The following is a 230,686-nucleotide window of genomic DNA, read 5'->3' as shown; positions in this document are numbered from 1 at the left end:
ATTAAATCAAATAGAACAGCAAAAAAATCTTGGAGTAAGCGGGAAACGAGCGTTATTAGGAGCAGTAGCTCTCACACCAGCTGTTGCTCTTGGTGATGTAAACAAAGCTAAAATGTATAGTGAACTTGCAGATAAGCTTCGTATCAAGTACCCTTCCTTGCATATCGTTGCAGGACTCATGAAGACTCTCGCAGGGGCTGTTCTTTTTGCCGCCACAATCGGGCATGTAAAAAACTTGCTTCACTCTGGCTTGGCAACATTAAAAGCTGGCCAAGATGCCGAACATCGAGCGCAAATAGTAGGAAATATGAAGCAGGTGAAAGACGAGCTTCAGCATCTTAAAGATGAAAATCCCATCGAAGAAGAAAGAAGCCTTTTTGAAAACCCCGATGCCCAAGCCATAAAAGTCCAATAGTTCATTAGCCCATCGCTTAATTGGAGTGAATTAACTTGCGTAGCTGGGTGAAACGAAGTGAAACCCGGGTTTCGGTCTACGGACCTTCACCCGGCTACGTAAGCTAGTCTCTGGTAAGTTTTTTAAGATTTTGTGAGGATTAAGATGATAAATCAGGAAGATGAAGCGTTTAAAATTATAGAGCATTTTAATCACTTAAATGCTTCCCGGGCGCCGATATCAGCTTTCGTCAACATTATCGATACAGAGAATTTTGAGATTCGTTTGCGCGGTAGTGATATCGTTTTTAAGGGGATTGCTGGTCTTGCTGATCATCAACTAGGTAAATTGATATTTTTTGATCAAAAATTTGATTGCCTACGTCAGAAAAGCCACCTGGAATTCAACAAAATTTCCATTGAAACGCAAGGTGTCTGGTATGCTCGAACATGGCAATCTCCAGCAGCTTATAGTCAACAACTCATAGCTGATCTTACTCACACGTGGATTCTAATTAAGAAAGCGGATGATAAGCCATGGATTATTCTGTCACATATCTGTGAATCATTTTCTTATCGTAAAGGATATGCACCAACGGATAACCCCAAAGATTTTCATTTATCGTTAAAGTAACTGGCAGGTTGCGAAGGTGTAATTTTTACGTTAATGTCATAAGCTTTGTACGTCGAGTTTCAAAATGGACCAAGTTAGAAAGGATTTGTTACCCTACCTTGATGCCCGCAAGCCAAGCATGGTAGAGCAATTACATCGATTTTGTGAAATTAATTCCGGAACAGAAAATTTACAAGGTTTGGCTATTATGCTTAAAACCTTAAAAACAGCCTTTACCCCCCTTGCAGATCAAATACATACCCGACAATTTCCAGCCATCACTACCATGAATATGGTAGGCGAAGCGTCCATTCAACAATGTGGAGATGCTCTTTTTATTCGTAAACGTCCCGAACTTAAGCGTCGTGTTCTTTTAGCTGGTCACATGGATACTGTATATGGAGCAAATCATCCCTTTCAAAAGCTCATGTATGTTAATGAAAATACTATAAATGGCCCCGGTGTCACTGATATGAAAGGAGGATTAATTGTCATCTTACATGCGCTTAGTGTATTTGAGGAATCACCCCTTGCTTCGACATTAGGTTGGGATGTCGTTATTAATGCTGATGAAGAAACTGGTTCTCTCGTATCCAGTGCCTTATATGATGAAATTGCTCGTGATTATCAAGCCGCCTTGGTTTATGAACCAGCCGCTGATGCCGAAGGAGCTTTTGCTAAAAATCGTAGTGGTAGCGCCAAACTGACATTAGTGGCCACCGGCAAAACGGCTCATGCAGGCCGCTCCTTTTATGAGGGACGTAATGCGATTTGCTATTTGGCAGAAGCGATAACGGCTATCCATGCACTTAATGGACTAAAAGAGGGGGTAACCATCAACGTAGGTAAAATCGCTGGGGGGACTGCATTGAATGTGGTTCCAGATAAAGCGGTGGCCAAAATGGATGTCCGTATTAGCCAAACGGAGGATGAATTTTGGGTAAGAGATCAAATTCATAACATTATCCATAAATTGGAGCGTCCTGGCTATTCACTAAGCCTTCATGGCTCTTTTCATCGTCCAGTGAAAAAAATTTGTCCCGCTACGGAGCGTTTATTTTCTCGAATACAAGCGATCGGGCGTCAACTTGGTTTAAATCTTGATTGGCGAAATACCGGTGGTTGCTGCGATGGTAACAATCTCGCCCAACATGGATTGGCTGTCATCGACACGTTAGGCGTTCGCGGCGGGAGAGTGCATAGTAGTGAGGAATTTATTTTGCTTAACAGTCTCGTTGAGCGCACAGCGCTTAGCGCTTTATTACTGTTTGATTTAGCTCAAGGCGGGCTTGAGGAATTACAGAAATGATGCTATTTCGCACTGTTCGCGAATCTGACCTTGATGCCATTTTTCAACTGGCTGAGCATTCTGGAATTGGGATGACAACGCTTCCTAAAGACAAAAAGCTTCTTCAGAAGCGGCTTAAGTGGGCCTGTGACTCTTTTAAAAAAGTCGTCAACCATCCTGTCAGTGAATATTACATGTTTGTGCTGGAGGATCCTTCTACAGGGGAAGTTGTTGGGATCTCAGGGATTGAGTCTGCGATAGGACACGATTTGCCTTTTTATTCTTATAAACTCTCCAAACGCACGCGTATATGCCACTCATTAAATATTCGTAGCGATTATGAAGTGTTAAACTTAGTGAATGACAACCAAGGTCGAAGCGAAATCTGTACTCTTTTTTTAGAACCTGCTTACCGACATAATAGCAATGGTTTATTACTTTCACGGGCCCGTTTTTTATTCATAGCCCATTACCCCAATCGCTTTGCGCCCATTATTATTGCAGAGATGCGCGGTATCTCTGATGAATGGGGGCATTCGCCCTTCTGGGATAATGTAGGGAGGCATTTTTTTCATATGCCTTTTAGTGAAGCCGATCAGTTAACAGCCTCCACGAACAAGCAATTCATTGCTGATTTGATGCCACGCAATTCCATTTACGTTAAATTGCTTTCTCCGGAAGCTCAAGCCGTTATTGGTAAGCCTCATCAATCTACTGTTCCTGCGATGAACATCCTTCTACGGGAAGGCTTTCGCTATAATTCCTATGTCGACATCTTTGATGCAGGACCTACCATTGAAGCGCCTTGTAATCAAATTCGTACTATTGTTGCGAGTCGCGTTTTAACGGTAAAAAATCTCAGTGATGAGGTTAGCGCTAAGCGATTATTGTTAGCAAATACTAAGCTTGACTTCAGGGCAACAATTAGTCAAGCCATCTTAAACGAACAACACGCGTCTTGCATCATCAGTAAAAAAACCGCTGAGCTATTACAAGTTAAACGCGGAGATTGTTTACGTTTAGCTCCTGCACAAATCGAGGAACCAACTATTTTTAGCGAGCCAAAGCATGATAGCAAATCCACAAAATAATTTAGCAATTCATTACATCGGAGGACGCTGGATGCAAGGTGAAGGCAAGCCTTTGCAATCCATAAACCCTGCCGATGGCAGCATTATTTGGCAAGGTGCACAAGCAACAGACGAAGAAGCGTTTACTGCTTGTGAGGCAGCCCATCTTGCTCTCCCCTACTGGTCTTCTTTGGAGTTCTCAAAACGAGTTCATTATCTACAAAATTTTGCTAAGGAAGTAACGACTAAACAACAAGAATTGGCTTATCTAATCGCATTAGAAACCGGAAAACCTTTATGGGAAGCTAAAACAGAAGTGAATTCAGTCATTGCTAAAGTCAATTTATCCATTCAAGCCTATCAGGAACGCACCAATGAAACACACTCCAAAACCGCTGATGCTAATGCGCATCTTCGCTATAAACCGCACGGGGTTGTAGCCGTTCTTGGCGCATTTAATTTTCCGGCTCATTTGAGCAATGGCCACATTGTTCCCGCTCTTCTGGCTGGCAACACAGTTATTTATAAACCCAGTGAATTAGCACCAGCGGTGGCGCAATTTATCATCCAATGTTGGCATGAAAGCGGATTACCCCAAGGGGTCATTAACTGTATACAGGGAGGTGTCCGCTCTGGGCAAGCGCTTTTAGACTCTGATATTCAGGGGCTTTATTTCACGGGTAGTTATCATGCGGGGAAAACGATTCACCAATATTTTGCTGGCAGACCAGATGTTATCTTAGCCCTTGAGATGGGAGGCAATAACCCCCTCATTGTCGACAATGTTAAAAACACGAAGGCAGCGGTTTATCATACGCTTTTATCCACGATGATGACTTCGGGGCAGCGTTGCACTTGTGCGCGCCGAGTGTTTGTTGGCAATAACGCAGCGGGAGATGAATTTTTATCACAATTTATTCAAGCTTGTAAAAACATTAACGTTGGCGCCTTCACTCAAAAACCAGAACCCTTCATGGGACCAGTCATCAGCCATGACCATGCCCTCAAGCATTTAGGGGCGCAAAAAAAATTGACTCAAATGGGTGGACAATCTCTCCTAGAAATGTCTTTATTGGAGGAAAACACTGGATTCCTTTCGCCAGGGGTGGTTGATATGACCAACGTTGATAACCCACCTGATGAAGAAATTTTTGCCCCACTGACTCAAATCTATCGATTTGACAATTTTGATGAAGCGCTAGCGAAAGCTAATCACACTCGTTATGGCTTAGCAGCCGGACTACTAAGCGATGATGAGAAAAAATATGAACAATTTTATAACACCGTACGAGCCGGACTTATTAATTGGAACAGACCCACAACAGGTGCTATAAGCAGTCTTCCATTTGGTGGGGTCGGTTGCAGTGGTAATCATCGTCCAAGCGCCTACTTTGCCGCGGATTACTGCGCCTATCCAATTGCCAGTTTAGAGCAGGACAGTTTAGCTATACCCTATGAATTATTACCTGGTATTCAATTGGAATAATTATGCAAGCCTTTGAGCTCAATTTAGATGGTCTTGTAGGCCCTACTCATCATTATGCTGGATTAGCAGCGGGTAATCTTGCATCAATCAATAACGCTTTGAGTTTCTCCAATCCCAAAGCCGCCGCTTTGCAGGGCCTCGCTAAAATGCGTTTACTCTATGAAATGGGCTTAAAACAGGCACTTCTCCCACCTCACCAACGGCCAAATTTGCATTTGCTTTATCAATTGGGTTTCACCGGCCCTCCTGCTCAGCAAGTTACAAAAGCACTGTACGATGCTCCAGAACTTCTTAGCGCCTGCTATTCAGCCTCAAGCATGTGGGCAGCAAATGCTGCCACCGTGTCCTCAAGCCTAGATACTGAGGATGGACGTGTGCATTTCACTGCGGCCAATTTGATTAGTAATTTACATCGGCATCAAGAAGCAGCTTTCTCCAGCCATTTATTACAACGTATTTTTGCGGATCCTCGTTATTTCCAACATCACCCCGTACTGCCCAAAAGTACGATGACCGGTGACGAGGGAGCTGCTAATCACAACAGGCTGTGTCAACACCATGGAAGCTCAGCTATTTGCTTATTTGTTTACGGTAAGCGAGGGCTTAGTACCGTTCGTCAGTCTGGTCCTGTTAAATATCCCGCAAGACAAACACTTGAAGCGTCTGAAGCTGTTGCACGAGCACATTTGTTAAATCCACAGAAAATCATCTTTGCTTGTCAAAAGCCGCAAACCATTGATCAAGGCGTTTTCCACAATGATGTGATTGGAGTCGCAAATGAATCTGTTTTATTGGTTCATGAAGAGGCCTGGCTAGAACAAGCAAAGGTTTTGCAGGAAATTGAAGCTAAAGCGAATTTTTCAGTCAACATCATCGAAATTAAAGCTGAACAATTAACGGTTGCAGAAGCAGTGAGCACTTATTTTTTTAACTCTCAGCTACTTAGCTTACCTGGGACAGATGAAAAAAAGCAGATGGTGTTAATTGCACCTAAGGAATGCGAGCAAAGTCAGCGTGCACAAGAGTTAATTAACCTTTTAATCGCTGATGGTTCAAATCCTATTGTAAAGGTCCATTACCTCGATCTTAAACAAAGTATGCGCAATGGTGGTGGCCCTGCCTGTCTACGTTTGCGAGTGCCTTTGGGGGAAAAAGAACTCGCAGCAATGCATCAAGGGATTCTAATCAATGAAGAATTATTAGCCACGCTCGAAGCTTGGATCAATCGTCACTATCGCTCGCAACTACACGCCACTGAATTAGGCGATCCCTTGTTTATTGATGAGTGTTTTACCGCTCTGGATGAACTGAGCAATATCCTAAAACTCGGGTCTATTTACCCTTTCCAGCGTGAGATAAACAACTAATTATGTGGAAAACATTCTGTGGGAGATGCATTTATCAATCCCCTTGTGGAGCTCAGGTTTACCAGAATTTTTTATTTCGCTGGTTAAAATTTAACAGCAGTGCATTGCAAACGCTCATAAATAGATATTATCCTCATTGGCCTGGACTTTATTATATTAAACCCCTCACTGTCTTCGTACGCATCAAACCTTCAACCTGTTGTATGTTAGGGTTAGGTGGGGGTGGCGCCGCTCACGCATTGTCCCCATATAAAAATAACCTTAAGCTTACCATTGTTGAACATGATATCGATGTCATTAACATCGCCAAGCGTTTTTTCATGCTGGATCGTTTATCGCACATCGAAATCATTCACCAGGATGCCAACCTCTTTGTGGAACAATCTGACAGACAGTTTGAGCATGTATTAGTGGATCTGTTTAGTGGGGATAGCTTCCCGGAACATTGTAATACCGAGTGTTTTTTTGACAATTGCAAAAGGATCTTGTCACCCGAAGGCATACTCGCCGTTAACTTGGCAAACCGCAATGAACAATGGGAATTATTCCAATTAATCAGAAAGAGTTTCGTAAACGCTACATTGGCTGTACCGGTGCGAAAATCAGCTAACATTATTGTTTTTGCATCGAAAAATGAATCTGTAGCCAATCTAGTGGATAAACTAAACGATCATAAAAAACTTAAGCAAGTTTTTTGGGATAGCAAATGGGGATGTGTGGGTGAGGTGAGGTGACTCACTCCTCTCCATCACGCTACGCGCGGTGGAGAGGGAATAGGAACCGCAATCAAATTTCCATGAGATCTTTTTCTTTCTCATGTAACATCGCATCTACTTCAGCGATGTATTTATCTGTTAATTTTTGGACAACCTCCATGGCACGACGCTCGTCATCTTCCGAGATCTCCTTAGATTTAACTAATTCTTTCAAGTGATTGTTAGCATCACGGCGAACATTACGAATCGCTACTCGTCCTTGCTCACCTTCATTGCGTACAACCCTGATCATCTCTTTACGCCGCTCTTCGGTTAAAGGAGGCATTGGGACGCGGATAGCATTACCAGCGGTGGCAGGATTTAACCCTAAATCAGACGTTAAGATGGCTTTCTCAACTGCCGCCACCATTGATTTTTCCCAAGGTGTTACCAGCAACGTGCGAGAATCACTGACGATTACATTGGCCACCTGATTCAAAGGTGTCGGGTTTCCGTAGTAATCAACATGGACATGATCCAACAAACTGACATTAGCCCTACCCGTACGAATTTTTGTTAGCTCATTGCGCAAAGTATCAATCGATTTTTTCATCCGCTTTTCAGCATCCTGCTTAATATCATTGATCATGGTTTGCTCCTACTATGGTTCCAACCCTTTCACCGAGAACGATTTTCTTTAACGCATTTGGAATTGCCATATCAAATACCTGCAAAGGCATACCGTGATCCTGGCATAAACAAATGGCTGTTAAATCCATTACTTCCAACCCTTCACGTAATACTTGCTTATATGTCAAATAATCATAACGAATGGCCTGAGGATTCTTTATAGGGTCTGCTGAGTAAATTCCATCTACTTTGGTGGCCTTCAAAACAACATCTGCGCCTACTTCGATCGCGCGCAAACAAGCCGCTGAGTCGGTAGTAAAAAAGGGATTGCCAGTACCTGCAGCGAAGATCACCACATGCCCATTTCGCAAGTGAGTAATTGCCTTGCGTCGATGATAAGGATCCACAATTCCAAGTATGGGAATAGCAGACATAATACGTGCTGGCAAATCAATGCGCTCCAGAGCATCACGCAGAGCAAGAGCATTCATTACCGTTGCAAGCATCCCCATATGATCGCCGGTGACGCGACCAAGACCTGCTTCCGATAACGCCTTGCCACGAAACAAATTGCCACCACCGATGACAATACCAACTTCCACTCCCATGCTAATAAGCTCAGCGACCTCTTTGGCCATACGATCAAGAATTGAAGGGTCAATGCCAAACTGCACTTTACCCATCAAGGCTTCGCCACTGTATTTCAACAGGATGCGTTTGTATTTTAATTGTGGTTGATTCTCACTCATCATTAATCACGGACCTGCGCCATTACTTCTTCAACAAAATTATCTTCCTTTTTCTCAATACCTTCACCCACCTCAAAGCGGACAAATGAAACCACCTCAGCATTTTTTTCCTTTAATAACTGACTGACTTTTTTGTTTGGATCTTTCACATAAGGCTGTCCAAGCAAACTAACTTCATCTACAAATTTATTAATGCGGCCTTCAATCATCTTATCGATAATGTCTTGTGGCTTACCGCTTTCACGCGCTTGCGCCGTAAAGATTTCACGTTCATTTTCAATGGCTTCGGAAGATACTTGATCGCGGTTGACAACCATAGGACGGCTGGCTGCAACATGCATAGCAATATCTTTAGCAAGCGTTTCGTCACCGTTTTTCATTGCCACCATAACACCAATACGTGTACCGTGTAGATAGTGACCTATCACACCATCAGAAGACATTCTTTCCAGACGACGCAATTTGATATTTTCACCGATCTTGGAAATTAATTCCTGTCTTGCTTGTTCAACAGTGATATTACTGCCAGCCAATGTTTGGTCTGCCAACGCTTTAATATCAGTCACACCAGAAGCCAATGCTGTCTCGCCAACTTTTTGTGCGAAATGAGTAAAGTTTTCATCACGAGCAACAAAGTCTGTTTCACTATTAATTTCAAGCATAACGCCAGTTTTTCCATGAGCTTCGCGAACGATGACGATGATCCCTTCAGCAGCAACTCGATCTGCTTTTTTATCAGCCTTAGCTTGTCCTGCTTTGCGCATTTCAATAATTGCTTGCTCAATATCACCATTGGTCATGGTCAGAAATTTCTTACATTCCATCATACCAGCACCAGTACGTTCGCGTAATTGCATCACTAATGAAGCACTAATCGACATTATTTCAATCCTCCACGTAGCAAAAAGGGGTACGTTAACTAGGGTCTGTTGATATTCCTACTATCTTACCTAGACCCTGGCCAACGCGCCCCCTCCCCTTTAAGAAAACGAATTATTCACCTGTTTTTTCTGCTTCTTTATCATTGACAGGGACTTCAACAAATTCGGCGTCTGATGATACACCACCTATAGTACTTCCTTGCTTAGCATCAAGGATAGCATCTGCAACACAGCGGATATAAATATCTACAGCACGCATAGAATCATCATTACCAGGAATCACATAATCAACATTGTCCGGATCATTATTTGTATCAACGATGCCAATTACGGGGATCTTCAATCGACGAGCTTCTTCAACTGCGATATGTTCAAAACCAACATCAATAACAAAAAGAGCATCAGGCAAGCCACCCATGTCTTCAATACCACCTAAACCGCGCTCTAGTTTTTCTAGTTCTCTGGTGAGCATTAGTGCTTCTTTCTTAATCATCAGATCGAATGCACCTTTTTCACGCATTTCTTTCAATTCTTTCAAACGAAAGATAGATTGACGAACTGTCTTCCAATTGGTCAACATGCCACCTAACCAGCGATGGTCAACATAGGGCATGCCACAGCGCTTTGCATGCTCACGGATGCTATCCTGAGCTGCCCTCTTAGTACCCACAAATAAAATCTTTGCCTTATTTGAGGCCAGACGACCGACGTAATTAACCACATCATTTAATAGGGGTAGGGTCTTTTCAAGATTAATAATATGGATTTTATTTCTTGAACCAAAAATGTAAGGAGCCATTTTGGGGTTCCAGAAACGGGTTCTATGACCAAAATGGGCGCCCGCTTCCAAAAGTTCTCGCATGCTAACGTTCATATATTCTCCAGGGTTAAGCCTCCACGTTTCCCATACGGTACCCATCTAGCGGGACCCCACCGCATGTGACGAAACGTGTGTGTCGTTAAAAGCGCCGTAGTTATACCACAACACAGCACAATCAGCAACGTTATTGACTTTAAACTAGTTTTTATCATGGCTCATTTGAGTTTCATAAAAAGTGGAAATCTGGTCTATACTCGATGTTGGAAGTCTTACAACAACGTTTAACTAAGGATAGTAAAATGAAAAAAATAACGCTAGCGGCAGTTGCTTTATCTTTTATAATGGGACCGATGGCTTTTGCCACCACGTCAACTACTTCAGATCAAACAACAACCACTCCTTCAACCACATCTGATCAAATGAAAGACAAGATGGGCTCCGGTTGTCCCCATAAGGAGCGTATGAAGGAGATGATGCAGTCCTTGAATCTAGACTCATCACAACAAGCAAAAATTAAAGCCATCAAAGATCAACTGCGACAAAGCCAACAATCCAATATGCAACAAATGAAATCCATTCGCTCTCAAATTCATGATTTAATCACATCTGGCACCATGGATGAGTCTAAATTAAACAGCTTGATCGATCAAAAGAAAGAGCTTTTAGGGCAAATGATAAAAGCCAAGATCAAGGCAAAACAGCAAATTTACAATGTTCTTAATGATCAACAAAAATCTCAATTTAAACAAATGCTACAACAATGGGAACAAAATAAGGGTACTCAGTCTTAGAAATTTCAACCTACCTGCGTAGCCCGTTGAGTTAAATCAGGAAATTATCTACCGTCATCCCCCGGCTTGACCGGGGGATCTAAGATTGGAATTCCTAAATTCTCCGGTCAAACCACAGAGTTCTTAGGACAAGCAATCTCTCATAAACACAACAGATTTTTTCTTTATATAATTAATAGAATTAACTAATTATATTCGATGAATAGAAAGCATGTGCTACTATTGATGTTTTTACGGATTAAACCATGGCAGTAACCATTAAAACTCCTGAAGAAATCGAGAAGATGCGAGTAGCAGGTAGGCTTGCAGCCGAAGTTTTGGAAATGATAGGTCCTTATGTCAAAGAAGGCATCACCACAGATGAATTAAACACGATCTGTCATAACTACATTGTTAATGAGCAGAGAGCTATTCCAGCTCCACTTAATTACAACGGTTTCCCTAAATCCATTTGTACTTCTATTAACCATGTGGTTTGCCATGGAATTCCTGGCAAAAAGGTATTAAAGGATGGTGACATCATTAATATTGATGTCACGGTAATTAAAGATGGATATCATGGTGACACCAGTAAGATGTTTTTTATAGGCAATCCCTCTATTAAAGCCAAACATGTTGTCAACGTGGCGCATGAATGTTTATTCATTGGTATCAACATGGTAAAACCCGGTGTTCATTTGGGGGACATCGGTCATGCTATACAACGTCATGCTGAAAAAAATCGCTGCTCCGTTGTTCGTGATTATTGCGGACATGGAATCGGGCGAATTTTCCATGAAGATCCACAAGTTTTGCATTATGGTATCCCTAATACGGGAGAAATCTTAAGACCAGGCATGACATTTACCATTGAGCCAATGATTAATGTCGGAAAGCACCATACTCGACTCCTGCCAGATAACTGGACGGTAGTCACTAAAGATCACAGTCTTTCCGCTCAATGGGAACATACCCTATTAGTCACCGATGATGGGGTAGAAATTCTGACCTTGCGCGATGAAGAACGATAATCGCCACCTAAAAGAGCATATTAAACAGTTCAAGGACGAACTTTGTGATGAGTTTCGCCAAAAAGTAAGTATTAGTACAATCACTCGCAAATTAGTCAACTTCATTGATGAAATTTTATTGATTTTGTTTCACAAAAATAACCTTCATCTCGAAAATAAGTTTTGCTTACTAGCGCTGGGCGGGTATGGTCGACGCGAGTTGCAGCTTTATTCTGATATTGACTTATTGTTATTGCATAGCGAACAGATCTCCAAAATACACTCACAGCGCGCGCAAGCCTTTATTCAAGATGCTTGGGATGTGGGATTAGAAGTTAGTCATCAAATTACCACGGCAGACGCCTGCGCGGCTCTCGCTAGCAAAGATTTAAGTGTCATTTCCAGTCTTCTGGATATGCATTTGATTGCTGGTCGTGGCAGCTTGATGGAAAAGTTATTGTATAAGATACATCCATTACACATGTGGCCAGGCGATGAGTATTTTTTTGCCAAACGCAACGAACAAAGGCAAAGGTATGCCAAGTATGGTGGCACAGCATACAATCTTGAACCTAACCTGAAAAACGGCCCAGGTGGGCTTCGCGATATTCATATTTTGTTAAGTATCAGCAAACGCCATTTTGGGATTAATAAATTGCCTGAAGTCATTTCCAGTGGTTTTATCACTGATAAGGAGTATGAAGAACTTATATTTTGTCAGCATTTTCTTTGGCGAACGCGCTTTGCCTTGCACATGTTGGCGGGCAAACAAGAAGAACGATTGCTTTTTGATTATCAGGTGAAATTGGCCAATTTTTTTGATTTTACTGACGAAGCTCATTCATTAGGCGTCGAGCAGTTCATGAAGAACTATTTTAAGATCATCAAACGCATACGCGAACTCAACGAAATGCTGCTACAATGGTTTGCTGAAGCGATAGTTCATGATCAGCAGCAGAAAATTGTTTCATTGGATAATAATTTTCAGGTCATTAACGATTACATTGAAGTTAAACATCCCAGAGTATTCAGCGAAAAACCCCTTACTCTCCTTGAGTTATTTTTGTGGATTGCTAAGCGTCCAGATATTAAAGGCGTACGTGCGAAAACAATTCGCTTGATTCGTGAACATCTTTACTTGTTAAATGAAAAATTTCGCAAATCAAAAGCAGCTACGACCAGTTTTATAAATATTTTTAAAACCGAAGATCCCTACGAAGCGTTGCATCATATGAATCGTCATGGTGTTTTAGGGCACTATCTAGATTGTTTTGCTGCAGTCACAGGTCAAATGCAATATGACTTGTTTCATGTGTATACTGTGGATCAGCATACATTGTTTGTTATTCGCAATCTTGCCAATTTTCTTAAACCAGAATATGCCAAACAGTTTCCTTTGGCTGCACAGTTGATGCCCACGATTAAACAACGTGAAATTCTATATTTGGCTGCCCTTTTTCATGATATTGCTAAAGGCCGCGGCGGTGATCATTCAGAACTAGGAGCAAAAGAAGCCTATCAATTTTCACTAAACCATGGTTTGAATGAATATGAAGGAGCGTTACTGGTTTGGTTAGTTCGTAATCACTTAATTCTTTCACAGACCGCTCAGCGCCAAGATATCTATGACCCCAAAACGATTCAACAATTTTGCGATTTATTACCGCAAGCAGAATATCTCGATTATCTTTATCTACTCACCGTTGCAGATATTTGTGCCACCAATCAAAAACTATGGAACACCTGGAGAGATTCGTTACTAAAAGAATTGTATCGCGGGGTACAGCAAGCCATCCAGGAGAAATATCTTCTTGATGAAGCAACAGTAACCAATACGCGAAAAAATCAAGCCATGCAAATTTTGCTCAAGGAGGGTTTTTCGCAAGAAAGCATTAGCACATTATGGGCGACTTTTAAAAGCAGATATTTTCTGCATGAACCAGCAGAGGTAATCGCCAGGCACACCAAAGCGATTTTAACGTGCAAAAAGTACCCGCTTGTTCTTATTATGCCGCACCATAGCCAGGGTGGCACAGAAGTTTTTATTTATATGCCCCATCGAGACGAGCGCTTTACTATTACCACAACGGTTCTTAGTAATCATTACACAACGATTCAAGAAGCTACGATTTTAACTTGCGACAATAATTATGATTTAGACACCTACATTATTCTGGATGAACAACATCAGGCTTTTTTTGATGAGAATCGTATTGCCGCAATTCAAGAGGCATTGACCCAGCAGTTAATGAATAAGACGGGACTACCTACGATTACCCGGCGACGGCTTTCGCGCACCCAAGCTCATTTTAACTTAAGACCACAAATTAGCTTCAGTGAGGACAATCAACATCACCATACGCGCTTATTTCTAATTATGACCGACAGACCGGGCCTACTTGCTAGTATAAGCCGAGTGTTTTTAACCCAGGATATTAGTCTGCACAACGCTAAAATTGCCACTTTCGGCGAGCGGGTCGAAGATATGTTTTTTATAACAACCAAAGCGGGAAAAGTATTAAATCAAGAAGAGAAAAAACTATTGAAGGAAAAATTAATTGCAGAATTATCGGCAGCTACGGCATAAGTTTTATCTCGTTACTTGAAGTCCGTTCATCACGCAAATTGTGTCATTCTCGCGCAGGCAGGAATCCATTCCTCAACAGGGTACATCATTTTATTTGCTGGATGGATCCCCGCCTGCGCGGGGATGACACGACTTGAGTTATAAACAAGCAAAGTATGTGGTTGCCTTTCCAATAAGTTAATCCAGACTTGACGATAAAAGTGAAAGTCAAGGGCATACCACAAAAAAGTAGTCTTATTGATCACCATGCCATATAATGATGCAATTTGATTTTTGCAATTACTTAGGGATTACTCTTATGTTTTCAAAAATCACTGTAACTAAAGATAATAATAGATTTTTCTTAACAGAAAATTCGGCTTTTTCATCAAGGCGTTCCAAACAACTTGATCAAATGAAAGGCATGCTAAATAGCGAAAGGATTAAGTTTCTCTTTAGTGATTATGGCGTAGAGTTGCTCTTTCAGGAAGGCAATATACGAGTATCAAATTTACACTCCAATCATATAATGAGAACATGTGCTGTAGTAAACTTTTCTGACTTTTTACCTAACTGGCTTCAAGAAGCTCATAATAAAATTTTAAAAGGTGGATCGATAGGCCAAACTATAAAAGAAGATGGTTTTAAACTAATCAAAGAAAATATTTTTATTGGAACCTCAGAATTACCAAAGGCTGCAAGAGAAAGAATGGAAATTAGTACATCTTCTGGAGCGGTTCATGTTTATCAGTTATTTGTTGAAAATCCTGAAACTTCTGATAAGGTTTTATATTGTACAATAACTGAAGCTCATAGTCCCCACTACCTGTCTATTGAAGATCTAGTTTACTTATCTCCATCAGACGTTAAAGAATTCAGTAGTAATCAAATAGATGCAAAGAAATACCTTGATGCGTTAAATGAAATTGATGGACTGATACCTCAAAAAAGAATGGAATTTCAATAAGGTAATAAAAGTTTTGAACAAACATAAATCTGTTTTTGTTTATCATACCTTAAAACGATATCCATCATTAATACATCGAGTAAAACCTACCCGGCATGTCATGGCTGCTGAACGATTTAACGGCGATTTTTAAAAAAATCTGCCAACAAAACAGCGCATTCTTTCTGCATGATTCCTTCATCAATGATGACCTGATGATTTAAAGGATAACCCTGCAGCAGGTTATACACAGATCCCGCGGCACCTGCTTTAAAATCACGCGTAGCAAAGACCAAACGCTTTACACGCGCATGCACAAGAGCACCCGCACACATCGAACAGGGTTCAAGGGTAACGTATAGCGTAGTATCTAACAGCCGATAATTTTGCAGTTGGGTTGCAGCCTCACGAATGGCAATCAATTCTGCATGCGCACAAGGATCATTCAATTGCAATACCTGGTTCCAACCACTGCTTAAAATATTATTCTTCGCATCGACAAGTACTGCACCGATGGGTACTTCACCTTGCTCTTTGGCTTTAAGGGCTAACTCATAAGCTCTGGCCATCCACGAATGATCGTTTATTCCCATTCAATCGTCGCCGGCGGTTTGCCAGAAATATCATAGGTCACTCGAGATACCCCACCCACTTCGTTAATGATGCGATTAGAAACCTGGGCCAAGAAATCCCATGGGAGCTGTGCCCAATGAGCAGTCATAAAATCAACCGTCTCAATGGCACGTAGACAAATAACATAGTCATAGCGCCGGCCATCGCCCATGACACCTACACTTTTAACAGGTAAAAACACCGCAAAAGCCTGGCTAACTTGTTGGTAAAGATTATTACTCTTTAATTCCTCAATAAAAATAGCATCGGCTTGACGTAAAATATCAGCGTATTCTTTCTTAACCTCACCCAGAATACGAACACCAAGACCGGGACCAGGAAATGGATGACGGTAGACCATATCGTAAGGAAGACCAAGTTCCAGACCTATTTTTCGCACTTCGTCCTTAAATAATTCACGAATTGGCTCTAGTAATTTTAATTTCAACGTCTCAGGCAATCCACCGACATTATGGTGAGACTTAATCACCATGGAAGCTCCATTGTTTTGAGTGCCAGCAGACTCAATCACATCAGGATAAATTGTACCTTGAGCTAACCACTTAACATCGGGAATGTGTTGAGCTTCATCGTCAAAGATTTCAATGAACGTACGACCAATGATTTTTCGCTTTTTTTCAGGACAATCGACCCCCACTAAAGCATTTAAAAATTTTTCTTCAGCATCCACGGCAATAATGTTTATGCCCATATGCTCGCCAAACATCGTCATTACTTGTTCTTTTTCATGCAAACGTAATAAGCCTGTATCGACAAAGACACAAATTAATTGATCACCAATGGCTTTATGCAGTAAAGCCGCTACGACAGACGAATCAACACCCCCGGAAAGGCCAAGAAGCACGTGCTCTTTTCCGACTCGTTGACGGATACTCATTATCGCTTGTTCAATAATGTTATCAGAAGTCCAACTTGTATCCGCTTGGCAAATATCTATTACAAAACGCTGCAATATGCGTATTCCTTGCAGCGTGTGAGTGACTTCTGGATGAAACTGCAAACCATACCAATGACGAGACTCATGAACCATTCCTGCGATGGGTGCATTGCGCGTTTCACATATGACTGTAAAACCGGGCGGCAAGCGCGTGACTTTATCACCATGACTCATCCAGACATCGAGTAAAGCGACTCCGGAAGGAGTGGTCCTATCTTCAATATTTTCTAAAAGCGGACTATGACCATGCAAACGTAGCTCAGCGTAACCATACTCACGAATAGGAGAAGATTGTACTTCTCCTCCTAATTGTACGGCCATGGTCTGCATGCCATAACAAATGCCTAGCAAGGGTAATCCTGATTCAAATAGCCATCCAGGAGCTCTAGGATTAGTATCTAAGGTAACGGTAGAAGGTCCACCGGATAAAATGACACCGCAAGGATTTAACGCTTGTAGCGTTTGAACATCAATGTTATAGGGGTGGATCTCACAATAAACCCCCATTTCTCTTACTCGTCTTGCTATTAACTGTGTATACTGGGAACCAAAATCAAGAATAACCAGGGGTTTTTGTTTTAAATTTTTCATAACTAACTGTCGATTTGATAATTGGGGGCTTGTTTAGTGATGTTGACATCATGCACATGTGATTCACGCATACCGGCACTCGTGACTTGCACAAATTTAGCCTTATCGTGAAGTATTTCGATTGTCTTACAGCCAGTATATCCCATGCAGGATCTCAATCCGCCTATTATTTGCTGGATAATCGTTTGCACTGGGCCTTTGTAGGGCACACGTCCCTCTATACCTTCTGGTACTAATTTTTCACTCCCAAGGCTCGCATCTTGAAAATAACGATCGCTGGAACCCTGAGCCTGTGACATGGCGCCAATAGAACCCATGCCACGATAATTTTTATAGGTTCTACCTTGATAGAGTTCTATTTCTCCTGGTGACTCTTCTGCACCAGCAAACATACCACCTAACATCACTGTGTTAGCACCGGCGGCCAAGGCTTTGCATACATCACCTGAAAAACGAATACCACCATCAGCAATGATAGGTACATCACTACCCTTTAATCCTGCTGCCACATTAGCGATGGCAGTGATCTGTGGCACGCCAACACCCGTAACAATCCGGGTAGTACAAATGGATCCAGGGCCAATACCAACCTTCACCGCATCAGCTCCAGCTTCAACCAAATCACGTGCAGCATCGGCAGTAGCAATGTTGCCACCAATGACTTGGACATCAGGATACTGTTTTTTAATCCAGGAAACACGCTCAACCACCTTTTGTGAATGACCATGAGCTGTGTCAACAACAATCACATCCACTCCAGCATCAACCAGAGCAGCAACCCTCTCGTCAGTACCTTCACCAACACCTACAGCGGCCCCTACTCGTAATTGCTCAGCACTATCTTTACAGGCAAAAGGATTTTCCTTGGCTTTTTGAATATCTCTAACGGTAATGAGTCCACGTAAGTTAAAAGAATCATTCACCACAAGTAATTTTTCGATCCGATGTTTATGCAACAGACTGAGAATTTCCTCTCGCCCCGCACCCTCTTTTACAGTGACTAGACGCTCTTTAGGAGTCATCACAGCATGCACCGGCAAAGACAGGTTGGTTTCAAAACGAATATCTCGACTCGTTACAATTCCAACCAAACGATCGCCATCGACCACAGGCATGCCCGAAAAGTTATATTTAGCCATCACATCAAGCAATTCTTTCACAGTGATGCCAGGTGAAACTGAGACGGGATCTCTAACCATGCCACTTTCAAACTTCTTTACTTTGCGGACTTCTTCGGCTTGAGCCGAGGCACTCATATTTTTATGGATAATCCCAATCCCTCCTTCCTGAGCCAACGCAATGGCTAGACGGGCCTCTGTGACGGTATCCATTGCTGCTGAAAGTAATGGTATGTTTAATTCAATTTCCCTTGTCAGAAAGGTTTTTAATAAAACATCTTTCGGGAGCACGGTCGAGTGGGCGGGAACCAGCAACACATCATCAAAAGTCAGTGCCTGTTGCACAATAGAAAGTGACATACCACACTCCTGGAATTAAATTAACCGAACATTATACAAACATTATAGGAAATCGCAAATGGTTACTGATAGAAAAGGCAAGGCCTACGCATGAAAAAGTACTACATCAGGTCTTAGATTTTATATCTTTTACAGCGCCGCATGAATAACCAAGATGGCATAAATCCTTAGTAAATTGCTTTAGACAACGCGCCCGAGCAAGTTTTCTTTGCAAAAACTGGCTAGTATTTTGAGCTTCTTTTGAGTTGTCACATAACCAATACGTCATGGTCATTAGAAAAATGATTGTCAAACCCGTCTCTTCAATAGCACGATGGGAGTAGGTTGCAGAGCGCTGAGCAGCCTCCCGCCACCATTGTACTGTTCTGCTTACCCGCAAGAGTGCAAGAAATTGCACATGAATATGGCCTATCTCTAACTGGGACCCAAGCATTTGTCTTGCAACACTACGATTGGCTTGTAAAACCTGGAACCAAGACATTAAAAGTTTATGTAAGCGCTCTGGAGTATTGAGCTCTTTTATTTCCGGTTGCCCTGCCATCGCTAACATTGCTTTGTCAGCCCTATCAAAAAAAGCACTCACTAATTCATTCTTTTCGCGGAAATAATGATGGATATCATCCAGACTAACTTTAAGCTGCTTTGCAATATCAAATAACCTTACATGCTCCCATGAGTTTTTTTTAGCAAGAGAGAGTGCTGCATCGACAATTTCATCCGAAGACACATTCGTTTTTTTCATAACAAAATCCTTTTTATCTCCAACCCTACACTATAGGTATAGGAATAATTTGCTGTCTGCACAACTGAGAGTATTTACCGAACTGCTCACAACGTAAATATTGCCACTCTATTTTCCAACTTGATAAAAGTAGTATCACCTACTAACCTGAAAATGAAGCATCATGCTTAGTTTTGAATAATATTAGAACTAAGTGTATAATATTTATGACATTAATTACGCAAGGATGCTATCATGAAAAAAATAGTATTTTTGTTACTTATAGTGGGATCTTCAGCCGTAATGTCAGGATGTGGCTTCTCTAATTGTTGCGGCGTGTCTTCTTGCGGAGGCTGCGGCAGCTACACCATGGCTTGTTGCGGCTCTAGTGGGTGGTACTAATTTATTACAATTATCTCGTATCTAGAGTGCGAGACTTGCTGTAATAGCCTCAACATCCCACTCTATATCGATACCACCTCAAGTTTTTTGATAATCCAATGCCGTGGCTTGTCCACGGCGTTAGAATGTTTTTGAACCCTAGATACTGTGAATAATGTAGCAGTACGTTAATCTTTCAAGCATGCGTTTTTATTGTCGTATCAAAATTTTATATATCCCACATACGAATAATCAATTTTTTCTACAGATCGATAGAGAATACTATACCCACACATTGGTCATTAATTAATAACAAGTTGCTTGAAACCCACAAAGTGAGTCCTTATGCAAGAAAGAAATGAATTAGAAGAGCAGCAAAATCCCTTTGAATTACTCCCCAATGAACTCATTGCAACGATTGGTACTCATGTGGATGGGAATAAGAGGCAACTAGAATACAGTAACAACTTTGTCTTAACTAACTCTTTGTTTTATAACACTTACCAACAAGAACGATTAAGATATCAACGAGAGAGATTAAAACCTATCTTAATCGAGGCTGTTACCGCAGGTGATCAAGACAAAGCACAAAAAATACTGCAACGATACCCTGAGTTACTGCTAACCAGAGGAATAATCAAAGATCAATCAAAGCGGATTTTTAAAAATATCTCCGTTTGGGAATATACTTTATGGGCTCTGGATGTTCGCTATATGGCTCCCATGATGCTTAACTGCTTACCTCACAATGAACAAGGAGAGGCAATACGATTAGAGTTAGTTAAGCAATTCGATGAGGTTGAAACCAAGGGAGTAACTTATGAGCTAGAAGGTGTGGTCTATCATGAGAAACACTATGATTTTGCCATCATTGAGGCATTGAAAGATTACGCTGTAAACGAAACCGAGAAATGTTGGTGCACCAAGGTTGGTCAAGCACAAAGGTTGGTTCCTGCTCATGTGGCACAACATTATTGTGATCTTGAAGAGTCGTTCTATCCCACGCCGACATTTAAAAAAGAAGAATTTACTCGCACACTCAATTTCCAGCTTAATCACCATGAGATAAACCAAAAATGGGAAACTTGGTTTTCATCCTCAGGATTAGGTATTAATTTTGCAATACTCCGTGCGTATTACCACTATGCGATCAGCTTCAAGATGGCCTTTGTAGCTTATGATTTAGCAGCAATGACCACCCTACGTGATGTGAGAATCGAGGATTTAGCATTGCTTAAACAGCAGTTGCAAAAGCCTCTGCACCAGCATGATGTAGAGCCAGATTCAGAGCGAATGCAGTGTTTTTAACACAAAAAGATCCAATCATATCCATATTGTTAAATTAATTATGCTTACGAAAAAAAGAACTGAATCGCCAGAGAATCAAACTTTATTTGACTTGCTCCCTAATGAACTCATTGCAACGATTGGCCGTCATGTAGATGAAGACAAGAAGCAACTAGAAAACAGCAACAGCTTTGTCTTAACGTGTTCATTGTTTTATAACGCTTACCAACAAGAGCGATTAAATTACAAGCGACTAATCATTAGCTTGGACCAAGCCGTTACCGTAGGTAATCAAGACAAAGCAAAAACAATACTGCAAAAACACCCTGAGTTGCTACTGGCCAGAGGAACGATCATCGATAAGTCAGGGCGAGTTTTTAGAAACACCAGCGTTTGGGAATACACCTTATGGGCTCTGGATGTTCGCTACATGGCACCCATGATGCTTAACTGCTTACCTCACAATGAACAGGGAGAGGCAATCCGATTAGCGTTGGATAAGCAATTTGACGAGATTGAAACCAAAGGGATCACTTATGAATTAAACGGTAAGCTCTATAACGAGAAACACTATGACTTTGCCATCATTGCAGCGTTGACCGATTACCAAACTAATTTTCACGTAAGAGAATGGCATATGCGTGATCGGTGTTGGTGTACCAAGGTTGGCCAGACACAAAGATTGGTCCCTGCCCATGTGGCGCAACATTATTGTGATCCAGAGGAGTCGTTTGATTCCACACCGACGTTTAAAAAAGAAAATTTTATTCGCTCACTTGAGTTCTATAATGAAGTAGACGAGGAATGGGTAAATTGGTTTTCAACCCCAGGATTAGGTGTTAATTTTGCAGTAAGCCGATCATGGTCTGAAAAAGCCAACCTCACATCCCGAGGTTATTTTTTTTCCTTGCTGCAAGATCTAGATGCAATGCTTGCTTTACAAAAAGCGAGAACCGAGGATTTAGCATTGCTTAAACAGCAATTACAAAAGCCTCTGCAACAACATGCTGAGATAGATTCAAAGCAAATGCACGACAGTCTATCCCACAAATAAATTTCACAGAAGAAATATGGATTATCGGGACATGGACCCCGTCCATGTTGTTGATGAACAAAAACAGTGCGATGATCGGTCGATACTACGCACTGTCTTATAAAAACACTTAATAATTTACACAGTGCCCATCTTTGAATAATTGGAGTCTAATCAGCTGATAGTTATGCAATTGCTTGATCACACAATTGTTACTTTTTCCCTCTAGTGAAATTCCAATAAAATTATGATTTACATTATTATCCTGCACAGGCTTATATCTTTGCAGGTTCTGGGCAAAATAATTAAGACCCGTATATACATCTTTATACGTTGTAGATCCACCTACATTACTAAAAGCTCCTGCATCATTTTTAGTTGTAATATTATAACTTGTAGTGACTTTTCCCTGTGGGATCCCTTCAGGGTAAGAGATGTCTAAAGTCAAGGCATGTGCACTACAAGCAATAAAAGTTCCCATACAAATTAAAGCTAATTTCATAATTATTCTCACAGAAATGAAGGGAAATTAAATCCTTTTAGAGCGCTTTCTATCCATTTGGTTCGATTATATTGCTTACTTGAAAGAATACAAGGCCTAAATTTCGAGACGGTTCATAAACTATGTCATTCTAGCGTAAGAGGGAATCCATTCTGAATAGCGCAAGGTTTTAATTAGGATGAATCTCCGTAGGAGAGAATGACATCGTTTGATAAAAACCATCTATTTTCTCGAACCACTTAATTGAACTTGAACTGCACAAACAATAGCGTGTAAACTGAGTGAAAATGTTTAACTTGTCAACTAACGAAAAGGGGTCAATGTTGGCTAAAATTATCGTCATCACATCAGGCAAAGGCGGAGTGGGTAAAACCACTACTTCAGCGGCAATTTCTTCAGGACTTGCCATGCGCGGTCACAAAACGGTGGTTATTGATTTTGATATTGGTCTTCGCAATCTTGACATCATCATGGGTTGTGAACGTCGCGTTGTGTATGACTTTATTCATGTAATTAATGGCGAAGCCAATTTAAATCAGGCTCTGATTAAAGATAAACGTTTACAACATTTGTACATATTGCCGGCGTCACAAACACGTGATAAAGATGCATTAACGCTTGCCGGCGTTGAAAAAGTTTTGACCGAATTAGCCAGTGAGTTCGAATATATTATTTGTGACTCACCCGCAGGTATCGAAACCGGTGCACTTATGGCTATGTATTTTGCTGATCACGCAATCGTAGTAACCAACCCTGAAGTTTCATCCGTGCGTGATTCCGATCGAATCTTAGGTATTCTAGCGAGTAAAACAAAACGAGCCGCGGAGAACCAAGCTCCAATTCAAGAACATCTCTTACTCACTCGCTATGACCCTGAGCGTGTAGAAAAAGGTGAAATGCTGTCCGTTGAGGATGTTAAAGAAATCCTTGCGATTCCTCTAATCGGTGTTATTCCTGAATCCAAAGCAGTGCTTAAAGCTTCTAACACAGGCACACCGGTTACTCTTGATGAAACCAGCGACGCAGGCCTGGCTTACCAAGATGCAATAGCTCGTTTTCTAGGAGAAAACAGGCCTATGCGTTTTACTAATAGCGAGCGTAAAGGGCTATTACGCCGCCTGTTCGGTAAAACCAAGGAGGATGTTCCAGCATGAGTCTATTTAGCTATTTAAGAAAACGAAACAGTACGGCCTCTGTAGCTAAAGAGCGTTTGCAAATCATTATTTCTCACGAACGCTCGCAACGCAACACCCCCGATTATTTACCAAAGCTTCAGGAAGAAATTTTGGCAGTGATTGCCAAATACATTCGTATTAATCGGGATCAGGTTAGTGTGAATCTGGAACGTTTAGGAGACAGTTCTGTTCTTGAGCTTAACGTAACCATGCCCGATGAGATTTCAGAAGAAACTTAGAACCATATATTGTTAACGAAACTTGTTAACATTATTTCTTATTGGGAGATTTGTAGCGATCGGAGCCATGCCGTATTCGATAATAACCAATCTCGGCATTGTACACACTATCCTATTTACTTTTGATTATTAGTTTTCTAATCTTTGGCTACAGATATCTTTTTATATACCTGCCGCTAGCAGTGTATTATTTTTGCAAACTTCCCGTTCCTCACCGAAATTATTTTAAAAAAGCATCGCTTAATTAAGATAATCTTAAGCAATCATTAGTACAATATAGCAAATAAAAAATAGCTATAACTATTTTAAAATAAAGAGTTATAAACGAGACTGATTTAGTGGTAATGAAATCTGTAAAGAGAACAATTTTTTTGCCATCAGGCAACAAAAAAAAATTTCTTGATCAAGATAGTCATGATTCTTATCAATTAAGAGCCGAAGATTATGTTCCTATTATCTTACATTACAAAAACAAATATCATTTGAATGCTGATGTCAAATTTATTGTTAACGGTTCGAGTGAATATGGCCCAGAGCAAATAAAGAAAAACAAAGCTGAAATTCAACTTGAGATTGATGCATATCAAAATAAAGAACTCAATTACGCAGTTTTCTTAGAAAATTATTGGGTTCCTCCTCAAGGTAGCTTGCCTGGTAAATATTATTTAAATAAAAAAAATGATAAAGATTCGGAGTTCGAGGAATATTATGAAGGACTCTATTTAGCAATAAAAGACGAGTATCTAGATGAATATGGTCATTTAAAAAAACTAGATTTAGAAAAAAAACTAAAATTAAATCAAATCTTGAGCAATCTAAATTGTAAGAAAAAATTTGATGATTATCTCAGTGAAATAATAAAAGACTTAAATCAGCGTAAATTAGGGGTATGTCTAAATAAGAAACAAACTTTGGAAGAAATTGAATTTATTCAAAAGAATTTAAAAGAAAACGAAACTGCAATTTACTTTTTTACAAATAATAAGCGAATAGGACCAGCTCATTTCGAAGTATTTATTATCAATAAAAATACAATCATTAAACCCATCCACTGGCCATTAAACAGAGAAATTATCATTGATAAGAATGATATTAAAAATATGTTTTGCGCAGATATAAGTGATTTTATCTCACCCTATGTAGCGGCTGTGCCACAGGTTGATAAAGTTTCATGTGGCACCCTTGGATTATTGTATATAAAAGAATTTTTAAAAAATAACGCCCTGCAATTAAATCAATTTACTTTGAAGGCATCTATTTATCACAAAAAACAGAAGAATTCAGAAATAAAGAATACGAATTTATTTTTCCCATCACCACATATTTTGCGGTATTCGCAATTTAGTCTTTACAATGAAATCATCGTTGCGATGTTAAAGAATGATGACGTAGTAAAAATAAAACATAAGGGAACAACATACAAAGTTAAAACGTTGAAAAAAATATTAAGTGACTCTATTAAGATTGCCAAAGAAAATGGTGATGAAGAAACTGTCGCTGCCAATAAAAACATCCTAAAAAATTTACCAAATTTTCGCAAAAAATGGTTGGAAGAGTACCAAAAAATAATAGAAAAGCGTAATGGAATGCAGGGCAAAAAGCATAATTTATATTTAGCCTATTGCAGTAAACGAATGGAGACTTTAAAAAGTCGAAATTTATTTAGTGAAGATACATCAAGCATCATTTCTTCGAGTAAGCTGCCACATGTTAGCAATATTTCTTCTACAAACTCTAGAACTGTTGATATACCAAAGGATAGAAATAAAAAAAATTCATACCACCCCCATTTATTTTTTAGTTCCCATGCTATTACTTCAGTAACTTACAATCCACTTTATCAGGGGGATAAATATATTGATAATCCACTTTACGAACCTAAGAAATAATAATCAAAGTAGAGTGGATCTCACATGCCTATGATCCTCGATCACTTCATTAATTGTGCGCAATGCCCTTTTTGCCTCAAAATTCATGTCGGTTTGTTGGTTAACAAGATACATCATCGCTTTCCATAAAGCCCAAGCTCGTCCTCGTGCCCAAGTATTTGGATCAAGTTCTAGTGTTTCTAAAAAAGTGCCTCGACTTTTTCCTTCAAATAGTGTCCAGGCAATAGCAAGATCGCAAGCAGGATCACCGATTGCGAGTTGGCCAAAATCGATAACCGCACTTAACTTTCCTTGAGAGAGTAATAAGTTTCCGACACTTACATCGCCATGGACCCAAACGGGTGGCTTCTGCCAAGAGGTGGATAGTGCTTTTTCCCAAATCTCTGTTGCGGCACAGAAATCTATATTGTTCTTCAAGTCTTCGATGGCTTTTCGTGTTTCTGAATCATAAACTGCTAAATGACCACCGCGATAAAAACTCTGGTGGCCCGCAATAGGTCCACCCGTTGATTCAATTCTTTGAAGTACCTTGAGAAATAGAGCTAAATCTTTTGCTAACTCACACAAATCATTAATAGGAGCAACAGCGGCTGTCTCACCAGGAAGCCAACGATTAATAGACCACTTCCAAGGATACATTTCATCGGGTTTTCCCATCGCAAGAGGCACGGGTACGGGAAGAGGAAGTTGCGAAGCTAATTTGGGTAACCACGTTTGCTCTTTTTCCACTTGCCCGGCGTATTCGGCGCTACTTGGCATCCGTATCAACATTTCGCTACCCAAGTGAAATGTTCTATTGTCCCAACCGCCATTTTTTATAGCTCGAATAGGTAAATGACTCCACTGTGGGAATTGTTCAGCAATCAGCTCGCGCACTAAGGTTTCCGTAATATTTATTTTTTCATCGGATTTTATATTCATCTTTGTTGGACCATAAAATGGATATTCTACTTTATCAAGCAACTTGCCTGACTCACTTAATTTGATGTGTTCGTCTTCTACTTGGTATAAAAGTCAATAAACCGCCTGATTTTAGGTTGTAAATAGCGACTCTGTTGGTAGTAAAGATAAACATTTTTATGAGGTTCCTGGTATTCACGCAAAATCTCAATTAATTCCCCCTTTTTAATAGCATCAGTAACCATGTAGTCATGCAAATTTACTATTCCCATATCATGTATGGCACATTCACGCATAGCATAGCTGTCATTTAACCAAAGTGTCGGATTAATATGAATCTCTTTTCCATTCTTGAAAGATACAACGTTATTAGGTTTGCGAATGCTATGAGTAATATATCTATGTTTAACCAAATCAGACGGATGTTCTGGTATTCCATATTTCTCTAAATAACTAGGCGATGCGCATAGTATGTAGCGAGTTGTGATAACACGACGACGTACTAATTCAGAAGAGCCTTCAATGGATACACCAAATAAAACATCAATACCTTCTTTTTCTAAATTTGGAAATCGTTCAGCTAATTGAAAATGTATACATACTTTGGGATTTAACTCCATAAATTCAGATAGTCTAGGTAATATATGGGTGATTGCAAAATATCGGTTCGCCATAATATGCAAGGCACCAGTTGCCTCATTTTTGCTTTTTGTTATTGCACTTTCCGCTTCCTGTAATTCACTTAATACCTTTTTACATTGCTGAAAATACTCTTCGCCAATTTCAGTTAAGGAAATTTGGCGCGTGGTTCTATTTAATAGTTGAACACCAAGCTCCTTTTCGAGAGCGGTAATTTGTCGGCTAATGGCTGCTGTTGACACCCCTTTTTTTCTAGCCGCCGCCGCGAAACCGTTTTCTTCTATTACAGAAATAAAGGTAGCTATTCTTTCTAATTTGCTCATTATTGTTAACTTAAATGCAACATATATTAATATTTTAGTATATTGATAATTATTTAGTCAACGATTAAACTGCTAAGAACTGTTTGAGGTAAGCTATGAATAAAAAAACACACATTTCATTTCTGACATTATTGTTAATGATCTCCTTTGCCTCAGTAAATGCTGTTTTATTTACACCAGCATTGCCTGCTATCGCAAACTTTTTTGCTATTTCTGACACTACAGCGCAACTAACTATTACTTGGTTTTTAATTGGTTATGCAATAGGGCAACTATTATATGGTCCATTGGCTAACCGGTTTGGAAGAAAACCTGCTTTGTATGCCGGAATTATTTTACAAATATTAAGCAGTTTACTGTGTGTATTCGCAGGGTTTATTTATAGTTATCCTATTCTAGTTTTAGGAAGATTGTTATTAGCTTTAGGATCGAGTGTTGGATTAAAGATGACATTTACACTCGTCAATGAAATCTATGAGCCTATCATCGCGAGTCAAAAACTATCCTACCTCATGATTGCATTTGCTATCACACCAGGCTTGGGCGTCATGATAGGAGGCTATTTAAGTCCACATTTTGGTTGGATGAGTACGTTTTTTGCCAGTGCTGTTTATGGTGTTATTTTGTTACTATTAGCGACAAAACTACCTGAAACAAGAACAAATTTGGATTTTGATGCGTTTAAAATGAATCATTTGATAAATGGGTATATAACCCAATTTAAAAATCTGCAATTAATAGCAGGCGGATTGTTAATGGGTGGTGCAACCTGTTTTGTATATTTATTTGCCGCACTTGCCCCTTTTATTGCAATTAATAGGATGCATATGGATGTTTCAATTTATGGAACAGCAAATCTTCTTCCTTCTTTTGGCATGGTAATGGGTTCGCTTGTGTCTGCACAATTATCAAAGTTATATAAACCCACTTTCATTATTGCATCTGGGATTTTTATTATTTTAGTTGGAAGTATAATGATGTCTTTATTTATGATAATAAAAATATCAGCATTATTAACAATATTCATTCCCATGATGCTTTGTTATTTTGGATTGTCATTAGTTTTTGCTAATGCCTCTACCATTGCGATGAGTAACACATCAGATAAAGCCCACGGATCAGCTGTCATGAACTTTATTAATATGGGACTTGTGACCATTGTTGTACTAAGTGTGGGTATGCTTTCAATCAATAATTTTATTTTACCTGCTATCTATATTGTTATCTGTATTTTTATGGCGGCTTTACTATATGCTCTTAAAATCATCGAGGGCTATAGGCTAACGAAGATACCTGTCTTTACTCATGCACGCTTGCCGCAAGCTCAGAATGCAGTAACAACCAGATTAAAAGAATGATGATCAAGGCAATGATTGGCCTTTTTAGGATGGCGTATATGGCTTGAGAAACACCGTGCTGTGCCATGATCCTCATTACACTTAATTTTTCCCACTTTTTATCAAAAAGACGTTGATGATTAGCGTTAAGTAAGTCTTCTTTTGTTGTAAATCTGAAAGCCTCTCCAGGCTCAAAATAACGAGTGCCATAATCAATCAATAATTGCTCACCTTTCGCTATATCTCTTTGCGCCCCAAAAAGAACAACTTCTATGCCATTGAGTAAGTGACGTTGTGTTATTAAATTCGCTTCAAGAAGAGATGAGTTTTGCTTATCTGCGTCATCTGGGTTGGGAGCATGATTAATAAACCGGGCAATATTACTATAATTTTGCGCATCTGTTCCCATCAGTAAAGCATCATGTTTCGGCCCAAAATAATAGGCATGTAATTCAGGATGAGTCGTTTTTACTCCAAGATAGAATGCTACTGGCTGATTTTTTTTGATAGCCCTTTTTGCATAAACACCAAACCCAATATAGTTATTGATATATCGCAATTCATATGTTTCAAAATCGTCCGGTTTGTTTAGTAACTCATAAATGGTTTCATTCTCTTCAAAGAGTGCATCTCCATTAATCTCCGGTGGTAGGTTTTTGACTGATATTTTATCTTTAATTATTAACCCATCATGAAAATCGAATTTAAAGCCCGACGCTTGACTAACGATTCCATTGAATTGATTAACGGTGATTGTTTTTTTAGCTGCTTTGCGATAATTGAGAGAGAATGGGATACGATACACCTTCTTTAAAGGGGTAAAAAATTCATCTGACGGTGTGATCTCAAATTGGCAATGCATCGGCTCACTGCTAGCAATTAGCGTGGCATAAATATATTTTGCGGTACTGAGCAAACCTTCCATGTCTTTATATTTGTAGCAATAAACATTGGTTGCGGAACTCAGTCTTGGGTGTGCAAGCAAAGGGTGGCAGAAGTCGAAGGTTTTGAAAGCCTCAAAATCAACTTCCTGCTTTTTATCCAATAACACCTTACCTGAAGCAAGATCCAATACTGCTTCTTTGATGGAAGGTTGCTGGTGTTGATTGGTAAGAACGATTTTTACCATAACTTAGAAAATTTGAGAGTTTTTACCAAACTGTGTCATCCCGTGTAGGCAGGGATCTATTCCGATTAAAGTCTCATGCCATTCCCGAGTGGATTCCCGCCTACGCGGGAATGACACAGTTCAATGAACAGTCTCGAAAATTTCATGAAATGCATCAGCCCCTAATGACCTCCTTCTTATACCAATTCTGTCGCTAAATCATCTTCGCTGAGGCTAGTTATCTTTTTTTTCTCCAAATTAACCTCCTTCTCAGCAGGTTGCCTTCGTAACTCATCATCACTAAAATCGTCAACAGCGATGACTTCCTGACGAGCCTTTTCAGCTTCACGCAAAAGAGAAGCTTGTTTTGCATCAAGAAGACCGTTCTTTTCGGCTTCGTCAATCTGCTCTAGCAACGTTAAGCTAACAAGACTCTTGTCTTTCACTGCACGGCTGACCTTTCTTTCAAGCTCTTCAACAGCACAGATTTTATGGAAAGCGGCCTCCAATCGACCCAAAGGACAACTCTCAATGGCTTCTGCAAAAACAAGCCGAGTTAGTCGTGTGCGAGACTCATTTGGTGTTGTGAGAAGATGAGCAAGTCTATGACCCAGCTTGTCGGAAGGCTTGTTACGTTGACGACCTAAAGGCTGTAAGATGAGTTTTAGAACAATACGAGCCCAGTGTACTGGGAAGTTAGCAATAACCTCATACATGGCAGTTTCACATTCATGCAGCAATTTTTGACAACACCAATCAACTAAAGGCAGATCAGCATCTGGTTCTCCATCATCATGGAAACGCTTTAACACACCTGAAATTAAATAGAGATTACTTAATACATCACCCAAACGTGCTGACATTTTTTCTTTGCGTTTCAACTCTGCTCCAAGAATCGCCATGGAGAAGTCAGATAAGAAAGCCAGATTGGCACTATAGCGATAAACAAGTTGATAATATCGCTTCGCCTTACTTTTAGGTACAAATGTAAAACGACCGTCAGTAAAAGCAAAAATGAATGATCTGGTTAAATTTGCCAATACAAATCCCACATGACCCCAAAACGCTTTATCAAAGGCAATAAGATCATTTTTTCGAACGCTTTCCAATTCCTGGAAAACATAAGGGTGACAACGAATTGCGCCTTGTCCAAATATAATTAAACTGCGCGTTAGAATATTAGCTCCCTCAACCGTTATGCCAATGGGTGTGCTTTGATAACCTCGGCCCATATAGTTATTTGGCCCTAAACAAATTCCCTTGCCACCATGAATATCCATGGCGTCAATTGCCAGTTGACGCGATCGTTCAGTACTATGATATTTCAGGATAGCACTGGCCACAGAAGGTTTTGCTCCATGATCGATGGCCGCAGCAGTCATGGTTAAACCAGAATCAATCAAGTACGTGATACCAGCAATACGAGCTAATGGTTCTTCTATGCCTTCAAAATTAGCAATAGCTTGATTGAATTGTTTTCGTACCCTTGCATATGCACCGCTGGCTAGGGCAGCAGCTTGTGCACCACCAAGTGAACTTGAGGGAAGAGAAATTGCACGCCCAGCGCTCAGGCACTCCATTAGCATTCGCCAGCCGGCTCCAGCCATAGCAGCACCGCCAATTAAATAATCAATAGGGACAAAAACATCTTTTCCTTGTGTTGGACCATTCAAAAAGCCAGCATTGAGAGGAAAATGTCGACGACCTTTAATGACACCAGGTGTATTTGCTGGAATAAGAGCACAGCTGATACCAACATCGGTTCCTTTACCCAGTAAATTTTCAGGATCAAAGAGACGAAATGCCAAGCCAATGACGGTTGCCACCGGACAAAGCGTAATATAGCGTTTGTTCCAGGTTAAACGGATACCTAAAACTTCTTTCCCATTAAACTCTTGGCGACAGACAATCCCCTTATCAGGAATGGATGCAGCATCTGAACCAGCATTCGGACCTGTTAATGCAAAACAGGGAATTTCTCTACCGTCTGCAAGACGAGGTAAGTAATAGTCTTTTTGTTCCTTAGTCCCATATTTTAATAACAACTCGGCTGGCCCCAAAGAATTCGGCACAGAAACGGTACTTCCGACAGTTATTGATCGGCCATAGAGTCTGGCTAAAATGGTAAATTGCGCTGTGGCTGAAAACTCAAGACCACCGTAGTACTTAGGGATGATCATCCCTAAAAAACCCTTTTCTTTGATAAACTGCCACATCTCTGGAGGCATGTCTGTGCGGACATGAGTAATATCCCAATCATCAATCATGCGACAAAGTTCATCCACTGGACCATCAATAAAGGCTTGTTCTTCAGTCGTTAAGTTAACTGCAGGAGCATTTAAAAGACGTTTAAAATCCGGAGAACCACTAAACAAATCCCCTTCCCAACTGACCGTCCCTGCTTCGAGTGCTTCTCGCTCAGTGGCAGACATTGCGGGCATTGACTTGCTCACTGTCTTAAACAAACGGCGAGAAAGGACATTTCTTCGCAATGGCTTAATGGTACCGAAAAGAAATAACGCAAAGATAGCCCATAGCACAACTGTGGCGATAATCCCTGGTGAACCATATTTCATCACCAGTAATGCAAATATGGCATAACTAATAGCCCAAACAGCCAGCGAGGCTTGTCTAGCTATTAATAGAAGAGCTGCACCTACGACTGCCAGTACAATTAGACTTTGCAACACGGTTTTCTCCTGTAAATAAATAATCCTGGTTAAAAAGACATTATTGGAATGCTAGGAAATGATTTTGGCAAGAAATCCAAGCGACTTATCATCATTTCAGTATAGCATCCAGCATGGCAAAAATTTGACTCGCAACTTGAACAGGTGACTCCAGAGGAAGCATGTGAGTTCCATTCATTCTAACACTTAAGATATTGTAATGCTTTTTCATGTACCGAACATCCAATCTGTCAACCACGGTACTTTTATCCCCATAAATGAGGGCTGCAGGCACAGTTGATCTTCCTTCATATTCGTGTAAGGTATGCGGTATTGTGCGGAAGATCAAGTACTCAATATGACGATCAAAGCGAAGAACGTAACCATCGTCTGTCTTCTTTAGACCATAATCGATATAATCTTGTAAACATTCTGGAGAGAATGTTTTAAATAAATCACGCTTTTTGAGGTAATCAACCAACTGTTCTTTATTTTGCCAATGATCCCGTCTACTTCGAGTACGAAACGCAGGTGTGACTCGATCAATGATACCCGTTGCCTTAGCAAGACGTACCATACTGGACTTGAAACGACCAAGAAGGGGTGAATCAATCATTACCACAGCTTTGAACAGCGAGGGTTGTTCGATGGAAGCTATCAAACTTAAAACCCCGCCAAAAGAGTGTCCCACTGCAATGACAGGTTGATTGGCCTGTGCCTTTATACTGGCCAAGACCTCTTCTACTAAAAGATGCCAATTTTCCGTAACAGGAAATAATGGATTGTGACCAATTCTATCAATGTAGCAGTAATCATATTTCATGGATAATTGCTTTAATAATTGCGAATAGCAAAGGGCAGGAAAGCCATTCCCATGAGCAAAATGAATTAATTCTCTCACGAAACCACCAGTTTTTGACTTTCTCGTTTTAAAGAAATCACCGCAAAACAAAAATAACCAAAGAGCAAAACGAGCAATAACAAGCCAAACCCCGGAAAAAGCAAATTAAACGTTAAGCCAAGCAGAAGAACAACGATTTGTGGTGTTGCAGCAACCATCAAAAGTCGGCATGTTTGTTTATAGCTTATCGTCAAATTAAAAAATAATTTCGCAACAAACTGCCCCATAAGCGCAAAGACAAGAAAAAGTATAAGGAATATGACAAAAAACAATAGGGCAATCGTTGGATAGACAATAACCTGTGATAACCATTTGATACGCTCTATGCCAGAAGATTTTATCCAGGCTTCTCCATCAAAAACCTGGTTGATACTTTCGCTCAATGTTTGCGAATAAACAGGATTTTTTATTGGCTGCACCCCCTTTGCAAAAAAGAAGTGTGGTGGAGGCACTCTATAAAAAAATTTATCTTTTGTAATTAAGGTGGTCAAATCTGGATAGCGATCATCAATCGCATTAATTTCACCCGTTGTATCAATTATCGTTACCACTTCGCCCTTTTTATTTTTAATCAAATAAGGCATCGGTTTATCCAACGAAACCTTTCCATTTTGAATATAAAGAGGTGGGATTTGTTTAAGTGGGTTTATAATTTGTTCTTCAAAGAAATTGTTGAATTCCAAGTTGATACGCACTGCAAACGGAATAGCAAGTAAACAGGTAACAAACAATAAATAAAGAATACCAAAGCCTTTCCACCTTTTACCTACGTCAACATACAAGCGATTGCTGAAGAAAGACAAGACCAAGGCCTGCAAATAATTATACAGCGGGACGTCAACTTTCCGTAAAGCCTTTTCTTGTTTAGTCATCCCATCCTCCAAGACGTAAACCAGTGTTTTTATCAAATAGATTAGCTTTATTTACGACAAGTTCCAAGGCGAGTTGACCATCAATAATCTCCAGATCAGCTGGTACTCGAACAGAAAAGCGAGCTTTGCCACAGGGTGTTACTCCTTTAACCAGTTTATCAGCCCCCATGTCGTCAACAAATTCGATTTTAACGAGAATAGTCCCCTGTTTCGCTTTCGCTTTATCAGCCACATTTATGTGCTCAGGTCGAATGCCAATGACCACATCTGCACCACAAGAGAGGGTCTTTTTTAGCAATGGCAAGGACAACTCAACACCTATATCCGTAATAATCTTCTGAACATTGAGATCAATTTTGGCCGCTAAAAAATTAATCGGATAATGACCAGTAAAACCTGCAACAAAAAGTGAGGCTGGTTGGGAATAAAGCATTTGCGGGGAACCAATCTGCTCTACCCTTCCCTTGTTCAATACCAAGACTCTAGATGCCATAGTCATTGCCTCAGTCTGATCATGAGTTACGTATAGACATGTTGTGTTTAATTGCTGATGTAATTTTTTAATTTCATAACGCATTTCACCGCGCAATTTAGCATCCAAGTTTGAAAGAGGTTCATCGAACAAAAATACAGCTGGAGAGCGAACAATGGCACGCCCCATAGCCACCCTCTGACGCTGCCCTCCGGAAAGCGCCTGGGGCTTTCGATGTAAATAATCAGATATTTGTAATAGAGACGCCACTTCAGCTACTTTTTGCTGGATAAAAATTTTCTTCATACCGCGCATTTTTAAGCCGTAGGCCATGTTTTCAAACGCAGTCATATGGGGGTAAAGAGCATAGTTCTGGAAAACCATTGCCATATCTCGCTTGGCAGGAGGTATTTTATTAACGCATTGATTATTAATCAAAATACTACCACTACTTACGGTATCCAAACCTGCAACCAGTCGCAATAGAGTTGATTTTCCGCAGCCAGAAGGACCAACTACAGCAACAAATTCACCCCCTTCTATATCCAAGTTGATTTTATCGAGGATAAGTTGTTGTGCATAGAATTTACTGACATCAACTAAGCTTACCGTACTCATTAATGCATTAACCCCTTTTCAAACCAACGTTGCATCGTTAGAACGACCAAACAAGGAGGAATCAGAGCAATTAACGCAATAGTCATAATGTAATGCCATTGCGGAATCTGATCAGCAACTCCTGCTAAGTAGCGTATACCCATAACAATGGTGGCCATACTGCTGTCTGTCGTTATGACTAAGGGCCAAAGATACTGATTCCAGCCGTACACAAACAGAATAATAAATAATGCGGCAATTTGAGTTTTAGATAAAGGTAAAAGAATATCTATGAAGAAACGCAAAGGTCCAGCACCATCCAATGTTGCCGCGTCAACCAATTCTTTGGGTACCGTTTTGAAAAATTGCCGAAACAAAAAAGTAGCCGTTGCAGATGCCATTAATGGTAAACTAAGGCCTGCAAAGCTATTTAGCCAGCCAAAGGAAGCAATCACCTGGAAGGTGGGGATGATCCTTACTTCAACAGGCAACATCATGGTGGCAAAAATTAAAGCAAAGAAAAACGATTTCAGCGGAAATTCGAAATACACCAGGGCAAACGCAGATAGTAGAGCAAGAATAATTTTACCCCCTGCAATTAAAACAGCCATCACACAACTGTTAACCAACATTTGCCAGATAGGCTGCCCTCCGGTTGCAACTAATCCCTCAGTTAGAACGGTTTTAAGATTATGAAAGAAAGCCAACCCAGGCCAAATGGGCAGAGGCGCTTGCATCATCGCCATACCATCATGGCTAGCCGCAACCAATGCCAAATAAAGAGGCATGAATAATAATGCAACAAAGAGACATAATAAGCCATGACTAACTAAACGTGGCAAAAATTTCATTCGTAATGAACCTTTTTTTCTAGATAACGAAATTGAATTAACGTAAGACCGATGACTAAGAGCATTAGCATGACTGATTGCGCAGAAGCACTCCCGGGATCCATCCCCACAAAACCATCTTTATACACTTTATAAATGAGCGTGGTAGTGCTGTTGTTAGGACCACCGCTGGTCATGATATCAATAATGCCAAACGTATCGAAGAAACCATAGATCAAATTCATGACTAACAAGAAAAAGGTCGTTGGGGATAGCAAAGGAAAGATAATTTGCCAAAAAAGCTGCCATCTAGATGCACCATCAATAATGGCTGCTTCAATTAACGTGTTAGGAATGGCCTTAAGAGCCGCAAAGAAGAAAAGAAAGTTATAGCTTAACTGCTGCCAACTCGCAGTAATGACTACTACAATCAAGGCTTGCTTGGGATTGGTAAGATAATTAAAAGATACCCCTAACAGCTGCAATCCTTGAGCTAACCACCCTAACGTGGGTTGCCATAAGAAACGCCATAAGATGGCCGCTACTGCAGGAGCAACAGCATATGGCCAAAGAAATAAGGTTTTATAAAACTGCTGACTTTTACGTCGGCCATGAACAAGCACCGCTAGCAATAAACCTAAGCTCATGGTTAGCAAGGTTATGCACGAAGCGATGATGAATGTCACACCCACAGCTCTTCCATAATTAGGATCTTTAAACAAATCCAAAAAATTGGTTATGCCTGCAAATTCACTATGCAAGCCAAATGCATCACTGAATAAAAAAGCCTGTACGACAGCACTCAGAGCAGGCCAAATAAAAAATAATAATGTAACTAATAATTGAGGGAAGATAAAAATCAATGCTAATTTTTTGTGTCGGGTATATTTAGCCATCATCGGATCAAATAACCTGCCTGATTGGCAGTATACCTTTATTTTTGATACTCCGCAGCTTGTCATCCTCGTTACCACATAAGATACTAATTAACCAATCATTTTATAAGAATTCCCATGCGTTGCATTTTAATTGATAACCCAGGTCCCCAGAGTCGTTTGCAGCTAAGTGAGCAAGAAATTCCATCCTGTAAGAAAGAAGAGGTTTTAATTCGCGTCAAAGCTACTGCTTTAAATCGCGCCGATTTATTGCAGCGACAAGGGAAGTACCCCCCGCCACCAGGTGAGTCCATCATTCCTGGTTTAGAAGTGGCAGGAGAAGTGATCGCCATTGGCTCGGCGGTCACTCGGTTTAAAACCGGTGACAGAATATATGGGTTGGTAGGTGGTGGCGGTTATGCAGAATATTGTTGCGTGAATCAACATCTGGCAGAACCTATACCTATTGGTTGGGATTATACTTATGCTGCCGCTCTCCCTGAGGCATTAATGACCGCGCACGCCGCAATATTCTTATTAGGGCAATTAAAATCGACTCATACATTGTTGATTCATGCCGCTGGAAGTGGGATCTCTTCCTTAGCCATTCAAATGGCTAAATTACAAGGTGCACAAATTATTACCACTACGAGTGGCGATGAGAAGATAGCTAAAGCAAAAAAATTAGGCGCGACCCTAGTCATCAATTACAAAAAAGAGGATTTTGAAACGGTACTTGGCGAACGATCCGTAGATGTTATTGTTGATTTTATAGGGGGAAGCTATTTTCTTAAACATTTAAAACTTCTGAAACCTCAGGGGAAATTGACTCAAATCGCCTGTATGCAAGGCCATTTAGCAGAAACCAATCTTTTATTAATTATGCAAAAACGATTGCAAATAAATGGCTTTGTACTCCGTTCACAATCCATTGCCGAAAAAGCTAGCCTTTGGCAATCGATGCAAAAGCAGTGGGCAACAGTTTTATTGAATAAAGATTTAGCACCAATTATCGATTCAGAATTTTCGCTTGAAGATATCGAGCAAGCTCATGCGCGCATGTATAGCAGTGACCATTTTGGCAAAATTGTTGTACGCATTCCGACTTGAGATGTCAACAGACACTATATGTATTTATCTTAAATATACCGACATTCTTCGGGTTGAATCTTTTATGTCTTCCGCGAATAGGTTAACAGCGATCACCTCTTTGGAATCTCTAAATAAACCGTTACCTATAATGCAAACTACCAATAAAATGTCATACAGATTTTTACGGGTGATTAAAAAGCTCTATTAGCTTTAACTTGCTAGTAATATGGTTGATAATCCCAGGGCCAAAAATCACTTTTGAAATATTAAGTCAATGACCGTTTTTGCTGAAAAATATTATCTCCAACAAAATTTTAACAAATTGATAGCAAGTTCTGCAGTGATCGATGAGATCGAATTTCACTCTTGTCAATTTAAGCTGTGTAAATTTAATGAAACCCAATTTAACAAATGTAAATTCACTGAATGTGATTTTGAAGACTGCGATTTATCGTTGGTAAAATTCAAAGGTTGTAAATTCTCCGAAAGTTCATTTAAAGATTGTAATCTAGCCGGTATTAACTGGACTCAGGTTCATTGGCCATCAGTCAAATTAAGCAGTCCACTTTATTTTTATAATTGCAATCTAAGTCACGGCAGCTTCTATAGCCTTGACCTTGCTGATTTGGTAATTGAACAATGCAAAGTTCACGAAGTGGATTTCAGAGATAGCAATTTGAATCATGCGAGCTTCGTCGGAAGTGATCTTCACGGTAGTCTATTCATTAAAACCAGTCTGCTGCATGCAGATTTTACAAATGCAATTAATTATATTATTGATATCCGGCAAAACAACATTACCAAAGCCAGATTCTCCTTTCCTGACGCGATTGCTCTATTAAAATGCCTTGATATCCATCTTATTGGTTATGATGATTAATATGAAAGTAGTCCCAAATTAATAAATGCAGTTATTGGTGCCAGCTTGCTTAAGTCTCTGAACTGATATCCCTTTTGCTCTGTACAGAGTTTGTTTTATCTGTTCGACTTCTTCTTAGTGTTCGCTCTAATAATTGTGTATATATGGGCTCATTACCAGCTAATTGCACAATTGTGGTTGATGTTAGACAAGTTACCATCAATGGTAAAATCAAAGAGTAATTTTGAGTCATCTCAACAACTAAAATGATGCCAGTAATGGGAGCACGCACTGCAGCAGAGAATAAAGCGCCCATGCCTGCCACCGCAAACATGCCAGGATGAATGCTTTCATCATATACAAATCCCTGAAGAAGGTATGCAAAGATATATGCACAAGCAAGACCCAGCAAGGTACCCAAGGCCAGCATAGGTGCAAAGATTCCACCAGGAACACTCGTAGAGTAAGACGTCATTGTCGTTAGAAACCTTAGCACGATTAATAACAACAACACACTAAAAGGGGGAGACAGTGTTAATGCTTGCTCAATAATCTCATACCCACCTCCTACAGCCTCAGGATAATTTTGGGCCAGATAGCCCACTGCTGCACCAAGCAATAACACGTATGCAATACGCATTTTCACGGTTAGTTTATCAGTTAAGGCTAAAGTCGCCATCAGTGTCTTGTTAAAAATAAGGCCTACAAAACCAACGACAATACCAAAAATAAAAAAAAGCCAAAGTGATTTTAAGCTGGGTAAGGCATAGACAGACATGGGTATAGCCGGCTGCGGCCCAATAATAAAATGTAGAGTAATGGTTGCCATGACACAACTGATGGCAACGGTCTTAAAATTGGTAAAGGAAAAATCAAACTGGCTTCGCATTTCTTCGAGAACAAAAAGAACCCCAGCCAAGGGGGCGTTAAAGGCAGAAGCTAGTCCTGCAGCGCTACCTGCAGCAATCAAGGTATTACATCTCCGTGGTGATAAACGCAATAATTCCCCTAGCATTTCACCAAGGTTACCTCCCATCTGTATCGTAGGTCCTTCCCGACCCAGAACCAGTTTGGCTGAAATCGCCATCACGCCGCCAATAAATTTTACTGGCAATAATCTACGCCAGAAAATAGGCCGCTCATGCAACAAGGTCCCTTCAATTTCTTGTACACCACTTCCTGCAGCCTCCGGAGCAAAACCTCTCACTAAAAGCCACGAGATAAATACCAAACACATTGAAATCAGCATGGACAATAATGTTGCTGACAAGCCTACACTAGCAGCTTTTTTTAAAATAAGCTCTATAAAATGAATACCATAGACAACCGCTAGCTGGAAAAATGAACCCACCATCCCTGTCAGGACACCGAGAACAACGGCAATAGCATATAGTATTAAGATTTTATCGCGCATTGGCGGCAATCATTCCCATTAGGTTGTTAATAATTTTAAACCCAGCTTGATTCGGCATCGACAAGATGGTTTCCGGATGAAATTGCACTGCATAAATGGGTAAGGTTTTATGTGAGATTGCCATCACAATGCCATCATCGGTCATCGCGGTTACTGCTAGCTCTTTTGGCATATCTTCTAAGCGGGCATAAAGAGAGTGATAGCGCCCAGCCATAAAGGAATCCCCAAGCCCACTCAAAAGATCATCACCATTCGTTATCTTAATTTGAGACGCCTTGCCATGCATGGGATAATCCAACACATCCAATCGTCCTCCAAAATACTCCACGATGCCCTGCAAACCCAAGCAAACTCCAAATAAAGGGATCTCTTTGTCAAGAATGGCTGCAATTGTTTGCTGTAATTTAAAATCCTCCGGTCTCCCAGGACCTGGAGATAGCAAAACCAGGTCGAACTGCTCTTGTTGCAGAAACTTAAGAGCATGCTCACTGCGAACCGTAGTAACTTGAGCACCCGTTTGCCGGATATAATTAGCCAACGTGTGCACAAAAGAATCCTGATGATCCACCAACAGTACTTTCTTACCCACACCTGATAACGCCTTAGAATCTATCGTTTTGGGTTTCATTTCAGGCTTTTGTAACATTTCCAGGAAAGCAGAAGCCTTTAAGCGAGTTTCTTGCTCTTCCGCTTGTGGTTCAGAGTCATAAAGCAAGGTTGCACCAACTCGAATCTCAGCAACTCCCTCCTGAATTCGCATGGTTCTCAACACTAGTCCAGTATTCAAGTTGCCGTTAAACCCAAACCATCCTACCGCACCGGCGTACCATCTTCGGGGTGATTTTTCGTATTGTTCAATGAAATTCATAGCCCAAAGTTTTGGAGCCCCCGTGACAGTAACGACCCACATATGCGTCAAAAAAGCATCCACGGCATCAAATCCATCACGTAACATCCCCTCCACATGATCCACGGTATGAATCAAGCGAGAATACATTTCAATTTGGCGTCGGCCGAGTACTCGTACACTTCCGGGCTCACAAATCCGAGATTTATCATTACGGTCTACATCCGTACACATTGTTAATTCAGAGGCCTCTTTCTCAGATTCTAAAAGTAACTGGATATTTTGTGCGTCCTCAATCGCATCAGCCCCTCGTTTAATCGTTCCAGAAATTGGACAAGTTTCCACGCGTTTTTCCTGAACACGCACGTACATTTCTGGAGACGCCCCCACCAAATATTCACTGTCTCCTAAGTTAAGAAAGAAACCATAAGGAGAAGGATTAATACGACGCATACGACTAAAGATGGATGAGGGCTGTTCCGGACAATGTGTATAAAATGTTTGACTCGGAACGACCTCAAAAAGATCCCCACGGGCAAAATGCTTTTTGGCGAGTTCAACTAATTTTGCATATTCGCCAGGGGCGTGATCACCATTTTTTTCTGGCTTGTATTTGGGCTCATAAGCTTTAAACTCCCCCTCTCGAGGCAAAGCTTGCGTAGACCTACCTTGATATTGGAAATTATAACGTCGAATAAAGGCTTCTTCCTTACGATGGTTGACAACATAGATTTCATCAGGAAGATAGAGGACCATTTCTCTCTGTTCGGGCGAGCGTTGTTTGGCTTGCGCCAATTCTTCAAATTGAAAAATCAAGTCGTACCCAAAAGCTCCATACAAACCAAGATAAGGCTCATCTGATTTAAAGAAAGCGAGAAGCTTTCTTAGGACAGTAAAAACGGAGGGTTGATGACTGCGTTCCTCTTCGCTAAAAATCTTGTGTGATTTTTTTACCTTCATACGACAGAGCTGCGGCGAGGACTCATCAATATCTAAATCCTCACAAGCAGCCAGCATCGGAAAAATCATTGCCAGTAACACTTCCCCTCGTTTATTCAAAGCTTGTATTTGAATTTCATTATCCTGACAAACGATAACCAAGGGAGGGTTATAGAAACCAATATCCCAACAAGTATAGCGGCCGGGGAATTCAAAACTGGATGCAAATAATGCACCTCGTTGGGTATCAAGTCGCTCTAGAAGAGGCTCTATTGCTCTATCATAGACTAACGCATGTTGTTCATATTCAATATGAATCCCACCCGCCGTTTGAATCTGTCGTAACATCAATCATACTCTTAAGAAATCCATGTGATCCATTTTACTTTAAAACAGAGGCTCCGCAAGGCTAATAACTGCTATAATGGATCCACGGAGGGCGCACCTCATTTCACTTTTATCCTTGGATAAAAAATTGTACTCTAACAAACACCTAATGGCTTTGGAATTTCAATGGCAATTACGAGAAATGAATTAGAAAATATGGAGCAACTGGCTTATTTGGATATCGAATCTACTGATAGTAGCAAATTGGCAGAAGATGTCAGCGCAATCATGGATTTTGTCGACCAATTAAAACAAATAGATACAACGGGAGTAACACCACTTTTCCATCCGCTGGATTTACATCAACGCCTGAGAGACGATGAAGTGAAAGAAAGCGATTGTAGCGAGGAGTTAGCCAAAATAGCACCTTCTTTTGAAGATCATTTGTATTTGGTCCCTAAAGTACTCGATGTAGGACAATAATTATTATGCACAAGTATTCTTTAAAAGAATTAGCCCACGCTTTACAGCGTCGTGAATTCTCAAGCGTTGAGTTAACCAAACACTTTCTAACTCGAATAGAACAACATCGGTCACTTAATGCTTTTATCAGCATCAATGAGGAAAATGCTTTAGCATCTGCGGCTATCGCTGACAAATGCATCCAACAAGGACAAGCCAAGCCTCTCACCGGAATACCAATGGCTCACAAAGATATTTTTTGTACGCAAACAATGTATACAACATGCGGGTCAAAAATGTTAGCCAATTATCAATCGCCCTATCCTGCAACTATTGTGAGCAAGCTTGAGCAAGAAGGAGCCGTTTTAATTGGCAAAACAAATATGGATGAGTTTGCTATGGGTTCATCCAATGAACATAGTTATTTCGGCCCTGTCAAAAACCCTTGGAATACTGATTGCGTTCCTGGCGGTTCATCTGGAGGTTCCGCTGCCGCAGTAGCGGCAGGCCTTGTACCCTATGCCACAGGCTCAGACACTGGGGGATCAATTAGACAACCATCAGCTTTTTGCGGAGTTTCAGGAATTAAACCTACATATGGCTTGGTTTCTAGATTTGGCATGGTTGCATTCGCCTCAAGCCTTGATCAAGCAGGACCAATTGCTCGTAATGTTGAAGATCTTGCACTCATCCTACAAGCGATGACGGGCTTCGATCCTAAAGATTCAACCTCTGTGAATCGGATTGTGCCTGACTACTCGAAAAATTTATCCAAACCAATTGCAGAAGTACGTATTGCTCTCCCCTCCTGTTTTTTTCAAAAAGAAGTTGACGCTGATATCCAAGAAGCAATAGCCAACGCTGTGAAAATTTTCCAACAAGAGGGCGCTAAAATTATCGAAGTAGACCTGCCTTTACAACCTCTATGGGTCCCTTGTTATTATGTGATTGCTTGTGCAGAAGCTTCCTCTAATTTAGCACGTTATGATGGCATTCGTTTTGGCTATCGTAGCGATAAAGGCAACAGCTTACGAGAATTGATTATCAATTCACGTAATGAAGGATTTGGTGCCGAAGTCAAGCGTCGTATTCTTACGGGCACACATGTTCTATCTGCTGGTTATTTTGATGCCTATTATTTACAAGCATTGAAAATTAGACGGTTAATTCAAATGGAACTGCAAACTATTTTGCGCGAAGCAGATTTCATCCTGGGACCAACTACACCGACTTGTGCTTTTAAAATAGGTGAGAAAATTAATGATCCTATACAGAACTATTTAGCTGACGTTTTTACAGTAAGTGCTAATTTAGCGGGATTACCCGCCCTCTCGATTCCAGCCGGTTTCAGTCAAGGGTTACCTATAGGAATGCAATTGATTGGCAATAGTTTCCAGGAAGCACAACTTTTAAATATGGCGTACCACTACCAACAATGTACAAACTGGCACCAAGCCAGACCAACCTACAAAGGGTGATTTTATGGCATGGGATACCGTAATTGGGCTTGAAGTACATGCTCAATTGAAGACAAATTCAAAATTATTTTCGGCTACCGCAACGAAATTTGGCGCGCAACCGAACTCGCAAACAAGCTTTATTGATGCAGGTTTGCCTGGCGTTCTACCCGTTCTTAACAAAGAAGCCGTTTCCATGGCTATCCTGTTTGGCTTGGCTATCAACGCAGAAATTAACAATAATTCTTACTTTGAACGTAAAAATTACTTTTATCCAGATCTACCTAAAGGCTACCAAATAAGCCAATTTCAAGCTCCCATTGTGAGCCACGGATACTTGGCTATTGAGCTAAGTGATGGTACAGAAAAAAAAGTCACTATTGTGAGAGCACATTTAGAAGAAGACGCAGGTAAATCCTTGCACGAAGCACATCCGACCTATAGTGGTATCGATCTGAACCGTGCAGGAACGCCATTACTTGAGATTGTGACTGCACCCTGCCTTTTTTCTGCAGAAGAAGCCATTGCTTATCTTAAACATTTACACCAACTGGTTCGTTTTTTAGGAATTTGTGATGGTAATATGCAGGAGGGTTCTTTTCGCTGTGATGTTAATCTCTCTCTAAAGCCTAAAGGTTCGAACAAACTTGGCGTAAGAACAGAACTTAAGAATCTTAATTCCTTTCGTTTCATAGAAAAAGCAATTCTCTACGAACAAGCTCGTCATCAAGATCTATTGGAAAGTGGCCAAATCATCCAACAAGAAACTCGCCTTTACTCTCCAGATACAAATACCACACAACCTTTAAGAACAAAAGAAAATGAAAACGATTATCGCTATTTTCCTGATCCTGATCTTTTGCCCATTCAAATTAAAGAAGAAGACCTAGACCAATTAAAAAAAGCGATGCCCCCTTTACCTGAGCAGATCAAACGAGAGCTCAATAGTAATCCTGCATTCAATAATGAAGATATTAACTTTCTGCTATCTTCACCAGCCACTTACCATTTTTTTTGTGCTGTTAGAAAGCAAAGTCATGCCAATGAGAAAACCATTGTCAATTGGCTCAAAGGAACCTATGCTGCTGCTCTGAATGAAAAAAACCTCAGTTTTGAAAATCCACCTATTTTAGCAACCACCCTGGCTAAACTCCTCGATCACGTAACGAACCAAACCCTCTCGACCAAGATAGCTAAAGAACTTTTTGGTAAATTATGGGAAGGTGAAACCGATATTGAAAAACTCATCAAGCAGGAAGGCTATGAACAATTAAGTGATAACAAAACGCTCGAGGAGTTAGTTCGGAAAATGATAGATACTTATCCACAACAAGTAGTAGACTATCGCGCCGGAAAAGAAAAATTATTCGCTTTTTTTGTTGGGCAAATCATGAAGGAAACGAAAGGACGAGCAAGTCCAGAGGAAATCAATCGCTTGCTAAAACAGTTTCTTAATCAATGATTCATCCGCTTCCTTATAACACGTCGTCATTCCCGCGAAGGCGGGAATCCATTTTATAAATTAAGCACAACGTTTGGATATAGATGGATTCCCGCCTTCGCGGGTGAATTTTATTTTGATCTATGGAATTTTAAGAAGGCTATCAAAAAAAGTTGGCAAATCGTTCAGCGCTTGCTCTCTTGCAGTTGCATTAAAACCGATATGGTACTGCTCGCCTTTTTCATCAATAACCTCCTTTGAGGGAGGAAACTCAAAATTATCAAAGCCATGCAAAGCACCATCATAAACTTTAATAAAAACCACGTCTTCACTCCTGTGGACTAAATTTACACAATCTTGCGTTGTTGCTCTATCATCTTCAGCGCCAATAAATATTTTGATTGTCCCTCTTAACTTTGTATTCTCATCCAGTCTATGACAAACACCATAAAAAGAAGCGGCTGCTTTGAAGGCTAGCTTCTGGTAGGGTTGAGGATTGTCTCGAACCGATTCCATGATTTTTAACACATCAAAACCTCCCATAGAAAACCCAAGCACGCCAATTTTTGTAGGATCCACAAAAGGAAGTTGACTTAAATAATTGTACGCGGGAGCCACGTCATCAAGCTGAGCCTGGGTGGCTTTTTCCCACCCTACAGACTGTCGATTCTCATACCCTCTCGGTTTAAAACTATCAATTATATAGACAACATAACCCCGCTCTTTTAGCCGACTAGCCCAATCGTAATTTACCTTCTCAATGCCTGTACTTGCATGTAACAACAAGATGGCGGGAAATTTTTGCTTGCCTTCTGGAACATAAAGACTATGATGTGGATCTTTGGGGTCGAATACATATTCCTTTTCTTCTGCAAAGGCCAAGGATATAGAAAAGATTAATCCAATACCTACAATTAAATTTTTTAATAAAGGATTCATACGTGCGTCCTTGAAAAAGAATAAAATAGGTGAAAATTATTGTTGCTTAGCACAGAGGAAACTGTTTTATAGTCTAGTGTACCTGCGGTTTGTAAGGCGTTTTGCAATAAAAGTCCTAAGGCGGTCGCCGAGGCGGAATAGGATGTTGATTTAAAATTATATTGCTGATAGTAACTGTCTGCGTAGAATTGGGTAGTTACAAAATAATCCCATCCGCGTGCTAGATTATCAGGAACCCAGGAATCTTCATGGCTTAAGAATGGCGTAACCAATAATTTACTTTTTTCAGCCATGTCTTTTTCTATAGCATAAGCATCCGGACCATAGGTTGAGAGTAGAGCTTGCACTTTATATTGATTTAAAAGCTCCAGGGTTAACTTTTCTACATTGTCAAGTTTCGATTCCGTGTCCAAATAAACGATATCAACATCATAAGCCTGCTTACCTATTAAAAGGCCCCTGGCTTGAGTTATTTTCAATTTCCAATACTCATATCCTCTCATCATTTCACGCCCTTTAGCATCCTCAGAGCCAGTAAACGGTAAAAGAGCACCTAAAAGTAATTTCTTCCGTGGTTGGTAAACAAATTGTGGTACGAAACCAAGTCCATTTGGTCCAGCGTGACTGGGAATAGAAACAAATTCAAATGTTTTTAAATCCACCTTGGTTAAGTGTTTATCTGTTGCATTAGAAACATAAGCAAACTGCGCGTCTGGACTAACCAAAACATTAATGGGATTCAATCCTGTTATTAATCGTTTAACTACTTTGCCTGATCCTACATCGATCACAACCACTTGGTGATCAAAAGCTGCTGGTGCCAAAATGTATTTTTGATCAGGAGTAATTTCAGAATAAAGAATGGGACCTACCCCTAAATTTGTAAATTGTTTCCGCAAGGTTAGTGTTTCTGGATCAATAAAAACAATCTGATTCACTGCAGAAACCATGAGATAGCGATTATCCGGAGTGTATTTTAGCCCACGTACAGGGGTAGGTAAGGTAAATGTTCCAGTTATTTGTCCTGAATCTGGATCCAAGCGAATAACACCATCTCGTCCGGCCATTAACCATAATACCTTACCATCTGGTGAAAAAAAGATATTGTGGGTGTTGGGGCTAACGTTGATTTTTTTTATGATTGAGCGGTTGTCTACATCATAAACCAATATCTTATTGCCTTTTTCGACATTAACATATAATTCTTTTTCAAAGGGAGGTCGTAATTTTACGCCATGAGGTGCACTGTCAATTTGTGAATAATCTTGAGAATCCTCAGGATCAAACGTGTATAAGCGATATTTCTCTAGATGATTTGGGATATCAATGACTGAGATACTCGCGCCTGGTGTCCCGGAGCCGCTATCGTAATCTCTAATCCCAAAATTACTAATATAAGCTGTTTTGCCATCCTTGGTAATAGCAATTTCATGAGGCAGAAACCCCAGTTTAAGACTACTTAATGAGTTGTCATTGGGATCATAAAAGCTAACACGATCAGCATTTTCCTCAACCACTGCCAGCACGTCTGTCGAAGTGGCATGACTTGAAAAGCTAAACACTGAAATGATCAAGCCACATGCTAATGTGCAAGCTTGCAACATATGATAAATTCCTTTTAGTTGATGCGAAAATTTAGAATTCTAACGATATTAAGCAATTAAATCAAAATGTTATCCGGTCAAACCAGCAGATGACGTTTATGATTAAGCTGAAAGATGACGAGGCAACCCGTAAGAAACGGGTTGCCTCATGCTATTAATAAGGTTTGACAATAACAGTAGTACCAACATCCATGAAGTCGGAATGCAACCATTTAGCAGCGCTAGGAAAAACTCTTATACAGCCATGACTTGCATTCCAGTTAGGTACCTCATATGCAGCGTGGATTGAATAGCCGCCATTGAAATGCATACAATAAGGCATTCTCGCTCCACCACCAGTCTCAATGGGATAGATACTGGACGTGCAATCCTCTCCTTTCTTGGAGTATACTCTAAATGTACCAGTAACAGTACGACAGCCTCTGCCTATATCCTCACAAAAGTCCTTACCACCAGAAGCACTACCCGTTTTAATGAGATTACCTTGCGCATCATAAGCTGCCCATGCTGTTGCCCTAGGATCAAATATAAAGACTTTTCTACCTGTTGCAGGCCGGGTTTCGGGGAAATGATTCCTACCTTTCTTATCTGAATCCACATGCACTGTGTAATGTGTATTACCATTATCATCTATGATAGGTACCGATCTGCCTACAGGTCCGCAAGCCATCGTTAGCAGACATAGTGGCCCAATGATAAGTTGTTTTTTCATTGGTTAACCCTCCCTCTTTTTTTTATGTTATCGGGAGGTTTTTGAATAAATTTAGTCTTTTTTAATAAAATTTTAACTAATTGTATTTTTTATGGTCTTTTAGGGCAAGTAAAAAGCTTGCGCGAAACTCTTCTGGGAGCATAGCAACAATGGCTAAAACCAGCTGTTGATCAGTACACTCAAAGCAACCACCTCTGGGCGGCATGGCATTTATACCTTCCAAAGTATGTTGCAATATGTCACCTATTCCTTTCTGTAGTCTAACTTGCCAATCTTCTTTTTCGCCAATGCGTGGCGCTCCAACATCTATCAATGGTTTTAGAGCATGGCAATTGGCACAAAAATGCTGCACTATCTGTTCACCCTCATTTGGCGTTCCCTGTATCTGTTTGAGAAAATCCTGAGGGTGATGGCTGGCAGAATAACAGAAGGATGCCATAAGCCATCCAAGAATTAGAATCATTTTACAATTCCAATACATACTTTCTCCAAATTGGTTCAAAACTTTTCACGGTGAGAATAACTAGGGAGGTATGTTAGGGTCAGTTGTAGCTGATTGCAATCGATGAGCACAACATCAAAGCGCCTATCTCACCAACCAAACCTATGCAAATTTTATCTAACAGGTCAACTATTTGACATACTGCAAAAAAGCAATTAACTTAGACCGCCTGCTCGTAAGACAGACATACATTTCATGAAAAATTCTGAATTATCAACAACGTCTCGGCAAAAAATCTTTAATTTAATCAAAGAATATTTCTTGTATTCTGATCAAAAATTAGTTGCCTGGTTGCTCCTTATCGGAGCCGCTCTTTGTGTTATCGGTCTTGTAACCTTAATGGCTACCTTTGCTTGGTGGTCAGCTGGATATTGGACAGTTTTGACAGCTAAGGAATTAACTCCTTTCCTAATTAGCATGGGGCAATTTGCCTTGATTCTTGGAGCTCATGTAGGCGTTTTTGTTCTAAAACACTATTTCATTGGAAAATTATCCATACTTTGGCGTAATTGGCTGACAAAAAAAATTATTGGGGAGCTATTTGAAAGCGAAAATAATTACCTGGAATTAAAACGATTCTCTTCTGAAATTGACAATATTTCGCAGCGAATTCAAGAAGATGTGAAAACTTTTGTAGAGTCAACGCTTAACTTAAGCGCCGATTTTTTTAATTCGGTTCTTAGCTTGGGAACGTTTGTAGGAACCCTATGGGTAATTGGCGGTCCATTAGCGTTTACATTGTTAGGTCTTAATATTGTTATACCCGGTTATCTCGTTTGGGTGGCTCTAATTGCTGCCATAGCAGTCACCGCAGTGACTCACCTAATAGGGAAATCACTTCCAAAAGCCAATCAAAACGTTGAGCGTGCAGAAGCTGATCTTAGACAGGAATTGGTTCAACTGAATGAGGATGCTGAAAATATTGCCGAAGAACATGCCGAAAATTATTACAAGACCACGATAGAGAATAAAATTCAAGACATTAAAAATACCACGAATCGAAAACTCAATACTCGAACAAAATTAATTGCCTTTCAAAATTTCTATTTCCAAATATCTGGGATTTTACCCACTTTACTGGCTGCTCCCCTTTACTTTGCTGGACTTATTGAGATTGGCCAGCTCATGCAAATTGGGATGTCCTTTACCCAAGTCAGCTTGTCATTAAACTGGTTTGCTGACAGCTATGAAAATTTATCGATTTATAAAGCAAGTATCAATCGCATTATTGAATTACAAAAAACCTTCGAAAAAAACGGTCTAGAGACGAACGAGAAATTGATTGCAAGAAAAGTAAGAAATAAAGAGTCACTCAATATAAAGAGATTAAATATTGCTCAGCCACAAGCCTCAAGTACACAGTACATTTTGCGCAATCTCAATCTTAAACTAATACCTGGTGAGCATATCTTAATTAAAGGTCGGTCTGGTCTAGGTAAAAGCTCTCTTTTTAGGTCAATATCAGGCACTTGGAAATATGGCGATGGAAAAATTTCTATTCCTGCAGGTAAGTCTTTCTATTTCCTACCGCAAAAACCAACTTTACCTTATGACATTTTAAAAGCGGTTTTAGCTTACCCAGAGTGTGTTGATACCTATACTGAAGAAGAATATATTGCTGCATTACGAGCTGTAGGAGGAATGGACGATTTTATCCCAAGACTGGACGAGAAGCGCCCTTGGTCAAAAGAGATGTCCGCTGGTCAGCAGCAAAGAATATCTTTTGCAAGAGTTCTATTGAAAAAACCAGATTGGCTCTTCTTAGATGAGGCTACTTCTTCTCTGGATGAAGAAAGCGAAGAGCATGTCTATCGGGCTATAAAAGAATTAAAAAGTACAACTATTGTCAGTATTGCCCATCGCAGTACCGTAGAGAAACATCATTCAAAAATAATATTTTTTAGTGCCAATGAGGAAAGAGAAATTAAGGTAAAAGAACAGACTCTATTGGGAGTTTCTTTCTAAAAAATTCTTATTTTTAAGTTTAATTCGAGCGCCAGACAAATCCAGTTGATTTAATTTTTAACTTTGCCATTTAGAAATGGTGACTTCAATTTTAAACTATGGTATAGGTTAAAAATCAAACAGAACCATCTAAAGATTTCATCAAAAGGAGCCGATAGTAATTATGAACGCAATTGAGAGCAATGTTATGGTTAAACCGATTGATGATTCCAAGACGTTCAAGATCCCAGATTCAGACAATCGGCTTCAGCAAGATCAATCAATTGCGAAAGAGCCACAAGTCCATACACCTACTCTTCCTGAAGAACTCGTTTATTTAAAAGATTTCATCCTCAGTGCACCTGAAGTCAACGTTGCGAGAGTCCAATTTCTAAAAGAAGAATTATCTAGCGGACGTTATCAGATCCTAAGTCATCAAATAGCCGCAAAAATGCTTCTTGATATACAAAATATCTAAGATGTTGTCAGCACGTTTGATCAGGTTCTATTGAGATTTCATCTCAGAGCCTACGTCCCGCGACTTGTTCGCAGGATCCATGGATACCGTGGACAAGCCACGGCACGTCGGTATTGTGGAGCACTTGTCAACAATCCCTAATAATCAAAAATAAATATCTTGTCAGAAGCATATTATTATTTACACATGTAACATTATCGATATACTTTGTGAACAGTTTTCAATCCATCAAGGTAAACAATGTCTAAAAATACGCTTTATAATTTTATCCAGCAATATGTCCCTTCCATCACCCACGTTAAATACCTTGAACTGGCCAAAGATAAGCAGCAGCACCACTATTATCGTCTTGAATTAAATCAGAAAACACCTATTGTATTAAATAACTATACCTTGCTAAATCACCATATTAGCATTTATGAAACCGAAGTCAGAAGCAACCCTCAGTTGAGCCAATATCATTACACCGCTTATTTTGATGATGGCAAAGGATCAACTTATCGCCTTCATGTTTATTTTAATGCATTTGATGAACTCACCAGAAATGCGGCCTTTGCTATTCAGACAGAAAATAGTTTTGAGGTCATTGAATCCAAAGAACTTGAAGAATCATTTATCGGACTAGCACTGCAAAATACGGAACCGGTTATAAACGAATTAAGAAAAAAACAAGCAACGATCGTTAACGATTTAGAAACCCGCTACGCTCAACTTGAACAAGAGTTAGCAGAACTATTTGAGACATCCAAAGAGAATTATTTCTTATATTTGCAAAAATTAGAGGAAACCTGCAGCGTGTTGCAAACTCTAATCCCATTAGTCAGGCACTCTACTTATAATAAGATTCATCATTTTCTCTCTAGGTCACAAAAAACGCTTATAGCAAACCTAGCACAAGAAGAATCTATCGAAGATGCTATTGCCATAAAGCCTGATTTTGGCAAGAAAGAACTAGAGGAAGCAACGACAACTCCAGCTCCCTCAGTGAAAAAAACACAAAGCAATCAATCCAATGCCGACAGCACTGCTGTCTCCGAATTTGACAAAAAATTTAAGCAATTGGTTGCGCGCTTTGATGCCATTAAAAGTGCGGACGCTGAAATCCAGGCTAAAGATCTGGAGGATCTGTTGGCACGAACCTATGAGTTTTCATTACTTCTAAGTGAAAAAGATGCAACCGTCACCAATCTGCAAAACCTTGAGAATCTGCGCCTAAATATATATCGATTGGGAGAAAAATTACTCCCAACACTCTTGGTCAAAAAAGAATTTGCGTTAGCAAGTCAACTCACCTCGTTTCACTATTTACTGAAGGAAAAACATCTTAATTGGGCTTTACAAACAAGAAACCCTGAATTACTCGATTTTGTTTTAACCCACGGTGATTTTAATATCAATAGCCAAGAGGTTCATGTCAAAGAGAAAGCCTACTCATCCGCTGTTCATGCATGCATGAGTTGTCATAGCGACAGCTCCCCCATGACTGATTGTCTATCCATTCTCATTAAACATGGGGCCTCGCTTTTTGTTGATTCGAGTAATGGCTTACCTTTGGCTTATGAAATCATGACAAATGACAATCATCCCTTTCGAGGAGCTCTTTTAGCCAATAGGGAGAAAACGATTGATTCAGTCATCTTTTATAAGCAGTTACGTGCTTTCGTTACTGACTACCTAAAGCGGGAAAAAGTAAGTCAGGCGGCACAAAAGGGTTTCCAAGAAGCGTTAGATTATTACAATACGCAAATTGAAATCCTGCTCGCACCAGAAATGCAATCGGCGAGCGCAAAAATATTACAAAGAAAATTTACCTTTTTTGAGGAAAAACACCTTGGTAAGTTGGCTGATAAACTTCGTAAAGATCTAGAACTTCGAGCTGCTAGTAAACTGTTGCAAGAAGCAAGTAGAGAACTTCTAAAGCTTGTTAATAAAGGACATATCAAACGGAATTCGACAAATATAACCGATAGTCTTGATAATTTGGATAAATTATTAGTCAAGTGGAACATTAAGTTAGATGACGAGTACGATTTTGTGAAAGCATGTACTTTGAAACATTTAGAGGGCAGTTTATTATTAGTCAATAAGAAAATTCAGCTGCTAACTATACAAAAGCAAATGGTCCCAGTTCATTTAAACGGCAAAGTAAGCAGGCGTCAGAAAAAATTACATCGAGAAGAAGCCGCACTACTAGTCGAAATTAACGAACTTGAGAAGCGCTTCGGTTTCACACAAGACTTTAAACAACTTGATGAAGGGATAGATGCTATCGACAAAATGGATGATGCTATCAACGAATTGAATCAAGTGGTCAAAGGATTGGAACAGATGTCACGTGCACTTGAATCGTTGAACATTAAGGACATGCTTCATCAATTCTCAGCATTGTTCTCTGAATTACCACCTGAGTTAAGCAAACCAATTGTCACGCAGATTGACAAAAAAGTCGCTGAACTGAAAGAAGAACAAGAAGAAGAACAAGAAAAGGAAGTAACGCTTGGGAGATCAATATAAAAAAATGTCACTCATGACCAAGTCACATAGAACTTGGTCATGCCTCTCTTAACGCGCTTGCATGCGCAACGCCCCATCCAGTCGAATGACTTCGCCATTGATCATTGGGTTTTCAATAATATGAAGAGCCAGTGCTGCAAACTCTTCTGGTTTACCGAGTCGTTTCGGAAATGTCACTGTCGCTGCCAAACTGTCCTGCACGTCTTGTGGCATATTTAACAATAGTGGGGTCGCAATAAGACCTGGTGCAATCGTATTCACTCTAATAGCAAACTGCGCTAACTCACGTGCCGCTGGTAACGTCATGGCAACGACACCTCCCTTTGAGGCACTATAAGCCATCTGACCAATTTGTCCTTCAAATGCAGCAATAGACGCTGTATTAATAATAACCCCTCTTTCCTGAGAGGAAGCATCAAGCTCTGCTTGACTCATCGCTTCAGCAACGACACGCATGACATTAAACGTACCAATCAGATTAATATCAATTACCTGTTTGAATGCTGATAAAGGCATAGCACCTTCTTTCCCTACCATGCGCTTGGCAGGAGCAATACCAGCACAATTAATACAGATGCTAGGTACCCCGACTTCTGCTACCGTCTTTTTTATCGCATGCTCAACGTCTTCAGCTGAACTCACGTCGCATACCACTGACAACGCCGCATATTCATTTTCTGTGCCATTCATTTGCTTATCCCAAATGACAACTCTAACACCACGAAAACTTAATAATTGACCACAAGCTTTGCCCATTCCGGACGCACCGCCTGTTATAATGGCGATTTGATTATCCAAATTCATTTTTACTCCCCCAATCTACATCAAATACGCTTTACTCAAAGCCTTAAACTCTGCTGTGCCTGCCTGCTCTACCCATTCAAAAAACACCATTTCTGATGTCACCAACTGCACTCCTCTTTGCTTCATTCGCTTGAGTCCATACTTATGGTCAAGTTCAAAACGGCTGCTTACAGCATCAACAACGACAAAGACATCATAACCAGCATCTTTTAGATCGATTGCCGATTGCAACACACAAACATGTGTTTCTATTCCTATCAATACTAGCTGCTGCCTCTCTAAGGCTTCGAGCTGATGTTTAAACGTAAGTTCGCGAAAGCAAGAAAAATGTACTTTCGCAATTCTTTTTTGATTGATTACCAGGCTCTTTAATGGTTCAATCGTCGGCCCCAAACCTTTAGGGTATTGTTCACTTACCAATAAAGGAACTTGTAATTCGGCAGCCAAACGGATCATCCATTGGCAACGAGAGAGCATATTTTCTGCATCCTTTACCAGAGGCGCCAGTTTTTCCTGGACATCAACAAGCAGCAAACAGGATTTGTCTTTTTCCAATAACATTCCTTCTCCCCCACTCCCGAAAAAATATCATCTCAACCTAAAACCTGGGTGCTGTCAAATTTATTTGACAAATTTAAACCGCCCCTGTTACAATGAATTAATGTTATATTACGTTAACACAGCATTATGAAAATACATTCCACTACACAACATTCCATTCATGAACTCATGCATGCAATTAGCTTACTCAAAAATAAGGAGGAAGCTTTGGCATTTTTTACTGATCTATGCACACCAGCAGAAATTGAAGCCATGGCTGATCGTTGGCAAGTGGTGCCCTTTTTACGACAAAACATGCCATATCGCACAATACATGAACAGACAGGAGTTAGTGTTACCACAATCACTCGTGTAGCTCGTTGTCTTACTTTGGGCAGCGGCGGCTATCAATTAATTGCTGATCGTTTGGAGCAATCGTGAAGAAACGTTTACGTCTGGCTTTGCAAAAAAAAGGCCGTCTGGCACAAGAGTCGCTAAGTTTGTTAGAACGCTGTGGCCTTAAATTCCGCTTAAAAGAGAATGCATTACTTACCCACGTTGATAATTTCCCTATCGATTTACTTTTCGTACGTGATGACGATATACCTACTTTGATTTTTGATGGCCTCTGCGACGGTGGCATTGTTGGAGAAAATGTATTGTTTGAAGCTGCCTTGTCAGCTGCCAACAAAAGATATACAACCTTGTTAAGCCTTGACACCTGTCGTTGCCGTCTCACTATTGCCGTCCCGGAAAATGTTGATTATCAGGGGCCAGGCAGCCTGGAAGGAAAGCGAATAGCAACGAGCTATCCCCGTTTGTTGGGCCAATACCTAGAACAACACAAGATCTGTGCTGAAACGCTAGTTCTTTCAGGTTCTGTCGAAGTGGCACCACGAATGGGCATGGCGGATGCGATTTGCGATTTAGTATCCAGTGGTCAAACTTTAGAAGAAAATAAACTCGTTGAAGTTGATACTGTGTTAGCCAGTCAAGCCACCTTTATTCGAGCCCAGGACGTTGCTGAGGAAACATTCGAAGATTTATTCGTGATGTTACAACGTCGCATCCAAGCCGTTCAACAAGCACTGGAACGTAAATATATCCTTTTTCATGCCCCCAAACAGGCATTGGAACGAATTTGTCAACGACTACCAGGAGCAGAATCTCCGACTATCATTCCTTTGCCTCACTCTGAAAAAGTAGCTGTACACGTTGTTTCCAGTGAAAGAATTTTCTGGAATACCTTAGAAACCATTCAATCACTTGGTGCCAGCTCCATTCTGGTCTTACCGATTGAAAAAATGTTGGAGTGAGTTGATGTTAAATATTCATGCATGGCAAACCCTGTCCCCAGAAGAAAAAAAGCAAACATTGGCTAGGCCCAAACAAAATCAGCACTTTAAGACGCAGGTTGAAGAAATTATCACCACAATAAAAAAGGATGGCGATAGAGCTCTACGAGCACTCACTCGAGCGTTTGATGGTATTGATTTAGAAACGTTACAAGTGCCCATGGATCTTATCGTACAAGCTGAGATTTCTCCTGTAGCCATGGCCGCTTTAACAACAGCCATTGATACCATCACCGCCTATCATGAGGAGCTTATACCCCAACCTAAAGAAATTGTGACGACAACAGGCATAGCGATTGAACGCATTTACAGACCAATCAACAAAGTAGGTTTATATATTCCGGGAGGCAATAAAACGCCCTTAGTCTCCTCACTCCTAATGCAGGCTATCCCAGCAAAGGTAGCAGGTTGTCCTAGCAAAATATTATGTACTCCTCCCAATCAAGGAGGTTCTCTTGACCCTCATCTATTGGTTGCAGCACGACTATGCGGCATAGATACGATCTATCAGGTTGGTGGTGCCCAAGCCATTGCAGCCATGGCTTATGGGACAGAATCAATCCCCAAAGTAGACAAGATATTCGGACCTGGTAATAGCTTTGTCACTGAAGCCAAGAATCAAGTTGCAATAGACCCTCTTGGGGCTGCCATTGATATGCCTGCTGGACCATCAGAGGTGATGATCGCTGCAGATGATGAAGCAAATCCTGCTTTTGTTGCCGCTGATTTGCTTGCACAAGCAGAACATGGGGTGGATTCACAAGTCATTTTGCTCTGTGAGAGTGAGCAATTTGCTAATAGGGTTAGACAACTTGTTGTTCAACAACTCAGTAATTTATCTAGAAAAAATATTATAAAAGAAGCCTTACAACATAGCTGCATTCTCCTTTGTTCTCAAGACATTGAGCAAATCAAAATAATTAATGCCTATGCACCAGAACATCTAATTCTTAATCGCTCTGACGCCACTCGCTGGTTATCCAAAATAACCGCTGCAGGCACTATTTTTGTTGGCGGTTGGGCAGCAGAAACACTCGGAGATTACGTTACTGGCAGCAATCATGTTCTGCCCACGAATGGTTATGCTCGCAATCACAGTGGTCTCGGAACGTTAGATTTTCTGAAGGCTTTAACGATTCAACGTGTTACTAAGCAAGGGATTTGCGCAGTAGGTGAAGCAGCACAAACGTTGGCCTTGATTGAGGGGTTAGATGCTCATGCCAGTGCGGTGAAATTGCGCATGGACTTTTTGCATTCCGAACTGCAAACTGAAAATTTTACAACCCCTTAGGAGTGGAGATGTCCGTATTAGATTTGATTCGTCCAGACTTAAAGATAATTAATCCCTATATCCCTACAGGTGATGATTTAGGCTGTCGGCTGCATGCCAATGAATTGCCCTGGTCTCCAGTGACGATGGAAAATGTTTGTTTAAATCATTATCCCAATGGACGAGCGCAGCAGGAACTACAAATGCTTATGGCTGCTCACTATCAAATAAAAAGCGAAGAGATGGTTCTGACAAGAGGGAGTGATGATGGCATTGATCTCATCATGCGTGTCTTTTTACGTGCAGGCATTGATAGTGTTTTGCAATGCCCCCCCACTTTTCCAATGTATGCTTTTTATGCTCATTTACAACAAGCCAAGATAATTAACTGTCCGCTGATAGTTGAGAATAATTTTTCACTAGCGATGGACCAATTAATCGTCGCATGGCAACCCAATTGCAAGCTTATCATCCTATGCCAACCTAACAATCCCACAGGAAATATGCTGGAGTTAGTAATGATAGCAGAGCTATGTGAGTATTTTAGAAACAAGGCGGTGATCGTTGTTGATGAAGCTTATATCGACTTTGCCGAAGCGCCAAGTGCAACCACCCTACTCTCATCTTTTGATAACTTAATTATATTACGCACGTTATCCAAAGCTTATGGCATGGCAGGCTTACGCCTCGGAGCAGTTATTGGACGAGCTCAAGTCATCGAAGCTTTAAAAAATGCCATGGCACCTTATACCCTATCGTCTGCGGTCATCCAATTGGCCAAAACGGCATTAATCAGCAAAGATTGGTTCACTACCAATGTGCAGCGAATTCTAACAGCACGTGCCGACATAATGCGGCAGTTAAAAGAATCGCCCTGGATAGAACACATTTTCCCCACACGAACCAATTTTATTTTGGTTAAAAGTCCTTACGCGCATTCACTTATGCAGCATTTTGCCAATCAGGACATCGCCGTACGTTATTTTGCGCATGAGCCACTGAAGAACATGATGCGTATTACAGTAGGTAACGAATCACAAAACAGGCAGTTGCTAAATGCACTCGCTGCTTTTACTCCCGACTAGGATAATGAGATGGAAAAAGTGTTATTTATTGACAGAGACGGTACGCTCATTGAAGAACCAGAGGATTTTCAAGTGGATGAACTCCACAAGATCCGGCTGTGCTCATCTGTTATCCCTTCATTACTTGCTCTGATTAAAGCAGGTTTTACCTTGGTCATGGTCAGCAACCAGGATGGACTTGGCACAGAGAGTTTCCCGCAAGTGAATTTTCAAAGCTGCCATGATTTTGTGCTGCAATTATTTGCCTCGCAAGCCATTTACTTTCGTGAGATTTTCATTTGTCCTCATAAAGCAGCTGAGAATTGCAATTGTCGTAAACCCAAAACGGGCCTATTGATTAATTTTTTACAACAGACAACCATTGATCGCGATAATTCTTGGGTCATTGGCGACCGAGACACTGACAGGGAACTTGCAGAAAATCTTGGTATAGCTTTTCTTCCAGTTACATCCAGTCATGGCTGGCAAGAAATTACCCGAGTCATTTTGAACCGTGAGCGCACAGCAACCATTGTTCGCCGAACAAAAGAAACCTTGCTAGAGCTGAGCTTAACTCTGGATAAAGAAGCGCCTAGTAAGATCGATACACCCATTGGCTTTTTTAGTCATATGCTGGAACAAGTAGCAAAACATGGAGGTTTTAGCTTATGTGTTAAGGCAAAAGGTGATGTGGACGTTGATGAGCATCATCTCATCGAGGATAGCGCCATTGCTCTGGGGGAAGCTCTAAAAAAAGCCTTGGGCGATAAACTGGGCATTGCGCGCTATGGATTTACGCTACCTATGGATGAATCTCTAGCCACCGTGGTGATTGATCTGAGCGGACGCAGTTATTGTGTCTTTGAAGGACAATTCACGCGCGAGTTTGTGGGTGGCATGGCCACTGAGATGGTACCGCATTTTTTTCATTCCTTTGCCAATAGCTTAAACGCAACCATCCACGTCAATGTTAAGGGTCAAAATCACCACCACATGATTGAATCTTGCTTTAAAGCCCTAGGGCGAGCCTTACGGCAAGCCTGTGCTCAATGTGACACTGATTTACCTTCGACTAAGGGGATCCTATGATTGCTGTTATTGATGTGACCGGAAATAACCTAACCTCACTTACCAATGCTATTAGTCGACTAGGCTATCAGTACATGTTGACTCACAATGCCCAAGATCTTGAAAAAGCAAGTCACATTATCCTGCCAGGAGTAGGCGCTGCCGGAGTTGCAATGCAGGCCTTGCGCTACCATCACCTAACGGAGATATTGCCACAACTATCGCAACCCATTTTAGGCATTTGTCTTGGGATGCAGTTGTTACTTGAGCATAGCGAGGAAGATGATGTCGATTGCTTAAAACTCATTCCCGGCTGCGCAAAACGTCTACCCGGTAAAACAGATTACCCCGTCCCTCATATGGGATGGAACCGTTTGCTTTGGCATAAAGCATCCCCGCTAGCGCAAGGGTTGCATGCAAACGACTATGTTTATTTTGTCCACAGTTATGCCCTTTTAACTACTGATTATGCCTTAGCTGGCTGTCAATACAGTCAGTCATTTACAGCCATTGTGCAGTATAAAAACATTTACGGAATGCAATTTCATCCCGAGAAATCGGCAGATGTAGGGCTTAAATTACTTAATAATTTTTTGCAATCGGAGAAAAGATGTTAGTTATTCCAGCAATTGACTTGCAACAAGGCAAATGCGTGCGTCTACAACAAGGCAATTTCAATCGGGTATCGGTTTATAAGGACTCACCAATAAAACTGGCGCAGCACTATGCAAAGCAAGGTGCACAACGCTTGCATCTCGTGGATCTTGATGGCGCTAAATCAGGGGATATACAGCAACTGGCTTTGATTCGAATGCTAAAAATCCCTGGTCTAACGCTACAAGTCGGAGGTGGGATTCGTACCTTAGCTAGCGCCCAAGCTTGCTTTAATGCGGGAGTCAATAAGCTGGTCATTGGCAGTATTGCTCATAGCAATCCGCATCTTGTATCACAAATCATTAAAGAAATAGGAGCAGAAAATATCGTTTTGGCCCTGGACGTTAATATCGAAGATGGCGTGCCCCGACCTGCTATTCATGGTTGGCAAACATCAACCAACAACAATTTATGGGAAGTAGTCAGTTATTATCAGCTACTCGGCATTAAAGACGTTTTGTGTACTGACATTGCCCGTGATGGCATGATGAACGGTCCTAATTTCACGCTCTATGCCCAAGCCGTGGAACGCTTTCCCGAGGTTCATTGGCAAGCTTCGGGGGGAATTCGCAACATAGCGGATCTAAAGGTGCTCGCCTCTCTTAAATTAAAAGCTGCCATCCTCGGACGCATGCTTTATGAAACTGACTTTGACTTGGCAAACTATTTATCAGGACTTACGCATTATGTTAGCTAAACGCATCATTCCTTGCCTGGATGTACAAAATAATCAGGTGGTGAAAGGGGTAAAATTTCGCAACCATAGAGTGGTCGGTGAAATCTTGCCTTTAGCAACATCCTATTCCCAACAAGGTGCCGATGAATTGGTATTTTATGACATCACTGCCAGTGCTGATGGACGTGCTGTTTGTCCCAGATGGATTAATCAGGTTGCCAGCACCATCAGTATTCCATTTACGGTCGCAGGTGGAATTCGCAATCTTGATACAGCCAGGAAAATTTTGAATGCTGGGGCAGATAAGTTATCCATCAATAGCCCTGCCCTGGAAAATCCAAATTTAATTGATCAATTGAGTCGTATTTTTGGCAGTCAATGTATTGTTATTGGCGTGGATAGTCAGTGGATAGACGATGATTTTTATGTCTACCAATACACAGGTGATGAAAAGAGAAGCAAGAATTCTCGACGCAAAACCCTGGACTGGGTAAAAGAAGTACAGAATAGAGGGGCTGGTGAAATTGTTCTTAATTGCATGCATGTTGATGGCATGCGTAAGGGTTACGATCTCGAGCAATTGTTATTGATTCGCTCAATAACGCACGTACCTTTGATTGCCTCCGGAGGTGCTGGTCAACTTGATGATTTTGTTCAAGTCTTTAAACAAACGAAGGTAGATGGTGCACTGGCAGCTTCTGTGTTCCATGACAAGATATTAAGTATTAAAGACGTTAAGCGAACGCTCGCCAACAATGATATTGAGGTAAGGTTATGAATAGCGCACAACTTACTAATTTAGACTGGCAGAAGATGAATGGTTTAATTCCTGCCATCATCCAGGATAGCAATACGGGCAATGTACTCATGCTGGGATACATGAATCAAGAAGCGTTAGGGATAACTCTGGAAACAAAACAACTCACCTTCTATAGCCGTAGCAAAGGACGTCTATGGCGCAAAGGAGAAACGTCTGGTAATACCATGTTTGTTGAGTCAATTGCCACTGATTGCGATGGGGACAGTCTCTTAATTCATGTAAAGCCCAAGGGTCCAACATGTCACCTGGGCTTCCAAAGTTGTTTTCAGGTTACCACGACCGCAAAATTAAGTTTTTTACAGGCTTTGATTGAGCTTATTCTGCAGCGTAGTGTGGAGAAAACGAAGGACAGTTATACAACACAATTGCTTACATCAGGGATTGAGCGTTGTGCTCAGAAAGTAGGTGAGGAGGCTGTAGAAACTGTGATTGCTGCTTTAACACAAAATCAAAATGAATTAATTAATGAATCCGCTGACCTGCTTTACCATTTGCTCGTTTTGTTGCAAGCCTGTGAAGTGAGTTTTTATGAGGTATTAGAATGCTTGCAAAAACGTCACACGAACGATTGCTAGCTGTTTCCAACTCCTCCTCAAGATTCAGAGCCCATCATCAAGTTAAGGACCTGAGCGTAGCTTCCCGAATCTTGAGGATAACTCAAACAACTGCAATCAACACTGCCGTTAAATAATTACCCTCAGGAAATGCTGGTAGCGTAGGATGGCAACTTGCTGGTCCAAAGATGCCTAAAACACGTGCCTGCTTTCCAACTGCCGCAGCTTGACTACTTACTAAAGCAGTAAAATCCTGTGTGGATAATGCTGCTGAGCAATTACAAGTCATTAACAATGAGCCTTCCTGCATTGCTTTAAACAGTTCTCGATGGAGGAAACGATAATAATTTTTTGCTCGTTGCAAATGCTGCTGCGAAGGGACGAGTTTCGGTGGGTCTAGGATAACCACATCGTAATTACCCGCACTGGCTAAATAATCACGAGCATCCGCCTCAACAAATTCAATATTGTGCACGTCATTCAGCCTGGCGTTATGCTTTGCTTGCAAAATGGCTTGCTCAGAACTATCCACAGCAGTCACCGTGCTAGCCATCGCCTTGGCAGCATGCAAAGCAAAACCACCCGTATAGCAATAGAGATCCAAGACCCGCTTGCCTTTTGCTAAGGCTGCTATGCGCTGATGATTTTCGCGTTGATCAAGAAATAAGCCTGTCTTTTGCACCTGGGAAAAATCTACATAGAAAATAATCCCAGCCTCCACAACGGTGGTACTAGCCATTATGTTTTTTTCCTCAATGATCCGCCAACCATCTTGCATGAGAGGTTTTTGTTGTGGAATCCAGATCATTTCACCGGGCAAGCGCTCATTAATACAGCTAGAAATGACTTCTCTGTTTGCCTCAACCCAATACGCTGAACTAGCTACAACGGTTATTTGATTAAACCGATCAATTGTTAGTCCTGATAAACCATCTGCTTCACTGTTAAATAAACGGTAAGCATTGGTGTTCTCATTGGGCAAGTTTAAGCTTTCACGAATAAGAAGAGCTTGAGTTAAGCGGTGCTGAATAAGTTTATCGATAGACTTGCTATCAATATTTTCCCATGTTTGTGCTAATACCCTTACCCGATAGAGGGAGTTTTCATTATATGCCCCTACCCCAAGGGACTCCCCTTCAGTGGTAAAGATGTCAACCAATTCTCCGGTCGTTAATTTTCCCGTTGTTTTCTTAATGGCTTTTGGGTAAATCCAGGGATGGCCTCGCCTAATCGTATTTTCTTTTGTTTTTTGTAAATAAATAGCTGGTCTCATATATTTCCCAAAGGTTAAAAGTCGGCTAATCTACACTACCGTCTTGAGAAGCTGCAAGGTGATTTGAAATGATAAAGATTGCTGTAAATTCTTTTTCCGCTGCTTTGTTAGCGGCATCCGTTGCTTTACCCACAGAAACATGGGCTGGCCCATGGTTTACGGGGCCTCTTTTGGCACCTGCTGGGCATACCATTCCAAGAGGTCATAGCAATTTGGAAACCTATGGTTTTTATACCGTCAATAACGGTGTTTTTTCAAGACACTGGAAATTAATTCACACTCCTCGCAGCGAGAGCTTTATTGGTAACCCTATTTTTAGTCACGGTTTAACCGATCGGATGGATGTTCAGTATAGCTTGCCTTATGTCTATAACCGCAACCAAGGAGCTAGCTCTCAAAGCATAGGTGATACATCAGCCATTTTGGGTTATCAGGCTTTGGAGCAGAAAGATTCAAAATGGAGACCCGATCTTCGTGTTGCTGTGCAGGGAATTGTTCCTACAGGGAAGTTTGAGGGTCTTGATCCCCTAAACAATGGTGCAGACGCCACAGGACTTGGGAGTTACCAGACAGGGGTGGCTTTAAATTTTCAACACCTCCGTCAACTTGGTAATCATTATCTCCGCAGTCGTTTGAGCTTGAATTACTTGCACGCAAGTAAAGTATCTATCCGTGGTTTGAGCAGTTTTGGTGGGACTCCACAAACTGCAGGAAAAATTGATCCAGGCGATTTGTTTAGTGTTGATGTAGCAGCTGAATTCACCTTAACGCAAAATTGGGTAGCTGTTATGGAAAGTTACTACGCCTCTCGCGGAGCAACAAGTTTTAATGGGATCGTCGGTAATCTTGCTTCAGGAATGCCAGCGACAATTGGCCATGGAGACATCGAAGAGATCACCTTGGCGCCAGCCATTGAATATAATTTTTCTTCCAATGTAGGCATTATTGCTGGTCCATGGTTTACAGTCACCGGACGTGAGACAACGAATTTTATTTCTTATGTCTTAGCTTTAAATGCTTACTGGTAAAGTCGAGGGTTTTACCAGCGTGTCATCCCCGCGTAGACGGGGAGCCATCCTGATTAACGTTTCGCTCTATCCAGAAATGGATTCCCGCCTGCGCGGGAATGACACTATTTAATGAACAATCTCTAGAGTCAGAGTTTTTTATTGAGGATATATACTATGTGGTTCAACAGCGCAATTATTTATCAGTATGAAATGAAAGAGGACGTGGATTTAGCCGCAGTCTTGGCTGAAGAAACCCTCAAACCATGTCCACCTCATGCCAGATTTATTTACGGTTGGACTCCTGCAAGCGGTGATGAGCTTGTGCAGGAAGTAGCGGGTTGCTCACTTGTGTGTTTAGGGAAAGAGGAACGTATATTACCTCGAGGTGTGATTAAGCGTTTACTGGTTGAACGCATCCAGACCCTGGAAGCACAACAGCAGCGAACGATAAAACGAGCTGAGCGATTGCAGCTTGCTGAAGATTTAGAATTTGAACTATTACCTAAATCCTTTTGCGTTCAAAAACAACTCCTTGCCATGCTTGATAGCACAACTAATCGCCTCATCGTTAATGCTTCAAGCAATAATCAGGCTTCTCAGTTAACATCTTTTTTACGCAAATCTCTTCCTGGAATTCACATTGAACCCGTCAGTCATCATGAAAATTTAGCCATGCGTTTTGCTCAGTGGATTAGTGAGCCGCAATCACTCCCTCCCTCTTTGCAATTAGCCTCTGATTGCTTGTTATTTTCCTTGGATGATGAGAAGAAACGCGTTAACTGCAAAGGATATGAATTACCTGCGGAAGAAATTCTAACTCTCTTATCCCAAGGGTTAGCAGCTGCTGAAATCTCATTGATATGGAATGAACGCATCCAATTTACACTAACCCACGATCTCACACTCAAGCGTTTGCGATGTTTGGACTATTTGATTGATGAATTTAATGAGATAAAACAGCTGGAAGAGACATATCAACAAAGGGATGCTGCTCTTACTCTACTCAGTGGTGAGTTACGAGCCTTGATTAATGATTTATTAGCGGGATTGACTCCGGCCCTGGCGCAAAAACATGTTCAACAAATAGCCCATTCGGCTTGATGATATTTTTCCCCTCACCCTACCCTCTCCTCTTGTGGGAGAGGTCGATGCGCATAAGCGCGGCGGGTGAGGGGTATATCAAAACTGCTTAAAACGTTATAGGTCCAGGTTGTCGATGATAAGTCGATTGATAAACAGTCAGAGCATCGTTCGCAGCCTGTGTTAATCCCAATGCCTTGTTGGCATGGTACATAATTGCTAAAGCCTCTTGGGCACTGGGAGCTTGTGGATAATTCTTTATCAAAAAGCTCGCTCTCTCGGTTGCTGCAACGTACATTTTCCGCTGGAAATAATATTTGGAAGTATTTAATTCGCGTTGAGCAAACATATTTCTCAGATAGATCATGCGTTGCAATGCGTTGGGCTTATAACGGCTATCAGGGAATCTCTCAACGAGTGTTGCGAAATCTGAATAGGCTTGGGCTTGGGTACCCGGATCGCGCCAAGACTCATCTAAGGGAAGCTTATTCGCAAAAGTTCCTCGAGGTTGTTGGAAATTGGCTAATCCTTTCATGTAGTAAGCGTAATCAACATTTCTAGACCGCGGATAGAGGTGAATAAACCGCTCTGCTGTAGCTGCTGCAGAGGCGAAATCCCCTTTTTTATAATAAGCATAAATAAGATCCATCTGCGCTTTCTCAGCGTAATCGCTAAAAGGATACATTGATTCCATGGCTTCAAGTCGTTTAGCCGCGCTCTCGTATTGCTCTTTAGCGATGGCCCGCTCTGCTTCAGTTAGCAACTGCTTTGCGCTCATACCCTGATAGGGATTGTAGTCATCATCATCTTTATGCCACCATTTTTTTGCACAAGCCGTTAAGGACAGTAAAAGGCCAATAAGGAGCAGCGCTTGAATTCGTTTCATATAACACCTATAAATCAGAAAGCTATAATTAGAACCGCTCAATCTCTTCATGTTTTTACATCGCCATTTACGCTAAAAAAACATTGCTAACTGAAGTCTGTTCTAATTTCAACTGGGCCCATTATACCCATCATTGATACTTTTGCGAACTGTAAAAACATCGAATCAGCATGAAAAAGAATGAGTCTTAAAACATTTGCAAAGAGAATCATGTTGATATATATTTCGCACATCGGAGAGGTGGCTGAGCGGTTGAAAGCGGCGGTCTTGAAAACCGTTGAAGGGCGACCTTCCCAGGGTTCGAATCCCTGCCTCTCCGCCAAGTTTTAATACCTTCAAATTTTTGTAGGTTGGGCCTTGGCCCATAGCCGTCAGGCTAAGAAAGAAATTGTTTGTTTAACTTATTGAAATAATAATAAAAAAAGCTAGAGTACCCTTTTAAATTTTTTCCCGCCAGGAAAACAACCAAAAGGGACTCTATGCTGCTGGATACCCTATCAAATATTCCTCAAGAAATCTTTAAATTTTTTACTTATGAAGCGGATCGGATAGGAAAGGAAACAGGTTTTCAGAAACGCCGTTCAAAATTGACACCTAGTGTTTTTATAAAATCATTGATAACGCTCTGTTTTTCAGAACATTTTAATTTGGAACTTTTCTGTGGATTGGTAAAAACGCAAAAAGTTTATATCAAAAAACAATCATTACATGAGCGATTTAACGAACGAACAGCCGGATTTCTTAAAGCCTTTTCATTATTCTGTTTAAAGCACTTTCAAATGAAAAAGTTACCTCAACTCCAAGGATTGGAGCAATTTAGTAGCCTTAACATCATTGATAGCAGTACTATATCCTTACATCAGGCGCTGAATGAGCTTTTTAAAGGCAGTGGCGGAGCCGCATCCAGTTCCGCTATGAAAATCCAAATGATGTTTGATTATCTTGGTGGACAAATAAAAGAGCTTACTCTAACTTCGGGCTGTGATAACGATCAGGGCTTTGATAATTATTTTAATACTATTGAAAAAGGAGCTCTTTATTTAATGGATTTAGGTTATTTTAAACTGAACACGTTTAAGAAAATTATGGAAGAAAACGCTTTCTTCATAAGCCGCTTGCTCACCGGAACTAAACTTCTAACACAAGATAAGAAACCTTTTGATTTACTCGTTACCTTGGAGAATGCTGCACCATTCTTTTCTCAGCAGGTCCTTATGGGAGCAACGCATAAAATTCCTGTCCGCTTGGTCGCTCAACGATTACCACCAGTCATTGCCGAGCAAAGGCGGAGAAGACTTATAAAAGATCATCGTCGCCGTGGTTCCACACCAAACCAGGAATCGTTGGCTTTACAAAGTTGGTCTATTTATATTACCAATACCTCTGAAACTCAAATCAATAATAAAGCAATTCATCAAACGTATGCTTTACGATGGCAGGTAGAACTCCTCTTTAAATTAAGTAAATCCTTAATGCATATTGACTCTATCAAAACTAAAAAGTTTGCTCGAGTGATTATTGAAACCTATGGTAAGTTTATTGCAATGATGCTTTTGTTTTTGCTATGCAATCCCATGCGCAACATAGAAGGCAAACAACTCTCTTTTTATAAAGCCTGTCACCAACTAAGTTCCAAGGCTACTGGATTGATTATCGCCCTCATGTCTCCTTATCGATTAAAGCATTTCTTGAATGATTTCTATGAAAATCTCTCCCTCTTTGCTATCAAAGATTCAAAAAAGAAACCTCTTTTGACCTTTGACTTCTGCGAAGGAGAGTGCTTTTAAACTCTTAGCCTGACGGCTATGGGCCTTGGCCCAACCTACAATTCTTTCACCAATTGCTTCATAATACGCGCTGTCGCACCCCATATGAAATGCGCGCTGGCGATGTATTGGCAACTTGTAAAGCTCAAACCATAGCGATTTACAATAACTTCCTGATAATTATTACTATTTTTTACTTCCTTCATAGGTAGCTGCAACACTTCAGCTACTTCATTGGGATCAGGAGAATAAGGATCAATGGAATCAATGGACGCTAGCCATGGTTGAATCATGAAACCTGTCGCAGTTTCTTCTATACGCATTGCACTTTGTAATTGCACACGTGAAGAAGGTATACCTAACTCCTCTTGCAACTCCCGCAGCGCGGTGGCATACAAATCCTCATCCTTTTCTTGCCAACGCCCCCCGGGAAAACAAACTTCTCCAGGGTGATAGGGCATGCTCAAGCTTCGTTCAGTGAGGATTAAGGAATCATTCGACAGATTATGCACGACTAGAACAGACGCTATTCTTTGCAAATCTGGTTTGTTTATCTTTGTTGAGCACATTTGTAATTGCAGCTATTTTAGTAAGACATTCACGGTATTCATCTTCCCAGTTCGAGTCAATAACAATTCCACCACCTGCAGCCAAATGTAAAATCTGATTACGTGCCGTGATCGTACGTATAGCAATATTACTATCAGAACGTCCATGATAAGAAAAATAAGCAATATTCCCACAGTATAGTCCACGACTATACAATTCTTGCTCCGCTATGACACGCATAGACTCTAATTTTGGTGCGCCGGTAATCGACCCTCCTGGAAAACAGGCCTTAAAAGCCTCTACAGCAACCACATCATCTCTACGAAGCGCTTCGATATGGCTTACTAAATGATGAACAGCCTTAAAGCTTTGGACCTCACATAATGATTTGACTTGAACAGAACCAGGTTTAGCAATTTTTCCAAGATCATTGCGTAATAAATCAACAATCATGACGTTTTCAGCTAGATTCTTCTCACTTGCAAGCAAACGCTGTCTTAGCTGTCTATCTTCTTCAATTTCTCTCACACGTCGCTCGGTTCCTTTAATGGGAGAAGTAAGTAAGCGCTCTTGGTCCTGGAGTAAAAAACGTTCTGGGGAGAAACTGAGAATATCTTCCTCTTCATAATGTAAGAACGCAGAATATGGCACAGGATTCTGACTGCGGATCTGTTTATACAGTTCCCAAGGATCGCCAACATAAGGGGCATTAAACGGTTGAGTATAGTTGACCTGATAACACCGTCCTTTCTGCAAATCGTTATGAATAGATTGGAATGCCTCACGATACGAGGCTTTAGAAATTAAAGGAACAAACGGTCCTCTTAATCTGAACATTTCTCGCTTAGGCTCACACGAATGCCAGCGCGTTAAGATTTCGTCGACAATTCCAGCAGTTTCCGGACGAGTGTTGGCTGAAAAAAGTATAGCTTTCTTAAGCTTATGATCACTGATGATGGCCCAGTCATAGAGGCCAAAATTAAGCCAAGGCATCCCTTTTAAACTGTTCTGAGGTAAGGAGGATATATTTTCCAGTTTTGTTCCTAAGTCATAGGAGAAGTAACCAATAGCTCCCCCTTGAAAAGGGATATCAAGAATCGATGTGGTTGTCGGAATGAATGCTTGCAATTTCGCAAAAGCCTTATTCACACAAGAAACATCAGACTGGATTTTCACACGATCATAGGGGTAAGCACTTGCAATGTCATAACGCCCCTGAGTTCTGTCGCTCGTTTCAAGTAGTACAAATCCAGGCAATCCGGCCAACTGCTGGTAACGATTGACCAGATTCTCTGCGTAAGCGAGCTGAAATATTTTATAGCTAGTCACAATAAGCCTTTAATAACATAATTAAATTTCAATCACACTCATATAGCCGAGAATTGTACAGCTCAGGCTGTTTATTGCAAATTCGGATTTCATTTGTTTCCTTTCTATAGAAGAACTACATTGTGGTTTTAACAAGGAAATAACCATAATTGCTAGTTTTTAATCTCAATTGTGAGTATGCTATGGCGGCGTTGTTAACAAGGAGACAGCCGTGACAACAGTCGCCAGTTTTGAAATATCCTTTGTCCAATACATTAATGAAGAAGGTGAAGTTACCAGTAACTTACCTTCTTTTGCTACAGACGAAAATATCTTAAAAGAACTCTATAGTGTCATGGTGCACACAAGAGCTTTTGACAAAAAAGCCATTGCACTTCAGCGTACTGGGAAAATGGGCACGTATGCACCCATTAATGGCCAGGAAGCTATCTCAACAGCCATTGGTCATGCAATGCGCAAAGAAGATGTTTTCGTGCCTTATTATCGTGATTATGCTGCCCAATTTCAGCGTGGCGTAAAAATGTCTGAGATTCTTGCCTATTGGGGAGGCGATGAACGCGGCAGCCAATTTGCTTGTAATTCCGAAGATTTCCCAATTTGTGTGCCCATTGCCTCTCAGTGCTTACATGCAACAGGCGTGGCTTTTGCATTCCAATACCGCAATGAAAAACGCGTGGCCGTTGTATGCCTGGGTGAAGGTGGAACATCTGAAGGTGATTTTTATGAGGCAATGAATGTAGCAGGCACCTGGAATTTGCCTGTTGTCTTTGTCGTGAACAACAATCAATGGGCTATTTCTGTTCCATTATCAAAACAAACTGCCTCACAAACGATCGCACAAAAGGCCATTGCGGCTGGATTCGACGGCATTCAAGTGGATGGGAACGACATCCTGGCTTGCTGCCAGGTCATTAGTGAAGCCATTGAAAAAGCACGTCGTGGTGGTGGGCCTACATTAATTGAAGCTCTAACCTATCGTCTTTGTGATCACACCACAGCCGATGATGCAACTCGCTATCAACCATGCGAAGAAGTAGAACTCGCCAAGCTAAAGGAGCCTATTAGCCGCTTTAAATACTATTTAGAGCGTCATCAGCTTTGGGATGAGCAGCAAGAAAAGAATTTAATCAATCAGTGCACAAAAACCGTTGAGGAAGCTGTCAATGAATACCTAAGTCGCCCACGACAACCCGTAACAAGTATATTTGATTATCACTATGCTGAATTACCAGATTACCTGGTTGAGCAACGTGCAATAGCCATGGAGGAAGCATCTCATGCCTGATATCACGCTTGTTGAAGCAGTCACACAAGCTTTAGCTTATGAATTGGCCCATGATGAAAATGTTGTCGTCTTTGGTGAAGATGTGGGTAAAAATGGGGGTGTATTCCGCGCCACACTCGGGTTACAAGAAAGGTTTGGTGAGCGTCGCGTATTCGATTCACCTTTAGCCGAATCCATGATCGCAGGTTTAGCCATAGGTATGTCAACTCAGGGTCTAAAACCTGTTGCAGAATTTCAATTTATGGGTTTTATTTACCCTGCAATGAATCAAATCATTTCTCATGCTGCGCGCATGCGCAACAGAACCCGTGGTCGATTGCATTGTCCTTTGGTCTTTCGTGCTCCTTTTGGTGGTGGCATTCGTGCTCCCGAGCATCATTCAGAAAGCACAGAAGCCTTATTTACTCATATTCCAGGCTTACAGGTGGTTATCCCCTCCTCACCTAAAAGATGTTATGGTTTGTTATTAGCAGCAATTAGAAATCCTGATCCCGTTATTTTTCTGGAGCCTAAACGAATTTATCGATTGGTAAAACAACCTGTGGAAGATGACGGTAAAGCACTGCCACTCGGTAAATGCTTCACGCTGCAAGAAGGAGAAGATGTTACTTTGGTTAGCTGGGGAGCCAGTTTACATGAGACATTGCAAGCTTCCAAACAACTAGGTGATGAAGGCATCTCTTGTGAAGTCATTGATGTTGCCACAATCAAGCCTCTGGATATTGAAACCATTCTTTTGTCTGTTGAAAAAACGGGGCGTTGTGTGATCATTCATGAAGGCGCAAAAACCTGTGGAGTGGGTGCTGAAATTTCCGCACAATTGATGGAAAATTGTCTATCAGATTTACTCGCTCCTGTTCAGCGGGTAACTGGCTATGACGTCGTCATGCCCTACTTCCAGTTAGAAAAAAACTATATCCCCAGTGTATCCCGCATTAAAGACAGTGTCATGAGCATAATGGAGTGATAATGAATATATTCAATTTACCTGATTTGGGCGAAGGCTTACCTGATGCTGAAATTCACGAGTGGTTTGTCAAAGAAGGTGATACAGTCCAAGTTGACCAACCTTTAGTTTCTATGGAAACCGCAAAAGCAGTGGTTGATGTTCCTTGCCCTCAAGGTGGAACCATTGTGAAGTTATTTGGGAAGCCAGGTGATGTCATTAAGACAGGTGAACCTTTGGTTGCTTTTGCAGCAACAGATACGCTTCGCGAAGATAAAGGCACCGTTGTTGGTAATTTGGAAGAAAGTACTGAGATAAGCGAAGATAAATTCACGATCGGTGCAAGTCGTCCCACATCCACGCGCATTAAAGTCACACCCGCTGTAAGATTGCTCGCTAAAAAACTAGGTGTCGATCTTAAGAGCGTAACAGGCAGTGGTGAGCACGGAGTGATTACCCGCGAAGATGTACAAGCCGCAGCGAACAAAAAGGCCGAGCTTCCAGAAGGCTATGAGCCTTTACGGGGTGTGCGGCGAGCAATGCTCAATAGTATGGTGCAATCGCATCAAGAAGTAGTACCCGTTAGTATTTTTGATGAAGCAGACATCGAGGGTTGGGATGCCGGAAGTGATATTACCGTGCGCCTTATCCGAGCGATTATTCAAGCCTGTAAAAAAGAACCAGCTCTTAATGCCTGGTTTGATACCGCTCATGGTGCACGCAAATGCTTTAGAGAAGTCAATTTAGGTTTAGCAATGGATAGCACAGAAGGTTTATTTGTGCCCGTCATTCATGATGCAGCCAAGCATAGCGATGACCAATTGCGTCATATGATTAATGATTACAAAAAAGATGTTCAGAATCGCACAGTGGCTTCTGAAAATTTAAAAGGAGCAACAATCACCCTGTCGAACTTTGGCAAATTCGCCGGACGTTTTGCCAGCCCAATTATTGTACCCCCTATGGTAGCAATTTTAGCAGTGGGTCGCCTTTATGAAGGGGCTGTAGTCAGTCAAAGCAAAATTGAAAAGCATCGTCTCTTGCCGTTATCTTTAAGCTTTGACCATCGCGCGGTCACAGGCGGAGAAGCAACACGCTTTTTAGGCGCTGTGATTGATGCTTTGCAGAAGCCCTAATTGAATTCTGATGGCCCCTCACCCGCTGCGCTACATGGTGAGGGGTACTTCTTCTCTACCCAGAGAAGTTATGTTTCTTGCCATCCTTAGCCATTATAAAGAACCAATCCCTGACAATCCGCCATCAACGGCCAAATCAGCCCCTGTAAGATAGCTTGATTCCTCTGAGGCTAAAAAAAGCATCGACTGCGCTATTTCTTCAGCTTTGGCAAAGCGTTTTAAAGGAATGGATGCCGACCAGTTCTTCAAATTATCTTCAGATAACTGTAAACCGTGAAGAATTGGTGTATTAACAACTCCGGGAGAAATGGAGTTCACTCGTATATTCTCGCTAACTAATTCTGCAGCTAAACATTTTGCTAAAGAAAGAACAGCGGCTTTGGAGGCACAATAAGCAGAAAAATTTTTAATTCCCTGTTTAGCAGCCAATGAGGCTACTAAGATAATGGAGGAACCTTTTTTTAAATAAGGCAAGGCCTTTTGCACAGTAAAAAAAACACCGTTTACATTGATAGATATAATCTTATTAAAGCTTTCTTCTGTCGTATCCTTAAGAGGGGTCTCTTGCGATATCCCTGCATTGGCTACAAGAATATCAATACCTTGAGCAAAATGTTTTTGAACCTTTTCAAAAAAAATTTCTAGAGCCTGTAGTTCAGTCACATCTGTTTGGCAACAAAGGGCTTTTGGCCCCCACTTATCTTGAGCTGCTCTAATTTTTTTCTTATCGCGCCCAGTAATGGCAATTTTTGCCCCTTCACGAAGGAATAATTCGGCAACAGCATAGCCTATCCCACTATTACCGCCGGTAATAATAGCTAGTTTATTTTTTAGCCTCATGGTTTTTTCCTAGATTGATCAGTTTTTAAAATTAACCGGGAGCGACTCAAGGACATGAATATTTTTTAAAATATAAATATCCGTCGTCATTTAAATTTAGTATAGGCAGCTATTAAATTCTTGGGTAAAGGAAGGGTTTTGATGGAAAGTATGTTGCCTGATCTTATTTCTCAAACCGCAGATACAACCGCAGATACAGCCGCAGCAACATTTGCAAGTTCCTCCTCAATACTCTGCACATATTGAAATCGTATTGTTTCACCGAAGAAGGAGGCATGCCCCGTCATCAGCTTTGAACCGATGAGCTTAACACCTAGAGCAATACCTAATGTGAAGAATGCCGCAGCAACATTCGTGATAAAGGGTTTCCAGAAGGAGCGGTGTTTGGACATACTGTCGTCTTGACTATGTAAAAGGTCCATAAAATCAGCACGAAACGTCTCGAAATCGCTTACTGAAAGACGATCATTTACAGCTTGTGCACAAATATAACTATCCACCTGTTTGCGCAAGGACACAGCCAACCCCTTTGCTGTTTTACCATCCTCTCCCTGAATTTTATTACCATGCTTTTCAAGCTCATCAATTTCACTAACCAGGACAGTCAAAGCACTACACAATTTAGGATGCGAAGATTCAAATGTCTTAAGCTGTTCCATGGCATCTTGATGATGCGGTATTTCTGGTAGTTTGAGCGTTACATAATTGGTTTGTTCAGACGGTGTCTGTTTATCCAACGCTTTGATTGCAATGATCAATCTTCTGAGAATGGGTTGTAAGCCTAAGCCCGGGAACTTGCTTCTAGCGATATAATCTAAAATATCTTGACTCTTACCTGACTGGCTATACTCTTCTAACTTTATTAATAGGCCTTCGATGAATTGCTTACGTTGAATAACATCTTGACTGCTGAAAAAATCTTTAAATCTATATTTTTTATGACGTTGATCAAGGTAATGACTTAGCTGCTCGCAAAATTGCCTCTGCACCTGCTCCCGCATATCCTGACGCGCCTTTTGATTCTGTAATACGATACTGTGAGTCTCATGTTCCTTCTTAAGCAGGTTAATATTGGTCTCTATGGTCATTAAACGCTGCAAGGTATTCTTAGCATCTGGTTGTAACTTCTCAAGACCTGCCTTTAAAGTACCTAAGTCTGATATTGGAAATGTTTCAAGATAAACGCCCAAGGTGGTCACAGCCGATAAATGCAGCTGATAATTATCACGCGTCTCACTAAGAGCAATCTTCAATTGCTGGTCTTGTCTTTGAATCTCAACAGCAAAAGAGATTAAAATATGCTCAATTTTCTGTAAAAAATTAATTTGCAACTGCTTACGAAGAGATTCTAAAGGCTTCGTATTCTCATTTTCATCAGCTGTTTTTGTTCCGCGAGCCACCTCTAACTCTTTGCGTAGTAAATCGATGTCCTTAAAGGCAAGCGGTATTGCTGAACAATAGTTATTGTACTTTTCAAGCTGTTGGCTCAGGACATTTAATAGAACAGCAAAGGAGGGTTGCTCAACTAAATCTATAGCCTCTTCAATCTCCTTGAATTTACTACTACAAACAGCAACCCTTAGTTCAGAAACTCTTTGACCCGAAGTAGTCAATAGTTCACCAATTCCTACTGTACTCGTAGTATAACTCAAAACCTCTTTCCACGAAGCTACTAATTGCTGGAGTACTATAAACTCTTGGAGCAAATCTCTTAACTGTTTCTCCGCCATAACACAATGCGCTTCTGAAATTTGAGTATCAGCAGTGAGGTGTTTATTTAGCGTCTGACTTCCATCAAGTAATTGGTTTATTTTTTCTAGGATTTGGACTTCTAGCTCGAGAGAACCAATCTCTTTACCCACCCCTCCGGAAGACTCTTGCAAGAATGCCATTTGCACGCTCAAGGCTTCCATTTTTTCTCTGTATTCTTGATCCATAGCATGTTGAATCTCATTGAATGCCACCAGGTTGGAAAGGTCGCTTCGAATTTGAGCAATATTCTCTTTAAGCTTTCTGTATATTGCATTGTGGGTTTTTACTAAATTGATGCTTTCTATCTGTCGTTTTAGAAGATGGGTTTGCTTTTCTACTGCTTGCTGAAATAACTTCTTCCTTTCTTCGTTTGCACAGTAAGAATAAATCTCTGCGGTAGATAAACTCAATATTTTTGCCAATATTTCAATACCCAACTTGTTTTTGCCAGTAATAAATGCAATCAGCTCATTTATTTCATTCTTCGGGTTTGTGCCCAAGCCATAGACAGGTTTTAACTGATTTAGTAACTTTAACTTTGCTAACTCATCAGATACGTTTTTAATGCTTTCTTGCTTTAGAATTGAACTTACACTTAATAGGGCATCGCGAATTTGAGTTTTGGTATTGCCATCTTTCTCTAACTCTTGTTCTCGCTGCAAAGAATCCTCCATATTTGCCGCCAGGGATTCTACCCATAATTGCGCATTGAAAGCTCCTTCAGTAGATTCTAAGTTGGTCACTTTTAATAGACTTTCGAACTTACTTTGTTCAGGTATGAAAGTAAGTAGATCATCTCTTATCATCTCTACTGTATCTAAAACTTCTTTCAACTTGCTATTGCGTTGAGTTATATATTTTGGTGGCTGACAGGACAACGGATCACCTTTACCATAAAGCCTATCGATGTCTATGAGGTTTTCCTTTTTAACCTCTATTTCTTTGAGAAGTTCTTTTCCTTGAGATTTTTTGCTTTCAAGCAATATTTTTTTGTCTTGCCATAACGATGCTAAGGTTTGGGCATTCAGTAATTTCATATTTTCTGCAAAAGCTTGGGCAGCCCGCTCTTTTTCGAGACACAAGGTCAGTGCTCTCTCTTTTGCTTTAATGGCTTTTTCTGTCCTGTGCAGCACGTGTTGACATTCTTGTAATACAACTCTGCTGGTTTCATAAATGTGCCCAATACTTGTTCTGAATGAATCATCTAAAGATTCTGGGCAATAAAATGGGGGACTTAATTCTTTGTCTAAGTGATCGAGAGAAGTTTGGAGCTCTAAGAAGCTATCCACCCTTTCCTTCAATTCTTTTAAGCGCAATAATAAATCGTCAATATTATCAGTCACTTGGATTTGGCTAATTTGCTGAATCAGGTGACTTAAACTGGAATTGACACCATCAAGCTCACGCGCGATTTGATCGTTTCTTTGATGATGATAGTCGCGAATAAGTTGCTCTTTATCTTTTTTAATTTGTTTAAGCGAATCCTCTAAATAAGTAAGAGACGTTTCTGTGATCTGATATAGGCTTTCTTGAATTGATATAACCGTAAAACCTTGCGTTTCTTCAATAAGACACATCGAAGGTAAAATTTGTTCCGCATAGCTTATATCAAGCTTATCAGTCATATTCTGAGCTAATTGCTCTCTTAGGCCATCAGAGGATGCATCCAGAAGCTGCTTAAAGGTCCGCGTCTTATAAGAGGTCAATTTTTCAACAATAGCCTTAATTAAGACCTTTGCCTGCTCTTCCTGCTGCTGTAGAAGAGCAATCGATGGTTTGACATCAAATGCATCGATGGTTTTTTTTTCCTTCATTTCTCTTTCAAGTTTTTTATAGAGTGCAAGGTCCATGTCAAGACTTTGTTTTTCACTCTGAATAAACTTCTGCAATAAATCCATTTTTGCTCGCTCACTTTTTACATGCACTGTATCTGCATAGTCAGTAAAATAGCGACGCAAATTAGCAGAAAGATGACTGGGAGCTTTACCCCTCATTATAAGATACAGCTCTTCACCATCGATCAATTCTTTCCCCTTCTGATAACAGTAATCATTGGGAACGTTTTCTTTAACGCGAGTCACTTTAATGTTGATAGCATCAGGATTTAAGAAGGATATAAATGCCTGTAAGTTGGGAGACATTTGTGGCAACATCATCAAAAGAAACACAGTTAGTTCATAAGTGATAGGATGCACTACCTTTAAATCCAATTGTCCGTACTTATCTACAAAGCGTTTAGATAATACTTTTTTTAACGCTATGTAGAACTCCTGCTCCTTAAACGTTTCACCGCAATACTCACCGAAATCGAAATGATCAATAATGTCATCTATTTCGTTGAGTAGAAAAGGTAATTCAGCGCAAGGGGAGTGCTCTGGAAAATCAAGCAATTGGCTATGGATGTGTTTTTTTAGGCTATTTTTAAAACCTTCCAAAGAATCATTCTTGGGAAGAACATTGCCATTTTCTTCGATGCTTTTACTAATAATCTCGGACAACTGGCCTTTAATGATGCTGTATATGGCATAGCGAGTGGAGCTTAGGCTAGCTTGGACACTCTTCAAATCCCTCCATAAGGAAATTCCATTGAGAATAGCGAGGGCAATCTTATTAGGTAGATTACCTTTATCAAAATTTGGTAAGATACCTCTTATCAATCTGATAAGTTTTAAAGCAGCTGTGATTTGCTTCTCAGTGAACGTCTCTTCCAACGTCGGTTTTTTACTTAAGCTAACCGCAAGACGTTTTTGCAAAGACTCTACTTTGGATTCAAGTTGAGGGAGTAATGCTCCTAACCCACTTTCAGCAATTGTGGTATAGGCAATTCTTTTCTTAGCATGAATATCCTGTCCGACTTCATCTTTTCTTCTCATCAATGACCTATACGCTATAGAATCCAAATTTGTGGGCTATTCTATAAGATCAAGCTAATGGATCAAATAATAAAAGTGGTTGGGCCTTGACCCAACATCAAAATGGCACGATGTTCTAAAGTTGTTGAGCCAAGGTCCAACCTACAAATCATCCCATGTTTATAAATTGTACTTTGATGAAATCGGCCTAGGACTCCTCACACAAGTTTGTTTAACAGAGCAGCCAAGCGGCAACCTGCAAGGGCGATACGTTGTTCAGTAATTATTTCAGTCATCTTTTGGTATTTTTGGCTTGGTTTTTGACCAGGTTTTAAATGGTAAACTTTGGTTATTGCTATTTGATGCGATTCCGTCGCCCACGTTTCAGGATCCAGATTCATATCCTCCAGATGGCAAGGCCAATGCTTTTCAATGTTATGAGCCTTAAGCCTAAGCTGTTTTGCGCTGTAGTGTTCGGCATTGTTTAATAGACCCCCTCCTTTATCCCAATAGCTATGCAAATTGGTCGCTATCGAATTAGAGGACAAAGGAAAAAGATTGCCTCCTTGATCGCCTTGCGGATGCTCAATACTAAATTGATTAGCAGCATGAAGAGGCTGATGAATATCACCAACAACATGAAGTAATATTCGCAGAGTAAACCCTTTAGTAAAGTCATTTGCCAAATTTTCTTGCAAGATCTTGCTGGCATCAATGATGGCAGAAACAGCATTAATGTCGTCAGGCTGGACAAGCTCAGTCCCATCCCATGAGAAAGGGATATCGATATAATGTTTTGGCCCAAGCCAGAGGTCGTTTTGGTAACGCAAACCATCTAACCATGCAGCAGCATTAACAAAGCTCTGCGATCGATACATGCTATCTAGTGCGTGATTGTAATGGTTGCAGACTTTCTTTGCCTTTGGTGTGAGATGGTTGTAAGCGATTTGGGCCACCAAACGATGGCCCAAAGCGTTCCAGCTGTAACCTTTTACAGCCATAACCAAGAACAATAAAAAGCTAATCCTGCGAATCATGTCCTAACCTAAATAGGGTGACCAAGCGGGGTCCTGCACATCTCCCTCTCGAGCTGGAAGACGCATCTTGATTCGTCCATCAATGGAAACCACTCCTAAGACACCTTGATCATTATGACGAGTTGCATAAAGAATTAAACGCCCATTAGGAGATAAAGATGGCGACTCATCCAGGGGTGCAAAGGTCAATTGCGTAACATGCCCTCCCTCATCTTGCACAGCAATGTTAAAGCTCTTGTCCTCCCTATGCAGCATGACAACGTGTTTTTGATCTGGAGTATAGGAAGCTCTGGCATTGTAATTGCCTTCATAAGTAACGCGACTTACTCTGCCATCTGCCAAAGATAAGCGATAAACTTGCGGTGAACCACCTCTACCCGATGTGAACAACAAGGAGCGCCCATCAGGAGAGTAACGAGGCTCAGTATCAATTGCTTCGCCGAAAGTCAACTGTTTCATGGAGCCATTGCTGAGGTCAATACTATAAATTTTAGGTGAGCCTCCCTTGGAGAGTACTACTGCAAGATGACGTCCATCCACAGACCACGCAGGAGCATTATTAATGCCTGTAAAATCAGTAACCAATCGTCGACGACCTGTGGCCACATCCACCGTAAAAATCTGCGCTTTTTTCTTCTCAAAAGAAACATAAGCAAGCTGTCTACCGTCAGGTGACCAGGTCGGGGACATAATGGGCTCCGTGGAAACGAGTAAACTTTGCGGATTGTAGCCATCGACATCAGCCACCTCTAAAAAGTACTTGGCTCTTTCGCCCTGCCGCTGCACTAAAATATAGGCAATTTTGGTTGAAAAAATTCCACGTTCACCAGTAAGCTTTTGATAAACTTCATCACTAATATGATGTGCCAAAGGTCGTAATTCATTCGCACTAATTTGATAGCTTTTTGACAACAGCACTCTGCCTTGAGCAACGGCATCCAGCAATTCATAGTTAACTTCATAGCGGTTATAGCCAATTCTGCGAACCTCTCCAGTTAAAACGCTGTCAGCCCCAGCTTGACGCCAACTGCTGACGGAGGGTTGAGCAGCAAAACTCTGTGGTGGAGCAATAATTTTGAATTGCCCTGAGAAGTGCAAATCGTTACTGACTATCCCAGACAGTTGCTGACCCATTTGATCGGATCCGAAGGAGCTTATACCAATAGGTAAAGCAGAATTAATCCCTTGCGTTAATTCAAGATCCACTGCAAAAAGCATTGATGAGAACAATAAAAACAGCGGTGTTATTAAGTATTTAATTAACACGTTTACCCCCTAACATTTTCTGGACGTACAGTTAGACTGATATCACGAAATATGTCGAACATTTCTGGATCAGCAGGTACCGGAAGTGGTGATGCTTTGTAGATAGCCGTTTGTGCGGAGCGATCCAAGATCGGATCACCACTGCTACGTGTTAAAGTGACTTCCAAAACAGCACCATCCGGAGCCAAACGAATCCTAAATTGACTCGATAAACCATTACTAACATTTTCAGGTAAAATCCATTGCCGGCTAATCGCATTGACAATCATGGCCTTATATTTGTCAACTTCACCAGCGATATGGGCCCTTTTGGCTGCATCTTCAGCTGCCTGCTGTGCTGCCGCTTGACGTTTCTTTTCTGCTAATTCAGCCTTAGCCTTTTCAGCTCGAGCCAGTTCTTCTTTGGCTTTCTCTGCTTTTTCTTTCTCAATGCGGGCAAGTGCTTCCTTCTCTTTCTTAGCCTTGAGTTCTTCTTCCTTTTGCTTCTTCTTTAATTGCGCAAGCTTCTGAGCCTCTTCCTGTTGTTTCTTCTTTAACTCATCCTGTTTTTCTTTTAATTCTTGGAGTCGCTTGGCTTCCTGTGCTTTCTCAAGCGCGAGTTGCTTCAATCGACGTTGTTCTTCTTCGATTTGTTTTTTTCGCGCAATGGCAATTTTTTCTGCTTCTTCCTTAAGTTTTGCCAATCGCTGTTGTTCTTTTAAACGAGTTTGGCGGGCCATTTCGGCCTGTTTTGCCAGAGATTGCTGTCGGGCTTGCTCAGCCTTAAGTTGATTGGCCCGCTCCTGTTTCAAACGGTTGATAGTCTCCATAACCTCTTGGTTATCCACACTCGTTGCTTTAACAATTTCTTTTGGCGGTTCAGTTGCTTCAATGGGTAAAGCTCGACTAGGTTCATTTTTTGCCATGGTCATCACTGGACGCTGATGAGTAGACTCAATGAGTAGCAACAACGCCAAAAATAGATGCAAACCAATCGCTATATAAAAAGCTTTTCGGTAGCTTTGATCACTAATCATCCCTGATTCTCCTGTGGTAAATCAGAGGAATCTGTCAACAAACCAACTTGTTCAGCTCCGGCTTGTTTTAGCAGGCTCATTGCTCCCACTACTTTGCCATAGGCCACACCCTGATCGCCTTTCACCAAGACATTAATCGGTTGATTGTTTTGCCGAGCAAGCTCTAATTCCGCTGCTACACGCACCATCAATGCCTTGGAATCAATCCGAGTCTCTGGGGTTGCGCTAATATTTAAAAAATAATCGCCTTGCTGATTCACAGACACGATAATTGGTTCTCTATCCGTGGGTTTTAAATTCTGACTTGCTGCTTTGGGCAGATCAACGGTCACTCCTTGCGTTAACATAGGGGCAGTAATCATAAAAATAACTAACAAAACAAGCATGACGTCAATATAGGGCACTACATTGATTTCAGCGATGGGGTGAGCGACTGTCTTTTTTTTCTTTAACATCACGACTTACCCTCTTGTTGCTGCTGCGGTTTGCTGCTCAATAAGTGATACCAATTCTTCCTGGAACAAATCATAACGATCAAGCAAATGATTCGCGCGCATTGAATAACGGTTAAATGCAATCACCGCAGGTATAGCGGTAAATAAACCGAGTGCTGTGGCAACCAACGCCTCTGATATACCAGGAGCTACCATGGCAATAGTGGCTTGTTGAGCATGACCAAGTGCTTGGAAAGACGTCATTATTCCCCAAACGGTACCAAATAAACCTACATAAGGGGCAATAGAACCAACTGAAGCAAATAAAGGTAAATGCTGTTCTAACAACGCAGCTTCTTTAGCATGCCTAATTTGCATAGCGCGTTGGATAGGTTCAATAACCATGGAGCCTAATTTTCTTAAGCGAACATATTCTTTAAATCCAGCATGAAAAATGGCGGCAAGACCTTGTCGTGTATCGACGTTACTATCCACATCAGCAAATAATTTACTTAGATCACTGCTTGCCCAAAAACGCCTGGTAAAAGCATCACACTCTTGTTTTTTCTGTTTAAAGTACCAAGCTCTTTGCAAAATGAGCGTCCAGGAGACAATTGATGCAGCAAGCAAAATCATCATAACCGTCTTCACTACAAGACCGGCCTGCAGAAAATACCCCAACACACTGGCATGGCTACCCATGTCTTCTCCTCCACTAAAACTTTGATGTAATGATTTTTTAAAGCTTCCCAATATCTCTAATTTAGATGAAACCGCGCATCTTAAAATTTAAGAGGCATATTATATACTCGATCTTCAGTTTTTTTTAATTTGACAATCAAAAAACCGAATTACCGTGGTCAAGCCACGGTAATTCGATGTTCTAACAAGCATGTATTCTAAAATAAATTTTCTGGTATTCTTCTCGGTTTCATAGTCTCATCAAGACAAACTACCTTGATAAGCCCTTCGCAAAGCAAAGTATTATCCTGATTGTAGAGCCGTTGATCAAATACAAGGCTACAAGTTTTTTTATTAGTGACCTTTGATGCCACCATTAATTGATCTTCGAGGCGAGCTGGAAAAAAATACCGTAGTCTCACGTCATTGATCGCAAAATGGCAATCATACTGTGCCAGAGTGGTTAAAGACAAGCCAGATTTGCGAATCATTTCTGTTCTAGCTCGCTCAAAAAAACGCAAATAGTTCGCGTGATAGACAATGCCCATGAAATCCGTGTCTTCGGCATAAACCTTAAGTTCAAAGTAATCTACATCATGGAATGACATCTTTACCCTTCTTCAAGCATCGGGATACCAAAATGTTGATACGCCAATCGAGAAGCCATACGACCTCGGGGGGTGCGCATTAAAAAACCTTGTTGGATCAAATAAGGCTCAAGAACATCTTCTATTGTTCCCTTCTCCTCCCCAATGGCTGCTGCAATACTATCTATACCAACAGGCCCACCTGCAAAGCGTTCGATAACTGTTAACATCAATTTTCTATCTAACAGATCAAAACCATGTTCATCAACGTCCAACATTTCCAAAGCACACTTCGCAATGTCTAAAGTGATAACTCCTTGACCTTTGACTTCAGCGTAATCTCTCACTCGGCGCAATAACCGGTTAGCAATTCTGGGGGTGCCGCGAGCTCGCATGGCAATTTCTTTCGCTCCCTCTGGCTCGGCATTTACGCCTAACAACCGGGCTGAACGTGAAACAATGCTACACAAAGCATCTACTGTGTAAAACTCCAAGCGTTGCACGATGCCAAAACGATCGCGCAGAGGGGAGGTAAGTAAACCTGCACGCGTGGTTGCACCCACTAACGTAAAAGAAGGTAGCTCGAGCTTGATGGAACGAGCTGCAGGCCCCTCTCCTATCATAATATCCAATTTGTAGTCTTCCATTGCAGGATAGAGGATTTCCTCAATGACCGGACTTAAGCGATGGATCTCATCAATAAAGAGCACATCATTTTCCTGCAAGTTGGTGAGGATGGCGGCTATATCTCCTGCTCTTTCAAGAACAGGTCCTGAAGTTTGCCTTAAATTTACACCCATTTCATGGGCAATAATATTGGCTAATGTCGTCTTTCCAAGTCCAGGAGGACCAAAAATGAGCACATGATCAAGAGCATCCTGACGATTTCTAGCTGCATCTATAAAAATGCGCATCTGCGAGCAAACGGTTTCCTGACCAATATATTCATCAAAAGTTAACGGCCGGATAGCCCGATCTAACGCTTCTTCCGAAGGTGGCGAATTAGCACTTATCAAACGATCACTTTCCAGCATAGAAGTCAATTATTCTTATTTTTTGAGAATTCTAACACAGCTTTTTCTTTCACTCGATTCTTTTAGAACATCGAATTACCGTGTAGAAGATCGAATTACCGTGGTCAAGCCACGGTAATTCGGTCATTTTTATTTGTCAAATTTAAAAAATTGAAAGGTCGAGTTTCAAGCCTCAGATAGGATTTTTTCAAGAGACAGCGTCCATTAGCCTATTGCAAATAGATATTTAAATGCCGTCCATCTTACATAAATTTTTCTTTAATTTTTAAATATCTATATTCATCATTCGTGATTTGATCGGCAAAAATAATCAAAAGTTTAATCCTATTTTCCCCTATAAGTTGTACTAAAAGAAACAAGCCAGTATTGATAATAACTCGTACCCTATCATACTTTAACGGACTGCCTTGCTTTACATGCAATAACCATTTTCCATGTTCGTATGAAAGCATCGAATAATTGGGATAGGGATACGGTTTGAGGAGCAAACGTAGGGTAAACAAAATGAAAAGAACTGATATCAGAAGCTTTAACCACAAAATCCAATCAGATGAAAATATTACCATTAATGCAAATACATAAATCAATAATGCAATTTGCAAAAATATCAATGAATTACCTAGGGTAATCCTGCAATTTGATGAATTCAACAATATCAGCTAACTCCTTGTCGGCGGCTTGCTCATATCCCATCAACCAGCTATAAAGCTCAGGATCGCTACAATTTAGTAATTTATCGAATGCTTCTAACTGTCTCTCACTAAGCTCTTCTATATAGCGTTCTGCGAAACGGTTGAGAATCAAGTCCAATTCGAGCATACCTCGCCTGCACTGCCATAGAAGTTTCGCTTTTTTTGAGTGATTAATCATTACATTACCTGATTGTCAACAGAGGCGATGTTACACTAAACTTGCCAATTATCGCAATTATGTCAGAAACAAAATGCAACAAGAACATATTATAAACCAGAGATCTTATATCAGTACACTTCCCATTACAGAGGAATTGCATTTCGAAGCCAATAGGAATTATCTTTTTGAGTTGCCTTTTCTAGGTGGACTTACGGTTAGAGGGGATCGGGATAAAGAATTTCTACAAGGACAATTAAGCTGTGATATTAGGCAGATAACATCCACGGCAATGCGTCAAGGCGCCCTCTGCAACCTAAAAGGAAGAATTCTCGCTCTACTGGATGTCATCGATTGGGATGGGTTGCAACTTATTTTACCAAAAGACCTGCTGCTAGATACTCAAAAGTCATTATCCACAGCAGCAATGCTCTCGAGAGTAAAATTAGAACCGACTAAAGCTTATCAAGTATATGGCCTTTATTTGGCCAATCCTAATGATGAGCTACCTATTCATTTCCATGACTTAGGTGAAAACTATGCTGTCATCCAAAATGATATCTTATGTGGTTATCATCTCAGTCATCATTTGTATATTCTGCTAATCAAAAATGAAGAAATCGCTAATATTGTAGAACCGTTTAGAAAGCGAGGGCAGCTTCGAGGTTCTTTTGCTTGGCATTATTTACAATTAAGCCATAAACAAGTGCAAATTTATCCAGAAACTCGAGGATTATTTTTACCTCATCGTCTGGATTTACATTTATCAGGGTACTTAAGTTTTGACAAAGGTTGTTATAAAGGACAAGAAATTATTGCTCGAACACATTATCGCGCAAAAATAAAGCACGGTTTACGCTTATTTATTATCGAAAATACTGCCCCTTTAGCTGCTGGCAAAAAATTATTTGAACCTTCGGGACAAGTGGAGGTAGGCGAGCTAATTGATTTCAGCCCGCTAGGGAATGGGCGTTACCTCATTGCTGCAAGTATCTTATTAGAGCATCCTTCGCATGTATGCATTGAGAATCAAAGCAGTACCGTTGAGCTTAATCCTTTTGGGTAATAAATTCCTTATTCCTACGCCGCCGTGGCCACATGCGCAGCAATATATCATCCTTATTAATGAAATGATGCTTTAAAGCACCTGCGACATGTAAACTCAATAAAATAATAAGAACCCAGGCAATTGTTTTGTGAGCTTGATTCATAATATCTGAAAGCTCTTCATTAGGTGTTACCCCAGGGAAAGGTACGTTAAATAACCCAAAATAAGACGGCACCCTATCCGCAGCGACGGACATTATCCAGCCAGTTAAAGGCATCAAAATTAAAAAGACATAGAAACTATATTGAACAAAGTGAGTAAGGAATTTCTCCCAACGTGGAACTGCTTCAGGTAAAGGAGGCTTTCCTTTGTAAGCCACCCAGATTAAGCGAAGTACCATGAGACACAAGATGGTAAGACCTGTAGATTTATGCATCATATAGGCCGTTCCTTGGTACTGTTTGGGCACATCGTCAAGAAAAAAACCGAAACTAAGCATTACAATCACAAGTACTGCAACAAGCCAATGAATGAACTTAATACCTTTTGAATAACTAACAATAGGATGACTCGACATTAACGTTCCTTTCCTGAGAAATAACTGTTTCACTTACATTTGCTACTATATCTATACGCTATAAGGCGTGCAAGCTAAAAAACCTATATTCGATACTGTAAGTCTCGGATTCTCTATTACACTTAACATATAGTCTGGATTGAAAGATATTTTTAAGCTTGATGGAGAAATCATGACTATATCGCCACTCAAAGGTCTTATCCCACTCATCAAGGCATTACAATCATTAAATGTACAATCAGCAGATGACCATACCAATATCCGCAATGTTGCGAATATTTTAAAGCAGTGGTTGACCAAAACAGATTGGCTTGAAGAAAAACATTATCATCCTGATCCGCAAATTGGGTTCTCCTCTTGGCTAATTCACGAGGAAAAGGATCATACCTTGGCAATTAACTTAGTGACATGGGAACCTGGTCGCGAAATTATTCCTCATGATCACCAAACCTGGGGTGTCGTAGGCAGTGTGAATGGAACAGAGAAAAATTATTTCTGGACAAGATTAGACGATGGCTCTAAATCAGGCTATGCGGATATTAGACGAGAAAAAGCTGCCATCATTCGTCAGGCTGGCGAAGTTATTTGTTTCATGCCTAATGATATCCATAGTGTAATCAATGAATCGACTGATGTGGCTATTTCTTTGCACGTCTATGGTAAAAATTTAAATTACACTGGCCGCTCTCAATTTGATCCCATTAAAAAAACGGTACAATCATTTATTATTGATTACAGTTAAGTAGTAATAATTTAATTACCCCCTCACCCTACACTCTCCCACAGGGGGAGAGGGAAAAATAGCTACGCCACTTCCTTTGTAGACATCTGTGCTGTGGTTTGCGTTAGATCCAATAATTCTCGTATGGCAACAAAGAACATCGTGTAATTTAACGTAGTGCTTGAACGTAAATCAGCGAGCACATGACGCCATCTATCAATTAGACTTGCATAATTTTCAGACCAAGTGGCAAAGTATTTCATGAAATCTTTCTTTTTATCAGAAAGATTAATGATTCCAGCCGTCAATTGTCTTTGCTGCCAATCGAGGTCATCACGCAAGGCTTCTCTGGATAAAGACTCCCAATGATTTTCAGTCGGATGCGAAATGACTTGCGTGCGAATCCATCCTAAATCAAGGAAGTCACCAATACCAAAATAGACTTCTGTCACTTTAGCAACCGTTATGCCTGTCTGGTGACTGACTTCAATAACATCTAGAGCAGAAAACAATTGCCGAGTAATCGTTAACTCATGGGCCAAGCCTTTAGGTATTCCCAACTCTATGTATTGCGCGAAATGACTATCGTACTGAGCGCGATTCCCTTCTGATAATGCAGCAGGCAGGGCTTTTTTAAATTCCTGCACACCAGGTCCAAAATGTTTAACGGCCTTGCTGATATTCAAACGCATGCGCTGACTACGCAAGAACCAACGAGTTACCCGTCTTAGCAGGCGTAAATAAAGCATCATCAAGCTATTCTGTGTTTCAGCAGTAATAGTGTTACCTAATGCAGCAATTTCATCATAAATAGACTCAAGATTAAGAATACTGCGTGCAATCATATAGGCCCTGACAATTGCAGAAACAGGAGCTCCTGTCTCATCCTGAAGACGATACACGAAGGTAAAACCCATTTCATTGACAACCAAATTGCTCAATCTGGTTGCAATAATTTCGCGCCTTAGAGGATGACTCTGCATCTGTTCACTAAAGCGTTCCTGTAATGGTTTAGGGAAACAACTGATAAGAACCTCTTTAAGGAAAGGATCTTCAGGAACATTAGAAGCCAAAATCTGTTCTTTTAGAATCGTTTTGCTATAGCAAAGCAAAACAGCAATCCCGGGACGAGTTAACCCTTTCCCAATGAGCTTACGCTCCATTAGCACTTTTTCATTTGGCAAGAATTCCAGTTCTCTGTCTAACTTGCCGCTTCGCTCCAACTCAGTAATATAACGACTGTGAAGTTCCACCGCTCCCGCCGCCTTTGTTGCAGCTAAGCTAATGGCACGTGGCTGCGCAAAATTGTCCTTCAACACCAAAGCCGCAACTTCTTGCGTCATTTCACTTAATAATTCATTGCGTTGCTTTTCGGTTAAATCACCAGATGTCACAATGCTATTAAGAAGAATTTTAATATTTACTTCTTTATCCGAGCAATTGACCCCAGCTGAATTATCAATAAAATCTGTGTAAATTAACCCACCATTGAGTGCATATTCAACACGAGCCAATTGCGTTAAACCAAGATTGCCACCTTCTCCTACAACTTTACAATGGAGTTGTTTTGCATTGATGCGAATAACATCATTGGTTCGATCACCTACGTCAGCATGACTTTCCGTTTGCGCTTTTACAAAGGTTCCAATACCTGCGCTCCAAAGCAAATCAACTTTAGCTCTAAGCAAGACGCGAATTAATTCATTTGGCTCAATGGCATTTTGCTTAATACCAAATACCTCTTTCATCTCTTTAGTCACTGAGATCGATTTAGCACTGCGATTAAATACGCCACCACCTTTAGAGATTAACTTTTTATCATAATCAGCCCAACCCGAACGAGGTAAGCTAAACAAACGTTCCCGTTCTGCGAAACTGATTTCGGGATCAGGATTTGGATCAACAAAAATATGAATATGGTTGAAGGCTCCAAGTAACTTGATGTGTCTAGATAGCAACATGCCATTTCCAAAAACGTCACCAGACATGTCTCCAATGCCTATCACCGTGAAATCACTGATCTGGATATCACGATCCATCTCATAAAAATGACGCTTTACTGATTCCCAGGCACCTCTTGCAGTAATACCCATTTTTTTATGGTCATAGCCTACAGAGCCACCAGAGGCAAAAGCATCTCCTAGCCAGAAGCCATATTCGAGTGAAATTTCATTAGCAATATCTGAGAATGTGGCTGTTCCCTTATCAGCCGCGACGACCAAATAGGGATCGTCGTCATCAAAACAAACAACGTTTGCAGGCTTAACAACCTTACCCTGATGATAATTGTCGGTAATGTCGAGTAACCCACGGATAAAAGACTGATAGCAACGAATACCTTCCGCAAGAATTTCTTCTCGTGTGCCATTGATGGGGAGTTGTTTAGGAACAAAACCACCCTTCGCACCGGTTGGGACAATGATGGCATTTTTAACTTGCTGAGCTTTCATGAGACCCAATATTTCGGTCCGAAAGTCTTCTCTACGATCTGACCAACGCAAACCTCCACGCGCAACTCGTCCTCCGCGTAAATGCACACCTTCAAATTTCGGTGAGTAAACAAAAATTTCAAACATGGGATAAGGCTTAGGTACCCCTGGAATTTCTCGACTATTTAACTTGACAGAAATATAGTTTTTATATGTGCCCTTGTCGTTAGTCTGATAGTAATTAGTGCGCAACGTAGAGCGAATAATTTGTACATATTGACGAATGATCTTATCTTCATCGAGATTGGCAACTTCATCAAGAGCAGTATAAATTTCGTTAGTAATTTTGTCACAAATTTCTGCTCTATCTCCACTGACAGCTGGATTAAATCGTGTCGCAAATAGAGCAACTAATTTTTTGGCGATGTGCGCGTTATTATTCAAAGCTGCTTCAATGTATTCTTGACTAAAGGTAAAACCAATTTGCTTAAAATATTTAGCATACGTACGTAAAACAGCCACCTCGCGCCAATCCAGGCCGGCTGCAAGCACTAACTGGTTGAAACCATCACTTTCCGCCTCCGCAAACCAGACGCTTGCAAAGGCATTTTGGAATAAATCTTTAATGTCATCGATTTCAAATTGCGTCCCTCGAGTATATTGCAAAGCAAAATCATTGATCCACGTCTCCCTACCATCATCAAATTTTAAGACGTAAGGCCTTTCACTGATTGCTTTCATACCAAGTCTTTCAACGATAGGAATGACATCGGATAGAGGAATCGTACTATCATGTTGATAAATTTTTAAACGAAAATTCTCTGGTTTTTCGTCCATTAATTTATAAAAATTCATGACCAGAGGATTGTCTGGAGATAAGGTTTCTATATGTTTAACGTCATAGACTGCTGTTCTTGGAGAGAAATTCGATGTATAAGCCACTGGAAAAGCACCCTTATAACGCACGTAAAGTCTGTTAGCATGCTCTTCCCCAAAGGCCTCGAAGAGAAAATGCTGTAAATCATCACTCCAAGTTCGACCTACTTCAATGAGTCTTTGTTCGATTTCTTTAAAATCCCATTGTGTCGTATCTTGAGGATTTGTGCGAACAATAAAATGGATACGCGCCAAAACGGACTCAGAAAACCAGGTAGAAAACGTTATTTCATGCGAATTGAAGCTTTCTGCGAGGATTCTTTCCATAGCCAGGCGTAATTCAGTATTGAAACGCTCTTTCGGAACAAAGACAAGACAGGACACAAAGCGGCGATAAACGTCTGCACGAGCAAACATACGAATGCGGCGACGTTCCTGCATATAAAAAATCCCCATAGCAATTTCTAATAATTCATCTTCTGAACCTTGAATTAAATCGTCACGAGGTAATGTTTCTAGAATATTCAATAGCACTTTCCCGGCGTGGCCGCGAGGGTTTAAATTTGAGTTTTTCATGATTAATGCGACTTTGTGACGCAAAAAAGGAATGTGCTTTGGATTAGTGTTATAGGCAGCAGAAGTATACAAACCGATAATTCGACGTTCACCGATAACTTGACCTTTTTTATTGAACCGTTTAATGCCAATATAGTCGGTATATGCCCGTCGATGGACTGTTGCTTCAGTATTTGTTTTGGACATCACCAAGATGCGAGAAGATAAGGTCAGTTCTCTTGCCTCAGGAGTCATCGCAGAAATACTACGGGCACTTGATTTGCTCATGCTTTGACGAAGTACGCCTAGACCTGTCTCAGGGAGTGGCTGTAGAATAGTCTCTTGACCCTTTTTTAATAATTCATAATCACGCACCCCAAGAAAGGTGAAATGATGATCTTCTATCCAGATCAAAAATGCTTTTGTCTCTGCTACTTCATTTGGGTCCAATACGGAAGATACTTGGTCAAGCTCTTCGATCGCTTCACGTACCTTTTCCCGCATGGGTAGCCAATCCTTATATACAACACGGTTATCTTCCAACACGCGCTCAAAATTACTATGCAAATCCTCAAGAACAGAGGCATCCGTTTGTCTATCGATTTCGATAAAAATAGCAGCCTCGGTTGACACACCTTCAATATCTCTATCATGTTCAGTTTTACGGGGCAAAATGCCAATTACCTGATTATTTTTATCTCTTTGTAAGCGCAATCCCCCCATATGCATAATGAGATATGAAACCAATCCAAGGCGATTAATAACCATGCGCAAAGAATCTACAAGAAACGGCATATCCTCCGTGATAATTTCAACAACCGTATGTGTTGTTTGCCAACCATGTCTTTCGAATTCAGGATTATAAATACGAATTTTTGTTTCATCAGGAGTACGTTGTTGAATAAGCGACCAAAAATTAACAACAGCGCCATACAGGTCCTCAATATCCCATTCCCTTAAGTCTTCCAGTGCCACTGTCCCATAAAATTGACGAGCAAATTCAGCGCAAAATAAGGCTTGTTCACCTTCCATCTTTTGCTTCAATCTATCAACGATAGCTTCGATAATTAAATCTTTACCTTCTTCAAATTTATAAGACATTCATTCACCTCATTTAGGCATGAAAATAAATTGCCGCGCATTATATACTTCTGTAAGGCAAGTTACACGTCAGTATTGCATTTATTTAATCAATAGTTGATGACAGACTCCCACTGAACTTTAAATTTACACGAGGGAGTCACAGTATGTAGGCTTACAGGACAAATATTAACAAAGCCTTAATGTTTAGTACTGTCATTGACTGCCACTGTTTTAGTGTTCACGAACTCTAAAATACCCTCTTTGGATAACTCTCGTCCGAATCCAGAGCGCTTGATCCCGCCAAAAGGTAATCTCGGATCAGAGGCGACATAAGCATTGACAAAACAAGAGCCGGCTTCAATTTCATGCTGAGCAATGTGTTCGCCTCGTGCTAGATCCTGGGTGAACACTGCTGCCCCTAAGCCATATTGAGTTTCATTTGCCAATTGAATGGCTTCCACTTCATCTTGTACTCTAGTAATGGCAATGACCGGGCCAAAGAGCTCCTCATCAAACGCCGGCATTCCTTTTTTTACTTCCGTCAGTAACGTTGGTGGATAATAAAACCCTTTACGTTTTGGTATTACTCCACCTTCAACCAATTTTGCTCCACATTTTACACTTTTTTCCACTTGCTCATGAAGTGATTTTCTTAAATCATCACGTGCCATTGGCCCCATATTGGTTGTATCATCTAGGGGGTCACCCGGGTGATAATTAGCCATTAGGTTTTGAATTTTATCAGTAAGTTGATTACAAACGGAGTCAACAGCAATCACGCGTTTGGCTGCAATACAAACTTGTCCAGCATTGTTTAAACGTGAGGTGACAATGGCTTTTGCCGCAAGATCAAGATCAGCATCATGAAGCACTAGGTAAGGATCACTGCCTCCCAATTCCAAAACAGCTTTCTTTAAATGAGCAGCCGCGTTGGAAGCAACAATGGATCCTGCTTTTTCACTTCCTGTTAAGGTCACTGCCACAATTTTATCATTGGCAATGACTTTTGCGGCTAAATCATTATCTAAAACAAAATGCTGGAATAAGTGCTCTGGAAAACCTGCCTCAAGAAAAAGCTCAGCAATCTTGTTACCTGTACCCGTTGAAATAGGAGCATGCTTTAGAATGGCAACATTTCCGGCCATGATCGAAGGAGCAGCAAAACGGAACACCTGCCAAAAAGGGAAATTCCAAGGCATAATCGCAAAAATAACACCTAAGGGTTGATAGCAAACCATCGCCTTTTTCATTTCCGTTTTAACTAGACGAGGTTGCAAATAACTTTCGGCATTTTCAGCATAGTGTTCGCACACCCATGCACACTTCTCAATTTCAGCTCTCCCAGCCGTTATGGGTTTTCCCATTTCTGTTGCAATTAATAAAGCAAGATCGTCTTTTTTATCTCTCAGTAGCTTTGCTAATCGCAACATGGCTTGTTTACGTTGAGAAAACGGGGTTTTTCTCCATACTTTGAAACATAAATGTGCAGCATCAATATAAGCGGATAACTGTTTTTCACTTAGTGTTGAATATTCCTTTAGAACTTCTTCCGTGGCAGGATTGATAGTACGAATCATCGTCATTTTCTTTTACTCCCAGTATTTTTCTTCAGTGTAGCCTATGAATGTCAACACGCCCTAGAGATTCTTTCATTTTTTTTGAGCTCTCGAAGCCTCCTTGTTGGTTAGGTTCATAAAATTAATGAAATCAATGCTGACTTTCTTGCACACTTCTTTTGATTGTTGTTAATATCGTGCTAATTTTTATGTTGTATTGACTCTGCTGAGTGAAATAACCCCTAAAAAGCAGCGCGATAGGACAATTCACATATAAGGTTAGGATAAGCAATGACAAATAAAAAACTAGGCTACCACCCCGCTCATTATTTGGTTGCCTGGGCTGTACATGCCTTTACTGCAAGTGCAGCATGTTTTGGCGTTTTTACTCTTGTCAAAATTTATCAACACAACTACATCCAAGCTTTATGGCTAATGGCCATTACTGTTGTCATTGATGCTGTAGATGGCACATTAGCTAGGTTAGTACGCGTAAAATCAGTTCTACCCAATGTTGATGGTACCTTACTGGATAACATCGTAGATTATTTAAACTACGTCATCACCCCTTGTTTTTTTCTTTATGTAAAACCTGACATGCTCCCCGCGAGTTATCTGATGTTCATCATCATGGCTATCACCATTACTTCTTCATATCAATTTTGCCAAATAGACGCGAAAACTCCGGATCATTTCTTTAAAGGATTCCCCTGCTATTGGAACATTGCAGTCTTCTATATGTTTATTTTTGACACATCAATGTATACCAACGCATTCATCTTAACGATTTTATGCATATTAATTTTTATTCCTATTAAATATGTCTACCCTTCTCGTCTGGATTACTTAACAAAATATCGAGTTTTAAAAATAGTAATGCATAGCTTCTCGTTACTTTTTGGACTTAGCTCCGCCTTAGTGCTTTGGAACTATCCGCATATTGATTATGTTTGGCTATTTCTGTCGATAAGTTATGTGATTACTTATTTAGGTTTGAGTATGTATCGGACCTACTCGCCGATGACTCATCATTCTAAGTTGTAAATAGACCTTAGGGTATGTTAACGATTGGTTTCACGGCTGCAAATTAAATCAATTTGCGCAAATTGCTTTAATTTTCGCTTCGCAAAAACCAATTGTCAACACATACTAGTTATCATTAAAATACGCTCTTCTGCATTTTTAAGAGGTTGTCATGTCATTTCGTAAGATAATCATGCCAGTTTTGATGGTTAGCACTATTATAGGTAAAGTCACCGCAGCCAGCGTCCCCAGTCCATTTCCCCATGGTTGTGAAGTTAGTGGCTTTGGGTTTAACGACAATCACTTAATTGTAAATGACAATGGTCAGCAATCTTTTTATTTAATTCAAAATCGCAGCAGCCAACCTATTGAATTGCAACGGATTGAAACTCGTGATGTGTTTATGAGTCCATCCCTTACTGCTAAGTTAGAACCATTGAATTGGGCTGCTTTCGCTTCTGACATTGAAAATTTACATTTTCAATGTTTTGTGAAAGAAAATGAAGCTGTTAAGACAATCGATTGCCGCGACGTTTTAGATGTTTGCCAATATCCACGCGTTAAATTTGCTTTAAGCAATATGGGGAATTATTGGGTATCAACAAATAAACCACAGAAAGATGTCATTAATGAGGCAATTAAGAAAGGGATTTATTTGCGCTGGTGAATGATAGCCAGGGCAAGTGAGTAATTTGAATCTTGGTAACGGTCGGAGTTGATCTATTACGGTGAGCATAAAAAAAAACATAAGGAAAGATGAACTATTCCTAATAGCAGGAATAATAGGCTCTTTTATCCTACTGGTTGGAGTTACGCATACACCAGCTCAGAAGTATTATGTACTTGGTTCAGCACTATTATTATTAACATCCATTCATTTTAAATTGATCTATTTTATAGCGCTTGAAATGATTATGATGGCCGGACATAGTGCAATCCTCTTAGGTATCGGTACTGCTCTACAAATTGCCTTGCCCATTTTACTTTGCGTTCAACTGCTTACGTTTTATTTTTTAAGCGGCCAATTGAATAATGTTCTGTTACTTATTGGTATTACAGGGATTGCAGTTCTCTCCGTTGGTTTTTCTTATGAAAATCAATGGGTTTTTTTTAGTGGCAGCCTTTTTATAGCTATTTATGCTTTTTATACAGCCTATAGAGGAAAACCGGTGACCCTGTTATGGGCCATTCTGAATTCACTGTTTGCTTTTATAGCTCTTCTGAAATTAATTTTTACATGAGGGTAAGAACTTATGGCTAAAACCCCTTCTAACATGATACCCCTAGGTACTCAGGCACAGCAATTTTCTTTGTTGGATGTAGTGAGTGGTTTGAGAATCAGTTTAACGGATTCTCAAAATGTCCGAGCCACTGTAATTATGTTCATTTGTAATCATTGTCCTTATGTAAAGCACATCAATAAAGAATTAACTCGACTCTCTAATGATTACATGAGACAAGGGGTTCGTTTTTTGGCAATCAATTCCAATGATGTTTATGCTTATCCTGATGATTCACCAGAAAAAATGAAGGAGACTGCTATTGCCCAGCAATATCCTTTCCCCTATCTCTATGATGAAACACAGGAAGTAGCTCGCGCCTATCAGGCAGCCTGTACCCCTGATTTCTTTGTTTTTGATTCTAATCTTAGTTTGGTCTATCGAGGGCAATTAGATGATTCAAGACCAGGAAATGACATTGCAGCCACAGGAAAAGATATACGTGACGCCTTAGATAATCTTTTAGCCAACAAACCCATCTCAACAATACAAAAGCCTAGTTTAGGATGCAACATCAAATGGAAAGAGTAGAGCAATATAAGTTAGCCTTTTATGTCCCAGAATCACATCTGGATCAAGTAAAGCAAGCTTTATTTAATGCCGGAGCTGGAAGACAGGGCGATTATGAACAGTGTTGCTGGCAATGTTTAGGTCAAGGACAATTCAAACCACTTACAGGCGCCAATCCAACGATTGGTCACGTAGAGACCCTGACGTTTGTTCCAGAATACAAAGTGGAAATGGTGTGCTCCGCTGCTAATGTTAAACATGTCGTTCAGGCGCTAAGAGCAAACCACCCCTATGAAGAACCTGCATTTGAGGTCGTAAGGCTAGAGAATTATTAGAAGTAAATAGGCTTGCTAACTGCTTCTAGTCTAAAATTTATGACTTATATCGCTTTTAGATAAATTTTCAACAGTTTCCGATGGACCTGGAGATTGGGATTGGCTATCGCTAAAGAATCCATTACGCCGATTCGCTAGTCTATCATACACACTATAAGCACCTATTACCATTCCTGTTACTACTGTAACTCGAGTAGCATCCGTTACAGCGGTTTTTGTAGCATCAGCAAGAGACTTGCAAAATAATAATCTCATATCTTTCATCCTGATTAATAATTAATAACCCTGCTGGTTATTCAACAATGATTTTAAATGAATCATTAGGAAATGCAAGCCGTTTGCCCATACTGATGACAAATAATTATACAAATTGTATTGATATTCAAGATATAATAAGAAGAAAATAGATAAAAATAAGGTATAAATGTTGTGTATACGTGATACGTGATGATAATAGGAAAAACAACATCCTTGTTGAATTTTAATTACATGCTTTTTGGAGTAGTGTTGCTTGGCTCTTCGGAGCTAACTTCTTGAACTCGTCCTCGTCCAGGCCAAACTCTTCTTAGCGGTTCATCTCCCATCATATGATCAATTCCGAAAATGATGCCGAATGTTAAAGCTGTCTGAGGACTTCTTACTGCGACTTCTTTCAGATAATTAAATTTGATAAAAGTCTTCACAGCTTCAAAAACACCAATCGTATTTACATGAGATTTCATCTGCTTAAACATGGTGTACGGTGTGACTGTAAGCAAACGACCATTCTCCACTTTTGATGCCAATAACTTTCTGTCAGCATAAGAGTTAGGAATTGTTGTGAATAAGGTCGCAAGTACACCGGCAGTCGCACCACCAAGCATCTTGTTATACAGTTCATCATTAAACTTATACAATGAGCTACAATAGTCTCCTACAACGCCTATCGCTGCAAAATTGACAAATCCTGCAGAAGAACGAGAACCCCAGTTAACTGTGGTTAATTTCCACCAATTCGTAAAGGACCATTTGAAGTTGGATTTGGTAATAATGCCAAGATTTTCCAGCCTTGATTTTCCACCTAATCCATTACTAACTAACAGGTCAAACTGGGAAAAGGCAACAGTTCCCATCACAGCCTTCATGAAACGTTGACGCTGAAGCAGCACCATATCAATGCCCTCTTCTTCCACTAGCTCTTCTTGTACTCGGTTAGTTTGCTTAGCTGTTACAGCCACAGCGCCACGTTTTTGGCCTGCAATAGCATAAGGAAGAAATCCGCGGTACATGCCACGGAATAATCCGCCACTAACTGCCGATGGTGTACCAGATTGTATTCGATTTAGCACAAAATTAAATGGCTGAGTCAATAAAGAAACTGAAAAAGAAATTGTTCCGGTTTTGACGGCTAAATTAGCAAAAGTATAAGGTGTCATGAAAGAATAAGGTGTTTTCGGAAACTGTTCACCTGAATTTTCTGTTTTTTGACGCATTGTTAATCCCCTAATCAACTACAAACAACAAACTAAAACTAAGAGACGCAAGGATACCAACGTTTTATTAAGCAAATATTAAGAAATGTGACTAAATATTATTAATAGTGATTTTTCATTGGTATAATTTGAATACAACGAAGATCATCGACCCCATGCTTTATGCGAAGGAGCCGAAGAGATGTCGATATTAAAACCTCTTAGAAGAGAAATTATTTTGCTGGAACGACTTGGATTTGTAATTTTGCAATCACGTCGCTATGTACATGGATTTCAACGACGTAATCACCAACTGAATGGATTGGACCTTCTGGCATTACAATTTCTCGTTTGCTGACGTCTGTTGACTTCGCTTTGAGGGCGTCTTTGATTTCGTTTGGACCAACTGAACCATAAAGTTTGCCTTCATCGCTTGCCATTGCAGAGATGATTATCGTCGTGTCATTGAGCTTAGCGGCTCGCTGCTCAGCTTGCGCCAATGATTGCTGTGCCTTTTTCTCAAGTTCCGCACGACGCTGCTCAAAACGTTCAATATTTGCCGGAGTAGCAAATACAGCCTTATTTTGTGGAATGAGGTAGTTACGACCGTAACCCGCCTTTACATTCACCTTATCACCCAAATTTCCTAGATTTCTAATCTTTTCTAGTAAAATGACTTCCATCTTATAAACCCCTATTCTGTTCAACCTGCTTTAAGAAGCAAGCGTGACCTAAAATTAAACAAACTATCTAATGCACCTAAAATAACGTAAATGGGCAACGTGATGAAAGGTAATAACACCAAAGGGAGTAACAACAAAAAGAATGTGCCGATCCCTTTTCCTTTCGTCAAAATATTAAAGCCTAAACTCATACCTGCACACAGGTAATATACAACCAGGATGGGTAAGCTACTTATGGCCAGAGGGCTTTCGTAGTATGTCCCTATCGCAGTAATTAGAAGTAACAATACACCCCAAGAACTCGCTCGGAATGTAAGCATTTCTTGCCGATACCCCCCAGGATAGAACAATCTTGCCTGGACTCCCCTTGCCAACATAAGCGAGGCAGTCGCTGACAAAAGAATACTTACCGCTTGTATACCTATCACATAATTAGCAATAATGATTGGATTAAAAGCTTCCTGATTGTTTAACAAACCAGATATCGTGCCTTCGCGCTCTAATTCTTTAAGCACAGCCATGATAAAGCGGTATTGTTCACTAATTAACTCCGGAATCAATCCATGTATCAAAGCGATGCCCAGCAAGCTTAGCAAAACCATAAGACCTGCTGTAACTCGCCAACTTGCCGTTGTCCTTAATACACACGCCATCACAAAACAAGGCAGGAAAGTCATCAGAGCATTAAAAATCCCTGCGGTTGAAAGTAATGTCATGAGTGAGGGTACCAAGAGAGATACAATACCCACGACAACGCCTTTAAAGCCACTAACCCACCCTTTACGTAAGGTTATTAACGCAATAATCGCTGCGGACAACCAAGACGCAAAGGGAATTAAGGCTAACATTGCGATGTATAAAAATGCATACGTTTCATTTTCTAGAAGAAAATGTCCCTGCTTACGCAATAATTCGCCCACACGTGCCATATCTTTATCGGTGACTGTCGCAATAAGGTAATAATCCCAAAAATCTCGCCCACTTAATCGCTTGTGCCAATTGACGCTGCGGACGTGTTGGAGTACCAGTGATTCGGCTTGGGACTATTTTACCTGTTTCAGTGATGTAATTTTTTAGTGCATTGATATCTTTATAATCAATTTCACTAGCGCCTTCGCTAAAGCGCATTTTTTTTCGGCGAAAATAAGCTGTTGTCATTAAAATTACTCCTTAGGCTGCTCGTTCATCTTTCTCTTTTTTCATCAACACGGATGGGCTAGTAATCGCGTGTTTGCGCTTAATGATCAGATTTCTTAAGATCGCATCGTTAAATTTGAAAGCGCTCTTGAGTTCATCAAGTGCAACCTGGTTACATTCTATATTCATTAATATGTAATGCGCTTTGTGTACGTCTTTGATCGTATAAGCGAGTTGTCGGCGACCCCAATCCTCTTTCCGGTGAATCTTACCGCCTTGCTTTGTAATGATCCCTTCATAACGCTCAACCATTCCTGGCACTTGCTCACTTTGATCGGGATGAACAAGAAACACTACTTCATAATGTCTCATTGATAGACTCCTTATGGATATAGCCTTCTTTAATGAAGTTAAAGTAAGGCAAGGTTAAAAAACGCGTAATCTTAACTGATTTTCTACTCATGAGCAAACCCGCTCGCAATAAAATGTTACACTGCTTTATAAAAGCACAATAAATTATTATTTTGTAGCATGTTTGCTAATATTTAACCATTTTTCCCTGCAATCTGAAAAAATGAGACTAAAATTAAACATAAATTTATCTACACCATAGGATTCCGGCATGACTATTGATGTGAAAGGGAGTTTATCAAATCAGGAAGCGTATTATGCTTTAATTGAAGAGAACAGTAGTCGCGCAATGCAGTATTTAATGCTTAGGGAGGAAGCAAATTACCTACAAGAAATTGATAAATTGGCTCAAAATTGTTCTTATTTGTTAACCCATCTCGATGAGAATATCGATTTTGTAATAAATCGCATGGAAATTTCCATGACCGCAAATTACTTACATTGTTTAAAAGAAGTCGATCGAGAAATCAACGCTTGCCAAGACAAAAAGACTAAGCTCCCTGCCAATCAGTTTTATGGAGAAAATGAGTTCAACGCTCTAAACAGACGGATTAGAGACTTAGAGCAATCTAAAAGCAGCTTGCCACAACATTTAATGGAAGGGGTTGTGAAGGATGCTCTTGCCAGAGCGGATATACACTATGAAATAGGACTCGAGGAAAAACCTTATTGATGCTTCACCGCCAGTCTGCCTCTAATAACCCTTGAGAGCTGAGAGCAATGGCGTTAAGTTAAGGATTTTTTCTATTCTCGAATTACCGCGGCTTGACCGCGGTATCCATATCCAGACTGACATGATGGACCCCGCGGTCGATGCCGCGGGATTCAAAATCACTTAACTTTCATTGGAGGGCGGAGAGTCACTTAAGCATTGCTTTTAAACAGGCCATGCGATATAACATATTAAAAACTAACGAGGTTTTGTTTTATGAATATTGTGACTGTCCCTTTTGAAGAACCATTGGTTGTTAATATTAATGGAACCATTGTTCAGATAGTCGCCTTCAAAACCCCAGAGCATGGTAACATCAAATTTGGTGTCAATGCTCCACGTTCTATCGAAGTTCATCGCGAAGAAATCTACCATGCAATTAAGCAAAAACAGCAAGATAATGATTGAACACCTAGACTCTAAATGAAGCGCAGTCCTAATTCCTGCTCTTTGGTTGCAGGCTTCATTCTCTGTATCTTAGCCACAATTGCCCTTATCATTAATGCTTTGATTTTTAAATTTCCAGGCAATAATTATTTTCCACCTGATGCTCTATTAATCGCTATTCTACTTTTATTGATGCTGCTAGGAAGTTATTTACAATTTGGCAAGAGAAGTGCTCCGGTACAAATTACCCGGGAACTCATTCATTATTTTTTAGTCATGTCAGCGATTGCCTTGGCCACCAACGCTATCCAATTCACACCGTTTATACCAGTTGATGAGAAAATCATTGCTATAGAGGAAGCTTGGCACATCAATGTTGCAGAAATCCTCCTCTGGACATTAGCTCATCCACTGTTAACTAAGCTATTGGTACATATTTATGATAGTCTGCCTTATCAGATGAGCATTATACCAATCGTAACCATTCTCATGCGTAAATTTTATTATCTGCGAGAATATTATTGTCTACTGTTGATAACCGCTCTAATTGGTTTTTCCGTTTATTATTTTTACCCAACCGTTGCTCCAGCAACTGCGATCAACGCCCCTTTTTTTAGCGATGCTCAGTATGCTACTGGTATTAAGTTTAATGAAATTCATCAACACATTGTCCCGTCGACTATAGAAGGAGGAATGATCGCCCTTCCTTCCTTTCATGCAATCTGGGCCTGGTTGTGTCTTTATTTACTTCGTTGGTCGTCCTTGTTATTTATTCTTCTATTACCTATTAATTGCTTACTCATTGCCTCTTGCGTATTGCTCGGCTGGCATTACCCATTGGATTTATTGGGCAGTGTGGTTGTTCTTATCATTAGCCATATTTTGTGTGCTCACTGCGCCAAAAACAAACCCTAGCTTATTTTCTTAGGTATACCACTTGGATACCCTACCTCATTTTGCACCAATTTTATATTAACTTTATCACCCACGTGTAAGCGATTTAATTGTTTGTAAATGAGAGATTTTAGACTTCGCTCTTTTTGCTCAACGAGAACCGGATGAACCTGCATATAGAGCGCTCCTTCAAAATAGCCAAATTTGATAGGTTCATTCAATACACGTACCGGCGTACCTACTTGCACAAGACTAAAAAGATGTTCAATATCCTCTGGCATCATTCTGATACAACCTGCACTCACTCGTGCGCCCACACCATCTCGTCGATTGGTTCCATGAATAAGATAAGTAGGCCATCCTAAACGTAACACATGCCGACCGAGGGGGTTAACCTCTCCTGGTGGAAATTCATTTGGGATAGGATCCCCATGCTTGGCAGCTTCCGCACGTACATTAGCAGTGGGACGCCAAACCGGATCCCTTTCTTTCACTGTAATTTTTGTTAACCCCAAAGGAGTAGTCCATCCTTCACGCCCAATGCCAACAGGCATGGTAATGACCACATTGTCATGTGGAGGAAAGTAATACAAGCGATACTCAGGCAAATTGATGACCAGCCCTTCGCGCGGTGCTGGAGGCAGAATGAATTGTGATGGAATGAGTAATCTGGTCTGTATCGGCAAAGGTCTTGTAGGATCGACCTGCGGATTAGCTCGTACCATTTCGTAATAACCAATATCAAATCGGATTCCTACGTCACTTAATGTCTCACCTATTTCAGGATTCGTGTACTGAATGGCACCGATCAAATCGCCTTGAGTAGGCAACACAAACGTAGTAGCCCAGAGAGATTTCACAAGACAAAGGATAAAACTCAGCAATATTATTGGCAACGGATTTAAACGGGAGCGGCAAGGGATGACCTTGCCGCAAGTGAAGACTGCAACTATTGTCATTTCAAAGTGGTTATAAACTAGCGTCTGCTTTGAAACGCTCACCATATTGGGCTTCAAGCTTAGCGAAAAGCTCGTTTAACTTATCGTGGCCAAATTGTTTGGCATAATTCATTGGACCACCTCGAAATGGCGCAAAACCTGTTGCAAAGATCATGCCACCATCAAGCAAATCGCTATCGGCAACAACTCCCTCACGTAAGCAAGAAGCTGCTTCATTAACCATACGTAGGATCAAACGATTAGCAATATCTTTGCTTGCTTTGATATCTTTAACTTTTTGTTTGATTGGTTTGCCATTTTTGTAACGATAAAACCCCTGACCGCTTTTACGACCAAGTTTGCCCTCTTTTACCATCTCACGTAATCTTTGCGGCACAGTACCACCAAAATGGGAGGTAAGATTTTCAGCAACGGCTAAGCAGACATCCATACCCACGGTGTCAGCCAGCTCTACAGGTCCCATAACCATACCAAACTCTTGCGCAGCATAATCAATTTCCTCGCCTTTATACCCTTCTTCCAGCAATTGTACACACTCCATGAGATAAGGCATCAAGACACGATTGATTAAAAACCCAGGACTGGATTTAACCGGCAAAGGTATGCGTCCAATTTGACTAACAAAAGCGCAAGCTTGTTGACCAACCTCTTTGGCAGTTTTAGAGCTGCTGACCACTTCCACCAACTCCATCTTGGCCACAGGATTGAAGAAGTGAATACCGACCAAACGTTTGGGATTTGTCATTACTTGGCTAATTTCATCGAGTGGAATGCTGGATGTGTTGGTGGCAATAATGGCATCTTTCTTAGCCCTTGCTTCTACGTCGCGCATGATATCTTGCTTGACGGCTAGATTTTCAAAGACAGCTTCAATAATGACATCAGCACGCGCGATTCCATGGCCTTCTGGATCAGGGATTAATCTATCCATGGCTGCCTGGATCAAACGAGGCTTGCGTAATTTTTTCTTGAACAAAGCCTGAGCGCGGCCTATTGCCGGTGCAATTTGTAGGTGAGACTTATCTTGCAAAGTAACAGTAATACCACGTAAAGCACACCATGCAGCAATATCTCCACCCATCACTCCAGCGCCAATCACATGTACATGCCCAGCTTTAAAATCACTATCTTTAGCAAAGGCTTTCATACGCTCGCGCAGTAAAAATGCGCGTATTAAATTTGCAGCTGTTGAGCCTTGACTAACTAACTGCTCAACGGAATCAGCTTCTTTAAGATAAGCCCGCTCACCGTGACCTCCCTCCTTTTCCCACAGTTCAATAACTGCATAGGGGGCGGGATAATGATTCTTGGAGACCCTTTTTGCAACATTGTAGCGCAATAGCGGCGCAAGCAAGTTACGAATCCAGGAAAAATTCGTTAATGATTGGACAAAACTGGGTTTATGCTTGGGCGGCTTATGACGAATAAAATAAGTAGCTGCTCGTCTTAGTTGTCTTAAGGGAACAATATCGTCAACGATTCCTAAACGCTTTGCTTTCTCTGCACTTAGAGGAGCACCAGTTAAAATAACATTCGCTAGAGCATTAAAACCACCAATTAGTCTTGGTAAACGCACAGTTCCACCCCAACCAGGATGAATGCCAAGCATAATTTCTGGTAAACCAAGCCGCGTGTCTGGATCATCTGTGGCGATACGATAATCGCAAGCAAGCGCTAGCTCCAATCCTCCGCCCATGCAAAAGCCATCAATCATAGCTACCGTGGGAATCGTTAAAGCCTCCAAACGTGAGAAAACAATTTGACCCTTTCTCAAGAAATCAACTGCCTCTGCAGGAGTTGTAAATTGGGAAAACGCATTAACATCAGCACCAGCAATAAACCCCTTCTTTTTACCAGAGTAAATCACCAAACCTTTTAGATTTGAGCGTTGCCCGATTTCTTGCAAAAGATGATTTAGCTCGTCTAGAACGTCGTGATTAATGGAATTGATTGCCGTGTCTTGTCGATCAATCGCCAACCAAGCAATATGATCAGCATCCGTTTGTAGTTCCCAGTGTTTATAATTACTCATGTCCTTTCACCTCTGTCACACGTTCCAGATACATTGCTCCACCTTGTCCACCACCAATACAAATGGCAGCCATGCCCCGACTTCCGTTATGATGCTTTAGTGATTGCAATACATGCAACACAATACGTGCACCGCTAGCACCTATTGGATGACCTGCTGCAATTGCTCCACCATCCATATTTAATTTGCCAAGTGAGAGAGCACCCATGGCTTCCTTCAAGCCCAGCTGTGTACGGCAATAGTCTTCATCTTCCCAAGCCGCCAAACAACCGAGCACTTGAGCAGCAAATGCCTCATTGATTTCCCAACAATCCAAGTCAGATGGCTTTAAATGATGACGTTGCATGATGGGTGTTGCAGCATGAACGGGGCCTAACCCCATTTGCGAAGGATCAAGGGCAGCCCATTCTGAATCAACAATGCGGCCGATAACAGGCAAGTTGTGCTTTTTCACTGCATCAGCGCTAGCTAAAAGTAACAAACAGGCACCATCGGTCACTTGTGAACTATTACCCGGTGTAACCATGCCATATCGTTTGTCAAAATAAGGTTTAAGTTTTGCTAACTTCTCAACGGTGGAGTCAGGCCTTATGCCATCATCTTGGGGATATACACGACCTTTATAGTCAATTATTGGTACGACCTCCTCCATACGTCCTTCCATATAGGCAAGAGCCAAACGACGATGGCTTTCGCTCGCAAAGCTATCCATCTGTTCACGTGTAATATTAAAACGATAGGCAACCTTCTCAGCGGTTTGCCCCATGTTCAAACCGACAATCGGATCGGTTAAACCTCTTAATAAGGCAATGACAGGCGCCAAAAAAGACGGTCTAAATTTAGTCAATAATGCAGCACGTTGGCCAATACTCTTGGCAGCAAACCAACTAGCTAACCAACCAACCATTTTTTGATTAAACAATAAAGGCGCGTGACTCATGGCATCAGTACCACCAGCAAGCACCAAATCACTTCGGCCATTAGCGATTTGCATAGCAGCATTATCAAGAGCTTGCATACCAGAAGCACAGTTGCGCATTACGGTAAAAGCGGGGACACGCTCGCCACAACCAAGACGAAGAGCGATTACTCTGGCAATATTTGCTTCATCAGGTCCTGGCATTGCTGAACCAATGATAACCTCATCCAATTCATTAGGTGAAAAAGGTTGACGATTTAAAAGCGGCATTCCAGCAGCAACGGCTAAATCAGAGCCACTAAAAGGGCCTATCCCTTTGGCTTTTAAAAATGGAGTGCGACTACCATCAACCACATACACATCTCTACCGCTTAAATTCGATTTGTGCTTCATTACTCCTCCTGATTACTATCATGGCAGCTGACAATCGTTCAAATTATCTAATAAAAGATAGCAGTTATCCCAGTTTTTTGTAAGCTTTTAGCAATTGATAATAAAAAACAATTTTCGTATGAGTTGACGCATCTCAAATACCTGTTATACTTCGCCTCCATCAATGGAGAGATGGCCGAGAGGCCGAAGGCGCTCCCCTGCTAAGGGAGTATGGGAGAAATCCCATCGAGGGTTCGAATCCCTCTCTCTCCGCCAGAACACGCGCCCGTAGCTCAGTTGGATAGAGTATCTGGCTACGAACCAGGGGGTCGGAGGTTCGAATCCTTCCGGGCGCGCCATACCTAAAATTGAAGCACAGAATCACAATCACTTCAGAACAAAGAACAGAGCACGGAATTAATTGGCCCGGAAGGGTTCGAACCGAAAGAGGTTCGACAAAATGCGAAGCGAAGAGCACGTAGTGCGGCGAAGCATTTTGGACGCACTTTAGTGCGCCCGAAGGGTGAGGAAGGAGCGAAAGCGACTGACGAATCAATCCTTCTCTCCCGTCAGGTGGCACTTCACCTCTTCAATTTTCAATCTCTCCTTTGGAAAGTGGCCTAAGTTAAACAAGATAAAACTGGTTTCGGTCCTACGAGAGCCTCCCCAGGCTTTGCTAACCTAAATATAAGCAATTCATATTTAAGACAGTTGTTACGTTTGCTGGGCTTAACAGCCCAGCCTACGCTTGCTGAAATGCCTATGAGTGTAACCTATGTCTCCGGAATATTTTGTTACCTATGTCTCGATAAGGACAAAATTGAAGCACAGAATAAAAATCACTTCAGCAAGCGTAGGCTGGGCTGTTAAGCGCAGCATTTAAGGATTGGGAACACTGTATTCGAAATGATACAGATTATGAACAGCATATCAATTATATTCATTACAACCCCGTAAAACATCACTATGTCTCTGTCCATCTAAATGGCCTTATTCAAGTATCCATCGATTCATTCAATCGGGAATACTTCCTTTATAATTATGAATTTCATGACATTTTGGAGAGTAAAATCAGTTCGACAACCGCTGGGCTTGACAGCCCAGCCTACGTTTGCTAAAGACTTTTATTTGAAGTTTGGATATGAAGTATTTGGTATGATAGATAATTGTCCAGAGGGACATAAACGTTTTTATTTGAAAAAGTGCTTTAACTTATTTATTAAGCTTATGAAATGAAATGATTTCCGTATTATCGATAAACAATTATCGTTCAATATTAGATTTAAAAATGCCATTGGGACAACTCAATGTGATTACTGGTCCTAATGGAAGTGGTAAATCTAATATTTATCGAGCGCTTCGCCTTCTTTCACAAACAGCAACCGGTGGGGTTATCAAAGCTTTAGCTCAAGAAGGAGGATTAAACTCGACTTTTTGGGCAGGACCTGAAACATTGTCTAAAAATATGTTAAATGATGAGGCTTTGGTTGAAGGCAGTGTGCGTAAAAAAGTTGTACGAATGCGACTTGGTTTTTCAACACCAGAACTAAGCTATACTATTTCACTTGGGTTACCTACGCCATCGAGATCAGTATTTTCATTAGATCCAGAAATTAAACGAGAATCTATTTGGTCAGGCCCTTGTTTTAGGCCCGCGAATTTAGTTGTTGACCGGGTTGGTCCTATAGTAAAAGTTCGTTCTTCGCGAACTTGGGAAGTCATTGATCACCATTTAAATGTTTTTGACAGCCTTTTTTCTCAAATTGGTAATATAAAAGAGACTCCAGAAATTATATTTGTCCGAGAATCTATTCGTAATTGGAGGTTTTATGATCACTTTAGAAGTGACCGAGAGGCTCCCGCACGAAAAACACAAATCGGTACTCGTACACCTGTTTTGAGTAATGAAGGGGATGATTTAGCCGCAGCATTACAGACAATTAAAGAAATTGGCGATAGTGAAGCGCTTGATAAAGCGATTAGTGATGCATTTCCGGGAACAAAGTTAGTTATAGCGCAACATGAAAGCGGATATCTTTCAGTAGGACTTTCTCAACAAGGGTTATTGCGGTCACTGACCTGCTCAGAGTTATCAGATGGAACATTACGCTATTTATTATTGGTTGCAGCATTATTAACACCACGACCACCGAAGCTACTGATTCTAAATGAACCCGAGACCAGTTTGCATCCTGACTTAATACCAGCTTTGGCTAAACTGATTTTGCATGCATCCGAGAAAACGCAAGTTTGGGTCGTTTCTCATGCAAATTTGCTCATTGATATTTTAAAACAATACTCGGGGTGTCATCTTATAGAGCTTGAGAAACAATTCGGACAAACAAAAATTATCGGGCAATCAATGTTAGAAACGCCTTCCTGGCATTGGCCTGATTAGCCGTATCAGCTTGCATGATAAAAGCACATAAGATCAGGGCTTGCATTTTGAATACAAGACTCAAATCCCCCTCTGTGCTATTAAGAAAAGTATACTTTTTTGCTAAAATTTTTAACAGATAGTTTTCAAGGATGATTATTATGTACAGCCGAATGAGTGTTCTTTTAAAGCAATTAAAGGAAGAGTTAGAAGAAATTAATGATATTGTAGATAGTCCCGCCCCAATCAAACTTAGAACCCGCTCTGGCATAGTAATATTTATACGTTTTGCTTTAAGCAAGGTTAAGTAGTTTCATATTTAAGACAGTTGCTACGTTTGCTGGGCTTAACAGCCCAGCCTACGCTTGCTTTGTCTTCTTCTCGAGAGCATTGATTCGATCATTTATTGTCTTTAACTTAATATCATACAGTTCAAAAGTTTCTTGAGGGTTTTCATGCTTTATAAAGATATTTAACGCCTCAATATCACAATCTAGCTGATTGAATTTTTTAGCTATTTTTTGGTATTGGTTTGGATTAAGAGGTGATGAGTTAAGACAGTCAACTAGAAGCCTATTGTATTCATCTTTTTTTTCCCACAGCAAATTTAAACAACCATTAATTAATTGTTTATACTTATCAATCTCTCTTTGTAGTTGAGTATTAATTAGTTTTAAATGAGTTATATCCTCCATATTCACCAATGTCCCCGCTTGATGTTCAAGAGTGTGTACTTTCTGTTTAAAATTACTTAAAAAAGTTACCTTGGTCATACAACACCCTAAAGTTCAAATGTCCCTGATGTATCATGTTTTTTAACTGCAACATCCTCTTTATCAGTTCGTTGAACATCTTCAAAGCTTTGTTCTACTGTTGCAAATCCCTTATCAATATTTCGATGAGCTTTGTCAACTTGCTCTTCCAGGTGCTTAACTCCAGGTGAAATTTCTACCACATCGAGTTCTATGATATCAATGGTTTCTGAATTAAGTATATCTAACGAATAAAATTGATATTCATCATAGGCTATTTTTGCTCCAAACGTAGCGCCGCCAACTACAATCCCCGCACCAAAACCAACCGCACCAGAAACTGTAAGACCAATTACACCTGCTCCAAGGGGAGCTAAAATTCCCGTCACTGTAAGTGCCAACCCAGTGCCAACTCCAATTATTGAAAACAATCCTATGCCCAATAGTTTTAACCAATTACGTGATAAAAAAGTACTTTTTGGTTGAGTTTCCAGATCTTTGGTTGGTACTTCTCTATCTATGGATGTGGATTTAATCTCTGTAAAATTAACTGGTTCTCTCCGAGTCAGTTGATGTTCAATTACGGGATTGTTTCCATCATAAGATGATAAAGATAAGTCAACACCTAATCTCATCCTTGCTATTTCCTGAACTCCATTCACTCGTTCAGTCAATGAATGCTGCAAAAAATCTTGGTCGTTTTCTTCAAAATGAGATGATATATAGCTTTCTATTTCAGAATAGCATTGACTAAGGACTGTAGGATTTTGGGTAAGAAAAGATTTTGCCTCTGGATGTTCAAAAAATAATTCCAAGGCAATATTACTCCTGTTGATACATTCTTCAATAGCTCTTTCCTTATCTTCGAGATCTTCAGGAGCGAAAGCTTTATTTGCAAGCCCCCTAATTAAAGGCTCGGTAAGCATGGCTAGTTTTAACCTAGCGAATAATTTTTCTTTAATATAATCAGGATTAGTTTGTACATGGTTAGCTCCCATGTACATCCCTCTTGATGGATTTGTTAGTATGTTTTGTTCATAATTTTTTTTTGACAAGGGTGAAAGAACATCACAGCAATCAAAATCAATTTTAGAAAGATGGCTCTCATATACATTTTCGGAAGAAAATCCATAATTTTCCAGGTTAGTATCCATTTCGTGAACGAAATTAGTTACTTCATCGATTATCCCGGTACCAGGAAAAACCTGCTTCGCTCCAATGTATTGCTTCCTATCTTTAACAGTTCGGGTATCAGCTACAGAGCGAGCATATGATACAATTCCTTTCGAACCTACTAAGCGATTGTCCAATAATCTTTCGGAAGAAAAATGAGTCGGGCTAATTAGAGTTGCAATTTTGGAAGATAAAATAGCTTTAGGGGAATAATTCTCAACACCACGAACAAAAAGAATCTTCTTACCATTAGTTGCCAAAAAGGTATTATCTCCAGAGGCTATATTTTTGTTAATTTTACTTACCATTTTGTATGGATAATACTCTTCACTTTCTTTTATGCCTTTTCTTAAAGGCACTTTTTCATTTCTGACTACTTTCAAACTTAAAGGATAAAATGGTTTGCTTAAATCGATACCATAGAAATCATCAGTAGAAGGTAATTTTCCTACTACTCGCAGTGCATTAATAGCAAAAGGGAGCTGATAACGAATGGCATTTCTAGCTTCGACTAAGATTTCTGGATATGAATAATATTTAGAACGAAAATGGTTTCCTTTCTCAATAGAAATATGATGAGCAAAAAGCTGGTGACAATTTAATAAACCGATATATTTCGTAGCTTCATCGGCAGAACCTCTTGGTATTTCATGCCCTGCTTTTATGTTATTTTCTATGATATTAACCGATTCATTAATATCATCTTTGTGAGCATTATAAATATTTACGCTTATATCATAAAGTAAATGGATTATGCACTCTTGGGTATTTTTATTAAGGGTGGATAAATGTTTTGAGAACTCGCGAAATTCTTCTTCGCTAATTAACTCTTCATTTTGAAATTTTTCTATAAAAATAGGAATTGCTTCTGGGAGCTCAACATTTACGTCAATACGTGAAATAAACTTTTGCGCTTCCATTTTACTATATGAAGTTTGTAAATATTTATTAATTAAATCTTTCAGTTTCATATTTGTACCTACTTCACAGGTTTTTCCAACTCAGCTTGAATAGCTCCCGCCCAATTTTTTATGACAAGATGTAAGCTCTTTTTGAATTAAACTAGTACGCTCATTTAAGTTTTTCTAGCGCCGCCTTTACTCATAATGCCATCATTTTTTTATGACTATCAGTATATTATATGCGCAAATTATTAAATAATTATTAAAATAGACTCGAAAAATAGCGAGGCGAATTGCCTCAAATTATCTGTTGCCGAAGGATGACGTAAATAAGTCCATAAATTGCTTCGTTGCCTCAATATGGCTGTTGCCGAGCGAGAGGAACAGAAATGGGGCAAGTGAATATGGATTTGTATCTAAAAATACAGCGTATCCGCTATCAACGAGGCAATAGAGCGTTAAAAAAACGCATTCTGGATGAATTTTGCGAGACGCATCATTATCATCGCAAAGCAGCAGCTCGTTTATTAAGACAGTTACCCATTTCTGATAAAAGTCCGAAGAAAGTTGGAAAAAAGAAGACCTATGACCCATCCATATTGCTGGAGCCTTTAAAAAAGATATGGCTTGGCACGGATCAGATGTGTGGTAAACGATTAAAGAGAGCTCTTCCCTTATGGTTACCTCATTATCAAAATCATTATGAGCCTTTAGCGGCGGAGATATCCTCTCAACTGCTAACCATGAGCGCTGCTACAATTGATCGCTTACTCAAGCCTGTTAAAACTCGCTATGGAAAAGGCTTAAGTGGAACAAAGCCTGGAAGTATTCTCAGGAATCAAATTCCAGTCAATACGAATCAGTGGAATACTAACGAAGTGGGTTTTATGGAGGCCGACAGCGTTGCGCATTGTGGAGCATCACTAGCCGGTGATTTTGTTTGGTCTATTACGCTGACGGATATTTTCAGTGGCTGGACAGAAATGCGGGCCACTTGGAATAAAGGAGCTCATGGTGTCTTGGGGGGTATTCAAGACATAGAAAAAAATTTACCTTTTGAAATCAAAGGGTTTGATTGTGATAACGGCTCAGAGTTTCTCAATTGGCATCTCATTCATTATTTTACTGAGCGGGACCCACAAAAAGCGGTTCAATTTACTCGCTCTCGTCCTTATAAAAAAGACGATAATGCACATGTTGAACAAAAGAACTGGACTCATGTGCGTCAACTGTTTGGTTATCATCGTTTTGGTAATCCAAAGCTCGTTGAGCTTATGAATGACTTATATTCTAACGAAGTCTCCTTGTTATTTAATTTTTTCTATCCTTGCATTAAGCTCATTGACAAAGTACGAATTCAATCCCGTGTAATCAAAAAATATGATCAACCCCAAACGCCCTATCAGCGACTGATGACGTCGAATGGTCTTACTCTCGCTCAGAAAACAAAATTACAAGAGACCTTTAATACACTCGACCCGTTTGACTTGCAAAAAAAGATTCAAAAAAAGCTAAAATTAATATTTAGATTAGTGAATATTCAACATGTAAAACAAAGAAAGGCTCTTTAATGAAAGTCTTATTCAATATTGTAAAAAGACAGGAACATAAAGCCTGTGGATATGATGGACGAGTCCTTCGGACCAGCCTGTGCCCTATGGGACGTGTGGACAAAACCATGAATAACAAAAAGACGTTATTCACAGTTATTGCCCACACTCACAGGCTTCTCGCCCACACACCCACCAGGCTCAATAGCAATTATTTTTTAATCGCAACAAAACCTCTCAAAAGCAACACCTATTCTGAGGCAACGACTCAGTATATTTTTTGTCCTTCGGCAACAGGTTCTATTGAGGCAACAGGGAGTTGCCTCAAATATTGCTGTTGCCGAGCAAAAGAAATGGAACAAGTGAGTATGGATTTATATCTAAAATACAGCGTATACGGGATCAACCGGGCAATAGAGCATTAAGGAAACGCATTTTGGATGAGTGTTGCGAGACTCATCATTATCACCGCAAATTATTGGCGGAAATTTCTGAGGGTTGCGGCTGTAACCCCCCTCACATTACAACTTAAGGACACTGTCTTCTGGAGTACTACCCTTATCTGACAGATTACTTGTTAATTCATTTGCCGAATCTTTAAATGCTGCATCTTTGTCGAAATGTTTAATGCCGAAAAATCTAGCTATCCCTGAAACAAATTTCATCATTGCAGCATGTAAGTTGTGACTAAGATCATCTGGCTGCTTATGAAAGTTTTCCACCAGTTTTTTATAATCCCCAATCAGTGATGCTTTCTCTTCAGGTTTACAACGTAGCAAATTAGTGGTGGCGGTGATAAGCGGAATTAAATCAGTCATAGCATTTCCACTATCGTATAGAGATAGGATGCTTTCTCTTACAGCAATTGCTCTATTTTTAATTAGAGGATTTTTAGTTTGATGAATTGCCTTGTTGAGTTCGCTAAGTTCTTTTCCAACCGACTGGTAAGTTGTATCCAATAACCCAGCAAGTCGGGCGTTATACTCTACAATATTAAAAGAGATTTTATTCTCTGCAAATTGTTCTTCATAATACTTAATTGTACTTACAAAATGCGCTGCTGCAATTTTTTCAGGATTTTTGAAAGCACCACATCCAGGCAATACAAAAAGTACATGAACAGGTCGAGTTGCTTTTTTTGCCATTGCAATCGCTTGTTCGCATTGAAAGGAAATACCTTGATCAATCATATACCCTAAAGTCCCTTCCTCAGTAGGATTTGCCAAAATTCTATTTGATGTAGCTCGAGTATCAAGCGGTGTTGTTTCCAAAACACGTAAATCTGGTGCTGCAAAACTTGCCATACCGATTGGATAAGAAGGATCATCCAGATGTTCAAGAAGCTTATCCATTGTTTTGACCGCAGCAGTATCTTTAAATACTCGGCATGAAAAAAAACCGCCATCAACAGGCACTTCATAAGCATTGTTTTGCATATCAAAGTATATTGGCAAACCATCTGCAGACGGAAAAGCATTAAAGAGATCATTGAAGAATTGCGGGCTTTCCAGATATTCCTCTCCTTTAATGAGATTGCTCATTATGGTCAAAACCATTTTAAGATAACGCTTTTGATAATCATTCACATTAATTTGGGGCGGAGGAACTCCGAGATGAGACATGCCTTTGTCAGCGTTGCGTTGATGAACATCGTCAAAATGCAGAACTAATTTGATTGCCTGATCGGTGAAGCGGCTAAATAACTCTTCCAAAGAGCCTTTTGAATATTTTGCTGCCCCATCACGGTGCGAATTAGCGGCATCGTTTACTATCACAAAGCGACCTTTACGCGTTAACCGTTTCACCTCTTCAATGACATCTCCCTTTTTCACGGTGTTCTGCTGCTCTTCTAATTCAGTCACCAATCCCTCTTCCAGGTTAGAAATGGGTAGGCTATTTTCACTTTCCTCCAAAAACCTAAGAAAATTTTGGAAAAAAGACTCCTCATCCAATTTAGTTAACAAAGTGTCGATTGTCTTACTTAAATTCTCTTTGTCATGGACCTGAACGTCCATATCAATTTTACCAGACAACTGTGTAAGAAAAGTGGCTAAAAAAAGAACTTGAGAGTACCAATATTGCTTGCGAGCCGCAATTTGCTCTGGGCTATAGTTTAAATTAGACATTAGATCGACGACAGAATTCATACGATTTTTTTGGGCAACCCGCATATCCTCAAAATTACCCGGTTTTCCCTGACTAAGAGAGCTAAGTGTATAATATCCGGCTTTTAATAAGCCTCCAAAAAAACTAAACATTCTATCCTCATTTATCAAATACTTAATTAATATCCGCTAGTATATTAAAAATCACCCGTTGGAGAAACCAATCGTATTCCCCCTCGCCATTCTGAAGAATCCTGTATAAGGCATAAGCACAATGTAAATTCATCTTAGATAAAATTATATTTAATGATTATTAAAAAAAACTTAGCACTTACTGATAAAATCGATCAGCCTGGAAATCAGATGATCTTAGCGAAAAAGGAAACCAATTAATGCGCCGTACACCCCAGGAAACAATCCAAAAATTAATTAATGAACGTTACTCTGAAGCACGTGCTGTTTTTTGGTCGGGTTCTGTTTCTTGTGAGAAAGGAACTGAAGTATCGGATTTAGACTTGGTTATCGTTTATGAAACACTCCCTAATGCTTATCGTGAAGCGTTTGTTTATAGGGGTTGGCCAATCGATGCTTTTGTACATGACAGAGAATCTCTTCGCTATTTTTTTGAAGAATCAAGAAAAAATTCCGGAATTTCAGGATTAGTTCAGATGGTTTTATCCGGGAAAGAGATGACGCCAATATCCTCCTTTTCAAAACATATCAGAGAAGAGGCTTATTCTTACTTAAAACAAGGACCTGCCTCTTGGGATAAAGATAAAATTGATAAAGAGCGTTTTTTAATTACGGATGCCTTAGAAGATATTTTGTATCCCAAGTCTTACGATGAGCAAATTGCTTCTGCATCTTGGCTTTTCGAAGCATTGTCTCAGTTTTATTTTAGAGCCCAAAATAAATGGTGCGCAAGCGGTAAATCAATCATTCGTTTTCTGCATCAAGACAATTCTGAGTTAGCAAAAGAGTTTTCAGAGAGTTTTAATCAAGTTTTTAAGGTGGGTGATGCAACTCACTTGAAAAAATTGGTTGAAAAAATACTACAGCCTTATGGTGGTTTTCTTTGGGATGGCTATTACTCTGATGCACCTCAGGAAGCTAAAATGCCAGAGCCCATCACTTTAGCAAAAGGCAATGACTATGTGATTTGTTTAGAAGAACGGACAAACCCTGAAATTACAGCCATTTTATCTGATGGGCTGAAGGCCTATAACGAAGAAGTTATCGGAACCTACGATCATTTTCCATTTACCCTCTACATACAGTCTACCGACAAATCCACTGTTTTAGCAGGTTGTTATGGGGATATCACTCGAGAAAATTGCTATGTGGATTGCATTTGGGTTCATCCTGATTCTAGAAAAAAAGGGTTAGGCCGCAAACTCATGGAGAAGCTTGAAGCCTTTGTAAGACAAAAGGATTGCCAAGTGATTACGATTGAGACAGCCGAATTTCAGGCAAAAACATTCTACGAGCAACTTGGATATTCTGTTGTATCCATGACAGAGCATAATTGCTTTTTGGGTTTCAACGTTTATTTGATGAGAAAATTTCTATGATAACACTATGCCCAACACCTCTACAAAAAGACGATACTGTGGGTATCTGTATTCGGCTCACAGGTATTTGTTTCTTAAATTTGTCTAAATTTAACTTAGCTAACTTCCATTAAATTTTTTATATATTTGCAGATTTGAGATCACCAGAGAAACATTGATTTCAAGAGATCAACATAGGTCAATTAGTCAACCAATTGATGTTGATCGATATGAAATGCCGGTCTGCAGGAAATAAATAACTCCATGTTTCCTTCCCAAAAATATTTTTCACCGGCTTCGATTAATACAACGTCCCCGGCATTTAGTTGAGTTTCTTGTTCATTAACAACCACCCTTCCGTGTCCAAAATGCACATAAACGATTTCCTGGCAAACCAGATTTGTTGTTCTTCTATTGTCTGGATAACGTCCTTTAATCTTTACCACTGCAAAGTCAATGTGTGGCGCTCCAATTGGGTATTCTGTGACAATACAGCGATCACTATTTTTTCTTTCTGTCGTCTGGTCTTTGAATATCACTTTCATCTTAATTCCTACACAATTGTATTATTTTTCCAATAATAAACTGTATTTAGATGAAGAAGGTATATGTTCAATAATAATTTTAAATAGGCTTAACAGTGGAACGGATAGCAATGCACCACTTATCCCCCAAAGCCACGCCCAAAAAACAATACTAAAAAATACAATTAAGGGATTGATATTCAGACGATGGCCTAGCAATATTGGCGTGATTATTTGGCCCTCTAAGGTGCACAGTAACAAATAAAGCAGCGGAGGCAGGAGGATCTGAAAATAAGAATCGAACGTTAAAAGAGAAACAAAAAAGATAACTACAATGCCAATTGAGGGTCCTATATAGGGAATAAAATTAAGAAAGATAACCATGACCCCCCAAAGCGCGGCATTAGGAATACCTAGGAGCCACAATATCATTCCCACTGTTATACCTAAGCAGACACAGATGATTGTAAAAGTAAGCAAATAGATAGAGATTTCTTGCCCAACAGAGAGGAAAAAATGATTCTTTAGCTTCGTTTGTCTCTGGCTGATGATTTTGTCTAGCTTCTCAAAAATCGTTTTTAAATAGATGAGTAAGAAAAATAAGAAGCCAATTGTTAGAAAAATAATCAGAATAACATTCGTGGTTAAATCGAATAAAGAATAACCAATACTCGGGCTTATCGGTTGGATCTCAATTTGTTTTTCTTTCTTAAACTCAGTAATTTCTTCTGCTTTTTTGAAGAGCTCGCTAATCCTGACCATTGGTTTCCTGATAAAGGAAAATTTTTGTTCTACGACGTCTAATTTTTCGGGAGCTTGATTTATCCACTGTTTTGCGGGTTCCGTAAGAAAAGTAATACCCAAGCTAATTAACCCAAAAAGTGCGATGGTGATAATTCCAGTAGCTAAGAATCTCGGAACACGAATAAGCTCTAAAATATCCACTATTGGGTTCAGTATTACATATAAAAAAAACGAGAGCAGAAGAGGGAATAAGATAGGATGGCCGATATAAAAAATGAAGATTATAGCGAGAAAAGCTAATATTTTTACTTCCCATCCCATTGGAATTCGCTTTATGGCTGATTCTTTCATGTGTGAATCGTTCCCTGCCGTATCACAAATTAATGCATCATAAAATTATTACATTATTTAAGAGCGAATGATAGCAAGGAAAGCTTGCTTCATGGATAGACGTTTGAAAGGAGCATAGATTGATTTTTTGAATTGTATATGCTTATGATGTACATTCAATTAAAAAGGAGAAATCATGAAGGGAGCTCTAAAATTAGTACTTGGCGGAATATGGTTGGCTGCTACAGCTTCGGGTTTTGCTACTACAACTACAACCCCGAGCGCGACAGACCTAAGCAAAAATTGGACTTGTACTACGAATGCCAGCAGTAGCTCTGTAGCTTCTGAGCAAGAAGCCGACAAAAAAATGTCCGAAACAAAAGCCTCAGCAAACGATGCATTCGCATTAGCTACAGCAAATTGCCGAGACTGCACAAAAATTACTTGCGAAGTGGATGATTAAACTTTTGAATAAGGCATAAAAATTTATGCCTTATTCCACCTCTCAGAACTAAATTAAAAGAAAATGACATAAATTTGGTTTTCTCTACTTATGTTAATCATAATTTTTTAGCAAAATAAATGGTAGGACCGCTTGAGACATTTTTTCTACTTCTTCTGGTGAACCCCTTTCTTCCGGTTATCACGAATGTGCCACTGTACTAGATTTGTCTACGCTTATTTATTCATACTGCAAGGAGTGACTAGTGCAAACCACAAATGTCAATAAAAAATTAGGTGTTTTACTTTACCCTCGGGTTCAACCTATGGATGTAATAGGTCCCTGGGAAGTATTTGCTACCTGGAAAAATATCCTTGGCGGAGCATTAGAGATGTATTTGGTCGCTGAGACTTCGGAGTTGATTCATGGAGTGAATAATATTGAGCTAAAACCTCATTGCGACTTTTCTAACTCTCCTCAGTTTGATTTTTTGCTTATCCCTGGTGGTCCTGGTCGTCGAGAACAAGTACTCAATAAAAAAGTAATCCATTTTATTAGTCAACAAGCAGCACACTGTGAATATATTTTATCAGTATGTACTGGTGTTTTTTTGCTGAGGGCAGCAAATTTATTACAAGACAAACAGGTCACTACCTATTGGCGAGCTATCAATGAGCTAAAATCGACCGGCGATGTGGAGGTTATTGAAGAGAGAATGGTCAAATCAGGAAAAATTTGGACTGCTGGAGGTGTGTCAAGTGGTATAGATTTGGCTTTAGCTTTCATTGATGAAATTGCAGGTTCTAATACAGCCGGCAAAGTCCAATTATTGTTTGAGTATTTTCCAAATAACAAGATTTATTGTCGTAAGAATATGACATCAGAGCTTCCACCCTATATTCCCCATACTCAGGAAAGCCATGAAGAGTTGCCCGATTACGTAAAAAAAATAATTGAGAAAGAACCATAAAGAAAGAATATGGTGCTCACAATCTCTCCATTCAAGAGAGAACACGTTGCATTAATAAAGATCTATTGGGATTACTTATCGAAATAACAAAAACAATATCAATATAATTAGAATTAATCCTAATAGTCCACTTGGGTAGTACCCCCAACCTCGGCTATATGGCCAAGCTGGGAAAGCTCCGATTAGTAATAAAATGAGTATAACAAGTAAGATAAGTTCCATTTAAAATTCCTCCCTTAACTTGTGAATCATCCTTGTAAAATATTCCAATGCCATAATTATAGTATTACTTTATTTATTGTGTCTGTCATGAGGATCTTTTGACATTGACGCAAAAACTATGATCAGTGATACTGGAATCTCCGGATTTGTCTTTTTTGAGGAACCTTATTAACCATTAACAAGCTCTTTTAACTCAGGATGAGGATCAAGGGAATGAGATACGCAGTGACCTATTGCGCAATGGATCATGAATTTAATGGCAATTTTTTTTGGCATAGTTGCCTTTTGCTTTCTCAATGGGATGAAAGCGGAAAGATTGAAGTTATTGATAATTGGGGTTTTTATGGTGTTCCATCAACTGTTCGTAATACGTGGTTAAGCAAGCTGAAAATCAGGTTAGGACTTGATGTTGATTTAAAAGGTAATCATGGCATGCTTCGTCACGAGGAATTACGGTTTTTGGATGTTGGTTATGGATTGCATGGAGTTACTTTTGAAATAGCTAAGGAAAATTTTGATTTATTACAACATAAATGCAAAACCATGGTTGATGAACAAAAACAAGCCATTAAGGAAGTTGTGGAATCACAGGGTTTAACTGGCAAACCAACGGAGAAAACAAGGCTCTATGAACATGAGGATCTATCCCCTATTATTTATGCGCTGGAAAAACTCAAAGCTAAGCAAACTGGACGTGAACCAAGACTTAAGCCTTTCGAATTACATTTGACCTTTTCCCTGTGGGGACCTGCATTGAATCAATCCTATACTTGTAAATCACAAGTGATTGCTTTGCTTGATAAGGTACTGTCTCCTGCACAAATTGCCCGACTCACTGAAAATGGAAAACACCCTACCGTACCAAGATACAGCGGACCTATGGAGCGTATCTATTTGCATAGTAGTGGCCCCTTACGTGAACATAAAAGATCTTCAGGCGATACAGTTTATTATCGCGATTTGCAAGATGAGGGTGTAAAATTGCATTGGACGATTCCTCCGCAAGAAATTGAAACTTTATCTGGTGAGACAATCGAATTACTACAAGTCAGTGAGGAATATCGTGATGAAGCAAAAAAGGTGATTGCTCGGTTGCAAAAACTTGAATGGCTATTTATTAACGCCGAGTTTCCTAGGAAGTATCAGCTTTACCGAAAAAATTTAATTACCCGCATCCGTGAACATTATGAGGCATTTGCGCAACTTGAGCCTAAGAAATCCACCAAAACCACGACAGGCTGGATGGGGTTCGCTTTGTCTTTGCTGTCCCTACCTAGAGATAAAGATGAACAAATGCTTCTAGAAAAAATTGCGCGAGCGAAATCCCTTTGTAATAGCCTCTACATGGCGATTGCCGATGGTTGGAAAATTTATGAGGATTGGCCAATAGAAACTGAGAGCGAAGAAACAGAAAAATCAAATCCGCTCGAAGCTATTGCTGCTTATTTAACGACAGATGATAAAAAGAGATTGTGCGCAATTGTAAGCCGAACGTATACAGAACCTTCTTTAGAGGAAGAATTTGAGGAAATAGCAGAAAACAACTTTATAGAGCAGACGACAATGATAACGATGTAGACAGACGGCATACGCAAGCATGACCTTTCGATAAGCGGTACCGTCCGCCCACTACTTAAATATTTAATGGGGTCCGGTTAGTATCCAGGCCTAGCGGATCTAGATCGTCCTCATTACTTTTCTTCTTATCACCAAAAAATCTATCTTGAGAATTCAATCTACTCTCTTGATTAGCCTGATATTGTGCTAATAAATGAAAAGCCTTAAAAATAATCTCCTCCTTGGGTAGTTGAACTCCATTTATAAGGTTCGCTGCCTGAATAAGGCTCATCCGTTTGTTATAATCTGGATTTAATAAACCTAAAATCACTTCTCTTACCGCAGGATGTACACTCGTTGATAAAACTTCTTTATCAAATTTCTCTAACTCTTTGGCCAAATAGTTCATATAATTTTGATACGGGCTACCTTTTCCTGAAAAACGTGTTTTTTGGATTTCATGTATTGGCATTTGTAATTTTTGCAATATTTCCGATGACTTGGAACCAATAAATGAAAGTAATGTGCATCCGAGTTCCCATTCATCAATAACTTTATGAGATTTCTGGCCCCTTTGAATAATTTCTTGCCTTATCTGGGGAAATTTTGCTTCAGGTGGAAGAATATTGCTTTGTAGCTTACTAGTAACTTGAACCGTTACTATATCTTTGTCATAGGCAATCCCAGTACCAAAATCGGACAAATAAACTCGCCCCTTGCTATCAAATAAAATATTCTTAAAGTGAATATCTCGGTGATAGATATTATTTTGGTGCATTTCATTGAGTACTTTTACTAGAGATTGCGTAATATGCAGGGAAATGACTTTCATTAGTAAATCACTGAGCTTAAGTTCTGATTTCCCGCTAAGTTCATCCTCACTGCTCTCTAATAACTCAGCATCGTCTTTCTCATCTTCACTGCTCTCTAATAGTTCAGCATCGCCTTTCTCATCTTCACTGCTCTCTAATAGTTCAGCATCGCCTTTCTCATCTTCACTGCTCTCTAATAGTTCAGCATCGCCTTTCTCATCTTCACTGCTCTCTAATAGTTCAGCATCGCCTTTCTCATCTTCACTGCTCTCTAACAGTTCAGCATCGCCTTTCTCATCTTCACTGCTCTCTAACAGTTCAGCATCGCCTTTCTCATCTTCACTGCTCTCTAATAGCTCATCATTATTCTCTTCATTCTCGACAATCATTTGTTCATTAATTTTACTATTTGAATAATCTTGTTTATCAAATAATTGTAACTGTTGCAGCAAATCACTTGGGAATTCTAATTTATTATTATCAATATCAGAGACAAGAAAAGATTGAAGCCCTATGAAATTCTCTCCATCCCGCAAATTCGCAATGGGCATAATCTGGAACATCACTGAATTACCTTTACTGTCAGTCGTAGTAAATACATCTATTGGTCTCATTACGCCAGTGATTTTTTTTTCACGTAAAATATCATTAAATTTATCTTCACGCTGCAATGCTTCAGCATCGAAATTAGAGTTTGACTGATTATTAATGGACTTTATTTTTTTAACAGCAAAAAAATTACCTTCTTTGTTACGTACTAATCTAACTTTCCCAAATTGTCCTTTGCCCAATACCACCTTACCTTTTAAACCTATTCCCAGCTGCTGAAATAAATGATTTGATTCCTCATCATCTAACGTACCCACCAGCTGATATTGCCTTTGTCCATCCATTGAAGTAACAACAGTGTGTTTATTTTTCGTAGTTCTTTTGTCCTGGCGCGCCCATCGTAATATCTCATCCCGGCTTTTCATTTGTACACCCTCTATTGTTCTTTAATTTGTGTTCGTATTTTAAACATTTTTGCTTAAGAGAAGATTAATTTTGATAGACATGGCTAAATAGCGCTTTGTACTGGACAGTTTTTTTCAGGTTAATTTGCAACCATTTGGAATAATTAATAAATTAATAAATTGTTTTGTATTGATTTTGAAGTTGGTCAACAAGTCACGCAGGGTATCGAGACCTGCGCGAGCAAAGTCTAAAAGCGACAATCCTTTCAACTGCCGAATTTAGAATTAAAGAACTCTAATAGATCAGTATTAATTTGGTCTTTATGGGTAGAGCAAATACCATGAGAACCACCCTTGTAAATTTTTAATTCTGAATTTTTCAATAACTTTTTTGATAGCAAAGATGAATTTCCTATGGGTACGATTTGATCTTCATCGCCATGGATTAGTAAAACAGGCACATTTATTTTTTGGAGATCTTGAGTAAAATCGGTTTCAGAGAATGCTTTAATGCAATCAAATATACTTTTTAATCCCCCTTGCACTCCTTGGACCCAAAAAGTATCTTTCAATCCCTGAGATACATTGTCTCCTTTGCTGGTACCGTAAAATGCAGCAGGTAACTCTTGAAAAAATTGAGACCTATCCGATAAAACGTTTTGGCGAATATCGTCAAACACGTCTATGGATATGCCATTTGGGTTGGTGGTGGTTTTTAACATAAGTGGTGGAACTGCACTAATCAATACCGCTTTGGCAACTCTAGTATCCCCATGCCTTGCAATATAACGCACTACCTCACCACCGCCCGTAGAATGACCAACATGAATAACATTTTCTAGCTTAAGCGCTTGGACCAGTCTTGCTAAGTCATCAGCATAGGTATCCATGTCATTGCCTTCAAAGTTATGAGTAGAGCGGCCGTGACCCCGACGATCATGAGCAATGCAACGATACCCTTTTGCGGCAAGAAATAGCATTTGATCTTCCCACGCATCGGATGATAATGGCCATCCGTGACTGAAAACGATGGGTTGTCCTGTGCCCCAATCTTTATAATATAATGTTATATCGTTTGAATTTTCCCTACCTACTGTTACATATCCCATTTATATACCCCTATCCTAGCTCCATCATTACACATCTGGTAAAAAAAACCCGGATTACGACTTCATATAATCCGGGTTACGTTGCGTATTACTTCTCTGCTGCTCGCTTATCTTGAATTAAGCCAAGCTTCTTTGAATAAGCTGAGCTTGTTTGAGATGTTGTACAACGTGGGTGCGAGTGATCTCTAGCTGTCTTCTCAATAGCGGATTGGTTGCCTCGTTTAATAGCTTATGATCAATTAATTGCAATGCTGCAGTGTGATCTTTTACCATGGCAGCAATATATGCTCTTTCAAAAGCTACACCACTTAGGCGATTCAAGCTCGCTAACTCTTGTCTACCTTTTCGTTTAAGCATCATAGCAACGTTGCCATTTGCAGGAGGAACACCCATTCTTTGGCTTAGATTCAGCGTTTCCTGTAAATTTTGACTATGGGCTTTATTCATCCATGCTGCATAATTTTTAACGGCTGGATTAGCGGCTTTTTGTTGAGCTGCTGTTGCTGCTGCAATTTCATTTTGATTTAGCACAATCAAACCGCCCAAAATTTTAGCATCTACTTGCGCCTGTGCAGGTGTAACAACCACATTAGCTGGCGGATTGTTAAAATCATTAGCAGGGTTGGAAACGGGTGTACATCCTGATGCTAAAAGAATAGCGCTACAGGTTAATGAAAAAAGAAGTTTTGATTTCATCAAATATCCTTATTAGTTATCCTCGAACAGAATTAAGATACAACAGAAATAAATAAAAAAATACTCTAAAAATGAAATACTTTTTAGTTTATTTGACTCTTAGATGCTAATAGACTACTCATTAAACATGAGCATTATATTTTTGTTCTTTTTATTCGAAGTTAAACATTTAATCGTTGATTTCTTTTTCCAACATAGTCCCTACATCTATCAAAATAAGGGAATCTATGGTCATCTTGGTGGCATTCTTCATGCTCTTTATCATATTTTTGGAAGTTATTTAATTTTGGTCTTTTCAAGCTTCTTTCTTTCTTATAGTGCTTGTTGGCCAGTTTTAAATTTATCATTGGATTTAGGTTTTTTAATTCTTGCGATCTTAGAAGGTATTGTTCATTACCATATTGATTGGTTAAAAATAAAAATTAATAACAGAATGAAATGGCAACCTACTTCAGATTATCAATTTTGGGATTTGTTAGGTGTTGATCAATTTCTCCATCATTTAACCTATATTGTATTCGTTCTTGTTATTAGTAAAAGCGTATTTCTAGGTGCTAACTAGCAAGCGTTCCTTCTGTATATAATGAGCTTGCTACAGCGTAGTAAACTACTTAGTAATCATAAGGAATTAAAAATGCATATACAAGGGTCCTGCCACTGTCGTGCAGTAGAATTTGAATGTGAAAGTCGCTCACCTTATCCCTATATGCGTTGTTATTGCTCAATCTGTAGGAAAACGGCGGGGGGTGGTGGTTATGCCATTAATATCATGGCCATTGCGAATACTCTCAGTGTAAAAGGAAAGGAATTTATTTCTGTCTATCATGCCCGCCTTAATCCGGAGAAAAAAGAGAAGTCAAAAGAAAGTTCCGGTGCTAGACACTTCTGTAAACGGTGTGCAAGCTATTTATGGATATCTGATCCAGAATGGCCAGAGCTGATACATCCCTTTGCCTCTGCAATTGATACACCGCTGCCAACTTCCCCAGAAATTATTCATATGATGGTCAAATATAAGGCAAATTGGTATGAACTCCCTATTAGCAAACAAGATATTTTTTATCCAGAATATCCTCCCTTGTCTATCGAGGAATGGCATAAAAAACATAATCTTTGGCTGGATTAGACTTTTGTAGGACCATCTAATCTTATTGATTTTTTACTTCATAAATTAGACTAGCGAATATTTTTACTTGTCTAAAAAGAATTTAATAATGAAATTAGAGGACAAAAACGCTCAAAAAGAATCCCCAAAAAATAGATTTTTTACAGAGATTCCCCAAGATAAGGCAACTGAGACAATACCTCCTATGAGAGCAGTAATAATAGCCGATATCGAAGAGTTAGAAGACGTTGAATCGCTCTCTAATCGTCCCTGATTTTAGAAAATAACTTGAAGTCGGATAATTTTCCTTGGGATAAATTATCTGCTATCCCAGAAAACGGGATAGCAGATAAATTACAGAAAGCCTATCAAAGTAAATTTCTTGATAACTTTATCGCGTTGATGCGTATGCTGGGCAAGTGCTTTATGAAGATGATAAAGACACTAAGCAGTGCTTATGATCTCGATCAAATAAGCATGCGCTTTTTTGCGCATAAACTAGAGGGGGCTTTCGCTGATCTAGTTGTGACGGGAAGAGCTGTGGCAACACCAAGGTGAGCTCGTCACTCTTGAGCGTAACGAGATCCCCCGAGATTCAGGAAACCCTTCGTCGCAAGCTCCTCAGAATGAACCCACAAGAGGGTCTCAGTCATTCTGAGGGGCTGTCCGAGGACTTGGATTAGTCTATTTATTTCTTGATACAGCAACGCCTATTACTGCCGCCGCCGTTAATACTGCCACTCCTAATCCAATATTACTCATAGAGAAAAACGTATATCGATTCGTTTGCACTTCTTTTTCCAAAGACAATTGCTTTTCTTTCCTCAAAGCTAAACGCCCCTTTATGTTTTCTTTAGATTCATAAAAAGTTGGATTATTTAAAATGAGTTCGCCGCTCGGTGTTATTGGTTTTCCCATAAGTGATGCTGCTTCAACTTCTGAATAACCCTCTTTTATTAATTGAGTTATAGCTTTATCAACTTTCGCTTTAGAAGGAGTTGCACTGGTCCCAAATGTAAGAGAATCCATATCCATTTTCCCTTCCTCTTTCTTATCATTCCATGAAACCTTTTTTTTCTTCTTATCTGATTCAATTATCTCTGCTACTTCTTTCTCATCTAACATGTGAATCTCTCTATCTTATTAGTTAAAATTTAACCGATTTTAATTATAAATAATTAAGGAAATATGAAGTTCAACATGCTATCGAAAAAATTTGTGCTGAAAAAAATCAAAAATGACTTCTTTGCGAGCATTAGCGAAGCAATCCAGATCGAACTTTGAACAAAGATTTGTACTAGATTGCTTCACTTCGTCGTTCGCAATGACGGTATAAAAAATTTTTTCTTGTGCAGAGATCGAAAAGTGGGGATAAGTAGACTATTATACAAGCTATTCCGAATAGATTATTGGAAAATCTTGTGCTGATTTTTGTTTTACCCAATCTAAAATAGCAGAAGGTAATCTATCTTTATAATTAACATCATTAGTGAAATATTTAATTTGATTATTATCAATAGCTGCAGCCCAAATATCATTATTGCTTAGCAAGATAATGCAGTCTGTTTGCCCTACTCCACGTAAATAGCCATAGCGAACAGAAGCTTCAGGAGTAGTACTTTTTTCATCTGAATCGGTCGCTAATCCACAATTATTTACAAAAAGAAGATAGTCTTTTCCCGTCATCTTTTTAAACTGCAACTCTTGAAGATTAGTGTCCAAAAAACCAGCCTCCTTCAATGTAAATAATTTTTTTTGACCATCTTTCACATAATTACCATCAAAAATAACACCATTTCCTGCATAATAATTACAGCTGTTGTTACTTTCCAAAGTAAGCTTTTTATTTATAAGTCGAAATAGTATTTGGCAAGGGATTTCTAATTCACTATTGTTAACCATTGCTATTGCATCATTTCCAATAAATAATGCGTTGCCTCCTTCTATTTCACCAGTATTTCCACCATTTGTTGCAGAAATTGAAAATTTAAATCCTTCTTCATTTTCTTGAGTAATATTTAACTCTGAGGAAGCGTATTGATGACTAAAATCTGCCAGCCATTTTCCTTCTAGTTTTTGATCTTTTAAAAGTGAAGAATGAAGTGGAATAGTCATTAAATCAGAAATTCTTTTCTCATAAGCCTGAACAAGACAAGAGGCTGTTTGACAGTTATTACGTTCTGTTAGCCATTTTTTTTGACTATCCAGCAAATTTTTTTTGGTATCAGGCGATGTGGTATCAGAGAGTTGATGATACAAAAGAGACATATAACTATCTAGAATGCCTAATTTCGAAGAATTACAAATTAATTTTTCTACTGGGGTTTGATTTTTTTTACACTCAAAACTTGCTGCCTTCCCTGTAAAACTAATAATAAGTAACCATAAAGATAAAGATATCGAAAAAATTGGATAGTTAGGCATACTATTCCAAGAAGAATAACTTGAATAAATAATAGCCTATCTTTCAAGAGTTTTAAAATTCAATCTTGATTACCCACCGTATTAGATATTGTTGTGTGAAACAAAAATTGATTAAACACATTATCTATATTTAAATAAAACATTGGGTTGTAAAGATTTATCCCTAACACGTTTGCTAACCCAGTCATTTGATCGAAGTTAGCAAACAGGTGAGAAACATAATGAAAATAAAGATCATTTTTTTAATCCACATTCTCTTGCTGTCTACAAAGTTTGCTTTTGCAAACGATTCGACTGCTGAATTAGCCACCGGAGGATTGGTTTTTACCAAAAATCCCTCTATTGCATTGCAATCAGAGAAACTCTATTTGTCGTTAAAGAAAGTTCGAGTTCACTATATTTTCTTTAATAAATCAGATAAGCCTATAAAGGTCACTGTAGCCTTCCCATTACCTCTAATTAAAAGCTACCGTTATGATAGACAACTCTCGGAATGGCCTGTCGACGATCCTAATAACCCTGTCGGCTTTATCACTCGCGTAAATAATCAACCAATTAAGATGTCTATCTATCAGAAAGCCATTGCTAAAAATAAGGATCAGACCGCTTTACTCAAAAAATATGGTATCCCTCTATCACCAGGATACAGTAAAACCAGGCAAGCTTTACTCAACCTTCCTAAACAACAATGGTCGGAATTAGAAGCACTTGGTCTAATTTGGCTAGAAGAATTTGACGATGGCAAAGGCATGAGAAAAGAACCACAGCCAGGATGGGATTTAAAAACCATTTATACCTGGGAACAAACATTTCCCCCGAAACAAGCTATTACTATTGAGCATGAGTACCAACCAGTCATTGGTTCAACGGCAGGTACCAGCATAGGTGCTCCTTACGCAGTTCATGAAGAAGGGTATAAAAAATATATGAAGAAGTATTGTGTTAGCGAGACCATGCAAAAAAGCCTGGCCGCTAAAAATAAAGAAGGCGGAATTCCTTATACTGAAAGCAGACTTGCCTATATTCTAAAGACAGGCGCCAATTGGGCAGGACCTATCGATGATTTTACTCTTATCATTGATAAGGGTAATAAAAGCAATCTAATCAGTTTTTGTGGGAAAGAGAAGGCCAAAAAAATCACGGATACCCAGTTCCAAATAATAAAGAAGGATTTTCTACCAGCTCATAATCTGCATATTCTTTTCCTTATTCCTTATGCTGATCAGAGGTAAAGAAATTGCTGATAAGAATCAAAGATTACTTCGTTTAATGTGTGATTAAACTTGCCTTAGTACTTCAATGGCAATGGTAGAGATTGCCAAGAAATATCACATTAAATATTATACGAAATGGTTATTTATTAAACATATTATCTATAATTAAGTAAAATATGTTGGGTATAAATTATGTTTTCTTATAAATCGATTATTATCAGCATAATTACACTCTTGCTGGTTCAAAATATACATGCGGCTAATAATAGTTCCAATGTTATTTTGACTTCTGTTATCCGTGTTATGCAACAATGCTACGAGGAAAAACATAAGACTGGTGCTCAATTGGCTCAATGCATGGCTGAGGTATTTAATAAAGCCCCTAACCCTGAACATTACGAAATTAAACTTACAGGAGATGTACCGGGCGATGTGAGCCTTCTTCTCTATAATCAAGCAGGCTACAGAATAAATTGTGCGATATCTGCACAAAAAACAATTTTAGTGAAGTACTGCACTAGTTACCAATCTGCACCTTTGACAGAGGGCCAAGAGATGTCAATTATTCCACCTAATTAAGGTTAAAACCATGGTTGAAAAAATTCTCTACCTTCCTGATTTTTTGACTTGTTCTTTGCCTCTTTTTCTGCGGAATCTTTGTTGTCTTTTTGATCAGAAGAATCTTTTTTAGAGGTCTCACCACTAGCTTGAGTCCCATCTGTTGCCGTATCCTGCTGATTATTTGATGCCAATTGCATACCGTGTATCTTTTCAAGCACGAGTGAAGAAGGTGGCGCTTTAACAGCGGCTACAACTTCTTGAGTTGGTGCTTTTTTATCGCTGGTTACAATGTCTTGAAGTTTCCTGCCGGCAAAATTGGTATTCACAGCTAATGCAAAAATGATTAAGCCATTGAACATAAAGTAAATAATATTTTCTATAAATGAAGCGGCAAATTGCATCAAAATAGGAATGATAATTATAAAACTTAATACTAAAGCAGTCCATTTTTGCGGTATCATAAATTCAACCCACATGGTATTTGCAATAACCATAACAACGCTTCCGGCCACACCGGGAGTTAGCATTGATCGTGGATTTAAAAAATCTTTCCATTTCATATACTTTCCCTCTGAATTATGGATGACACTATTTGTGAATGTCATCCCTAAACCTCTACCACTAAATAGCGATATTCACCCAGAGTGCTGCATGATCGGATGCAGCATCGTTCTCTGTTTCTATAGTAGGCAGGTGTGGAAATAATGTTCCATGTTTCCCGCCCCAAACTCCTCTACGTTCGATACCACCCTTCTCCACTTTATCAGCAAGCTTAGGAGACATCAAAATGTAATCAAGCTTGGCTGACGCTGTACCATTGCCATGTGTACCAGGGCGACCATCGCCTAAAAATTTTGTATGGGTCATGATATCAGTCAATGTTGATCCTTCCCGGACGAGTGGATCCATCGCTGCTTCATTAGACGCAGCATTTAAATCACCCACTACAGCGATGTAATCAAATCCTTCAGTAAGACGCGCTTCATAGATATCACGCACACGCCTGGATTGACGGAGTCGTTTAGCCGCTGATTCAACAAAACTGCCATAACCTTTGCTTTTGAAATGATTGACTAATAAAAGCAAGGTATTCCCTAGTGCTGTTTTAATTTCGTATTCGGCACAATCACGACTGAATATTGTCCCTTTCTCGTCGGTATCATCGATATGGCTATACATACCTATTATTTCATAAGGACTCTTCGTCATAATCCCCACATCGATGCCGCGTGTATCATTGCCGTCAATAAGCATGACATGGTTAAATGGTGTTATTTCAACAAACGGTAACACTTCGCGGTTAAAATGATTGAGGCCAATGCGATCCTCCGCTTCTATGATGCACAATATATCGGTTTCAAGGAGCCCTATTACACGTGCTATATTCTCAGTTGCTTTTCCCTTAATGGGTTCTTTTTCAAGTTCAAACCAACCAATCCATTCATGACGGCTTGAAACAGCAATTTCAGGCGGTTTATTTCTAGGTCTAACAAGCAATTTGCCGCGAATCTCTCTTAAGCGAATGAAGGTGCCTTCTCCTTTTGTAAGAAGCCCATCATGACGCTCCATAATTGCTAATAATTTAGACTTAATCTCCTGCGTGTAAACATCCCTTTGTATTAACTCATTCAATTGTTTGAAGTCTTCAAGAATGGCAGCTCCCATACTCCAATCGCCTAAATTCATTGCTTTAGCACGTTCGAACAAGTTTTCAACATTAAACGTTGCCAACCGCATGTCATCATCTCCTTGAGAATCACTCATGTTAACTAGGGAACAACGTCCCTAAGCTTGTTCTAATTATGATCTTGGATAAGCCTCCAAATGATTAAGAATATAAGGGTAGACATCGTTGACTGCATTTTTTCCAAAAATACAGTCAATATGACCATAGCCTGGAATTAGATGTCGTTCATAAAAAGCGGTGCCATTTTTTTCTTGCAGTAGTTGATACGTTACAGCCGTGCTTTCGGGCAGAAAACAGCGATTTTCTGTTCCATGAATAAACGTAATAGGCAGCGCTAAGCGTTCTAAATAAGGCAAGTAACTCTCTTTACCTTCTGCGTTTACAATATGTCCTTTGCGAATCATTAAAGCTAAATGCTCAAAGGATTTAAGATTAGCAAAGCCAAACATTTCATGAAGTGAGTCATGAGTCATTTGATTCAATTGTGTGTGTTCATACAATGGACCATATAAAAAGGAGATGCGCCGACACACTGCACTTTGACACTGCTCTTTCAAAAACGGATTAATGAATTTAAGAGCACTATCAGCAAGCTGTTGCTGCCAATTTTCATTGACGTCAGCATAAGCAGTTAAAGAAGAAATACCCAACGACTTCAAAACAGAAGGTAGGTATATACCTGCTTTTATTTTCGCAGACCGAGGCGCAACAATATTAGCCGCAATTTGTGAGAAGAGAATTGAACGAACCCCTTGTAACCCTGCCAGCATGGCCATGCACAATGTGGTGGCCCCAAAACAATGCGCTACCATCTGTACACTTCTGGCATTGGTGACTTCAAGAACTTTGGCAACTGCAGCCGGGTAATCATAAAGAGCAATATCATCAGCACTAAAGGAAAGATGGTTTGTCGGCAAAGCAATGCTTGCGCGATAGTCAAGCAACCATACATCGTAACCCGCTGCAAAAAGGTATTCCAAGAGGTTCGTCTCTATCGTATCGATTGAAAAAATCAGACTCGATACACCAAGACCATGCAACATAATGACAGGCCCCTTATCTCCACCCCTATAACGAGTCAGGAGCAGGTGCTGTTCATCGGTAGTTGTTGCAAAATGGACTTCCGGCTTATTCACGCGCAGTATTCGTTTTTGCCGAGGAGGCGCGTTAGGGTCAAAAAAGGATGTCTTTGCTAAAACTCCACCATAAATTGGGTAGAGAGTACCTGCAAAAAAATGACCAAACCGTGCTTTTGCCGCAAGGATCGCAATCGGATCGTGTGTATTTAAAATACGCATCGTTGTGAGTTGATGTAAAAAATCAGTAGGTAGAATCTTTAAAATACCTTTGCCGCAAATACATTTCTCCTTGTTTGTATCATAAACGGTGACATTCAGTGTGGTGGTGTCTTGCCAAATATCAAAGCGAGGATCATTATGGATGAGTTTAAAGCCATCAAATTCGTATTTATTACCTTCCACAGCGTTTAGTTTAAATTGATAAATCATTTTCTTAGTGTCTACATTACTTTGATCGGCAGTAAAAAGCTGGAATTCTCCTTTTTCAATAACTAAAGGTTCTTTAGAGAAAGCAGGAATCGACACCTCACCAATAATTTTTGCTTGGTGTTGCGGGTCTGCTAGCATCTTGTCCAGATCATCGGTAACAATGGTCACTGTGAATTCCATAGGCATTGATTTTTCATCCACATAAGCACTTTGATAGTCACTTAAGACAGTCGTTGATAGACGACCACGCATCGTTTCGGTAAATAATAAGCCAACTGCCTTTGCGTCAGATGGAACAGGCTTTTGCATAGAAGAAGGCAGTGTATAGTCAATCGTCCAAAACCGATCTTTTGCTAAAAGGCTAACCATACGTTCAGCTAATGCTGAGATAGTTAATAAAGGATTGACACCAAGTGACCGAGGTATGATGGCCCCATCACATACATATAAACTATCGTAAACAGTATCCCCTACTGTGTTGCAAAATACCTGTCCTTTATGATTGACCACCCCTTTTGCAGCATCATCGCTCATCACACAGCCGCCAAGTGGATGCACGGTGACTAGCGTATGTTCGCTCGTTTCACTCCATACAGGGTTAGAAATAAACGTTCCCCCTAAAGGTTGTGTAGCCTTTTCCAATACCTGATTGACATGCGCAAAAACCGATTGCTCTCCTACTTTAGGCCAACTGATACACAATTGATTGTTATCTAAAAGCAACTTTCCTTCTTTAGTATCATGAGACATCACTAAAAATATTTGCGTATGATCAATTGCACCAGAATACGGCCCATGAATAAGGCTTTCTAGTTCTCTGTGAATAGACCTCTTTCCAAACTCGCTGAGTTTGGAAAGAGGTCTATTGTTCTTATGGGAGTTTGTCTCTTTAAGATCACTTGCTTGCAATTTGGCAGAAAGCGCCATTATTTTGGGTAAAAAGGTGGCCATGCCTCCTGGTACAGAACCTTCTTCAATCACCATTCCTTCATCCAGCTGAGGACGATTGCGCATATCGATAATACCGGTAATACAAGGGCCAACAGGCGTTCTTCCTTCTGGAGAACGTGATCCGAAACCAATACTATGAATGGGATCTTTGTTGTTGTAACTGAAGGCAAGAACATCGCCATTTCCGCTAAAATACTCCCCAACCTTCTCAGAGAGTTTTAACCCCTTTATTTTTGATCGCAGCAGGATCTCTGTTGAACCGAATGTGCCCGCTGCCAAAATAACAAGATCCGCAGTAATAAAATGCTTACGTTGATGCAAGCCACCCTCTTCTGATAGATCTTGATAATAAATAACCCATCGCTCGTCTATGCGTTCTAAATATTGCACGGCAATTTGCGTAAAAATAAATGCACCGTGGTTTTTAGCATCAGGCAAGTAATTCATTATGAGAGTATTTTTTGCAGCATAATTGCATCCTGATACACAATCACCACATAACTTGCAGGCATGTTGGGTAACACCAACGTGATTAATGCCCTCCTGAAAGGTCACATTTATGGGTGGGCGATAAAACGTCTCTTGCAGGGAAGCAGCCGACTTCTCCAGGGCCTGCATTTTGGCAAGTGGTGGAAATGCTTCGGGATAAGGTGTTGGTTTCAGCATTTCTTCAGCATACTTGTACCCTTCTTCGAGAAGGGTTGATACCTCATTCCTTAATGCTTTCGGCCAACAAGGATCCTCAAAGACACGTTTTTCTGCGCGCAAAGAAACATTCGCATTAACAAGTGAAGTCCCCCCTAAGCCACAACCTACAAAGGCACTGATTTCTTTATCAAAATACACATGATAAAGACCTGTAGGCGAGCCACGACAGTCTGGTAGACCACTGATTTGGAGATTTTTAAGCATGTCTAACTCATTATTGGGGTATTCTCCAACCCTAAATTCTCTACCCTTTTCTAGAAGGCATACACGTTGTCCAGCACGAGTAAGTCTTGAGGCAGCAATGGAACCCCCATAGCCCGATCCAATAACCACAATAGGATAATGAGCTTGCAATGCATAATGAGGAGAAGAAAGTCTTGACATCACTGGAATCCTCCCTACTTATGCCTATGAATTTTAAAGGGCTTTTCGATAAGTTCCGGGGTGGTTGCTTTCGGATCATCAGGTATCAAGTCAGGGCCCGTGACATTTGGATCTCGCATTTTCCATTTACGTGGCACTCTTCGCACCCCAATTGGATAAATGGTCACACCCGTGGGTTCAATTTTTATTCTAAGAAAATTCTTCCAGTCTTGAATGGCAAGAGAAGAAAAAGCCTCATTACTATGGCGACCAAACACATTCAACGATATCAATAAATAGATACCCATAATAAAGGATCCAATGATCCACCCTCCTATAAAAATCAGTACCCCTGTTAACAGCAATTGGGGTGTAGAATCATATGAAAAGCCAAGATAACTGGAGAACAAAATAGCCGCCCATCCTAAAAGAAATGCGGCAAACAAATGAGTGATACTGTGGAGAGAGCCCGCAATAATACGGTAGTAACGTGAATGCGTATCAGTAAACATAATGAAACCCAAAATAACTGCAACAACCCAAAATAGTCCCATGGGTGTTTTTAATGCTTCATTAATTACCCTACTGATAACTGTTCCCAAATCACTTATGCCAAAACCGCTTAAATCGGTTTTTACTGACCAGCTTGTGAGCACGTAAAATAGACCCGTTATGATCCCAAAATAGGGGTTTAAGAAAAGAAAACCAACGTTTCGCCAACATAATTTTTTTGATGTGGCTGGATCAGGAAAACTTTTCTTCAGAGTAAAATCGCCCGGCAAGACGGATACATCCTGACCATGGGTAGGATGAAGAAATGCCCCACCACCGCCTGCGATAATTTTTTGTACGCCCTTAGGATTTTCATGTCTGCGATAATGATGCAAATCGCCGGTAAGAAAAATGAGAACTTTATCTTTAAATAAGGTATCTTCTAGAAAGGCTAGATTATTTTCATTGTACTCTGGATCAACGTCACCATAGAATTTCGCAAAAATCCACTCAGGCTCAGCCGTGCAGAGAATCACCTTGTCCTGTTCATCCATTCGTGAAGCAATAAATTTTAAAAATTTTATCTGCATATCATCGATATCTGAACTCAGTTGCATATCAGTGCCAATGAGCCACCAATGGTAGGGTAATTTTATGGCAAAATAACTTCGATCCTGTTTCGTGCACCAACCAGCAAACCAACGTTTTGCGCAAAATAAACGTGTAAAAGCGACAAGACTATCATACCAGTCATGATTGCCGGGGATGACATAGAGATCCGGATGCGGTTCTGTTGTTTCACGAAGTGCTGTCGTGTACGGAACAACAAGTCGTTTTTTGTACTGACTACGACTCGCTGTCGGATAGACAGTATCACCACCAAAAATTAAGATTGAACCACGCTTCGTCCCGTGGCTGATTCCATGTTCATCCTGTATAGTCAAATGAGATTGAGCAATGGTGTAGGCAATCGTATACGTTGAATTCCAGCCATCACCTAAATCAGCAACATAATCTATCCAAAATTCTTTTTGTCCTTCTATGTGTGAGTAATCATAAAATGTATTGCTATCAGGTAGCGAAAGCGCTTCAATTAGACGGTAATCTGCATGCCTACCAAACACCAATGAAATAACAACATCGATTGCGGTTTTACAAAGCTGTGCAGGATCATACCAAGCCACCATTTTTTGCTGCTGAGGGAGCTGTGATTTATTCTTGGACATATCCGTGTCATTCCTTACATGATCAGCAATTATCCATTTGTCCTTATTTAAATCAATTTTAGGCTTAAATAACTAGAAATTCAATGAGCATATATTGCTCATTATGTAATGATTCTTGACAGATATCTAATTTAAAATAGACTAAATATACAAAAGCAATATTTTCTTAACGTATTAACATACGGATATGGAGAAACACAATGGAAATGCATCATAGTTTTGGGTGGCTGCCGGATTATCCTGATTACCGGGATTTAACTCCTGAGTCTACAAAGGTATCTGAAACAGCGCACACAAACGTTGCCAAGAGTCTCAAAAGCATGAAGCTTGAAGGCTCAAACAAAGTAACCCTACCGACGAAGCAAGATCTGCGTCCGTGGTGTCCGCCCATTGAAGACCAAGCTAATTTGGGTTCGTGTACTGCAAATGCAGGCGTTGGTCTATTGGAGTATTTTGAAAACCGCGCGTTTGGTTTGCATCATGATGCCTCACGATTATTTTTATACAAAGTGACACGAAATTTGCTTGGTTGGACAGGTGATACTGGCGCATTTTTGCGAACAACCATGGGAGCAATGCGATTATTTGGAATACCCCCTGAAAAATACCTGCCATATAATGCTAATGGTTCAGGTTCCGTAAACCCCGACTGGGATGAGGAACCAAGTAGTTTTCTATATTCTTACGCCAAAAACTACCAAGCGATTCGCTATTTTCGGCTCGATATTGATGTGAACAAGAAGGAGTTGCTAACTCGTATTAAACGCTATTTGGCTGGTAATTATCCTTCCATGTTTGGATTTACTGTTTATAGCAGTATTGCACAAGCCAATGATGATGGTTGCATTCCCTTCCCTTCTGCCATGGAAAAAATGGAAGGTGGTCACGCCGTAGTCGCTATAGGTTACGATGATAACAAAAAAATCACCAACAAAATTAATGGCGCCACAACGAAGGGCGCATTATTGATTCGCAATTCCTGGGGAACGGAATGGGGTGAGGAGGGTTATGGTTGGCTACCTTACGACTATGTCCTGCAAGGACTCGCTACCGATTGGTGGACATTAATTACCAGTGATTGGGTTAATACGAATCAGTTTGGTTTTTAATAGATTTCAAAAAATGTCATTTAAAGCACAATGAAGGATCTCTTGGGTTTTTGGAGATCCTTCATCGGTTAAGATTGACATAACTCCTGTCATTTGTGTACAGCGAAGATCTCCAAGAATTCAGAAGGTCCCTTCGTGATGCTCAGTACAACAGAATACAACTGTCTTTCTAAGCGTAGCAAAGAATCTCCTAGCTCATTCAATAAATGACTTTATTTTGGTCGTCGTGAAAAATTCTCAACTTCAGAAATTAATCCTTCTTCATCTGCTGTTTCAACGATAGAAATGGGGGTTCTGGGTGCGACACCCGTATGCCTTGCTATTGCTTCGCTGGTAGGAGTAAAAGAAAAATAGCCTTGCTTAGTTAAATGCTCACTTAACTTTTCAACTGATTTGTAAGGGTTTTGCTCAGCAATCAGGTAAGATTTGACGGACTTGCCTACTGGACTAAGGTTACGAATAAAAAAAGGGCCTACTCTGAACATATTTATCCTCCATAATATAACCTCAAAAATTATACCTTACTCTCCAAGAAATGAACACAAAATTTACAATTCAATCATTAAAATGATTTATTTTATCTCATTATGGTAAATTTTGCGCATAAACCGTAATCTGTTACACACCTCTTAAGATTCTCTTAATGTAAATTAGTTATATTCAATGTTCAAAATTAACTCATAAAGCATAAGTTATTGTCGTTAGATCTAATGACAAGATATAAGAGGTCATCACCTATGAAAAGTAGACAAAGCATGAGAGCAATGTTGGCAAGCGATAAATCATGGCTGGCATCAAAATCATGGACGACATCAAGGACGAGCTATACATTATGGGGAACCATGGGTTACCATATCTCATATAAATCGTACTCAAGCTCAAGTACATCATATTCAAGCGCATCAAGCAAGCTTTGGAACCGTACACTACATTATACCAATATAACCGGGTGTAGTGACGCGGTGTTCTACCCCATGTCAGTGGTTTTTCGTGGTGTACGTAACCAACTTAAGAAATTAAGCTTTCTAGATTTATACACTCCTAGAGGTGAGGAAGATAGCATTGAAGATTATGCTGTTGTTTTCAACGGAAGTTATAAATTTATTTCAACAACTAAATATGATCACATAGCGTCTAAATTTGCTCGTTCTGGAGGTGAGGTTATAGTAACGAATCCACCTAAAATTTCTATAAATGTCACGGAATCAATAGAAAAGATAAAAAGTCAACGCCAAGCTTGGATTCCTGAGGATCCAGAAAAAGATTGGGATATAACTAAAGAATGCGAAATTAGTGGTGTGGCTCCTGAAGGCAAAAAAAGTGTCATTGACTACTCTGATGTATTCATGGTTAGGGGTGTATTTGCATCTGTAGCAGGAATACCCGTATATCATGGACCAATCTATGTAAACAAAGACTATAAACCTTCTCGTTTTACTATTCAAATTCCATCCCTGAATAGTGCAGAGTTTAAGTTGATCCAAAAGGTTACAAAAGAGACTCTAATTGACTTTAAGACTGCTAACCAACTTAAAGAAAGATTAGAGGAAATGGAAAAGAGATACTTAAAGGCTCGTGAGGGTTTTCCGACAACTTCGGTGGTTAAAATCACCACCATGGAGCAAGCTGAGTTTATTTTAGATAACTTTGAGCTCACTTTCATCGATGAAGAGACGGCAAGTAAGTTAATTGCAGAAGAGAAGAAACTAAGAAAAGCAGGATTCACAGTGCATAGTTTCTTTTCTCATGGAGAAAAAGCACGAACTCAAGTTAAGGATATTTCTGAGTTGTACTCTGAATTTACTCCAATGGTTTAATGCAGGTCATTCATTGGATAAATGAGTGTCTGTTCCATATTAAACGGTAAAATTGCCGAATAGGTTTAAACTTATTCGGCAATTTTTTTTCGTCAGAAGTCAAGAATCAAACCAAAAATTTACAATTTAATTATTAAAATGATTTATTTTTATCTCATTATGCTAAGTTTTTTGCGAAAATTTCAATTTATTACACACATTTTAAGATTTTCTTAATGTGAATCAGTTATGCTCAATGCTCAAAATTAGAGCATCTAACCCATTGTCATTAAGAGATCATTAATTATGCGTAGTACACAAAGTATAAGAGCAATGCTGGCAAGCGATAAAGGATGGCAGGCATCAACATCATGGACAACATCATGGACAACATCATGCACAACATCATGGACAACATCATGGACAACATCATCAACAATATCATCGACAAGCCCCATGATATGGGGAACCATTGGTTACCATAACTCATATAGATCATATTCAAGCTTAAGCACGTCAGACAAGCATTCAAGCTCAAGCACGTCAGACAAGCATTCAAGCTCAAGCACGTCAGACAAGCATTCAAGCTCAAGCACGTCAGACAAGCATTCGAGCTTAAGCACATCAAGCAAGCTTTGGAGCTCCACATCAAGCAAGCTTTGGAGCAGTACACAACATCATACCAGTATAACGGGGAATCACGATAAGGCGGTTTTTAATCCCCACTCAGTCGTTTTTCGTGGTATACGTAAGTCTAATAAAAAATTAAGTTTTCTAGATTTATTTACCCCACAAGGAGAGAGGGATAGCCTTCAAGATTATGCTACTGTTTTCAACGGAAGTTATAAATTTACTTCAACGTCTAAGTATGATCACATAGCAGCAAAATTTGCTAGTTTAGGAGGTAAGGTAATCGTAACGAACCCACCTAAAATTTCTATAGATGTCACGGAATCAGTAGATAAGATTAGATGTCAACAAGAAGTATTGGTTGCTGAGGATCAAGAGAGAGATTGGGATATAACTAAGGAATGCGAAATTAGTGGTGTTGTTCCCGTTGGCAAAAAAAGTGTCATTGACTACAGTGACGTATTCATGGTTAGGGGGTGTAGCTATATAGCAGGACTACCTGTATACCATGGACCAATCTATGTAAATAACAACTATAAGCCTTCTCGTTTTACAATTCAAATTCCATCCTTGAATTGTGATGAGTTTAAGACAATTCAAAAAATAACAAAAGAGACTTTGATTGATATTAAAACAGCCAACCAACTTTTAGAACGATTCGAGGAAATGGAAGCAAAATATTTAAAGCCTCGTGAGGGTTTTCCGACATCTCCAGTTCTTAAAGTCACTAGCATGGAGCAAGCTGAGTTTATTCTGAGTAACTTTGAACTCACTTTCATTGATGATGATACGGCAAGTAAGTTGATTGCAGAAGAGAAGAAATTAAGAAAAGCAGGATACAAAGTGCATAGTTTCTTTTCTCACGGAGAAAAAACGCGAACTCAAGTTAAAGATATTTCTGAATTGTACTCCGAATTTAGTCTAAATAGGTTGGCTTAAGAGCCAGACTCCATATTAGATAAATTGCCGAATGGTCTTGACTATTCGGCAATTTTTTTCTTCATATGTATACCCCCTATCCTAACGCTAGCTGTTCACTATCAAGCAAAAGTAATATTCTCTCTTCGAGGGACCTGGCTGCATTTATAGGAGCATTTACACCATTGATAATAATGGAAAAAATAAGCGATTTGCCATTTGGATAGATGATGTAACCTGATAAAGACGATATATCGTGCATTGTGCCAGTTTTGGCAAATACCATTTTATCTAATTTTGTTTTTTTCATCCTGTCTTTCAATGTGCCTGATACACCCGCCTGTGGCAAAGCCTTTAGAAAAACGGGTTGTATATTCTTATCATTGTAGATATCAGTGAGAAGTACAACCATTTGCTCAGGCGTCACTAAGTTATAACGAGTGCCTATGCCATCTGCCAGTTCAACTTGAGACCAATCAAGATGGGTATGCTGGGTTAATATTTTTTTAATGGCAAAAGCACTTTGTTTATAAGAACCATCTCCTGTTACTTCATAAGCCAACTGCTTGCTTAAACTGCTTGCATATAAATTATCCGACTCTTGTAACATATGAGTGATTAATTGGATTAAATCATCAGATTGAAAACTAACAATGGGTTGAGCATCAAGAGGAGCATGGCCAGTGATTATTTTTCCTTTTAGCAAAACCCCATGAGTAATAAGAGCCTTTTTAATTAATCGTCTTACCATTAAAACAGGATCGGGTACTGCTAGTTTCATGGTCTTTGGTTGGTCCTCTTGAGCTATACAGCCAAATAGTCGCAAGGTGTTATTGGCTTCAATGTCAACATTTAAATTACAATGATTTTTTTCTTCTTCCTTACTCACTGTAATTACTTGATTAATAATCGTTAAAGGGGGGTCAGGTAACTTAGGTATAATCTGCGCCAATTCCCCAAGCTTTTTTGAACTAATGACATCAAAATCCACGCTGTTTTCATCCAATATCGCTGCTGTGTCTGGGGCAGAGTAATACCATCCAAGATCGTCATAGGAAGTACCTGACGCATAATAAGGAGGTTTAAAACGCGAGATATCAAGGATGATATTTCCCGTTATCACCTTTGCTTTATTTTTTAAATTTAACAACAAATCCATCAGATTCACTGTTGTCAAGGAAGGGGAGCCGCTGAATGTGATGTAGAAATCATGATTTTTTTGCGCAAGCGTCGTTAAAAAATGATAATTAGGGCTTAATTGATAGAATGCGGCTGCGGCAGTAAATATTTTCATATTGCTGGCAGGAGAAAACAACTTATCTTTATTTTTACTGTATAAGGTTTCCCCTGTTTGAGCATCTTTAACAAGGATCCCGATGGTTGCATGCGGGAGCTCTTTTTCAATAAGTGCTTCAATTTTCTCTGATAGCGTTTGGGCACAAATGGCTTGGTTTAAGAGACACACCGTAAAGATCAATGCAAAAATATAACGCAACATTAGATTAGGAACCTTCTTCGTGATTTTTCGGAATAGTACTTCAAATTAAGAATAAAATCAGCCTCAAAGGAAACTATTCGAATACCCGGTCTATACTTTTAAATGATAACTTACTCAAGGATTGATGATGAAATCCTGGAGAATATTATTAGCTATTCTTTTGCTAGAGACCAATTTTGCTTCCGCCAATATTGTTGTAGGAAACATTTCTTTCAAACCTCCTTTTGTGACTCAGGAAGGCGGATTTGATATCGATCTAATGTTAATTATTTGTTCACGACTAAATGAGACATGCCAATTTAAGCCCATGATGTTTCCAGATTTATTTGATGCACTACAGGAAAAAAAAATCGATTTGGCTATTGGCGGTATTACTATTTCTCCAATAAGAGAGACTGAATATATTTTTAGTTATCCCTATGCGGTTTGCAGAGGCCAGTTTTTGCTGTTAGAGGAATATGGAATTCATTCAATAGAAGAGTTATTTGGGAGTAAAATAGGGGTTATACGGGGAACATCGTTAGAAGATTTTCTTGTGCATAAATTCGGAGATAAGTTTACGTTAGCGTTATTTGATAGTCCTATGGAAGTTATTGCTGCCCTAAATAATAAAGAAATTAAAGCGGCTTTTCTTGATCAACCACTCGCAGTGTATTGGGATCAACACGATGGAGGAAAGTTTATCCTCATAGGAAATCCCTTTCTTGTAGGTGAAGGTTACGGCGTAATGGCATTACCTGAAAACGCGGAATTAATAGAAAAAATAAATAAAGTATTATTAGAGATAGAACGAGATGGAACCTATTTGCAATTGTATAGTACTTATTTTGAGTAAAAACTTAAGACTAATTGGAAACATCCATGTACGCAATGCCCTAGAATCCAGTGAAGGTGGGGCAAGTTGCATCACCCATCTAGGTCCCTCGTGAAAAAGTCTGCAGAAGTTCAAGGATAGCCTTATTGGCTAAAGCATCAGCTCTTTCATTTTCGGGATGACCAGTATGACCTCTTACCCAATGCCAATGAATCTTATGTTGTGAGGTAAGTGCATCCAGTTGTTGCCAGAGATCAGCATTTTTTACTGGTTCTCGCTTTGAATTACGCCACCCAGACTTTTTCCATTGCGCAAGCCATGTGGTCATTCCTTGGCGCAAGTATTGAGAATCAGTAAATAAATCCACTTCGCATGGTCTTTTTAGAGCTTCTAAGGCTTTAATAGCTGCAGTTAATTCCATGCGATTATTGGTGGTTTGTGGTTCAGCACCATATATGGTCTTTTCATGGCCGTTATAACGAAGCAACGCTCCCCAGCCCCCAGGGCCAGGGTTACCCTTGCAAGCACCATCTGTGTAAATTTCAATCGTCATACAAATAAATCTTGATAAGGCTCAACCGTTGGATCAATAGCATATACAGAAAAATCCTTAACACCAGCATTTCTTAAGACATGTTCATCAATAAAGAACTGACCCGTTACTGTTGTTGCTGGCTGAGTTAAAATCCAGTGAGCAGCATCTGCTACAATTTCAGGTTTTCTACTGGCTCTATAAATTTCTTCAGGAAAATGAACACGGATCGCTGCAGTACCAATTGTTGTCCGCGGCCATAAAGAATTTGCCGCGATTCCATGCGATTTTAATTCCTCGGAGAGTCCCAAAGTACACATGCTCATCCCATATTTACTGATAGTATATGCAAGATGAGGTGCAAACCATTTGCTATTCATGGTTAAAGGTGGTGAAAGCGTTAATATATGTGGATTATCTGATTTTTTTAAATATGGAATTGCAGCCTGAGAGCAAAGAAAAGTGGCTCTGGTGTTTACCGATTGCATTAAATCATAGCGCTTCATCGGTGTAGAAAGAGTATCGGTTAAACTAATTGCGCTAGCGTTATTAACAAGAATATCAAGCTTACCGAAGACCTCTACTGTTTTTGCAATAGCCTGATAAACTTGTTCTTCATTGCGAACATCGACCATCAATGGCAGCGCTTGACCTCCAAGATCTTCTATTTCTTTAGCAACTGTATGAATCGTACCCTCAAGAGTTGGATGCGGTTCAACCGTCTTAGCAGCGATGGTAATGCAGGCTTTTTCTCTTGCAAATCGATGAGCAATAGCCCTGCCGATCCCACGACTACCACCAGTGATAAATAACACCTTTGTCATTTCTTCTCCTTAAGATGGATACCAGCTACCCAGCTCAATAAATAGTTGGTTAATTTTCCCCATGGTGGATAAAACCAGGGGGTCATGGCAAATCGTTTTTGTATAAAAACTGGCTTTAATTTAGAAAATGTATCAAATCCTTCTTGGCCATGATAATGCCCCATACCGCTATAGCCAACACCGCCGAAAGGAAGATCATCAATACCAAGATAAGTCAGCGTATCATTAACAACAAATGCTCCTGAAAGGGTTTTTTCCTGTAAAGCCTTTTTTTCTGCTTTATCGTTACCAAAATAATAAAAAACCAGAGGATTGTGCAGAGAATTAATCTTGTCTATGGCTTCTTGCAAATTGTGATAGCTAATAACAGGCAATAGGGGACCAAATATTTCTTCCTTCATGACCGCCATTTCATAATTAGGCTCAAATAGCAAAAAGATCGGCACTTTTTTACTTTGAATACCTTCCTCACCTATCTGCACGATTCTCGCCCCTTTTTCACGTGCATCGTTAAGGAGTGCTTGTAATCTTTTTTCGTGTTGCTCGGAAATAATGCTGGAATAATCGTGACTATTCGGGAATGCAACGTAGCTTTGCTGAATAAACTCCCTCAATGCCTTCTCCACTCTTGACTCCCAATGCTTAGGAATTAACAGATAATCAGGAGCGACACAAGTTTGTCCTGCGTTAGCCATCTTTCCCATAAAAAGTCGCTCAAAATGTTCTGGATTGATTGTGGTAGAAACAAAAACAGGTGATTTTCCTCCTAACTCAAGTGTCACGGGCGTTAAATTTTGCGCCGCTTCTTTCATCACCAGTTTGCCAACATTCGTCGAGCCAGTAAAAAGTAAATGTTTAAAAGGTAAGCTTGCAAATTCGCGAGCTACTTCAACCCCGCCATTAACAATAGTAACGCTATCTGCAAGATTTGAACGTTTAATGAATTTATCAAAAAGATCACCCGTTGCCGGTGTTAATTCCGACATCTTGACCATGACACGATTTCCCGCTGCTAACGCGTAAATAAGAGGTCCTGCTGTTAAGAAAATAGGATAATTCCAGGGGGCAATGATCCCAACCACACCCAAAGGCTGAGGCAAAACATAAGCTGAAGCGGGTTTAAAAAGCCAAGAAACATGTCGTTTACGACGTTTTGTCCATTTTTTTAAATGTTTTAAACAGTAATTAATTGCATTTATTACTGGAAAAATTTCCAGTAGCAATGTTTCATGACGTGCTCGATGACGGAAATCATCATTTACCGCTTGCGCTAGTTCTTCTGCGTTGGTTTGTAGCAGTTTTTTTAATGTGATTAAATTTTCCTTCCGCTTTGCGCAAGAAATATAGGGTTCACGCTCAAAATGTTGCTGTAAACGTTCAAATGATGGTTTAAGCTCCATATATTTTTCCTTTAAGAGCATTTAATGAGAGTGTCTATCAAAATCTGCGTCATTTCCGCGTAGGCGCACCATTATCTAAGCCGAAACTCCCCGTCCAGAATCAATTGCTTAATAATGGCAATATCTGGTGCAAAATAGCGATCATTTTCGTAGGGTTCCACGTATGCTCTCACCTTTGCATAAATTTGTTGCAAAACCGGTGAGGTTGAAAGCGGTTGATGAAATTCAAGCCCCTGACACGCAGCCAGCAATTCAATCGCTAATATTGTTGCTGTGTTATCAATCATGGTCTGCAATCTTCTAGCAGCATTAGTGGCCATGGAAACATGATCTTCCTGATTGGCTGAAGTAGGTAAACTGTCGACTGAATGAGGATGAGCCAAAGCCTTATTATCGCTGGCACATGCCGCAGCAGTAACGTGGGCAATCATAAACCCAGAGTTTAGACCACCATCTTTAACTAAAAAAGGAGGCAAGCCACTAAAATTTTTATCAATAAGCAGCGCAATACGCCGCTCAGCGTTTGCTCCGATCTCAGCAATCGCCAAAGCCAGGTTATCTGCAGCCATCGCAATGATTTCACCATGAAAATTGCCACCAGATAAGATATCCCCTTGTTCTATAAAAACCAGAGGATTATCAGAAATAGCATTGATCTCTACTTCAAGCGTTTGTCCAACAAACTGCATTTGATGCAAGACAGCCCCCATAATTTGAGGTTGGCATCTTAGTGAATAAGGATCTTGGACTCTTGAGCAGTCTCGATGTGACTCTCGAATTGGGCTTCCAGCCAACAATTCTCGATACATCGCAGCCACATCACGTTGTGCTTGATGACCACGTGCCTTATGGATACGATCATCAAAAGGAATATCACTACCAGACGCTGCATCCACAGATAAGCTACCTGTTATGATAGCCGTTTCAAAAATAACTTCACTATTAAAAAATGCTTCCATGCATAAAGCAGTAGACACCTGCAAACCATTTAGTAAGGCTAATCCTTCTTTAGGAGCCAATTGCATGGGAGATAAACCAGCTAACTTTAGACCTTCAGTCGCACTAATTATTTCTCCATTAAAACGCAACTCTCCTTCCCCAAGCAAGGGTACAGCCAAATGAGCCAGTGGCGCTAAATCGCCTGAAGCACCAACCGAACCTTTGCTGGGAATGCAGGGATAAATTTGCTTATTGTATAAGGTGCATAAGGCATGAATCAGTTCTTTTCTTACGCCTGAATAGCCCTGAGCCAAATTATTGATCTTTAATAACAAGATAAGGGCAACTTGTTCATCGGACAGTAATTCCCCTGTTCCACAAGCATGAGAGAACACAATGTTTTGCTGCAATTGGATGAGGTTATCAACACTAATCGATTGCTTAGCCAACGATCCAAATCCGGTATTGACCCCATATACTGTTTTCTTATTTTGGATGACCTGCTTAATCACTTCATGCGACGATTCAATGAGAGGAAAAAATGAGCTGTCAATCTCAAGGGGATTCTTCTGGTTTAACAAATTTTGAATTGTCTCGAGGGTTAATTGGCCTGGAGAGAGGGTAAAAACATCAACCATTCTTTGGTTCTCCAATCGATTCCATAGGTAGCCATAATCCATTCGCTTCTGCACATTCTTTTGCTAATGCATAGCCCGCATCAGCATGACGCATTACCCCTGTTGCTGGATCATTGTGAAGCACCCGTTTAAGCCGCATTGCTGCCTTGTCTGTACCATCAGCAACAATAACCATTCCTGCATGTTGAGAAAATCCTAACCCAACACCACCGCCGTGATGAATACTAACCCAAGTAGCACCACTGGCACAGTTTAATAAAGCATTTAACAGGGGCCAATCTGAGACTGCATCACTACCGTCCAACATCCCTTCTGTTTCGCGGTTTGGGCTAGCTACGGATCCAGAATCAAGATGATCGCGGCCAATGACAATCGGCGCCTTCACTTCTTTGTTTTTTACCATATCATTAAAAGCCAGGGCCAATCGTGCTCGGTCTTTTAAACCTACCCAACATATCCTGGCAGGTAATCCTTGAAAGACAATTCTCTCTCGCGCCAAATTAAGCCAACGATGCAAATGTTTATCATCTGGCATTAAGGCTTTGACTCTCTCATCTGTGGCATAGATATCTTCAGGATCTCCTGACAAAGCCACCCAACGAAATGGACCAATACCCTCACAAAATAATGGGCGGATATAACTTTGAACAAAGCCTGGAATCGTAAAGGCTTCACTCACTCCTTCTTCAAAAGCCATTTGGCGAATATTATTGCCATAGTCAAATACAGGAATACCTAAATGGTAGAAAGCTAACATTGCTTCAACTTGCTTGGCCATTGACTTCTTGGCGGCATCAATTACTTTTTGCGGTGCTGTTTTTCTCATCTGTGCCGCTTCGGCTAATGACCAACCTAGGGGTAAATAGCCATTTAAGGGGTCATGAGCACTTGTCTGATCAGTAACGATAGAAGGCCTCACATTCCGGCGAACAAGTTCAGGATAAATTTCGGCAGCATTACCCAGAAGTCCTACCGATAAAGGCTTCTTCTGCTGACAAGATTCATTAATCCACTCCAAGGCTTCATCAAGATTCTTTGTATAGCGATCAAGGTAATGGGTTTTTAACCGTTTTTCTAACCGTGCTGGATCGCATTCAACAGCTAGCAGGCTGGTACCAGCCATAACCGCAGCTAAAGGTTGTGCCCCGCCCATTCCACCAAGTCCTGCTGTTAAAATCCATTGACCCGACAGATCGCCCTGATAATGCTTTTTTCCACAAGCCCCAAAGGTCTCAAATGTACCTTGAACAATACCTTGCGAACCAATATAAATCCAACTACCGGCGGTCATTTGACCATACATCATGAGTCCTTTTTTATCCAACTCATTAAAATGTTCCCAGTTAGCCCAATGAGGGACTAAATTCGAATTGGCAATCAATACACGCGGTGCGTCTTCGTGAGAGGGGAACACGCCCACAGGTTTGCCAGATTGAATAAGTAGGGTTTGATTGTTCTCAAGCTTCTTTAAAACCTCAACAATTTTGTCAAAGGAAGCCCAATTCCGTGCTGCCCGACCAATACCACCATACACAATGAGTTCTTCTGGTGCTTCCGCTACATCAGGATCCAAATTATTGCATAGCATGCGCAGAGCGGCTTCACTAAGCCAGTTTTTAGCTTCTAATTGAGTTCCTCTATTCGCTCTAATATGACGCTTTTTATTATTTTCTCTCATCACTTCTCCATCCCAGGATTTGATAGGGAACGTCCCTAGCTATCATACACTAGAGAATACTTGGCGTGAACGTTAAAACATAACAACATACTGTCAAAATTAATGACAACGTGTTAGACTGTTGTAATGTTTTTTTAAACCCTAAATTTACCGTGCACGACCAACATGTAAAGCATCCATCCTCATTAGCTGTATTTTTCGCAACGGAAATGTGGGAAAGATATGGTTTTTATGTCGTACAAACCCTATTGGCCCTTTACTTAGCATTCCAATTTAAATGGCATGATGAGCGAGTTTACACGTTAGTTGGTACATTTACAGCACTCACCTATCTTTCTCCAGTCATTGGTGGCTGGATAGCTGATCACTTACTTGGACAAAAAAGAGCCATTCTAACGGGAGCAGTGTTTTTATTTTTTAGTTATTTGTCCCTCTTTATATTAACCTCCGATATTGCTTTAATCGCTGCGTTAGCAGGGGTTGCAGTGGGTACAGGTTTATTGAAACCAAACATTTCTTCTTTATTGGGTAATGAATATCCAGAGAATTCTCCTCGTCGTGAGAGTGGATTTACTATTTTTTATATGGGGATAACAACAGGGATCATTTTAGGTACAACCATTCCAAGTCAGCTTAATTACTATTTTGGTTGGTCAGTCGCCTTTGCTAGCGCCGCTTTTGGTATGGTTATTGCCTTTGCTGTTTTTGCATTTGGCGTTCATCGCTATAAGATTGCTGATTATCACCCTTCTGAATTAACGCTTCCCAAGGCAATCAAAGCACTTCTTGCAGTCATCGTCTTATGGTCAGCAGCATTTCTCATCCTTCACTATACAGCACTTGCTGACATTGCTTTTGGTGGAGTTATTCTACTTTCTTTACTCTATTTAATTGATGTCGTAAAAAGAGAAACCCCAAAACAAGCCAGACAAACATTCGTTATTGGTTTGCTTTGTATCATCTCAGTCATGTTTTGGGCTTTCTATTTTCAAATGTTTCTTTCGTTGACTTTGTTTATATCTCGGGTCGTTGAGCCCAAATTGTTTGGGGTACTCTTTCCTCCGCCCTATTATGTGACAGTTCAAAGCATTGGAATGATCCTTTTTGGTTATTTTCTATCACGTAGTAAGCAGCAATTAAGTTCTGTTCACAGTGGAATAAGAACCGGGAATAAGTTTGTTTTTGCAATGCTCTTTATTACCCTTGCATACATATTAATCACTTTGGTGTGCCATATTAGCCAAGGAACAGGGTTACTGTCGCCTCTTTATTTTATCCCTACTTATCTGCTTATCTCGATCGCCGAACTATTATTATCTCCTGTGGGTTTGGCAGCCATTACTGTGCTGGCAAGCCGTAAAAAAGTTAGTACAATGATGGGTATCTTTTTTGTCTCTTTAGGGATCGGGGCATTTTTATCAGGAAAATTAGCCACTTTGACTGCCATTAAGCCAGAGGAATTGTCCATTTTGCAATTAAAGGCGCACTATACCCACACGTTTACACAACTTTTGTTAATTCTCGTAGTAGCGACTATCGTATGTTTAATTTTAAACCGCACGATTAAATCGTTGTTAATTGGGCATGCTGAAGACCCATTACCCAATTCACACAGTCAATCTTAATCCTACTCGTATTAATCGGGTGCGATTAAAAGTGCGGTTTTTTTAATTTAAGGTTTTATTCTCAATAATTCTCGATGTCCCGCGGCTTGACCGCGGGATCCAGTGATCTTGAAGACTCATTGGACCCCGCGGTCAAGACGCGGAGCGTCGGCCAAGAAAACCGCACTTTTAATCAACACCCATCTTAGCCACTTAAATTGACGGGTAGCGGTAGATATGCCATCATCGCCCGACTTAATTTCAGGTAAGAATGATGACTCAGGCGAAATCCTTAAGATCAATCCTCCCTCTCTTTCTAGTGTTATTTATTGATGGAATGGGTTTAGGTCTATTGTTTCCAATCTTAAATACCATCCTGGTTGAGCCTCAGTCAGGTTTTTTCCCGCCCGAGCTTAGCCTCGGGCTGCGCGATTTTTATTATGGTTTAACCATAGGCATTTTTATGATTTGCTGGTTCTTTGGTGCAGCCATTCTGGGAGATTTATCGGACAGTGTTGGTAGGAAAAAATCATTAATGATTTGCCTCGTTGGTGCCTTTCTAGGCTATCTTCTCTCAGCCATCGCAATCGTCTTTCACAATTTTTGGTTACTCCTAATAGGTAGGATCATTGCTGGATTTACTTCTGGCAGTCAGCCTATCGCACAAGCAGCCATTGTTGACGTAAGTAGTGAAGAACATAAAGCAAGGAATATTGGACTTATTTTACTTTCTGTCTCATTGGGCTTTGTCTTTGGACCTATTTTTGGCGGACTATTATCTGATCACCGTCTAGTAAGCTGGTTTAGCTTTTCAACGCCCTTGTACTTTGCTGCTATTTTAGCCTTTGTAAATGCTCTTCTTCTCTATTGTTTTTTCTCAGAAACATTTACCAAGGCGCACGAAAAAATCAAAATAAGATGGCATCATGCTATCCATATTTTTATCTCAGCCTTTAAACACCCCGCAATTGAACGATATTCACTGGTATTATTGATTATGATATTTGGCTGGTCGAATTATTTCTCTTTTATCTCGCTTTACTTGTTTCAAGTTTATCATTATTCGGCCTTGGGGAACTCTTTTTTCCTCGCTGTCATGGGTTTAGGTTTTAGTATTGGCTGCGGCTACGTCGTTGATTATTGTACAAAACGCTATGCTTATGACTCGATTGTTATCATTGGTTTACTCGCTACAGCCGCGTCTGTATTGATAACTTTGCTCATTCCCCTAGAATGGGTTGCATGGGTTGCAACATTTTGCATCGGCATCAGCCTCTCTGTTGCTTACTCTGTGATACTAGCCATTTTTTCCAACCAAGTAAGTGAAGATGAACAGGGCTGGGTAATGGGTGTCACTGGATCCATTATGGCTCTTTGCTTCGGATTAACCTCAATTTTTACTGGGGTCATCGCTCAAGTTGGAGCGACACTCCCTATGTTATTAGCTGTTCTTGGTTTGGCAGGGAGTGCACTCGTTCTTGCTGTTGTGAAACGTTCAAATCGTTCTGGTAAGTCTCCAAAAGTGCACTAACCAACAACCTTGCTATTATTGAAAGGCTTTAACCATAGGAGAATGATAATGACAAAAAATGTTTTCTACTTACCCGAAGGATACGCTACTATTACGCCCTACCTCATTGTTAAAAACGCAGCTAAGGCCATTGAATTTTATAAAGCCGTCTTCGGCGCTAAAGAGCTGATGTGCATGCCAGGTCCTAATAATAGCGTTGGTCATGCAGAATTAACCATTGGTGAATCAAAATTCATGTTAGCCGATGAATGTCCTGATATGGATGCTAAAGCTCCAAGTGCCTATGGCGGTTCCCCTGTAGGTATCCATCTCTATGTTAAAGATGTGGATGCTATCGTTAATCAAGCCATTAAACATGGGGCTAAATTAACTCAGAACGTGGAAGATCGATTCTATGGGGATCGCAACGGTACCATTGAAGATCCCTTCGGTCACAAATGGCATATATCCACACATATTGAAGATGTGTCAGAAGAAGAAGTAATGAAGCGCATGCAAGAAGGCATGTAAATAACGTATCAATTGCAGCTTGCCCTCAATCTCATTCTTACTGGGATTCGATTGGCTTGCTAGCTTGCAAGTTTTTTAGCCATTTTCTTCTGTTATCTTCACCCATATTAGATGTTTTAATCACATAGTGCAGGATGTATAAACCATTCTGCCCTTTAGTTATCATTTGTAATTCATCCTGCATTACATTTTGTGGTTCGGTGATGCGAAATTCAAAGATTACCCGATTAGGTGACTTTTCAAAAAAGGTAATTTCAGGTTTAAATCCGAGTTGCTGCAAAGATTGAATCACTCGCTCACTGAATTGTAGAGGAGTTATTTTATCCTTAAGACCACTGATAAATTGACTGGTGATCAACTCATTCCAATTTTCAACATTCTCACCTGCAGGGACATATTCAACTGTAGTGATTGTATCAGTCTTTTGTCCCCAAGCTGCTTGCCAAGGGCGATCATCAAAAATAATTGCTTGTGTTTCATAATTTACGATTTGTGGATCCGGTTTCCCAGAACTTAAAGCCGAAGTACTGCAATATAATTCATTTTTGTAATAGTAATAAATTATACACTTAGGGTTATTTTCTTTAGTTACTTTGATTAACTTGTTTACATCAATTGCCGCTGCTTGCAAAATTCCTACAAAAAGAAAAATAGAGAGACTGAGAACTATCCTGTTCAATTTAGGCATGTTGTTGCCCTTAAAATAGAGGTCTTGCCTCAAGTCTAGCCTAAAATTTCATTTTGAAAGTTTGATCGGGGTTGTCAACAACACCTAAAACACATTCAAATAAATCGGGCTTTCTAAGGAAGCAAAATCATATTGCTTCAAATCAATTTTTTGTAATATAGGGTTGTTTATGGTATGGAAATATAACACCCTCTGATCCAAATCGAATACCATGCTGATTTGTGTTGGAGAGCGCTCACCAGGTGGCTTAGCAACAGCTGCTAAACCATCGAAGGCATAACCTATCATGTCATTTTCCTGATACGTAGATAGTTTTTTCTTGAACGCTGCTGCACGTACAAATCGAGAATAAGAGTCATATTCACCAGGTAAAAGCTCTACTCCTCCAAAGAGTTGGTATTTGCTTAATTGAGCAATTGAATCAGAATAAAAATTGTTGGTTAATACTTTATGCTCAATTTCATTGTCCTGATAAACTAAGGGTTGTCCTTGAAAAAATTCAATAATCGCCTCATGCCCGGAAATATCATGCAAATAAACGTGAAATTTCAAGGTATCACCATGGTAAGACTCTGGCCATAGTTGATATTCATCAAGGTGAGAAATCGCCTCCGTGACGGATTGATAATTTTCAAGAAGATATTGTGCCCACATACCCATATTTAACTGTGGTTTATTTTCTTGTTTGCCATAATCAGAACGAGACAACATCATAACAGTGACATTCAATCCCTTCTCATTCATACCATCGACAGCAGGTCCAGGATGACCATCATCATTTCCATGAAACAAGACACTTCCATAAAGACTTCGCCAGCGGATAGGATTAAGATGCGTCATATCAACTCGGGCCTCATGTTCCATATTGCGAGGATGAATAACCAATATCCCTTCTCGCAACGACCAATCGATACTTTTGGCAACAACATGATGCTGATCAGCGTTCATATCGATGGTTGTACATGAGAATGCTGGGATGGTAGACACCAATAGCAAAGACAGGCCGGCAAGCGAAAGTCTGCACATGAGAAAGTCCATATTATATTGTTCAATAAATGATGATGCCAATTAAGGTCAAAGAATACAATCCTCAGAGGCGCAAAATCCCATCAATCCTTTGAGACTTTTATTAATTACTGTTATCATCTTGCGCTTTTGAAGAGTATTTCTCGTCCATGTCTGAGCAACCTGCACTTTTAAAACAGTTGGTTAAATCCTTAGATGATAATCATGCAATTGATGTCATCGTTATTGATGTAATAAAACAAACCTCGGTAACTGATTATATGATCATTTGTAGCGGTCGCTCATCGCGTCACGTCAAAGCAATCGCCGAACTTACCATCGAAAAAATGAAAACACTTGGGATGATTCCACTTAGTCAAAGTGGTCTTGAGACCGGAGAATGGGTGTTGGTTGATTTTGGTGATTTTGTTTTACATGTTATGCAAGCAGATGTTCGCGCCTTTTATAATCTGGAAGGTCTCTGGCAGAGCCCACCTAAATAGGTCTGTTGACATTTCTACTCTCTTGGCCAAAATGAGTTGATTGTCTCTGCTTCACTACTCACATACTCTCATGTATGCTGCGTTGCTCGACAATCAACTCATTTTGGCTCAAGATAGCGAAATATCAACAGACCTCATATATATGTTAAAAATTACCCTAGTCGCCTGTGGTAACAAAATGCCAAGTTGGGTTATGGAAGCCGTTTCAGAGTTTTCCAAACGCATACAAGAATATACCAACCTTAGCTTAATAGAAATTCCTCTAACTAAGCGAGGGAAATCCAGCGATTTAGCACGCATCCTGGATAAAGAAACAGCATTGATTGAGGCTGCTATTCCTTCTAGTGCTCGAATAATTGCGCTGGATATGAATGGAGAAGCATTTAGCAGCGAGCAGTTGGCGCAAAAAATTCAACAGCTGCAACAGATAGTAAGTCATGTATGTTTCATTATTGGCGGCCCAGAAGGCTTGAGTCCAGACATTTTGCAAAAAAGTCATGAGCGCTGGTCATTGTCAAAATTAACCCTCCCTCATCCTTTGGTCCGTATTGTTTTATTAGAAGCCCTTTATCGCGCCTGGTCTATTCTCCATCACCACCCTTATCATAAATGAGGTTTTAAGATAAGATGTATTATTTTTACCCTTTAATACAAAGCAATTGATATGCGTTTAAATAAATCCATCAGAAGAGATCGCGTGGACACTCGTATACAACGCTTTCGATTGAATTTGCTAGCAACTTTAGTCCTCTTTTTATCTTCTATCCTGGTTTTGCGCCTCGCTTACTTGCAGGTCTCTCAATATAAGCGTTATCAAACCCTATCACTAAAAAATCAGATGAGCATTATTCCCATCGCACCACCGAGAGGAATTATTTTAGATAGAAATGGGGTTGTATTAGCTGAAAATATCCCGGTCTATGTTTTGGAAACTATTCCAGAGCGAGTTAAAGATATGCCTCAGACGCTAAAGAGATTACAAAAATTGCTTCCTTCAATTACTGAGGATGATCTGGAAAATTTTCATCGCACCCGCAAACAAAATCGTTCCTTTGTGCCTATTCCGCTAAAACTTAAGCTTACTCAAGAAGAAGTTGCTATCTTTGCCAGCAATCAATATCAGTTCCCCGGAGTCAATATTAAGGCAAGGTTAATGCGTTTTTATCCTTTAGGGGAGGTAATGGCGCATGTTCTAGGTTACGTTGGACGTATTAATGTACAAGAACTTCGTCAAGTTGATCCTACCAACTATCGAGCTACCAATTTCATTGGCAAAGCCGGAATAGAACGGTTCTATGAGAATATTTTACACGGCGAAGTTGGCTATCAGCAGGTTGAAACCGATGTTAGCGGTCGAACCTTAAGAATTATAAATAAACAAAATCCTATTTCAGGTGAAAAGCTTTATTTAACAGTTGACTCTCGCCTTCAGCGAGCAGCCTATGAAGCACTAGCAAATAAGCGAGGTGCTGTCGTCGCCATAAACACTAAAAATGGTGATATTCTTGCCATGGTTAGTTCACCAAGCTTTGATCCAAACATTTTTGTTAATGGAATTACTGCTTCTGACTATCAAAAACTGGTGAATGCAAAAGAAAGGCCACTGTATAACCGTGCGGTCAGAGGGTTATATCCTCCCGCTTCAACCATTAAGCCTTTTATGGGATTAGCTGGTTTGGAAAAAGGCGTGATTGATGCACGTTATAGTATTTATGATCCAGGATGGTTCCGTTTACCCGGAGTAAGCCATGCCTACCGTGATTGGAAAAAAACAGGTCACGGAGTAATCAATTTAAAACGGGCTATCACTGTTTCCTGTGATACTTATTTTTATCAATTAGGACATAAGATGGGCATTTCAGCCATTGAAGACATGTTGGTGAAATTTGGTTTTGGTCAGCTAACCCACGTGGACTTAAATGAAGAAGCTCCAGGTTTGGTCCCGAGTAAACGTTGGAAGGCACAAACTAAAGGGGTTGCCTGGTATCCAGGAGATACCGTGATAACATCCATCGGCCAAGGTTTTATGTTAGTTTCTCCTTTACAACTTGCAAACGCCACTGCTTCATTAAGTCAAAAGGGAAGACGCTTTCGCCCTCATTTGCTTCTTAAGTCCGTCCAAAGCGACAAAGGTGAAACCCATGTTTATCAGGTTCTTGAAGAATATCCGATGCGACTTAAAGATGAGAATTATTGGGATATTGTCGCAGAAGGTATGCGTGCCGTCATTACTAGTAATGAGGGAACAGGTTACCGTTTTGGCCGGAATGCACCCTATTCCGTTGCTGCTAAAACAGGAACAGCACAGGTATTCGGAGGCCGTCAATATGAAAAAACACGGTACGAAGATATCCCTGAATATTTAAGAGATAACTCCTTATTTATTGCCTTTGCACCCGTGGAAGATCCAGAAATAGCCATAGCAGTCATTGTTGAAAATGATTTCGCCGCTTCCAACGTTGCCCGCAAAGTTCTAGATGCCTATTTTGAATTGAAAAAAAGTGAACCAAAATCATGAAAACGCATCACGTCCGCCCAGTTTATCGATTTACCACGAAATCAATTCACATTGATCTCCCATTGCTAGGCTTACTTTTATCCTTGATCGCTATAGGGATGTTGATTCTATATAGTGCCTCTAATCAAAATCTCAGTATGATTTTTCGCCAATCGATGCGCTTGTTTTTTGCTTTGGGAATGATGATGATTTTCGCCATGATCCCTCCTCATAAATACAAAGCTTGGTCACCTTGGCTTTATGGTACAGGCTTGGTTTTACTTATCTTTGTCATGCTCATGGGCAAAATCGGGAAAGGTGCCCAGCGGTGGCTAGATTTGGGGCTATTTCGTTTTCAACCATCGGAGATCATGAAATTGGCAATCCCCATGATGACTGCATGGTATTTTGATCGAAAAATGCTACCTATTGATATTAAATCATTATGCGTTGCCGGTATCATTATTTTCTTCCCTGCTTTGCTCATTGCCAAACAACCTGATTTGGGGACTGCCATCATGGTTGCCACTGCAGGCCTAAGCGTCATTTTTCTTGCGGGTATCAACATGTACATCCTATTAATTCTTGCAAGCATGATAGGATTAGCTGCCCCTTTTTTATGGCATTTTATGTACGATTACCAAAAACAAAGGATCCTCACTTTTCTTAACCCCGAGCATGATCCTTTAGGTTCTGGGTATCATATTATCCAATCCAAAATTGCTATAGGCTCAGGTGGGACTTTCGGCAAAGGATGGCTGGAGGGTAGTCAATCCCATTTAAATTTCTTACCGGAGCATGCTACAGATTTTATTTTTGCTGTAGGCAGTGAAGAATTTGGCCTAATTGGCAGCATTATTCTTATTATTTTAATCGCTCTCATCGCTTTGCGAGGGCTTCAGATAGCAAAAAACGCACAAACCAGTTTTACACGACTGTTAGCAGCAAGTTTAGCTATGACATTTTTCCTTGCTGCATTTGTTAACATTGGTATGGTCATGGGCATTTTACCTGTAGTGGGCATGCCGCTACCCTTAATCAGTTATGGTGGGACAGCTATGGTTACCTTTTTAACCAGCTTCGGCATTTTAATGTCTATCAGCTCACATCGTATTTTGTTTAATAGCCTCACATAGTGTCGTCCTGAGCGGGTATATCCTCACAAAATTAGTAGAACAGGAAAATACATTTGATCTCCTACGTCTGGATCGTTCTGGCTGAGGAAGCGCTGAGATCCTCTCATGTTTGAGCTCTCGGAGCCAATGAATACGTTGAGTAAAAAAATCAATATTGGAGCAAGGAATCTTAAGTAGGCAATAAATAGTTCTGCCTTAAATATAAGAAAACTATTTAAGACAGTTGTACCTTACATTCAATTTAGCAGATCATTAATAAAGCTCTCTTCTCTTTCCTCTGCTGATGGTAACTTACCTTGTGCTTCAAGAGTAACTGTTTCCGCTCCTTTGTTTTCGAAGAATAGTTGAGAAGATGATGCCGAAGAATTTTGATAGAAATAATTAGAATTATCATCCACTGGAATTGCTTTACGGCGTTTTGAGGAATGACCTACTTGGTTGCTGTTCCCTCGATCCCTATTTTTTGCATTTGAAAAAGTGACTGTATCTTGTATGAGAGTATTTTCATTAAAATGAACAAACTCCGCCATGAGAATATTTCTTTTAAACAAGTTAAATCCCATGGATAAAATCATTTGTGGGTAATTTGGATCTACAAAATAGACCTGTTGTGTAGGTTGATTTTTAGCACCAATTAAAAGGACGCAATGTGGGATATTTTCTGGATAATTATCAACACTGTAAACATTTCTTTCTATTAACCCATCAGATGTTTTAATTTTCTCAGATATGGGTAATGTACCATTTGGTAACTTATTTCCACGTGTAAGCCTAATTGCGATTGGCCCGTATTCTTCTAAAATGTTTTTTAGTTCCGTCATTGTGAGATTGCCTATGTCCTCAAAATCTTTAACCGGTAAATTGAGTAATCTTGCCATGGCAAAGTCCACTCCGTATTTATCTAAAAAATCTTCAATCCAATCCCCCTCATAATCATCGCCTCCGTCATCAATTATTTCATCTGCAATTTGTATAAGATCTTCGGCATATTTTGTCATTATATTGAGCATAATATCTCTATATTCACCAGTTTCATATTTGCATGCATCAACAATCTCTTTTACGTAAGGAGGGACATTATTTTGCATTCCATGCATTGCCCGCAGATGTAGGAAAGAAAAATAATAACATTGAGGACTATCTTGAGCAGGAATATTTGTATGTTTTGGTAGGTAAATAATTGCTTTCACTTATTATCTCTCGCCTTGGTGTAGATTATTTTATTTTTTTATTCGATTTGAGTAATTTACAACCTAAAAATTAAGAAAACATTAACACAGATAAGTTTTGGCAGTTTCTATTGATGCACCATAAAGATTAAATAATAAACATATATATCCCTAATACTAAGCTAAAGAGGTCAGGTCTTGTATTTTGATTGTCAACATGTACCAATTCAGGGCCAACCCGCGTCGTCTTTTGAAAACTCAGTTCGTATGTCTGCAAAAGTCGGTTCATCAAAATTAATATGAAAAGTAATTTTCTTTCTGATTATTTGGCAACCTAAATAAAAGAAAGAAAATACGCGCTTGTGTGTATAAGTACTTGTCAGACATGGCCTTGTCAGCTACTAACTTGTAGTTCAGCTAAAAGTTCGGTAACTGGGGTGAAGTTTTTACGATGGATGGCGCAGGGTCCTAACTTCTGTAATGCAGAAAGATGCATTTCTGTAGCATAGCCTTTATGCGCTGCGAAACCATAGCCAGGGTAAAGGTCATCCATGCTCTCCATTTCTTGATCACGCAATACTTTCGCTAAAATTGAGGCTGCACCAATGGAACAAATTAAGCCATCACCATCAACAATGGCTTTGCAGGGCATTATCACTTGCGGTACAAATAGACCATCTACAAGCACCTCATGTGGAGAGGTAGGTAAAGCTTCAATAGCTCGCTTCATTGCTAACAACGTTGCATAATGAATATTTAACCTGTCAATTTCTTCAACTTCTGCACGACCATAAGCAAAACAATATGCTTCTTCTTTGATTCTTACGGCTAATTCTTTTCGTTTTACAGGCGAAAGCTTTTTGGAGTCCTTTACACCCTCGATGGGCTTTTGCAAAATCACGGCGGCCGTAACGACAGGCCCAGCCAAAGGACCACGACCTACTTCATCAACCCCTGCTACATATATTTCCACAAGTCGGCTCTCCTTATTACAAAGAGCGAATCATATCCATTTCAGTTTCATTTCGCACCTAAAAAATGCTCAATGCATAGAATAATTATTGACCTTAGTTGCTTTTTTTGAAAATTCTGTGGATAGCACTAATCTCACTGCCATTAAGTTAATCACCCCCGCGAACCGGAATGAATTGATTTATGACCCCGAAAATGCGATCATTCGATCAAATTATTATCAATTTTTGTGCTTATGGGTATTTTAAAATGTGCAGTCATTGGGGTAGGTTATTTGGGCCGTTTTCATGCGCAAAAATATCAAATGCTCCCTAATGCTGAGCTAGTTGCTATTTGTGATATCAACCAAGACGTTTGTGAAAGCGTTTCTAAAGGACTCAAAGTTCCCGCGTATTCTGATTACCACGATCTTTTTGGCAAGGTTGAGGCAGTTAGCATTGCAGCAACCACGAGTAAGCATTACGAAATAGCTAAAGACTGCATAGCGCAGGGAATTCATGTGCTCATTGAAAAACCGATCACGGAAACGGTTGCTCAGGCAAATGAACTCATTGAACTAGCCAAACAATATCAGATTAAATTACAGGTTGGCCACTTGGAGCGCTTTAATGCTGCTCGTCTAGCACTTGATGCTCATCTTGAGCAACCCTTGTTTATTGAATCTCACCGTTTAGCACCTTTCAATCCACGTGGTACTGATGTAAACGTGATTTTGGATTTGATGATTCATGACATTGATATTATCCAAACGATCGTGAAAAGTCCTATTGTTAATATTGATGCTCAAGGAGCTCCTATTTTGTCTAAATCAATTGACATAGCCAATGCTCGTTTGTCTTTTGAGAACCACTGCGTGGCCAATGTCACAGCCAGTCGCATTAGCTTCAAAACGGAACGTAAGACGAGAATATTTCAGCCGAATTCTTATATTTCAATCGATTACCACAATAAGCAATTTGCTGTTTTTCAGAAGGGTGAGGCTGAGATGTTCCCGGGTATTCCGGAAATTACCCGCCACCAATCTGTGTTTGAAAAAGGAGATGCATTACTAGAGGAAATTAAAGCATTCTTGGCTTCTATCCAAGATGATACTGCACCCCTCGTAACTGGCGAAGAAGGCCGTGATGCCCTGGAAGTGGCAGCCAAAATTAGCTCGCTCATCGATCGCAATTTAGTGCAACGAAATGCAATCTAATAAGCATATTGTCATCGTTGCTGGTGAGGAATCTGGTGATCGCCATGCCGCACACCTCGTTCACCAACTTCATGCCAAGAATTCAAATCTTGCGATTAGTGGCGTGGGTGGCCGTCATATGGAAGAAGCAGGAGTTCACCTTGTAAGTGATTTAGCTCGTTTTGGTGTCACGGGTTTATTTGAAGTTCTTCGTCATCTTCGAATGATAAAAAAGGCCTTTCAAGCAATCAAATTACATATACAGAACACGAAACCCGATCTTTTAATTCTCGTGGATTGCCCGGGGTTTAATTTACCACTTGCCAAATTTGCCAAACAAAAGCTTGGTATCCGCATTTTATACTACATCAGTCCACAAATATGGGCCTGGAAAGCGAACCGGCTTGAAACCATCCGCGCTAATATTGATAGAATGGCGGTAATATTACCCTTTGAAAAAGATATTTATCAGAAAGCAGGTATACCAGTATCTTTTGTTGGACACCCCTTAGTGGAACGCATTCAATTTTGCACGAATGTAAAAGCTGCTCGCCAAAATTTAAATTTACCCACAACAAAACGCCTTGTGGCCATGTTACCTGGCAGCCGCATCCATGAAATAGAAAAACATATGCCCGTCTTAGTGAAAACCACCCAGATACTTAGCCAGCAATATAATGATTTACATTTTGTAATTCCTATAGCAGCTAATCTTAAACCTGAACTAGTGAAGGCCTATTTTAAGAAATCGAGAGTTGGGATATCTTTCATTCCTGGAAAGGCAACGGACGTTGTTGCTTGCAGTGATTGCGTCGTTGTGGCATCAGGTACAGCTTCACTCGAATGCGCTCTTTTAGAAAAACCCATGTGTATCATCTATAAAGGTTCTTGGCTTAGTTATGTAGCAGCAATGAAGGTTATTAAGGTAAAATATCTAGGTCTATGTAATCTTTTAAAAAACCAAATGGTTGTGCCAGAGTTGTTGCAATATGATTGCAATGCTAAAGAATTAAGCCGCATGCTTAACGAGCTGTTAACCAATGAGCATGTTGTTAATCGTATGATAAATCGCCTGAAGCAACTGAAGTTCTCTCTTTCATCTGAGGAAGCGGATTGCACATTAAGTGATTTGGTTATTCAAGAAATTGAACTTATTTCTTAAGTTTTTAGACAGCAAGATCTGCAAATTTTTCCTCAAAAAGTTCGAAATATTTCTTTATTAAGTGTTTCATTTTTTTGATAACTTTTTTGCTTAAATGTAGATTATCAATTAACCTTCATGTACAATAAATTTAGCTTTCATTAGAGTATGAAAGTATTTGGATAGAATGATTTAACTAGAATAAGGAAGTTATGATGAATGTCATTGAAACACAAACCTCTCCTCTAAGCGTGAAACAAGATCAAGGTCTGCAAGACTTGGTTTATAGCTTAGTTACTCGTTTTCTTGCCGAGAATAAAACTAAGCACATTGATGATCTCTATGACATGATTCTCTCAGAAGTTGAGCCACCTCTTTTGCAAGCTGTTATGGAAAAACGACGTGGGAATCAACTACAAGCAGCCAAGATGCTTGGAATCAGCCGTGGTACAATCAGAAAAAAACTACAACGCTATTTTGGTACAAGATATTTTCGTTTAACTGACGAGTAGTGACCATAAAGCCGTCTTAATCATTCAAAAAAAATTTGATAGATCGAATTAGATTCCGCAGATGTTACTGCGGAGCGGCGAAATACTACTACTTTTATAATAGCGTCGGTCAGGTTTATAGCCCGACATGAGTCACCAATTGATTCTTGTTGTCGGGCTATAAGCCCATAGCCGTCAGGCTAAGAAAGAAATTGTTTGTTTAACTTATTGAAATAATAATAAAAAAAGCTAGAGTACCCTTTTAAATTTTTTCCCGCCAGGAAAACAACCAAAAGGGACTCTATGCTGCTGGATACCCTATCAAATATTCCTCAAGAAATCTTTAAATTTTTTACTTATGAAGCGGATCGGATAGGAAAGGAAACAGGTTTTCAGAAACGCCGTTCAAAATTGACACCTAGTGTTTTTATAAAATCATTGATAACGCTCTGTTTTTCAGAACATTTTAATTTGGAACTTTTCTGTGGATTGGTAAAAACGCAAAAAGTTTATATCAAAAAACAATCATTACATGAGCGATTTAACGAACGAACAGCCGGATTTCTTAAAGCCTTTTCATTATTCTGTTTAAAGCACTTTCAAATGAAAAAGTTACCTCAACTCCAAGGATTGGAGCAATTTAGTAGCCTTAACATCATTGATAGCAGTACTATATCCTTACATCAGGCGCTGAATGAGCTTTTTAAAGGCAGTGGCGGAGCCGCATCCAGTTCCGCTATGAAAATCCAAATGATGTTTGATTATCTTGGTGGACAAATAAAAGAGCTTACTCTAACTTCGGGCTGTGATAACGATCAGGGCTTTGATAATTATTTTAATACTATTGAAAAAGGAGCTCTTTATTTAATGGATTTAGGTTATTTTAAACTGAACACGTTTAAGAAAATTATGGAAGAAAACGCTTTCTTCATAAGCCGCTTGCTCACCGGAACTAAACTTCTAACACAAGATAAGAAACCTTTTGATTTACTCGTTACCTTGGAGAATGCTGCACCATTCTTTTCTCAGCAGGTCCTTATGGGAGCAACGCATAAAATTCCTGTCCGCTTGGTCGCTCAACGATTACCACCAGTCATTGCCGAGCAAAGGCGGAGAAGACTTATAAAAGATCATCGTCGCCGTGGTTCCACACCAAACCAGGAATCGTTGGCTTTACAAAGTTGGTCTATTTATATTACCAATACCTCTGAAACTCAAATCAATAATAAAGCAATTCATCAAACGTATGCTTTACGATGGCAGGTAGAACTCCTCTTTAAATTAAGTAAATCCTTAATGCATATTGACTCTATCAAAACTAAAAAGTTTGCTCGAGTGATTATTGAAACCTATGGTAAGTTTATTGCAATGATGCTTTTGTTTTTGCTATGCAATCCCATGCGCAACATAGAAGGCAAACAACTCTCTTTTTATAAAGCCTGTCACCAACTAAGTTCCAAGGCTACTGGATTGATTATCGCCCTCATGTCTCCTTATCGATTAAAGCATTTCTTGAATGATTTCTATGAAAATCTCTCCCTCTTTGCTATCAAAGATTCAAAAAAGAAACCTCTTTTGACCTTTGACTTCTGCGAAGGAGAGTGCTTTTAAACTCTTAGCCTGACGGCTATGGGCCTTTGGCCCGACCTACACATATTTAAAGTCTTAGGAATAGACCACCCCCTATCGGGGGAGCACCAAATCAAACATGAGGAGCTGTTATAAATCTTGAGCTTCTAACAATAATCTATTCACTCGACTAACAAAATCAGCGGGGTTATCCAATTGCCCACCCTCAGCCAATACCGCTTGCTCGAATAACATAAATACCCATTCGGTAAAACGGCTGTCATCTTCAATACCATATAGACGTTTGATTAAAGCATGATCTGGATTAATTTCAAATATTGGCTTTGTTTCGGCAATCTTCTGACCAGCTGCTTGCAATATTCGTTGCATTTCTAAACCCATATCATGTTCATCGGCAACGATGCAAGCTGGAGAATCCGTCAGTCGATTAGTCAATTGCACCTCTTTGATTCTATCCCCCAACACTTCTTTAATATGTTTAAGCAGAGGAGCCAAGCTCTCTTCCTGTTTTTTGATTTCGGGAGCGTCAGCAATATCAAGATCAATTTTACCCTTGCTAATCGAATGTAATTTCTTTCCTTCAAATTCACTCAAATAGCCTACCAACCACTCATCAATGCGATCACTTAACAACAAAACCTCAATATCCTTCTTTTTAAAAATCTCAAGATGGGGACTATGTCTAGCTGAGTTGTAACTTGATGCAGTCAAATAATAAATTTTGTCCTGATCTTCTTTCATGCGCGATACATAATCCATTAAAGATATATTTTGTTTCTCTGAGTCGTTTTTTGTAGTAGTAAAGCGTAATAATTTAGCTATTGCTTCACGATTGACATAGTCCTCAATAGGTCCCTCTTTTAAGACTAAACCAAATTCATTCCAGAAATTTTGATATTTATCGGGATCTTGAGTGCTAAGTTTTTCCAACATTGAAAGAATACGCTTTGTACAAGCTGACTTAATGGCATCAACTTGCTTATTTTCTTGTAGAATTTCGCGCGAAATATTCAATGGTAAATCACTTGCATCAATAATTCCTTTCACAAAACGCAAGTATCTGGGTAAGAATTGCACAGCATCATCCATGATGAATACTCGTTTTACATAAAGCTTCAGACCATGCTTCATCTCGTGCTGCCACAAATCAAAAGGAGCATGACTAGGAATATATAAGAGGCTGATATAATCTTGCTTTCCTTCGACATGATTATGTGACCATATTAGAGGATCCTGAAAATCATGAGAAATATGTTTATAGAGCGTTTTATAATCTTCGTCAGAGATTTCAGATTTCTGTAATGTCCAGAGTGCTGTGGCTTTATTGACTGTTTCAAAATCCTTGGCCGGCTTATCGTCTTCGTCTCTCTTTTTCATTACAATTGGCCAACAAATATGATCTGAATATTTGGTAATAATGCTGCGTAAGCGCCAATCACTTAGAAATTCATCTTGCTCTTTTTTCAAATGTAAAATAACTTCTGTACCACGTTCGGTTCTCTTCTCTTGGCCTATTGTAAACTCTCCTTCACCATTAGATTGCCAAACAATACCTTCCTCGGGACTAAGGCCCGCTTTGCGACTTTTTACAGTTACTTTATCAGCAACAATGAATGCTGAGTAAAAACCGACACCAAATTGGCCAATCAAATGAGCATCTTTCGCATTTTCACCAGTCAAATGATTGAGGAATTCTTTAGTACCTGATTTAGCAATGGTTCCTAAATTTTCGACTGCCTCAGTCCAATTTAAACCGATACCATTGTCTTTGATAGTAATCGTTTTATGTTTCTCGTTGAAATCAATAACTATTTTCAGATCTGAATCACTTTCGTACAGAGAAGAATCTGAGAGGGCTAAGAATCGAAGCTTATCTAAGGCATCGGAAGCATTGGAAATTAATTCCCGTAGAAATATTTCTTTATTTGAATATAAAGAATGGACAACCAGGTGCAACATTTGCTTCACTTCTGTTTGAAATCCCATGGTTTGCTGCTTACTCACCATTTATTAATCTCCAAATTAAAACAATAAAAATAAAATTAGATTTTGCTCTATATGTGGGTAAAACTGAGGAATTTCAAGGGCTAATTTCTTAAGGGAGTCAGAAATACCTCTCCCCTTGTGGGAGAGGCCGGTGCGCACAGCGCGGCGGGTGAGGAGAAGTGAACATCTTATTCACCGATTAAAGGCTATAGTACAACTCAAACTCAAAAGGATGCACCAAACTTCTAACATGGGCAATTTCAGCTTCACGAATCTTAATATAGCTATCGATGAAATCTTTGGAGAAAACATCACCTTGTAACAAGAACTCTTGATCCTGTCTTAGATGATGGATAGCCTGTTCGAGAGATTCACATACTGTTGGCACATCGATGAGCTCTTCTGGAGGCAAATCATACAAATCCTTGTCCATAGGCTGACCAGGATGAATTTTTCTCTGGATGCCGTCAAGACCCGCCATCATCATTGCAGAGAAAGCAAGATAAGGATTGGCTGTTGGATCAGGGAAGCGCACTTCAATGCGACGTGCTTTAGGATTACCTACATGGGGTATGCGAATTGCTGCTGAACGATTACGTGCTGAGTAAGCTAAAAGCACTGGGGCCTCAAAGCCTGGAACCAAGCGTTTATAGCTATTCGTTGCTGGGTTAGTGAACGCATTCAATGCACGAGCGTGTTTAATAATCCCGCCAATATAGTAAAGTGCAGCTTCTGATAAACCAGCATATTGATCACCCGTAAACAGATTCACACCATCTTTCATCAGTGATTGATGGCAGTGCATACCATTACCATTGTCACCAACCAAAGGTTTAGGCATAAACGTAGCGGTTTTCCCATAATTATGGGCAACATTATGCACAACATATTTTAAAAGCTGCAGTTCGTCAGCTTTTTTGGTTAAGCTATTGAAACGTGTAGCCACCTCACATTGGTTACCTGTGGCAACTTCATGATGATGGGCTTCCACAACCATTCCAAGGGCCTCCAAAGTCAAACAGATCGCAGAGCGAATATCTTGTGAAGAATCAACCGGTGGTACAGGGAAATATCCACCTTTTATGCTTGGTCTATGACCGATATTCCCTCCCTCGATGACTTTACCTGAGTTCCATTGACCCTCAGCAGAATCAACTTTGTAAAACGAACTACGCAGATCAGTTTCCCAACGCACATCATCAAATAAGAAAAACTCGGGTTCCGGCCCAAACAATGCGCTGTCAGCAATTCCCGTTGATTGTAAATACGCTTCAGCCCTATGAGCGATTGATCGCGGATCTCTGTCGTAACCTAACATCGTTTGTGGGTCAACAACATCGCAACGAATAATCAGGGTATTATCTTGGTAGAAAGGATCAGGAACAATGGTGCTCATATCAGGCACAATTGCAAGATCAGATTGATGAATTTTCTGCCAACCTTTAATGGAGGAACCATCTATCATTTTGCCATTTTCGATAAAATCATCGTCGACTGCTGATACTGGTATGGTGATATGCTGCTCTTTTCCCCGCGGGTCAGTGAATCGCAAATCGATGAATTTGGCATCATGTTCTTTTATTGCCGCAAGTACTACATCTTTCGTCATTTTTCTCTCCAGGATTAGCCCCTGCTAGTCTACCTTAAGTGACTTAGTAAACCCAATAGATTAAACTGGTTTATTGTTAAAAATTCGTGATTGACCATGGGCGCGTATCACTACCAGGCGCTGAGTAAAACAGGAAGCACCACCAAAGGCGTTATTGAGGCTGACTCAGAACGTCATGCACGTCAATTATTGCGTGAACGTGGGATGATTCCTACTCAAATTCGCACCTTAACTAAACAACAGCAAACACGACGCAAAGATAAGTTGTCGGCACAAGATTTAGCCCTATTAACCCGACAACTAGCCACCCTTCTGGCGGCCGGCATTCCTGTTGAAGAATCCTTACGTGGAGTCAGTGAGCAAACTGAAAAAGATAAGGTACGTGAATTAATTATAGGTGTTCGAGCGAAAGTGGTCGAGGGTTATGCCCTTGCGCAAGCAATGGGAGAATTTCCAAACGCCTTCCCGGAATTATATCGCGCAACAGTAGGGGCTGGTGAACAGACGGGACGGTTGGATTTGGTTCTTGAAAAACTTGCTGATTACACGGAAAATCAGCAGGAAACAAGACAAAAAATACAACAAGCACTCATCTACCCCTCTTTGATGATTATTGTTTCGACAGCGATTATCAGCTTTTTATTGGCTTTCGTTGTTCCCAAAATTATAGAAGTATTCACCACAAGCGGACAATCTTTGCCGCAAATGACCAAAATACTCATCAGTATTAGTACGTTTATTAAATCCTACGGCTTGATCGTCTTACTTATCCTATTCTTGCTTTTGGCCGCATTTAAGCGCAGTCTTGCCAATATTAATGTGCGCACCCAATGGCATCGTATTTTATTAAAGTTACCAATTACTGCATATCTGGTAAAATCGATAAACGTAGCACGCTATATACATACCTTCGGTATTCTATTTGCGGCAGGGGTTAGTGTTCTCGAAACCATGCGAGTATCGGCTAGTCTTGTAACCAATCTTGTGATGCGCAATGCTTTTGACCAAGCCACTATTCGTGTTCGCGAGGGCACTGCGATAAATCAAGCACTCAAGGAAACGGGGTTTTTAAGCCCAATGGCAACACATTTAATTGCCAGTGGAGAAAAAAGTGGGCAAATTGCAACCATGATGGAGCGTGCGGCGTCTCATTTAGACAGCGAGGTAAAACGACTCATCGATACTGCGCTGACTTTGCTTGAGCCGATGGTGATTCTATTTATGGGTGCTGTGGTTTTATTTATTGTGTTAGCAACACTGTTGCCCATTTTTTCTATGGAGCAATTGGTGAGTTAGTAACTTTAAGTAATTATTCGCTCACTTCCGACTTTCCGCGGCTTGACCGCGAGATCCATGGATCTAGCCAATTCGCTGGATCCCGCGGTCAAGCCGCGGGAAGTCGGGCAATATAGATAGGGACAAGTAGTTACAACGTTAGAATATTTGAGTAAGTTTAGGAGCTTTTAATAATGAGCAAACAAAGTGGTTTTTCATTAATTGAAATTATGGTTGTGGTCGTCATTCTTGGCATCCTTGCATCCATTGTTGTACCGAAAATCATCAGTCGACCTGATGAAGCCAGGGTGGTCAAGGCCAAACAAGACGTTTTGGCTATCCAAAATGCACTCGATCTCTATAAATTGGATAATGGGATTTACCCCAGCACTGATCAAGGCTTGTTAGCTTTAGTAGAGAAACCAACAACCACCCCCGCTCCTAGAGACTGGAAACAATATCTCCAAGCATTACCTAAGGATCCTTGGGGTCGCGATTATTTATACCTGAATCCTGGTGAACATAGCGAGGTGGATGTGTTTACCTTAGGCGCAGATGGACAACCTGGAGGAACAGGGATTAATGCCGAAATAGGCAATTGGAATGCACGCTAAAGGATTTACCTTAATTGAAATTTTGGTAGTAGTGATCATTATAAGTATCACCATAGGCTTCGCATTGCTTACATTTGGCGATTTTGGTGCATCCCGACGGGCTCTCATGACTGCCGAACAATTTTCAACTTATATCAAGTTAGTAGAACAGCAAGCAATCCTTGAAATGACCACATTAGGTATCGATGTGCGGCAGGATGGTTATCAGACATTGCGTTTTACACAGGGTAAGACGTGGACAGCAATGCCAGAAAAAAGTTTATTCCATACACGACATTTTCCTGACCACGTGGTTGTAAAGCCACAGAGCAAGTTAAAAAATAATTCCAAGAATCCCGACATCCTCATTGACTCTTCCGGAGACCTGACCCCTTTTGTCTTGAATATTGGTACGATGCAAAAACCTGTTATAGCCACGCTAATTGGCAAGCGTAACGGCGAAATCATTCTAACTTTCCCCAAAGCGTCATGAAAAAATTACCAACAGGTTTTACCTTAATTGAAGTGTTACTTGCTTTAGCCGTCATTGCCATCGCTTTGACCGCACTGATGGGAGCCACCGCTCAAAATGTAGCTAATACACAAAGAATCCAAGAGAAAACGATTAGCCATTGGGTTGCAGTTCAAGGGGTAACCATGGTGCAGCTGGGATTGTTAGCCGTATCCCCTAGCCAAGAAGTAACACAAGTCACCAACATGCTAGGGCAACGTTGGTATTGGCGCGTCAAAGTAAACCCGAGCAAGATAAAATCAGTTCAAGAAATGACCATAACAGTCAGTAAAAATCAGGCTGGACCATTTACTAATCCACTTAAAGCATTTCGGTATCAGCATGAATAAGGAAAAAGGGTTTACTTTACTTGAAATCTTAATAGCGCTTGCTGTTTTCGCCATCTTGGCAAGCATTACTTCCTCTGTTCTTTATTACTCATTTAACACAAAAACACGCGTTAATCAGCAGGCAGATCGCCTTAATGAACTGCAATTGGCCATTATTTTAATCGAGCGGGATACAAAGCAAGTGATACCTCGAGCTATACGTGGCAATGAAATGCATCTTTTTCCTGTTTTTGTTGGTCATCCTCAATACCTTGAATTCACCAGGCTTGGAATTGCAAACCCAGGTGGTCAAGAGAAACGCAGCCATCTCAAACGCGTGGCTTATGTCTGTCAAGATAATAAGCTTTTACGTAGGACATGGCATGTTCTTGATACGACTAACCGTAATGATTATGAAGATAAAGTACTATTAAGTAATTTAACGGGCTGTCGCTTCGCTTATCTTAATCACAGTTTGGAAGTACTATCTGAGTGGAGAGAAAATGCCGTGCAGCAAAACCAGCGTGCGGAGCCCTTGCCCAAAGCGATTCAATTCAATCTTGCTCTCAACAAGAATTGGGATAACATGATTTTCTTGACCATTATTCCAGAGGCACTGTATGCAGAATAATAGACAAAAGGATGCGATTGAGAGTATAGGCTTTATGCCGACTTCCCGAGGCTTGACCGCGGGATCCAGAAATCTATCAGCACCACTGGATTCCGCGGTCAAGCCGCGGAACGTCAGCCTATACTTTCAATCATATCCAAGACAAAGCGGAAGTGCCTTGATCACCGCCCTATTCATCATGACCTTGGTTGCAATAGCGGCAACAGCAATGAGCACTCGCTTGCAACTCGACATTTATAGAACCCGTCTTACTATTTTAAGCGATAAGCTTTATTTTGCTTCGCAAGCAGTAACTTTTTGGGCAATGAGTGAATTGGCGGATAAGAAAAATAAATTTACTCTAGCAGATGAATTCGGAAAAGTTATTGATTTTCCAAGCAAATTACAGAACGCTTATCCAGAGGTAGGCACAAGTGGTCATTTATACGACTTACAATCTCGCTTTAATTTAAACAATCTAAGCGACAAAAGATACCAATCATCATTTTTAAAAATCTTAGACCTTGCTCCGACTAAATTAAGCGCCGCAGAAAAAGAAGCCCTTATCTTGGCCACTCGTAATTGGATAAGCCCTTATCAGCCAGGTCGTGGACAAGATGAATTTGTTAATTACTATTTACAACAAAAGCCTCCTTACTTTGCAAGCCAGCAATTATTGCAACATGTTTCTGAGTTTCGCTTAATTAAAGATGTTAATGCTAAGCTTTATAGCAGTTTATTCGATTACTTGACTGTTCTACCTGAAGTGACTCCGATTAACATCAACACAGCCTCAAAACAAATTTTAGCAACTCTAGCAAATGGCTTAAATGAGGCACAAGTCGAAGAGCTGATAACCGCTCGGGGAGATAAAGGAATACAAGATTTACAAGACATCGCACCACTATTACAGAAATTAAATATCCGCAATCAACAAATTACTATTGAAAGCCAATATTTTTTAAGCGTCGCCATGATTGTTCATCCAGATCTTAATTTAACAAATTACACTGTCTTAAAGCGTAGTAAAGACAGAAATGGCAAAATTTCCGTGAGTATTGTCAGTGAAAGTTTAAATTCTGTTTAATCATCGAATTGCAGTAAGGGAGCATTGGTTATGCAAAATCAAAAGAAATGCGTTATCGATTTGATTGTCACTAAGGAAGAGCAAGCCTACATTATTTTCGAGGATGAGAAATTTATTGCATTTTTGGATCACCGCCCCTTGTTCCCAGGACATACATTATTAGCGCCTAAAAGACATTTTAAAACATTAACTGATTTACCTGATCAGATGATTCAACCATTTTTCTTATTGATTAAGAAAATGACCAAAGCCGTTACAGAGGCCATGGGCGCTAGTGGAAGTTTTGTCGCAATGAATAATGTCATTAGCCAAAGTTATCCCTCACCTCCATGTACATGTCGTACCTAGAAATAAGGGCGATGGGTTAAAGGGATTTTTTTGGCCGCGAAATAAATACCAAAATGAAGAACACATTATTGCAACGCAAGAGAAAATAAAATCTTTTTTGGCAAATCTTTAGGTCTATTTACAATCCTCTAATGGCACTTCCTCAAGGAAAAAGTGTCGTCATTGCGAACGAAGTGAAGCAATCCAGACCGGAGTTTTGTTCAAGGATCAAACTGGGTTGCTTCGCTGCGCTCGCAATGACGAAGCAAGTTGCACTAAAAATGCCCTCAATTTCCTTGAGGAAGTGCCATCAGACGATCCCCTACCGCCTAAGCATTGTAAAGCATTTTTAGCTGTTGCTTTAGTGCATAAAAAGCAGCTTCAATATTAATGTAATTTTTATGCCCTAAATAGTAAGAAAGAGAACCATCATCGGTTGCATGATCAGACTGTAGAGCAACATTAAATTTTAATTTTTTTAAGCGCTGATATTCTTGATTTTTGGTAACAAAATAGAAATTACGATAACTTGTGCATGGGACATAATTCAATGCCTTAGCGTCACGAGCTAAGGAATGATGTGGTAAATACTCTTTGAGAGAGTACCCACGATTATTATGAACAGCGATAACCTTTCCTTTTGCAGGCAGGAGGCTGATAATTTTATTGGCAAATTTTTTGACTTCTTGATGAGCTTCAGGGGAGTATGAGCCAAATTTCTTGAGTGTCTTTTTAATGCCTGTGTCCGTAAAAATGCGATTTGGATCAAATTCATAGCGTTGCTTATGCAAATGAAAAACAATATTACGATTCCCAGAATGTTTTAAGGCAATTAAAGAACCTCCTTCACGAGCAATATACATTTTTGCTGCCTGAAAAGCGGTATGTTCATTTTCATGTAAATGAACAAATGTTTTCCCTTTGCCCATTTGCCTGATAATTTTAACGTTTGTATCACCTAGTTTGGCGGTATAAGTCTCAGCGTGAAGCAAAGTACTTATTGCCATAAGAAAACAAGCAAAATATTTCATAAAAAAAACAATAAGTCTCAACTGAATGAGCAAACATTATACTTGATTGAGCTCCAGCTTATCAACTTCACACCCTACGGGGAATACGCTAATCTTGTCGTTTATGTCTTGAAAAGGAAAGGTCAATGGACAAACACTCATGCATGCATTGTTTTATTTCTGGTCGCGTACAGGGAGTGTGGTTTCGCGCCTCTGCTAGAGAGGAAGCGGAAAAATTGGGAATTACCGGATGGGCGCGCAATTTGCCAGATGGCAGAGTAGAAGTCATTGCTTGTGGAGATCCGGATAAACTCGAAAAATTCGACGCCTGGCTACAAAATGGGCCTCCTCATGCGCAAGTCACCAACTACAGTCGCCAGAATTTACCATGGCAGGAGTACGCAAGTTTTGATACTTTTTAAGAGAGTATAAACGTTAACTCGCTTTTCCTTTTTTGATTTGTTCAAATAATTGATCACCGAGTGCTCTTTCTTGTGAAGAAAGAGTCGGTTCTAACCGTGAAAGCTCTTTTGCGGCCTGTTCATTTTTATTTGATGCTGCCAATTTAAGCCAAGCATAAGCCCGACTGAGATCCTTACCGACCCCTAGCCCTGCTAGATATAAATAACCAAGCTTTCCTTGTGCCATGGCGTTCCCTTGATCAGCCGCTTTACCAAACCAGTAGGCAGCTTGCTGATAATCCTTATCAATTCCTGTTCCACTTAAAAGAAGTTGGCCAAGTTCGGCTTGAGCTTGTGCGTTTCCTTGTTCTGCAGCTGCATGAAACCAATAGGCCGCCTTTTCGGAATTCTGATCAACACCTAAACCTTTCAGGTATTGATACGCCAAATAGGCTTGGGCATTTTTGTGACCTTGATTAGCAGCACTTGAAAACCAGTATGCCGCAGCCCGTTGATCTTGCGCAATTCCATATTTACCCGTATATAACAGACCTAAACTATATTGTCCTTTAGCATCCCCTTGCTCAGCCGCTTTTTCATACCAATAAAGCGCCTTGTCCACATCTTTGGTTGTGCCCAGTCCCATCATGTATTGATAACCTAAATTAACTTGTGCACGAGCATAACCCTGTTCAGCAGATTTTTTAAACCATTCAAACGCCTTAGCTTCATTGGTCGCTACTCCATCACCAACAGAATACATCAAGCCGACATTACGTTGAGCAATTGCATTCCCTTGTCTTGCTGCTTTCATATACCAGGAAAAGGCCTGTTGAAAATCTTGTTTTACCCCTTTGCCATTATCATAAAGAAATCCTAAGCTAAGTTGTGCCAAGGCATTATTTCTTTCCGCAGATTTTTGGTACCATTCCTTTGCTTTTGCATCGTCCCTAATAACACCGTAACCGTATTGATACATGCGCCCCAATAGATACATTGCCTCATCGTTTCCTTCATCGGCTGCTTGAATTAAATGGGGATAAGCCGTTGTATAATCACCGTTTTCATAGGCTGCAAACCCAACAATCACATCAGCAAAAACTGAATGCGTAAAAAGACATGCAGCAGCCAAAAACGTAATGCGCATGCTTACTCCTAAATAAATTTATCCCCTCTATCTAAGCGTAGAATATATAACTTACAAATCCAAATGGCCTTAATTCTTGTCATTAATAACAAAGGAATGCAGACTACAATTAATAAAGGGGTTAAGGAATAAAATATGCAAATAGGATTCATTTCACATAAGGACTGCTTACTTCATGACATGGGTGATTTCCACCCAGAGCAGCCAGACAGACTTCGCAGTATCGAGCAAGCAGTCAAGGCTTCCGATTTAAATAAAGTAATAACTTACTACGAAGCCCCTTTAGCCACACGCGAACAGTTGCTCAGAGTCCATGATGAAGAATATGTGGATTTCATTTTTAAAATAGCACCCTCTCAAGGCTTGGTGCCATTAGACCCCGACGTGTGGATGAATCCTCATTCTCTACAAGCAGCATTACGAGCAGCTGGAGCTGTTGTCTATGGTGTTGAGCTCATTTTAAAAAACGAAATCGATGCAGCTTTTTGTAACGTCCGTCCTCCTGGACATCATGCCGAAAGAAATAAAGCCATGGGATTTTGTATCTTCAATAATGTCGCTTTAGGTGTCGCCCATGCTTTAGAACAATTAGACCTTGAGCGAGTTGCTATTGTTGATTTTGACGTCCACCATGGAAATGGTACTGAAGATATTTTTAAGAGAGATGAGCGCGTTCTATACTGCTCAACTTTTCAACACCCATTCTACCCTTTTAGGGGAGCCAATACACAAGAGAAGAATATTATTAATATTCCTCTACCTGCATACACTACCGGTAAAACTTATCGTGAACATGTTGAAAAGCTCTGGTTTAAGCAAATCGAAGATTTTTCCCCAGACATGATATTTTTTTCAGCAGGATTTGACGCTTACTATAAAGATGAGCTCGCCAATTTATTATTAACCCCTGATGACTATCTATGGATAACCCAAAAAGTTAAACAAATTGCTGATAAAACTTCCAATGGTCGAATGTTATCAGTACTCGAAGGTGGGTATAACTTACAGGGTTTGGGTGAATGTGCGGTAGCTCATCTTCATGGCTTATTATCTTAGAGGTTGAAATCACCCTCTAACTAAACAACAACCACTGCTGCGCCCGTAAATCGCCCGTGGCGCAAATCATCTAAAGCCTGATTGGTTTGAGCTAAAGGATAAGTATGAACCTCGGTTTTGATGGGTATTTTGGGGGCCAATGCTAAAAACTCTTCGCCATCTTTTCGAGTTAAATTGGCAACAGAACATAACGTTCTTTCACCCCAAAGAATTTCATAGGGAAAACTGGGAATATCGCTCATATGAATTCCTGCACATACAACGATTCCACCTTTCATCGTCGCACGTAAAGCCACAGGGACTAAATTGCCTACTGGTGCAAAAATAATCGCTGCATCAAATAAGCGCGGTGCCATCTCATCCGATCCTCCTGCCCAAGCGGCCCCCAACTTATAGGCAAAATCCTGAGCGGCTTTATCGCCTGGACTGGTAAAAGCATAGACCTTTCGATGTTGATATTCTGCGACTTGGATCAAAATGTGAGCGGCAGCCCCGAAACCATAAATCCCTAAATGTTTGGCATCGCCGGTCTTCAACAAAGCTCTGTAACCAATTAGCCCAGCACAAAACAAGGGTGCTGCTTGATCATCAGGATAGCTTTCGGAAATAGGAAAGCAAAAGCGAGCATCTGCCACACAATACTCAGCAAAACCACCATCAATTTGATAACCAGTGAATTTGGCTTGATCACACAAATTTTCTCGGCCTGAGGTACAAAACTCACATTGACCGCAACTACTACCCAACCAAGGTACCCCAACCCTTTGTCCCTTGGAAATTCCATTTACTTCACTACCTACCATTTCAACGACCCCCACAATTTGATGTCCAGGAATAAGAGGAAGTTTGGGATACTGCAATTCACCATCAACAACATGTAAGTCAGTGCGGCAAATGCCACAAGCTTTAATTTTTATCAGTAGCTCGGTAGCTTTTGGTTCGGGTTTGTTACGATAAGCGGGTTTTAGAGGGCTTCCTGGTTTTTCTAGTAGCATGACGTCCATAAGAGTTCCTATGACTAAGTAGCATTCTTTGGCAGAGCGCTTTTATTGTCATCCATGAGCAAAAAACACAGACTCTCTCAAGATTCAAGATCATTCGTCACATTGTGTCATCCCCGCGAAAGCGAGGATGACACGGTTTGGTAAATGCTCTCTAAGACTCAGGAAATCCTTCGTTTTCGCTCAGGATGACAAAACCAACAACTAAATCGCCTCAAACACCGCGGCAGCGCCCATGCCTGTTCCTATGCACATGGTGACCATGCCGTATTTTCCTTTTATACGTCGTAGTCCATGTAGCAACGTGGCTGTACGAATAGCTCCTGTGGCCCCCAGCGGATGACCTAAAGCGATGGCTCCCCCCAAAGGATTTACTTTGTCTCTAGGTAAGTCCAGGGTTTTAATCACCGCTAAAGCTTGGGCAGCAAATGCTTCATTGAGTTCTATCCAATCCATCTTATCTAGCGTTAATCCGGCTCGTTTAAGAGCTAAAGGAATGGCATTGATAGGACCTATGCCCATTACTTCAGGCGCAACGCCAGCTACCGCATAACCGCACAGTCGTCCCATAGGTTGCAGATCAAATTTCTTCAAGGCTTCTTCATTGGCTAACAGTGCTATTCCTGCACCATCACTGGTTTGTGAACTATTTCCGGCCGTAACAGTTCCTTTAGCAGCAAAAACTGGTTTAAGGCGAGAAATCGCTTCATAAGATGTGTCCGCCCGCGGACCTTCATCGTCAGAAATGAGTTTTTTCTTGCTTATCACCTTGGAAGTAGCCAAATCAGCATGGCGAACAGTGATCTCCACAGGCGTGATTTCCGCTTTAAAATCACCACGCTGCTGTGCTGCGACAGCCCGTCGATGACTTTCAGCAGCAAATTCATCTTGCTGTTCTCTTGTCACTTCCCAACGCTTGGCAACGTTTTCTGCTGTAATACCCATACCATAAGCTATGGCGACATGTTCATCAGTAAAGATCGCAGGATTGGCCGTGTATTTGTTACCACCTAATGGAACCATGGACATACTTTCTACACCTCCTGCCAAAGCCATTGCAATATCACCACTTGTAATAGAAGAAGCGGCGGTAACAATACTTTGTACACCAGAAGAACAAAAGCGATTAATCGTCATAGCAGGAACACTTTGTGGTATACCAGCTAAAAGCGAAGCAATACGTGCGACATTCATCCCTTGCTCCGCTTCAGGCATCGCACAGCCTATTACCACGTCGCCAATTTCTTGCCAATCTACAGATTGATTACGTTGTTTTAAAGATTTTATTGTATGAGCCAATAAATCATCCGGCAAGGTATGACGAAAAACACCTCTTGGGGCTTTGCCAACAGGGGTACGCAGCACATCAACTACATATACATTTGTCATCCTAAGTCTCCTTAATTGCGCAAGGGCTTGCCAGTTTCTAATAAATGCGCTATTCGAGCCTGCGACAATGGTGTTGCAGCCAAAGTCATAAATGCCTCCCTTTCTCGATGCAGCAACCAAGCCTCATCCACCAATTCACCTTGGTTAACATCACCACCACAAAGGACACTTGCCAATTGGTCAGCAAGAAAATAATCATGTTGAGAAATAAAACCACCTTCTAACCAATTCACCAATCCAGCCTGCAAGCGCGCATGCCCTTCACGACCTGCCACTTTAAAGCGTGTTTTAAGTGGGGTTTGATAATTCATGACTTGCATTAACTTTACTTGCGAAAGAGCCGCAAACAAGACTTCATTCGAATGCATAACCCAGTGATCAGTTGCTTTTAAAAACCCTTTCTGCATAGCTTCAGCAGCACTACCGGCAACAAAAGCGGTGGCAATTTGTTGGAAATAAGGCTGCAAAAAGACTAATAAGTCAGCATCTTGGGCTTTTTGTGCAGCGCGCATAGCCATTTCCTTACAACCACCACCTGCGGGAATCAGACCCACACCTGCTTCCACCAAACCGGGGTATGATTCAAAAGCAGCCACAACAGCATTACAATGCATCATTAATTCGCAACCACCCCCTAGTGCACGACCACGCAACGCAGCAACGGTTGGGATAGCACAATATTTTAAGCGCATAGCAACTTGCTGAAAATGCCTTATCATTGCATCCAAGGCATCCATCCTATCTTCCTGGATAAGGGAAGCAACACCTCGCAAGTCTGCACCAGAGCTAAAGTTATTGGCATCCGACTGATAAATAATCAAGCCTTGGCATTCTTTTTCTGCTTTATCAATAGCCTGCTCCAAACCATCCAGAACCGCTTGACCAATAGTATTGGCTTTACTCTTAAAGCTAACGACAGCGACATCATCTTTGAGAAGCCATAAGTTAATACCATCGTTTTCAAATAACGAAGGTGTATATAATCTTTTTTCATTTAACACACGATCTGGGAAAAATTGGCGTTGATAAACGGGAAGCTCACTGCGCGGGACATGTTTTTGCTGACTTGGCGCGTAAGCACCCTCACTCGTGTAAAAATCAGTGATTCTCTTCAGCCAATCTGGTAACTCTGCTTGACTTAGAGTCTCATTTTTGGCCCTGGCTTTGTTTATTATGTCTTGCATTGCTGCAATACCTGCAACTTGCCAAGTTTCGAAGGGCCCTTCTTGCCAACCAAATCCCCAGCGAATGGCCAAATCAACATCACGAACGCTATCAGCAATGTCTTGCAAATGATAAGCACAATAATGAAACAGATCGCGATAACAAGCAGTTAAAAATTTAGCCTGCTTATCATCGGAAGAAACCAATTGCTGCATTCGTTGTGAAGGATCCGGAGTTTTCATTATCGCCTTCACTTCCCCACTAATTTCTCCTTTAGAAGGTCGATAACTACCTGACTTAAGATTATACACTTCAATCTCTTTACCATTCTTACGGTAAATACCCTGCCCCGTTTTTTGTCCTAAATCACCCTCTTTGATGAGTCCTAGCAACCATTCAGGTAATCTAAAATGTGCGTGCCAAGGGTCGTCTGTTAACTGTTCTTCCATCGTACGGACGACATGTTGCATGGTATCCAAACCAACAACATCCATTGTTCTAAACGTTGCTGATTTTGGTCGACCCAATAAAGGCCCTGTTAGTGCATCAACTTCATCCAAACCGAGATTCATGCTTTCGGCATGATGTAAGGTTGCCAATAAAGAGAAAACACCTATACGATTAGCAATAAAATTAGGGGTATCTTTGGCACGAACAACTCCCTTACCCAGACGACTGGTTAACCAGCTTTCAAGCTGATCCAGCAAATGACTGTCTGTTGTGTGTGCAGGAATCAGCTCAGCCAGGTGCATATAGCGAGGAGGATTAAAGAAATGAACACCACAAAAGCGACTACGATGAACCGCAGGTAAAACTTCGGCTAGTGTATTAATGCTAAGACCAGACGTATTACTAACCAAAATCGAATGTTGTCTTAAGTGCGGTGCAATTTTTCGATATAGGTCTTCTTTCCAATCCAAGCGCTCAGCGATTGCCTCAATGATCAAGTCACAATCGCTCAAATCAGCTAAATGTTCTTCATAATTTCGTGCTCGTAGATAGGCTACCGTTTGTGAGGTAGCCAAAGGAGCAGGCTTTAATTTACCTAAATTAGCAAGCGCCTTATCAATCAAAGCATTACTGTTTCCCTCTTTCGCAGCCAAGTCAAACAACAAGGTTTCAATTCCTGCATTTACACAATGCGCTGCAATTTGGGCACCCATTACGCCAGCACCGAGAACCGCGACCTTCCTAATGAAAAATGGTTCCTGCATGATTTCCTATCCTCTGTTAAATATTAAAACGAATACCTTGCGCTAGCGGCAACGCATCTCCCCAATTAATCGTATTCGTTTGGCGACGCATGTAGGCCTTCCAAGCATCGGAGCCTGATTCACGACCACCGCCCGTTTCCTTCTCACCACCAAAAGCACCACCAATCTCAGCACCTGAGGTACCAATATTGATGTTTGCTATACCACAATCACTGCCTACGGCACTTAGATAGAGTTCCGCATGTTTCAGATTTTGTGTGAATATGGCAGAAGATAGGCCCTGAGGAACGCCGTTTTGCAAAGCAATGGCCTCTTCGATGCTGCGATAGGGCATGACATAAAGAATTGGAGCAAACGTTTCTTCTTGGACAATGTCCCAGTGATTCTCTACATCAGTAACTAATGTAGGTTGAACGAAATAGCCTGCCGTGTTAAGCGCCTCGCCACCAAAAACAATCTGCCCTCCAGCTGCAGTGATGCGCGATATCGCATGCTTAAATTGCTTAACAGCCTGTTCATCAATGAGAGGTCCCATTAAATTTTTACTGTCTAAAGGATCACCAATGGTAATTTGCTCATAGGCATGCTGCAAACGCTTAACCACTTCTTTAAACATCGATTGATGAACAAATAAACGGCGAGTTGAAGTACATCGTTGTCCGGCCGTACCTACAGCTCCAAACACAATGGCTGGAATAGCCAAGTTTAAATCTGCTGATTCATCAAGAATAATTGCATTGTTGCCACCTAACTCCAAAATGGTTTTGCCAAGGCGAGATGCGACTTTCATGGCAACCTGTTTACCTACAGCAGTAGAACCTGTGAAAGAAATAAGAGGGATACGTTGATCATTGACCATCGCATCAGCAACATCATGTGACTCAGGAATAATTAGGCTAAAAATTTCAGGACAATTATTTTTTTGTAGTACCTTATTGCAAATATGTTGTACAGCAACAGCACAAAGAGGCGTCTTTGCAGATGGTTTCCACAAGGTAACGTTCCCACAAATAGCAGAAATAAACGCATTCCAGGCCCACACAGCTACAGGAAAGTTAAAGGCAGATATTACACCAACGATGCCATAGGGATGCCACTGCTCATACATGCGGTGCTGCGGACGTTCCGAGTGCATGGTTTTGCCGTAAAGCATGCGCGATTGACCAACTGCAAAGTCAGCAATGTCAATCATCTCTTGAACCTCACCATCTCCTTCTTGCTTTGATTTCCCCATTTCAAGAGAAACCAAGCTACCTAATAGATCTTTATGTTCACGTAATGCTTGTCCGATTTGACGTATAATTTCTCCGCGTTGCGGTGCTGGTACCTCACGCCACAATAATGCAGCCTCATGTGCTCTTTGCATCACATCTTCATAATCTTTCATAGAGCATGTTGCAATTTCAGCAAGTTTTAGCCCAGTAGCAGGGCAGAAGGAAGCAAGACGTGTCTCTCCTATTTCACTTTGCCACCCCTGGCCACTGAAAGCACCAGGGTTAATCTCATTAATATTAAGGCGTTTTAATAAATCCATCTCCCTCTCCTAAGCGTAATACAGACCAAAGCGATTGGATAACACATCGGTCAAATGGAAATTCTCCTGCAGAATCAGACCGTGATACTCATTGGCTTGACCCAAAACCAAATCCACGACGGCACATATACCCGATGCGGTGCTCACTTGAATGGCAGACCACTCTAGACCACGTATTTCTTGCGGATAAATTTTCTTCACGTAACTCTTTTCAGTGAGTTCGCCCTGTTTTATCCCTTCTACCGTAACATAGACGATGACTATATCCTGATACGTTTTGGGAATGGCGTTCTCTAAAATGCGTTTTAAGGTATCGCGGTCTTCATTTAATTTTAAATCATTCATCAGTAAGCGCATTTTTTCGCAATGCCCAGGGTAGCGCATGGTCTTATAATTTAAACTCTGGATTTTACCCTCATATAACTCAGCTAAACTGCCCAAACCACCTGACGTATTAAAGGCTTCGTATTCACAGCCATCAATTTGAATGGATTCCAATCCTTCTAATGGTTTAAGGACGGCAGGTTTGCCTGCTTCAATTCCATAGCAAGGATTACCGTATTCGTTAATAACTCCATCTGTTGACCATGTTAAAGAATAGTGTAGTGCATTGCTGGCACGTTGAGGTAAAGCCCCTACGCGCAATTTTGCGTGCAGACATCGTTCAAACTCTTTCATCAGGCTATTTGCAGCAATGCTGATAAACCCTGGTGCCAAACCGCACTGAGGTACAAAAGCCGTTTGTGCCCCTTCAGCAATGGCCTTGACCGCCTCTGTGACAGAAGTATCTTCAGTGAGATCAAAATAATGTGCTTTTGCAGCCTTTGCAGCTTTTGCCACATACGTATTAAGAAAATAAGGGAGACTTGAGATCACAGCAACAATATTATTTTTCTCTAAATAATTTTGCGTGGCCTCTTGATCTTTGACGTCCAAAGCGATTGTTTTTACCTCAGGCATAGCCTGCAACAAACGGTTAACGTCAGTTCCTGAGAACTCCAAATCGGCTATATGAACTTGGTAGTCACCACTATCTGCCAGCAGGCAGGCAATTAAACTTCCAATTTTCCCAGCGCCAGTGATCATAACGTTATACATATACATCCTTCTCCAGTGTAAAACGAGCCGTCATCGTACACTAAATAAATGGCACTTGGATATAGGTCTATTGATTTAACAACTTTGGCTCATTTAGAGCCACAGTACCTCTGGTCTATAAGGCTTAATTTAAGAAGCGATGTGTTTTGTCAGAACGTCTGTTTAGCGTTTAATAGGAGTGTTGCTGCCGAGAGTAGCACTAGAAATCGCTCATTCTATCCAAAAAGGACTGCAATGCAAAACGCTCCTCTGGTGATTTCTCTGGTGGCTTTGCATATTCCTTTAAGGCTGAAGTATTGTTCATATCTAATTTTGCAATCTCTTGATAGAAGTTTTCAACCTCAGGCTTTCTGCCACGAATATGTTCGTGTACGAACTGTGTAATAGAAAAGTCTGATTTTTTATATTTTGCCAACTCTATGATTTGAGAAAGTTTCTCTTGACTGGAAGCATTACTATTAATGATCCCTTGCATTTTCTCTAAGCCATCAACACCTGGATGCTTTTTGATAAAGTCACTAATTTTATCGAGAGCCTGATTACATATCTCTCTGCGTTCTTGATATTCAGCAACGGGTTTTCTTATTTCTTCACAAAAATTGGTCATCTTGAATAGTGTCGAATTATCTTTTGAATAAGATCTTAGAAAACGCTCATCTAAATAAGATGACAGATTAGCAAAAGCTTCTTGAGGATCCCTGCTTACATGCCCTATGCTACCTTGCCCACCCACATAATCAGTAGCTTTATAAACTTTCCCTTCGGCTATGCATTCTAGTGCCTGTATCAAATTGGGTAGAACTTGAAAATCACCACGACTGGGGTAAGCATGAGAAGGTGGGTTTTTTACATTCTCTTGCATAGCTTCCAAATCCTTTTTATATTTATTTAATAGCTCCTGAGCCTTTCCTTTAGAAATCATGTTAAAAGCCTCACAAAAATGATTTCATTTAATAAATAGAATACCATATTTAACCAAAGTGATCTATAATTAACCAATTTTTTCACAAAAAAGAATCTCTCCCTACTGTGGCTTTAATCTTTAGGCCTCATTGAAGTAAAAATCTCGTGGTGATACATCACTTCAATGGCGTTAACAATCTTGACCTTTAACAATTAGTATTCTATGGTGGCATTCATTTAATGCACATCAAAGCTATGACTCAGGCAGCCGCTCTTCCAGAACAGATATCAATTTCAGCAAAAACGCTTAATTATGGCCATTTGCTGCGCGCCTTTTTATTTGGCTTAATTCTCCCTTTAAGTTTTGCCCCCTTTCATATACCGGGGGCAGCCATTCTTAGTCTGGCATTTTTTTATGCTCACTTGCTTGATGAAAATAAGCAACATCCTTTTTTAAATGGCCTTTTTTTTGGGCTGGGATATTTTGGTCTGGGGATCTCGTGGGTTTATGTCAGTATTCACGAATATGGTCATTTAAATAGCATTGTCTCAGCATTGATCACTTTGTTTTTTTTACTCTACCTTGCCTTATTTCCAGCAAGCATGGCGGTACTTTTTAAAAAATTAAATCCGCCGCATACCCCACTCTATTCCGGTTTACTATTCAGTGCTCTATGGATTTTATTTGAATACGGTCGCTCTATTCTCTTCAGTGGCTTCCCCTGGTTACTCATTGGCTTTGGTCAATTCGATGCGCCGATAAAATATCTTTTACCTATTATGGGTGTCTTCGGTGTAGGCTTCCTCACTTGTTTTACTGCCACTTTACTAGTAGTGAGTATAAAACTTTCTGGGTTACGACGATATTTAGCGCTAAGCGTTTTTGTTCTCCTCTTATTACTACCCTCAACATTGAAATCACTAATGTGGTCGAAAGAAAAAGCTGAACCTCTCTCCGTTGGTATCATCCAAGCCAATTTATCGATGCGCGATAAATGGGATGAACATTTATTTTGGCAATTGTTGACACGTTACAAGACTGAGACAGAAAAATTGCTGGGGACCTCTCTCATTGTCATGCCAGAATCGGCCATTCCTCTCCCACCAAGTTATGTCGAAGATGTTCTTATTGAGTTGGATAAAAAAGGCAAGCAGGCAGGTAGTGCCATTTTATTAGGCATCCCGAAGCCCTCCATGATAGACGAAAACGCTTATTTTAATGCCTTGATTAGTTTAGGGGCAGCTAAGGGCTTTTATTTAAAACAACATCTTGTTCCTTTCGGGGAATATATCCCCAAAGCCATGCAAACCATTAGTGAATGGTTGGCAATCCCCGCTGCTAATTTGATGCCGGGTAAAAATAATCAACCTCTCGTTAAAATTAAGGGACATCCAATAGCAACTCTGATTTGTTATGAGCTGGCCTATGGTGATTTATTGCGCCGTCAACTCCCACGAGCAGAGTGGATTGTCTCTATTAGTGATGATGGTTGGTTTGGACATTCCTTGGCTATGTACCAACAGCTGCAGATGGCCCAAGTACGCTCTCTTGAAACAGGCAGGTATCAAGTTGTTGCAAACAATGATGGCTTATCATCTGTGATCAACAGCCGTGGAGAAATCATTTCTTCTTTGCCAGCCTTTAGTACTGGAGTCCTGCGAACAACGCTTTTTCCTGCAACAGGCCTTACACCATGGGTTTCTTTAGGTGATGCTCCCGTACTGATTTTTTGTTTATTGATTGTGTTGTTTTATGGCATCTATCGTATTTTTTCATCTAAACTTAACCATTAAACCTATTGCTGCAGAGCACAAGAGGCGTTATTCTTACCAGCCTTACTGAAATATAACTTACTAATTATGGATAACAGCTATAACCCCCGTGAAGTTGAAGAACAAGCCCAGCAATACTGGCTTAAGAAACAATCATTTAACGTTTCTGAAGACTTAAATAAGGAAAAATTTTACTGCTTATCCATGTTTCCCTACCCTAGCGGTACCTTGCATATGGGACACGTAAGGAACTACACCTTAGGCGATGTAATCACTCGATATCAACGAGCCTTAGGGAAAAATGTTTTGCAACCCATCGGATGGGATGCCTTTGGTTTACCTGCCGAGAATGCAGCAATTAAACATGGTATTCATCCCGCTGAATGGACTAAAAGAAATATCGCTTCTATGAAGGAGCAATTTTTACGTCTGGGTAATGCCTATGATTGGAAACGCGAAATTACTACTTGTGACCCTGATTATTATCGCTGGGAACAATGGTTTTTCATTAAGCTTTATGAAAAGGGCTTGGTTTATAAAAAGAATGCCGTAGTTAATTGGGATCCGGTCGATCAAACTGTTCTTGCCAATGAACAAGTGGTTGATGGTCGAGGCTGGCGTTCTGGCGCACTCGTTGAACGCAGAGAAATCTCTCAATGGTTTATTAAGATTACTGCTTACGCTGATGAATTATTAAATGATTTAGATATCTTGGATGAGTGGCCCGCGCAAGTTAAGCAAATGCAGCGCAATTGGATTGGCCGCTCTGAAGGTTGTGAAATTAGCTTTAAAGTTCTTGGCTTCCCTAAACGACTCAAGATCTATACTACACGTCCAGACACGTTAATGGGCGTTACCTATTTGGCGGTAGCTCCTGACCATCCCTTGGCAAAGGAAGTGGCAAGTCAGAAACCTGAAGTCCAGGCTTTCATTGACAGCTGCCAGGGGGTTCGTATGGCTGAAGCTGACATAGCCACCATGGAGAAAAAAGGTATTTCCACAGGCATAGCAGCCATTCATCCTATTACTGGCGATGAAGTCCCTGTATGGATAGCTAATTTTGTGCTCATGCAGTATGGCTCTGGAGCTGTCATGGCAGTGCCTGCTCATGACCAGCGAGATTGGGAATTTGCTCATAAATACAAGCTGCCAATCAAAGAAGTTATTGTTCCTGTTGATGACTACCAACATGATTACAGCAAATCAGCCTTCACCGATGAAGGAAAATTAATTCATTCAGGGCAATTTGATGGCTTATCTTCCGCTGAGGCAACGAAAGAAATTGCTAACTATCTTGAGCATCACGATGCGGGTAAGATGACCATTAATTATCGGCTTCGAGATTGGGGCGTTTCACGGCAACGCTATTGGGGTACCCCCATTCCAATGATATTTTGTGAAGAGTGCGGCATTGTTCCCGTACCTGAAGAAGATTTGCCCGTCACGCTCCCCTATGATGTGCAATTAACGGGAAGCGGTTCACCGTTAGCTCAGTGCAGTGAATTTGTGCAGACTGAATGTCCTAAATGTGGACAAGAGGCCACACGTGAGACAGATACGTTTGATACCTTTGTTGAATCCTCCTGGTACTATGCTCGTTTTGCCTGCAAGGGCCAAGAAAGTGCCATGTTAGACGATAGAGCCAAGTACTGGACACCAGTTGATCAGTACATTGGTGGGATCGAACATGCGGTAATGCACTTACTTTATGCACGCTTTTTCCACAAACTCATGCGCGATGAAGGGCTAGTCAATTCAGATGAACCTTTTAAAGCCTTATTAACACAAGGCATGGTGTTGAAAGATGGCCATAAAATGTCTAAATCGTTGGGCAATGTTGTTGATCCTAACCATCTAATGGATACCTACGGTGCTGATACTGCAAGATTATTTGTTATGTTTGCAGCGCCACCTGATCAATCATTGGAATGGTCTGATGCTGCTGTCGAAGGCGCACATCGATTCCTTAAACGTGTTTGGGCTTTTGCCTATCAGCATCAACAATTATTTATTGAAATAAATGATGCCATTTTATGCGGGAATGGAAATATTGATTGGCAACACACAAGTGCACGTCTAAAAAAATCCCGCTTAAATGTTCATCAAATCTTGGTGCAAGCAAGTCATGACTATGAACGGCACCAATTTAATACCGTAGTGTCTGGCTGCATGAAACTCTTCAATGAGCTTTCTTCTTATACGGTTGAGTCTGAGGAAGATAAATATTTCTTACACTCTGGGATGAGTATTCTTCTTCGTTTACTGGCACCCATCACACCACATATCTGTCATCATCTGTGGCACCAACTAGGATTTGAGAGAGCTATCATTGATGCGCCCTGGCCAAAAGTTGATAAAAGCGCACTGAAAACAGATGAGCTTGATTTTGTTGTACAAGTGAATGGTAAATTAAGAGCACAATTTACCGCTCATAGCGATACAGATGAGAATGAACTAATCGAGATGGCCAAGAAACATGCAAAGAGTTTTCTTGGAGGCAAGACAATCAAGAAGGCGGTTGTTGTTGCTCACCGCCAACTAATTAATTTGGTTATTAGTTGATGCGTCGACTAGTTATTTGCTTAATCCTTGGTTTATTAGCCAGTTGCGGTTTTCATCTACGCGGGATGACTGACATCCCTCCATGGCTTAATCATGTTGCCATTGTTATTCAGAATGCACATCGTGATCTGGACAATTTATTAAAGGATCAGTTGGAGGCTTATAAGATCGCTATAACTGACGATCCTACTCAGGCAAATTACTTGCTCATCATTGAAAAAGACAACTACAGGCAAGAAGTGACCAATGTCAGTGCCAGCACAACCCCTCGACAGTATTTACTCACTTATGATGTCCAATTTAGCCTGATCAAGGCAAAAGGTGGTCCTATCATTCCATCCAGTCACGTTTTTGTTACTCGACAACTTACCATCAATAATGACAGAATCTTAGGTTCTGATGCTGAAGAAACGTTATTAAAAAATGAAATGCGTGTGGAAGCAGCTACGCAAATCATTAACCGTATAAGCCAAGCTAAGAATTACGGTCCGAACAACGAACCTGATACTAAATATGCTCATTAAACAACAAACTTTGGCTTCTTACCTGGCTCGGCATGCACTACCAGCCATATATATTTTGACAGGCCAGGATTATTTTCTGTTATCAGAGACTGCAAAAAATATTAAACATGCCTGGCTAACACAACATACTGAACCACATGAAACAATTTTACACATTAATCAAACAGCCGATTGGGCTCAGGTGGAAGAAAAGGCCTATAGTTATAACTTGTTTGCAGAAAGCTCGCTAATTGATATCCGTTATGAAAAACAAACCTTAGATAACGCAGGCAAACATTTTCTCAATCATTACATCGCCAATAGTAATCCTTGTTGTTTGATTATTATCCGTGCACCCAACCTACCTGCGAAGCAATTAACTGGTTTCACACACCACGAGCAAATTCATATTGTTCAAATTTTCCCATTAGACAACGTGGCTACACAACACTGGATAAGAGATCAGCTGCAAAAAAAAAAGATAACATTTGAATCTGCGATTCCAGCATTAATTCAACAATACACCCAAGGCAATATGCTTGCTTGTGCACAAGCTTTGGAGAAAATTCAATTAATTGATGATGGTTCTATGTTAACTACAGCTGTTGTAGAAAGCCAACTTACTAACCAATGTGACTATCAATTATTTGAATTAAGCGACGCCTGTTTACTGCCAGACGCAGATAAAGTTGTTCTACATCTTCGCCATGCATACAATAGTGGTACAGAGGCTACTCTTGTTTTATGGCTATTAGCACAAGACCTTCGTAATTTAATCCAGCTTATCGAATTAACTCAGCAATCTGTATCATTTGCTACAGCCTGTAGCCAATTAAAAATTTGGGCTCATCGCAGTAAATTATATCAATCAGCCTTAAAACGTGTGCAGAAAAATCACTTGGTGCGATTATTACAGTTCTCCAAGAAAATTGATGAACGCATAAAATCAAATGCCAATGGACAAATTTGGCCCGCTTTAGAGCAAATGGCACTTTCATTTTGTTTGGGTATAGAGGTAGGGAATCTTGCATAGCATAATCATTTACGGTGGAACGTTTGATCCGGTTCACAATGGGCATCTAAAAACTGCTGCTAATCTTCAAAGACGATTCCATTTTGATCAGTTTATTTTCTTACCCTGCAAAGATCCTGTCCTTAAGCAAAAAGCTACTGCCACGCCTGCACAAAGAGTAGAGATGTTAAAACTTGCTTTGACAAGTCTGCCTGAGCATTTCGCAATTGATTTGTCTGAAATTGAGCGTGACAGCCCTTCATATATGGTGATTACATTAGCAGACTTCCGCCGTCGATTAGGGACAGATATATCAATAACGCTCTTAATGGGAATGGATACTTTCATACAACTCCCGAACTGGCATGATTGGAGACGGATACTCACTCTTGCAAATATACTGATCATTAAGCGTGCAGGCATTGAGAATGTTAGACTTCCTACAGTTCTTGAGGAACTGCTAAAAATCCACGAAACCCATGATGAAAAAGCAATCCTCAACAACAGCCACGGCTTCATTTATTCCTGCGATGCCGGCAGTTTTGATATATCATCAACGAAGCTTAGGAAAGGACTGGCTGAAAGACAAAATCTAAAATCTTATATTCCTAAACCCGTCCTACAATATATCAAAGAAAATCAAATTTATATCAATAATTAGTTAACGACAATCCGTGGTAAATGAGAGTCCATCTTTAACCTAATTAGCTCACACTCTGCTTTCCAATGCTTCCGTGCAAAAAAACTAAATTTCTCAGGGAAAAACAGATTAGGGAGATGGTTGGGATTTTGCTTTTGCAATGGAGGAGCTGGCTCAAGATCAAACTCACATTTAAGCCCTGCCACTAACTTAGCAAGTGTAGTGTCGTTAATTTCCATCTTATAGTAAGACAATCGCGATTTAAAATAAGCTTCAGCATCAGCGCTAGTACATTTACCAAGCAAATGATACTTAGTTTCAAACAGCTTGCACATCACTTCAATCTCAAATATGTAAGCATTTGCCTCTGTATTGGGTATTTTAGCCGCGACGTTAAACGCGTGTCCTACCTCGTGAACAATGGCTCCAATGACCTCTATGGCGGGTTTATTCAACAAAATGGCTTTCATGGCTATAGTTTCATTAACCACCCAGTTTTTATGCTTTTTGCCTAAGAGCCTGTAAGTATATTGATTAATGAATATTGCAGGATTCCCACCAACACCTACAAAATCATGTGGGGGCTTTAATATATCGATTTTAAGTTCAGGAATATTAACGCTTATTCCATTTAGACCAAGAATACTGATCAGCCGACAACGATTGATCAGCTGCTTAATATTTTCTACTGTAAGCATGTTAGCCTCCTCTCAATGGAATTTATACATGTCAGGTTAATTAGCACTCTGAATAATTTAATTCAGTGCAAAATGATTATTCAGTATAAATATCCCGCGGTCAACAGCAATAATGATCATTCAGATTTTTTTACATTCATATTGAGCCATGGATATGCATAGATATAATTAACGATTAGTAAATGAATTGCACAATTGTAGTGTTACAGAGTTTAATTAGAGCTAATAGAGTTTAGACTGCTTGATAGTTAAGCATTGGAGAATTCAAAATCATCAGGATGGGTTAGAAAACTCTCCTTATCTGGTTGTGCTTCTTTAACGGGAGTTTTTACCTTCGGCTGCTCAGTGCGCTTATCAGGAGAATCTTGTGAACTAGTCTTCGGTAATTGTATTCCCTGTTTATCAAAAACTTTCATCTGTTTGATAAATTCAGGCATGAGACTATAGAGCCAATTAACAACCGGCTCAAATTGAGCATAAAGTTTTGAATTAGCAGCATATTTCTTGTAGGGTACGGAGGTCATTTGGATGGCGACCATAATTAAGGCAATGATGAATACTCCACGAACAAAGCCGAATGCCATACCCAGAATGCGATCTGTGCCACTTAGTCCAGAGCGTTTTAAGATAAAGCTAAGAATTGCATTGACTATGCCACCAGCAATTAAGATGGCAATTAAGATAATAATAAAAGCTGTCACTGTTCGTGTTGTTTTATCTTGAATATATTTTTGCAGCCAAGGATCTAAGTTCTGAGAGTAAGTGAAGGCCAACCAAATGGCCAGAATCCAAACAGCCAAGGCAATAAGCTCTTTGACAAAGCCACGAATAAGACCGGTTACAACTGATAAAGCAATAACAGCAACGATCAGTAAATCAATCCAATGCCATTGCATAACTTAACTGACCCCAGTCGTCACAATAAAGCCTTTAATTTGCATCACACTTGCTAACTGTTGCTGTAGTAATTTAGCTTCTTCTTTTTGATTACCTTGTCCAACAATTACTTTATAAACAGGACCTAGTCGAGTATTTACCTTATAATACGTTGCATTGTATCCCTTCGCTCTCAATTTAGATAATAAAGAATCAGCATTCTGCTGTTTTGCAAAGGTTGCTAACTGCACTGCATAACGCCCTTTAGTATTATGTACAATTGCTTTTTTCGCCACGGTTGCTGGCTTGGTCATGGCGGTAACCGGCTTGGAGTCTACCTTCCTTTGCTGTTGATTACTGATACTTTTGGTTGCAGCAGCAACAATGGTGGGCTTGAGCTTTTGTTTGATTAATTTAGCTGGTTCTGTTTTCGCTTTTGCCACCATAGGCTCAACGGCTTCTTTAATTTGCTTTAATTCACTTAAGGATTGCGCCTTGGAAAGGGTTGACTCTTCTAATGATGCAGGTACCTCAGGGATTTCGACACGCGCAACTTTAACCGTTTCAAACATGGCCTTTTCGTTTGGTATAGCCACTTTTGGTGGAGTTGGTTTAGGTGGTAGCTTCACGGATACGCTGACATTGTCACCAATTCGTTGATTCGATTTTTTGATGATTGCAGGAGCAAAAATAGCAGCGATAGACAGAATCACAGCAAGACCTATTAAGCGATGTTTCACCCGTTCATCCATCGTAAATTTCATTATCTCTCCCCAGTTCTGGTAGAATTATACACAGCAGGTAGCACCTCTCCTACTGTTAGAAATGAACCATAAACTACGATTAAATCACCTGCGTTAGCTGTATTGCAAGCTGCCTGATAAGCTAATCGAGGATTATCGTAATAAAAAGGCACTATATCATAAATACGAAAGGCTGTGTTAAATTGTTCCCTGGATGCAGCCCGTTTACTGGTTAGAAGTGCTAAGTACCAATGATGAACATGGTCAATTAAAGGCGCAATGAGCTCTGGAATATTTTTATCTCGTAACGCTGAGAATACAACATGGATAGAACCTTGCCAAGACAAACGTTTAATATGAGCTGCAAGATAACTGACCCCTTGAGGATTATGCGAAACATCAAACAATGTACTCTTTTCACCTTTAATCAATTGCAACCTTCCCGGCAAAAAAAGATGTCCTAAAGCCTCTCTAATCGACGAAAAGTTGATTGGCAAGCTCTTCCTTAAGCATAAACAAGTCATGATAGCTGCCCCAATTGAATTAGGGTGCAAAACTGGCTGTGGTAAGTCAGTAATTGTTTCATGCTCATTAATGACATGAAATATACCCTCCACAGGAGCATATTTATAATCTTGATGACTAATATAAGTAGGGCAATTTAAGGAAGCGGCCACTGCGAGAATGCTATTAGTTGGATTTATGTCGGCATAAATAAGAGGCTTCTTTGGTCTTAAGATACCTGCTTTCTCATAACCAATCGCTTCTTTAGTATCCCCTAAAAAAGCCTGATGATCAAAATCAATGGTCGTAATAATCGCCAAATCAGCATCGATAATATTTGTCGCATCTAATCGTCCACCTAGACCTACTTCCAGAATCAGAACATCAATAGAATGTCTTTGGAAATGCCATAGCGCAGCTAAAGTTGCTATTTCAAAATAAGTCAAATGAATCCCTTCTTTTTCTCTTGCCTCTTCTACGACACAAAAGGCTTCAGCGAGTTCCTCATCTTTAATAACCTTTTGATTAACTTTTATTCGCTCATTGAATGAGAGTAAATGAGGTGATGTATAGGTTGCAACATCATAACCTTCGGCCAGGTAGATAGCTTCAAGAGCAGCAACAGTAGACCCCTTGCCATTCGTGCCAGCCACTGAAATAACTTTGGCTTTGGGCTGTAATAGTTGAAGAGAAGCAGCAACTTTTTTTATGCGGGTTAAACCCAGTTGAATCTCGTGCTGTGGAAGATGTTCAAGATAAAATAACCACTCAGCAACACTAAAATGCCTATACTGCTTCATCGACAATATTTTTCAAATTAAGGTGAGACAATTTTGCCACAAGTTCAGCAATCGTATTGCGTAAGTGTTTCCGTTCAACAACCATATCAATATGACCGTGCTCAAGTAAGAATTCACTACGTTGAAACCCTTCAGGTAGTGTTTGTCTAACCGTTTGCTCAATAACCCTGGGGCCAGCAAAACCAATGAGCGCATTGGGTTCAGCAATAATGATATCTCCAAGGCTGGCAAAGCTTGCAGAAACTCCGCCCAGGGTGGGATCGGTTAGTACGACAATAAAAGGCAAGCCTGTATCTTCAAAGCGAGCAAGAGCTGCAGACGTTTTGGCCATTTGCATCAAGGAAAATAACCCTTCTTGCATTCTTGCTCCCCCACTTGCTGTAAAACAAATATAAGGACGTCTTTCAGCTGTTGCGATATTGACCGCTCGAACAAATTTCTCACCCACGGTTGCTCCCATGGAGCCACCGATATAATTAAATTCAAAAACACTGACAACCACTGGCTGCCGCTTCAGATTTCCCTTCACGACAATCAAGGCCTCTTTTTCTCCAGTCGCCTTTTGTGCTTGAGCAATCCGTTCTTTATATTTCTTTGAATCCTTAAACTTTAAGCGATCAATCGGTTCAAGATTAGCTGCTATCTCTTCTTGTCCTGCCTCATCAAGAAATTGAGCTACTCGTTCCCGAGCTGTTAAGCGATGATGATGATTGCAATTAGGACAAACAGAAAGATTTTTAACAAGCTCGCTGCGATAGAGAACTGAGGCACAGCCCAAGCATTTCACCCATAGACCTTCTGGTACCCCTTTTTTTTGAGAGGTTTCGGTTCTAACTCTCGAAGGTAATAATTTTTTTAACCAACTCATAATTGAATCCCTTAGTCTTCAGGCGCAATAGTATAACCTGAATTTAAGTGAATGGGTGAGATCCGTTCGAGGGTATTTTGGCAAAACATAGTTCCTAAGTCTAAAATTATAAAAAGAAAACTTCAAATATTATGGGTATGAGAGGAGGAAAATAGAGTAGCACTTAGAATGGTCTAAAGACTTTAATTTAAGGAGGGTTGCCATGTTAGGATGGGCGCTCACTTTTTTGATTATTGCATTAATTGCCGCTGCATTTGGATTTGGTGGTATTGCATCCACAGCAGCAAGTATTGCAAAAATATTATTTTTCATATTCCTAGTAGTGTTTGTTGTCTTACTCATCATGGGGTTAATTGGTCGAGGACCACCGCCACCCGTTTAATTGTAGAGACAACAGTTGACTACCCAGGCTCCTTATATGCTAAGGATAATAACATTTACAGGAGCCCTGGTAGGATGTTTTTAACCTCTGTATGTAACGTATTAAACGGAAAAGAAAAGACGATAAAGTTTTTTTTTGACATGCCGTTAAAGGGATTACCAGTGAAATAATTGGGATCATCATGAAAAAGTTAATCATAATTTTAACAATAATGATGGTTACATCACTGCCAGTAGCTTGGTCCTACTCTAGATACGGAGAAACCCTCTGTAATCAACCTGACTTCTTCTGCATGACAATCAAGTTCGGTCAAACTTGGAGCAATTTATTTCCCCAAAGCGAAGCAAGAGATATCGTCAAACGCATCAACCGTATGAATATTCGTCTTCGACCAGGTATGGTTATAGCCATTCCTAAGAATCTTGACCGCATAACCATCTACGACGTTTCACCCTTCCCACGATATATTGAATCAGGTGGTGAGAAAACCATTTATATTAGTCAAGATAAATTAGCCTGGGGGGCTTATGATGAGGATGGTGAACTATTATGGTGGGGACCAATCTCATCGGGAGCTGATCGCTGCCCTGGAGTAATTGGTGGCTGCTCTACCCCCACCGGGTCTTACCGTATTATCCGCAAACAAGACATTGACTGTATTTCTACAGCTTTCCCACGGCGAGCTGATGGCGATAATGGTGGCGCCGAAATGCCTTTTTGTATGCATTTCTTTCGAGGATATGCTTTACATGGAAGCGAAGACGTACCAGGGTATCGTGCCAGTCATGGTTGTATACGCTTATTTACAGAAGACGCACGATGGCTAAACGAGGAGTTTGTTGATATTCCTGGTGGGGGAATAAAGGGAACAAGAGTGATCATTGGCGCTGTAAATGATATCCCTTTGCATGGTTCAGCGTCACAAATGAATTAAGCCATGAAATATCCGAAAAGAAAATTGTTAAATAAAACAAGCAATAAATTACGTCTCATCCATTTAGGGATTGACCCGACACGTGAATACATTGTCTATCTGCATCCCGATTGTTCTGTAAGTAAAAAGGAAGGATTCGAGGCTGATAGCCAAGTCTTGGTAGCTAACCATAATCGCTCCATTATTGCCACCTTGCACTTCATTCACTCTGATCTATTAGCAAAAGATGAGGTCAGTCTATCTGCAGAGGCTTGGAAACAATTAGCCAGCGAGGAAGGGGATTTCATTGAGCTAACACACCCCAAACCAGTGAGCTCCTTAAAGTACATTAGAGGAAAAATGTTTGGTGAAGAATTAAATGAATCACAAATCAATGAAGTTGTTTTCGATATTGCTTCTGGTAAATACACAAAAGTCCATTTAGCGAGTTTTATCACAGCTTGCGCTCAAAATAATTTTAATGAGCACGAAATACTTTATTTAACTCAGGCATTTATCCAAACGGGTACGCGTCTGCAATGGGATGATCCCATCATCGTAGATAAACACAGTGTGGGCGGTATACCTGGCAACTGTATAAGTCCAATTGTAGTCTCCATCGTCGCTGCGTCTGGTCTTATGATCCCCAAAACGTCTTCACGGGCTATTACCTCGCCGGCAGGCACAGCAGATGTAGCAGAAACAGTAACTCGAGTTGATTTATCAGCGTCAGAGATTAAGCGTGTCGTTAACAAAGAAGGGGGCTGTATGGCCTGGGGAAGCGCATTAGGTTTTAGTGTGGCTGACGATAGACTTATTCACATCGAAAGAATGCTTAGGATTGACCCAATAGGGCCCATGGTGGCATCGGTGTTATCCAAAAAAATTGGGATTGGGGCAACACATGTTGTCATTGATATCCCGGTCGGGCCAACAGCAAAAATCCGCTCTGATTCTACCTTTGAGTTAATTGAGCGTTATTTTGCTTTTGTAGCAAAGATGCTGGGGCTGCAAGTATATGTTATTAAAACGGATGGTAACCAGCCGATAGGTAAAGGAATTGGGCCGGCACTGGAAATGAAAGATATTTTGGCAATTCTGAATAATGAGAAAAATCTTCATCTCGATTTAAAAAATAAAGCCCTACAGTTTGCATCGATTCTGTTAGAAGCAGGAGGAATTGAAGAAGGTAACGGCATATTAGAAGCCAAGGTACTATTAGAAAGTGGCAAGGCACTGCAGAAATTTATGGCCATCTGTGAGGCGCAAGGAGGTTTTCACGAACCACCTACTGCAGATTACACTTATGATATTGTGGCAAATCAAGCGGGTAGAATAGAATTCATAAATAACCGCGAACTTTCTCTCATAGCCAAACTGGCAGGCGCTCCTCAGCATCCAGCGGCAGGAGTAGAATTCTTAGTGCAAAAAAATAGTGACGTGCAAAAAAACCAACCTATCTATCGTATTCACGCTGAAACCAAAGGAGAATTGGACTATGCAGTTCCATATGCCAAGAGTGTGCCCGTTGTTACATGGGCTTAAACGTCATCAAATAAAATACAATCACAAGACTGATAAAAGCCGGCCATCCTAGGCAAAACCAATATCTAAAATAGCGAAAATAAAGTGGGGGAAGTGCGGATTGATCTTTCACTGCTTTAATTGTTAAATCACGCATTTTTATTTGTAAATAAACAACAGGAAACCAACAAAATGCTGCGATGAGATAGCCTATGATGGAACCCCATATCCATAATGATGACCATGAATATCCTGCAAGGTAAACCATCAGAAAACCAGTCATGGGTTGAATAACGCCGGAGGTGGTTGTGAAAATCCAATCAGCGAAAACGACATAACGAGAAGTTGTTGCAATGATATACACATCGCGAGTTCGATGAGCAAATAGCATGTTACATGCTGTGCCAAGACCGGTTCCAAATAAGATGGTTGAACTGATAACGTGAATTAATTTTAAACAGAGGTAAAGCATTAGCTAGCTGACCCTATATTTCTAAGCATGTATAAAGAGTACCATAGTAATAAAATCAAGTAGCTCTTTATAGGGGGTGTGAGTAAAACTGCGGTTTTTAAATTTAAGGTTTTATTCTCAATAATTCTCGACGTCCCGCGGCTTGACCGCGGGGCCTCGGCAAAAAAACCGCACTTTTAATCGCATCCTATTGTGTAAGTCATTATCGTAATATGAATATGATCAAACGTGTATTAATCATTGGTGGTTATGGGAATTTTGGGCGGTTTATCGCAAGGCGACTCGCAGCAGAAGCGAATATTCAATTAATTATCGCAGGTCGTCATATTCAGAAGGCTGAATTACTTTGCAAACAATTAGCCGCGCATAATCCAGCAGAGTTCGCGCTCATTGATATACACCATCAACTAGAAGCGAACCTTAGCAAAATCAATCCTGACATTGTTATTCATACATCGGGACCCTATCAGCATCAAGATTATCATGTAGCTCAAGCCTGTATTAATCAAGGTTGTCATTACATTGATTTATCAGATGCACGTGATTTTGTTGTTGGAATTTCGCAACTAAACCTTGCCGCCCAAGCAAAAAACGTGTTGATTTGCTCAGGTGCAAGTTCAGTGCCTTGTCTTGCCAATGCAATTATTAACCACTATCAACCTCAGTTTGAAAAAATCACTGGTCTTGATTATGCTATTGCAACTGCTCAACGAACGAACACTGGGCTCGCAACCACATCTGCCGGGCTAAGTTATGCAGGCAAACCTCTCTTAACGCTACGCCATGGTAAAGAAGAAATTGTTTATGGTTGGCAAAATTTAAGGATGCGCAAGTTCTGGGGACTCGGTTTGCGCTTCCTAGGGAATTGTGACATTCCTGATTTGGCTTTATTTCCAGAGCGTTATCCAACTTTATTAAATATCCGGTTTCAAGCAGGATTGGAACTTAAACTTTTACATCTCATTTTATGGACACTTTCTGGATTGGTTAAATACAGGTTGTTTCCTAATTTACAACATTTCGCACCTTTAATGCTAAAAATTTCACATTACTTTGACCTATTTGGTAAAGACGATAGTGGTTTTTACATGGAAATAGAAGGTCTGGATAAAACCGGCAAATTAACGCGTAGAACGTTTGAAATTCTTGCTCGGCATGGTGATGGCCTATATATTCCTTGCGTACCTGCAATTATTCTCAGTAAAAAACTTGCAAATAAAACAATGAACATCGTCGGTGCTATGCCCTGTCTTGATCTAATTAGACTTGATGAATACTTAGCTGAGCTTAAAAACTTCAGTATCCAATGGCGGGAAAGTTAGGTGATATCATGCTAGCGAAAATCCGTTTTGCGATAGCAATGAAAAGACTGTTTGTTGAAGTGTGTCATTCCCGCCCTACGCGGGAATGACACACTTTGGTAATTGATATTGCAATGACTAGCTGAAACAAGTCGGATTCATTTGAGCGGCATGACAATCCTTGATAAATAACAGGATGCCACTATCTGGAGCACAATCTTTTGGACTATTGCTACTTTTATCAGCAATATCCACGGAAGCACCAGCCGCTATAAGCATTTTAATCATTGCTCTATCGCCATTTTTTACAGCCTTATGCAGCGCAGTTTGCCCATCTTTATCCTGAAGATCTAAAGAAGCACCCGCTTTTACCAATGCACGTGCGCAATCCAAATTTTTGCTCGAAACAGCCCAATGCAGTGCTGAACGCCCATAAGTGGGATCTGTTTTATTCAGATCCGAGCTTGACATCGATTTAATCAATACCTTGAGTTCAAATAAACGTCCCCAAGTAGCCGCTCTTCTTAAGGCTTGATCATGAACTGGGCTGCCCATTTCACCTGATTTACGTAAAGATGCACAAACGGTAGCGAGTTGAACATGATCGTTCGTTTTTCGTGAACCACCTATAAAAGTTAGAAGTCTTGTTGCGATCTTTCCACTTGCTTGCTCAATAATCGTTAGGTTGGTACTAATTAATCTTGAGCTTATTGAAGATAATTGTAATAGATCACGGGTTCGTTCCATCTTGTCTTTGCTAAGCGGTTTGTTTGCAAAAAGCAAGTCAGATAGATCGATAATCATCTGAGGCATTGCTCCGAATAAGGAACTATCACTTGAAACGATTGATTTTACTGCGATTAAATAAGCCGCCACAAATTCAGTATTGTTAGACATATCTTGATAATAAGTGAGCTTACTATCTCTCATCGCTTCAAGGGTACTCGTAACCCCTGTTGATAAAACCAATGATCCTGTCGCGTTGGCTACCATTTTACGCATCACAGGATTGGGTAATGATGCATGATACTCAATTTGCGGTAGAGATGTTTTGGAGGTAACCAATGTCATGTCGTGCTCGTAAGCGTACTTAATTTCATACTTATTACTACTGAAATTTCCGACGAGGACATATTGGTCATGACCACTTAACTTAATATATTGGGCAATCAATTTGTAATCTTTAGAACTATCTACGGCAGCAAGATACATAAAGCCATAGTCGCTTTTTGGTAGCGTTGAAAGCTTCGCCATTTCCGAGCTGGATAAAGTAGGCAAATCTTCTGCTTTGGTAATTGTTGGTAAACCCAACCGCTCTGAACCAAGCCCAGCACTGCCGATCAGTGTATCGTCTGCATTAAAAGGCTCATAGACTCCTGGTTGCTCTTTCTGAGCTTGCATACGATATAGCGTCTGCATAAATACATCTGAAAAAGCCTGCTGGTTCACATTCCCCACAAACAAGAATTTACTATCAGGAGAAAGAACTCGTTTAACAAGATCTCCTGCTGAGTGTTTACAGCGATTGGCATCAATAAAAGCGATAACTGTATTTTCAACAGCATCAAATGTTTCTAAGGAAGACAGTCCAATACTGGTTCCCTCAACTGTAACTCGCCCATCCACAGCAGCCCCATACATACTTTCAAATCGGGGTATTCCATCAAGTGCACTTACTAAAACGACATCAATATCGTGTATCGACTGCTTTTCCAGCTCGCGAATAATGTCTTTCGCGATATTGCCAGCAAAAGCAAAATCGCCTTTAGCAGTAGGATTATGACAATTAGCATGAATAAGAATAACTTTTCCCATAAAAATACTCTCTAATTGATTAACGGACGATAAAATTTTAAAGAATCAATATTAACAAAATATTAACAAGTTGATTTTTTTTTATCTTTCGTGAATTAGTAATTCGCTAATTTTTCTGCCCTTTAGAAGAGCAAGATGCCAAATAACGCCAGCAAAAGAATTACCGATGGTGATTGAAATGTCATAAGAAGAGAGGACAGATAGTCGTCATCGCGGAAATTAAATTTTACATACTTATCGTCACCCTCCGCGAAAGCGGAGGGGTCCAGAAGAGCCTTGCCAATACTGGATCTCTTGCTTTAGCGGAGGATGACGTAATTACAAAGCGGAAGTAACGTAATTACAAAGAAGGTGTATTGTCTGACCGAAGGATGAAGCCTTTTGTTATTGGCAAATTAAAAAATTAAAGCTCGAGTTTAAGGGAAGAAAGAAAACTGTCTACTTCTTTTGGTGATAATTCCATAAAACGTCCACGTCCAAGCGCTCGGGGCATGGTTAGTTTTCCATAGCGAATGCGGATCAGACGGCTTACCTCGATGCCTTGGGATTGCCAGAGTCTTCGTACCTCTCGATTTCGCCCTTCTGTAAGTACAACGTGATACCAGGAGTTAGTACCTTCGCCGCCGCGAAATTCAATGCGTTTAAATTGGGCAAACCCATCTTCCAATTCGATCCCTTTTAACATTGCGCTCAATGCAGCTTGTGTCACTTGCCCATGAACACGAACCGCATATTCCCTTTCCAAGCCAAATTTAGGGTGCATCAGTCGATTGGCTAGCTCACCATTATTCGTAAAAATTAATAAACCAGATGTATTAATATCTAAACGGCCCACTTGGATCCAACGACCACGTTTTAGACAGGGTAAATGGTCAAATACCGTTTTATTGTGTTTGGGATCTCTGCGACTGGAAATTTCTCCTACTGGTTTATGGTAAACCAAGATTCTGGTATTGTCTTGATGCTTTAATGGATTAGCTATCAACCGCCCCCGCACACTAATTTTATCCTGAGGACCAGCCACATCTCCTAATTTTGCTACCACACCATTGATTTGGATCAATCCTGACTCGATCCAACGTTCCATTTCTCTTCTTGAACCAAGCCCCGCCTGACTTAAAATCTTTTGCAATCTTTCCTTCATTCTTCTATACACTCTTGTACTAAAGCCGGTTCAGTGAACACCATTAACGACTCATTCATTTCCGTCGGTGATGGTAGGTCACTAAGACCTTGTAAATTAAAATAATCGAGGAAAATCTTGGTTGTCGCGTACACGGCTGGCTTGCCAGGAACTTCACGATGTCCAGCTATTTTTATCCATTCTCTTTCAAGTAATGTCTTTAAAATAGAGCTACTCACAGAGACCCCACGAATATCTTCAATATCAGCACGAGTAACGGGTTGCCGATAAGCAATAATAGCCAACGTCTCTAACAAGGCTCGAGAATACTTAGCCGGTTTTTCAACAGATAAGCGATTTATCCAACTACTATATTCTACCCTTGTTTGAAAGCGATAACCACTCGCTAGACATTTCAACTCAATGGCATGAGTTTCATAATCCGCGGCGAGTTGCAGCAAGGCTGTGCGTAATTGTTGCAGACTGGGTCTTTCCCATTCTTCAAATGCTGCTTGTAATTTCTCGACTGATAAAGGTTCATTGGCGTGCATAAGCAAAGCCTCGACAATTCGTTTTATTTGCATGTCATCCATCATCATGCACTGCCTGTAAATGAATCGTTTTAAATGGATTTACTTGTGTTATGACTAGCAATGATTGTCTGGCTAATTCAAGAATAGCCAATAAAGTAACAGCTAGCCCCATACGCCCTTCTCCCCGTTTAAATAATTGCTCAAAGGGTATTGTTCTCTCCTTACGTATCCTGTCAAGGACCGTTGTCATACGGTCTCTGACTGATAATGGTTCTCGCATAATCTGATGGTGACTTAAATGGCTCTGGCGTTGTAATAAATCTCGCATGATATTAACTATCAATGACAATTCCACATCTGGGTAGACAATCGTTTGTTCATTTTTTTCTAAGAAGAGAACAACAGGGAAAATGTCTCGTTCGCATCGCGTCAAATCATCCAATAACATCGCTGCATGTTTAATTTGTTCGTAGGCCTGCAGTTTTTCTACAAGTGCTAATCGAGGATCCTCTTCAATGTCTTCTTCTCCCTGCGGATAAGAAGGTAAGAGTAGACGTGATTTTATCTCAGCAAGCATGGCGGCCATAAGCAAATATTCTGCAGCTAATTCGAGTCGGTGTTTTTCCATCAAGTGGATATACTGCATGTATTGCTGAGTAATGAGCGCGATAGGAATATCTAATATATCGATATTTTGTCGTCGAATAAGATAAAGTAATAAATCCAGTGGCCCTGAAAAAGAATCTAGCAGAACCTCTAGTGCATCTGGTGGAATAAATAAATCAGCCGGCACTTCTGTGAATGGTTGACCGGCAACCACCGCTACCACAAAAGCAGAGTCAGCTTCCATGTGCATGGTCATTTAATAATCCAAACCCATCGCTTCTCGAACATCACTCATGGTTTTGTTCGCTTCTTCTCTGGCTGACTCGCTTCCCTCAGCGACTATTCGCTTAACAGAACCAAGGTCCGCCTCATATTCTTTGATTGCCGCTTGAATGGGTTGTAACTCCTGTTGAATCGCATCAATAACAGGACGTTTACAATCAACACAGCCTATCCCTGCGGTACGGCATCCAGTCTGTGCCCAATCTTTAACGGATTCTGAGGAATAAATTTTGTGTAATTGCCAAAGTGGGCACCTATCTGGCTCACCTGGATCAGTACGTTTAACCCGTGCAGGATCAGTTGGCATGGTCAAGATTTTTTTCTCAACCTGTGTTAAATCCTCACGCAAGCTGATGGTGTTATTATATGATTTCGACATTTTTTGGCCATCAGTGCCTGGCATTTTAGAGGTTTCGGTAAGCATAGGTTGAGGTTCGGGAAGGATTATTTTTCCTGTACCATCTAAATAACCTAGTAATCTCTCTTTGTCTCCTATAGAGAGATTGTGTTGGTTAGTCAATAGGGCCTTCGCTGTGTTTAACGATTCGTGGTCACCATCTTGCTGAAATTGTCTGCGTAGTTCACTGTACAGCTGGCTGTTTTTCTTACCCATTTTTTTAATCGCTTCAAAGGCTAGCATTTCAAAATTGGGTTCACGACCGTAAATATAATTAAAACGTCTGGCAATTTCTCGGGTAAGTTCAATATGCGGAACTTGGTCTTCACCGACGGGGACATAATCCGCTTTATAAAGCAAGACATCAGCACTTTGCAGTAAAGGATAGCCTAAAAAACCAAACGTCGATAAATCCTTATCGTGCAATTTTTCTTGCTGGTCCTTATAGCTCGGAACACGTTCCAGCCATCCTAAAGGCGTTATCATGGACAATAAGAGATGCAATTCTGCGTGCTCAGGAACCCAAGATTGAATAAAGATTTTGGATAAGTTGGGATTGATTCCACAAGCAAGCCAATCAACGACCATATCCCATAAAATTTGCTCAATAAAACCAGGTTCATCATAGCGGGTAGTTAAACCATGCCAATCAGCAACAAAGAAATAACAATCATATTGATGTTGCAATTTTATCCAATTTTGGATCACACCGTGATAATGACCTAGATGTAAACGACCACTGGCTCGCATACCTGAGACTACGCGCTTACTCACATTAAATATAGCTGACATCAAAATCCTTCATTCTATCTTAAAAATTATCTAAAAGGTTCTGGATCACCTTTGCCTTCACGAATGATTACCGGATAATCACCAGTAAGATCCACAACCGTGGTTGGCTCATGGCCGCAATTACCACCATCAATGATCAAATCAATTTGCTCGCCCAATAAATCTCTAATCGCTGCAGGCTCACTTAGAGGAGCTGTTGCTCCAGGTAAAATTAACGTTGTGCTCATCAAAGGAGCATCCAAGCATTCTAACAAAGCTAAGGTGATACTGTTATCCGGGACCCTTAATCCCAATGTTTTACGTTTTGGATGAAGCATTAACCTCGGTACTTCATGAGTAGCATTTAAAATGAATGTATAGGAACCGGGAGTAAATGCCTTGAGTAGGCGAAAAATGGAGTTTGATACCTTTGCGTAAGTTCCTAATTGAGACAAATCTTGACAAACCAAAGTCATGTTATGATTTTTATCCAGTTGTCGTAACCGTCTAATGCGTTCCAGTGCTGCTTTGTTTCCCAACTTGCATCCAAAGGCATAGCCTGAATCAGTTGGGTAAACAATCACCCCACCTTCTTCAATGATGTTTGCTGCTTGTCTTAATAAGCGCGCTTGCGGATTATCAGGATGAATTGCAAAGAACTGACTCATAAAGTCCCCTGTTATATGTTCCATAGATGCCAAATTGGCCTACAGTTTACCGGCAGTTGTGGCTGTCTTCCAATAGAAATACGCGAGAATATATCACCATGGTAATCAGACCCTGTAGATCCAAGAAGTTGAAAACGTTGGCAAAGTGAAGCCATCTCATCAATCTGTAAAGCCGTCATATCCCCCGAAATGACTTCAAGCCCCCTGCCACCAGCCTTTTTAAAATCGGTAATTAGCTCATAGAGTTTTGTTCGAGTCAAAGAATATTTCAATGGGTGAGCCAAAACAGCCTCGCCATTAGCCTCGGTTATTCCCTCCACTGCCTCTGTCAAACTTAGCCATGAGGTACGAACATAAGCCGGACGTCCTCTGCCTAAAAAGCGTTTAAAGGCTGTTTGCATATCAGACACTAGACCTTCATTAATCAACACTTGGGCAAAATGAGGCCTACCAACACGTTCATGGCCAGCAATATCACAGGCTTTATTATAAGCCTCCACCACTCCCCAGAGTTTCAGCTGTTCAGCAATTTGCCGGGCACGAATTGTCCTGTTTTGACTTTGTCTGTAGATTAAAGACTGCATACCCTTGTCTTCTGGACTGATATTTAAGCCAATGATATGAATATCATGTTTCTTCCAGCATGCACTTAGTTCGATGCCATCAATGATTTTAATAGGCAACGCACTTGCAGCCTTATGTAGCATCTCAAGACCATCGGTAGTATCATGATCTGTTAGAGCAAGCATTTTCACATTTGACTCAAAAGCCTTATTTAGAAGATCAGCAGGGCTAAGTGTCCCATCGGAAAAATTGCTGTGACAATGTAAATCTATCATAGGGTAGGAAACAATAAAGGAGCTATCAAACTACAATTCACAAACGAATACTTTGTATAGTATACACAATTACAGTAATTGTACGGATTATTCTCAGATTTTCCAAGTTTGATATGCGTGTAGGCTGGGTCTTGGCCCAACAATTGTAAATCGTATCATTTTTAATGTTGGGCCAAGGCCCATAGCCGTCAGGCTAAGAGTTTAAAAGCACTCTCCTTCGCAGAAGTCAAAGGTCAAAAGAGGTTTCTTTTTTGAATCTTTGATAGCAAAGAGGGAGAGATTTTCATAGAAATCATTCAAGAAATGCTTTAATCGATAAGGAGACATGAGGGCGATAATCAATCCAGTAGCCTTGGAACTTAGTTGGTGACAGGCTTTATAAAAAGAGAGTTGTTTGCCTTCTATGTTGCGCATGGGATTGCATAGCAAAAACAAAAGCATCATTGCAATAAACTTACCATAGGTTTCAATAATCACTCGAGCAAACTTTTTAGTTTTGATAGAGTCAATATGCATTAAGGATTTACTTAATTTAAAGAGGAGTTCTACCTGCCATCGTAAAGCATACGTTTGATGAATTGCTTTATTATTGATTTGAGTTTCAGAGGTATTGGTAATATAAATAGACCAACTTTGTAAAGCCAACGATTCCTGGTTTGGTGTGGAACCACGGCGACGATGATCTTTTATAAGTCTTCTCCGCCTTTGCTCGGCAATGACTGGTGGTAATCGTTGAGCGACCAAGCGGACAGGAATTTTATGCGTTGCTCCCATAAGGACCTGCTGAGAAAAGAATGGTGCAGCATTCTCCAAGGTAACGAGTAAATCAAAAGGTTTCTTATCTTGTGTTAGAAGTTTAGTTCCGGTGAGCAAGCGGCTTATGAAGAAAGCGTTTTCTTCCATAATTTTCTTAAACGTGTTCAGTTTAAAATAACCTAAATCCATTAAATAAAGAGCTCCTTTTTCAATAGTATTAAAATAATTATCAAAGCCCTGATCGTTATCACAGCCCGAAGTTAGAGTAAGCTCTTTTATTTGTCCACCAAGATAATCAAACATCATTTGGATTTTCATAGCGGAACTGGATGCGGCTCCGCCACTGCCTTTAAAAAGCTCATTCAGCGCCTGATGTAAGGATATAGTACTGCTATCAATGATGTTAAGGCTACTAAATTGCTCCAATCCTTGGAGTTGAGGTAACTTTTTCATTTGAAAGTGCTTTAAACAGAATAATGAAAAGGCTTTAAGAAATCCGGCTGTTCGTTCGTTAAATCGCTCATGTAATGATTGTTTTTTGATATAAACTTTTTGCGTTTTTACCAATCCACAGAAAAGTTCCAAATTAAAATGTTCTGAAAAACAGAGCGTTATCAATGATTTTATAAAAACACTAGGTGTCAATTTTGAACGGCGTTTCTGAAAACCTGTTTCCTTTCCTATCCGATCCGCTTCATAAGTAAAAAATTTAAAGATTTCTTGAGGAATATTTGATAGGGTATCCAGCAGCATAGAGTCCCTTTTGGTTGTTTTCCTGGCGGGAAAAAATTTAAAAGGGTACTCTAGCTTTTTTTATTATTATTTCAATAAGTTAAACAAACAATTTCTTTCTTAGCCTGACGGCTATGGGCCAAGGCCCAACCTACCCCATTGTAAAAACCATAGGAAGGTTGTATAATTATTAACTGTTTAATCAGGTAGTTAGAATCTGAGCCCCTTCCTGTTTTAGCTTCTTGCATGAATAGGCTTGAACCTTGCGAAACATCAGATTTATGAACTATTCTTTAGTTATAAGCAACCAACTTTTTTATTTAAACATTGAGCAGTAAATTACAGAACGAAAAACTAAGTTATTCCCCCTTAAATTCGAGGCAATTGGCCAACTTATGTGGCGCCTTCCACGAAAACATTAAATTAATCGAATTATTTTTTAACATAAACATCAAGATTGGTCATGATGAAGTGATTTTATTCGGCAACGAGCATCCTGGTTTACTGAAAGCCAAGCACGTAATTAAACAACTATACAAGCTCGCAAATGAACCAATCCAAGTTGAAACAGTGAACTCATTCTTAGAAAATAAGGACCCACAAATTGTTATGTCCCAATCCATTAAATTGAGCCGTAAAACGATACTTCCGCGTAATAATAAACAAGCTGATTACCTCAATAGCATTAGTAAGTATGACATCACGTTTGCTATTGGCCCAGCAGGAACAGGTAAGACTTATCTCGCTGTATCTAAAGCGATTGAAGCTTTTGAGAAAGGAGAAGTTCAACGCCTGGTTTTTGTAAGACCAGCGGTGGAGGCTGGTGAGAAATTAGGTTTTCTCCCAGGCGATTTGGTAGAAAAAGTTCTGCCTTATTTACGCCCTATTTACGATGCCTTGTATGAAATGATAGGCTTTAAAGAAACACAAAAGCTGATTCAAACGGATGTCATTGAAGTGCTCCCTCTCGCCTTCATGCGAGGAAGAACATTAAATGAAGCGTTTATTATTCTTGATGAAGCACAAAATACAACCGTGCCTCAAATGAAAATGTTTCTAACGAGAATGGGTTTTAAATCTAAAACAGTTATTACGGGTGATGTCACTCAAATTGACCTACCTAAGGGAACAGAATCGGGCTTGGTCCATGCAGTCAAACTACTTGCTCATATTCCTGATATCAGCATCCATTATTTTACGAGTCGTGAAGTGGTTAGACACCCTTTGGTTTCACGCATCATTGACTCTTACGATACAGTAAAAAGGGATGAGAGCGAATGAGTTATCACATTGATGTACAATTCGCCTGTAAAGCGGCTATTCCTGTGGAGCGCAACCTTCTCATTAGCTGGGCACAATTACCACTGATTGAGCATATGGATGCAGCTGAGCTAACATTGCGGTTGGTGGATCAGGAGGAGATCAGGCAATTAAATCGCACCTACAGGAAAAAAGACAAGCCAACGAATGTGCTCGCATTTCCAAGTACTATTCCCGATAATATTGAGCTGGAGTACCCTTTACTTGGTGATGTAATCATTTGCCCTGCAATTTTAGAAAAGGAAAGTATCGAGCAAGACAAACCATTAAAAGAGCACTGGGCACATATTGTCGTTCACGGGATTTTACACTTACTAGGCTATGATCATATTGAGGAAAATGATGCAGAGATCATGCAAACCCTAGAAATACAGTTACTTAAAAAATTAGGTTTCGCTAACCCATATGAAACAGAGGACAACCAGGTTGAATAAAGAGGATGATAACGGTTCCTTATTTTCGCGTTTAAGACAGTTTTTACAGGTGGAACCGCAAAACAAAGAAGAATTGATTGACTTACTGCGTGATGCTCACATTCGCGCGTTGATCGATTCAGAAACGTTAAACATGATGGAAGGAGTGATTCAATTTGCACAAATGAGGGTCCGTGATATCATGTTACCCAAAAAGCAAATGACCTCTGTCCCACAAGATGCCGAATTAAAAGAGATTATTGACATTGTCACAAGTTCTGGCCACTCTCGCTTTCCAGTAACAGGTGATCATAAAGATGAAATAATTGGCATTCTGCATGCTAAAGATTTATTACGATTCCAGGTTAACCAACCCACGGAATTTGATTTGCATGACATTATTCGGCAAGCAACGTTCGTACCTGAAAGCAAACGATTGGATTTGTTACTCTCTGAATTCCGTAATAACCGTAATCACATGGCAATCGTTGTTGATGAATATGGTGCTGTTAGTGGCTTTGTGACTATAGAAGATATTATCGAGCAAATTATTGGTGATATCGAAGATGAATTCGACATTGATGAAGAAGCCTATATCAAAGCTCATGGCGATTCTTATTATATTGTCAAAGCCCATACACCAATTGAAGAGTTCAATGAGCAATTGCAAGCCAATTTCAGCGACGAATCGTATGATACGATTGGCGGTATTGTTATGGCAAATTTTGGTCATTTACCGCAACGAGGCGAAACAATTACAATAGATCAATTTGAATTTAAAGTTTTAAACGCGGATGCGAGAAGAATCAAATTACTAGGTTGTATGGATAAACGCGTAACACAAAGATAACCAGCAGACCCTAGAATGAAGTTTAAAAGTTGGCGCAGGCCAAATATTATTGAATATTGAGGACAATTAAGTAATGAATAACAATATCTTGATTGTAGATGATGACACTGAATTAACTGATCTACTCGTTCAATATCTCGAACCTGAAGGGTTTAACGTAGTCTGTGCTCATGATGGCGAAACTGCGGTTAAAAAAGCACTTAATCAGGTTTTCGACGCCATTATTTTAGATGTGATGTTGCCTAAACTGAATGGCTTTGAAGTCCTTAAAGCCATTCGTGAGCACCTGGAGACGCCCGTATTGATGCTAACGGCCCGCGGTGATGATATCGATCGTATCGTTGGTCTTGAGATTGGTGCTGATGACTACTTGCCGAAGCCTTGTAATCCACGGGAATTAGTCGCCAGGCTACGTGCCATTCTTAGACGAACGCAGAAAATCCCAACACAGCGTCCTATTATCGAGCATCAAGACATTGTCGTTGACTGCTCAAAGCGACTGGCCACTCATCACGGTAAACCAATGGAGTTAACCAATGCAGAATTTAATATTCTGGAAATGCTAATTAAATCACCGGGCCAAGCCTTTTCTAAAGAAGAATTAACTGAATATGCTTTAGGAAGAAAGTATACGGCCTACGATCGCAGCATTGACGTACACATCAGTAATTTACGCAATAAGTTAGGCGATAATCAGGAAGGTGAACCCTTGGTAAAAACCGTACGTGGCTTTGGGTATATGTTTAATGCGTAGTTTGTACTGGAAAATCTTCCTGTCTTTCTGGTTAGCGACCATTCTCATTATCATCACCACCGCCTGGGTAACCAGTGAAATCGCACAAAAGTCGTCAATCCCAGCCCGTGAGCGTGTTTTTATGGATAGCTACGCCACTGCGGCTGTCGCAACTTTTGAGTCGGGACGACATGTTGCCTTGAAAAAATGGCTCAACCACATTGGTGCTTCCAGAAAAATGACCTTGTATTTACTAAGTAGCAACGGTGAAATCGTGGGTAATCAAAGCCCGCCTGCAGTGGTCAAACAGATATCAAATAATTTAGTTGCTGAAGATCTCGATGAGGGTGTGCTTAAATTTGGTGATATTATCGTTAGTCATGAGATCCTATCCACTTCAGGCAAAGCCTATCGTCTTGTAGCTGTCAGTGAAAAACCATTAGCACATTTTGTTGAGATACCTTGGGCAGGATTGACCATTCGTTTAGCAATTGCCATCATTATCAGCGGGCTTATTTGCTATTTGTTGTCCATTTATCTTACCCAACCTTTGCGTTCACTGAGAATGGCGGCAAAATCCATCGCTACCGGCCAATTAAGCACCCGTGTAGGTCGTTTTAAGGGACATCGTCGTGATGAAATAGCAGAATTAAGCGGTGAATTTGATCGCATGGCTGAGCAATTAGAAACGATCGTGAATTCAAAGGAGCGGTTATTACAGGATATTTCTCATGAACTACGCTCTCCTCTTGCCCGCCTACAAATTGCTATCGAATTAGGAAGAAAAAAAGCCGGTCAACTTGCTGGGGTGGAATTTTCGCGTATGGAAGTTGAATGTTTGCGTCTTAATACTCTCATTGGGGAGATTCTTGAATTTGCAAGGCTTGATAAATCATTCGCACAGCTCAATCGCACTTTAGTGGATCTGCCTTCTTTACTTGAACAAATCATTACTGATGCCAATTTTGAATTAAGAACCAGCAAGCCAGGAGTTTTTTTACGAGAAGCACAAACCTGTCAATTATTTCTGGATGAGCGCCTCATTCATCGCGCAATTGAAAATATTATACGCAATGCTCTACATTATTCCGCCCCTAATCCGCAAGTAAATGTTTCTTTGCGTTTTGATGATAATCATTCACAAGTTTATATTGATATTGAAGATAATGGCCCTGGGGTACCAGAACAACAATTAGAAAAAATCTTCAACCCTTTCTATCGCGTTGATACATCAAGGGAGAAAAAAACAGGCGGATATGGACTCGGTTTATCCATAGCGCAGCAGGCCATAAAATTACATCATGGTTTCATTTGTGCTATGAATCGTAAGGAGGGCGGCTTGTTGGTAAGAATTTGCTTACCTATATCATTGAATCAATTGTCATCCTCATCTGATCAACTCATTCAAGAATAGATAATGCATGCATAGCCATCATTCGTTCCTCATTCGCAGGAATGACATGCGTTTCGAAAGGCAATAGGAACGCAAGTCGCTGCAAGATAGCTTCACGCACAAAACAAGAATTTTCCCCTATACCTCCTGTAAAGACGATAGCATCTACTCCCCCTAGTGCAACAGCCATCATACCTATAAGTTGGGCTCCTTTTAAGCAGAAATAATCAAGGGCAAATTGCGCGTTTGCCTCCTTACTATCTTGCAGTGAACTAACATCGTTAGTCCACTCTGATAACGCGAGAAGACCAGACTGTTGATAAAAAATGGCTTCCACCTCATCTGGGGATAGACCAAGATCCCGGATCATATAAATAACGACTCCCGGATCCAATTGTCCACAGCGGGTGCCCATTGGTAAACCATCAAGCGCTGTCATGCCCATTGTGGTGTCAATACTGACGCCATTATGCATGGCACATAAGCTTGCACCATTACCCAGGTGTGCTGCGATAACTCGTCCCTTGGCAAGCTTCGGAGCCTTTAATCGCAAAGCATAAGCAATCCACTCGTAGGAAAGACCATGAAAGCCATAACGGCGAATCCCTTTATCGCGAATTTTTTTAGGCAAGGCATATTCAGTGAAAAGCGTCCCATGATTGGCATGAAAGGCTGTATCGAAACAGGCTATCTGCGGGATACCAGGCATGAGTGCAGCAATCATTTCGATAGCTGCCAGATTATGTGGTTGATGTAGTGGTGCTAATGAGCATAATTCCGCAAGATGTGTGATCACTTCGGGCGTTACTCGCACACTGGTGGGAAATTGCGTCCCCCCGTGAACAATGCGATGAGCGACTGCACAAACTTGCCAATACGACTTTTGGGATTTAACCCATTTTAAAATCCATTGCAAAGCGTCTTCATGGGTAAAATTTACAGGAAGATTAACGGTTGATTTATTCTGAACACTTGCTGTCTCATTCATCGCTGTAAATACAGGATGATTACCCAAATTGTCGACCTTACCTTTAGCAAGAAGTTGCAATGCTGGCTCCCTTAAGAAGAGCTGAAATTTGACACTCGATGATCCTGCATTAATTACAAGAATACTGTTTACTCCGGCTGTCATTTAATTTTTCCTGCTTTTCGAGCAGCAGCCATTTTAACTGCCAAGGCACAAGACAGAAGACGTGTGCGCAATGAGTCTGCTCGACTGACAAGGATGATTGGCACTCGAGCACCCAAAACAATCCCAGCTGCATCGGCATGACCCAGAAAAGTTAATTGCTTAGCCATAATATTGCCAGATTCTATTTCAGGAACCAAAAGTATATCTGCGTCTCCAGCAACTTCAGATACAATGCCCTTTTCCTCTGCTGCTTCTTTGTTAATAGCATTGTCAAAGGCCAAAGGACCATCAAGAACACCGCCGATGATTTGGCCACGATCGGCCATTTTACACAAAATTGCCGCATCAACGGTCGCTTGCATTTTAGGATTAACAAGCTCTACAGCAGCTAGTATAGCTACTTTTGGTTTTTTATCTTCGCCGTATAATACCCGCCAAAGATTGATGGCGTTTTGGCAGATATCCGCCTTTTCAGTAGCACTAGGAGCAATGTTAACTCCTGCATCAGTAATTATCAGCGGCTTGTGATAAGATGGCACATCCATAAGATAGGCATGACTAATGCGATATTTTGTCCGTAAGTTTGCCGCTGTAGACACAACGGCCGTTAACAACTCTTTTGTTTCCAATGCCCCCTTCATGATCGCATCGGCTTGTCCATTCGATGCCAACTCCGCTGCCTTTGCCGCTGCGGCATCACTATGTTCGGTATCAATGAGCTTCCACTCTGAAATATCAATTTTTGCTTCATCTGCAGCCTGCTTAATCCTGTGCATTGGACCAATTAAAATAGGGATAATAAATCCAGCCTTGACCGAATCCTGCACTGATTCCAACACCTTGCCCTTTACCGGATGAACTACGGCCGTACGAATCGCTTCCATACTCCGACAAGATTCAATGATTCCCTGATAACGATCATGATTATGAATTTCTACATGCGGCATACTCGCACGTTCAACTCGTATTTTTTTTGTTGGCGCCAAGACCGTAGCCAGCCCCTCCATGACAGTTTCCCCACGTTGGTTCACCCCTTTACAATCAAAGATTACTATAGGTTTATCATCGTGTTTATCACGCACAATAACAGTAATAGTGATATTATCTCCAACGCGCACTGGTTTTTTAAACTTGATATCCTGCTCCAAATAGATAGTCCCCGGCCCTGGTAATCGCGTTCCAAGAAGAGCAGAAATTAACGAGCCTGACCACATACCATGACCAACGATGCCATGGAAGATATCGCTTTTGGCAAATGTTGGATCCACGTGAGCCGGATTAACATCACCAGACATTGCAGCAAACAGTGCAATATCATCTTGCGTAAGTGTCTTACTGAGGCTAACTTGCCGACCGAGACTAAGCTCATCAAACGTAACATTTTCAAGGAATTCTTTTTCCATATCTTCTCTTATTTTTGTATACAGCGGTTAAATTATGTCGTCCTCACGTCGGAAGTTCAACGATCTCTTAAGGTTCAAAATAAACCAATTTGCATGGATAATGTCCATAGTTGATATTATAATTAAAGAACGTTCCTTGCTTCCAAGTGATTTACTTGTCGAATTAAGGCTCAGAGCCACATCAGTGGAGTATGCTTTTACTGAGAGACAAGGACCTAAATGATTGCTATATCTGGATACGCATTACAAGAAAAAATGCGGCATAACCATAATATAGACACTTATTATGCTCTAAGGCGAAAAGATAAGTGTAAGGTCTTATTGAAGATGCCCAACAACCATCATGCATCCTCCGAAAATTTAGCTATCCTACAACACGAATTTCACTTGTTGAAGAAGATTAAAGCGCCTAGCATCATAAAAGCTTATGATTTTATTCAAAATGCTGCTGCGCCTGTTTTAATTTTGGAGGGGGTGGAAGGACAATTATTAAACTCCTATCTCAATATTCACCAACTGGAAATCAGTGATTTTTTTAATTTAGCATTGCAGTTAGTTGATATTATAGAAGAATTGCACCAACTAAATATTACCCACAAAGAGATAAGACCATCCAATATTGTAATCAATCCTAAAAAGTTAAATCTTAAATTAATCGATCTCAGTGCCTCTACCAAACTATCTGAGGAAATATTTGATTTTACTAATTTGAGTGGCTTTGAAGAAAGTTTAGCCTATATCTCACCCGAGCAAACCGGGCGCATAAACCGTCTAGTTGACTACCGCACCGATTTTTATTCTCTTGGCATCACGCTTTATGAAATGTTGACCAATCGATTGCCCTTTCAATCAAATGACCCTCTTGAGCTAGTGCATTGTCATATTGCAAAAAAACCTCCCTCTGTGCTAGATGCACAGCCAAATACCCCAAGAATGTTGGCAGCAATTATTGATAAATTATTAAAAAAAATGCCCGAAGAGCGTTATTCAAGCGTTATCGGATTAAAATCAGACCTGCAAGAGTGCCAAAAACAGTGGCAGTCTAAAGGCAATATCAGTAAATTTCCGCTTGGTTTAAATGACACAAAAGATCATTTGAATATTTCTCGCAATCTATATGGCCGAAAACAGCAGGTTAATCAGCTCATTGAAGCCTTTGATCGCGTAGGTCAGGGAACCAAAGAAATAATATTTATTGCAGGGTATTCTGGGATTGGCAAAACCTCTTTAGTTAAAGAAGTGCACAAACCCATCATGCAACATAGAGGCTATTATATTCAAGGTAAATTTGACCAATTGCAACAAAGCATACCCTATAGCGCAATTGTTACCGCCTTCCAAAATCTGGTGAAGCAAGTACTCTCAGAAAGTGAAAGCAGGCTGCAGGAGCTCAAGGAGCATCTCATACATTCCTTAGGGAATGTTGGTCAAGTCGTCATAGATGTTATTCCAGAAGTTGAACTCATTATAGGTGAACAACCACCAGTACCTGAGCTTAACCCAACGGATGCACAAATCCGGTTTAACCTGGTGTTTCAAAATTTTGTGCGTGTATTTGCCCAAGCTAATCATCCTCTTGTTTTGTTTTTAGATGACTTACAGTGGTCTGATAATTCATCCCTTAATTTTATTGAAAATTTATCACAAGATCGTGAAACAAATTATTTACTGATTATTGGTGCATATCGCGATAACGAAATTGATAATTATCACCCATTACAATTCACCATAAATAATCTAAGAAAACTTAACATTGCATTCAACATCTTAACACTGCAACCACTGCAATTAACCGATCTTAAACAGCTGCTCGCTGATACGTTGTCTGGCCCTCCTGAAAAAATTCACAATCTTGCGCAATGTATTTTCGATAAAACTCACGGCAATCCGTTTTTTATCAATGAATTTATCAAAATCATTCACCAGGAAAAAATATTAACTTTCTCTTATGAATACGACGCCTGGGAGTGGGATTTAACTAAAATTCAACAGCAAAGCGCGACAGATAATGTTATTGATCTTCTTACAACCAAAATTCATATACTCCCAAGCCGTACGCAAGAAATTTTAAAACTGGCCTCATGCATTGGTCATCAGTTTGATTTCAAAACGTTGTTAATTGTCAATGGTCAAACCATCAGTAAAACAGCAGAGCAACTATGCGAAGCAATTAAAGCAAATTTAATTTATTCTCTTGAGAAACCCTATAAAACAGTCGGTTTAATAGGGCTAGAAGAAATTATTACTGATCTCAATATCAGTACATTACATTACCGGTTTGCTCACGACAGAATTCAGCAAGCAAGCTATGAGCTTATTGCGGAAAAAGACAGGTCACCTATTCATCTTAAGATAGGTAGATTACTACTAAAAGAAAAACCATTAGAAGAACAGGATGAGCGCTTATTTGATGTGATGAAGCATTTTAATCAAAGCATCTCTTTGATTGATGATAGCGATGAAAGGCTTTTGCTGGCTAAATACAATCTTTGGGGTGGTCAACGCGCAAAATTAGCATCTGCTTATTATACTGCGAATGAATACTTAACAGCCGGAGTTGAATTATTAGAACCAGATGTTTGGGAAAAAAATTATGAATTAGCTTTTCAACTTTATAAAGAATTAGCCGTATGCAAATATTTTACCGGTGATTTCAAAGCTGCGGATAAGTATTTTTGCGAGCTTTTAAACCACGTAAATAATGTTCTTGATAATTTAGAAATTTACCGTCTTAAAATAGAGATGCTTTCTACTTTAGGTAAACATACTGAAGCCTTGCAAATTGGACTAGCCGCATTGCGAAATTTTGGTATAAAGATACCTAAAAATCCTAATATGATTCATATCTTACTAGCTATCTATAGGATTAAATTTCAAATAAAAAATACCAAGATTGAAAATATCTATTTACCACCAATGGTCGATGCAAAACAAAGAGCGATAGCCGACTTAATTACTCAGTTACTTAACAGCGCATTTATAACCAATCAACAATTATTTATCATACTTATTTGCAAAAATGTTAGCCTCAGTTTAAAGCACGGATACACTGAAAGCACGTCGATGTCTATGCCAGTTTATGCCTTTGTTATTATGCATTCGCTTAATCTTTATGATGAGGCCATTTCATTTGTAAAACTTTATAATCGTCTAAAGCAAACATATGGCACATCGAATTTCGAAGGTAAAAATCAATTTGTGTTAGGTGCTTTTATTGAGCCCTATCAATCATCGATTAATGCTTCTAACGACACTATAGCTAAAGCATTTAGACTCTGCTGTGAAGTGGGAGACTTAGTATACAGTAACTACAGCAATTTATTACTGGTTTGGCACACTCTATCAGCGGGGAAAACTATAAATGATGCTAAAAAAAATATTCAATCTACTTTGTCATTTATGTCACGAGTAAATATCTCCGACTTTATTACAGTAGCAAAATTCTGGGAATATTTTACTCAGTGTTTAGAAAATCCCGAACTAGTCAAGGTTGGGCAATCAGCCTCTTTTGAAAAGACGATCATAAAAGGAAAGAATACAACGGAATTAAGCTTTTTTTATGGTTCATTGACTCGTTTACACGTTTTATTAGGAAATTTTGAAGAGGCTGTGAAAGCGGGTAAAAATTATGAGATATATTCTGACTACGACAAAGGGCTACTCACCCATTTGGATAGTAAGTTTTTCTTTGCCCTCGCATTATTTTTCCACTTTCCGCAAGCATCCAGAACGGAGCGCAAATTATATTTAAAAAAGCTAAAGCATTTAAGCCATTTTATTGAAAAATATGCGACTTGGTGTCCCAATAACTTTAAATCTTATTCGTTGTTAATCGCAGGAGAATTTGCCCATCTAAGACATCAATATGATCTTGCCCTTACGCTTTACGAGCAAGCCATTGAAACAGCTCTTTCCAGCGGCCTTGTTTTAGTTGCGGCCATTGCAAGCGAGTGCGCCGGTCGTCATTGTCTTGCTGCCAAAGTGGACAGAATCGCAAGATTATACATTCAGAATGCTCATCAATATTTTAAAGATTGGGGGGCAATCACCAAACTTAAATTATTAGAACGAGCTTACCCTACTTTGAATATCACAAATAACAATGTCACGCTTCCCAAAACGGGCCCTTATCAAACAAGTACACAAAACCTGGATATGCTGGCCATTTTAAAGTTCACACAACTGATATCAAGTGAAATTCGTTTAGATAAACTTTTGCAAAAATTCATGGTCATTGTATTAGAGAATGCCGGAGCACAACGAAGCATCATTTTAACCAAGGTTAATGATCGATGGGTTATCGAAGCAGAAGGAAACTTGGAACAACAAGTCGTTTATCTTAATAATATTATCCCTCAAGAAACAGATCCCAAATACCCAACGTCTATTTTGCATTATGTTCAACGTACACAAAAACCAATTATTTTAAATGATGCAACGCAATCTGAACTTGATTTCCACGATACATACATTCAACAAGAACATCCCAGATCACTGTTGATGATGCCCTTATTTTATCAAGGTCAGTTGTGTCGAATCCTCTATCTAGAAAATAAGAGTAGCAGTTATACATTTACACCAAGTCATCTAAGTAGCTTACAATTGCTATCATCCCAAGCGATGACCTCCTTGGAAAATGCCAAGCTCTATTATCAAGCTACCCATGATCCTCTGACTGGGTTGGCCAACAGGAATATGCTATATGAAATATTCCAACAAACTACAAAACAAGTTATCCGCTCTCAAGGCAAAATCGCCTTATTATTCCTGGATCTTGATTATTTTAAAGTGATTAATGATACCTTGGGTCATGATAATGGCGATAAATTATTGATACACATTGCAAACACACTAACCTCAACGTTGCGAGAAGGTGATATTGCGGCTCGGATAGGAGGAGATGAGTTTGCAGTAATGCTTGCTAATGTTACTTCTCATGATCAAGTCACAATTATTGTAGAGCGTTTATTCCACGAACTGTCCAAACCATTTCACATTGACGATCATTTGATGCAGATTACATCTAGCATGGGCATTAGCCTGTTTCCGCAGGATGGTAACGATATCCAAACATTACTTAAACTTGCCGATACCGCACTCTACCAAGCAAAAGAAATGGGTAGAAACCAATTCCATTACTATTCAACAGAACTCTATGAAGAGTATCAAAGAGTTCATGGTTTAGATAAAAACTTACAACGTGCTTATGATAACCAAGAGTTTTTTTTAATGTATCAACCATTTTATGATATTAACACTAAGCAAATTATAGGGCTTGAAACATTACTACGCTGGAATCACCCGAAAAAAGGAATATTAGAAGCCGGTGATTTTATCCATACTTTAGAAAAGAGCCCATTAATTGTTCCCGTCAGCGAATGGATTATTAAAACGGCCTGCAAGCAAGCTAAAATATGGCGGGATAAAAAAATACTGTCAGGTTCGATTGCCATCAATGTGTCAGCAATCCAATTTATTCGTCACTCCCTTAGCGATGTCCTCTCTGCGATTTTAAGCGAAACGCAATTAAATTCTTCGGCTATCGAGTTAGAAATTACAGAAACAATTTTTATTGATTACAATGAAAATTTGCATAATGAAATTGATGCCTTACAAAAAATGGGTATCCATCTAGTCATGGATGATTTTGGTACAGGTTATTCAGGTTTATCCTACTTAAAACATTTGCCAGTCAATAAAATAAAAATTGATAAGACATTTATTAAGAATTGTGAAACAGATTACCTCGATCAAACCATTATCAGTGCCATTACTACGATGGCTCACAAATTAAATATTAAAGTCATTGCCGAAGGTGTTGAAAATGAAACACAACTCAAGATATTACAAGAACAAGGTATTGATGGTGTTCAGGGCTATTACTATTCTCGGCCGTTGACAGCAGAAGGCTGTGAAACCTATTTAAAAAAGAATATAGTGCAAATTTCTTAATTCGCTAAAAATAGAACAATAGACGTTATTTGCGAGCATCGCAGCGTAGCAAATGACGGCTAGTGTTCATTTTTAGTAGAATTAATTAACAAGCTCTTAATTAATAGGGTCTTTAATGACAATCACCACTCTCAGTAAACAAGAAAAAAATTGGATCCTAGAAAAACGGGTAACAAGACTATCTGACAACAAAGAAGTCCAAATATATCCAATGGGTGCAGAGAGGTATTTATCATCCGTTTTATTTGGAAATATAAAGAATCGATATAACATCCGGACAGATATTGAGGGAAAAAATATTTTAGTCATTCCAGGGTATGGGAATAGTGGATTTTTATTCGCAGAAGCAGGAGCAAAATCGATTACGATCTATGACAAGGATCCAATTACCATCGCGTGGATAAAGGCATTTAAGAAATATTATAACTATAGAGAATACAAGGATAACGATAGACCTTATCCTTCAATTGGTGAATTACTCACAGCGCTTACCTGTTGGTACCCCCCGCTGATCACTTTACCCTCCGGAAAATATCGGAATGCTTTACTCAAGGTGATTAATCCCCAATCATTAAGACGCTCTTACCTCTTCTACATGCTAGCGCTCGTGCGCAAGGCTATTCAATCTAAAGTCCAAAGTGATTTTGAATTGAACAAGAATATACAGTTCTATGTGGGTGAAATTCATAAACTCGTCCAGAGTGAGGAAAAACAAACATTTGACACTGCTTTCATACCTTATCTTTTGGGGGTTCGCAATGGTATTGAGAAAGAGGCAGAGATCGTGCATTTCATTGAACAACTCGTCAAACTTGTTCCCAAAGGCCACATCTTAATAAACCCCTCTCGCGATACCAAAGAGTTTTACATTATTGGCAAACGTTACTTTGTCACCACAGGTTACAAGAATATTCAAGATATTCCAGCATTGCAAAAATATGCCTTAACAGAAGACAAAAATTGGTTTCGTACTCAGGGCCTAGCAATATTTAGTGCGTCCAAGAATTGATGCCCTCACTCTACCCTCTCTCAGAGGGAGAGGGGAAAATGCCTCTCCCTCTGAGAGAGGTCGACGCGCATAGCGCAGCGGGTGAGGGGGAAAACTATCCCCCAATTTTTGCCTTAATATAAACTCCCGCAGGCTTTAAGTTGCTGTCTGTCCAGGCTCCTCCGGGGCAAGTACCTGTTTTCCAAATGGCTCCTGAGCGAAAATCATCTGAATAATTCCAGTTAGACCAACTAATTTTTTTTGTAGCCATTAACTGCATATATCTATCGGACATAACAAAATCATTCGCGCCATCGCCTGAATATGTTTGCGTGCCAAATTCTGTTACAAAAATAGGTAAGACATCAGAGGCTCTATCCAGTTCGGCATAGTAAGTATCTTTATGTGAAGCTGCATAGAAATGAAATGCATACATAATATTAGAAAAATTCACCGGCGCATTAATGATATCTTGTGACGTTCTGCCATCAGAGACACCTAAAGAACTCCAACCAGGGGTGCCAACAATAATAACTGTTTTAGGATCAACCGCACGAATGACTGGGATCAAAGCATCAGCATAACTCTTAATGGTGCTCCAACTGACCCCATTCGGTTCGTTGGCGATCTCATACAGCAAGTTGTTATTGTTTTTATGCGCATTTGCGATGGCAGTAAAAAATGTTTTTGCCCTTTCAAGATTATGGTTAGGATTGCCAGGACTAAGAATATGCCAATCAACGATGACGTAAACACCGCGTTTAGTCGCTTCATCAATTAAGTCATTAACCTGCTTTGTGAAAGCAACTGGGTCGGTTTCGTAGCCTCCCTCTTGAACATACATGGCAATCCTCATCACGCTAGCACCCCAATTTACCATGGTGTCTAAAGAGGCCGTCGTCAAACAAACTTTACTGGTTTTACTACCCTGCCACCCATACCATTGAATACCATGAGAGCTCATTCCTCGTAATTGAATGGGTTGGTCATGTTCATTGCAAAGTTTGGTGCCACACACACTTAACTGACCATTAAGGCCAACAGGAGTGCTGTTTGTTTGTTCTGTTAGAGTAATGATTTCGGTTGCATTATCTGTTGCGACTAAAGGCTGTGGGTCAAAGTTAATCGTATACCCTGTCACAGGGTCGGAAGAAACATTATAAACAACTCCGGTTATTAGTGAGATATTGCTAGACCCACTACCGTTATTAAGATCAATCGTATGAATCACTGGAGCTGTGTTGTTATTGGGCATTAGAGTAATCTTTAATGAAGATAGGTTAGCAGGAGCGCCATTCACACTAAGCGTGACAAGGCTTTGTGGAGTTTGCGTGCAAGTGTAGGTCAAGTTTGTAGTAGGCTCACTGTTTTCGCTGGCAACTAAGCTTTCGGGCGTGAAAACCGCTTCACAATTATAGCCGTTATAGTTAATGTTGGCTGTTGAGAAAGCATAGGTTTTGCCATTTTTAAGATTGGCTACTGTTGTTGACTCGCCCCAATTTACAGCAACAGATGCAGAACCACTGGCACCAACCTCAGTCACCTGCACAGTAGGATTATTGCTATAGCCAAATAATTCGTCGGGTAGTTGCTGCAATTGAATCACTACTTTTCCCGTTTGCTGCACCATGTTGTAAGTGATTGTTGACTTGACCGTTTGACCGGATACAACACTTACCTGACTGGGTGTAGCAGTTCCCTGATAGACGGTACCGTTAGCGTCAACAATTTGATCAGCAGAGATGTTATAGGAGCCCGAGGAGAGCCCAACAAGGGTCTGCATCCCATTCCAGGGAAGCTGCACATCACTAATGGTTTGTCCATTTGCTGTCACATGAATCAGTGCATATGTCTGGGAAACATTCGTTGGCTTACCTGATGCATTGGTTAGCTCTATGTTGCCCACTGCGATGGGAGCACTAAGATAAACGTTTGCCTCTCCGATGTGTCCTTCAGATTTTGCTCCATATTGAATCTTAATTGCTGATCCTGCGGGTAACTTGCTGTTGGCTCCAGGATAACTGGGGAAGTGAAGGTTTAACGTGCTTAAATAATAGTCTTCGATTTGCTGTGAAGTTATTTTTAATTGATTATCAGGATAGGATAATGGGCCAAAATCCCCCCAAAAACTCGTGTTTAATGCTATCTTGTTTTTAAATGTAATGACTGCATTTTGAAAATCAACGACTTGATTGCAATTATTGGTTAATTTTAAGGTGATGTTTTGCCAATGACTGTCACCTACTGAGCTGAAAACCGATGTAATACATGTTGTGGGCTGTGGGGCAAGAGAAGATATACCGGGTGTGGCAAAAATGTTCGTTGCTGAAAGCAAAAATAACCCAACACGCTGAACTAACCTTGTAACCCTTTTCATATCTTGTCCCCTTTTAAGATAATGTTGTGTATCTTATCAGGGTTGTAGACTTAGGTGTAGAGTGGGATATGCCGCTAAGCAATCCCATCTCGTGGAAAGGAGGTTAACGATGACTGAACAAGATAATGAGAGCTATGATTTCGAGATCCCAGAGGAAGGACTGGATTATGAGATCCTTGATAGCGCCTTCAACTCCACTACTGAAGCATTTATTAAAGTTAATGGTATTCAACCCGGTATGCGTGTTTTGGACGTTGGCAGTGGATCAGGAATAATGACGCACTATCTTGCACGTCAAGTGGGCCAACATGGCCACGTATTATCTATCGATAATAGTCCAGAGCAACTAGGACGTGCTCGCCGTTACTGCGAGCAGCAAAGTGATAAAAATATTAGCTTTAAAGTCCTTTCAATTTATGAGCTTAAT

The 230,686-nt window shown here is 40.2% G+C and carries 211 protein-coding genes and 3 tRNA genes (2 of these 214 running past the window's edge); 107 read left to right on the top strand and 107 right to left on the bottom strand.

The features are described 5' to 3' along the window. The 7 genes from CKV79_RS06400 to CKV79_RS06370 form a co-directional block, all read left to right on the top strand. A protein-coding gene (locus CKV79_RS06400; protein ID WP_131796070.1) for a hypothetical protein crosses the window boundary here: on the top strand, positions 1–415 show its 3' portion. Its footprint begins 1,745 nt before the window's first position; only the last 415 of its 2,160 coding nucleotides appear in the window; its start codon lies off the left edge, out of view; it ends in the stop codon at positions 413–415. Positions 416–559: 144 nt separating this feature from the next. Next, positions 560–1,027: a hypothetical protein gene (locus CKV79_RS06395; protein WP_035915415.1), complete on the top strand. Its 468-nt coding sequence runs from the start codon at positions 560–562 to the stop codon at positions 1,025–1,027. Between the two features lie 64 nt (positions 1,028–1,091). Then, positions 1,092–2,315, top strand: coding sequence for a hydrolase (locus CKV79_RS06390; RefSeq protein WP_028373093.1), 1,224 nt, complete (start codon positions 1,092–1,094; stop codon positions 2,313–2,315). Then, on the top strand, positions 2,312–3,385 hold the full coding sequence (gene astA / locus CKV79_RS06385; protein ID WP_051546148.1) for an arginine N-succinyltransferase: 1,074 nt from the start codon (positions 2,312–2,314) through the stop codon (positions 3,383–3,385). The genes CKV79_RS06390 and astA overlap by 4 nt, the downstream gene beginning before the upstream one ends. After that, positions 3,363–4,850, top strand: a complete 1,488-nt coding sequence (gene astD / locus CKV79_RS06380) for a succinylglutamate-semialdehyde dehydrogenase (protein WP_051546149.1) — start codon at positions 3,363–3,365, stop codon at positions 4,848–4,850. Before astA ends, astD begins: the two co-directional genes overlap by 23 nt. A 2-nt stretch (positions 4,851–4,852) precedes the next feature. After that, the gene (gene astB / locus CKV79_RS06375; protein ID WP_028373095.1) at positions 4,853–6,217 is read left to right on the top strand and encodes an N-succinylarginine dihydrolase; all 1,365 of its coding nucleotides are present in this window, start codon (positions 4,853–4,855) and stop codon (positions 6,215–6,217) included. Between the two features lie 2 nt (positions 6,218–6,219). Next, entirely contained in the window at positions 6,220–6,951 is a 732-nt protein-coding gene (locus CKV79_RS06370; protein ID WP_028373096.1) for a spermidine synthase, read from the top strand. Between the two features lie 52 nt (positions 6,952–7,003). Here the strand turns inward: CKV79_RS06370 and frr are convergent, their stop codons facing one another. From frr to rpsB, 4 genes are all read right to left on the bottom strand, one after another. Next, positions 7,004–7,561 carry a ribosome recycling factor gene (frr, locus tag CKV79_RS06365; RefSeq protein ID WP_028373097.1) on the bottom strand — a complete coding sequence of 186 codons (558 nt, stop codon included), beginning with the start codon at positions 7,559–7,561 and terminating at the stop codon, positions 7,004–7,006. Further along, on the bottom strand, positions 7,551–8,294 hold the full coding sequence (pyrH, locus tag CKV79_RS06360; protein ID WP_028373098.1) for a UMP kinase: 744 nt from the start codon (positions 8,292–8,294) through the stop codon (positions 7,551–7,553). The genes frr and pyrH overlap by 11 nt, the downstream gene beginning before the upstream one ends. Further along, entirely contained in the window at positions 8,294–9,175 is an 882-nt protein-coding gene (gene tsf / locus CKV79_RS06355; protein WP_028373099.1) for a translation elongation factor Ts, read from the bottom strand. The genes pyrH and tsf overlap by 1 nt, the downstream gene beginning before the upstream one ends. Positions 9,176–9,284: 109 nt before the next feature. Continuing rightward, the gene (gene rpsB / locus CKV79_RS06350; RefSeq protein WP_028373100.1) at positions 9,285–10,046 is read right to left on the bottom strand and encodes a 30S ribosomal protein S2; all 762 of its coding nucleotides are present in this window, start codon (positions 10,044–10,046) and stop codon (positions 9,285–9,287) included. 245 nt (positions 10,047–10,291) lie between these two features. Here rpsB and CKV79_RS06345 point away from each other — a divergent pair, with 245 nt between their 5' ends. The 4 genes from CKV79_RS06345 to CKV79_RS06330 all read left to right on the top strand — a co-directional run bounded on the left by CKV79_RS06345 (position 10,292) and on the right by CKV79_RS06330 (position 15,305). Continuing rightward, positions 10,292–10,783, top strand: a complete 492-nt coding sequence (locus CKV79_RS06345) for a Spy/CpxP family protein refolding chaperone (protein ID WP_051546150.1) — start codon at positions 10,292–10,294, stop codon at positions 10,781–10,783. A gap of 245 nt (positions 10,784–11,028) precedes the next feature. After that, the gene (gene map / locus CKV79_RS06340) at positions 11,029–11,793 is read left to right on the top strand and encodes a type I methionyl aminopeptidase (RefSeq protein WP_028373101.1); all 765 of its coding nucleotides are present in this window, start codon (positions 11,029–11,031) and stop codon (positions 11,791–11,793) included. Further along, on the top strand, positions 11,780–14,359 hold the full coding sequence (gene glnD / locus CKV79_RS06335; RefSeq protein ID WP_028373102.1) for a [protein-PII] uridylyltransferase: 2,580 nt from the start codon (positions 11,780–11,782) through the stop codon (positions 14,357–14,359). The genes map and glnD overlap by 14 nt, the downstream gene beginning before the upstream one ends. A gap of 298 nt (positions 14,360–14,657) precedes the next feature. Next, entirely contained in the window at positions 14,658–15,305 is a 648-nt protein-coding gene (locus CKV79_RS06330; RefSeq protein WP_028373103.1) for a hypothetical protein, read from the top strand. A 116-nt stretch (positions 15,306–15,421) separates the two neighbouring features. On the opposite strand, the gene tadA is transcribed toward CKV79_RS06330, so the two are convergent. From tadA to CKV79_RS06310, 4 genes are all read right to left on the bottom strand, one after another. After that, positions 15,422–15,853, bottom strand: a complete 432-nt coding sequence (gene tadA, locus CKV79_RS06325) for a tRNA adenosine(34) deaminase TadA (protein ID WP_095141747.1) — start codon at positions 15,851–15,853, stop codon at positions 15,422–15,424. Between the two features lie 14 nt (positions 15,854–15,867). Then, a complete protein-coding gene (gene guaA / locus CKV79_RS06320) occupies positions 15,868–17,445 on the bottom strand; it encodes a glutamine-hydrolyzing GMP synthase (RefSeq protein ID WP_028373105.1) in 1,578 nt (525 codons plus the stop codon). 2 nt (positions 17,446–17,447) lie between these two features. Further along, positions 17,448–18,923, bottom strand: a complete 1,476-nt coding sequence (gene guaB, locus CKV79_RS06315) for an IMP dehydrogenase (RefSeq protein WP_028373106.1) — start codon at positions 18,921–18,923, stop codon at positions 17,448–17,450. A gap of 106 nt (positions 18,924–19,029) precedes the next feature. Next, positions 19,030–19,665 (bottom strand): TetR/AcrR family transcriptional regulator, encoded by a 636-nt coding sequence (locus CKV79_RS06310; protein ID WP_028373107.1) that lies wholly within the window; start codon positions 19,663–19,665, stop codon positions 19,030–19,032. 705 nt (positions 19,666–20,370) lie between these two features. Here CKV79_RS06310 and CKV79_RS06305 point away from each other — a divergent pair. Together CKV79_RS06305 and CKV79_RS06300 are read left to right on the top strand one after the other, a co-directional pair. After that, complete coding sequence (locus CKV79_RS06305; RefSeq protein ID WP_028373108.1) at positions 20,371–21,333, top strand: hypothetical protein; 963 nt, start codon at positions 20,371–20,373, stop codon at positions 21,331–21,333. A 40-nt stretch (positions 21,334–21,373) separates the two neighbouring features. Beyond that, on the top strand, positions 21,374–22,366 hold the full coding sequence (locus CKV79_RS06300) for a hypothetical protein (protein ID WP_028373109.1): 993 nt from the start codon (positions 21,374–21,376) through the stop codon (positions 22,364–22,366). A 109-nt stretch (positions 22,367–22,475) separates the two neighbouring features. On the opposite strand, the gene CKV79_RS06295 is transcribed toward CKV79_RS06300, so the two are convergent. Then, positions 22,476–22,847, bottom strand: coding sequence for a hypothetical protein (locus CKV79_RS06295; RefSeq protein ID WP_028373110.1), 372 nt, complete (start codon positions 22,845–22,847; stop codon positions 22,476–22,478). Between the two features lie 323 nt (positions 22,848–23,170). Here CKV79_RS06295 and minD point away from each other — a divergent pair, with 323 nt between their 5' ends. The 3 genes from minD to CKV79_RS06280 all read left to right on the top strand — a co-directional run bounded on the left by minD (position 23,171) and on the right by CKV79_RS06280 (position 26,150). Continuing rightward, entirely contained in the window at positions 23,171–24,001 is an 831-nt protein-coding gene (gene minD / locus CKV79_RS06290; protein ID WP_028373111.1) for a septum site-determining protein MinD, read from the top strand. Beyond that, complete coding sequence (gene minE, locus CKV79_RS06285) at positions 23,998–24,261, top strand: cell division topological specificity factor MinE (protein WP_028373112.1); 264 nt, start codon at positions 23,998–24,000, stop codon at positions 24,259–24,261. Before minD ends, minE begins: the two co-directional genes overlap by 4 nt. A 344-nt stretch (positions 24,262–24,605) precedes the next feature. Next, on the top strand, positions 24,606–26,150 hold the full coding sequence (locus tag CKV79_RS06280) for a hypothetical protein (RefSeq protein ID WP_028373113.1): 1,545 nt from the start codon (positions 24,606–24,608) through the stop codon (positions 26,148–26,150). A gap of 3 nt (positions 26,151–26,153) precedes the next feature. On the opposite strand, the gene CKV79_RS06275 is transcribed toward CKV79_RS06280, so the two are convergent. Both CKV79_RS06275 and CKV79_RS06270 read right to left on the bottom strand, forming a co-directional pair. Then, the gene (locus CKV79_RS06275; RefSeq protein ID WP_028373114.1) at positions 26,154–27,071 is read right to left on the bottom strand and encodes an aminoglycoside phosphotransferase APH(3'); all 918 of its coding nucleotides are present in this window, start codon (positions 27,069–27,071) and stop codon (positions 26,154–26,156) included. Between the two features lie 77 nt (positions 27,072–27,148). Continuing rightward, positions 27,149–28,012, bottom strand: coding sequence for a LysR family transcriptional regulator (locus CKV79_RS06270; RefSeq protein ID WP_028373115.1), 864 nt, complete (start codon positions 28,010–28,012; stop codon positions 27,149–27,151). A gap of 95 nt (positions 28,013–28,107) precedes the next feature. Between CKV79_RS06270 and CKV79_RS06265 the strand changes: the two genes are divergently transcribed. Further along, the gene (locus tag CKV79_RS06265; RefSeq protein WP_065236369.1) at positions 28,108–29,370 is read left to right on the top strand and encodes an MFS transporter; all 1,263 of its coding nucleotides are present in this window, start codon (positions 28,108–28,110) and stop codon (positions 29,368–29,370) included. Here the strand turns inward: CKV79_RS06265 and CKV79_RS06260 are convergent. The 7 genes from CKV79_RS06260 to CKV79_RS06230 form a co-directional block, all read right to left on the bottom strand. Further along, positions 29,312–30,478 (bottom strand): SET domain-containing protein-lysine N-methyltransferase, encoded by a 1,167-nt coding sequence (locus CKV79_RS06260; RefSeq protein WP_028373116.1) that lies wholly within the window; start codon positions 30,476–30,478, stop codon positions 29,312–29,314. The two genes, CKV79_RS06265 and CKV79_RS06260, sit on opposite strands and share 59 nt — an antisense overlap. 176 nt (positions 30,479–30,654) lie before the next feature. Then, a complete protein-coding gene (locus CKV79_RS06255) occupies positions 30,655–33,147 on the bottom strand; it encodes an acyl-CoA dehydrogenase (RefSeq protein WP_028373117.1) in 2,493 nt (830 codons plus the stop codon). Between the two features lie 91 nt (positions 33,148–33,238). After that, positions 33,239–34,027 (bottom strand): alpha/beta fold hydrolase, encoded by a 789-nt coding sequence (locus CKV79_RS06250; RefSeq protein ID WP_028373118.1) that lies wholly within the window; start codon positions 34,025–34,027, stop codon positions 33,239–33,241. Then, positions 34,024–34,899 (bottom strand): DUF1189 family protein, encoded by an 876-nt coding sequence (locus CKV79_RS06245; protein ID WP_028373119.1) that lies wholly within the window; start codon positions 34,897–34,899, stop codon positions 34,024–34,026. The genes CKV79_RS06250 and CKV79_RS06245 overlap by 4 nt, the downstream gene beginning before the upstream one ends. Beyond that, entirely contained in the window at positions 34,892–35,989 is a 1,098-nt protein-coding gene (locus CKV79_RS06240) for an ABC transporter ATP-binding protein (protein ID WP_028373120.1), read from the bottom strand. Before CKV79_RS06240 ends, CKV79_RS06245 begins: the two co-directional genes overlap by 8 nt. Further along, positions 35,989–36,819: a sn-glycerol-3-phosphate ABC transporter permease UgpE gene (gene ugpE, locus CKV79_RS06235; protein WP_028373121.1), complete on the bottom strand. Its 831-nt coding sequence runs from the start codon at positions 36,817–36,819 to the stop codon at positions 35,989–35,991. The genes CKV79_RS06240 and ugpE overlap by 1 nt, the downstream gene beginning before the upstream one ends. Next, the gene (locus tag CKV79_RS06230) at positions 36,816–37,694 is read right to left on the bottom strand and encodes an ABC transporter permease subunit (RefSeq protein ID WP_028373122.1); all 879 of its coding nucleotides are present in this window, start codon (positions 37,692–37,694) and stop codon (positions 36,816–36,818) included. Before CKV79_RS06230 ends, ugpE begins: the two co-directional genes overlap by 4 nt. 117 nt (positions 37,695–37,811) lie before the next feature. On the opposite strand from CKV79_RS06230, the gene CKV79_RS06225 reads away from it, so the two are divergent. Together CKV79_RS06225 and CKV79_RS06220 are read left to right on the top strand one after the other, a co-directional pair. Further along, complete coding sequence (locus CKV79_RS06225; protein ID WP_028373123.1) at positions 37,812–38,783, top strand: NAD(P)H-quinone oxidoreductase; 972 nt, start codon at positions 37,812–37,814, stop codon at positions 38,781–38,783. Between the two features lie 256 nt (positions 38,784–39,039). Beyond that, positions 39,040–39,645, top strand: a complete 606-nt coding sequence (locus CKV79_RS06220) for a pentapeptide repeat-containing protein (protein ID WP_028373124.1) — start codon at positions 39,040–39,042, stop codon at positions 39,643–39,645. Between the two features lie 49 nt (positions 39,646–39,694). Here CKV79_RS06220 and clcA read toward each other — a convergent pair whose 3' ends face one another. Both clcA and CKV79_RS06210 read right to left on the bottom strand, forming a co-directional pair. Continuing rightward, complete coding sequence (gene clcA, locus CKV79_RS06215; protein WP_028373125.1) at positions 39,695–41,038, bottom strand: H(+)/Cl(-) exchange transporter ClcA; 1,344 nt, start codon at positions 41,036–41,038, stop codon at positions 39,695–39,697. After that, the gene (locus CKV79_RS06210; protein ID WP_028373126.1) at positions 41,028–43,172 is read right to left on the bottom strand and encodes an anthranilate synthase component I; all 2,145 of its coding nucleotides are present in this window, start codon (positions 43,170–43,172) and stop codon (positions 41,028–41,030) included. Before CKV79_RS06210 ends, clcA begins: the two co-directional genes overlap by 11 nt. A gap of 165 nt (positions 43,173–43,337) precedes the next feature. On the opposite strand from CKV79_RS06210, the gene gatC reads away from it, so the two are divergent. From gatC to gatB, 3 genes are read left to right on the top strand one after another with little or no spacing between them, the layout of a single operon-like run. Further along, positions 43,338–43,634, top strand: coding sequence for an Asp-tRNA(Asn)/Glu-tRNA(Gln) amidotransferase subunit GatC (gene gatC, locus CKV79_RS06205; protein WP_028373127.1), 297 nt, complete (start codon positions 43,338–43,340; stop codon positions 43,632–43,634). Positions 43,635–43,639: 5 nt separating this feature from the next. Further along, a complete protein-coding gene (gatA, locus tag CKV79_RS06200; protein WP_028373128.1) occupies positions 43,640–45,091 on the top strand; it encodes an Asp-tRNA(Asn)/Glu-tRNA(Gln) amidotransferase subunit GatA in 1,452 nt (483 codons plus the stop codon). A gap of 4 nt (positions 45,092–45,095) precedes the next feature. After that, positions 45,096–46,532, top strand: coding sequence for an Asp-tRNA(Asn)/Glu-tRNA(Gln) amidotransferase subunit GatB (gene gatB, locus CKV79_RS06195; RefSeq protein WP_028373129.1), 1,437 nt, complete (start codon positions 45,096–45,098; stop codon positions 46,530–46,532). A 120-nt stretch (positions 46,533–46,652) separates the two neighbouring features. Here the strand turns inward: gatB and CKV79_RS06190 are convergent, their stop codons facing one another. The 4 genes from CKV79_RS06190 to CKV79_RS06175 form a co-directional block, all read right to left on the bottom strand. Continuing rightward, positions 46,653–47,450, bottom strand: a complete 798-nt coding sequence (locus CKV79_RS06190) for a dienelactone hydrolase family protein (RefSeq protein ID WP_035915425.1) — start codon at positions 47,448–47,450, stop codon at positions 46,653–46,655. After that, entirely contained in the window at positions 47,447–49,054 is a 1,608-nt protein-coding gene (locus CKV79_RS06185; RefSeq protein ID WP_028373131.1) for an ABC transporter substrate-binding protein, read from the bottom strand. The genes CKV79_RS06190 and CKV79_RS06185 overlap by 4 nt, the downstream gene beginning before the upstream one ends. 154 nt (positions 49,055–49,208) lie before the next feature. Beyond that, positions 49,209–49,766 (bottom strand): L,D-transpeptidase, encoded by a 558-nt coding sequence (locus CKV79_RS06180; RefSeq protein ID WP_028373132.1) that lies wholly within the window; start codon positions 49,764–49,766, stop codon positions 49,209–49,211. A 76-nt stretch (positions 49,767–49,842) separates the two neighbouring features. Beyond that, entirely contained in the window at positions 49,843–50,229 is a 387-nt protein-coding gene (locus CKV79_RS06175; RefSeq protein ID WP_028373133.1) for a c-type cytochrome, read from the bottom strand. Between the two features lie 234 nt (positions 50,230–50,463). On the opposite strand from CKV79_RS06175, the gene CKV79_RS06170 reads away from it, so the two are divergent. The 3 genes from CKV79_RS06170 to CKV79_RS06160 all read left to right on the top strand — a co-directional run bounded on the left by CKV79_RS06170 (position 50,464) and on the right by CKV79_RS06160 (position 55,204). Further along, positions 50,464–52,233 carry an ABC transporter ATP-binding protein/permease gene (locus tag CKV79_RS06170; RefSeq protein ID WP_028373134.1) on the top strand — a complete coding sequence of 590 codons (1,770 nt, stop codon included), beginning with the start codon at positions 50,464–50,466 and terminating at the stop codon, positions 52,231–52,233. A gap of 163 nt (positions 52,234–52,396) precedes the next feature. Beyond that, a complete protein-coding gene (locus tag CKV79_RS06165) occupies positions 52,397–52,690 on the top strand; it encodes a flagellar biosynthesis anti-sigma factor FlgM (RefSeq protein WP_028373135.1) in 294 nt (97 codons plus the stop codon). Positions 52,691–52,930: 240 nt separating this feature from the next. Then, positions 52,931–55,204, top strand: a complete 2,274-nt coding sequence (locus CKV79_RS06160) for a hypothetical protein (protein WP_028373136.1) — start codon at positions 52,931–52,933, stop codon at positions 55,202–55,204. A gap of 48 nt (positions 55,205–55,252) precedes the next feature. Here CKV79_RS06160 and CKV79_RS06155 read toward each other — a convergent pair whose 3' ends face one another. Both CKV79_RS06155 and CKV79_RS06150 read right to left on the bottom strand, forming a co-directional pair. After that, positions 55,253–56,008, bottom strand: coding sequence for an SDR family NAD(P)-dependent oxidoreductase (locus tag CKV79_RS06155; RefSeq protein WP_028373137.1), 756 nt, complete (start codon positions 56,006–56,008; stop codon positions 55,253–55,255). A gap of 15 nt (positions 56,009–56,023) precedes the next feature. Further along, positions 56,024–56,569, bottom strand: coding sequence for a hydrolase (locus CKV79_RS06150; protein ID WP_028373138.1), 546 nt, complete (start codon positions 56,567–56,569; stop codon positions 56,024–56,026). 126 nt (positions 56,570–56,695) lie between these two features. Between CKV79_RS06150 and CKV79_RS06145 the strand changes: the two genes are divergently transcribed. From CKV79_RS06145 to hisIE, 9 genes are read left to right on the top strand one after another with little or no spacing between them, the layout of a single operon-like run. Next, complete coding sequence (locus CKV79_RS06145) at positions 56,696–56,989, top strand: YerC/YecD family TrpR-related protein (protein WP_028373139.1); 294 nt, start codon at positions 56,696–56,698, stop codon at positions 56,987–56,989. Then, a complete protein-coding gene (gene hisG / locus CKV79_RS06140; RefSeq protein WP_028373140.1) occupies positions 56,986–57,864 on the top strand; it encodes an ATP phosphoribosyltransferase in 879 nt (292 codons plus the stop codon). The genes CKV79_RS06145 and hisG overlap by 4 nt, the downstream gene beginning before the upstream one ends. Before the next feature lie 4 nt (positions 57,865–57,868). Then, complete coding sequence (gene hisD / locus CKV79_RS06135; protein ID WP_028373141.1) at positions 57,869–59,194, top strand: histidinol dehydrogenase; 1,326 nt, start codon at positions 57,869–57,871, stop codon at positions 59,192–59,194. Between the two features lie 8 nt (positions 59,195–59,202). Continuing rightward, positions 59,203–60,258: a histidinol-phosphate transaminase gene (gene hisC / locus CKV79_RS06130; protein WP_028373142.1), complete on the top strand. Its 1,056-nt coding sequence runs from the start codon at positions 59,203–59,205 to the stop codon at positions 60,256–60,258. Positions 60,259–60,267: 9 nt separating this feature from the next. Then, positions 60,268–61,326, top strand: coding sequence for a bifunctional histidinol-phosphatase/imidazoleglycerol-phosphate dehydratase HisB (gene hisB / locus CKV79_RS06125; RefSeq protein ID WP_028373143.1), 1,059 nt, complete (start codon positions 60,268–60,270; stop codon positions 61,324–61,326). Next, positions 61,323–61,922, top strand: a complete 600-nt coding sequence (hisH, locus tag CKV79_RS06120) for an imidazole glycerol phosphate synthase subunit HisH (protein WP_028373144.1) — start codon at positions 61,323–61,325, stop codon at positions 61,920–61,922. Before hisB ends, hisH begins: the two co-directional genes overlap by 4 nt. Continuing rightward, positions 61,916–62,656 (top strand): 1-(5-phosphoribosyl)-5-[(5-phosphoribosylamino)methylideneamino]imidazole-4-carboxamide isomerase, encoded by a 741-nt coding sequence (gene hisA / locus CKV79_RS06115; RefSeq protein WP_028373145.1) that lies wholly within the window; start codon positions 61,916–61,918, stop codon positions 62,654–62,656. The genes hisH and hisA overlap by 7 nt, the downstream gene beginning before the upstream one ends. Then, complete coding sequence (gene hisF, locus CKV79_RS06110; protein ID WP_028373146.1) at positions 62,646–63,413, top strand: imidazole glycerol phosphate synthase subunit HisF; 768 nt, start codon at positions 62,646–62,648, stop codon at positions 63,411–63,413. The genes hisA and hisF overlap by 11 nt, the downstream gene beginning before the upstream one ends. Further along, positions 63,410–64,030 (top strand): bifunctional phosphoribosyl-AMP cyclohydrolase/phosphoribosyl-ATP diphosphatase HisIE, encoded by a 621-nt coding sequence (gene hisIE, locus CKV79_RS06105; protein WP_028373147.1) that lies wholly within the window; start codon positions 63,410–63,412, stop codon positions 64,028–64,030. The genes hisF and hisIE overlap by 4 nt, the downstream gene beginning before the upstream one ends. A gap of 82 nt (positions 64,031–64,112) precedes the next feature. On the opposite strand, the gene CKV79_RS06100 is transcribed toward hisIE, so the two are convergent. Further along, the gene (locus tag CKV79_RS06100; RefSeq protein ID WP_028373148.1) at positions 64,113–65,282 is read right to left on the bottom strand and encodes a class I SAM-dependent rRNA methyltransferase; all 1,170 of its coding nucleotides are present in this window, start codon (positions 65,280–65,282) and stop codon (positions 64,113–64,115) included. Between the two features lie 68 nt (positions 65,283–65,350). Between CKV79_RS06100 and CKV79_RS06095 the strand changes: the two genes are divergently transcribed. Together CKV79_RS06095 and CKV79_RS06090 are read left to right on the top strand one after the other, a co-directional pair. Then, positions 65,351–66,310 carry a hypothetical protein gene (locus CKV79_RS06095; RefSeq protein WP_081778067.1) on the top strand — a complete coding sequence of 320 codons (960 nt, stop codon included), beginning with the start codon at positions 65,351–65,353 and terminating at the stop codon, positions 66,308–66,310. A gap of 156 nt (positions 66,311–66,466) precedes the next feature. After that, complete coding sequence (locus tag CKV79_RS06090; RefSeq protein WP_028373150.1) at positions 66,467–67,393, top strand: recombination-associated protein RdgC; 927 nt, start codon at positions 66,467–66,469, stop codon at positions 67,391–67,393. A gap of 88 nt (positions 67,394–67,481) precedes the next feature. Here CKV79_RS06090 and CKV79_RS06085 read toward each other — a convergent pair whose 3' ends face one another. After that, on the bottom strand, positions 67,482–68,258 hold the full coding sequence (locus CKV79_RS06085) for an outer membrane protein assembly factor BamD (protein WP_028373151.1): 777 nt from the start codon (positions 68,256–68,258) through the stop codon (positions 67,482–67,484). 234 nt (positions 68,259–68,492) lie between these two features. On the opposite strand from CKV79_RS06085, the gene CKV79_RS06080 reads away from it, so the two are divergent. Both CKV79_RS06080 and CKV79_RS06075 read left to right on the top strand, forming a co-directional pair. Next, positions 68,493–68,580 (top strand) — tRNA-Ser (locus CKV79_RS06080). A 157-nt stretch (positions 68,581–68,737) separates the two neighbouring features. Continuing rightward, complete coding sequence (locus tag CKV79_RS06075) at positions 68,738–70,045, top strand: IS4 family transposase (RefSeq protein ID WP_095141691.1); 1,308 nt, start codon at positions 68,738–68,740, stop codon at positions 70,043–70,045. A 35-nt stretch (positions 70,046–70,080) separates the two neighbouring features. Here CKV79_RS06075 and CKV79_RS06070 read toward each other — a convergent pair whose 3' ends face one another. Together CKV79_RS06070 and pabB are read right to left on the bottom strand one after the other, a co-directional pair. Beyond that, the gene (locus CKV79_RS06070) at positions 70,081–70,593 is read right to left on the bottom strand and encodes an NUDIX hydrolase (protein WP_028373724.1); all 513 of its coding nucleotides are present in this window, start codon (positions 70,591–70,593) and stop codon (positions 70,081–70,083) included. Then, positions 70,529–71,902 (bottom strand): aminodeoxychorismate synthase component I, encoded by a 1,374-nt coding sequence (pabB, locus tag CKV79_RS06065; RefSeq protein ID WP_051546197.1) that lies wholly within the window; start codon positions 71,900–71,902, stop codon positions 70,529–70,531. Before pabB ends, CKV79_RS06070 begins: the two co-directional genes overlap by 65 nt. A 211-nt stretch (positions 71,903–72,113) precedes the next feature. Between pabB and pdhA the strand changes: the two genes are divergently transcribed. The 3 genes from pdhA to CKV79_RS06050 are packed head-to-tail and all read left to right on the top strand — an operon-like array spanning position 72,114 to position 75,269. Continuing rightward, on the top strand, positions 72,114–73,187 hold the full coding sequence (gene pdhA / locus CKV79_RS06060) for a pyruvate dehydrogenase (acetyl-transferring) E1 component subunit alpha (protein ID WP_028373723.1): 1,074 nt from the start codon (positions 72,114–72,116) through the stop codon (positions 73,185–73,187). Next, complete coding sequence (locus CKV79_RS06055; RefSeq protein ID WP_028373722.1) at positions 73,180–74,154, top strand: alpha-ketoacid dehydrogenase subunit beta; 975 nt, start codon at positions 73,180–73,182, stop codon at positions 74,152–74,154. Before pdhA ends, CKV79_RS06055 begins: the two co-directional genes overlap by 8 nt. A 2-nt stretch (positions 74,155–74,156) precedes the next feature. After that, a complete protein-coding gene (locus CKV79_RS06050) occupies positions 74,157–75,269 on the top strand; it encodes a dihydrolipoamide acetyltransferase family protein (RefSeq protein WP_028373721.1) in 1,113 nt (370 codons plus the stop codon). Positions 75,270–75,362: 93 nt separating this feature from the next. Here the strand turns inward: CKV79_RS06050 and CKV79_RS06045 are convergent, their stop codons facing one another. The 11 genes from CKV79_RS06045 to CKV79_RS05995 all read right to left on the bottom strand — a co-directional run bounded on the left by CKV79_RS06045 (position 75,363) and on the right by CKV79_RS05995 (position 87,635). Beyond that, positions 75,363–76,109 (bottom strand): SDR family NAD(P)-dependent oxidoreductase, encoded by a 747-nt coding sequence (locus CKV79_RS06045; protein WP_028373720.1) that lies wholly within the window; start codon positions 76,107–76,109, stop codon positions 75,363–75,365. A 170-nt stretch (positions 76,110–76,279) separates the two neighbouring features. Beyond that, the gene (locus CKV79_RS06040) at positions 76,280–80,734 is read right to left on the bottom strand and encodes a hypothetical protein (RefSeq protein WP_035915798.1); all 4,455 of its coding nucleotides are present in this window, start codon (positions 80,732–80,734) and stop codon (positions 76,280–76,282) included. Between the two features lie 197 nt (positions 80,735–80,931). Beyond that, positions 80,932–81,750: a S1/P1 nuclease gene (locus CKV79_RS06035; protein WP_028373719.1), complete on the bottom strand. Its 819-nt coding sequence runs from the start codon at positions 81,748–81,750 to the stop codon at positions 80,932–80,934. A gap of 3 nt (positions 81,751–81,753) precedes the next feature. Further along, positions 81,754–82,968: a Tol-Pal system beta propeller repeat protein TolB gene (tolB, locus tag CKV79_RS06030; protein WP_051546199.1), complete on the bottom strand. Its 1,215-nt coding sequence runs from the start codon at positions 82,966–82,968 to the stop codon at positions 81,754–81,756. A 50-nt stretch (positions 82,969–83,018) separates the two neighbouring features. Then, positions 83,019–84,032: a cell envelope integrity protein TolA gene (tolA, locus tag CKV79_RS06025; protein WP_028373717.1), complete on the bottom strand. Its 1,014-nt coding sequence runs from the start codon at positions 84,030–84,032 to the stop codon at positions 83,019–83,021. Beyond that, a complete protein-coding gene (tolR, locus tag CKV79_RS06020) occupies positions 84,029–84,487 on the bottom strand; it encodes a protein TolR (protein ID WP_028373716.1) in 459 nt (152 codons plus the stop codon). The genes tolA and tolR overlap by 4 nt, the downstream gene beginning before the upstream one ends. A 6-nt stretch (positions 84,488–84,493) precedes the next feature. After that, on the bottom strand, positions 84,494–85,168 hold the full coding sequence (gene tolQ / locus CKV79_RS06015) for a protein TolQ (RefSeq protein ID WP_028373715.1): 675 nt from the start codon (positions 85,166–85,168) through the stop codon (positions 84,494–84,496). A gap of 197 nt (positions 85,169–85,365) precedes the next feature. Beyond that, a complete protein-coding gene (locus tag CKV79_RS06010) occupies positions 85,366–85,755 on the bottom strand; it encodes a YbgC/FadM family acyl-CoA thioesterase (protein WP_028373714.1) in 390 nt (129 codons plus the stop codon). A gap of 2 nt (positions 85,756–85,757) precedes the next feature. After that, complete coding sequence (gene ruvB / locus CKV79_RS06005; protein WP_028373713.1) at positions 85,758–86,768, bottom strand: Holliday junction branch migration DNA helicase RuvB; 1,011 nt, start codon at positions 86,766–86,768, stop codon at positions 85,758–85,760. Positions 86,769–87,010: 242 nt separating this feature from the next. Further along, positions 87,011–87,355: a protein YgfX gene (locus tag CKV79_RS14165; protein ID WP_408606922.1), complete on the bottom strand. Its 345-nt coding sequence runs from the start codon at positions 87,353–87,355 to the stop codon at positions 87,011–87,013. A gap of 28 nt (positions 87,356–87,383) precedes the next feature. Continuing rightward, the gene (locus tag CKV79_RS05995; RefSeq protein WP_028373711.1) at positions 87,384–87,635 is read right to left on the bottom strand and encodes an FAD assembly factor SdhE; all 252 of its coding nucleotides are present in this window, start codon (positions 87,633–87,635) and stop codon (positions 87,384–87,386) included. Between the two features lie 76 nt (positions 87,636–87,711). Between CKV79_RS05995 and ygfZ the strand changes: the two genes are divergently transcribed. Further along, the gene (ygfZ, locus tag CKV79_RS05990) at positions 87,712–88,683 is read left to right on the top strand and encodes a CAF17-like 4Fe-4S cluster assembly/insertion protein YgfZ (RefSeq protein WP_035915792.1); all 972 of its coding nucleotides are present in this window, start codon (positions 87,712–87,714) and stop codon (positions 88,681–88,683) included. Here the strand turns inward: ygfZ and CKV79_RS05985 are convergent. Continuing rightward, positions 88,667–89,242, bottom strand: coding sequence for a cytochrome b (locus CKV79_RS05985; RefSeq protein WP_028373710.1), 576 nt, complete (start codon positions 89,240–89,242; stop codon positions 88,667–88,669). The two genes, ygfZ and CKV79_RS05985, sit on opposite strands and share 17 nt — an antisense overlap. Positions 89,243–89,414: 172 nt before the next feature. Between CKV79_RS05985 and CKV79_RS05980 the strand changes: the two genes are divergently transcribed. Then, complete coding sequence (locus CKV79_RS05980; RefSeq protein WP_028373709.1) at positions 89,415–89,984, top strand: cysteine dioxygenase family protein; 570 nt, start codon at positions 89,415–89,417, stop codon at positions 89,982–89,984. Between the two features lie 62 nt (positions 89,985–90,046). Here the strand turns inward: CKV79_RS05980 and CKV79_RS05975 are convergent, their stop codons facing one another. Next, on the bottom strand, positions 90,047–94,924 hold the full coding sequence (locus CKV79_RS05975; RefSeq protein WP_028373708.1) for an NAD-glutamate dehydrogenase: 4,878 nt from the start codon (positions 94,922–94,924) through the stop codon (positions 90,047–90,049). 179 nt (positions 94,925–95,103) lie between these two features. Further along, the gene (locus tag CKV79_RS05970) at positions 95,104–96,489 is read right to left on the bottom strand and encodes an NAD-dependent succinate-semialdehyde dehydrogenase (protein WP_028373707.1); all 1,386 of its coding nucleotides are present in this window, start codon (positions 96,487–96,489) and stop codon (positions 95,104–95,106) included. A gap of 264 nt (positions 96,490–96,753) precedes the next feature. Between CKV79_RS05970 and pcsA the strand changes: the two genes are divergently transcribed. From pcsA to CKV79_RS05945, 5 genes are all read left to right on the top strand, one after another. Then, the gene (pcsA, locus tag CKV79_RS05965; RefSeq protein ID WP_028373706.1) at positions 96,754–97,506 is read left to right on the top strand and encodes a phosphatidylcholine synthase; all 753 of its coding nucleotides are present in this window, start codon (positions 96,754–96,756) and stop codon (positions 97,504–97,506) included. 151 nt (positions 97,507–97,657) lie between these two features. Continuing rightward, a complete protein-coding gene (locus tag CKV79_RS05960) occupies positions 97,658–98,152 on the top strand; it encodes a hypothetical protein (RefSeq protein WP_028373705.1) in 495 nt (164 codons plus the stop codon). 61 nt (positions 98,153–98,213) lie between these two features. Then, positions 98,214–98,726, top strand: coding sequence for a hypothetical protein (locus CKV79_RS05955; RefSeq protein WP_231950222.1), 513 nt, complete (start codon positions 98,214–98,216; stop codon positions 98,724–98,726). Between the two features lie 12 nt (positions 98,727–98,738). Beyond that, positions 98,739–99,296 carry a thioredoxin family protein gene (locus CKV79_RS05950; RefSeq protein ID WP_028373703.1) on the top strand — a complete coding sequence of 186 codons (558 nt, stop codon included), beginning with the start codon at positions 98,739–98,741 and terminating at the stop codon, positions 99,294–99,296. After that, a complete protein-coding gene (locus CKV79_RS05945; protein ID WP_028373702.1) occupies positions 99,284–99,610 on the top strand; it encodes a Nif3-like dinuclear metal center hexameric protein in 327 nt (108 codons plus the stop codon). Before CKV79_RS05950 ends, CKV79_RS05945 begins: the two co-directional genes overlap by 13 nt. A 30-nt stretch (positions 99,611–99,640) precedes the next feature. Here CKV79_RS05945 and CKV79_RS05940 read toward each other — a convergent pair whose 3' ends face one another. The 6 genes from CKV79_RS05940 to rpsF form a co-directional block, all read right to left on the bottom strand. Continuing rightward, the gene (locus CKV79_RS05940; RefSeq protein WP_028373701.1) at positions 99,641–99,865 is read right to left on the bottom strand and encodes a hypothetical protein; all 225 of its coding nucleotides are present in this window, start codon (positions 99,863–99,865) and stop codon (positions 99,641–99,643) included. A gap of 230 nt (positions 99,866–100,095) precedes the next feature. Then, positions 100,096–101,082, bottom strand: coding sequence for a hypothetical protein (locus CKV79_RS05935; protein ID WP_028373700.1), 987 nt, complete (start codon positions 101,080–101,082; stop codon positions 100,096–100,098). A gap of 212 nt (positions 101,083–101,294) precedes the next feature. After that, positions 101,295–101,744, bottom strand: a complete 450-nt coding sequence (gene rplI, locus CKV79_RS05930) for a 50S ribosomal protein L9 (RefSeq protein WP_028373699.1) — start codon at positions 101,742–101,744, stop codon at positions 101,295–101,297. Positions 101,745–101,764: 20 nt separating this feature from the next. Then, complete coding sequence (locus CKV79_RS05925; RefSeq protein ID WP_028373698.1) at positions 101,765–102,673, bottom strand: hypothetical protein; 909 nt, start codon at positions 102,671–102,673, stop codon at positions 101,765–101,767. Positions 102,674–102,677: 4 nt separating this feature from the next. Beyond that, positions 102,678–102,902: a 30S ribosomal protein S18 gene (gene rpsR, locus CKV79_RS05920; RefSeq protein ID WP_028373697.1), complete on the bottom strand. Its 225-nt coding sequence runs from the start codon at positions 102,900–102,902 to the stop codon at positions 102,678–102,680. 12 nt (positions 102,903–102,914) lie between these two features. After that, positions 102,915–103,253 carry a 30S ribosomal protein S6 gene (gene rpsF, locus CKV79_RS05915; RefSeq protein WP_028373696.1) on the bottom strand — a complete coding sequence of 113 codons (339 nt, stop codon included), beginning with the start codon at positions 103,251–103,253 and terminating at the stop codon, positions 102,915–102,917. A 250-nt stretch (positions 103,254–103,503) separates the two neighbouring features. Between rpsF and CKV79_RS05910 the strand changes: the two genes are divergently transcribed. From CKV79_RS05910 to CKV79_RS05900, 3 genes are all read left to right on the top strand, one after another. Further along, a complete protein-coding gene (locus tag CKV79_RS05910) occupies positions 103,504–103,965 on the top strand; it encodes a hypothetical protein (protein ID WP_028373695.1) in 462 nt (153 codons plus the stop codon). A 255-nt stretch (positions 103,966–104,220) separates the two neighbouring features. Then, positions 104,221–104,412 (top strand): carbon storage regulator, encoded by a 192-nt coding sequence (locus CKV79_RS05905; RefSeq protein WP_028373694.1) that lies wholly within the window; start codon positions 104,221–104,223, stop codon positions 104,410–104,412. A 15-nt stretch (positions 104,413–104,427) separates the two neighbouring features. After that, entirely contained in the window at positions 104,428–105,306 is an 879-nt protein-coding gene (locus tag CKV79_RS05900; protein ID WP_028373693.1) for a phosphatase PAP2 family protein, read from the top strand. On the opposite strand, the gene CKV79_RS05895 is transcribed toward CKV79_RS05900, so the two are convergent. From CKV79_RS05895 to CKV79_RS05885, 3 genes are all read right to left on the bottom strand, one after another. Next, complete coding sequence (locus tag CKV79_RS05895; protein ID WP_231950220.1) at positions 105,303–106,145, bottom strand: L,D-transpeptidase family protein; 843 nt, start codon at positions 106,143–106,145, stop codon at positions 105,303–105,305. The genes CKV79_RS05900 and CKV79_RS05895 overlap by 4 nt on opposite strands. A 109-nt stretch (positions 106,146–106,254) precedes the next feature. Further along, entirely contained in the window at positions 106,255–108,276 is a 2,022-nt protein-coding gene (locus CKV79_RS05890; RefSeq protein WP_028373691.1) for a 3-hydroxyacyl-CoA dehydrogenase NAD-binding domain-containing protein, read from the bottom strand. After that, positions 108,269–109,588: an acetyl-CoA C-acetyltransferase gene (locus tag CKV79_RS05885; RefSeq protein WP_028373690.1), complete on the bottom strand. Its 1,320-nt coding sequence runs from the start codon at positions 109,586–109,588 to the stop codon at positions 108,269–108,271. The genes CKV79_RS05890 and CKV79_RS05885 overlap by 8 nt, the downstream gene beginning before the upstream one ends. 165 nt (positions 109,589–109,753) lie before the next feature. Here CKV79_RS05885 and CKV79_RS05880 point away from each other — a divergent pair. The 4 genes from CKV79_RS05880 (at position 109,754) to CKV79_RS13775 (ending at position 112,255) form a co-directional block, all read left to right on the top strand. Continuing rightward, a tRNA-Ser gene (locus tag CKV79_RS05880) sits at positions 109,754–109,843 on the top strand. Between the two features lie 6 nt (positions 109,844–109,849). Continuing rightward, positions 109,850–109,926: transfer RNA gene (locus CKV79_RS05875), tRNA-Arg, on the top strand. Positions 109,927–110,804: 878 nt separating this feature from the next. Continuing rightward, positions 110,805–111,965: an AAA family ATPase gene (locus CKV79_RS05865; protein WP_028373688.1), complete on the top strand. Its 1,161-nt coding sequence runs from the start codon at positions 110,805–110,807 to the stop codon at positions 111,963–111,965. A gap of 140 nt (positions 111,966–112,105) precedes the next feature. Beyond that, positions 112,106–112,255, top strand: coding sequence for a hypothetical protein (locus CKV79_RS13775; protein WP_154660317.1), 150 nt, complete (start codon positions 112,106–112,108; stop codon positions 112,253–112,255). A gap of 48 nt (positions 112,256–112,303) precedes the next feature. Here CKV79_RS13775 and CKV79_RS05860 read toward each other — a convergent pair whose 3' ends face one another. Both CKV79_RS05860 and CKV79_RS05855 read right to left on the bottom strand, forming a co-directional pair. After that, entirely contained in the window at positions 112,304–112,717 is a 414-nt protein-coding gene (locus CKV79_RS05860) for a hypothetical protein (RefSeq protein ID WP_028373687.1), read from the bottom strand. Between the two features lie 8 nt (positions 112,718–112,725). Next, entirely contained in the window at positions 112,726–114,840 is a 2,115-nt protein-coding gene (locus CKV79_RS05855) for a hypothetical protein (RefSeq protein WP_028373686.1), read from the bottom strand. Positions 114,841–115,160: 320 nt separating this feature from the next. Between CKV79_RS05855 and CKV79_RS05850 the strand changes: the two genes are divergently transcribed. Next, complete coding sequence (locus CKV79_RS05850; protein ID WP_095141685.1) at positions 115,161–116,342, top strand: integrase; 1,182 nt, start codon at positions 115,161–115,163, stop codon at positions 116,340–116,342. Next, the gene (locus CKV79_RS05845; RefSeq protein WP_095141743.1) at positions 116,342–116,746 is read left to right on the top strand and encodes a hypothetical protein; all 405 of its coding nucleotides are present in this window, start codon (positions 116,342–116,344) and stop codon (positions 116,744–116,746) included. Before CKV79_RS05850 ends, CKV79_RS05845 begins: the two co-directional genes overlap by 1 nt. A 96-nt stretch (positions 116,747–116,842) precedes the next feature. On the opposite strand, the gene CKV79_RS05840 is transcribed toward CKV79_RS05845, so the two are convergent. Beyond that, entirely contained in the window at positions 116,843–118,183 is a 1,341-nt protein-coding gene (locus tag CKV79_RS05840) for a hypothetical protein (protein WP_131796092.1), read from the bottom strand. A 635-nt stretch (positions 118,184–118,818) separates the two neighbouring features. Here CKV79_RS05840 and CKV79_RS05835 point away from each other — a divergent pair. Then, a complete protein-coding gene (locus CKV79_RS05835; RefSeq protein WP_028373644.1) occupies positions 118,819–119,997 on the top strand; it encodes a GNAT family N-acetyltransferase in 1,179 nt (392 codons plus the stop codon). Between the two features lie 182 nt (positions 119,998–120,179). Here the strand turns inward: CKV79_RS05835 and CKV79_RS05830 are convergent, their stop codons facing one another. Together CKV79_RS05830 and CKV79_RS05825 are read right to left on the bottom strand one after the other, a co-directional pair. Then, positions 120,180–120,521: an AraC family ligand binding domain-containing protein gene (locus CKV79_RS05830; protein ID WP_028373645.1), complete on the bottom strand. Its 342-nt coding sequence runs from the start codon at positions 120,519–120,521 to the stop codon at positions 120,180–120,182. 21 nt (positions 120,522–120,542) lie between these two features. Then, the gene (locus CKV79_RS05825; protein ID WP_028373646.1) at positions 120,543–121,595 is read right to left on the bottom strand and encodes an AI-2E family transporter; all 1,053 of its coding nucleotides are present in this window, start codon (positions 121,593–121,595) and stop codon (positions 120,543–120,545) included. Between the two features lie 175 nt (positions 121,596–121,770). Here CKV79_RS05825 and CKV79_RS05820 point away from each other — a divergent pair, with 175 nt between their 5' ends. Both CKV79_RS05820 and CKV79_RS05815 read left to right on the top strand, forming a co-directional pair. Next, positions 121,771–122,037, top strand: a complete 267-nt coding sequence (locus CKV79_RS05820) for a hypothetical protein (protein WP_028373647.1) — start codon at positions 121,771–121,773, stop codon at positions 122,035–122,037. Between the two features lie 244 nt (positions 122,038–122,281). Beyond that, a complete protein-coding gene (locus CKV79_RS05815; protein WP_028373648.1) occupies positions 122,282–122,986 on the top strand; it encodes a DJ-1/PfpI family protein in 705 nt (234 codons plus the stop codon). A gap of 75 nt (positions 122,987–123,061) precedes the next feature. On the opposite strand, the gene CKV79_RS05810 is transcribed toward CKV79_RS05815, so the two are convergent. Then, positions 123,062–123,208 carry a DUF3309 domain-containing protein gene (locus tag CKV79_RS05810; protein WP_081778093.1) on the bottom strand — a complete coding sequence of 49 codons (147 nt, stop codon included), beginning with the start codon at positions 123,206–123,208 and terminating at the stop codon, positions 123,062–123,064. 213 nt (positions 123,209–123,421) lie between these two features. On the opposite strand from CKV79_RS05810, the gene CKV79_RS05805 reads away from it, so the two are divergent. Continuing rightward, positions 123,422–124,786, top strand: coding sequence for a hypothetical protein (locus CKV79_RS05805; RefSeq protein WP_028373649.1), 1,365 nt, complete (start codon positions 123,422–123,424; stop codon positions 124,784–124,786). A 55-nt stretch (positions 124,787–124,841) separates the two neighbouring features. Here CKV79_RS05805 and CKV79_RS05800 read toward each other — a convergent pair whose 3' ends face one another. The 3 genes from CKV79_RS05800 to CKV79_RS05790 form a co-directional block, all read right to left on the bottom strand. After that, positions 124,842–126,551 carry a protein kinase domain-containing protein gene (locus tag CKV79_RS05800; protein WP_095141741.1) on the bottom strand — a complete coding sequence of 570 codons (1,710 nt, stop codon included), beginning with the start codon at positions 126,549–126,551 and terminating at the stop codon, positions 124,842–124,844. Between the two features lie 245 nt (positions 126,552–126,796). Next, on the bottom strand, positions 126,797–127,639 hold the full coding sequence (locus CKV79_RS05795) for an alpha/beta fold hydrolase (RefSeq protein ID WP_028373651.1): 843 nt from the start codon (positions 127,637–127,639) through the stop codon (positions 126,797–126,799). A gap of 117 nt (positions 127,640–127,756) precedes the next feature. After that, complete coding sequence (locus tag CKV79_RS05790) at positions 127,757–128,335, bottom strand: DUF4142 domain-containing protein (RefSeq protein ID WP_051546192.1); 579 nt, start codon at positions 128,333–128,335, stop codon at positions 127,757–127,759. Positions 128,336–128,462: 127 nt separating this feature from the next. Between CKV79_RS05790 and CKV79_RS05785 the strand changes: the two genes are divergently transcribed. The 3 genes from CKV79_RS05785 to CKV79_RS05775 all read left to right on the top strand — a co-directional run bounded on the left by CKV79_RS05785 (position 128,463) and on the right by CKV79_RS05775 (position 129,998). Then, the gene (locus CKV79_RS05785) at positions 128,463–128,897 is read left to right on the top strand and encodes a DUF3307 domain-containing protein (RefSeq protein ID WP_035915762.1); all 435 of its coding nucleotides are present in this window, start codon (positions 128,463–128,465) and stop codon (positions 128,895–128,897) included. A gap of 72 nt (positions 128,898–128,969) precedes the next feature. Then, positions 128,970–129,461 carry a GFA family protein gene (locus CKV79_RS05780; protein ID WP_028373652.1) on the top strand — a complete coding sequence of 164 codons (492 nt, stop codon included), beginning with the start codon at positions 128,970–128,972 and terminating at the stop codon, positions 129,459–129,461. A gap of 267 nt (positions 129,462–129,728) precedes the next feature. Beyond that, positions 129,729–129,998, top strand: a complete 270-nt coding sequence (locus CKV79_RS05775) for a hypothetical protein (RefSeq protein WP_028373653.1) — start codon at positions 129,729–129,731, stop codon at positions 129,996–129,998. A gap of 126 nt (positions 129,999–130,124) precedes the next feature. Here the strand turns inward: CKV79_RS05775 and CKV79_RS05770 are convergent, their stop codons facing one another. Further along, on the bottom strand, positions 130,125–130,565 hold the full coding sequence (locus CKV79_RS05770) for a hypothetical protein (protein WP_028373654.1): 441 nt from the start codon (positions 130,563–130,565) through the stop codon (positions 130,125–130,127). Between the two features lie 267 nt (positions 130,566–130,832). After that, positions 130,833–131,864, bottom strand: a complete 1,032-nt coding sequence (locus CKV79_RS05765) for a lysozyme inhibitor LprI family protein (RefSeq protein WP_028373655.1) — start codon at positions 131,862–131,864, stop codon at positions 130,833–130,835. A 221-nt stretch (positions 131,865–132,085) separates the two neighbouring features. On the opposite strand from CKV79_RS05765, the gene CKV79_RS05760 reads away from it, so the two are divergent. Both CKV79_RS05760 and CKV79_RS05755 read left to right on the top strand, forming a co-directional pair. After that, positions 132,086–133,096, top strand: a complete 1,011-nt coding sequence (locus CKV79_RS05760) for a DUF4424 family protein (RefSeq protein WP_028373656.1) — start codon at positions 132,086–132,088, stop codon at positions 133,094–133,096. 174 nt (positions 133,097–133,270) lie between these two features. After that, positions 133,271–133,657 carry a hypothetical protein gene (locus CKV79_RS05755; RefSeq protein ID WP_028373657.1) on the top strand — a complete coding sequence of 129 codons (387 nt, stop codon included), beginning with the start codon at positions 133,271–133,273 and terminating at the stop codon, positions 133,655–133,657. Positions 133,658–133,659: 2 nt separating this feature from the next. Here CKV79_RS05755 and CKV79_RS05750 read toward each other — a convergent pair whose 3' ends face one another. The 4 genes from CKV79_RS05750 to CKV79_RS05735 form a co-directional block, all read right to left on the bottom strand. Continuing rightward, entirely contained in the window at positions 133,660–134,199 is a 540-nt protein-coding gene (locus tag CKV79_RS05750) for a hypothetical protein (protein ID WP_028373658.1), read from the bottom strand. A 61-nt stretch (positions 134,200–134,260) separates the two neighbouring features. Beyond that, positions 134,261–135,376 carry an endonuclease/exonuclease/phosphatase family protein gene (locus CKV79_RS05745; protein ID WP_028373659.1) on the bottom strand — a complete coding sequence of 372 codons (1,116 nt, stop codon included), beginning with the start codon at positions 135,374–135,376 and terminating at the stop codon, positions 134,261–134,263. A 63-nt stretch (positions 135,377–135,439) separates the two neighbouring features. Then, the gene (locus tag CKV79_RS05740) at positions 135,440–138,877 is read right to left on the bottom strand and encodes an alpha/beta fold hydrolase (RefSeq protein ID WP_028373660.1); all 3,438 of its coding nucleotides are present in this window, start codon (positions 138,875–138,877) and stop codon (positions 135,440–135,442) included. A gap of 14 nt (positions 138,878–138,891) precedes the next feature. Then, positions 138,892–140,574, bottom strand: coding sequence for a metallophosphoesterase family protein (locus tag CKV79_RS05735; RefSeq protein ID WP_051546193.1), 1,683 nt, complete (start codon positions 140,572–140,574; stop codon positions 138,892–138,894). 200 nt (positions 140,575–140,774) lie between these two features. On the opposite strand from CKV79_RS05735, the gene CKV79_RS05730 reads away from it, so the two are divergent. After that, on the top strand, positions 140,775–141,683 hold the full coding sequence (locus CKV79_RS05730) for a C1 family peptidase (RefSeq protein WP_095141739.1): 909 nt from the start codon (positions 140,775–140,777) through the stop codon (positions 141,681–141,683). 212 nt (positions 141,684–141,895) lie between these two features. On the opposite strand, the gene CKV79_RS05725 is transcribed toward CKV79_RS05730, so the two are convergent. Beyond that, entirely contained in the window at positions 141,896–142,168 is a 273-nt protein-coding gene (locus tag CKV79_RS05725; RefSeq protein ID WP_028373663.1) for a hypothetical protein, read from the bottom strand. A gap of 489 nt (positions 142,169–142,657) precedes the next feature. Here CKV79_RS05725 and CKV79_RS05720 point away from each other — a divergent pair, with 489 nt between their 5' ends. Beyond that, a complete protein-coding gene (locus tag CKV79_RS05720; RefSeq protein WP_028373664.1) occupies positions 142,658–143,500 on the top strand; it encodes a hypothetical protein in 843 nt (280 codons plus the stop codon). Positions 143,501–143,754: 254 nt separating this feature from the next. Here the strand turns inward: CKV79_RS05720 and CKV79_RS05715 are convergent, their stop codons facing one another. Then, on the bottom strand, positions 143,755–143,937 hold the full coding sequence (locus CKV79_RS05715) for a hypothetical protein (protein WP_028373665.1): 183 nt from the start codon (positions 143,935–143,937) through the stop codon (positions 143,755–143,757). Here CKV79_RS05715 and CKV79_RS05710 point away from each other — a divergent pair. Continuing rightward, positions 143,936–145,048: a hypothetical protein gene (locus tag CKV79_RS05710; protein WP_028373666.1), complete on the top strand. Its 1,113-nt coding sequence runs from the start codon at positions 143,936–143,938 to the stop codon at positions 145,046–145,048. The two genes, CKV79_RS05715 and CKV79_RS05710, sit on opposite strands and share 2 nt — an antisense overlap. A 76-nt stretch (positions 145,049–145,124) precedes the next feature. Here the strand turns inward: CKV79_RS05710 and dacB are convergent, their stop codons facing one another. Then, positions 145,125–146,525, bottom strand: coding sequence for a D-alanyl-D-alanine carboxypeptidase/D-alanyl-D-alanine endopeptidase (gene dacB, locus CKV79_RS05705; protein WP_095141737.1), 1,401 nt, complete (start codon positions 146,523–146,525; stop codon positions 145,125–145,127). 124 nt (positions 146,526–146,649) lie between these two features. Between dacB and CKV79_RS05700 the strand changes: the two genes are divergently transcribed. Then, positions 146,650–147,360 (top strand): transporter substrate-binding domain-containing protein, encoded by a 711-nt coding sequence (locus tag CKV79_RS05700; RefSeq protein WP_081778094.1) that lies wholly within the window; start codon positions 146,650–146,652, stop codon positions 147,358–147,360. 79 nt (positions 147,361–147,439) lie between these two features. On the opposite strand, the gene rnhA is transcribed toward CKV79_RS05700, so the two are convergent. The 5 genes from rnhA to hutU all read right to left on the bottom strand — a co-directional run bounded on the left by rnhA (position 147,440) and on the right by hutU (position 153,350). Beyond that, complete coding sequence (gene rnhA / locus CKV79_RS05695) at positions 147,440–147,892, bottom strand: ribonuclease HI (protein WP_028373669.1); 453 nt, start codon at positions 147,890–147,892, stop codon at positions 147,440–147,442. Beyond that, the gene (locus tag CKV79_RS05690) at positions 147,889–148,695 is read right to left on the bottom strand and encodes an SDR family oxidoreductase (protein WP_028373670.1); all 807 of its coding nucleotides are present in this window, start codon (positions 148,693–148,695) and stop codon (positions 147,889–147,891) included. Before CKV79_RS05690 ends, rnhA begins: the two co-directional genes overlap by 4 nt. Beyond that, positions 148,692–150,095 (bottom strand): coniferyl aldehyde dehydrogenase, encoded by a 1,404-nt coding sequence (locus CKV79_RS05685; protein WP_028373671.1) that lies wholly within the window; start codon positions 150,093–150,095, stop codon positions 148,692–148,694. Before CKV79_RS05685 ends, CKV79_RS05690 begins: the two co-directional genes overlap by 4 nt. Positions 150,096–150,166: 71 nt before the next feature. Continuing rightward, entirely contained in the window at positions 150,167–151,672 is a 1,506-nt protein-coding gene (gene hutH, locus CKV79_RS05680; protein WP_028373672.1) for a histidine ammonia-lyase, read from the bottom strand. Next, positions 151,665–153,350, bottom strand: a complete 1,686-nt coding sequence (hutU, locus tag CKV79_RS05675; protein WP_028373673.1) for a urocanate hydratase — start codon at positions 153,348–153,350, stop codon at positions 151,665–151,667. The genes hutH and hutU overlap by 8 nt, the downstream gene beginning before the upstream one ends. A gap of 209 nt (positions 153,351–153,559) precedes the next feature. Between hutU and CKV79_RS05670 the strand changes: the two genes are divergently transcribed. The 3 genes from CKV79_RS05670 (at position 153,560) to CKV79_RS05660 (ending at position 156,995) form a co-directional block, all read left to right on the top strand. After that, complete coding sequence (locus tag CKV79_RS05670; RefSeq protein WP_051546194.1) at positions 153,560–154,975, top strand: peptide MFS transporter; 1,416 nt, start codon at positions 153,560–153,562, stop codon at positions 154,973–154,975. Between the two features lie 250 nt (positions 154,976–155,225). After that, the gene (locus tag CKV79_RS05665; RefSeq protein ID WP_231950218.1) at positions 155,226–156,485 is read left to right on the top strand and encodes an MFS transporter; all 1,260 of its coding nucleotides are present in this window, start codon (positions 155,226–155,228) and stop codon (positions 156,483–156,485) included. Positions 156,486–156,533: 48 nt separating this feature from the next. Next, positions 156,534–156,995 carry a VOC family protein gene (locus CKV79_RS05660; protein ID WP_028373674.1) on the top strand — a complete coding sequence of 154 codons (462 nt, stop codon included), beginning with the start codon at positions 156,534–156,536 and terminating at the stop codon, positions 156,993–156,995. 37 nt (positions 156,996–157,032) lie between these two features. Here CKV79_RS05660 and CKV79_RS05655 read toward each other — a convergent pair whose 3' ends face one another. Next, entirely contained in the window at positions 157,033–157,683 is a 651-nt protein-coding gene (locus CKV79_RS05655) for a hypothetical protein (RefSeq protein WP_028373675.1), read from the bottom strand. A gap of 84 nt (positions 157,684–157,767) precedes the next feature. Continuing rightward, positions 157,768–158,709, bottom strand: a complete 942-nt coding sequence (locus tag CKV79_RS05650; protein ID WP_035915777.1) for a linear amide C-N hydrolase — start codon at positions 158,707–158,709, stop codon at positions 157,768–157,770. 149 nt (positions 158,710–158,858) lie between these two features. On the opposite strand from CKV79_RS05650, the gene rsfS reads away from it, so the two are divergent. The 4 genes from rsfS (at position 158,859) to rodA (ending at position 162,824) form a co-directional block, all read left to right on the top strand. Next, on the top strand, positions 158,859–159,191 hold the full coding sequence (gene rsfS / locus CKV79_RS05645) for a ribosome silencing factor (RefSeq protein ID WP_028373676.1): 333 nt from the start codon (positions 158,859–158,861) through the stop codon (positions 159,189–159,191). 142 nt (positions 159,192–159,333) lie between these two features. Continuing rightward, on the top strand, positions 159,334–159,804 hold the full coding sequence (gene rlmH, locus CKV79_RS05640) for a 23S rRNA (pseudouridine(1915)-N(3))-methyltransferase RlmH (RefSeq protein ID WP_028373677.1): 471 nt from the start codon (positions 159,334–159,336) through the stop codon (positions 159,802–159,804). Between the two features lie 51 nt (positions 159,805–159,855). Beyond that, on the top strand, positions 159,856–161,709 hold the full coding sequence (mrdA, locus tag CKV79_RS05635) for a penicillin-binding protein 2 (protein ID WP_028373678.1): 1,854 nt from the start codon (positions 159,856–159,858) through the stop codon (positions 161,707–161,709). Continuing rightward, positions 161,706–162,824 (top strand): rod shape-determining protein RodA, encoded by a 1,119-nt coding sequence (rodA, locus tag CKV79_RS05630; RefSeq protein WP_028373679.1) that lies wholly within the window; start codon positions 161,706–161,708, stop codon positions 162,822–162,824. The genes mrdA and rodA overlap by 4 nt, the downstream gene beginning before the upstream one ends. A 236-nt stretch (positions 162,825–163,060) precedes the next feature. On the opposite strand, the gene CKV79_RS05625 is transcribed toward rodA, so the two are convergent. Both CKV79_RS05625 and rnhB read right to left on the bottom strand, forming a co-directional pair. Next, the gene (locus tag CKV79_RS05625) at positions 163,061–164,014 is read right to left on the bottom strand and encodes a hypothetical protein (RefSeq protein WP_028373680.1); all 954 of its coding nucleotides are present in this window, start codon (positions 164,012–164,014) and stop codon (positions 163,061–163,063) included. Positions 164,015–164,387: 373 nt separating this feature from the next. Then, on the bottom strand, positions 164,388–164,960 hold the full coding sequence (rnhB, locus tag CKV79_RS05620; protein WP_028373681.1) for a ribonuclease HII: 573 nt from the start codon (positions 164,958–164,960) through the stop codon (positions 164,388–164,390). Between the two features lie 240 nt (positions 164,961–165,200). Here rnhB and CKV79_RS05615 point away from each other — a divergent pair, with 240 nt between their 5' ends. The 4 genes from CKV79_RS05615 to CKV79_RS05600 all read left to right on the top strand — a co-directional run bounded on the left by CKV79_RS05615 (position 165,201) and on the right by CKV79_RS05600 (position 169,382). After that, positions 165,201–166,160: a Gfo/Idh/MocA family protein gene (locus CKV79_RS05615; protein WP_028373682.1), complete on the top strand. Its 960-nt coding sequence runs from the start codon at positions 165,201–165,203 to the stop codon at positions 166,158–166,160. Continuing rightward, a complete protein-coding gene (gene lpxB / locus CKV79_RS05610; RefSeq protein ID WP_028373683.1) occupies positions 166,150–167,301 on the top strand; it encodes a lipid-A-disaccharide synthase in 1,152 nt (383 codons plus the stop codon). Before CKV79_RS05615 ends, lpxB begins: the two co-directional genes overlap by 11 nt. A 194-nt stretch (positions 167,302–167,495) precedes the next feature. Beyond that, positions 167,496–167,792, top strand: a complete 297-nt coding sequence (locus CKV79_RS05605) for a helix-turn-helix domain-containing protein (protein ID WP_028373684.1) — start codon at positions 167,496–167,498, stop codon at positions 167,790–167,792. A 282-nt stretch (positions 167,793–168,074) separates the two neighbouring features. Beyond that, positions 168,075–169,382 carry an IS4 family transposase gene (locus CKV79_RS05600; RefSeq protein WP_095141691.1) on the top strand — a complete coding sequence of 436 codons (1,308 nt, stop codon included), beginning with the start codon at positions 168,075–168,077 and terminating at the stop codon, positions 169,380–169,382. A gap of 108 nt (positions 169,383–169,490) precedes the next feature. Here CKV79_RS05600 and htpG read toward each other — a convergent pair whose 3' ends face one another. Then, positions 169,491–171,368 carry a molecular chaperone HtpG gene (htpG, locus tag CKV79_RS05595; protein ID WP_028374028.1) on the bottom strand — a complete coding sequence of 626 codons (1,878 nt, stop codon included), beginning with the start codon at positions 171,366–171,368 and terminating at the stop codon, positions 169,491–169,493. A gap of 178 nt (positions 171,369–171,546) precedes the next feature. Continuing rightward, positions 171,547–172,956 carry a glutamate--ammonia ligase gene (gene glnA, locus CKV79_RS05590; RefSeq protein WP_028374027.1) on the bottom strand — a complete coding sequence of 470 codons (1,410 nt, stop codon included), beginning with the start codon at positions 172,954–172,956 and terminating at the stop codon, positions 171,547–171,549. A gap of 96 nt (positions 172,957–173,052) precedes the next feature. Between glnA and lspF the strand changes: the two genes are divergently transcribed. The 7 genes from lspF to CKV79_RS05550 all read left to right on the top strand — a co-directional run bounded on the left by lspF (position 173,053) and on the right by CKV79_RS05550 (position 177,709). After that, positions 173,053–174,252 carry a GspF family T2SS innner membrane protein variant LspF gene (lspF, locus tag CKV79_RS05585; protein ID WP_028374026.1) on the top strand — a complete coding sequence of 400 codons (1,200 nt, stop codon included), beginning with the start codon at positions 173,053–173,055 and terminating at the stop codon, positions 174,250–174,252. Between the two features lie 173 nt (positions 174,253–174,425). Next, the gene (gene lspG, locus CKV79_RS05575; protein WP_028374025.1) at positions 174,426–174,845 is read left to right on the top strand and encodes a GspG family T2SS major pseudopilin variant LspG; all 420 of its coding nucleotides are present in this window, start codon (positions 174,426–174,428) and stop codon (positions 174,843–174,845) included. Beyond that, on the top strand, positions 174,835–175,317 hold the full coding sequence (gene gspH, locus CKV79_RS05570) for a type II secretion system minor pseudopilin GspH (RefSeq protein ID WP_028374024.1): 483 nt from the start codon (positions 174,835–174,837) through the stop codon (positions 175,315–175,317). Before lspG ends, gspH begins: the two co-directional genes overlap by 11 nt. Continuing rightward, positions 175,314–175,685, top strand: coding sequence for a GspI family T2SS minor pseudopilin variant LspI (gene lspI, locus CKV79_RS05565; RefSeq protein WP_028374023.1), 372 nt, complete (start codon positions 175,314–175,316; stop codon positions 175,683–175,685). The genes gspH and lspI overlap by 4 nt, the downstream gene beginning before the upstream one ends. Continuing rightward, positions 175,678–176,295 (top strand): GspJ family T2SS minor pseudopilin variant LspJ, encoded by a 618-nt coding sequence (gene lspJ, locus CKV79_RS05560; protein WP_028374022.1) that lies wholly within the window; start codon positions 175,678–175,680, stop codon positions 176,293–176,295. Before lspI ends, lspJ begins: the two co-directional genes overlap by 8 nt. Beyond that, positions 176,285–177,361 (top strand): type II secretion system minor pseudopilin GspK, encoded by a 1,077-nt coding sequence (gene gspK / locus CKV79_RS05555; RefSeq protein ID WP_274519306.1) that lies wholly within the window; start codon positions 176,285–176,287, stop codon positions 177,359–177,361. The genes lspJ and gspK overlap by 11 nt, the downstream gene beginning before the upstream one ends. Positions 177,362–177,391: 30 nt before the next feature. Beyond that, positions 177,392–177,709 carry an HIT family protein gene (locus CKV79_RS05550; protein WP_231950216.1) on the top strand — a complete coding sequence of 106 codons (318 nt, stop codon included), beginning with the start codon at positions 177,392–177,394 and terminating at the stop codon, positions 177,707–177,709. Between the two features lie 308 nt (positions 177,710–178,017). Here CKV79_RS05550 and CKV79_RS05545 read toward each other — a convergent pair whose 3' ends face one another. After that, positions 178,018–178,719 carry a hypothetical protein gene (locus CKV79_RS05545; protein WP_028374020.1) on the bottom strand — a complete coding sequence of 234 codons (702 nt, stop codon included), beginning with the start codon at positions 178,717–178,719 and terminating at the stop codon, positions 178,018–178,020. Between the two features lie 125 nt (positions 178,720–178,844). Here CKV79_RS05545 and CKV79_RS05540 point away from each other — a divergent pair, with 125 nt between their 5' ends. Then, a complete protein-coding gene (locus tag CKV79_RS05540; RefSeq protein WP_028374019.1) occupies positions 178,845–179,120 on the top strand; it encodes an acylphosphatase in 276 nt (91 codons plus the stop codon). Between the two features lie 13 nt (positions 179,121–179,133). Here CKV79_RS05540 and CKV79_RS05535 read toward each other — a convergent pair whose 3' ends face one another. Next, positions 179,134–180,246 carry a tetratricopeptide repeat protein gene (locus CKV79_RS05535; RefSeq protein ID WP_028374018.1) on the bottom strand — a complete coding sequence of 371 codons (1,113 nt, stop codon included), beginning with the start codon at positions 180,244–180,246 and terminating at the stop codon, positions 179,134–179,136. A gap of 135 nt (positions 180,247–180,381) precedes the next feature. Here CKV79_RS05535 and CKV79_RS05530 point away from each other — a divergent pair, with 135 nt between their 5' ends. Further along, positions 180,382–181,302 (top strand): histone deacetylase family protein, encoded by a 921-nt coding sequence (locus CKV79_RS05530; RefSeq protein WP_028374017.1) that lies wholly within the window; start codon positions 180,382–180,384, stop codon positions 181,300–181,302. A 20-nt stretch (positions 181,303–181,322) separates the two neighbouring features. On the opposite strand, the gene CKV79_RS05525 is transcribed toward CKV79_RS05530, so the two are convergent. The 6 genes from CKV79_RS05525 to CKV79_RS05500 form a co-directional block, all read right to left on the bottom strand. Then, the gene (locus tag CKV79_RS05525; protein WP_028374016.1) at positions 181,323–182,306 is read right to left on the bottom strand and encodes a zinc-dependent alcohol dehydrogenase family protein; all 984 of its coding nucleotides are present in this window, start codon (positions 182,304–182,306) and stop codon (positions 181,323–181,325) included. 201 nt (positions 182,307–182,507) lie between these two features. Continuing rightward, complete coding sequence (locus CKV79_RS05520; RefSeq protein WP_028374015.1) at positions 182,508–183,692, bottom strand: acetyl-CoA C-acyltransferase; 1,185 nt, start codon at positions 183,690–183,692, stop codon at positions 182,508–182,510. A gap of 11 nt (positions 183,693–183,703) precedes the next feature. Next, positions 183,704–186,070: a 3-hydroxyacyl-CoA dehydrogenase/enoyl-CoA hydratase family protein gene (locus CKV79_RS05515; protein WP_028374014.1), complete on the bottom strand. Its 2,367-nt coding sequence runs from the start codon at positions 186,068–186,070 to the stop codon at positions 183,704–183,706. Positions 186,071–186,086: 16 nt separating this feature from the next. Next, positions 186,087–187,604: an L-piperidine-6-carboxylate dehydrogenase gene (gene amaB, locus CKV79_RS05510; RefSeq protein WP_028374013.1), complete on the bottom strand. Its 1,518-nt coding sequence runs from the start codon at positions 187,602–187,604 to the stop codon at positions 186,087–186,089. 9 nt (positions 187,605–187,613) lie between these two features. Next, entirely contained in the window at positions 187,614–188,702 is a 1,089-nt protein-coding gene (locus CKV79_RS05505; RefSeq protein WP_028374012.1) for a saccharopine dehydrogenase family protein, read from the bottom strand. 199 nt (positions 188,703–188,901) lie between these two features. Beyond that, positions 188,902–189,624 carry a hypothetical protein gene (locus CKV79_RS05500; protein WP_028374011.1) on the bottom strand — a complete coding sequence of 241 codons (723 nt, stop codon included), beginning with the start codon at positions 189,622–189,624 and terminating at the stop codon, positions 188,902–188,904. Positions 189,625–189,845: 221 nt separating this feature from the next. On the opposite strand from CKV79_RS05500, the gene lnt reads away from it, so the two are divergent. The 5 genes from lnt (at position 189,846) to nadD (ending at position 196,116) form a co-directional block, all read left to right on the top strand. Next, positions 189,846–191,399: an apolipoprotein N-acyltransferase gene (gene lnt, locus CKV79_RS05495; RefSeq protein WP_231950215.1), complete on the top strand. Its 1,554-nt coding sequence runs from the start codon at positions 189,846–189,848 to the stop codon at positions 191,397–191,399. A gap of 66 nt (positions 191,400–191,465) precedes the next feature. Continuing rightward, positions 191,466–193,940 (top strand): leucine--tRNA ligase, encoded by a 2,475-nt coding sequence (leuS, locus tag CKV79_RS05490; protein ID WP_028374009.1) that lies wholly within the window; start codon positions 191,466–191,468, stop codon positions 193,938–193,940. Then, positions 193,940–194,464, top strand: coding sequence for an LPS-assembly lipoprotein LptE (locus CKV79_RS05485; RefSeq protein WP_051546239.1), 525 nt, complete (start codon positions 193,940–193,942; stop codon positions 194,462–194,464). Before leuS ends, CKV79_RS05485 begins: the two co-directional genes overlap by 1 nt. Then, positions 194,454–195,476 (top strand): DNA polymerase III subunit delta, encoded by a 1,023-nt coding sequence (gene holA, locus CKV79_RS05480; RefSeq protein ID WP_028374008.1) that lies wholly within the window; start codon positions 194,454–194,456, stop codon positions 195,474–195,476. The genes CKV79_RS05485 and holA overlap by 11 nt, the downstream gene beginning before the upstream one ends. Further along, complete coding sequence (gene nadD, locus CKV79_RS05475) at positions 195,469–196,116, top strand: nicotinate-nucleotide adenylyltransferase (RefSeq protein ID WP_028374007.1); 648 nt, start codon at positions 195,469–195,471, stop codon at positions 196,114–196,116. The genes holA and nadD overlap by 8 nt, the downstream gene beginning before the upstream one ends. Here nadD and CKV79_RS05470 read toward each other — a convergent pair. The 5 genes from CKV79_RS05470 to accD form a co-directional block, all read right to left on the bottom strand. Next, entirely contained in the window at positions 196,113–196,793 is a 681-nt protein-coding gene (locus CKV79_RS05470; RefSeq protein ID WP_058387160.1) for a hypothetical protein, read from the bottom strand. The genes nadD and CKV79_RS05470 overlap by 4 nt on opposite strands. Before the next feature lie 248 nt (positions 196,794–197,041). Beyond that, complete coding sequence (locus CKV79_RS05465) at positions 197,042–197,689, bottom strand: CvpA family protein (RefSeq protein ID WP_065236366.1); 648 nt, start codon at positions 197,687–197,689, stop codon at positions 197,042–197,044. Between the two features lie 3 nt (positions 197,690–197,692). Further along, positions 197,693–198,433, bottom strand: a complete 741-nt coding sequence (locus CKV79_RS05460; protein ID WP_028374153.1) for an SPOR domain-containing protein — start codon at positions 198,431–198,433, stop codon at positions 197,693–197,695. Further along, positions 198,433–199,716: a bifunctional tetrahydrofolate synthase/dihydrofolate synthase gene (gene folC, locus CKV79_RS05455; RefSeq protein WP_035916126.1), complete on the bottom strand. Its 1,284-nt coding sequence runs from the start codon at positions 199,714–199,716 to the stop codon at positions 198,433–198,435. The genes CKV79_RS05460 and folC overlap by 1 nt, the downstream gene beginning before the upstream one ends. After that, on the bottom strand, positions 199,703–200,584 hold the full coding sequence (accD, locus tag CKV79_RS05450) for an acetyl-CoA carboxylase, carboxyltransferase subunit beta (protein ID WP_028374151.1): 882 nt from the start codon (positions 200,582–200,584) through the stop codon (positions 199,703–199,705). Before accD ends, folC begins: the two co-directional genes overlap by 14 nt. A gap of 202 nt (positions 200,585–200,786) precedes the next feature. On the opposite strand from accD, the gene CKV79_RS05445 reads away from it, so the two are divergent. The 3 genes from CKV79_RS05445 (at position 200,787) to CKV79_RS05435 (ending at position 203,424) form a co-directional block, all read left to right on the top strand. Beyond that, positions 200,787–200,966 carry a DUF1328 domain-containing protein gene (locus CKV79_RS05445; protein WP_028374150.1) on the top strand — a complete coding sequence of 60 codons (180 nt, stop codon included), beginning with the start codon at positions 200,787–200,789 and terminating at the stop codon, positions 200,964–200,966. A 211-nt stretch (positions 200,967–201,177) separates the two neighbouring features. After that, positions 201,178–201,900 (top strand): L,D-transpeptidase, encoded by a 723-nt coding sequence (locus tag CKV79_RS05440; protein WP_231950241.1) that lies wholly within the window; start codon positions 201,178–201,180, stop codon positions 201,898–201,900. Between the two features lie 3 nt (positions 201,901–201,903). Then, entirely contained in the window at positions 201,904–203,424 is a 1,521-nt protein-coding gene (locus CKV79_RS05435; protein ID WP_028374148.1) for a thymidine phosphorylase family protein, read from the top strand. Here the strand turns inward: CKV79_RS05435 and CKV79_RS05430 are convergent. After that, the gene (locus CKV79_RS05430) at positions 203,411–203,875 is read right to left on the bottom strand and encodes a DUF2269 family protein (RefSeq protein ID WP_028374147.1); all 465 of its coding nucleotides are present in this window, start codon (positions 203,873–203,875) and stop codon (positions 203,411–203,413) included. The genes CKV79_RS05435 and CKV79_RS05430 overlap by 14 nt on opposite strands. A gap of 218 nt (positions 203,876–204,093) precedes the next feature. Here CKV79_RS05430 and CKV79_RS05425 point away from each other — a divergent pair, with 218 nt between their 5' ends. Continuing rightward, complete coding sequence (locus tag CKV79_RS05425) at positions 204,094–205,197, top strand: saccharopine dehydrogenase family protein (RefSeq protein WP_028374146.1); 1,104 nt, start codon at positions 204,094–204,096, stop codon at positions 205,195–205,197. A 117-nt stretch (positions 205,198–205,314) separates the two neighbouring features. Here the strand turns inward: CKV79_RS05425 and ankY are convergent, their stop codons facing one another. The 8 genes from ankY to CKV79_RS05385 form a co-directional block, all read right to left on the bottom strand. Continuing rightward, positions 205,315–206,991 (bottom strand): Dot/Icm T4SS effector AnkY/LegA9, encoded by a 1,677-nt coding sequence (gene ankY, locus CKV79_RS05420; protein WP_028374145.1) that lies wholly within the window; start codon positions 206,989–206,991, stop codon positions 205,315–205,317. A 403-nt stretch (positions 206,992–207,394) separates the two neighbouring features. Next, on the bottom strand, positions 207,395–208,135 hold the full coding sequence (gene rluB, locus CKV79_RS05415) for a 23S rRNA pseudouridine(2605) synthase RluB (protein ID WP_028374144.1): 741 nt from the start codon (positions 208,133–208,135) through the stop codon (positions 207,395–207,397). Next, a complete protein-coding gene (gene scpB / locus CKV79_RS05410) occupies positions 208,132–208,707 on the bottom strand; it encodes an SMC-Scp complex subunit ScpB (protein ID WP_028374143.1) in 576 nt (191 codons plus the stop codon). Before scpB ends, rluB begins: the two co-directional genes overlap by 4 nt. Beyond that, entirely contained in the window at positions 208,700–209,503 is an 804-nt protein-coding gene (locus tag CKV79_RS05405) for a segregation and condensation protein A (protein ID WP_028374142.1), read from the bottom strand. The genes scpB and CKV79_RS05405 overlap by 8 nt, the downstream gene beginning before the upstream one ends. A 6-nt stretch (positions 209,504–209,509) precedes the next feature. Further along, a complete protein-coding gene (locus tag CKV79_RS05400; protein WP_028374141.1) occupies positions 209,510–210,724 on the bottom strand; it encodes a tryptophan--tRNA ligase in 1,215 nt (404 codons plus the stop codon). A 26-nt stretch (positions 210,725–210,750) separates the two neighbouring features. Next, the gene (locus CKV79_RS05395; RefSeq protein ID WP_028374140.1) at positions 210,751–211,371 is read right to left on the bottom strand and encodes an L-threonylcarbamoyladenylate synthase; all 621 of its coding nucleotides are present in this window, start codon (positions 211,369–211,371) and stop codon (positions 210,751–210,753) included. Positions 211,372–211,382: 11 nt separating this feature from the next. Further along, a complete protein-coding gene (locus tag CKV79_RS05390; protein ID WP_028374139.1) occupies positions 211,383–212,210 on the bottom strand; it encodes a PHP domain-containing protein in 828 nt (275 codons plus the stop codon). Positions 212,211–212,411: 201 nt separating this feature from the next. Further along, entirely contained in the window at positions 212,412–213,719 is a 1,308-nt protein-coding gene (locus tag CKV79_RS05385) for an IS4 family transposase (RefSeq protein ID WP_095141691.1), read from the bottom strand. Between the two features lie 306 nt (positions 213,720–214,025). Here CKV79_RS05385 and CKV79_RS05380 point away from each other — a divergent pair, with 306 nt between their 5' ends. The 5 genes from CKV79_RS05380 to cpxA all read left to right on the top strand — a co-directional run bounded on the left by CKV79_RS05380 (position 214,026) and on the right by cpxA (position 218,428). Beyond that, positions 214,026–214,979 carry a PhoH family protein gene (locus CKV79_RS05380; RefSeq protein WP_028373914.1) on the top strand — a complete coding sequence of 318 codons (954 nt, stop codon included), beginning with the start codon at positions 214,026–214,028 and terminating at the stop codon, positions 214,977–214,979. Beyond that, a complete protein-coding gene (ybeY, locus tag CKV79_RS05375; protein ID WP_028373913.1) occupies positions 214,976–215,452 on the top strand; it encodes an rRNA maturation RNase YbeY in 477 nt (158 codons plus the stop codon). Before CKV79_RS05380 ends, ybeY begins: the two co-directional genes overlap by 4 nt. Continuing rightward, positions 215,445–216,281 carry an HlyC/CorC family transporter gene (locus tag CKV79_RS05370; protein ID WP_028373912.1) on the top strand — a complete coding sequence of 279 codons (837 nt, stop codon included), beginning with the start codon at positions 215,445–215,447 and terminating at the stop codon, positions 216,279–216,281. Before ybeY ends, CKV79_RS05370 begins: the two co-directional genes overlap by 8 nt. Before the next feature lie 73 nt (positions 216,282–216,354). Continuing rightward, the gene (cpxR, locus tag CKV79_RS05365; protein WP_028373911.1) at positions 216,355–217,035 is read left to right on the top strand and encodes a two-component system response regulator CpxR; all 681 of its coding nucleotides are present in this window, start codon (positions 216,355–216,357) and stop codon (positions 217,033–217,035) included. After that, positions 217,028–218,428 (top strand): two-component system sensor histidine kinase CpxA, encoded by a 1,401-nt coding sequence (gene cpxA / locus CKV79_RS05360; RefSeq protein ID WP_028373910.1) that lies wholly within the window; start codon positions 217,028–217,030, stop codon positions 218,426–218,428. Before cpxR ends, cpxA begins: the two co-directional genes overlap by 8 nt. Here the strand turns inward: cpxA and CKV79_RS05355 are convergent. Further along, a complete protein-coding gene (locus tag CKV79_RS05355; protein ID WP_028373909.1) occupies positions 218,415–219,539 on the bottom strand; it encodes an acetate/propionate family kinase in 1,125 nt (374 codons plus the stop codon). The genes cpxA and CKV79_RS05355 overlap by 14 nt on opposite strands. Then, on the bottom strand, positions 219,536–220,942 hold the full coding sequence (locus CKV79_RS05350) for a bifunctional enoyl-CoA hydratase/phosphate acetyltransferase (RefSeq protein WP_028373908.1): 1,407 nt from the start codon (positions 220,940–220,942) through the stop codon (positions 219,536–219,538). Before CKV79_RS05350 ends, CKV79_RS05355 begins: the two co-directional genes overlap by 4 nt. 219 nt (positions 220,943–221,161) lie before the next feature. Here CKV79_RS05350 and CKV79_RS05345 point away from each other — a divergent pair, with 219 nt between their 5' ends. Both CKV79_RS05345 and CKV79_RS05340 read left to right on the top strand, forming a co-directional pair. Further along, on the top strand, positions 221,162–226,894 hold the full coding sequence (locus CKV79_RS05345) for an EAL domain-containing protein (protein ID WP_028373907.1): 5,733 nt from the start codon (positions 221,162–221,164) through the stop codon (positions 226,892–226,894). Between the two features lie 115 nt (positions 226,895–227,009). Next, complete coding sequence (locus CKV79_RS05340; RefSeq protein WP_028373906.1) at positions 227,010–227,903, top strand: hypothetical protein; 894 nt, start codon at positions 227,010–227,012, stop codon at positions 227,901–227,903. 94 nt (positions 227,904–227,997) lie between these two features. On the opposite strand, the gene CKV79_RS05335 is transcribed toward CKV79_RS05340, so the two are convergent. Continuing rightward, positions 227,998–230,259 carry a glycoside hydrolase family 5 protein gene (locus CKV79_RS05335; protein WP_051546220.1) on the bottom strand — a complete coding sequence of 754 codons (2,262 nt, stop codon included), beginning with the start codon at positions 230,257–230,259 and terminating at the stop codon, positions 227,998–228,000. A 109-nt stretch (positions 230,260–230,368) separates the two neighbouring features. Here CKV79_RS05335 and CKV79_RS05330 point away from each other — a divergent pair, with 109 nt between their 5' ends. Then, positions 230,369–230,686: the beginning of a class I SAM-dependent methyltransferase gene (locus CKV79_RS05330; RefSeq protein WP_051546219.1), read on the top strand. 501 nt of this gene lie beyond the right edge of the window; only the first 318 of its 819 coding nucleotides appear in the window; the start codon lies at positions 230,369–230,371; its stop codon lies off the right edge, out of view.

This window comes from Legionella lansingensis, from assembly GCF_900187355.1.
GTDB lineage: Bacteria > Pseudomonadota > Gammaproteobacteria > Legionellales > Legionellaceae > Tatlockia > Tatlockia lansingensis.
Note: the sequence above shows the minus strand (reverse complement) of the source record. Positions and strands in the feature narration are given on the sequence as shown.

Bases quoted from the DNA above. Each gene is read 5' to 3' on its own strand.
- CKV79_RS06170 (WP_028373134.1), top strand. From the start codon at position 50,464: ATGAAAAATTCTGAATTATCAACAACGTCTCGGCAAAAAATCTTTAAT.
- hutH (WP_028373672.1), bottom strand. From the start codon at position 151,672: ATGGTTGATGTTTTTACCCTCTCTCCAGGCCAATTAACCCTCGAGACA.
- CKV79_RS05650 (WP_035915777.1), bottom strand. From the start codon at position 158,709: ATGTGCAGACTTTCGCTTGCCGGCCTGTCTTTGCTATTGGTGTCTACC.
- ruvB (WP_028373713.1), bottom strand. From the start codon at position 86,768: ATGCTGGAAAGTGATCGTTTGATAAGTGCTAATTCGCCACCTTCGGAA.
- CKV79_RS05445 (WP_028374150.1), top strand. From the start codon at position 200,787: ATGTTAGGATGGGCGCTCACTTTTTTGATTATTGCATTAATTGCCGCT.
- hisA (WP_028373145.1), top strand. From the start codon at position 61,916: ATGTTAGTTATTCCAGCAATTGACTTGCAACAAGGCAAATGCGTGCGT.
- cpxA (WP_028373910.1), top strand. From the start codon at position 217,028: ATGCGTAGTTTGTACTGGAAAATCTTCCTGTCTTTCTGGTTAGCGACC.
- CKV79_RS05655 (WP_028373675.1), bottom strand. From the start codon at position 157,683: ATGCCTAAATTGAACAGGATAGTTCTCAGTCTCTCTATTTTTCTTTTT.
- CKV79_RS05460 (WP_028374153.1), bottom strand. From the start codon at position 198,433: ATGAAATTTACGATGGATGAACGGGTGAAACATCGCTTAATAGGTCTT.
- CKV79_RS05890 (WP_028373691.1), bottom strand. From the start codon at position 108,276: ATGAGTAATTATAAACACTGGGAACTACAAACGGATGCTGATCATATT.
- CKV79_RS06225 (WP_028373123.1), top strand. From the start codon at position 37,812: ATGCGTTGCATTTTAATTGATAACCCAGGTCCCCAGAGTCGTTTGCAG.
- tolA (WP_028373717.1), bottom strand. From the start codon at position 84,032: ATGATTAGTGATCAAAGCTACCGAAAAGCTTTTTATATAGCGATTGGT.
- CKV79_RS05540 (WP_028374019.1), top strand. From the start codon at position 178,845: ATGGACAAACACTCATGCATGCATTGTTTTATTTCTGGTCGCGTACAG.
- CKV79_RS05670 (WP_051546194.1), top strand. From the start codon at position 153,560: ATGTGGGAAAGATATGGTTTTTATGTCGTACAAACCCTATTGGCCCTT.
- CKV79_RS06275 (WP_028373114.1), bottom strand. From the start codon at position 27,071: ATGAATATAAAATCCGATGAAAAAATAAATATTACGGAAACCTTAGTG.
- CKV79_RS06070 (WP_028373724.1), bottom strand. From the start codon at position 70,593: ATGTGCTCAACAAAGATAAACAAACCAGATTTGCAAAGAATAGCGTCT.
- CKV79_RS06220 (WP_028373124.1), top strand. From the start codon at position 39,040: ATGACCGTTTTTGCTGAAAAATATTATCTCCAACAAAATTTTAACAAA.
- CKV79_RS06345 (WP_051546150.1), top strand. From the start codon at position 10,292: ATGAAAAAAATAACGCTAGCGGCAGTTGCTTTATCTTTTATAATGGGA.
- hisF (WP_028373146.1), top strand. From the start codon at position 62,646: ATGTTAGCTAAACGCATCATTCCTTGCCTGGATGTACAAAATAATCAG.
- glnA (WP_028374027.1), bottom strand. From the start codon at position 172,956: ATGACGAAAGATGTAGTACTTGCGGCAATAAAAGAACATGATGCCAAA.
- CKV79_RS05940 (WP_028373701.1), bottom strand. From the start codon at position 99,865: ATGAGATTATTATTTTGCAAGTCTCTTGCTGATGCTACAAAAACCGCT.
- CKV79_RS05765 (WP_028373655.1), bottom strand. From the start codon at position 131,864: ATGCCTAACTATCCAATTTTTTCGATATCTTTATCTTTATGGTTACTT.
- CKV79_RS05335 (WP_051546220.1), bottom strand. From the start codon at position 230,259: ATGAAAAGGGTTACAAGGTTAGTTCAGCGTGTTGGGTTATTTTTGCTT.
- CKV79_RS06245 (WP_028373119.1), bottom strand. From the start codon at position 34,899: ATGACTAAACAAGAAAAGGCTTTACGGAAAGTTGACGTCCCGCTGTAT.
- CKV79_RS05435 (WP_028374148.1), top strand. From the start codon at position 201,904: ATGAAATATCCGAAAAGAAAATTGTTAAATAAAACAAGCAATAAATTA.
- CKV79_RS06265 (WP_065236369.1), top strand. From the start codon at position 28,108: ATGAATAAAAAAACACACATTTCATTTCTGACATTATTGTTAATGATC.
- rlmH (WP_028373677.1), top strand. From the start codon at position 159,334: ATGTTAAAAATTACCCTAGTCGCCTGTGGTAACAAAATGCCAAGTTGG.
- astD (WP_051546149.1), top strand. From the start codon at position 3,363: ATGATAGCAAATCCACAAAATAATTTAGCAATTCATTACATCGGAGGA.
- astB (WP_028373095.1), top strand. From the start codon at position 4,853: ATGCAAGCCTTTGAGCTCAATTTAGATGGTCTTGTAGGCCCTACTCAT.
- htpG (WP_028374028.1), bottom strand. From the start codon at position 171,368: ATGGTGAGTAAGCAGCAAACCATGGGATTTCAAACAGAAGTGAAGCAA.
- hisB (WP_028373143.1), top strand. From the start codon at position 60,268: ATGGAAAAAGTGTTATTTATTGACAGAGACGGTACGCTCATTGAAGAA.
- CKV79_RS05960 (WP_028373705.1), top strand. From the start codon at position 97,658: ATGTCATTTCGTAAGATAATCATGCCAGTTTTGATGGTTAGCACTATT.
- lpxB (WP_028373683.1), top strand. From the start codon at position 166,150: ATGCAATCTAATAAGCATATTGTCATCGTTGCTGGTGAGGAATCTGGT.
- CKV79_RS06190 (WP_035915425.1), bottom strand. From the start codon at position 47,450: ATGAATCCTTTATTAAAAAATTTAATTGTAGGTATTGGATTAATCTTT.
- CKV79_RS05440 (WP_231950241.1), top strand. From the start codon at position 201,178: ATGATGGTTACATCACTGCCAGTAGCTTGGTCCTACTCTAGATACGGA.
- gatB (WP_028373129.1), top strand. From the start codon at position 45,096: ATGGCATGGGATACCGTAATTGGGCTTGAAGTACATGCTCAATTGAAG.
- gatC (WP_028373127.1), top strand. From the start codon at position 43,338: ATGGCAATTACGAGAAATGAATTAGAAAATATGGAGCAACTGGCTTAT.
- CKV79_RS05865 (WP_028373688.1), top strand. From the start codon at position 110,805: ATGATTTCCGTATTATCGATAAACAATTATCGTTCAATATTAGATTTA.
- CKV79_RS05945 (WP_028373702.1), top strand. From the start codon at position 99,284: ATGGAAAGAGTAGAGCAATATAAGTTAGCCTTTTATGTCCCAGAATCA.
- frr (WP_028373097.1), bottom strand. From the start codon at position 7,561: ATGATCAATGATATTAAGCAGGATGCTGAAAAGCGGATGAAAAAATCG.
- ygfZ (WP_035915792.1), top strand. From the start codon at position 87,712: ATGCAACAAGAACATATTATAAACCAGAGATCTTATATCAGTACACTT.
- pcsA (WP_028373706.1), top strand. From the start codon at position 96,754: ATGACAAATAAAAAACTAGGCTACCACCCCGCTCATTATTTGGTTGCC.
- rodA (WP_028373679.1), top strand. From the start codon at position 161,706: ATGAAAACGCATCACGTCCGCCCAGTTTATCGATTTACCACGAAATCA.
- CKV79_RS06280 (WP_028373113.1), top strand. From the start codon at position 24,606: ATGAAATCTGTAAAGAGAACAATTTTTTTGCCATCAGGCAACAAAAAA.
- CKV79_RS06055 (WP_028373722.1), top strand. From the start codon at position 73,180: ATGCCTGATATCACGCTTGTTGAAGCAGTCACACAAGCTTTAGCTTAT.
- CKV79_RS13775 (WP_154660317.1), top strand. From the start codon at position 112,106: ATGTACAGCCGAATGAGTGTTCTTTTAAAGCAATTAAAGGAAGAGTTA.
- CKV79_RS05985 (WP_028373710.1), bottom strand. From the start codon at position 89,242: ATGTCGAGTCATCCTATTGTTAGTTATTCAAAAGGTATTAAGTTCATT.
- CKV79_RS05970 (WP_028373707.1), bottom strand. From the start codon at position 96,489: ATGACGATGATTCGTACTATCAATCCTGCCACGGAAGAAGTTCTAAAG.
- CKV79_RS05850 (WP_095141685.1), top strand. From the start codon at position 115,161: ATGGGGCAAGTGAATATGGATTTGTATCTAAAAATACAGCGTATCCGC.
- CKV79_RS06240 (WP_028373120.1), bottom strand. From the start codon at position 35,989: ATGAGTACGGTAAGCTTAGTTGATGTCAGTAAATTCTATGCACAACAA.
- CKV79_RS05975 (WP_028373708.1), bottom strand. From the start codon at position 94,924: ATGTCTTATAAATTTGAAGAAGGTAAAGATTTAATTATCGAAGCTATC.
- CKV79_RS05425 (WP_028374146.1), top strand. From the start codon at position 204,094: ATGATCAAACGTGTATTAATCATTGGTGGTTATGGGAATTTTGGGCGG.
- rluB (WP_028374144.1), bottom strand. From the start codon at position 208,135: ATGAAGGAAAGATTGCAAAAGATTTTAAGTCAGGCGGGGCTTGGTTCA.
- CKV79_RS06145 (WP_028373139.1), top strand. From the start codon at position 56,696: ATGAAAATACATTCCACTACACAACATTCCATTCATGAACTCATGCAT.
- CKV79_RS05660 (WP_028373674.1), top strand. From the start codon at position 156,534: ATGACAAAAAATGTTTTCTACTTACCCGAAGGATACGCTACTATTACG.
- folC (WP_035916126.1), bottom strand. From the start codon at position 199,716: ATGAAGCAGTATAGGCATTTTAGTGTTGCTGAGTGGTTATTTTATCTT.
- tadA (WP_095141747.1), bottom strand. From the start codon at position 15,853: ATGGCCAGAGCTTATGAGTTAGCCCTTAAAGCCAAAGAGCAAGGTGAA.
- CKV79_RS05720 (WP_028373664.1), top strand. From the start codon at position 142,658: ATGTCAGTGGTTTTTCGTGGTGTACGTAACCAACTTAAGAAATTAAGC.
- CKV79_RS05730 (WP_095141739.1), top strand. From the start codon at position 140,775: ATGGAAATGCATCATAGTTTTGGGTGGCTGCCGGATTATCCTGATTAC.
- CKV79_RS06150 (WP_028373138.1), bottom strand. From the start codon at position 56,569: ATGTTATTGGAAAAAGACAAATCCTGTTTGCTGCTTGTTGATGTCCAG.
- CKV79_RS05395 (WP_028374140.1), bottom strand. From the start codon at position 211,371: ATGAGTCAGTTCTTTGCAATTCATCCTGATAATCCGCAAGCGCGCTTA.
- CKV79_RS05550 (WP_231950216.1), top strand. From the start codon at position 177,392: ATGCAAAATCAAAAGAAATGCGTTATCGATTTGATTGTCACTAAGGAA.
- CKV79_RS05735 (WP_051546193.1), bottom strand. From the start codon at position 140,574: ATGTCCAAGAATAAATCACAGCTCCCTCAGCAGCAAAAAATGGTGGCT.
- CKV79_RS05905 (WP_028373694.1), top strand. From the start codon at position 104,221: ATGAATATTGTGACTGTCCCTTTTGAAGAACCATTGGTTGTTAATATT.
- hisC (WP_028373142.1), top strand. From the start codon at position 59,203: ATGTCCGTATTAGATTTGATTCGTCCAGACTTAAAGATAATTAATCCC.
- CKV79_RS05400 (WP_028374141.1), bottom strand. From the start codon at position 210,724: ATGTCAGCTATATTTAATGTGAGTAAGCGCGTAGTCTCAGGTATGCGA.
- CKV79_RS05615 (WP_028373682.1), top strand. From the start codon at position 165,201: ATGGGTATTTTAAAATGTGCAGTCATTGGGGTAGGTTATTTGGGCCGT.
- CKV79_RS06390 (WP_028373093.1), top strand. From the start codon at position 1,092: ATGGACCAAGTTAGAAAGGATTTGTTACCCTACCTTGATGCCCGCAAG.
- CKV79_RS05500 (WP_028374011.1), bottom strand. From the start codon at position 189,624: ATGATTTCTAAAGGAAAGGCTCAGGAGCTATTAAATAAATATAAAAAG.
- CKV79_RS05385 (WP_095141691.1), bottom strand. From the start codon at position 213,719: ATGCTGCTGGATACCCTATCAAATATTCCTCAAGAAATCTTTAAATTT.
- CKV79_RS05855 (WP_028373686.1), bottom strand. From the start codon at position 114,840: ATGAAACTGAAAGATTTAATTAATAAATATTTACAAACTTCATATAGT.
- gatA (WP_028373128.1), top strand. From the start codon at position 43,640: ATGCACAAGTATTCTTTAAAAGAATTAGCCCACGCTTTACAGCGTCGT.
- pyrH (WP_028373098.1), bottom strand. From the start codon at position 8,294: ATGATGAGTGAGAATCAACCACAATTAAAATACAAACGCATCCTGTTG.
- CKV79_RS05885 (WP_028373690.1), bottom strand. From the start codon at position 109,588: ATGAAGCACAAATCGAATTTAAGCGGTAGAGATGTGTATGTGGTTGAT.
- hisIE (WP_028373147.1), top strand. From the start codon at position 63,410: ATGAATAGCGCACAACTTACTAATTTAGACTGGCAGAAGATGAATGGT.
- CKV79_RS05700 (WP_081778094.1), top strand. From the start codon at position 146,650: ATGATGAAATCCTGGAGAATATTATTAGCTATTCTTTTGCTAGAGACC.
- CKV79_RS06310 (WP_028373107.1), bottom strand. From the start codon at position 19,665: ATGAAAAAAACGAATGTGTCTTCGGATGAAATTGTCGATGCAGCACTC.
- CKV79_RS05535 (WP_028374018.1), bottom strand. From the start codon at position 180,246: ATGCGCATTACGTTTTTGGCTGCTGCATGTCTTTTTACGCATTCAGTT.
- CKV79_RS06260 (WP_028373116.1), bottom strand. From the start codon at position 30,478: ATGGTAAAAATCGTTCTTACCAATCAACACCAGCAACCTTCCATCAAA.
- CKV79_RS05845 (WP_095141743.1), top strand. From the start codon at position 116,342: ATGAAAGTCTTATTCAATATTGTAAAAAGACAGGAACATAAAGCCTGT.
- CKV79_RS06185 (WP_028373131.1), bottom strand. From the start codon at position 49,054: ATGTTGCAAGCTTGCACATTAGCATGTGGCTTGATCATTTCAGTGTTT.
- CKV79_RS05830 (WP_028373645.1), bottom strand. From the start codon at position 120,521: ATGAAAGTGATATTCAAAGACCAGACGACAGAAAGAAAAAATAGTGAT.
- CKV79_RS05860 (WP_028373687.1), bottom strand. From the start codon at position 112,717: ATGACCAAGGTAACTTTTTTAAGTAATTTTAAACAGAAAGTACACACT.
- CKV79_RS05745 (WP_028373659.1), bottom strand. From the start codon at position 135,376: ATGCGGTTGGCAACGTTTAATGTTGAAAACTTGTTCGAACGTGCTAAA.
- dacB (WP_095141737.1), bottom strand. From the start codon at position 146,525: ATGTTGCGTTATATTTTTGCATTGATCTTTACGGTGTGTCTCTTAAAC.
- CKV79_RS05355 (WP_028373909.1), bottom strand. From the start codon at position 219,539: ATGACAGCCGGAGTAAACAGTATTCTTGTAATTAATGCAGGATCATCG.
- CKV79_RS05515 (WP_028374014.1), bottom strand. From the start codon at position 186,070: ATGCAGGAACCATTTTTCATTAGGAAGGTCGCGGTTCTCGGTGCTGGC.
- CKV79_RS05980 (WP_028373709.1), top strand. From the start codon at position 89,415: ATGACTATATCGCCACTCAAAGGTCTTATCCCACTCATCAAGGCATTA.
- CKV79_RS06035 (WP_028373719.1), bottom strand. From the start codon at position 81,750: ATGATTCGCAGGATTAGCTTTTTATTGTTCTTGGTTATGGCTGTAAAA.
- glnD (WP_028373102.1), top strand. From the start codon at position 11,780: ATGAAGAACGATAATCGCCACCTAAAAGAGCATATTAAACAGTTCAAG.
- rnhA (WP_028373669.1), bottom strand. From the start codon at position 147,892: ATGACGATTGAAATTTACACAGATGGTGCTTGCAAGGGTAACCCTGGC.
- CKV79_RS06100 (WP_028373148.1), bottom strand. From the start codon at position 65,282: ATGAGACCAGCTATTTATTTACAAAAAACAAAAGAAAATACGATTAGG.
- CKV79_RS05470 (WP_058387160.1), bottom strand. From the start codon at position 196,793: ATGCTTACAGTAGAAAATATTAAGCAGCTGATCAATCGTTGTCGGCTG.
- CKV79_RS06175 (WP_028373133.1), bottom strand. From the start codon at position 50,229: ATGATTCTAATTCTTGGATGGCTTATGGCATCCTTCTGTTATTCTGCC.
- amaB (WP_028374013.1), bottom strand. From the start codon at position 187,604: ATGGATTTATTAAAACGCCTTAATATTAATGAGATTAACCCTGGTGCT.
- CKV79_RS05430 (WP_028374147.1), bottom strand. From the start codon at position 203,875: ATGCTTTACCTCTGTTTAAAATTAATTCACGTTATCAGTTCAACCATC.
- CKV79_RS05600 (WP_095141691.1), top strand. From the start codon at position 168,075: ATGCTGCTGGATACCCTATCAAATATTCCTCAAGAAATCTTTAAATTT.
- map (WP_028373101.1), top strand. From the start codon at position 11,029: ATGGCAGTAACCATTAAAACTCCTGAAGAAATCGAGAAGATGCGAGTA.
- CKV79_RS05715 (WP_028373665.1), bottom strand. From the start codon at position 143,937: ATGGGGCTTGTCGATGATATTGTTGATGATGTTGTCCATGATGTTGTC.
- CKV79_RS06040 (WP_035915798.1), bottom strand. From the start codon at position 80,734: ATGAGAAGAAAAGATGAAGTCGGACAGGATATTCATGCTAAGAAAAGA.
- CKV79_RS05750 (WP_028373658.1), bottom strand. From the start codon at position 134,199: ATGAAATGGAAAGATTTTTTAAATCCACGATCAATGCTAACTCCCGGT.
- lspJ (WP_028374022.1), top strand. From the start codon at position 175,678: ATGAATAAGGAAAAAGGGTTTACTTTACTTGAAATCTTAATAGCGCTT.
- CKV79_RS05505 (WP_028374012.1), bottom strand. From the start codon at position 188,702: ATGTATAACGTTATGATCACTGGCGCTGGGAAAATTGGAAGTTTAATT.
- CKV79_RS05825 (WP_028373646.1), bottom strand. From the start codon at position 121,595: ATGAAAGAATCAGCCATAAAGCGAATTCCAATGGGATGGGAAGTAAAA.
- clcA (WP_028373125.1), bottom strand. From the start codon at position 41,038: ATGCGCGATAAAATCTTAATACTATATGCTATTGCCGTTGTTCTCGGT.
- CKV79_RS06075 (WP_095141691.1), top strand. From the start codon at position 68,738: ATGCTGCTGGATACCCTATCAAATATTCCTCAAGAAATCTTTAAATTT.
- CKV79_RS05340 (WP_028373906.1), top strand. From the start codon at position 227,010: ATGACAATCACCACTCTCAGTAAACAAGAAAAAAATTGGATCCTAGAA.
- guaA (WP_028373105.1), bottom strand. From the start codon at position 17,445: ATGAAAAATTTAAAACAAAAACCCCTGGTTATTCTTGATTTTGGTTCC.
- scpB (WP_028374143.1), bottom strand. From the start codon at position 208,707: ATGGATGACATGCAAATAAAACGAATTGTCGAGGCTTTGCTTATGCAC.
- CKV79_RS05790 (WP_051546192.1), bottom strand. From the start codon at position 128,335: ATGAAATCAAAACTTCTTTTTTCATTAACCTGTAGCGCTATTCTTTTA.
- cpxR (WP_028373911.1), top strand. From the start codon at position 216,355: ATGAATAACAATATCTTGATTGTAGATGATGACACTGAATTAACTGAT.
- CKV79_RS06050 (WP_028373721.1), top strand. From the start codon at position 74,157: ATGAATATATTCAATTTACCTGATTTGGGCGAAGGCTTACCTGATGCT.
- CKV79_RS06230 (WP_028373122.1), bottom strand. From the start codon at position 37,694: ATGGCTAAATATACCCGACACAAAAAATTAGCATTGATTTTTATCTTC.
- CKV79_RS05685 (WP_028373671.1), bottom strand. From the start codon at position 150,095: ATGGAGCTTAAACCATCATTTGAACGTTTACAGCAACATTTTGAGCGT.
- minE (WP_028373112.1), top strand. From the start codon at position 23,998: ATGAGTCTATTTAGCTATTTAAGAAAACGAAACAGTACGGCCTCTGTA.
- CKV79_RS05485 (WP_051546239.1), top strand. From the start codon at position 193,940: ATGCGTCGACTAGTTATTTGCTTAATCCTTGGTTTATTAGCCAGTTGC.
- CKV79_RS06045 (WP_028373720.1), bottom strand. From the start codon at position 76,109: ATGAGGCTAAAAAATAAACTAGCTATTATTACCGGCGGTAATAGTGGG.
- CKV79_RS06330 (WP_028373103.1), top strand. From the start codon at position 14,658: ATGTTTTCAAAAATCACTGTAACTAAAGATAATAATAGATTTTTCTTA.
- mrdA (WP_028373678.1), top strand. From the start codon at position 159,856: ATGCGTTTAAATAAATCCATCAGAAGAGATCGCGTGGACACTCGTATA.
- lnt (WP_231950215.1), top strand. From the start codon at position 189,846: ATGCACATCAAAGCTATGACTCAGGCAGCCGCTCTTCCAGAACAGATA.
- CKV79_RS05760 (WP_028373656.1), top strand. From the start codon at position 132,086: ATGAAAATAAAGATCATTTTTTTAATCCACATTCTCTTGCTGTCTACA.
- gspH (WP_028374024.1), top strand. From the start codon at position 174,835: ATGCACGCTAAAGGATTTACCTTAATTGAAATTTTGGTAGTAGTGATC.
- hutU (WP_028373673.1), bottom strand. From the start codon at position 153,350: ATGAGAGAAAATAATAAAAAGCGTCATATTAGAGCGAATAGAGGAACT.
- CKV79_RS06370 (WP_028373096.1), top strand. From the start codon at position 6,220: ATGTGGAAAACATTCTGTGGGAGATGCATTTATCAATCCCCTTGTGGA.
- rpsR (WP_028373697.1), bottom strand. From the start codon at position 102,902: ATGACAACAGCTTATTTTCGCCGAAAAAAAATGCGCTTTAGCGAAGGC.
- CKV79_RS05780 (WP_028373652.1), top strand. From the start codon at position 128,970: ATGCATATACAAGGGTCCTGCCACTGTCGTGCAGTAGAATTTGAATGT.
- CKV79_RS05710 (WP_028373666.1), top strand. From the start codon at position 143,936: ATGATATGGGGAACCATTGGTTACCATAACTCATATAGATCATATTCA.
- CKV79_RS06165 (WP_028373135.1), top strand. From the start codon at position 52,397: ATGAACGCAATTGAGAGCAATGTTATGGTTAAACCGATTGATGATTCC.
- ugpE (WP_028373121.1), bottom strand. From the start codon at position 36,819: ATGAAATTTTTGCCACGTTTAGTTAGTCATGGCTTATTATGTCTCTTT.
- rsfS (WP_028373676.1), top strand. From the start codon at position 158,859: ATGTCTGAGCAACCTGCACTTTTAAAACAGTTGGTTAAATCCTTAGAT.
- CKV79_RS06295 (WP_028373110.1), bottom strand. From the start codon at position 22,847: ATGAAATTAGCTTTAATTTGTATGGGAACTTTTATTGCTTGTAGTGCA.
- CKV79_RS05525 (WP_028374016.1), bottom strand. From the start codon at position 182,306: ATGGACGTCATGCTACTAGAAAAACCAGGAAGCCCTCTAAAACCCGCT.
- holA (WP_028374008.1), top strand. From the start codon at position 194,454: ATGCTCATTAAACAACAAACTTTGGCTTCTTACCTGGCTCGGCATGCA.
- CKV79_RS05800 (WP_095141741.1), bottom strand. From the start codon at position 126,551: ATGAAAAGCCGGGATGAGATATTACGATGGGCGCGCCAGGACAAAAGA.
- CKV79_RS06160 (WP_028373136.1), top strand. From the start codon at position 52,931: ATGTCTAAAAATACGCTTTATAATTTTATCCAGCAATATGTCCCTTCC.
- leuS (WP_028374009.1), top strand. From the start codon at position 191,466: ATGGATAACAGCTATAACCCCCGTGAAGTTGAAGAACAAGCCCAGCAA.
- CKV79_RS05350 (WP_028373908.1), bottom strand. From the start codon at position 220,942: ATGGAAAAAGAATTCCTTGAAAATGTTACGTTTGATGAGCTTAGTCTC.
- CKV79_RS05795 (WP_028373651.1), bottom strand. From the start codon at position 127,639: ATGGGATATGTAACAGTAGGTAGGGAAAATTCAAACGATATAACATTA.
- CKV79_RS05950 (WP_028373703.1), top strand. From the start codon at position 98,739: ATGGCTAAAACCCCTTCTAACATGATACCCCTAGGTACTCAGGCACAG.
- CKV79_RS05900 (WP_028373693.1), top strand. From the start codon at position 104,428: ATGAAGCGCAGTCCTAATTCCTGCTCTTTGGTTGCAGGCTTCATTCTC.
- astA (WP_051546148.1), top strand. From the start codon at position 2,312: ATGATGCTATTTCGCACTGTTCGCGAATCTGACCTTGATGCCATTTTT.
- lspG (WP_028374025.1), top strand. From the start codon at position 174,426: ATGAGCAAACAAAGTGGTTTTTCATTAATTGAAATTATGGTTGTGGTC.
- rplI (WP_028373699.1), bottom strand. From the start codon at position 101,744: ATGGAAGTCATTTTACTAGAAAAGATTAGAAATCTAGGAAATTTGGGT.
- CKV79_RS05390 (WP_028374139.1), bottom strand. From the start codon at position 212,210: ATGATAGATTTACATTGTCACAGCAATTTTTCCGATGGGACACTTAGC.
- CKV79_RS05925 (WP_028373698.1), bottom strand. From the start codon at position 102,673: ATGGCACGTGTGGGCGAATTATTGCGTAAGCAGGGACATTTTCTTCTA.
- hisH (WP_028373144.1), top strand. From the start codon at position 61,323: ATGATTGCTGTTATTGATGTGACCGGAAATAACCTAACCTCACTTACC.
- CKV79_RS05740 (WP_028373660.1), bottom strand. From the start codon at position 138,877: ATGTCAAGACTTTCTTCTCCTCATTATGCATTGCAAGCTCATTATCCT.
- CKV79_RS06210 (WP_028373126.1), bottom strand. From the start codon at position 43,172: ATGTTACGACAGATTCAAACGGCGGGTGGGATTCATATTGAATATGAA.
- CKV79_RS06180 (WP_028373132.1), bottom strand. From the start codon at position 49,766: ATGAAAAAACAACTTATCATTGGGCCACTATGTCTGCTAACGATGGCT.
- CKV79_RS05910 (WP_028373695.1), top strand. From the start codon at position 103,504: ATGACTATTGATGTGAAAGGGAGTTTATCAAATCAGGAAGCGTATTAT.
- lspI (WP_028374023.1), top strand. From the start codon at position 175,314: ATGAAAAAATTACCAACAGGTTTTACCTTAATTGAAGTGTTACTTGCT.
- CKV79_RS06300 (WP_028373109.1), top strand. From the start codon at position 21,374: ATGCTTACGAAAAAAAGAACTGAATCGCCAGAGAATCAAACTTTATTT.
- hisD (WP_028373141.1), top strand. From the start codon at position 57,869: ATGTTAAATATTCATGCATGGCAAACCCTGTCCCCAGAAGAAAAAAAG.
- CKV79_RS06270 (WP_028373115.1), bottom strand. From the start codon at position 28,012: ATGAGCAAATTAGAAAGAATAGCTACCTTTATTTCTGTAATAGAAGAA.
- guaB (WP_028373106.1), bottom strand. From the start codon at position 18,923: ATGTCACTTTCTATTGTGCAACAGGCACTGACTTTTGATGATGTGTTG.
- ybeY (WP_028373913.1), top strand. From the start codon at position 214,976: ATGAGTTATCACATTGATGTACAATTCGCCTGTAAAGCGGCTATTCCT.
- CKV79_RS05665 (WP_231950218.1), top strand. From the start codon at position 155,226: ATGATGACTCAGGCGAAATCCTTAAGATCAATCCTCCCTCTCTTTCTA.
- accD (WP_028374151.1), bottom strand. From the start codon at position 200,584: ATGAGTTGGTTAAAAAAATTATTACCTTCGAGAGTTAGAACCGAAACC.
- lspF (WP_028374026.1), top strand. From the start codon at position 173,053: ATGGGCGCGTATCACTACCAGGCGCTGAGTAAAACAGGAAGCACCACC.
- CKV79_RS05545 (WP_028374020.1), bottom strand. From the start codon at position 178,719: ATGAAATATTTTGCTTGTTTTCTTATGGCAATAAGTACTTTGCTTCAC.
- CKV79_RS06155 (WP_028373137.1), bottom strand. From the start codon at position 56,008: ATGAATTTGGATAATCAAATCGCCATTATAACAGGCGGTGCGTCCGGA.
- CKV79_RS06095 (WP_081778067.1), top strand. From the start codon at position 65,351: ATGATAAAGATTGCTGTAAATTCTTTTTCCGCTGCTTTGTTAGCGGCA.
- CKV79_RS06085 (WP_028373151.1), bottom strand. From the start codon at position 68,258: ATGAAACGAATTCAAGCGCTGCTCCTTATTGGCCTTTTACTGTCCTTA.
- tolR (WP_028373716.1), bottom strand. From the start codon at position 84,487: ATGTTAAAGAAAAAAAAGACAGTCGCTCACCCCATCGCTGAAATCAAT.
- CKV79_RS06305 (WP_028373108.1), top strand. From the start codon at position 20,371: ATGCAAGAAAGAAATGAATTAGAAGAGCAGCAAAATCCCTTTGAATTA.
- CKV79_RS05935 (WP_028373700.1), bottom strand. From the start codon at position 101,082: ATGCGTCAAAAAACAGAAAATTCAGGTGAACAGTTTCCGAAAACACCT.
- tolQ (WP_028373715.1), bottom strand. From the start codon at position 85,168: ATGGGTAGCCATGCCAGTGTGTTGGGGTATTTTCTGCAGGCCGGTCTT.
- CKV79_RS05690 (WP_028373670.1), bottom strand. From the start codon at position 148,695: ATGACAAAGGTGTTATTTATCACTGGTGGTAGTCGTGGGATCGGCAGG.
- gspK (WP_274519306.1), top strand. From the start codon at position 176,285: ATGCAGAATAATAGACAAAAGGATGCGATTGAGAGTATAGGCTTTATG.
- ankY (WP_028374145.1), bottom strand. From the start codon at position 206,991: ATGGGAAAAGTTATTCTTATTCATGCTAATTGTCATAATCCTACTGCT.
- CKV79_RS05805 (WP_028373649.1), top strand. From the start codon at position 123,422: ATGAGATACGCAGTGACCTATTGCGCAATGGATCATGAATTTAATGGC.
- tolB (WP_051546199.1), bottom strand. From the start codon at position 82,968: ATGCTTTTTGCAGTGGATCTTGAATTAACGCAAGGGATTAATTCTGCT.
- CKV79_RS05770 (WP_028373654.1), bottom strand. From the start codon at position 130,565: ATGTTAGATGAGAAAGAAGTAGCAGAGATAATTGAATCAGATAAGAAG.
- CKV79_RS05810 (WP_081778093.1), bottom strand. From the start codon at position 123,208: ATGGAACTTATCTTACTTGTTATACTCATTTTATTACTAATCGGAGCT.
- CKV79_RS05725 (WP_028373663.1), bottom strand. From the start codon at position 142,168: ATGTTCAGAGTAGGCCCTTTTTTTATTCGTAACCTTAGTCCAGTAGGC.
- CKV79_RS05605 (WP_028373684.1), top strand. From the start codon at position 167,496: ATGAATGTCATTGAAACACAAACCTCTCCTCTAAGCGTGAAACAAGAT.
- CKV79_RS05835 (WP_028373644.1), top strand. From the start codon at position 118,819: ATGCGCCGTACACCCCAGGAAACAATCCAAAAATTAATTAATGAACGT.
- CKV79_RS06090 (WP_028373150.1), top strand. From the start codon at position 66,467: ATGTGGTTCAACAGCGCAATTATTTATCAGTATGAAATGAAAGAGGAC.
- CKV79_RS05345 (WP_028373907.1), top strand. From the start codon at position 221,162: ATGATTGCTATATCTGGATACGCATTACAAGAAAAAATGCGGCATAAC.
- CKV79_RS05755 (WP_028373657.1), top strand. From the start codon at position 133,271: ATGTTTTCTTATAAATCGATTATTATCAGCATAATTACACTCTTGCTG.
- CKV79_RS05530 (WP_028374017.1), top strand. From the start codon at position 180,382: ATGCAAATAGGATTCATTTCACATAAGGACTGCTTACTTCATGACATG.
- CKV79_RS05820 (WP_028373647.1), top strand. From the start codon at position 121,771: ATGAAGGGAGCTCTAAAATTAGTACTTGGCGGAATATGGTTGGCTGCT.
- CKV79_RS05405 (WP_028374142.1), bottom strand. From the start codon at position 209,503: ATGCACATGGAAGCTGACTCTGCTTTTGTGGTAGCGGTGGTTGCCGGT.
- CKV79_RS06395 (WP_035915415.1), top strand. From the start codon at position 560: ATGATAAATCAGGAAGATGAAGCGTTTAAAATTATAGAGCATTTTAAT.
- CKV79_RS05520 (WP_028374015.1), bottom strand. From the start codon at position 183,692: ATGACAAATGTATATGTAGTTGATGTGCTGCGTACCCCTGTTGGCAAA.
- CKV79_RS05465 (WP_065236366.1), bottom strand. From the start codon at position 197,689: ATGCAATGGCATTGGATTGATTTACTGATCGTTGCTGTTATTGCTTTA.
- rpsF (WP_028373696.1), bottom strand. From the start codon at position 103,253: ATGAGACATTATGAAGTAGTGTTTCTTGTTCATCCCGATCAAAGTGAG.
- CKV79_RS05785 (WP_035915762.1), top strand. From the start codon at position 128,463: ATGAGCATTATATTTTTGTTCTTTTTATTCGAAGTTAAACATTTAATC.
- CKV79_RS06010 (WP_028373714.1), bottom strand. From the start codon at position 85,755: ATGTCATTCCATGATGTAGATTACTTTGAACTTAAGGTTTATGCCGAA.
- rpsB (WP_028373100.1), bottom strand. From the start codon at position 10,046: ATGAACGTTAGCATGCGAGAACTTTTGGAAGCGGGCGCCCATTTTGGT.